We start from the raw sequence: 230,686 nt of genomic DNA, 5'->3' as shown, positions 1-230,686 counted from the left end.
CCAGATAAAGACATTCGATTATGTCCATGGGCTGTTGCAAGCAAAATTCGACAGAGTAAGGAGAACGCGATGAGTGATCAGCAATTAACTCACGATGAGCTATGCCTGATAGCTGAAAAGTTTCTCAGGAATAACGGCTTCAAAGTGGCATTTCATGACCGCTTCGTTGCCGCCGTATCAACTGGAGAACAGCCCGATGCAATAGGGTTTAGAAATCTGGCTTCATGCTTGATTGAGGCGAAATGCTCCCGCTCTGATTTTTTGGCAGACAAGAAAAAGCGTTTTCGTATTGATCCAGAGCTAGGTATGGGCGACTGGCGGTTCTTTATCTGTGAGCCGGGAATTATTAACGCCGCCGACCTGCCGCAAGGGTGGGGGTTATTGCACGTAAAGAACGGACGAGTTTACAAGGTGCATGGCTGGCCCGGTAACGCTCTGTGGTGCTCTACAGCATCGAAGCCGTTCAGAGCTAACAAACAGGCTGAATGCGACTTCATGTACAGCGCCCTGCGAAGAATGCAAATCAGAGGTCACTTATCTGAAGTCTATGACGGACTGCCAAAGCCGGAGGTTAGCCATGCCTGAACTCCCCCAATCAATATGTATCTTCTGCTTCCTGATGCTTAACAAGGGTGAAACCTACGCTCATCAGAAATGCATTGATAAAGCAGCGAAGGAGAAAAGAGATGGCGAACTTACGCAAAGAGGCTAGAGGCCGAGAGTGCCAAGTTAGATTGCCTGGTATCTGTAACGGGAATAACGAAACCGTAGTGCTGGCCCATTACCGGCTATCGGGAATATGCGGCACCGGAATAAAACCGCCTGACCTTTTCGGCGCATGGTGTTGCTCTGCTTGTCATGACGAAATAGACCGGCGTACGCACATCATGGACATCGAGAGCGTGCACCTGGCTCACCTGGAGGGAATGGTTAGAACGCAGGCGATTCTACTGTCGGAGAATAAGGTGAAGATATGACCGAATATCACATAACTCCCATACCCAAGCCAAGGATGACGCAGAGTGATAAATGGAAGAAAAGACCACCAGTTCTACGATACCGAGCATTCTGCGATGAAGTAAGGCTAAATCGAATATCTCTCCCTGAATCACATTACCACGTAACTTTCGTAATCCCGATGCCGCCAAGTTGGAGCAAAAAGAAGCGCTCTGAAATGGATGGAAAACCGCATCAAACCAAACCTGATAAAGACAACCTCGAAAAAGCGCTGCTTGACGCCATTTTTGAAGACGACTGTCGCATTTGGGATGGTCGGGTAACAAAACTGTGGGGTGAAACTGGGAAGATAATCATTCAGGAGATGGCAGCATGAGCAAAATTACCTACCCATGTGAGACCGGCGCGATTTTTCAGGATGTCATTTTCGTTATTAACCCACGGAATGCATCTGAATTGCTCGACGAAGCTGATAGGGCGGCTGAATTCTTTCTGGATTATTTCCCATACGCAACTCTGGAAAATATCCGTGAAGAAATTGTCTATAGCTTCGGCGGACTGTATTTGAAGGATTGGCAAATTATCAGAGAGGCTGCATAAATGCGTGACATTCAACAGGTACTAGAGCGCTGGGGTGCATGGGTGGCTGATAATCGTGAAGATGTCTATTGGCCCCCGATAGCAGCCGGATTCTCTGGACTAATTCCATCAAAAGTAAAAAGCCGTACTCAATGCTGTGACGAGGACGGGTTGATTATTTCGGGCATTATGGCTGGCTTAAATAGTAAGCACCCAGTCGTTCATAACTTGTTGTTTGATTATTACGTATTTGGCAAAACATTTATGCAGTTATCGAAAGAGCATCGCTGTTCTGATACCCATATTGGGAAAAAGTTACAGAACGCCGAAGGGGTTCTAGATGGCTACCTGATGGCATTAGAAACAAAGCTAGAAATGGATAAGCAAGTCAGGATTACAGCCTGAAGATAATTAACTTGACGCAAGGATGCGTTGTAAATGAAAAATATTCTTTACGATCGTAAAAAACTGAATATCATGATAAGAGTAGTCAGTTCGTCACATAGCTTACACAATCAAAAAGGCTCAGTTAATCGCTGGGTCTTTTTGCTTTTCTGCATTCGCATGGGTACTGGATTGGTTAATCCAATCGTTGTGAAACAGTATCCAGTCGAATGTGGTGTATGCAGGCACCGATGTGTGGGGATACAAGTGGAACACCAGTGAAACGATGTCGGCGAATTCCCCGCCACCACAGCATAATTTAAGGCTCACTTCGGTGGGCCTTTTTTATTTCCGGAGCCAGACCTATGAAAACTTATATCGCTGGCCCCATGACTGGCCTACCTGATTTCAACCGCTCTGCATTCAATGCAGCAGCCAAAGAGATAGCAGCATCTGGTCACGTCCCATTGAATCCAGCAATTCTCCCTGACGGATTATCTCAGCCTGACTACATGTGCATTTGCATGGCAATGCTGCAACGCGCTGATGCTATTTACATGCTGGACGGTTGGCAATCAAGTGCAGGTGCTCGGGCTGAATATGCTTTAGCTGAAAAGCTTGAGATTGAGATTTTGTTCCAAGACATGAGCATTGCGCAGATGTTAACGCGTAACGCCTCGTTTAAATAATTTATCCCGCCGCCAGCGCCAATCACCCTCAAACAAACTCCGTGTCTGAATGGATCACGGCGGCGGGCTATTCCCTACACAACAGCATACGAACCCGACCAACGGCGGGATTAATTTCCCCAATGGGGAGGCAGGATATGAAAATGCACAACTCCCCAGATGTATGGACGCTAATAGGCGTATGGGTTGCTGAACACAAAGGCGAGCTACTTAGTGCGTTAATTGCTGCGATTATGGCGATCCTACGTGGCTGGTATGCAGGCGGCGGACGAACTCAACGAATGCTTGATGCTGCGATGTGCTCAATCATTGCTTGGTTCCTGAAAGACATCTTTGTATTGCTCAGTATCGACCAAGGCTGGGCAATGGTATCGAGCGTCTTTATTGGTTACCTCGGCACTGACTATATCGGATCGGTGCTAAAGCGAATCGTTGGCAATAAGACAGGGGCTGGCAATGCGAATCAGTGAGAACGGAATTAGTAAGCTGAAAGGCGAAGAAGGCGAGCGACTGACCGGCTATAAAGACACTCGCGGTATCCCAACTGTTGGAGTTGGACACACTGGCGTGGTGGATGGTGAGCCGGTTGCTGTTGGCATGGTTATCAGCAAAGACAAATCATCTGAGTTGCTGCGATCTGATTTAGCCTGGGTTGAAAAGTCCATAGCAACTAATGTGAAAGCCCCCCTAGCTCAGAACCAGTACGATGCGTTGTGTAGTCTGATATTCAACATCGGGCCAACCGCATTCGCTAATTCTACCGTGCTGAAACGCCTTAACGCCGGTGATTACAAAGGTGCTGCTGATGCATTCCTTATGTGGAAGAAGGCCGGTAATGACCCAGAGAGATTGTTACCGCGACGTCAGCGAGAAAGGGCGCTGTTTCTATCATGAACCGCGTAACGGCAATACTCATTGCTGTGCTGGTAGCTTCACTATTTGGACTAACTTACTACCACTACAGAGTGCAATCACTCAATCGTGATGTAGCTGAGTTAAACAAAGTAGCCAAGCAGCAACAAGCCACTCTCGACCAGATAGAAACCCAGCGCCAAGCAGTAGCCGCTATCGATATCAAACACACCAAGGAGTTGGCAGATGCCAAATCTGAAAACGAGCGCCTTCGTGCTGATATCTCTTCTGGCACTAAGCGGTTGCAACTCAACGCCACATGTTCAAAGCCAGTGTCCAAAACCACCGGCCCCGCCAGCGTCCCTGATGATGCCAGCGCCAGACTTACTGAGTCCGCTCAACGGGATTATCTCAGTCTCAGAGAGCGTATCGGAATTGCAACCAGCCAAATAAATGGCTTACAGGACTACATCACTAACGTGTGCCTGGCTAAGTAGAATTCCCCCGACAAGGAATAGATAGCTTCTCTCGATGGAGGTGATTGCCTGCTTCACTGGGCCTATCTTGCTGACGGGTAAGCCGTAAGTGGTGTAGCAACGCCGAGAGGAGTAGCAAAGCCGCGAACAAAGAACATGAAGGCTCAGTTTAACGACTGGGCCTTTTTTATTGGCAGTAAATCACCGCGCATTCACCGCGCATTTCAAACGAGAGTCTTTCAGAAAGCTGAGCCTGAGAATTGCCGCTATAAGGTGGCGACCTTCTCTCGGGCGGCATTCTGGTGAACAGGCTCATCTTTCTAAAAGGTAATCGCTATGACATACCCAACCGTGATCGTGAACGGCGTTTCTGTTCGTGTGGACAGTGAAGGCCGATACAACCTGAATGATCTGCACGCAGCCGCTGTATTGAAAGGCGAGGCTACTAATAATCAAAGGCCGAGCCAGTTCATGCGAAGCAAGCAGGTGCGTAAGTTTGTGCAAACATTAAGCGCAGTGCAAAAATGCACGGCGGTAGATTCAGTGAATGGCGGCCCAAACCATGGTGTCTGGGGAATGGAGTTAGTTTCCATACGATACGCAGCCTGGTTAAGCCCTGAATTCGAAATCAGAGTGTATGAAACCTTCCGCGAAGCCGTGCTAAATGGCATCAGCAACATGACTCGACTAAATAGACTCGACCTCCTGATAGCTAATGAGGCAAAAGAGGTTAGCGATAGCGCCCGTAAAATGAATCGTTGGGGAATCGGCGGGCGCAAGAAAATGCTCAATGACACTCGTGAGAATATTATTGACCAGATGGATCCAGATATGGTGGCAATCATGGAGGATAAAGTCGCATGAGTGAACAAACGAATAAAATAATCAGTGACCTGTTATTAAAGGCGAGCAATGGCATTGATTCCGCTGTGGCGTTCAGTCAGGCGCAAATGCCTGATGTTATTGAACAACTAATGCGCTGGAAAATGGCATCTTATGGGTTAAGGGTATTTACATGCATTTTACTCTTAGCTTTGATGTGTTTTTTCATTAGAAAGTCATGGCAGTGGCATGAGGGATGTGAAAAGGAAACGGCAGGGTTCGTTGGGCTACTTTTGTCGGGAGCGATAACGCTGATTAGCCTGTTGGTTTTATTCGCTAACGTTGGTAATGCCATCCAGTTGTGGTTCGCTCCAAAGGTTTGGTTGATTGAGTACGCGGCTGACTTAATAGCCACAAAGTGAAATAACAGGATTGAGAGCCACTTCCACAACGGCTCTCAATCATTACAGGCAGTGGCTTATAAGAAAGTATTGTTACTCATGATTCCATTCTTTTAACTGCCTATCGTAATCATCCCAGTTTGCAAACCCGATAGGTCTCCGTGGTTCGGTTGGATTCTCTCTCTTTCTTCGGATTAGAAGGACGTTAATTTGCGAAACATGCTGAACTAATTCTACTGGGCTACCGTCATCCAAAAGACCTTTAAATGAGATCAGGGATGGATTCCAGTAACCAATGTCGGTGAACGTAAATGTTATGCTTTGACCGAAGCTAGCTAGTTGGCCTCCAACTTCATATTCAGCCTCTAATTCTCGGTGAAATGTATTTATCCATTGAATAATTCTTAGATGAAATTGGTCGGCAAAATTACCACTGACAGAAAAATTACGAGTAGCCGCCAACGCAGCGTCTCTGTGAAGTGAGCTAACTAAAGATTGATTAAGGCCTTCAGCATAAGATGACATTTTTTAACCTCAGTGAGATACCAAAAATAACTATCTAACAATTACTAATTTTAAACAATGATGGATGATAAAATGACCAAACCAGATTGGGAGGCCATCGAATCGGCGTACCGAGCTGGCTTGATGTCTCTGCGAGAAATAGCCTCACAACACAACATCAGTGAAGGTGCTATACGCAAGCGAGCAAAGCGTGATGATTGGTCGCGTGACTTGTCTGCAAAGATAAAAGAGCGTGCCGAAGATTTGGTACGCAAAGAAGAGGTACGCAAACAGGTACGCACTGAAACAACGCTAACCGAACGCGTACTCATTGAAGCTAGCGCTGAGGTTATTGCAAGCGTCCGCATGGAGCATCGTGGTGATATTCGCCGAGCCAGAGAGATAACCAACGCCCTGTTTGATGAGCTAGGTGCTGAGTGCGCAGACATTGAGTCTCTTCGCAAGTTAGGCGAACTAATGCTTGACCCTGACGAGAACGGGCGTGACCGACTAAACGAAATTTATCAGTCGATAATTGCACTACCTGAGCGAGTGAAAGCAGTTAAAGCACTCAGCGACGCCTTGAAAAACCTAATCAGCCTTGAGCGTCAAGCATACAACCTTGATGAAGTAGCGAAAGATCCTGATGACCCACTCAAGAAAGACCTCAACACGACGGACATTGCGCGCCGTCTTGCATTTATCTTAACGCAATCAACGCGGGAGCAACAAAATGCCTGATATTTTAGTTTCATTGCACGGTAAGCGATTGGGCATTACAGCGCCTGATTCAAACGGTAAGTGCTCGCTTGTTCTGGACGGTGAGATTGTTGCTGGTGTTGGCGTCACGCTAACCATTCCCGCACCAACTTCATTAGTTCGCGGCGGCGTATTGCAGCAAACAACCATCACAGCATTGACAGATTCATCTGGCGGCACATCTGGCGGGAATACTGTTCCTGTGATACCGGTTGCTACCGCCGCTACCACCGATGCAACAGCCGCTTCATTATCATCTACCAACGCCGCGTTAGCTGCTATCCGAAATGATATAGCAACACTTGCTGCACGAGCTAATGCTCTTCTTGCGTCAGATAAGGCTGCTGGAGTCATTGCTTAAGCCCATTAGAGGTGCCCATGTCTGCAATCTCATTCGACGATGTACTCAATCGACTTACTGGCCTATCACCAGAATCTTTAGAGCAGGTAGCCAAAGAGGTGATGAGCGCGACGGGGGATCAGATATGGATACCAAACCCCGGCCCTCAGACTGATGCTTATTACTGTGAGGCTGATGAGCTTTTCTATGGCGGTCAAGCTGGCGGCGGTAAGTCAGCTCTGGTAAATGGGCTGGCCGTTACTCAGCACGAGAGAACGTTAATACTACGGCGCATTCGTGAGGATGCAAAGAAGCTGGCAGAGGCCGAATTAATCGGCAAGCTGTTTGATGGTAGTCGTGATGGGTGGAATGGGTCAGATCTTATCTGGCGCAAAGATAAGCAACTAGTCCAGTTTGGTGGCTGCGAACTGGAGACTGATAAGCAGCGTTATAAGGGCGACCCGCATGACCTGATTTGCTTTGATGAGATCACCGACTTTCTCGAAACTCAGTATGAGTTCATAACTATCTGGAACCGGTCAACAACAAAGGGCCAGCGATGCCGAGTTGTTTGCACTGGCAACCCTCCAACTTCTGCCTCTGGGTTGTGGGTGATTAAGAGGTGGGGGGCATGGCTTGACCCATCTCACCCGAATCCAGCTAAGGCGGGAGAGTTGCGCTGGTATATTCGCAATGAAGTTGATGAAGAGGTAGAAGTTGATGGAAGAGGCCCACACGGTAATGCACCGGATGGATCTCCAGTATTTGCAAAATCACGAACATTCATCCCTGCAAAACTTAGCGATAACCCTGACTTAGCGGCTGATGGTGAATATTCAAGAATTCTCAACTCTTTACCTAAAGAACTCCGCGACGCATATCGTGATGGTCACTTTGCAGCATCGCTGCAAGACGAAGCTTTCCAGTGCATCCCTACAGCATGGGTTAAGGCAGCCATGTCTCGCTGGAAGCCTCAGCCACCAATCGGTGTGGATATGAGTGCCATCGGTGTTGACGTTGCACAAGGCGGCCAAGATAACACGGTATTAGCTGCTCGCCATGGCTCGTGGTTCGATAAAACGCAGTCAGTACCAGGGAAAGAAACTCCCGGCGGTTCTGATGTTGCAGGACTTGTCATTTCCAAGCGCCGCAACAATGCCAAGGTAATTATTGATATTGGCGGAGGCTGGGGTGGCGATGCTTACGGACATCTTCGCGAGAACGGAGTTGATGCTGCGTCATATATGGGCATCAAGGCATCACACAAGCGAACATCTGACAAGCTTCTATCATTCTCTAATATTCGTACGCAGGCCTACTGGCAATTCAGGGAGGCATTAAACCCTGACCAGCCTGGTGGTTCTGATATCGCTCTGCCTGACGATCCAAAACTACTCTCCGACCTAACCGCTCCAACTTATGAAGTTAAACGTGGCGGTGCCGGTGGCGTTATTCATCTCGAAGCAAAAGACAAGCTAACTAGTAGGCTTGGTCGCTCACCTGATGATGGCGACGCGGTTGTGATGGCTTGGTCTGACGGAGAGAAGCAAGAAAACGTCAGGGGTGGCTATAAGGTCAGGATTGGCACAGCACCAAAGGTTAATTTAGGTCACTCATCAACTAAGAGGAAACGGTAATGGGCGGGATTGGAAAGTTTTTCTCCAGCGCACTTAGTTCAATTTTAAAGCCTGTTGGCGACATCCTTGGAGGTGGCGCAGCAGAAACCACGATCATTCAGCCAGCGGCAGAGGAAACAATGCCTACGGAGGATACTGAAGCGGTAACCCGCGCCAGGCGACGCAAGACAGCGGAGCAACAACAGAGAAGCGGGCGAACCAGCACAATTTTAAGCGGCGGTAGTGACAAGTTAGGTGGATAAATGGAAGCTCGCGCTCAGCAATTAATTAAACAGGGTGATCACCTGTTCGGCAAAAAGTCACCGATTCTCAATTTGTGGCAAGAAATAGCAGAACAGTTCTACCCAGAGCGCGCCGACTTCACTGTTTGCCGTTCGCTCGGTACTGAATTTGCAGATCACCTAATGACATCATACCCGGTTATGGCTCGTCGTGATTTGGGTAACTCATTCGCATCAATGCTTCGCCGTGACAAGTGGTTCAATTTGAACACGGGCGATGATGACTCAAACGATCACTCGGCTAAAGTGTGGCTTGAGTGGGCCAGAGATGTACAGTTCAAAGCGATGTATGACCGCCGCACTCAATTTGTGCGAGCGACTAAAGAAGCCGACCACGACTACGCAGCATTTGGTCAATGCGCTATCAGCGTTGAGTTAAACAAAAATGCTGATGGATTGCTTTATCGCTGCTGGCATCTGCGAGATCTGGCTTGGGCTGAAAACTCAGAAGGCATTATCGATACCGTTCATCGCAAGTGGAAGCCAACAGCCAGAGACTTAAAAGCCACATTCGGGGATAAGGTTCACGCGAAAGTAAATGCCTCACTAGAGAGAGAGCCTTACCGGGAATTCGAGTGTCGCCATATTGTTGTGCCATCTGAAGAGTACGGCGACAAAAATGCAGCCCCTTATGTTTCCGTTTACATTGACGTAGAGAATCAACACGTCATTGAAGAAATCCCAATATTTCACCGGATGTATGTTATCCCGCGCTGGCAGACTGTGGCGGGCTCTCAATATGCGTATTCACCAGCGACTATTGTCGCATTACCTGACGCACGGCTAATCCAGTCAATTAGCAGAGTCTTGCTCGAAGCTGGTGAGAAAGCAGTTGATCCACCAATGGTAGCAAGTCGTGAGGTATTCCGTGATGATTTCAACTTAATGGCTGGCGGCATCACTTGGGCTGATATTGAGATGGATACCGACATTCGCAATGTAATTGCTGAGTTCGGTAAGAACACCTCACTGCCAGCAGGTATAAACATCCGCGATGACGTGCGTGAGATGATTTCTCAGGCGTTCTATCTGGATAAGCTAACGTTGCCATCTGTTCGCGAGATGACGGCGTATGAAGTCAGTCAGCGCGTGCAAGAGTACATCCGGCAAGCTCTACCAATCTTTGCTCCAATCGAATACGAATACAGTGGCGACCTGTGCGAGATGTCATTCGACATCCTCATGCGTGGCGGTGCATTCGGTTCCCCAATGGATATTCCTGAATCGCTCCGAGGGCAAGAGGTTAAGTTCACTTTCCAGAGTCCATTACAAGACGCTATCGGCAAAGAGAAGCAAGGGTTACTCCAGAATGCAGCCCAGATGCTGGGTGTTGCTGCGCAGATTGACCCAACAGTTGTGGCTGATGTTGATATTCGCGTTGCGTTCCGTGATGCAATGGATGGATTCGGGGTGCCAGCCAAGTGGATGCGCAGCGAAGATGATGCTAACCAGCTAATTAATCAACAAGCACAGCAGCAGCAGGCTCAAGCGGCTGTTGAAGATGTGCAGCAGGGGGCTAGCGTGATGCAAAACGTTGCAGCAGCAGCTCAGGCTGCGGAGGCTATTGGATGACGATACCACCGCCATATGAGCCTTATCCGTGGGCTGACAATCTCCCATTCGTTTATGCGCTTAAAGCACTTCACGAAGGAACCGCAACGGATGCCCAGCAGAAACTAATCACTAAGGAATTGATGACGCTAACCGGTTATTACGACCTGAGTTATCGACCTAACAGTGATAGAGATACGGCATTCGCGGAGGGTAAGCGGCACATTGGCGCATCCATCGTGAAGATAATCAACTTACCCGCTGCCGTGATTGAACAATCAAAGCAGAGAAAAAACAAAAAATAACCCGCTTCGGCGGGTTTTTTATTGAGGCTTATACATGAATCTCTTTATGAATTTATTCCCATTTCGCGGCTATTGTAATGAATTAAACACGGAAGGCGGTGACGGCGGCGGTGCGCCTGAAGTTACTACTGATGCTACGGCACCCGTTACTACCACTGAAGCTACACCCCAGCCGAGCACGTTAAACACTCCAGATAAAGCAACTGTGGCACCAGTTGCGGAATTCCCTGATGACTGGCGCGATAAGTTGGCAGGCGATGATCAGAAGTATCGAAAACAGTTAGAGCGCTATGCGTCACCTCAAGCTTTAGCAAAGGCCCACAAAGAACTACAGAGCAAAGTTAGTTCTGGTGAGTTGCTGAAGGCGGCGAAGTTGCCAGAAAACCCGACGCCAGAAGAGTTATCAGCCTGGCGCAAGGATAATGACGTTCCAGAAAAGGCGACCGATTACCTAAGTGGTATGCCATCCGGAGTAATCATTGGTGATGAAGATAAAGAGCGAGTTAACTCTTTCATCGAAACCATGCACGGTAAGAATGTTTCCAAAGATGTTGTTCAGGCTGCCATTGAGTGGAACCAGAACAAGATTGAAGCAGAGCGACAAGAGGTTTATGACCGCAACGCTGACCTACAAGAGCAGACAGAAGAAGCTTTACGTGCGGAGTGGGGGCCAGAGTTTAAGAGGAATATCAATCTGGTGAATGGTGTTATTGCCACATTACCAGAATCCGCTCGCGGTGTGTTCGCCGGAGCAAAGGCGCTTGATGGCACCGCGCTATTCAACAACCCAGACATTATGCGTTGGATGGTTGACATGGCTCGAAAGGTTAATCCAGTGGGAACCGTAGTCCCCGGCGCAACAAATATCAGTGCAGTAGATTCAGAACTTGAGCAGATTGAAAAGGTTATGAAAGATAACCGACCTGCGTATAACAAAGATACAAAAATGCAAGATCGCTACATGCAACTCCTGGAAGCAAAAGAGCGCTTCAACTCCTAATACCCAATCTTTTACACCAACGCGTAAAACGGCCCCATTCCCCAGTCAATCGGCCCCCATTCACTTGGGACACCCCTCTATTGTCTGAAGAAAGGACACCCCGTCGGAGCGACATATAACCCGATGAGGAAATTAAAATGGCGAATACCGCTTTCCAAACGATGTACCGCAATGAGTTTATTGCTGGTTTTGAACAGAGCCAATCATTAGTTCGACAGACTGTAACAACTGAAGGTGTCGTTAAGGGCAATCAGATTGTGTTCTTAGTGGCTGATTCCGGCGGCGCAGAGGCTGTAACTCGTGGCGTCAATGGCATGATCCCTGCTCGTGGCGACAACCTTAATCAACCGATTGCTACCTTGGTTGAATGGCATGACTTGGTTCGCAAGACAAACTACAACGTCTTTGCAAGCCAGGGTGACCAGCGCGCAATCATGCAAGGCACCACAATGGCAGTGCTTAACCGCAAGATTGACCAAGACATCATTGGTGAATTGACTGCTGCAACGCAAACCACCGGTGCAACTGCCGTAATGTCACTGGCTTTAGCTATGAAAGCCAAAGTTATTCTTGGTAATAACGAGGTTCCGGCCGACAACCAGTTATTTGCACTAATCACCCCAGCTGCAGAAGCGTACCTGATGCAGACCAAAGAGTTTGGCTCTGTTGATTACGTGAACAACAAGCCGTTCACTGTTTCTGATAGCTCATTGAAATCATTCACTTGGGCTGGCGTTAACTGGATCGTCCATCCAAACCTGCCAGGTAAAGGCACAAATGCCGAAACCTGCTTCCTGTATCACCGCAATGCAATTGGTCACGGCATGGATATTAAAGGCCTGCAAACTCCAGTCGGTTACGACGAAGAGCAGGATTATTCATGGGCGCGTGCCACTGCGTACATGGGCGGCAAACTTTTGCAAAACAAAGGTGTTGTCAAAATCATTCATGATGGTTCTGCATTCGCTTAACAGGAGATAAACATGGCTTATTCAACCACTAACCCACCCGCGTTGCTTCAAGATCGTATTATGGGCGGCGGTGCTGTGTGGTCTTATATCTCAGCAGACGCGCGAGCCACAGTTGTTGGGGCTGGTTACTTTACTAACGGTAAAAAACTAGGCATGAAACTTGGCGATGTCGTCAATTCAGTCGTTGACACCACTGGTGTTCTAACTGTCGCATCAGTAACTGCGGTCAATGCTTCGACCGGAGCAGTAACTATTACCGCATTAGCTTAACCAATTTCACAAGGGGCTAAAATGCCCCTTTAAAAGGCTCATATGAAAATCTTACCAACGCTTATTAAGCCATCTGAGTATGTGCGAACAGTTTTCAGTGTTACTGCTAAACATGGACAGGTTTTTGAAGATTTCAAAGATCCTGATTCATGGGCCCATGTAGCCAATACGCTACGCAAATTCGACCGAGTAGAGATTGTTGCTGAGGATGGGTCTTTCTTTGCTGAGGGCATTGTTACCAAGGTTACTAAAGTATCTGCACATATTCACTTCTTCACACATGTCGAACTTGGCAATAGCTCTAATAAGCCAATTGAAAAAGAGCAAGCATACAGCTGTGAGTTTGCAGGAAAACACAAGTGGAGAATAATTCGCGCCTCTGACAAAGAGATTGTTGAGCTTGGCATTGAGACCAAAGAGGATGCACAGGCTAAAGTCGACAAGCTGAACGAATCAGGAGAGTAACATGTCGAACCAGCTCAATGTTTATAACGATGCGTTGCGGCTGGTAGGAGAGCGGCAACTTGTATCTTTGACCGAAAACAGGGAGCCTCGAAGGTTGCTTGATGCGGTCTGGGATGGGGCATTGAAGTATTGCCTTGAGCAAGGGCAGTGGAACTTCGCTATCCGCTCTGTGCGCGTCAATTACTCGCCTTCAGTAGAGCCGCCGTTCGGTTATCGTCGGGCATTCAACAAGCCAGATGATTACATTCGGACAGTGGCCTTTGCATCAGACCCATTCTTCAATAGTCCAATTATTCAATACACCGACGAGGCTGGGTTTTGGTTCTGCGACCTAGACGAAATATACATTCGCTATGTATCAAACGACCAGTCATTCGGCCTTGATTCTTCTCTCTGGCCGGAGACGTTTGGTAACTTTGTTGCCGCTTATCTCGCTACACAAATAGCACCGCGCCTTAAGAATGGTTCAGATAGAGATTGGTTGGCGCGCGAATACAAAATGGCAAAGACTGACGCACTTACAAAAGATGCTATTCAGGAGCCGACAAAAATATTCCCTACCGGCCGATGGGTTCGCTCACGCCAGGGGGGATCTGCAAGATATTCACGTGGATGAGGGCAGCATAAATGCCGAGCAATAACATACCGCTTCTGGCTTTCAATCGGGGCGTTGTATCCAGACTAGCATTAGCGCGTACCGATATTGATCGCATTGCCCTATCTGCTGAAGTTCAAACGAATTGGATGCCGAGGATACTTGGTTCAATGATGCTACGCCCTGGTACTGGCTACATTGGGCAAACAAAAGGCAACAAAAAGTCCAAGTATCTTAAGTTTATCTTCGCTACTGATGATAGCGCACTGCTTGAGCTCACTGATTCAGTAATGCGTATTTGGGTAAATGATTCCTTGGTAACAAGACCGGCGGTATCTACTGTTGTGGTCAACTCTGGATTTGTATCTGACCTATCTGGATGGTCCGATGTTGACGAGACTGGCGCAGTATCACAATGGACAGCCGCCGGAGCGCAATTGCAAGGTACTGGATTTAATTCCGCCATTATTCGGCAGTTAGTTACCGTTTCCGGTGCAGATGTAAACAAGCAACACGCCATTAGAGTGAATGTCGCACGAGGCCCAGTTACGATAAGGGTAGGGTCATCGGCCGGAAGTGATAACTACGTAACAGAAACAAGCCTTGGCGCTGGGATTAATTCACTCACATTTACCCCTGCGGGTAATTTTTATATTCAGATATCGAATAGAACAGATTATCCAGTAATTGCCCGCGCTATCGCTATTGAACCGTCTGGGGTTCTTGAATTACCCACACCATGGGCCGAGTCTAACTTGGGTATGATCCGATATGACCAGAGCGGCGATGTCATCTTTGTAGCTTGCCAAGGTAAGCAACAGCGAAGAATTGAGCGCCGAGCTAATGGTTCGTGGTCAGTTGTGACTTATGAATCTACAGACGGGCCATTTGGGATAGAAAATGTGTCAGGCGTCAGGTTAACCCCAAGTGGCATATCAGGGGTGATATCTTTGGCTGCATCAGCTCCAATATTTAGGGCGACTCATATTGGATCTCTATTCAGGCTGGAATCCAGTGGGCAAACGGTAAATTCACTATTGGGTGGTGAAGGCCAATTCACAGATTACATCAAGGTGACCGGTATCGACGCCTCTCGGAATGTAAGCATTATTAAAACTCAGTCAGGTTCCGGCCCTTGGAATGGAACGCTAACTCTTCAGCGATCAGTTAGTGAGCCAGGTGCCTGGGTTGATGTCACTACGTATGACATGACGAATGGCACAATAACTTATAACGATAACCTGAATAATCAGATTATTTATTATCGTATTGGCTTCAAAACTGGCAACTGGACAAGCGGGAACATCAATGTCTCTCTCCAGTTTGCGGGCGGTAGTCGGACAGGAATAGTTAAAGTTACTGGGTTCAACACTGACACGAATGTTAGCGCAGTTGTGCTTAGTCAACTTGGCGGGACAGGATCTACTGATATCTGGTTCGAGGGTGACTGGTCAGATAGAAAAGGGTGGCCCAGCGCTGTTGCCTTGTATGAGGGGCGGCTATGGTGGGCTGGAGGGGATAAATTCTGGGGTAGTGTATCGGATGCATTCTCATCATTTGATGATGAAACAGAAGGCGACTCCGGACCTATATCTGGAACTATTGGATCTGGTCCAGTTGATACGATTAACTGGCTTGTTCCCTTACTGCGATTGATTGTTGGCACTGAAGGGGCTGAGGCATCTCTCCGGTCATCATCATTTGACGAGCCACTAACACCTACTAACTTCGGTATTAAATACCCATCAACTCAGGGAAGTGATTCTGTTGCTGCCTTAAAAATCGACAGTGGTGCAATTTTTGTCCAGCGCAGTGGCGCGCGAGTTTTTGAGTTGAATTACGATTCCAGTCTTTATGACTATGCCAGTGCAGACATGATGAGTTTATGCCCAGAGATGGGACTTCCTTCAATTATCGCAATTGATGCTCAGCGTCAGCCTGATACAAGAATTCACTGTGTTCGTTCTGATGGTGCTGTCGCGGTTCAGATATTCGACCGAAACGAGAATGTTAAGTGTTGGGTGTTAGTTGACACCGAGGGGCTTGTTGAAGAAGTCGTTACATTGCCGGGGAAAATTGAGGATCAGGTCTATTACGTTGTTAATCGCAATGGCGTTCGCTGTTTAGAGAAGTGGGCGCAAGAGGCTGAGTGCCGAGGTGGTCAACTGTCTAAACTTGCTGATTCATTCATATCCTACTCAGGGACTCCGATTACTGAACTTTCAGGACTTAACCACCTTGAAGGGCGATCTGTTGTCGTTTGGGCTGATGGGGTTGATATTGGAGAACTAACAGTAACAGGCGGGAAGATTTCTTTAGCATCGGGCAAAAGCAACATTACAGCAGGACTTTCCTATAAAGCTAAATTTAAAAGTACTAAATTAGCTTATTCAGCAGGCATGGGAACGGCGTTAACGCAACGAAAACGTGTTGAGCGTGTCGGGCTTATCCTTGCCGATACACATGCTCAAGGCATTCAGTATGGGCCTGACTTTAACCATCTTGATGACATGCCACGAGAAGAGCGTGGGGAATTTGTTGCTGATGGGAAGATTTGGGACGCATACGACAATGATGCCATTGAGTTCCCTGGTGAATGGGATACGGATTCCCGCATATGTATTCAAGCATCTGCACCACGCCCTGCAACAGTATTAGCCGCGATTATAGGGCTAACCACTCATGACAAATAACATCAGGCATGCCACTGAAAGTGATATTCGCAATTGGTATGGGCGCATCCCGGCAACGATGCGCGCCATAGTGCTGGAAGTCGATAACGATCCGAAAATGATATGTGGAGTTCTGCATCAGGCAGATCACTACATGGCATTCATGGACATGAAAGATGATGCCCAGCAATACCCCATGGCAATCATGAAAGCATCCCGCCTGGCAGTGAAAGAGATATTTTCAAAATATCACCAGCCCATACTCGCGATTGAAAGCGATAAGCATGAATCAGCAAATAGATTCCTCAAGCGGATGGGGTTTAAGCCCATAAATAAAAAGGTAATGGTATGGGAAGCTTATTCGGCGTCATAACTCAAGGGCTTGGATCTGTGCTTGGCGGATTTGGTGCAATTAACCAAGGTCGCCAGCAGCAGAAGCAAGCTTATTCTGAAGCATCGCAACTAGACAGGCAAGCCAGTAACACTCGTGCTCAATCTCAAATCCAGGCAATGGAAGATCGGCGTCAGGCTAGGTTAGCCGAGTCTCGCGCTTTAGCTGTTGGTGCCGCCTCAGGAGCGGCTGCTGATTCAACGTCATTCGTTAAAAATATTTCTGACATGGAATCACAAGGCGAACTTAATGCCCTTACCTCCCTATGGGGCGGCAATCAGCAAGGCAGTCAATTAAACAATCAAGCTGCCGTTAGGCGAGCTGAGGGCGACGCAGCGAAGAAGGCAGGAACGATTAACGCCATATCATCATTACTTCAGGCTGGCGGCTCTCTCTATGACCGGTACGGTGGCGGCTCGCCTGCTCCAAAGGCAGCAAAAATAAGCGCCGCTAAAGGTACTAAAAGTGTTTTCTAAGGATAATTAAATGGCTCGAATCCCTGATGCAAATGATATTGGCCGTCGCATACCAGATGTGGCGCGCGGAGTAGCTAGCGCTGATGTAACCGCACCATCAAGAGCGCTGCAAGGGCTGGGGCAATCACTTGAGAGGGTTGGCGGCCAGATTCAGCAAAAGGAAGATCAGTTTAACTATGCTGAAGCGCAATCTAATTTCCTTAAAAAGAAGCTGGATATCATGTCATCTTTTGAAGGTGACAATGATTATTCTACTTTTGGCGACCGGTACAACGAACAAATCAGCAAGGCTAGAGAGGAGTCTGCAGGCTTGTTGCTGAGTAATTCCGATAAACGCTTATTTGAAATTGAATCAAACAATGACATTGCGCGCGGGTATGACCAAGTCCGTGGGCTGGCAAGAAATAAAGAAGTTGATTTTGGTCGCGCATCACTTGACCAGACAATCACATCAAATCGCGAAGCAGCAATTAGCGCTAAAGATGAATCAACTAGGATGGGCCTCATCAATGCTACTAACGATGCCATTACCGGCGCTCATGGTCGTGGCTACATCTCAGCAGAGCAGGCTCAGCAAATAAAGCAACGATCAGCGGTAGACTATGCAACGGCATCAGTTTCATCGTTAACCCCACAGGAGCAAGTCAACGCGCTTAAATCTGGTGCTGGCATTGCAGCTTTAATCCCATTAGACACCAGAAAGAAGATGTTGGATCAGGCTGCATGGGATTCAGTAAACGAGCGCATTGGTAATGTGAAAATGTCTCTCATGAATCCAGAAGCACTATCTGGTTTCAAAGTTGGCAATGCAATTAACTCTGATGATTTATTCTCTGCCGTGATTGGGCAGGAAAGTGGAGGGCGTCAGTTTAGTACAGATGGGAAGCCGCTTACATCAGGTAAGGGCGCAACTGGCATAGCTCAAGTTATGCCCGCAACTGGGCCAGAAGCAGCAGCATTGGCAGGATTGCCATGGGATGCGACCCGTCATCAGAACGACGCCAATTATAACGCTGCTCTTGGCAAGGCATACCTCAACCAGCAACTTAAAAAGTATGGTGGGAATCCTGTTCTGGCGCTGGCTGCATACAATGCTGGGCCGGGTAAAGTTGATGAATGGATTAGCCGATTTGGCGATCCGCGCAAAGGGCAAATCACAGATGAGTCATTTGCTAATTCAATCCCTTATGCGGAAACGCAGAGCTATGTTTCATCAGTGATGAGTAACGCCTCAAAATTAAGTGCTGCAAAATCAATTATAGATTCGCCTGAGTTTGCAGATCTGGATGGAGTGCAGAAAACCCGCGCGGTTGAACAGACTTATAACGTCATTGATACAGCCACTTCAGCGCAGCGATTTAATATTCAGCAACGGATGCAGAACGATGTCGCCAGGGTAAATGCAGGGCAGCCAGTAGAAACCCCTGTTACCATTTCTGACTTTACGTCAGCACAACAGCTTAATTCCACCCCTGCTGACCGTGCGCAATCCTATCAGCAATTCAATCAATACCAGCAGACATTGGCTCTGCAGCCCGCATATCAAACAGTTATCTCAAGCCCGGCCAATGTCGGCATGGAAACAGTTAATGGACTGATGCCTACTACTGGCGACGCTGACTTTGCTTTCAAACAGCAGCGCTATGCCGCAGTTGCACAGAAGTACCAGCAAGTTATAGCCGCAAGGGAGAAAGATCCCGGTGGGTGGATGGTGCAAAACATTCCGACGGTGAGTGAGGCGTATCAGAATTACCAGAGCGACCCGTCAACAGGTGCTCAGTTGGCTCACCAGGTTCTAATGGAGAAGCAGCGCCTGGGCATTAAAAACAAAGATGTTCTTCCTGACTCGTTGGTGAATGGCATTCTTCAGCAGATTGACAACAATAAGGAGCAGGATGTTGTTGCAATCCAGTCTATTGGGCAGCAGTTCGGGCCATATTCACAGCAAGTTATGCAGCAAGTACAGAAGAAATCTGGGCCGGTGCTTCAGGTTGTGATGGCGACTAATAACCCTCGCGCTGCCAATGCTCTTTGGCAAAATCGGGATGTGAAGACAGCAGATTTACGTGGGTCTATCAATTCGGCGTCCAGTGGAGCGGCAGAAAGTGCCGATACTGAATGGGCGTCACAATCGAAAGACTTTTCAGCAACGATGGTTGGCCAGCCTGGCGGTGTTCCTGTTTGGAATAACTTTAATGACCAGGGGCGCAGGCTTACCTATCTCAATATGCAGAAAGGAATGAGCGCTTCGGATGCAGCTTCACAGGCCTATCAGGATATTTTAGGCAGTCAGTACCAGACCAAGGGAACTTGGCGACTACCGGTTGCCGCTAATGCTGATATGAGTGATGTATCAGATGGTGTAGACGCATTCATGAGCAAACTTAAACCAGCAGATATCACACCTTTACTTGGCGACCCTCGTCTAAGCAAAGAGGTTAACCAGCAGCAGAGTTTGAACCGCATCAAAGATAGCGCGGAATGGGTAACCAATGCAGATGAAACCGGTTTAATGCTCACTTTAAATGGGTTGATTGTTAGTGGTGCCGACGGAAACCCGGTTACAGCTAGCTTTGCTGATTTGGCTCAACTGGGTTCAACCAATCGTGGCTACTTCAATCAGCTATCAAAAGAAGTGAATAAACCGAGAACTTATACGCCGGGGCAGGAAGCAAAGGAATCTCAGGCTCGTAATGAGGAAACTGCGCGGCAACTTGGGCGACAAGGCACATCAGAAGCGCCATCTATGGCTGAGGGTATGAGGAATACAAATGCCAATCTATACCAGCGATCCGGGGCAGGGGATCAACCAGCCAATCAGTAATGCCCCATCAAGCCTTGGTGATGCACTGGAGGCCTCGTTTGATTCAGGGCTCAGGGAGGGGCCTTTAGTTTCAGCAATTCGCTATACTGAAGCTGACAATCTGGCTAACGACCCAAACTCAGTGATTGTAAGCAAGGCCGAAGCTGAAGCGAAACTACGAGAGTTAGGCGTTAAAAGCATTAATATTCCTGACTCTGGCGTAACAAAATCCTATCTTGACCATGTTAGCGAATCACGAAAAGAGTCATTAGCGAAGCAACAAATAGCTCAATCAGCCCCCTCTGGTCTTATTAATACCCCTCTTAACTTTATGGCAGGGCTTGCTGGCTCAATGGCTGACCCGGCAAACATTGCTATTGGTTTGGTTCCGTTTGCTGGGCAGGCAAAGGCCGCGACAATGCTTGGGCGAGTGGGAGAGCGATTCGTCCAGGGTTCCGCTATGGGTGCAGCCCAAACAGCAGTGACAATTCCATTTACTGCTCAAGCGGCGGCGGCAGAAGGCGAAGATTACTCTATGGCCAATGCGATGGAGAATATCTTCATGGGCACAGTTGGCGGCGGGATTATGCACGCTGGCGGCGGCGTTATTGCTGATATGGTTCGGGGGCGCAGGACTCAATCGGCGACCACTCCCATTGATGCTGTAGAACGTCCAGCAATGAATGCTGAATCATTTTTGACCCCTGAGTCACCAAGTCCAGTAGCGCGCCAATTCAATGAAAATGGAACGACGCCAATCTTGAGCGAAACCATAGCCAGAGATATGGATAGTTACGCACACAGTAAGGCATATGAGGATGTCGTTCCTGACTACTTAGCCCAACAAGAGGCCACGGCTGCATTTCGTGTCGATAATATTGCTGACTTGAAAAATGAAATTGTCGATACGAATCGGGCTATAGATGTTATTGACCAATCATTGCCTGAGCGCACCTCCGCATACCAACAGCAGAGAATGAAGTTTAAAGATGCTCGCAATCAGGCTCTGAATGATATTGCCACTGAAAAAGAGGCTCTGCTATCAAGGCGTGGTGAGATTGAAGAATCATTAGCATCTAACTCGAAATCAGAGGTGGCGCGTGGCGAAATAGCATCAGTTAGGCGTGGTGAAATCCCCGACAATTTGAGAACTGCAATAAGTAATCGTGCTGATGAAATTCGGCAGTCTTTGCAATTAAACAACATCACTCAGGGAATTAAAAATGCCTCGCAGCGCATTGATGAGTCCCATTGGACGGTAAGGGAAAATGCTTTCCGTGCTGGGCTATCTCATATGATGCAAGGGAAAACGCCAGATTTAGAGCCGGTATTTAACCTGAGTGATCCTCAATTGAGGGATGCATCAATCGCTCAGATTCAACAGGGGCCAAGAGCTGATGCTGATATTTCGACAGTTAACGCTAGTCGTGATGCCGACGCGCACTTTGCTAGAGCCAATAGAGATAACGCCGACCTAGTTAATGCTCAAGAAGATCTCAATGCTGAAATGGAATTGGCAACCAACATGGTTAACGATATTGACTCGCCGGAGTTAAGAGGGGCCATTGAAGCGGCAACCCGCGAAGCAAATGACGAAAGTATATTCAAAGGCCTTCAGGCCTATGCTACTTGCATGCTCAGGAGAATGTAATGGCTAACCAGTTTCTAACCGCGTGTGAGCAAGTAGTAAATAAAGCTGCCGGGAGAGAGCTTTCGGAAGGTGAAATGGAATCTCTGATTAACAACATGGAAACGACTGTTAAGCGTATCCGTGCTGAGAATGAAGGTATTTCACTTGAAGAAGCAGCGCTACGGGCGGCCAATGAATTAGGCAACGAAGAAAAATTGGCTCGCGTCATTGAAGCCAGAAATAAGGCTATCAATACTCGCATTGCCGCCCAGCGATTAACCTTTATCCGTGATAGCTTCCCTGATCGGCCTGACATTGGACTATCAGCAATATTGGTAGGGCGAAATGAAGCCCGAACCGGTAGTCGTTCATCTGCCTCCAGTGAACAATTTCAGCTCCGCTCTAAGTATCTATCAGGGTTGAATCACGATTTGGATAAAGAAGGATTAATTAAATTTCTGGCCAGCGGCAGCAATGATACTGAAATCGCTGATGCTATGTGGCGTATTGGAAAGAATGAATCCACTGCCGGGATGACTAATGAGTCAGTGAAAATTGCTCAAATAATCACAAAATGGCAGGAGTCAGCACGCATTGATGCCAACCGTGCTGGCGCATGGGTTCGTAAAATGCCTGGGTATATCGCTCGGCAAGGCCACGACATGATGAAGATCCGCGCTGCTGGTTTTGATGTGTGGAGAAATGCGATTTTACCGAGGCTAGATAAATCCACTTTTGATGGTGTTACCGATCAGAATGCTTTCCTGCAAAACGTTTATGACGGATTAGCCTCTGGCGTTCATCTCTCATCTGAAAAGCCAGATTGGATGAAGGGGTTTAAGGGGAGTCAGAACGTTGCTAAAAAAGCCAGCCAAGAGCGGGTACTTCATTTCGCTGATGGCGTGGCATGGTCTGATTACAACAAACAATTCGGCGTGGGTAGTTTGCGAGAAGCTATCTATGGTGGACTTGAAAGTTCTGCACGCAACACAGGCCTCATGAGAGTGCTTGGAACAAACCCAGAGAACATGCTTAATTATCTTGCAGACACTATCTCGGCAGATTTAAAAGGCAATGAGAAAGCACTGAGGGCGTTCACTGATAGGCGTCGCAGCAACATTAAGAACGAAATGAAAGAGGTGACCGGTCAGACAAACATTCCTGGTTCAACCACTTTAGCAAGGTTCGGCTCGACTACCCGCGCCATCGACTCCACGATAAAGCTAGGCGGGGCTATGATCTCGTCATTCAACGACCTTGCAAGTAATGCCCTGGAGCTTAGATATCAGGGTAAAAACTTCATGTCAGCGCTGAGTGAATCGCTCGCCGGCCGGTTAAAGCGCTTTAAAACTGACGAACAGAAGCAGATTTTAAGCTCTCTTGGCGTCTATGCCGATAGTATGCGTGATGAAATACTTCAGAGATTCTCGGGTGACGTTACGCTCCCCGGCAAGGTTGCTAACTTACAGCGCCAGTTCTTCAAAATGAACGGACTGAGTTGGTGGACTGACGCATCACGGAATACGACTGCAACGATGATATCCCACTGGCTTGCGGATAACTCTGCCACACCACATGGGGCACTCAATAGCAATCTTAAACGTGCGTTAGACCTGCATGGCATCGGAGACGCAGAATGGTCAATCTATCGGTCAATGGATTTGAAAGGGTCGGAAGGTCGCAAGTTCATGACGCCTGATGGCATTGATTCAATACCTGACGAGATGATCGCCAAGTATGTTTCTGACAAAAACATCAAGGTTAACGAGCGAAGTATTGAGGCTGGGCGGGAAGAGTTATCCGGTAAGTTGCGAGGTTATATTCTCGATCGTGTGATAGTCGCAATGACGGAGCCAGGCGCGCGGACGCGAGCCATGATGAAGCAAGGAACACAACCAGGCACAGTGGAAGGTGAGTTACTTCGGTTCATTGGGCAGTACAAATCCTTTACCGCTTCATTCATGCAGCAAGCTCTGGGGCGGGAAGTGTTTGGGCGAGGCTATACGCCAGTTCCGCTGGGGGAAAGCCGGTTTGGTAATTTGCAAAGCGCCCTGTTCAAAAGTGGCAAGGGTGAGATGCTTGGGCTGGCTCAAATGTTTTTATGGATGACAACGTTTGGTTACTTGTCGATGCAAACCAAGCTAATGATCAAGGGACAGACTCCGCGCCCTGCAGACAGTAAAACATTCTTGGCGGCAGCAGCCCAGGGGGGAGGGTTAGGGCTGTTTGGCGACTTCTTGTTTGGGGAGGTTAACCGGTTCGGTAGCGGCCCAATAACATCAATGGCAGGGCCAGTTGCTGGTAACCTTGATAGCATTATAACCTTGTTCCAGAAAGCCCGTTCAGGTGATGCGAAAGCCGGTGATGCATTTAGATTTACCGTTGACCACACCCCATTCATTAACGTGTTCTGGGCAAGGCCAATTATGAATTATCTAATCTTAAACCAGATACAGGAGTCATTATCTCCTGGGTCGTTACATAGATTTGAGCAAAATGTGAGGAAGAACCAAGGAAACGATTTCTTAATCCCTCCATCTCAGTTTATGCTTGGTAGGTGATAAGGAGTTAATGAATGAAGAATATTATTGCCCATATATTTCTTTCCATGTGCCTTCTTTACCCAACGACTAAGGTTTTATTTTTCGATAAAAGCTATATGTCTGGGGGAGATATTATTTTCGTATCAATCGCATTCATAGCAGGGTTAATTTTTACAGCGATGCTGCCAATGCATATAAAAGAATTACTTAAGCGAACCACATATTAATTAAAAAATAACCCGCTCCGGCGGGTTTTTTATTGCCCTAAATAAATCACCGCAGATTTGCTCTGTGGGGATTCCTCACGCCTGGAGAAAAGTAAATGCCAGCTACGCAAGAAGATCGGCTCTACGGTTTAACGACGAGTGTTGCAGTAAAGCCAGCAGTGGCAATTTCGGCTGACTACAACATCACGCTGTTTGGTGAGCAAACAATAACATCATCAACATTTACCGGTGAGAGGACAGTAACTACCACTACTGGCATGCGCGTCCTTGTCATGGGGCAAAGTAGCCCTATTGATAATGGGATATGGATAGCAAGCCCAGCCACGTGGCATAGAGCGCCTGATTTTGACGGTGCTCGTGATGCGGTTAATGGCACGTTAGTCTTTAGTATTTATGGCGACTGCTGGCAGCTTGAAGCTGTTAACCCAGTACAGATTGGATATTCCGCTCTTGAGTTCCGGTCTACCTATCCATTCTCAGGCGAAGCTAACTTATTTGAACGGTCACTGCGAGTTCCGGAAGCATCTGTTGGAATCCTTCCACCAATTTCAGGGCGAGCAAATCATTTACTAGCTTTTAACAATGACGGCGAACCTATAGCTGTTTTACCTGAGAGTGGGTCGGCTGCAGATGTATTATTGGATCTAGCTAGTTCAGCCGATGGAAAGGGCGATGCTCTTGTAGCAGTTAAACAGCCTTTAACGGGGTCTATCTCAAGAACCCAGCATAATAAGAACCAAGAAGTTATTAGCGTATTAGACTTCTGTGTTGGTGATGGAGTTACAGATGACACAGCAGGTTTACAGGCAGCTCTCAATTCCTTAGCAGCTAGATCTCCCCTCACTAAAGGCGGCAATCTTCTTATCCCTAGTAATTCGGCGTTACTAATCACTGGTGATGTAACAATCCCGCCCGGTGTTGGGATGGTCGGTCAGATTAACGGAGCTCCTCCAGTAGTAACCCCAGTAGTGAGTGACTTCATTTATAGCGGTAGTAGAATTAAGCTCTCCCCGGCGGCTACCATCAGAATGGGAGGGGGGAGTATATTACAGAATCTAATAATACATCGCTCTACCATGGTCGGGCCTGAACCTAATGCCGCAGCTTTTGCAGGTACTGCTATTACTGTTATTGGTGATGATATTACCGTCGATAACATGTTGATTGTAGGTTTCGCTAAAATTCTATATAGCTTCGGAGTGGGTAGACATACAATTAATAATGTTAAATTTGATGCTATCGCGGGTATTGATATTCGCAACAGCTTTGACATTTCACGTATTAATAACTGTCACAGCTGGCCCTTTGGCGTGGTTAATTCGCCAAATCCAGTATTAACATTTGATAGTACACATCAAGCTTATCGTGCTGGTGCAGCTTTTAGTGTCATTAATAGCTCTTGGCCTAAAATATCAAATTGCTTTAGTTATGGTAATATGGTCGGTATCTACTTGGAGTTAGTTGGAACGGCTGTATTAGTGGGTAATAGCGTGGAAGGACTAGCTCAAGTTGCTGCCCCATACGTTTTAGGGACTGCTGGATATCAGTTCTTAAACTGTACGGATATCTTATTAGATGCGAACCATGCGGTTCATTTTGAGCACGGTTGCTATGTTACTCTTGCAAGTAATAGCGACAAGGTTAATCTTGTTAACTTCGGTGCGCGTGATTGCATCGTTAATGGCATAGCATTTGTAGTCGGTAGTGGCTCCGTGGTGTCAGCTAATATCACGGGTCGCGGTGCTCCGATCGCAGTCAATGGCGTTCGTGTTACAGCAACGGCTGGGCAAGTAGTTATTGATGACTGCACAATACACGGTGTATTGAACGGAATACAAGCTAATGGCAATTTACACGTCATAGGAAAAAACGTGTTTTCATCAACAACTGTTAATATCTTAGAATCAAATCCACGATTTGGCGTAGCTTCTGCTGCAACAATAACACTCAGTCCCAGCCAAGAAGCATTTTTTATTACCGGAACTGCAACAATAACTACTATTACTGACACATATCACGGACATAGAGTGACGTTAACTACTAATGCTGCGATAACATTAGCTACAGGCGGCAATCTGAGGTTAACAGCATCCAGCCTACCAGTGCCTGCTGGAAGTTCGATCATGCTTATGTGTGAAGGGGCTACTGGCAGCAGAACATGGCGACAAATATCCCCTGTTATATAATTCCTGTTTAATTATTTGGGTGAGAACATTACTACGGCAGTCTTTGTCTCATCAGCCACTTTGCATCCTAATGGGTAGTTATAGTAAACATAGCCATCAGATGCGTCAGTAATTGAAGGTGTCACGGAAGGGCATGGATTTAATAGCGTCAGATCCATATTCGCTGGCGCTATTAATTTTCTCAGGTTGCCTCTTTTTACATATCCTGGATAGCTATTACCATTTAGTACACCCACAAGTGAAAGCTCTGTATTCAGCGCTCTTTCAACGTATATCTCCGCTTCTGGGTTATACAGTGAAGGGTAATGATTATAGAATGCAAGCCCAACATAAGACGGAGAGACGTGATTTATAGAAAAGAACTTCCCGTTATTTTGCATCGTAATGAACGCAATCTGACTCGCGAACGTAATTAGCAATATTACAGATTTTGTGATCTTACTTTTTATGTTGAAGACAAATTCTGTGAAAGAAAATATCAGAGGGGATGAAACCCAAAACGCATACCTCATCACGTTTTCAGCGCCTGAATTCCAATTTGCCGTTGTCAAGCAAGGTATTGCAGAAATTACTGAAATAAGCGTAAAAATAATGATATTTCTTGAATGCTCTTCTTTTATTTTTATTATTGATATTATAAAGATAATTGGTGAAAAAATTAACACTATAGGATATAGAAGTATGGCCCCCTGATTTAAATCATAATACATTGAAATAAATCTTGAAAATGACACTAGTTCAGATCTCGCTCCACCGATAGATGCTATGAGGTTTGGAGATGAGAAATTATAAAAATAGAATAGAGATGGAGTTAAAACGACAAATCCAGAAATTAAGGCATAAATTACAGTTTTAACTGCGAATTTTTTGTTTTCTATAAGCCCTTTAATTGAGCGAATATCTAGCTGTTTGAGTCCTGATATAAAGGCATACAACAATAGTAATGCAGCTATTATTCCAAGCGGCTGATATTGAAGTGAGGCAAATGCAAAGATAAGAGAAGACGCATAAAACATTTTCCGCTTAAACACACACAATGCAATCACAATCATTGAAATGGTTATTACTTCTGGATGCGGCCATTTTAGATAAGATATTGTTGTCTGAGATGCAAAAAGGAATATTATAATAGTTTTATATAGCAACCTCTCTTTAATAAAAAATAGTAAAAAATAAATGGCTATTATAAAGAATAAAGTGTTTGTTAAATAAAACGCAGTTGTTGGTGATTCTGAAATTAACTTGGTAATAATTAGCGCTGGGACATTTACCAGAGGATAGAATGAGAAGTGGTATGAAAATAATTTACCGTTATTGTTTGGAAAGTAGGCGCGTTCGAAAAAGATAGAAACACCACAATCATTGTGCGCATCACAGTTTAATACCGGATCATTAAATGACTGTGATTTTGACTTGAATGAATCTACAACATCTCTAGCATCTTGCTGCTCTAGGTTTGATGTGCCGTGATTTAGTAGTGACTGGCTCATCAAAATATATTCTCTGCCATCGCCCCGAATTGGTGGTGTTGGCTCTGTTGCAACGTGATATAAAGCGAAAAATGATGCTACAAAGAATAATATTTTCAAACCAATTGACCTAATCATGTACGTCATCCTATTTAGCACTTATTAGTAGTATTCCAACAATCACAAATGCGGTGCCAATAATCATTTTTATCGTTATTGATTCACCGAAAAACAAACCAAACGCTAATACCTGTAAAATGGCAAATGAAACCATCACAGGATATGCCTTTGAAACATCGATATCTTTCAATCCAAGACTGTAAAGAACAAATCCAGCGCCATAAAAAATTATGGCTGGTAGTTTTATAAGTATGGGGTTTGTAGAAATAGCCAATATCCCAAGTCTATCTGGATACTTCAGCAGAATGCTGGCGATGGCGCTACACAACGCACTGAAGAATAGGCAAACATATCCAAACTGAATCATTAAACCCCCGCAGCTAAAATAATTAATACTGCTATTACGATCCCCATTAATTGACTAGTCCTATCTTTTATTGCAAATGCTACAGGATCATCATACATGTCACCGCGCCACGTAAGCAACCACACGCGGGTAAGCCAAACGAAAAGGATTGGCGCTATGAAATATAAAACATCAGGGTTGTTGTAGTTCTGCAAGCCTGCTGAGCTATCTATATATAGAACAAAGACAAGGATTGAGATGTACCCTGAAGAGATCCCTGACGCTAATAATAGAGGCATGTCCGCTGGATAATATCCACGACCCTTTATCTTGGCATTAGACTCAGAGGATTTAAGTTCGACAACTCTTTTCACGATAGCCAGGCTGAAGAAAATAAACATTGAAAAAGAAATAAGCCAGTTTGACAACATAATTCCCGTAGCGGCCGCCCCAGCGACAAGGCGCATTGAGTACAAAATTGCCAATGTTGCGACATCAATGACAACCTTGCTTTTAAGGGAAAAAGAGTATGCCAGAGTGATAACGTAATATGAAGCCAATGCAAAGGCGAACTGTATTGGGAGATATAATGTGATTATTATGGCTAATATAAACAATATAACAGCAGCAATAATTCCATGTATTAATGGTATTGCCCCTGACGCCAGTGGTCTGTTTCTCTTTGTTTTATGCTCTCTATCTGCTTCTAAGTCTACGAGGTCATTAAGTAGATAAACGCTTGATGCACAAAACCCAAATGCAATGAAAGCAAGCATTGAATCTAATAGTAGTGATGTTTTACTTATCTCATGCGCAGCCAATATTGGAATAAAAATCAGTATGTTTTTTGCCCACTGATGAATTCTTATTTCCTTTAGCCATGCTTTTATAGTTTTTTTATCACTATCAAATTGATACAAAATTGGTACTGATACTTTATTCATTAATTTCTTTGGAAGGTCAACAACGATAGCGCCTGTTGACTTATCCCACACCTTAATATCGTCAGATGAGTTCCCCGCATAATCAAACGAATCGGTATGAGATAAAATTTCATCTGCTTTAACTGAAGATGAGACATTTTTAGTGTTATTACTCGAAATTACTTTCGAGAATATACCAATATGGTCTGATACTGATTGCGCAATCTTCTCATTTGCGGCAGTACACAGCCATATTTCCCTGCCATTTCTATGCTCATTATGAAGCATAGCGAGTAAACTTTCGTTATAAGGCAGTGATGATGCATTCATTGTTACACGCTTAGCTATCTCGTTTTTAAGCGCAGCTTTGCCGCGAAGCAGCCATAACACGCACAGGAATGCATAGAATGGATTTTTCTTAATCAGAAGAAAGAATGACTCAACGAGCGTATCAGTTCTAACCAATGTGCCATCAAGATCAATGCAGAGTGGCGTTCCCATAGAATTCATAAAGATCCGTAATTTTTAATGGTGTGGAGTTTAGCACCTGAGCGGCAGTTGATCATCTTTGGTGATGGATTGCGTGAGTGGTTGGGCAGTGATGCATATGAGGTGGGGAATAGAGAGGTCAAAACGGAGTGGTAAGTTATTGATTAATATGTCGCGTAATGTCTAGTAATGTCCTGAAATGTCGCATAAATATTAAGCAATAAATCACGTTAGTAATTGATTTGTATTGTTTTTAATGCCTTAAGGGGCACTTTACCTTGCAAAGGTTCCCCCTCGGGTAGTTTCTATCCATAACGTTTTTTTGGGACTGTTACACGGGAAGCCCGTCAACGGTGACCGATAATGAACGGTTATGGTGTATTTATCGGCAGGATGCCGCTGAAAGCCAGCTGTTTCACAGGGGTTTTCAGCGAATACCTGAAATTTAGCGGCGGAGTATACCACGGGTCAATGCCTCGCGATATAAGCCCTCAGCCCTTCACCCGCGATACAAACCTTGTAGTTCAATATATCGTTGAACCGCGCGGGGTAACAGGTCATCACAACTTTCACCGTTATGGCGTCGATGGCGAATATCTGTGGCAGAAATGTCCAGTAATGGCGTATCGGCCAGATAGATTGCGCCTTGTGGCCGTTGGCTTAACGCTTGTGGGTCAAAGACTCGATGTTCATCGAGCCATTGCTGCAATTCTGGTGTATCCAGTGTTTGGGCATAACCAGGGCGGGCGCAGACCAACAGATGGCACACATCTAGCAGTGATTCCCAACGATGCCATTTATGCAGTGACAATAATGAATCCTGCCCAATAATAAACGCTAAGGGCAGTTGAGCACCACGTTCTTTACGCAGGGATTCCAAGGTATCGATAGTGAATGATGGCGTGTCACGCATTAGCTCACGTGAATCAACGCTGAACAGCGGATTACCGGCTACTGCCAACTCAACCATTTTCAGCCGCTGCTGTGCATTGGCCTCGGGTTGCGGGCGATGAGGCGGAACATGATTAGGTAATAAAATGATGTGTTGCAGGCCCACTTGTTGAGCCAAAGCTTCAACTGGTTTCAAATGACCATAATGAATCGGATCAAACGTACCGCCGAACAAGGCATGTAGGGTGCGAGTCGGGGATTTATTGGGCATCAAAAAAGCTCTCTGGTAATATTTTGCCACACATCAGCATCGATAATGTTTCTAGCTCAGGCCAGATTGATTGGCCGTAATCTTGTTTCAGGCGAATCTCCATTTGCGTTAACAAATGCACGGCCTGATGTAGCTGCTGTTGGGAAAGACGTTGCAGCGCTTGAGTCATCATGAGGCGGCGATTCTGCCACACTTTGAATTGGTCGAATAAAGTGCGGAGCGGCACTTGATCCATGCGGCGCTTTAGCGTGAGCAACTGTAATAATTCACGTTGCAGCGTGCGCAGCAAAATAATAGGTTCACTATCTTCTTGCTGTAATTGTTGCAGGATATGCCAAGCCCGTTTGCTTTTGCCCGCGAGTAAGGCATCCAGCCAGTGATATGGCGTAAAATGCGCCGCATCATTAACGGCTTGCTCGACTTTTGGCAGTGTTAATTTACCATCGGGGTAGAGCAAGGATAGCCTTTCCAAAGCCTGTGAAAGTGCCAGCAAATTACCTTCATAGCAGTAGCACAGGAGTTGAATGGCGGCATCATCAATAACCAGATTCTGGCTTTTCGCTCGCGCTGCAACCCAGCGTGGAAGCTGTGCTTGTTCGGGTGTCTGACAACTGACAAAGACACCGTTCTTGCTGAGAGCCTTAAACCAAACGCTATTTTCTTGTGCTTTAGTGAGTTTGTTTGCTCGCAGTATCAGCAAAATATCGGGGTGTAATAGCCCTGATAATTTAGCCAACTGTTCGTTCATCACCGCAGTTAACCCACTCTCAGGGAAGTTCAGTAGCAATGTTTGGCGGCTGGCAAATAAGCTTAGCGCCTGACAGAGACTAAAAATAGCCTCCCACTCGGTATGGGCATCTAGCGCAAAACTGAAATGTTCGGTGAAATCGTGTTGTATTGCGGCACGACGAATATGGTCCTGACTTTCCTGTAGTAACAGTGGTTCATTACCACATAATAAATAACAAGTACGCAGCCCCTCATGGAGCTGCGCGACAAGTTGTTCAGGATAAACTCGGATCATTGGGCAGAGGCACTGACTGCGGATTTGCCAATATTGATTTCTTTGACAGGCGCCGTTTGGACAGTACCGGTTGAACTGTTGTCACTCACCGACTGACCTCCATTCTCCTGTGCGTTTTTAACTTCAGCAGCATGTACAGTCAGAAGCTGACGGACTAATTGCTGTGCAGCTTGTTCACGCATTTCTTGGCGAATAACATCGGCTTCCGCGGCTTTTGCAAGCGCAGTCAACGGGTTATCGAAGAATGAACGGAAGACATTAACCCGCAGAGGATAAATATCATGGCCAGGTATCAATACCTGTGCCTGCACATGCAGCACGAGTTGATACTCTGCAGTCACACCGTTTTGGAAGATTGACACGGTATCCTGATTTTCGGATGAGCCTATAATCCGCAGGGCCGGTAGATCTTTGCGCATCGGGTCATCAACAATGGTGACATTGCTTAAACGTAACTGTTGACGCACTGCTCGGGTTAATGGGCCATAAGGGTCACTACTTTCGAGCAGTAATTTTTGCAATTCAGGTGGCACCTGAGTGGTGCCTCGCAGATTAAAGCCACAGCCAGCGGTGACGAGCACCGCCAAGCCTAGCAACAGCGTCGCAATACGATGTCGCACAACTCCTCCTTGTCTTAACCCACAACCAGGTTAAGCAGTTTGCCAGGGACATAGATTACTTTACGCACAGTAACCCCATCCAGGTATTTAGCCACTAAATGCTCTTGACCAGCACGTTCGCGAACTTGATCTTCAGTGGCATCGGCAGGCACAGTAATTCTGCCTCGCACTTTACCATTAACCTGTACAACGACTAATTTAGAGTCTTCGACCATCGCTTGTTCATCAGCGGCTGGCCACGGTGCGGTGTCAATATCACCTTCGCCACCCAGTGCTTGCCACAAACTGAAACAGACATGAGGGGTGAATGGATAAAGCATGCGAACAACTGCCAGTAATGCTTCTTGTAACAGAGCGCGATCTTGCTCAGTTTCCTGTGGTGCGCGGCCTAACTTGTTCATCAACTCCATCACTGCAGCGATGGCGGTGTTGAAGGTTTGACGGCGGCCGACATCGTCAGTGACTTTGGCAATGGTCTTGTGCAGGTCACGACGCAGGGATTTTTGTTCATCCGTCAGGCTGGCAATATCTAACGGTACAGTTGCCCCTTTTGCAGTGTGATCAAAGGCCAGACGCCAAACACGTTTCAGGAAGCGGTTAGCGCCTTCAACGCCAGATTCTTGCCATTCCAACGTCATTTCTGCGGGAGAGGCGAACATCATAAACAGGCGTACAGTATCTGCACCGTATTTTTCTACCATGACTTGAGGGTCGATACCGTTATTTTTCGATTTCGACATCTTGCTCATGCCAGCATATACCAGCTCATGGCCTTCGCCATCGATCGCTTTAACAATACGGCCTTTATCATCACGCTCAACGATGGCATCAACCGGTGAAACCCAGACACGCTCACCGCTCGTACCGGTGTAGTAGAACGCATCGGCTAACACCATGCCCTGACACAGCAGGCGTTTAGCGGGCTCATCAGAGTCCACCAAACCGGCATCACGCAGCAATTTGTGGAAGAAGCGGAAGTACATCAAGTGCATGATGGCGTGTTCAATACCACCAACATACTGATCGACTGGTAGCCAGTAGTTGGCCGCTGCTGGGTCCAGCATGCCTTCATCAAATTGCGGGCAGGTGTAACGTGCGTAATACCAAGATGATTCCATAAAGGTATCGAAAGTATCGGTTTCACGCAGGCCCGGTACACCGTTCACGGTGGTTTTAGCCCATTCAGGATCGGCTTTGATGGGGCTGGATATACCGTCCATCACTACATCTTCTGGCAAGATAACAGGTAACTGATCTTCAGGTGTTGGGACCACGGTACCGTCTTCTAGCGTAATCATTGGGATTGGAGCCCCCCAATAACGTTGACGGGAGACACCCCAGTCACGCAAACGGTAGTTAACTTTACGTTGACCGACACCCAACGCGACCAGTTTATCGGCGATGGCATTGAATGCGTCTTCGTAACTCAAACCATCGAATTCACCCGAATTGAATAGGGCGCCTTTCTCGGTCATGGCCTCTTGACTCAAATCGGGCTCACTGCCATCTGCCGCCAAAATGACCGGTTTGATGGGCAGGTTGTATTTGGTGGCGAACTCCCAGTCACGGGCATCGTGGCCAGGAACGGCCATGACTGCGCCGGTGCCGTAGTCCATCAAAACAAAGTTAGCAGCCCAGATAGGTAATTGCTCGCCGGTCAGCGGATGGATGGCGTACAAGCCGGTCGCCATGCCTTTTTTCTCCATGGTGGCCATTTCAGCTTCGGCAACCTTGGTGTTACGGCATTCAGCAACAAAATCTGCCAGTGCAGGGTTGGTCGCAGCCGCTTGCAGTGACAAAGGATGACCGGCTGCAACGGCGACGTAGGTCACACCCATAAAGGTATCTGGGCGAGTGGTATAAACGGAGAGTTTCTCTTCGCTATCGACGACATCGAAAACGATATCCACACCTTCGGAGCGACCAATCCAGTTACGTTGCATGGTTTTCACCTGCTCAGGCCAGCTTTCCAGCGTGTCCAGATCATTGAGCAGTTGATCAGCGTAATCGGTAATTTTAATAAACCACTGAGGGATCTCTTTGCGTTCAACCTTGGTGTCGCAGCGCCAGCAACAGCCATCGATCACTTGTTCATTTGCCAGTACGGTCAGATCGTGTGGGCACCAGTTAACGGCAGACGTCTTTTTATAGACCATGCCTTTTTCGTACAACTTGGTGAAGAACCACTGTTCCCAACGGTAGTAGTCAGGCTTACAGGTAGCAATTTCGCGATCCCAGTCATAGCCGAAGCCCAGCAGTTTTAGCTGGTTCTTCATGTATTCGATATTGTCGTAAGTCCAAGGCGCAGGTGCGGTGTTATTTTTTACCGCAGCACCTTCAGCAGGCAGGCCAAATGCATCCCAGCCAATCGGCTGTAACACGTTCTTACCCAGCATACGTTGGTAGCGGGAGATAACATCACCAATGGTGTAGTTACGAACATGCCCCATATGTAGGCGCCCTGAAGGGTACGGCAGCATGGATAGGCAGTAATATTTTTCTTTGCTAGCGTCTTCAGTGACTTTAAACGTCTGCTTCTCTTGCCAGTGAAGCTGTACTTGCGTTTCGATATCTTCGGGGCGGTATTGCTCTTGCATGGCGGCCGGTGGTCCTATAGTGAAAAACAGCTACGCCTGTAGCATCATCTGTTTCGTATCATAAAGAGAGATCCGCATAGCATAGCCGATAAGCGGCAGCGGCAACAACACTCAGCACCCTACAGTCGGTTTTTTCTGCGTAGTGGATGGCAGAAATCACTAAAGTGGGGCAGAAACAACCTGATGATGAAGTGATTTGAGTCATTTACGACTAAAATTATTAACGTTAACTTTATTATTGAGGCAAATTGATTCAGACCAAAGAGGCAAGCAAACGCCAGTTGTTGGCATAAGCTTGGTCGCAGCTTGTTTCATTATGATTTTGCTTTATCACAATTTTTCTTTATCACAACCGTGGATCGAGGAGACATTATGAACAAGGTAGCTCAATATTATCGTGAGTTAGTGGCATCACTGACGGAACGCTTGAAAAATGGTGAACGTGATATCGATAAATTGGTAGACAGTGCCGAGCAACGTCTGAACGCCGTAGAAGAGTTAACTCATAGTGAAGTTGAGCAGATTACTCAGGCGGTGCGCCGTGATCTGGAAGAATTTGCTCGTAGCTATGAAGAGAGTAAGGAAGAATTCACTGACAGCGTTTTTATGCGCGTGATTAAAGAAAGTTTATGGCAGGAATTAGCGGATATCACGGATAAAACCCAGTTAGAGTGGCGCGAAGTATTCAAAGATGTCAGCCATCATGGGGTTTATCACAGTGGTGAAGTGGTTGGACTGGGGAATCTGGTCTGCGAAAAATGCCATTATCATCTGGCTTTCTATACGCCAGAAGTGTTACCCGTCTGCCCAAAATGTGGTCATGACCAATTCAATCGCCGGCCATTCCAACCCTAGCTCGATGCGCGAAAACTCACACTGGATCCATTGCCCCTCTCTTTATCGTGAGAGGGGCAGGATATCGACATAAGGACGGTTCAGCGATTAATGCAGGATTTTTGCTAAGAAGTCTTTGGCGCGGTCGGATTTAGGATTGTTAAAGAAATCATCTTTGTTGCTGTCTTCGACGATTTTCCCTTCATCCATAAAGATGACCCGGTTAGCCACTTTACGAGCAAAGCCCATTTCGTGCGTCACTACCATCATGGTCATCCCTTCTAAGGCCAGTTTCACCATCACGTCCAACACTTCATTAATCATTTCAGGGTCAAGTGCTGAGGTCGGCTCATCAAACAGCATGGCTATGGGGTCCATACAAAGTGCGCGAGCAATCGCCACACGTTGCTGCTGACCACCCGATAGCTGAGAGGGGTACTTATCGGCGTGAGTCGTCAAACCGACGCGTTCGAGCAGTTTCAGGCCTTTCTCACGTGCTTCAGCTTTATCCCGCTTCAGTACTTTGACTTGCGCTAAGGTCAGGTTTTCAATGATGGATAAATGCGGGAAGAGCTCGAAATGTTGGAATACCATGCCGACTTTGGAACGCAGTTGCGCCAGATTGGTCCCTTTATCATTAACACCAATACCATTAACCGTAATGCTGCCTTTTTGAATAGGTTCCAGCCCATTAACGGTTTTGATTAAGGTTGATTTACCTGAGCCCGAAGGGCCGCAGACCACCACGACCTCACCTTTTTTAACTTCGGTGGTGCAGTCAGACAGCACCTGAAAGTGGCCGTACCACTTAGAAACATTTTTCAGGGAAATCATCAAACAGTCCTTTTCTTCAAATAGTTAACCAGCATTGACGCGGAAATACTGATAACGAAATAAACTAAACCGGCAAACAGTACCATTTCGACCCGTGTACCGTCCCGCTCACCGATGTTGGTAGCTGTGCGGAAGAAGTCGGCCAGGCTAAGGACATACACCAATGATGTATCCTGAAATAACACTATTCCCTGAGTTAACAGTAGCGGCACCATCGCGCGGAAGGCTTGTGGCAAAATAACCAATCTCATCGATTGGCCCTGCGTCATACCTAACGCCAAGGCTGCAGAGGATTGTCCGCGGGAAATACTTTGGATCCCCGCACGGATAATTTCTGAGTAGTAGGCCGCTTCAAACAGCGAAAAGGCTACCATGGCGGAGATTAACCGAATATCAGTTTTTGGTGATAAGCCCAGCACATTTTGTAATAAGCTCGGGACCACCAGATAAAACCACAACAGCACCATCACCAACGGAATAGAGCGGAACACGTTGACATAGATGGTGGCAAACCAACTGATGGCTTTAATCGGTGATAGGCGCATAACGGCCAGAACCGTACCCCAGATAATCCCAAATACCACAGCAGTGATGGTTATCTTAGCGGTCACCACTAAGCCTTGCAGCAGGTAAGGTATGCTGGGGGCAATAGAACTCCAATCAAATTCGTACATTATTTACTCCCCAGATTGCCGGGTAACTGCACTTTCTTTTCAACTAATCGCATCACCAACATGATCACGGCGTTGATTAGCACATAACCAAGTGTGATGGCGGTGAAAGACTCATAAGCGTGAGCTGAATAATCCAGCAATTTACCCGCTTGTGCCGCCATATCCACCAAACCGATCGTTGAGGCAATCGCCGAGTTTTTAACCAAGTTGACCATTTCAGAGGTCATTGGGGGAATAATCACTCGATAAGCATTGGGCAGCAAAACATAGCGATAGGTTTGAGGCAGGGTTAATCCCATCGCCAAACCCGCCGCTTTTTGACCACGGGGCAGGGATTGAATAGCCGCACGCACTTGTTCACACACCCGAGCAGCAGTAAATAAGCCAAGGCAAATCATAGAGGAGAGGAAGAATTGAATGTTTGGGTCTAATTCGCTTTTAAACCACATGCCAATATCGACTGGCAGAAGTTCAGGAACGACCAGATACCAAGTAAAGAATTGCACAATCAGGGGGACGTTACGAAACAGTTCTACGTAACAAGTGCCGATTCCTGACAGAATCCGATTGGGTACTGTTCTTAAAATACCAAACAAAGAGCCGATAAAGAAAGCGATCACCCAAGCGCACAGTGACAACGCGACAGTGACTTGAAAGCCGGACCAAATCCAGCCGAGATAAGTGGTATTGCCGAAGGGGGCAGCTTGCAAAAAAACGCCCCAGTTCCAGTCTATTGACATAACGAACTCCCTTAAAAGGATGGATAAGCCATCCTGATGACTGATGATTCAATGCGTTTCGGCTTCCCGAGAGGTAACAAAAAAAGGCGGAGTGGGGAACGGCCACCCCGCAGTCAATTACCCAATCGGTCCATCATCAATCAGTAGGGCAGGCAAGGCCCGCCCTGATTATTATTTTTAGTTCAATGCTTTATCGTTAGGTGCTTTGAACAGCGCCTTCATTTCGTCTGACAGTGAGAAATTCAGGTTAAGATTTTTAGGTGGAATTGGGTTTTTGAACCAGCGGTCAAATGACTTTTCAGCCACACCCGAGGTTTGTGCTGTTGCGATGGTTTCATCCAATAATGCTTTGAACGCAGGGTCATCTTTACGCAGCATGCAACCGTAAGCTTCTTGAGATTGTGGCGTACCGACGATCTCCCATTGATCAGGTTTCTTCGCTTTGGCACGTTCACCAGCCAGCAGTGCGTCATCCATCATAAATGCAACGGCACGGCCGCTTTCTAAAGTACGGAAGGAGTCTCCGTGGTCTTTAGCGCTGATGATGCGCATATTCAATTTATCTTTCTCATTCAGTTTGTTCAGCAGAACTTCAGACGTTGTACCAGAAGTGACAACCACTGTTTTATCTGCTAAATCTTTGAAATCTTTAATGTCAGAACCTTTTTTGGTCAGCAAACGGGTACCGACAACAAAAATGGTATTAGAGAACGCGGCTTGTTTCTGACGTTCCAGATTGTTGGTGGTAGAACCACACTCGAAATCAAAAGTCCCATTTTGCAGTAATGGAATACGATTCTGTGATGTGATCGGAATCAGTTTTACCTGTAAATCAGGCGCATTGAGTTTTTTCTTAACGGCATCGACGATCAGATTAGAATAATCTTGTGAATAACCAACGACTTTCTGTTGATTATCATAATATGAGAATGGAACGGAAGACTCACGGTGGCCGACCACAATAACGCCACTGTCTTTAATCTTCTTCAGGGTATCAGCGGAGGCTGCCGCTTTCTCTGCGGGTTGTGCTGCCGCTTCTTCTGCTTGGGCAACGCTACTTGCCATCCCAGCTAACAGTAGCGCTAACGCCAATTTACGCATATGCATGGTCCAACTCCTTTGCTGTTGTTTTATTACTTAATGTTGTGTTTAAAAACAATGTTATACGAATAATTTTATACAAAAAGGTCATACAAAAAGGTGATACAAAAAACAGTGTTCAGCTAAATGGTTAGACGAAAAATCGTTTGTCTTGTTTTAGCGGTACAACCACCAATGTTTTGTTGGTTAACGCTCGATTTTCGCTGTTACTTGTATCAGATTATCTTTAAAAAATAGCAAAATGTTATGTAAATGATGAATAAATGTTTGTTTTTTGAGACGCAAATCGCACCAAATAGAGGCAATAAAACACCGGTGCACCTCTGCGGTGCGTGTTGTGCCCTATAAATGTGCGAACAAAAAACTGAAATATTGCATGTTAAACCCATCTTTGCGCGACGGTGGCGGTCATACCCAACAATGGCTAAAAGGCTGGTAGGTATTCGCAAGCAGTTAACATTTTATATTAAGATTTAATGCAAGGTCTGTGCCAGACGCGATGCAACTAGAGGGATAAAATGGCAGGATAAAGCCCTACAGATTGAGGGCTTTCGGTGACAAATTGAGGAGGGTGAACGAACCAGTCGCCAAGCAGTGACGGATACTACGATCAGCTTAGCTCATGATTATTGAGTGCCAGATGTGCCTTAAACACCGCTAATGCAGTTGGGATATCTTCTTTCCCAACATGTTTCTCTGGATTCCATAGGTCAGCAAAGGTGATCGCACGACCGCAATGGATAAACACCTCGTCCACTTCAATCACTAATACACTGCAGGCGGGATGGCCGTTTTGACTGAAGCGTTGACAAAGCTCAGGATCAACTGAAATCTTTGCGCGGCCATTCACGCGAAAACCCTCGGTCCAACCGGGGATCAGGAACAGAATACCGATTAATGGGTTATGCAGTAGATTGCGGATGCCATCAAGACGATTATTCCCCGGACGGTCTGGCAACATCAGCGTTTTGCTGTCTTGCACGTGAATAAACCCAGGTTCCCCACCTTTAGGCGAACAGTCTATTCCGTTGACTCCCTGCGTCCCCAATACGGCAAACGGAGCAGCAGCGATCAGTTTTTTGGCATAATCATCAATATGATCGATCTGTTTCTTCAACACATTCTTATTGGGTAGTGCGTAATGCTCACTTAATTGGGCTTCACTGGTCAGGATAAATTCAGGTTTCAATGGCATAACATTCTCAATTTTAACTTCATTGCTGGCCCTTTATCGTTGAGGTTGCTGATAGGTCGAAAGTGCATCACGATTGACTCGCTTATGCCCCATCAGCAACGCCCACTAAGTAGCGCCTATATAGGTTATTTTTTATCTGCCCGGCAACGTATCGCACGGTACAGTGTGGCTGCACCTAAAACCAATGTGATTAACCACATCGGCCATGAACCGAAGCGTGCATAAGGTGTGACGCCCGTTGTTGGTGTCACTTTAACGTCTAGCACTTGCTGAGTGAATTGCGGGATCTGTGCTAACACTTCGCCACTTGGCCCAACCGCAGCGGTAATGCCATTGTTGGTGCTGCGCAGCAGCGGTCGACCTAACTCAAGTGCGCGCATACGTGCCATCTGGAAATGCTGCCACGGCCCAATTGAGTGACCGAACCATGCATCGTTTGAGATAGTCAGCAGGAAATTAGTATCAGGATTAAAGTTATCCCTAACCTGTTGGCCTAGCACGATTTCATAGCAAATTGCTGCTGTCAGGTTAAATCCGGCCACATTGAGCTGTGGCTGAACATAATTTCCCCGGCTGAACGATGACATAGGTAAGTCAAAGAAGGGGGCCAACGGACGTAGCAGTGACTCTAATGGCACAAACTCACCAAAGGGTACGAGATGGTGTTTGCTATAGCGATTGGGGGTAGGGTATTGGTATGGTGTTTCCCCCCCCAACACAATAATGCTGTTAAAGAAGTGATAGCCTTTGCCTTCAGGCCGAGGTTTAGCATCAACAATACCGGTGATAAGACTACTGTGATTTGCCCGCATCAGGCTATCAACCATGGTGAGGAAGGGGGCCTGATCGGTTTCAATATCGGGAATGGCTGATTCTGGCCAAATAATAATGGGTGCTTTACCCATAAATGGACGAGTTTCATCCATATAAATCTGTAGTGTTGCCAGCAAGACCTTAGGGTCCCACTTCATTGACTGAGCAATATTACCTTGCACCATGGCAATATTAACGGCGCGTTCAGGCTCTGGTGTGAACCATTGCAATTGGCGCAGTGGCCACGGTAGTAATAGCAGTGCTAGCGCAATAACTGCGGCAACAATACGGCGCTGATAGCACGCATAGACTAGTAGTCCACTGATTGCCATCAACATAAAAGTGATGCCATCGACGCCGAGAATCGGCGCAATCCCTCGCAATGGGCCATTAATTTGGCTATAGCCAAATTGTAGCCACGGGAAACCAGTGAGCACCCAGCCACGTAGGAATTCGGTCAATTGCCACACCACAGGCGCAGCAATGGCGAGCCGCCACCAGGTTGTTTTCGGGCATACACGGGCTAATACACCGGCAAACAGCATCGTGTAGAGCGAGAGATATGCCGCGAGAAGTACAACGAGGAAAATATTGATTGCTGTCGGCATACCGCCAAATTCGGAAATGCTGACATACACCCAGTTAATCCCAGTGCCGAATAGCCCCATTCCCCAACAAAACCCAATAAATGCGGCTTGTTTAGTGCTGCGATTCAGTGTCAGGCTGAGTAAGCCAAAAAGTGACACGATAGCCGCAGGCCAATGATCGAATGGCGAATAGGCCAGCGTACCGCAGGCACCAAAAAATAGCGCCAGTAGGGCGCGAACCCACTGGCGTTGCAAGTATGAAGCGATAGGCATCGAGGATTTATTCTTCCAGTTTGGGTTGCGGAGCATCATCCGGGATTTTTACATGCACCTGAATGATACGTCGGCTATCCGCCATGGCAACTTTAAATAAGTAACCTTCAATTTCAATGGTTTCACCTCGTGAAGGTAAATGGCCGAAAGCTTGCATGACCAAACCACCAATGGTGTCCACTTCATCGTCGCTGAAATGGGTGTCGAACACTTCATTGAAATCTTCAATTTGGGTCAAAGCACGGATCGTGTAGGTGTGCCGACTGAGTTGACGAATATCTCTATCTTCTTCATCGTCATACTCATCTTCTATTTCGCCAACGATCAGCTCAAGAATATCTTCAATGGTTACCAACCCTGAAACGCCACCAAACTCATCAATGACAATGGCCATGTGATAGCGTTGAGAACGAAACTCCTTCAGCATCCGATCGACACGCTTACTTTCGGGCACCACAATGGCAGGCCGTAAGACTTTATCAATGCTAAATGGCTCAGAATCTGTGCGCATAAACGGCAGCAAATCCTTGGCCATCAGGATACCCTCGATGTGATCTTTGTCTTCGCTGATCACGGGGAAGCGGGAGTGAGCAGATTCGATAATCACATCCAAACACTCATCCAGCGTTTGATTACGCTTTAATGTGACCATCTGAGAGCGGGGGATCATAATGTCCCTTACACGCTGTTCGGCGATATCCATCACGCCTTCCAGCATGTCTCGGGTATCAGGATCGATCAGATCATTCTGCTCAGAATCACGGATAAGCTCTACCAGATCACCACGGTTTTTAGGTTCGCCGTGGAATAATTGGTTAAGGATAAGAGTAAAGAACCCTTTCTTGGGACTGGGGCTATCATTGTTTTGTGAGTGGTCGTCGCTCATGGCGTTTTAGTTAAGTTTACCTATGTTGGTTTTTATTGTTATCGGCAGCGGTAGACTCACACCGCCGACAGTTTTTCACTTACCCTTTAGATGATTTAGACCTAATAGGGTGGATTTATTCGGGGTCTTTCTCTGAAATATAGGGATCTGGATAACCCAAACTTTGCATAATTTCAGTCTCAATCGACTCCATTTCTTCAGCTTCATCGTCAACGATGTGGTCATACCCTAGCAGATGGAGACTACCGTGAACAACCATATGCGCCCAATGAGCAAAGAGTGCTTTATCTTGCTCGATAGCTTCTTGCTCAACCACCTGACGACAAATGATTAAATCACCCAAAAGTGGCAGTTCAATTTCAGGCGGAGCCTCAAAAGGAAAAGACAACACATTGGTTGATTTGTCTTTGCCACGATAGGTCAAATTCAATTCATGACTTTCTGCTTCATCCACTATACGGATAGTGACTTCAGAGACGTCTTGAAACTGAGGTAACACGGCTTCTAACCAATGTTGAAAATCAGTTTCTGCCGGCAAACCTTGGCTGTCGGCGCAGGCAATTTGTAAATCAAGTATAACTTGGCTCACGGTGCCTCCTGTTCAGATGGGGTGTGACTTTCCCGCTTACGCTGTTCGGCGATGGCTTCTTTGCGTTTTTGTTCCGCCGCTTCCCATGCTTCATAGGCAATAACCACCTGAGCCACCACCGGGTGACGCACCACATCTTCACTGTGGAAGAAGTTAAAACTTAACTCTTCAACCCCAGAAAGCACTTCTATGGCGTGGCTTAAACCTGATTTCTGGTGGCGAGGTAAGTCTGTTTGCGTGATATCACCGGTTATCACCGCTTTTGAGTTGAAGCCCATTCGGGTTAGGAACATTTTCATCTGTTCGATGGTCGTGTTCTGGCTCTCATCCAAAATGATAAACGCGTCATTCAACGTACGGCCACGCATGTAGGCCAGTGGCGCAACTTCAATCACGTTGCGTTCAATCAGTTTTTCAACCCGCTCGAAACCTAGCATTTCAAATAAGGCGTCATACAGTGGGCGCAGATAAGGGTCTACTTTCTGGCTCAGATCGCCAGGCAAGAAACCCAGTTTTTCACCAGCTTCAACAGCGGGGCGAGTCAGTAAGATACGCCGGACATTCTGACGCTCTAACGCATCGACTGCTGCAGCAACCGCCAGATAAGTTTTACCCGTACCGGCAGGGCCAATCCCGAAAGTGATATCGTGATCGAGAATGTTCGCGATGTACTGTGCTTGATTAGGGGTTCGTGGTTTGACCATCCCGCGCTTAGTCCGGATATTTACGGCTTTACCGTAATCCGGCACACTTTCAGCAGTTTGCTCCAAAACACGGCTCTCTTTGACCGCGAGATGGATATCTTCTGGAGAAATATCAGGGATCACACCCCGAATAGGCGCAGTATCAACATACAGATGGCGCAGAATATCTGCCGCTGCAACCACGCAGAGATTCTTACCGACTAACTTGAAACGGTTATCACGGCGATTAATTTCAATACCTAATCGGCGCTCCAACTGCTTAATGTTGTCATCAAAAGGGCCGCATAAACTCAGCAAACGCTGATTATCGGCGGGTTCCAGCAAGATTTCTTGTGTCACGACGTGCAAACTGTTTCTCTGAGTCACTGCATTCCTCTGGGTAAATCATTCATTGGTATAACGTCAATCATACATGTCATTCAGTCATTATTCATGGTGCATGATACAGACGCAAGTTTACTGCTGACGCCACCCATTCAAATAGCGGTCGTCGATCAGTGCAACTTAAAAAATTAAAATCTGCGCAACGCGCCGCTAAAATAAAATAGGCACCGATAATACAGTGCCTATTTATGCGAGCTTACTCGAGCAAATTGCTATCAGGGCTGATAGAGACCCACGCCGATTTCGTTCTCTTTACGCGTACGAGCAATCACCGATTGTGGTGATTCATGTACCCGCAGCTCCATTTGGTCTTCGGTACGTAACAAGATACCGCGCAGCGAACTGGCATAAACGTCAACAATCTCTACATCAACGAATTTACCGATCATGTCCGGGGTTCCCTCAAAATTGACCACGCGATTATTTTCAGTTCGCCCAGCCAACTCCATCGCATTTTTACGCGAGGGGGCTTCTACCAGAATACGTTGTACGCTGCCCACCATCTCACGACTGATTTCCATGGCTTGTTGAATAATGCGTTGCTGCAAGATGTGCAGCCGCTGTTTTTTTTCTTCATCCGAAACGTCGTCTGGAAGATCGGCTGCTGGCGTACCCGGGCGCGAAGAGTAAATGAAGCTGTAGCTGGTATCAAAACGGATATCTGCGACCAGTTTCATGGTCTGCTCAAAGTCTTGCTGAGTCTCGCCAGGGAAACCAATAATAAAGTCAGAGCTAATTTGGATATTGGGGCGTGCCTGACGCAGTTTGCGAATGATAGATTTATATTCCAACGCCGTATGCGCGCGTTTCATCATCGTTAAAATGCGGTCAGAACCACTTTGCACAGGGAGGTGCAAGAAGCTGACTAACTCAGGCGTATCACGGTATACATCGATGATGTCATCGGTAAATTCAATGGGATGGCTGGTGGTAAAGCGCACGCGGTCAATACCGTCAATCGCTGCGACCAGCCGCAATAATTCGGCAAAGCTACAGATATCACCATCATAGGTGGAGCCGCGATAGGCATTAACATTTTGACCCAGCAGATTCACTTCCCGCACACCTTGATCCGCTAACTGCGCTATCTCAAATAAAACATCGTCACTTGGGCGGCTGACCTCTTCGCCACGGGTATAAGGGACCACGCAGAAAGTACAATATTTGTTGCAGCCTTCCATGATGGAGACAAACGCGGTTGGGCCTTCAGCGCGAGGTTCGGGGAGGCGGTCAAATTTTTCAATTTCAGGGAAACTGATATCTACCACTGAGCTGTTTGTGCCTTGGACGTGGTTGATCATTTCTGGCAAGCGGTGCAGGGTTTGTGGCCCGAAAATAATGTCGACACAGGGGGCACGCTGACGTAAATGGTCCCCTTCCTGTGAGGCCACACAACCGCCAACGCCAATGATTAGCCCTGGATTTTTCTCTTTAAGTAATTTCCAGTGTCCGAGCAGACTAAATACTTTTTCTTGGGCTTTCTCACGAATGGAACAGGTGTTCAACAGCAGTAAGTCAGCTTCTTCGGGAATGTCAGTCAACTGGTAACCATGGGTGCTAGCCAACAAATCAACCATTTTAGATGAATCATACTCATTCATCTGGCAGCCCCATGTTTTGATATGCAGTTTTTTCGTCATTGGATTAGTCATCATAAAAGCCACATTGTGCGGCGCAGTATTCCATGCAGTGTACTGCAAGTGAATTGGGTGTTGCGAGTATCGCAATCGGATAGTGGGTAGCACGAAGGCTCAGTCATTGAAGGGTATTGTAGTCACTTGGCAGTGCGATGACCACCGCATAACGGCTTACTTATTCTGATGGGTGATGAAAAATCCGGTAAACTGCATCGGATAAATTATCTTGCCAGTGTGGGCATAAACTTAACTTTATAAAGCGTAGCCAAAATGAATAAATCGCAACCAAATTATGATGTTGTGGTCGTGGGCGGTGGCATGGTAGGGGCTGCTGCTGCACTTGGATTAGCGCAAACGGGCTGGTCAGTCGCGTTGTTGGAAAATGAAGCACCCATACCATTTGACGCTAATAGCGTACCGGATTTACGGGTTTCGGCTATTGGTTGTACATCAGTCGCATTGCTAAAGCAGCTTGGGGCTTGGTCGCGAGTTCAACAAATGCGTTATGCGCCTTATCGCCGGTTGGAGACATGGGAGCAGCTCGGCTCACAAGTTGTCTTCGATGCCACTTCTCTTTCTTTGCCTGAACTGGGTTTCATGGTTGAAAACCGAGTTTTGCAGTTAGCACTGTGGCAACAGATGACGGAATGCTCAAATTTGACGCTGCTGTGCCCGTCACGACTGCAAGCGATGGTCAGAGTAGATGAGCACTGGAAAATCACCTTAGATGCGCAGCAAGAGATACAGGGCCGTTTAGTGATAGGTGCCGATGGTGCGAATTCTTTGGTGCGACGTTTAGCCGGTATTGGCACCAATGGTTGGCAGTATCGTCAATCTTGCATGTTAATCACGGTAGAAACGGATACTGCTCAGCAAGACACTACTTGGCAGCAGTTCTTTCCCTCTGGCCCCCGTGCTTTTCTACCGTTGTTTGACCATTGGGCATCGTTGGTGTGGTATGACAGCCCACAGCGTATTCGCCAGCTTCAAGCGATGCCGATGTCACAATTGAATCAGGAAATAGCGGCCGCCTTCCCGTCTCGATTAGGGGCTGTTAAGGCGATTGCAGCAGGGTCTTTCCCGTTGGTCCGCCGCCATGCGCAGCAATATGTTCAGCCGGGGTTAGTTTTGCTGGGCGATGCAGCCCATACCATCAATCCATTGGCCGGGCAGGGGGTTAATCTGGGGTATCGGGATGTCGATGCATTACTGAATGTGCTGAATGAGGCACGTGAACAGGCTGAGCTTTGGCACAGCGAGCAGGTGCTGCTCCGTTACCAGCGTCGCCGTCGTACTGATAATCTGATAATGCAGAGCGGCATGGATGTATTTTATACCGCCTTCAGTAATAACTTGCCGCCCGTGAAGTTTGTGCGAAATTTAGCCCTGATGGCCGCGCAAAGAGCGGGTAAGCTTAAAGAGCATGCTTTGAGGTATGCGTTGGGGTTGTAGGTGGGGGGACGGATCTCGACAGTCCCTTTCGCCGCATCCATGTGGCCTGCAATCTTTGTCGGCAATTTTTCTGATTGCGCTCAAGGTCAAGACCCAAGACGCTTGGTTTTGACCTTGATGTTTAAAAGCATATCAAAAGCATAAACCCGAAAATGCAAAAAGCCCGCCGAAGCGAGCTTTTCTAAATTTGGCTGGGGTACGAGGATTCGAACCTCGGAATGCTGGAATCAGAATCCAGTGCCTTACCGCTTGGCGATACCCCAAAAATGGTGGCTACGACGGGAATCGAACCTGTGACCCCAGCATTATGAGTGCTGTGCTCTAACCAGCTGAGCTACGTAGCCATCCTAAAGTCTTTTTTTGAGAAGAAATTGTATGGCTGGGATACCAGGATTCGAACCTGGGAATGCCAGGATCAAAACCTGGTGCCTTACCGCTTGGCGATATCCCAACTGAAATACAATTCTTTTTTTACATCGCAACTTTGCTGTCTTACAACGCTTTAGTCTTACAACTCACCATCAAAAAGATGGCTGGGATACCAGGATTCGAACCTGGGAATGCCAGGATCAAAACCTGGTGCCTTACCGCTTGGCGATATCCCATCCGCTGTAAACAAACCGATGACAAATAATGGTGCGGGAGGCGAGACTTGAACTCGCACACCTTGCGGCGCTAGAACCTAAATCTAGTGCGTCTACCAATTTCGCCACTCCCGCAAAAAGATGGTGGCTACGACGGGAATCGAACCTGTGACCCCAGCATTATGAGTGCTGTGCTCTAACCAGCTGAGCTACGTAGCCATCTTTATTTCGCATTACCTTCATCGGCGTTGCGGGGCGCATTATGCGTATATGGCCGAATTGCGTCAACTAATTTTTTCCCGAAAAAGCGCTGAAAGGGTTCGTTTGTTTGGCTTGTGAACAGTCTGGCGATTAAATGAACGAAAAAGGTAATTAATTATTGAATTTGCCAGCAAAAGGAATCTTTGACGAGATTCACAGTACTCGACTTGAGGCTGCCTAAGGCACATAAATAAACAAGGCCGCCTTAGGCGACCTTGTTAGCAGAGAATGAATACAGAAAGGATAATTATCCGTAAACGAACTCAGTTATTTATAGGCGTCCTGATGGACACCGACCGCACGACCAGATGGGTCATCCATTTTTTTGAATGATTCATCCCACTCAATAGCTTTGGCTGATGAGCATGCGACGGATGGCCCGCCAGGGACACATTCAGCAGCACTTGGCAGCGGGAACAGTTCTTCGAAGATTTCACGATACAAATAGCCTTCTTTTGAGGATGGCGTGTTGTACGGGAAACGGAAGTGAGCTGTTTCCATCTGTTGGTCAGTGACTTGCTCAGCAGCTTTCTCTTTTAATGTGTCAATCCAGCTATAACCCACACCATCAGAGAATTGCTCTTTCTGGCGCCATGCAACACTGTGTGGCAAGTAAGATTCGAAACATTCACGCAGGACGTGTTTTTCCATTTTGCCATTGCCGCACATTTTATCTTGCGGATTGATACGCATCGCGACATCAAGGAAGTTCTTATCTAAGAATGGCACGCGGGCTTCAACACCCCAAGCTGACATGGCTTTGTTGGCACGGGCGCAGTCAAACATGTGCAGAGCCAACAGTTTACGGACTGTTTCTTCATGCAATTCTTTGGCGTTTGGCGCTTTGTGGAAATAAAGGTAACCACCGAAAACTTCGTCTGAACCTTCGCCAGACAGCACCATTTTGATGCCCATGGCCTTAATTTTACGCGACATCAAATACATCGGCGTTGAGGCACGGATAGTGGTCACGTCATAGGTTTCAATGTGATAAATCACATCGCGGATGGCATCCAGACCTTCTTGCACGGTGAAATGAATTTCATGGTGCACGGTACCTAAGTGGTTAGCCACTTCTTGCGCGGCACGTAAGTCAGGTGAACCGATCAAACCGACGGCAAAGGAGTGCAGTTGTGGCCACCAAGCTTCGCTACGTTCGTCGTCTTCGACTCGGCGCGCTGCAAATTTTTTGGTGATGGCGGAAATAACCGAAGAGTCCAGACCACCAGATAACAACACGCCATAAGGCACATCCGACATCAGATGGCTTTTAACGGCATCTTCTAATGCATTAGCCAATTCGACTTTATCGGTGACATTGTTTTTGACGTTATCGTAATCAAACCAGTCACGATGGTAATACTCGCGAATCTCACCGTCTTGGCTCCACAGGTAGCTACCTGCTGGGAACTCTTTGATGGTACGGCAAACAGGCACCAGCGCTTTCATTTCTGAGGCGATATACATGTTGCCATGTTCGTCGTGGCCCATATACAGCGGAATAATACCCAGATGGTCACGACCAATCAGGTAAGCATCTTTCTCTGTATCGTATAAAACGAAAGCAAACATGCCTTGTAGGTCATCAAGGAATTCTGGACCTTTCTCTTGATACAGCGCCAAAATAACTTCGCAATCTGAACCCGTTTGGAATGCGTAGCGGTCGCCATACTGCTGACGTAATGCCTGATGATTATAGATTTCACCGTTAACCGCCAGAATATGAGTACGCGCCTCATTAAGAAGGGGTTGAGCCCCCGTATTGACGTCGACAATAGATAGACGTTCGTGGGCGAGAATTGCTTTATCATTTGCCCATACACCAGACCAATCCGGCCCGCGGTGGCGCATTAAACGTGACATTTCCAGCGCTTTTTTGCGCAATTCAATGGGGTCGGTTTTAAGGTCGAGGACCCCGAAAATAGAACACATAGTAATCTCCCTAACTTCTTTGCTTTGGCGGTGATGATGTTGAATTTGAGTCGTTCATCGCTGGTGCTTTTTTTTGCAAACTTGCTTGTGATTGATGCAAGTTATGCCCCATGACGATGCAGTCATCCGAATATTATTAAGCTGTATGCAATAAATAGATGCAAAAAACACGCCAATTTACTGGTGCCATGTTTTAGCAACGTCAACTGGCACAGCAACATACGTATCCTCAAGGACTGAGCCTGCTAGGTCAGTCACCCGCAAGCAACCCTGAAACCTTAAGTACGAAGGGCCTAAAAAGAAAATGCGCTAAAACAGGGCGTAATGGCAAGAAACTTTGGTGCATTGCACTAAAAAAGGGATGGGAGCAAAAAGAGGGTGGCGGCCATGACCGCCAACTGAGGTTTAGATGATATCGATTTCAGCAACAGAAGGGTAAACGTAACTCGGGCGGAATGGCATGGCTTCGATATCTGGCAAGGTTGAAACACCCGACAGGACCAAAATGGTTTCAAGACCTGCTTGGAAACCGGCCAAAATATCGGTGCGTAAGTTATCGCCCACAATCACGGTACTTTCCGAGTGTGCCTGCATTTTATTCAGTGCAGCGCGGATGATCCACGGGCTAGGTTTGCCAACATAAAATGGCTTGCGACCCGAGATTTTCTCAATGGGAGCGCAGAGTGCACCACAGGCCGGTGAAAAGCCGTGACCGTGACTATCTGGGTTGGTGGCGATAAAACGCGCGCCATTGGCAACGAAATAGGCAGCTTTATGCATCATGTCCCAGTTGTAGGAGCGTGTTTCCCCCACGATAACAAAATCAGGATTGATATCCGTGATGGTGAAGCCTGCTTTATACAATTCGTGAACTAATGCGCCTTCGCCAATCACATAGGCTTTTTTACCATCCTGACGGCGCAGGAAATCTGCCGTCGCCATTGCGGAGGTATAAAACGCACTCTCTGGCACATCAAGCCCAGCGGTGATGAAACGGTTAGCTAAGTCTTGTGCAGTTTGTGAGGGATAATTGGTCAAAATAACCAATGGCATTCCGGCGTTTTGCACTCGGGCCAAAAAGTCATTGGCACCCTGTATCGCTTTATTGTCATGTAGCAACACACCATCGATATCACAGATAACGCTTTTAATTGTCATTGTTTCAATTACTCTTTTCGCGCGGTAATGAGCCACTATAACATGGTCAATGATGAGAAAGACCCTGCAACGCCCCTATCTCAGGTTAGTTTTCCAATAAACGCTGCAACAAGACTCCATTCAACATGGCACGTTTAGCCAAGGCAAAAGCCCCGATCGCGGATTGATGATCTAGCTGTGAAGTGACGATAGGCAAATTCTGGCGGAAGTTTTTTAAGACTTGCGTGTTAATACAGCCTTGGATTGCAGGAAGCAGGATTTTGTCGGCTTCAATGATTTCACCGGCGATTACCACTTTTTGCGGATTGAATAAGTTAATCGCGATAGAAATTGCCTTGCCCAAATAGCGGCCCACATGCTCAATCACTTCACTTGCCAACAAATCACCTCGATTAGCGGCTTTGCAGATGGCACCAATATGGCAATCATCCAGTGTTAGCTTGCTAGGGTAGCCTTGTGCGAGCAGATGCCGCACACGATTTTCAATCGCGGCATTGGACGCAACGGTTTCTAGGCAACCAAAGTTACCGCAATAACAACGTTCACCTAAAGGGTCGATTTGGATGTGGCCGATTTCACCCACATTGCCATTGCTGCCTAAAAAGATCTGGCTGTTAACGATAATACCGGCACCGGTTCCTCGGTGCAGGCGAACCAATATGGAGTCTTCGCAATCACGGGTTGCACCGAAATAGTGCTCAGCCAGCGCCAAGCTACGAATATCGTGGCCCACAAAGCTGGTGACGTTAAACCGATTTTGCAGATTTTCGACTAATGGCCAGTTGTTGACACTGATGTGCGGCATGTAGCGCACGATACCTTTACTCGGCTCAACCAGCCCTGGGAGGATAACGGCAATGGCAATTAATTCCCGTAATTTTCGCTGATAGGCGTCGATAAACTGGCTGATTATGTTAAACAGCGCGTGTTCCAACGTTTCTTGCGTACGTTCGGGTAACGAATAATGTTCTTCACCCAGTGACTTGCCACTCATGTCAAACAGGGTAATGGTGGCGTCATGGCGGCCTAAGCGGACGGCAATCGTGTGGAACTGGCGATTTTCTGTGACGATGGAGATGGCTCGGCGACCACCGGTGGAGGCTTGCTGATCGACTTCTTTGATCAGCCCGCGCTCCAACAGTTGACGGGTAATTTTGGTGACGCTGGCGGGCGCTAGCTGGCTGAGATCGGCAATTTGAATGCGCGAAATCGGGCCTTGTTGGTCAATGAGCCGGTAAACGACGGCACCATTGAGTTGTTTCACAAGATCCACATTACCAATTTGTGACTGTCCGCCAGTGCTCATCAATACAATTACTCGCTTATTTTAAAACCTCGTTACCATTAACGATGGTTTTAGTGATTTTATAATCGCGGGTAAAGGCAGTCAGGTTGGCTACTTTGCCGACTTCAATGCTCCCTAACTGCTTCTCCACGCCAATGGCGCGGGCCGCATAAAGTGTCGCCATACGCAATGCTTCATCGAGCGCGATGCCAACATGTTCCACACTGTTTTGAACGGCTTCGATCATCGTCAGTGCTGAACCGCTTAGTGTGCCATTCTCATCCACACATAAACCATCACGATAGTATATTGTTTTACCGGCAAAAATAAATTGATCAATTTCAGCGCCTGCGGGTGCAGTCGCGTCGGTGACCAGTACCAGTTTGTCGCCTTTCAGATGTTTTGCTGCCCGGATATTAGCCCAATCAACATGCAAACCATCCGCAATCACGCCGGTATAGAGTTCTGGCGTATCAAAAATTGCCCCGATTAAGCCAGGTTCACGCCCTGAGATATAAGGCATTGCGTTATAAAGGTGCGTCGCAAAGCCAATTCCGGCAGCAAATCCCTTACGGGCTTCTTTATAGGTTGCGTTCGAGTGACCGGCAGACACTAAAATGCCTGCTTCTGTCAGTTGCTCAATATATTTTGCATCGACCATTTCTGGTGCCAGAGTGAGCTTGGTTATCACATCGGCATTAGCACACAGATAATCGATCATTTCGGCGGTCGGTTTACGGATGAGCGCCGGATTATGGGTGCCTTTCTTCACAGGGTTGAGATACGGCCCTTCCAGATGTAGGCCCAGTGCCTGATGCTGGTTTTTTTGCAGATATGAACGCATGACATCAACTGCATGCTTCATAAATTCATCACTGCTGGTAATCAGTGTTGGCAGGAAACTGGTGCAACCTGATTTTTCATTTGCGCGTTGCATAATGACCAACGTCTCTTCTGAGATAGCCTCAAGAGAATCATTGAATTGCACGCCGCCGCAACCATTTAACTGAACATCAATAAAACCGGGGGCCAGAATGGCACCACCCAAATCACGTATCTCAATACCAGCCGGAAGTTCATCGACAGGACAGATACGTTCGATCAATCCATCAGCCACGACAACAGCATGATTATCCAGTACTTCATGGCTGGTATAAATACGGCCGTGAGTTAAAGCGTACATCTTAGCCCCCTTATAAAAATTAAAGATTCTTGACGTTTTCAGCTTCTAATTCGCGGAAATATTTTACCGTTTTCACTTTCAATTCCATCGTGGACGGTTCGTCACACACCATGATGGCCTTGGCATGCAATTGCAGGCAACTGATGGTCCACATATGGTTGATGCTACCTTCAACAGCGGCTTGTAAGGCTTGAGCTTTACCGTGGCCAGTCACCAGAATCATGACTTCTTCCGCATCCAGCAATGTCCCAACACCGACGGTCAGTGCATATTTCGGCACGAGGTTTGCATCACCACCAAAGAAACGTGAGTTAGCGATGCGGGTTTCTTGGGTCAAGGTTTTGATACGAGTACGAGAAGCTAAAGAAGAAGCCGGTTCATTAAAGGCGATGTGGCCATCGACGCCAACGCCACCCATGAACAGATTGATTTTACCGTAAGACTTAATTTTCTCTTCGTAACGGCGGCATTCTTCATCGATATCCGGTGCGTTACCATTTAGCAGGTTAATATTTTCAGCTGGGATATCAACATGATCGAAGAAGTTGGTGTGCATGAAGGTGTAGTAGCTTTCTGGGTGTTCTTGCGGCAACCCAACATACTCATCCATGTTAAATGTGACAACGTTTTTGAAGCTAACATCACCGGCTTTATGCATAGCAACCAAGTGTTTATAAGCTTCCATCGGTGTTCCACCGGTTGGCAGGCCCAAAACAAATGGACGCTCCGCAGTCGGTTTGAACGCATTAATGCGATTAACGATATGGCGTGCTGCCCATTTACCCACTTCTGTGGTGTTTTTCAGTGGAATAAGTCTCATCTTGCACCTCTTAGGATTGAGAATAGTGGCTATACTCTACGCGGTTTGAATCATTCAGCTAAGCGTAACTCAGATTCTGACTCGTGCGTTGGTACAATGCATTGTTCATTTTTCGAATGATAAAATAAGTTTTATGTGATGGCTAGTCCATTGGTGCTTTTTCGCTGGTTTTTGGTGACATTTATCACAAAATAGGGGGTTTTAATTTGCGTTACGAAATAAATTTTTTACACTCCAGCATGAGTCATTCGTGCCGTAAATAAATAAAAATGTGCAATGCGTATTTCTAAAAGGTAGTGAGTAAAATAAATAAACTACTTAAAGGGTCCGGTCTCGGACGAATAGGGGGAAAAGTGAATATTCTTAGTTACTTGCAAAAAGTAGGTCGAGCATTGATGGTCCCTGTGGCCACATTGCCAGCCGCTGCGATATTGATGGGTGTAGGTTATTGGATCGACCCCGTTAGCTGGGGTGGCGATAATGCATTGGCAGCATTATTTATAAAATCCGGTGCTGCAATCATCGATAACATGTCTGTACTGTTCGCTATTGGTGTGGCTTACGGTATGTCAAAAGACAAAGACGGTGCTGCTGCACTGACCGGCTTTGTCGGCTTCTTAGTCTTAACGACGCTGTGTTCACCGGCTGCGGTTTCGATGATTCAAAAGATTCCGCTTGATCAGGTGCCTGCAGCCTTCGGCAAAATCAACAACCAGTTCGTTGGTATCATGGTTGGTATCATCTCGGCTGAGTTGTACAACCGCTACAGCGGTGTGGAATTGCCAAAAGCACTCTCCTTCTTCAGTGGCCGTCGTCTGGTTCCGATCCTGACGTCCTTCCTGATGATCGTTGTTGCTTTCATCATGATGTACCTCTGGCCGCTAATTTATAACGCATTGGTGACCTTCGGTGAATACATCAAAGATATGGGGTCAATTGGCGCGGGTATCTACGCCTTCTTCAACCGTTTACTGATCCCAGTCGGCCTGCATCATGCACTGAACTCCGTGTTCTGGTTTGACGTAGCCGGTATTAACGATATTCCTAACTTCTTGGGTGGCCAACAGTCTATCGACGCCGGTAAAGCTGTTGCAGGTATCACTGGTCGTTATCAGGCTGGTTTCTTCCCGATTATGATGTTTGGTTTGCCGGGTGCTGCATTGGCGATTTATCACTGTGCACGTCCAGAAAATAAAGCGAAAGTGGCGGGTATCATGTTGGCGGGGGCATTTGCTGCCTTCTTCACCGGTATCACCGAACCACTTGAGTTCTCCTTCATGTTCGTTGCGCCAGTACTGTACTTCATCCACGCTGTGTTAACCGGTATTTCCGTGTTCATCGCCGCGAGTATGCATTGGATCGCAGGTTTTGGTTTCAGCGCCGGTTTGGTGGATATGGTGCTGTCTTCCCGTAACCCGCTGGCAACACAATGGTACATGCTGATCCCACAAGGTCTGGTGTTCTTCGCCATTTACTACGTGGTATTCCGTTTCACTATCAAGAAATTCAATTTACTGACTCCAGGTCGTGAACTGGCTGTTGAAGGCAGTGAAGAAGACGGCTATGACGTGAACGTGAATAACACGCCAGCGGTTAATGAGAGTGAAATTAACGGTCTGGCTCGTCGCTACATTGGTGCTATCGGTGGCTCAGATAACCTTACTGGCATCGATGCTTGTATTACTCGTCTGCGTTTGAACGTGAAAGATTCTGCACTGGTGAATGACAGTGTCGCGAAGCGTTTAGGGGCATCGGGTGTGATTCGCCTGAATAAACAAAGTGTGCAAGTGATCGTTGGGACGCGTGCGGAATTGATTGCTTCGGCGATGCGAGTGGTGTTGGCTGGTGGTCCGGTTCCGGCTGCAAGCACGGCTGCTGCCGCGGCTCAGCCTCAGGCTGTCGTTAACAATGCCAAAACAGCTTCGCTAGTGTTGGTTTCGCCAATTAGTGGTGATGTTGTTGCATTGGAACAGGTCCCTGATGAAGCCTTTGCCAGCAAAGCCGTTGGTGATGGTGTTGCCATACGTCCTACTGATAAAACGGTAGTTTCTCCAGCAAACGGTACCATTGTTAAAATCTTCAATACCGACCATGCATTCTGCCTAGAAACAGAAACGGGTGCTGAGATTGTGGTTCATATCGGGATTGATACCGTAAAACTCAATGGCCAAGGCTTTACTCGCTTGGTTGAAGAGGGGGCAACTGTGGTTGCCGGTCAGCCTGTGTTGGAGCTTGATCTGGATTATTTGAACGCCAATGCGCGCTCAATGATTAGCCCAGTCGTGGTAAGCAATATTGATGATTACGCCGGTATCTCACTGCTGGCAGGTGACTCTGTGGTTGCCGGTCAAAGCCAATTGTTTGAGATTCGTGGTAAATAATTCGCTAGAGGTGCTGAAGTCCTGAGCACCTGACCTGAGTTTTTGTCAAAGTAACGGGAAGAGAGCCATCTCTTCCCGTTTTTTTTGTTTTGTTTGCCGAACAAACGGTTGTTTCCGGGCCGGGCTTGTTGGATTATATGCGGTTATATTTGTTGCGTTTGCATTGAGGAAAAGAACAATGAGTGAGGCAGAAGCCCGCCCGAGTAATTTTATCCGTCAGATTATTGACGAAGATTTAGCCAGCGGCAAACACACGTCGGTCCACACCCGCTTTCCGCCGGAGCCAAACGGCTACCTGCATATTGGTCACGCGAAATCCATTTGTCTGAATTTTGGTATCGCGCAAGACTATCACGGCCAATGCAACTTACGTTTCGATGACACCAATCCGGTGAAAGAAGATGTCGAGTTCGTTGAGTCTATTAAGCATGACGTAGAGTGGCTAGGCTTCACCTGGAGCGGTGATGTACGTTACTCCTCAGATTACTTTGATCAATTGCACCAGTACGCGATAGAGCTGATTAACAAGGGCTTGGCGTATGTGGATGAGTTAACCGCTGAACAGATGCGCGAATATCGCGGCACACTGACTGCACCGGGTAAAAACAGCCCGTATCGTGATCGCAGCGTGGAAGAGAACTTAGCGCTATTTGAAAAAATGCGTGCAGGCGGCTTTGCAGAAGGTACGGCGTGTCTGCGTGCCAAAATTGACATGGCGTCACCCTTTATCGTGATGCGTGATCCGGTGCTATATCGCATTAAGTTTGCTGAACATCATCAGTCTGGTAACAAGTGGTGCATCTACCCGATGTATGACTTTACCCATTGCATTTCTGATGCGATTGAAGGGATCACCCATTCACTGTGTACGCTGGAGTTCCAAGATAACCGTCGCTTGTATGATTGGGTGTTGGATAATATCTCCATTGAATGCCATCCTCGGCAGTATGAGTTCTCCCGCCTGAATCTCGAATACGCCATTATGTCTAAGCGCAAGCTGAACCAATTGGTGACTGAGAAGGTGGTAGAAGGCTGGGATGACCCTCGTATGCCAACCATTTCAGGCCTACGTCGTCGTGGCTATACCGCAGCCTCTATCCGTGAGTTCTGCCGCCGTATTGGTGTGACTAAGCAGGACAACAACGTTGAGATGATGTCATTGGAATCTTGTATCCGTGATGATCTGAACGAAAATGCCCCACGTGCTATGGCTGTGCTTGATCCGATTAAGGTGATTATCGAAAACCGTGCGGCAGGGGAAGAGTGGCTGACGATGCCAAATCACCCTAACAATCCGGACATGGGGACGCGTCAGGTTCCGTTCGATAGTGAGATTTACATCGATCGCGCAGATTTCCGTGAAGAAGCGAACAAGCAATATAAGCGTTTGGTATTGGGCAAAGAAGTGCGCCTGCGCAATGCTTATGTGATCAAAGCTGAGCGTGTTGAGAAAGACGCTGAAGGGAATGTCACGACACTGTATTGCAGCTATGACGCAGAAACACTGAACAAAGATCCCGCTGATGGCCGTAAAGTGAAAGGTGTGATTCACTGGGTTTCCGTTAAGCATGCGTTACCGGCGGAAATTCGTTTATACGACCGTTTGTTTAGTGTACCAAACCCAGCCGCGGCAGAGGATTTCCTGTCGACGATTAACCCTGAGTCATTAGTTATTCGTCATGGCTTCGTTGAGCCGAGTCTGGTAAATGCTGTGCCAGAGAAAACCTATCAGTTTGAGCGTGAAGGTTATTTCTGTGCTGATAGCCGCTATTCAAAGCCTGATGCCTTGGTGTTTAACCGCACTGTTGGCTTGCGCGATACGTGGGCAGCCAAAGCAACCAGCTAAGCTTTATCTCTGATTCAATTCAATTGGCGTGGCATTGTCCACGCCTTTTTTATTCCTCTTATGCCCATTTCTCCGTTTTAACAGGTTCCGTGTTTTGTTTATTAAACACGCGGTTTCCCCCCGTCGAATGACTCATTTTCTGCTTTTTCCGTTGGTCAATCTCAACTGATTCCTAAGTTTTGTTGTAATGAGGCCCCATTCTGTAAGTCTTTCTTAAATATTCGCTTTACGAATTAACTGAGGAAATATCCTCATTTTTATTCAAAATTTATCCCGTTAATGGGGATTTGCTGAAACCATTCAAGATGTCAATGAGAGACTATTTTCCTCATGAAAACTCTCCTTATGCATTGTTTTTAAAGAATTTGTGATGTCTGTAATATTTTTTCACAATTATGTGCTCATGGTCATATTTTGAATAATTTTCGACTTTTTTAATTGATAATTCGCGTCGCGAAAAATAGTCTGTGTTCCAGCAGCAATCTCCAGAACGTTTATCGACAGAGACGTTTTTTTAAATCAGTAGCCGCTGGTGGCGAGTTTTTCTCCCCAGCAAAATTTTACCCACTTAGGGTTTTTTTGAGGCTGAACCTGTGAGCTGTGGTGGACATAGGCAAAGCACTTTAAATGTGATGTCAAAGAGGAATTTTTTCTTATGGTTACGCACGTTGCTAAACGCAAAACGTTAGCCCTCGCTGTCGCGGGTGCATTGTTAGGGACGGGGTTTATGGTGACCCCAGAGGCCAAGGCAGAAGGCTTTGTTGATGATTCGTCACTGACCGGTGGTATTTATTATTGGCAACGCCAGCGTGACCGTAAGGATTTAACCCCAGGGAGTGCGGAGTACGGCAAGTATGTCGCTAACCTGCATCACTCAACGTTTAACGCCAATCTGGACTTTTCATCCGGCTACGCAGCAGACATGTTTGGTATCGACTTAGCCGCTTTTGGTGCGGTTGAAATGACCAACAGCGGCCCAGCCGCACCTAACGAAATTGGTTTTAGTGATGCTAAAACGCGTTGGGATGAAAAATGGACCGGCGATAAAAGCGGCGTGAGCGTTTACAAAGCAGCCGCTAAGTTCAAGTTGGGTGACTTCTGGGCGCGCGGCGGCTATATCCAACCGACCGGCCAGACATTATTGGCACCGCACTGGAGCTTTATGCCGGGGACTTATCGCGGTGCGGAAGGTGGCGCGAAATTTGATTTTGATACAGCGGGTGCACTGTCCATGTCTTACATGTGGACTGATGAATATAAAGCGCCTTGGTATCAAAATATGTACAACTTCCGTCAGGCAGATGGCTTGACTGGCATCAGTTACTTGCACTCCATCGGGGCTAAGTACGACTTCAAAAACAAATTGGTCATGGAAGCCGCATTTGGTCAAGCCAAAGACTACATGGATCAGTATTTTGCCAAAGCGTCTTATGCCTTCCCTGTCGCAGGTAACGATCTGCGTACTTCTTACCAGTTCTATGGTGCGAAAGATAAAGTCGACGGCGGCGCTAGCAATATTAACGACGTCTATGACGGTTTAGCGTGGTTGCAAGCGCTGACATTGGGTTACACCACTGGGCCATTTGATTTGCGCTTAGAAGGTACTTGGGCCAAAGCTGAAGGTAATCAAGGCTACTTCCTGCAACGTATGACGCCAGGTTATGCGACTTCGAATGGCCGTTTGGATGTTTGGTGGGATTCCCGTTCTGACTTCAACGCTAACGGCGAGAAAGCGCTGTTTGGTGGCGTGATGTATGACCTGAAAAACTGGAATTTAGCTGGTTGGTCAGTCGGGACATCTTATGCCTATGGTTGGGATGCAAAACCGAGCTCTAACCCTAAATTTGACCAAAACACACGCCTGAAAGAGTCTGCATGGAACTTTGACATTCTCTATACCCTGCAAGAAGGTCGGGCAAAAGGCACCTTATTCAAACTGCATTACACCATGTACGACAATCACACCAATATCCCAAGCTATGGTGGCGGTTTCGGCAACGTGTTCCAAGATGAAAAAGACGTTAAATTCATCGTAATTGCACCATTTACCATCTTCTGATTGCCATCCCCAGCGGCCGCGCTGGGGCCATAATGGAGCATGTGTCATGAAAAAAACGCTTTTTATTATTGCTGCTGTGTTGGGATTGAGTGCCTGTGCACCCCAAACCCCAGTTCAACCAGAAGATACAAAACTGAAGCAAGCTTACAGCGCTTGTATCAATGCTAGCGAAGGCTCGCCGGAGAGATTGATTCCCTGCAAAGCCGTATTGAATGTGTTGAAGCAAGAAAAAGCGCATCAGGCGTTTACTGATAAAGAGACTGTTCGGGTATTGGATTATCAGCGTTGCATTGACGCCGCACATACCGGTAATGGTCAGGCGTATGACGCGCAGTGTGGAAAACTATGGCAAGAAATTCGCGCCAATAATTAAGCTAACAATAATTCAGCCAGCAGTAATACTTCCAGTAGTGGCTCTGGCTGAATTATTAATTACGGATGAGGTTAGTGATGAATAAATTCAAATTAAGTACGTTGGCGGCGATAACCGCGACCTTTGGCTTGATGGGCTCTGCGCTGGCGGATACCACGCCACAACAGCTTGTTGATCAACTCAGTACGTTAAAAGTTAACTATAAAATTTTGGATAACCGAGCGGGCGAAAACGGGGTTGATTGTGCCAAGCTGGGGGCCGATTGGGCATCGTGCAATAAAGTCTTGATTACGCTGACCAACACCGGGGATGAGATCAAAGGCCAAGATTGGGCTATTTATTTCCACAGCATTCGCCAAATTCTGGCGGTAGATAACGATCAGTTCCGCATTACGCACCTGACTGGCGATCTGCATAAAATCGAACCTACGGCAAAGTTTGCCGGTTTTCCTGCCAATCAAGCGGTTGAAATCCCGATAACGGGTGAATACTGGCAACTGTTTGCCACTGACTTTATGCCGCGCTGGTATGCCACATCGGGCGATGCGAAACCCAAAGTCTTGAAAAGCACGGATACGGAAGATATCAACGAGTATCTGACTCAGTTCACGGGCGATCAGTGGAAACGAACCAAAGACGACAACAACGTACTGATGACGCCAGAATCACGTTTCGTGAAAAACGAGGCAGTGAAAACATTAACGGCGGCTAACTTGCGTGGACAGATCATTCCCACGCCGATGGACGTAAAAGTGTATCCGCAAGATGTGAACCTGAGCCAAGGCGTTGCACTGGATCTGAGTGCATTACCTCAACCGGCTGCCGAAGTTGTACAGCAGCGTTTCGAGTTGCTCGGCTTGAAGCCGAATGCGGCGGGTTTCCCGATAAAAACGTCTATTCAACCGGCGAAGTTTAAAGGTGACTTAGCGGTTTCTGGTGCTTATGAACTGAAAATTGGTGAGAAAGGTGCTCAGGTCATTGGTTTTGATCCCACAGGCGTATTTTATGGCCTGCAATCGATCCTTTCTTTAGTGCCGACCGATGGTAGCCAGAAAATTGCCACGTTGGACGCAAAGGATGCACCACGTTTTGACTACCGTGGTGTGTTCCTTGATGTTGGCCGTAATTTTAAAACCAAAGATGCGGTGTTGCGTTTGCTGGATCAAATGGCGGCTTACAAACTGAATAAGTTCCACTTCCATCTAAGCGATGATGAAGGCTGGCGTATCGAGATCCCCGGTCTACCGGAACTGACGGAAGTGGGCAGCAAGCGTTGCCATGATTTAACTGAAAACACCTGTTTATTGCCGCAATTGGGTTCAGGCCCAGATAGCAACAATTTGGGGAGCGGTCATTTCACCCGCGCTGATTACATTGACATCCTGAAGTACGCGAAAGCGCGCCAAATTGATGTTATTCCAGAAATCGACATGCCCGCCCATGCCCGCGCCGCCGTGGTTTCCATGGAAGCCCGCTACAACAATTTGATGAAACAAGGGAAAGAGAAAGAGGCGAACGAGTTCCGTCTACTCGACCCTACCGATGACTCCAACACGACCTCGGTTCAGTTCTATGAGCGCAAAAGCTACTTAAATCCCTGTCTGGATTCATCTAAGCGCTTCGTCGATAAAGTGATCGGTGAAATGGCTCAGATGCATAAAGAAGCGGGTATGCCATTAACGACTTGGCACTTCGGTGGCGATGAGGCAAAAAATATCCGATTGGGTGCGGGTTTCCAGGATAAAAACGGTCCTATTGAACCCGGTAAAGGCATTATTGATAAGAGTGTTGAAGATAAGCCATGGGCCAAATCGCAGGTCTGTCAGGACATGGTCAAACAAGGCAAGATCCAGGACGTCGAGCATCTATCCAGCCACTTCGCCATTGAAGTGAGCAAACTGGTGAACGCCCATGGCATTGAAAGAATGCAAGCGTGGCAGGATGGCTTGAAAGATGCCAAAGACGCGAAAGACTTTGCGACCAAGCGTGTCGGCGTCAACTTCTGGGACACCTTGTTCTGGGGCGGTGCGGACGCGATCAATGATTGGGCCAACAAAGGCTACGAAGTGGTGGCGTCTAACCCTGATTATGTCTACTTCGATATGCCATACGAAGTTAACCCCAATGAGCGTGGTTACTACTGGGCGACCCGTTTTAGTGATGAAGCTAAAGTGTTCAGTTTTGCGCCAAATAACATGCCGCAAAATGCCGAAACCTCTGTCGATCGCGATGGTAATCACTTTAGCGCGAAAAGTGATAAACCTTGGCCTGGTGTACACGGCATTTCCGGTCAGTCATGGAACGAAACCGTTCGCACTGATGAGCAAATGGAATACATGATCTTCCCACGCGTTCTGCCGCTGGCGGAGCGTGCTTGGCACCGTGCGCCATGGGAGCAAGATTATCAAGCAGGCCGTGAGTATATCGGCGGCGAAACACATCATGTCGACACCAAGGCATTGAGCGCCGATTGGCAGCGTTTCGCTAATATCATGGGGCAACGTGAATTGGCGAAACTGGACAAAGCAGGTATCGCTTATCGCTTACCTGTTCCGGGTGCGCGAGTCGTGGCGGGTCAACTGGAGGCAAATATCTCCTTGCCAGGTTTGAATATCGAGTATTCAACGGATGGTGGCCAACATTGGCAACAGTATGATGCCAAGGTGCAACCAAAAGTCAGCGGTGATGTGCTGATCCGTTCAACCAGCTCAGATGGCAAGCGTAGTAGTCGTGCCGAGCCGGTTAAAGCCTGATCATTGGTTTCAAAATGCTGTGTCTACTGTTAATGGTTATTTGCCAGATTTTGCGGTAAGCAAATTTAAGTGAAGTTGAGTTGATGGTTTTTTCCCCGGCTTGCCGGGGTTTTTTTTGTCAAAAATGAGCTGGCCCGCAAAATAGTACATGATGATAATGCAGTGCGAGAAGACAAAACCGGCAACGAAGAGGTCACGAAAGAGAAAGAGGGAAGGGGTATAAATAAGAATGACCACCTGAATCCCGACCAAGATTAATCTAGGTAACCGTTCGGGAAAGGTGGCCATTTTGCTGAGGGTTATGTTAACCCACTCATTCACTAACGCTATCTGAGTGAAATAAACTTAATATCATTCAGTGCTTAAAATCTTTATTAAGATCAACGCGATAACATGATGTTATCTTTTATCGTGCGCAGACTCATTTTCACGGCAATCGCCGGTTTCACAGTGGCCGTACAAATACAGACTGTGATTGGTGAGCTTAATACCGTGTTGTTTAGAAATTTCACGCTGAAGTGTTTCAATCGCTTCATTACTAAACTCGATCACTTTGCCACAATCCAAGCAAATCAGATGATCGTGATGGTGCTGCTGCGTCAATTCAAAGACTGATTTGCCACCCTCGAAATTGTGGCGGGTCACAATACCGGCATCATCAAACTGGTTCAATACGCGGTAAACCGTCGCCAGACCAATTTCCTCACCGATATCAATCAGCTTTTTATAAAGATCTTCCGCGCTGACATGATGGCATGCCGGATCTTGCAACACTTCCAGAATCTTCAGCCGGGGCAGTGTTACTTTAAGGCCAGCGTTTTTTAAGGCTTTGTTGTTGTCAGTCATGCGGATTCAGTCCTGTTACTATCGATTCAAATTAAGGCTGTTCAGCCTATGACATCCGTGGCGCAATAATTACAATTGCGTCTCATTATAGAACTGCTAGCCCCAAATGAAAACCGTGGTTGTTAACAAAGATATAATTGCACACTTTGTAAGATTAATCATGCAGTGTATTGATGAATGGGGATATAGCATCATTTTAGACTATATACGCAACGGATAACGTTACAAATTTGTAGCGGTAAATTTTTATTTCTCATGAATGATGATGCGGATTTGTGGGTGACTTAACAGAGCGGTGAGAAAGGGATGAAAGACAACGGAAACGCTAGGCGATGTGACACATGCCAATGCGTTTCCGTGAGGGCGAATTAACCCGTGATTTCTGACAAATTCATCTCTTCACTGATTTGTTTAACCCAAGCATCAACACGTTCGTTTGTCAGCTCCGGTTGACGATCTTCATCGATAGCCAAACCAATAAAGTGATCGTCATCAGCCAAGCCTTTAGAGGCTTCAAAGTGGTAGCCTGCCGTTGGCCAGTGGCCGACAATCGCTGCGCCTCGTGGTTCGATGATGTCACGGACTGTCCCCATCGCATCACAGAAATACTCAGCATAGTCTTCCTGATCGCCACAACCAAACAAGGCAACCAGCTTACCGTTGAAATCGATCTCTTCCAGTGTCGGGAAGAAATCATCCCAGTCACACTGTGCTTCGCCGTAATACCAAGTTGGGATACCGATCAGCAGGATATCGAAGGCTTCTAAGTCTTCTTTGCTGCTTTTGGCAATGTCATGAACCTCAGCAACCTCTTTGCCCAGTTGCTTTTGGATCATCTTGGCAATGTTTTCGGTATTGCCAGTATCGCTGCCAAAGAAAATGCCTACAGTTGCCATATAACTTAATACCTTATAAATTCAATTAGTTATGCAGATTATCGCGGTTTATGCCGAATAATATAACACATTTCATAGGGCGGCATAATGCCAGAAAACTCTGTCAGACCAGTATCAAGTTCATGCGATATTAAATTTTTGTGAGTTGCTCAATCTTATAACCCTCTTGCCGATAACCGTTATGTAACCGAAAGGTTGCAAATTGCGGTGCCAGGGGAAACCGGCAGTTAAAAATTTGCCGGGGAAGGAGTTGTCGTTAGCTGTATGGAACGTCCTTTATTGCTTTTCGGTCATCAAATTACACCAGAGTCTCTATCGGTCATCATCCGATTTATAAGGGGAACGAACATGCAGTTTTTAAAAAATATTACTATCAGAGCAGCGTTACTTTGGGTGCTTGGCGCCTTTTGCCTGCTTTGGGGCGGCGTCTCTGCCTATACGCTGCTGTCACTGAACCAACTGACACAATCGTCTAATGCGAACAGTGTCTTGGTTGAAAACATGAATTTAGTCAATCAGGGGACAGATCAATATTTCCGTATGGTGACGCGTTTGGCGCGTTCGGTCGATTATCGCCAAAGTGGCAACATGGCGGACGCGGACAAAGAACTTAAATCGTCGAATGTCGCCTTAGAGAATTTGAAGAAGAAACTCGCAGAATTTAAAGCCATCGATCATGCGCAGATTGATCCTGCGTTAGTCACAGGGGTGATCGAGGGATGGAGCGGATTGATTGATCAGGGGGTGACACCGCTTTATCAAGCTGCGATGGATAACAATACAGCTGCTTATCAAGAGTTAGCGAAAAAAACAGTCCCCGCATTGAGCCGCCAATATGGCACCGTTGCCGAGAATTTTAATCAGGCAGCCTCGCAAGCCATTGGCGTCGCAAAAGAGCAATTCTCGCAGCTCACAAAAATCAGCAGCATCACGCTTATCTCTGCCTTGGTGGCTGGTTTAGTGATTTTACTGGCGACCGACCGCTATTTATTAGTGAATTTAGTCCGCCCGCTGGATGATATTCGTGAGCATTTTCGGGTTATTGCCTCCGGTCAGTTAGGGCAGCCTATTGCTGATTTTGGTCGCAACTGTGTTGGACAGCTTTTCCCACTATTACGTGATGTGCAAACCAGTTTGGTCAATACCGTTGAGGCTATTCGTAGCAGTACTGATGGGATTTATCATGGTGCGGCTGAAATCTCTGCCGGCAATACTGATTTATCCTCTCGCACCGAACAGCAGGCCGCTGCGCTGGAAGAGACAGCCGCCAGTATGGAGCAGTTAACCGCCACAGTGAAACACAATGCGGATAATGCACATCATGCTAGCCAACTGGCGGCGAATGCCTCCACCACGGCGAAAAAAGGCGGTGCGCTGGTGGCTGATGTCATTCACACCATGGATGATATCTCGGCCAGTTCGCGCAAAATTGCGGATATCACAACGGTGATTAACAGTATTGCTTTCCAAACCAATATTTTGGCGTTGAACGCGGCGGTTGAAGCCGCCAGAGCGGGTGAGCAAGGGCGTGGTTTTGCGGTGGTTGCCAGTGAAGTGCGTAACCTCGCGCAGCGCAGTGCGCAAGCGGCGAAAGAGATCGATGGCTTAATCACCGAGTCCGTAAACCGAGTCAAAAGCGGTTCGGCATTGGTGGAGAGTGCTGGCACGACCATGGATGAAATTGTCCGCGCTATCACGAATGTCACTGATTTAATGGGTGAGATTGCTTCGGCTTCTGATGAACAAAGTAAAGGTATCAGCCAAGTCGGGCAGGCGGTCGCTGAAATGGATAGCGTGACCCAGCAAAATGCCGCGTTGGTGCAAGAAGCGTCTCGTGCTGCAGCCTCATTGGAAGAACAGGCGACGCAATTAAACCGTGCTGTCGCGGTATTTAAATTGCGCTCAGATGATGAGCGGGCAAACACGGTGGTTAAAGTGAGAACGAATCCGCTAAAAGTCGCCCCTGTCGCCGCTAAAGTGGACAGTAATGCCAACTGGGAAACGTTCTAGTCAAACAGCAGCCAAATACCGTTGGTGCTTTAGGGGCGGGAGTGAGGGAGAACCGCGAACGCCTCTATGGCTTCAACTGTGTGGGCATAGATTGGGTTAAATACATTGGGGTTCAATAGGTAAGGGAACAATAAATGGCGGCGTGGCGTAAAGGATTACGCCACGCCATCGTGGTCACCGAGAGGATTAAAATCTGTCTTGATCGTGGGCTAATTGAGCAAGCAACATTTGTTCAATCAGTTCACTGCGGCTGATGTTACGCTGCTCAGCAAGGCTGTTGAGCACATCGACGGCGTCAGCATTAATCTTCAATTCCACGCGGCGTAAGCCACGTACTTTATCGCGCTGTAGTTGATTTCGCTTATTAATTCTAAGCTGTTCATCACGAGATAATGGGTTGGTTTTTGGGCGCCCAGGGCGACGTTCATCTGCGAACAGATCCAGCGTTGTGCGGTCCGTTTGTTCTTTTGCCATAGGTAGCGGTACTACAAGGGATTGACATCAGAAAGCGTCATATAGCCTTTCCAGATGATTCGGTTTACACGTTTCAGATTGATGCCCCACTCATTAGACGTTGTTGCGATGTTTGCGGGACTCGCTCACTGGCGGCAACGCCAATTGCCCATTAATCGGGTATGAAGCAACAGCCTGAATTTGCATTTGCTACCAAACGGCGCAGCAAATTTATAGCGCGCCATAATACCCCAGCCAACCGAGCAACGACAATGCTTTACTGCGGTTAGATTGGGCTAATTCGTTCTTTTTTGCACAATTTTTCCACAGGAAATACATTTCTTTTCCCCAGGGTATACTTTTTAATCAACAACAGTGGCGAGCTGTGTTTTTTTTATTCAGCTCGTTTTCGTACTTGTCAGGTCTTCATCTATGAAGCGATGGATAGCCCGTAAGACTGAATCCGGTTTTTCAGCATGCACCCAATGACCGGTGCCAGAGACGACATGGGCACGAGCTTGTGGGAACTGGCGGGCAATTTCATCGCGATGTGCGTCCTGAATATAGGGTGATAACTCACCACGAATAAACAAGATAGGGTGGGGCCAAGGAGGAATGGGCTGCCAGCCGACAATATTCTCGTATTGGTCCCACAGTGCTGGCACATTAAAGCGCCATTCGCCGTTTTGGAATGACTTCAGCAAGAATTGAATCACACCTTCTTCTTTGATGGATTCGCGCATCAATTGAGCCGCTTCCTGCCGCTGGGTCACCCCAGCAGCACTGACCGCATTGAGCGCTGTAAATATTTGGTCATGGCGGCGTACTTGATAATTAACTGGGGCCACATCAATCGCGACCACTTTCTCAATGCGGTCTGGGGCAATGGCTGTCAATGCCATGGCCACTTTCCCCCCCATCGAATGGCCGATAATAACGGCTTTCTCTATCGCGAGCTGATCCATTAATTCCAGCAGGTCTTGCGCCATATCCGCGTAATTCACTTGTGGAGAACGGGGCGATAAGCCGTGGTCGCGCAAATCAACCGCGATCACGTTATGGTCTTTTTGTAGATCGCGGGCTAGGACTCCCAGATTATCTAAGTTACCAAATAATCCATGGATCAAAATAATGGGCAACGATGGCGTGGAAGAAAGTGCGTTTTGTAAGCGGAAGTTTAATTTCATGGCGAAGTTCATGCTAAGAGATATTCTGGTTAGGGTATCATGATTAAGCGAAGGTATGCTGCGCAGGCGTTTTATCAGGTCACTGTTTATCAGATCATGATTTATCAAGCGATGTTTTATCAGATCGATATTGGGCAGAACAGGTAGAGTCTTGAGTGACGGTGGGAGGTACGGATTATTATCCCGCTAAAGCCATGATAAAGGTACTCGTCAGCGTGCTTTAACTTTATAATCCCCCGATATGCATAAGAAAGTTGAAAACTGTACTGGATAATGATGAAAACTATTGAACTCGACGAAGAGCTTTATCGCTATATTGCCAGTCACACGCAACACATTGGTGAGAGCGCGTCTGATATTTTGCGACGTATGCTGAAGTTTACTGCGGGCCAGCCGGTTGTTAGCTCAACAGCTAGCCATGATGGGGTGAAAGTGGCGGTCGCACCAGCACCACGGGATCGGGTTCGTGCTGTGCGCGAATTACTGCTGTCCGATGAGTATGCCGAGCAAAGCCGAGCGGTTAACCGCTTTATGCTAGTGCTATCAACACTCTATACCCTAGATGCTCAGGCATTTTCTGAGGCGACAGAATCATTACATGGCCGTACTCGGGTTTATTTTGCCGGTGATCAGCAAACATTATTGCAAAATGGGACGCATACCAAACCCAAACATGTTCCTGGTACACCATACTGGGTAATCACCAATACCAATACCGAGCGTAAACGCAGCATGGTGCAACACATCATGTTGGCTATGCAGTTCCCACAAGATTTGGCTGATAAAGTGTGTGGAACTATCTAATTTCGTTGAAACTATACTTGATAGATTTCAAAATACAGACGGGCTGTGAATGATTGCGGCTAACATATTCTGCACTTCGAAAGATAACGGGTATATAGGGAGTAGTGATTGTGGCTAACCACCCTCGTGCTGGGCAAGCGGCTCAGCAAAGCGATTTGATTAATGTTGCTCAGTTGACCTCGCAATACTATGTGTTGCAGCCGGATGCAGAAAACCCAGCCCATGCCGTCAAGTTTGGCACTTCTGGGCATCGTGGCAGTGCAGTACGCCACAGTTTTAATGAAGCACACATTCTGGCTATCGCACAGGCAATAGCCGAAGTTCGTCACCAACACGGCATTACGGGTCCGTGTTATGTGGGTAAAGATACCCACGCATTATCTGAACCGGCGTTTATTTCGGTATTGGAAGTGCTGACGGCAAATGGTGTCGATGTTGTGGTGCAGCAAGACAACGGTTTCACTCCTACGCCCGCTATTTCGCATGCCATTTTGTGCCATAACGTTAAGGGTAATACCTTGGCGGACGGCATTGTTATCACACCGTCCCACAATCCGCCCGAAGATGGTGGTATCAAATATAATCCACCGAATGGCGGCCCAGCCGATACCAATCTGACCTCCGTCATCGAAAAACGCGCTAATCAGCTGCTTGCTTTGAAGCTAGACGGTGTTAAGCGTCAAACGCTGGATAAAGCGTGGCGCGGTAACCATCTGCGTGAGCAAGATTTGATTCAGCCGTATGTTGAAGGGTTGGTCGATGTGGTCGATATCCCCGCGATTCAACGTGCAGGTTTGAAGTTAGGTGTTGATCCCTTGGGGGGCTCAGGTATTGCTTACTGGCAACGCATCGGTGAGCACTATAAGTTGGACTTGACGCTAGTTAATGATTCTATCGATCAAACCTTCCGTTTTATGCATCTTGATCACGATGGTGTGATCCGCATGGATTGCTCGTCAGAATCAGCGATGGCCGGTCTGTTGGCACTGCGTGATAAATTTGATTTAGCCTTTGCCAATGATCCTGATTACGACCGTCATGGCATTGTGACCCCAGCCGGCTTGATGAATCCAAATCATTATCTCGCGGTATCAATTAATTACCTGTTCCAAAATCGTCCTCAATGGGGCGCTGATGTGGCGGTGGGTAAAACGCTGGTGTCCAGTGCGATGATTGACCGAGTGGTGGCAGATCTGGGCCGTAAGCTGGTCGAAGTGCCCGTTGGTTTCAAATGGTTTGTCGATGGGTTGCACGATGGGAGCTTTGGTTTTGGTGGTGAAGAGAGTGCAGGGGCCTCTTTCTTGCGCTTTAACGGCACTCCTTGGTCGACCGACAAAGACGGCATCATCATGTGTCTGTTGGCGGCAGAAATCACCGCTGTGACTGGCAAGAACCCACAACATCATTACGATGATTTAGCACAACGTTTTGGTGCGCCAAGTTATAACCGTATTCAGGCTCCGGCAACGCAAGCACAGAAGAATGCCCTGTCTAAGTTGTCACCTGAAATGGTGAGTGCGAGTATGCTGGCGGGTGACCCAATCACTGCACGTTTAACCACCGCACCGGGTAATGGTGCATCAATTGGTGGGTTGAAGGTGATGACGGATAACGGTTGGTTCGCTGCTCGTCCATCAGGCACGGAAGAAGCGTATAAAATTTACTGTGAAAGTTTCCTTGGCGCAGAGCATCGCGAAAAGATAGAGCGGGAAGCGGTCGATATTGTCAGTGATGTGCTGGCTGGCGCTAAATAATCAGCAATAGCTATGTGATTGAAAGGCAGCCTATGTGCTGCCTTTTTTGTTGTGCTCAATTCACGAAAATCAGCCTAATGCCACCATCAACGCACCGGCGGTAATTAAGGCGACGCCCAATCCCGCCACCAGCGAAATCTTCTCGCCGAAAAGGATAAAGGCCAATATCACGGCGAAAACGACGCTAAGCTTATCAATGGGGGCGACCTGCGAAACATTGCCGTTCTTGATGGCCATAAAATAGAACAGCCAAGATAATGCCCCAGCAACGCCACTCAGCACCACAAACAAGAGGGCTTTCTTATCTGCCAGCACCGCGCCAACCAGATTAAATTTCCCCTGAACCACCACCACACCGACGAGAAACAGTGCCATGACCACAGCACGTACAGCAGTGGCCGTATTGGCATCCAAATGTTGCAGACCAATCTTACCGAAAATGGCCACCAGAGAGGCGGTGAGGGCAGACAGCAGGGCGTAAATTAGCCATGTACTCATCACGATAAATCCATTTCTACAATAAAAATACGATGTTACGCGCTGAGATCCCCTTTGCCTACCTAAAAAATGAATCGATAGCCAACACCTGTTTCAGTCAATAGATGTTTGGGGCGAGTGGGATCTGTTTCTAATTTCTGGCGTAAATGGCCCATGTAAATGCGCAAATAATGGCTGTGTTCAACATAATTGGGTCCCCAGACTTGGGTGAGTAACTGGCGTTGTGTTATCACCTTACCCGCATTGGCTATCAATGCGGAGAGTAAGCGAAACTCAATGGGAGTGAGGTGCAAACTTTCACCAGAACGGGTGACTTGGCGGTTAATCAAATCCACGCTGATATCGGCAAAATTGACCAATGGGCTTTCTTGGCTGCCACTACTGTGACGGCGTAATGCCACTCGCACACGGGCCAATAATTCGCTAATGCCAAAGGGTTTACTTAAATAGTCATCCGCCCCCGCATCCAGTGCCAGAACCTTGTCTTCTTCATTGCTACGAGCCGATAGCACGATAATCGGAATCGCGCTCCACTGACGAAGATCCTGAATGTAAGTTAGGCCATCACCATCGGGTAGGCCCAAATCTAAAATGATCAGATCCGGTTTACGCGTACCCGCTTCAATCAAGCCTCGTTGAAGAGTATCGCTCTCAAATACTCGCCAGCCCTCGCCCTCCAGCGCTATACGCACAAAGCGGCGGATCTCTTTTTCGTCTTCAACGATAAGGATATTCGTCGGGGTGATAGCTACTCCTTTCGCCTACGATCATTAGGCTGTCTTATTTCTCATTCTTTGTTGTATCAATGTACTCGATATCAACATTATCAGCATCAATATCCGGCGCGGCTTCCAACGGCAAGGTAAAGTGGAAGCTGGCCCCCCCCTCTGCGTTTTTCTCAACCCAAATACGCCCGCCGTGTACATCAATGATGGCACGGCAAATGGCCAGTCCTAAACCCACACCGGGGATCGCTGACTCTTTGTTACCGCGAGAGAATTTATCAAAAATTAGCTGCTCTTGCCCCACCGCGACGCCAGAGCCATTATCCCAGACTTCGATATTGAGCCATTCGCCTTGGACGACCGCTCGAATACCCAACAAGGCATCATAGCCTGCATATTTATGAGCATTCTCGAGTAAATTGATGAATACCCGCTCTAGCAAGCTACCGTCACAATTGATCAGCACCATTTCATCCGGTAACTCGACACGAATTTGGTTATGACTCAGCGTCGCTTCCAGTAGATGCAATGCGCTGCCAACAATTTCTTCTAATGATTGCCACTCTTTACGCAGACTAAAACCGCCGGATTGAATACGCGCCATATCCAGTAAATTGTTGACCAACCGAGTGGTGCTCAGTACCTGCTGACGAATTTGGTTAGCCTGAGGGGCATGACGTGATCCTTCAGCCGCCAGATCCAGCGTCAGTATTTCTGCCTGCCCAAATAGCACCGTCAGTGGGGTGCGCAAATCATGTGACAGCGCGGCAAGCAGTGAATTACGCAGTTGCTCCCGTTCGGCATCCAATTTAGCCAATTCAGCACTGCGGGCCAGATGCAGCCTTTCCAGCGCATTGGCGATCAGACTGGTAAAGGTTTGCAGTAAACGCTGCTGTTCCGGCACCATCAATTGGCGCAAATTAGCCGGTTCTATCGCCAGTACACCAAAGGTTTGTTTCGCGGCTGTCAGTGGCAGTAATTGGTAAGGCACGCCCGGTAAGGTATCCGTCCCTGCGCCAGCGGGTGCGCCTTTATCAAAACTCCAACGGGCAATGGCCTCGTCAACAGAAAGGGTGTTGCCCTCATCGGTGGCGATTTGCTGCAAACGGCCATCTTCTTGCGGTAACAACAAATCCGTTTTAGCCTGAAAACTGCTCGAGAGAAAATGACGACTGGTTTTGGCAATATCCGCAGGGGTGAGGGCGCGGTTCAATCCTCGCGACATCTCATATAAATGTCGGGCGCGTTGCTCACGATAACGGGCAATTCTGGCTTGATAGCGCACGCCCGCAGTGAGATTACCGACCACGATCCCCACAATCAGCATCACTCCGAAGGTCACCAGATATTGCACATCAGTGACTGCTAAAGACCAGTGCGGCTGCACAAAAAACAGATCGAAACTGGCGACATTGATCACCGCCGCGAATACCGAAGGCCAGCGGCCATAGAATAGGGCAATAATGACCACGCCGAGCAGGTAAACCATCACTAGGTTGGCTTGATCGAAACCGGGTATCAACCACTGCGATAGAACGGTAATCAGTGCACATAAGCCGATGGCTGCGACACAACCACGCAACTGCATCCGCCACTTTTCCGTGAAGCTACGTGAATCGCTTTCTTTCGTTACATTGGCGGCACGGTCATCTTCCAACGCGATAATCACTAAATCCAGATCGGGCCCTAATTTGCCGAGGCGATCGGCAAAACTGCCACGCAGCTTCCACTGTTTTTCGACCCGACGGCCGATAATGATTTTGCCTAAATTATGCTCACGGGCGTAGCGTAATACCGCTTTTTCTTCTTGAGGTTCAGACAGCGTGGCGGTTTCTGCGCCTAACTCTTGCGCCAGTTTCAGCGTACGCAATATTGCCCGACGACGCGCTTCTGGCAAACCGTGCAAGCGCGGGGTTTCCACATACACGGCATGCCAGACACACCCTAATCGGGCGGCCAGTCGAGCAGCCGTGCGCACCAGTTTTTCGTTACCGCTGTTGTGACCGATACACAGCAAGATGGCATCGCGAGTATGCCAGACGCGCTCGCGCCCCTGAGTGTCACGGAAAGCGCGCATCTGGTCATCAACCCGATCGGCGGTCCGGCGCAAAGCCAGTTCGCGTAGGGCAATTAAGTTACCTTTGCGGAAGAAATGCTCAATGGCGCGTTCCGCCTGACCCGAAATGTACACTTTCCCTTCATTTAAGCGCTGGCGCAGATCATCAGGGGGCAGGTCAACCAATACCACCTCTGTGGCTTCATCAAACATATGGTCGGGGACGGTTTCCCGCACTCGAATCCCCGTTACGCCGCCCACCACATCATTGAGACTTTCTAAGTGCTGCACATTCACGGTCGTTAGCACATCAATGCCAGCATCAAGCAGTTCTTCGACATCTTGCCAGCGTTTGGGATGGCGGGAACCGGGGGCGTTACTGTGTGCTAACTCATCCATCAGGATTAGTGCCGGATGGCGTGCCAGAGCGGCATCAAGATCGAACTCACGGACCTGACGGTTACGGTGGTGGATGCGTTTTGGTGGTAGCTGGGCTAACCCTGTCAACAAGGCGGCAGTTTCGCTACGTCCATGAGTTTCGACCACACCAACCAGTACATCCAAGCCCTGAGCACGTAACCGCTGGGCTTCTTGCAACATGGCGTAGGTTTTCCCCACCCCAGCGCAAGCGCCAAAAAAAACTTTCAGCCGGCCACGGGACTTTTCATTGGCGACTGCCAGTAAGCTGTCGGGATTTGGGCGGGTTGGTTCTGCATCCACCATCTTAGGTCCTTAAGGTTTGGTCGGGTTGGTCTGTACTGACACGTGACTTTGGGTATCCAATGTCATATTCAGTTTGAGCACATTAACAACTGATTCACCGAAGAAATTCGGTGTGGCTTTCTCTACGCTGCTATCAATCAATTGCTTGACCTCAGATAACGGCATCTGGCGGATATTAGCAATACGAGGCGCTTGATAATACGCCGCTTCCAGAGAAATGCTGGGGTCTAGGCCACTGCCAGAAGCGGTGACCAGATCAACCGGCACTGGACCCGTTTGCGTCGGGTTAGCTTTACGCTGTTGCTGAATTCGCTCACGAATCGCCTGATCCAGTGCGGGGTTGCTAATCGCCAGATTGCTGCCACCTGAAGCCAGTGCATTATAAGGCATATCCGCCGTCGCAGACGGACGGCCAACAAAATAGCCGAGTTGGGTAAAGTTTTGGCCGATCAAACTCGAACCGACCACTTCGCCATCCAACATGACGAGCGATCCCTTAGCTTGGTGGGAAAACAAGATATTTGCCAGCCCGGTGGTGAGCAATGGGTAAGCGATGCCGGTGATTAGCGTCAGCAAAATAAGGAGTACTAGGGCAGGCCGTAAGTAAGATTGGCGTGCGGTAGATGACACATTGATGGTTGATGACATCTTTTATTCCCTCAATATAGAACTTAAAACAGGCCACAGCGTGAGCTTGCTGCGGCCACTTAACTTGCTGTAACCACTTAACGGGTTATGACCACAATAAAAGAGGCACAATTAGCCGACACTTAACGCCGTGAGCACCAAGTCGATCAGTTTGATACCGACGAAAGGCACTAACAGTCCACCTAATCCATAGATCCACAGATTACGGCGCAACAAAGCGGCGGCGCTCATCGCCTTATAGCTGACGCCTTTAAGCGCCAATGGGATCAGGAACACAATCACCAATGCGTTAAAAATTACCGCTGACAAAATGGCTGATGCGGGTGAATGTAGTTGCATCACGTTCAGCGCATTAAGTTGCGGATAGGTCGCCGCAAAGGCGGCGGGGATGATAGCGAAATATTTAGCGACGTCGTTGGCGATACTAAACGTGGTCAGGGAACCACGAGTCATCAGCATCTGTTTCCCGATATGCACCACCTCAATCAACTTGGTGGGGTTTGAATCCAAATCCACCATGTTGCCTGCTTCTTTGGCAGCCTGAGTCCCTGAGTTCATCGCCACAGCCACATCAGCCTGTGCCAGCGCAGGAGCGTCGTTGGTGCCGTCACCCGTCATTGCCACCAAGCGACCTTCTGCCTGATATTGACGAATCAATGCCAGTTTGGCTTCCGGTGTTGCTTCTGCCAGAAAATCATCCACACCCGCCTCGGCTGCAATGGCCGCCGCGGTTAGGCGGTTATCACCGGTGATCATCACGGTTTTGATGCCCATTTTGCGCAGTTCAGCAAAACGTTCTTTGATGCCGCCTTTGACGATATCTTTCAGCGCCACGACGCCAAGCACCCGTGCCCCATCAGCCACGACTAATGGTGTGCCGCCTGTGCGAGCAACACTTTCTACCGCATCATCGACAGCGCGTGGGAAGTGGCCATCATTGGATTCTACATGGCGACGAATGGCATCGACCGCGCCTTTGCGGATCATCCTGTCCTGCACATTGACGCCGCTCATCCGTGTTTGCGCCGAGAAGGGCACAAAGGTGGCGTTTAAGTTGTGCAAATCACGTTCACGCAAGTTAAAGCGTTGTTTCGCCAATACGACAATGCTGCGGCCTTCGGGCGTTTCATCGGCCAGTGAAGAGAGTTGCGCTGCATCTGCCAGTTGTTGTTCGGTCACACCCGGTGCCGGTAAAAACTCAGAGGCTTGACGGTTACCCAGTGTGATGGTGCCGGTTTTATCCAGCAGCAACACATCCACATCACCGGCGGCTTCTACAGCGCGACCGCTGGTGGCGATCACATTGGCCCCCAGCATGCGGCTCATACCCGCCACCCCAATGGCGGACAACAAGCCACCAATCGTGGTCGGGATCAGGCAAACCAGTAGCGCCACCAAAACCGTAATAGTTACCGGATCACCGGCATGATTGGCTTCAACGCTGAATACGGAGAACGGATACAGGGTCGCCGTCGCCAGTAAAAAGACAATCGTCAGTGCCACCAGCAAGATGGTCAGTGCCACTTCGTTAGGCGTTTTACGCCGTTTTGCGCCTTCAACCATGGCAATCATTCGATCGAGGAAGGTTTCACCTGGGTTGACGCTGCACTGCACCACCAGCCAATCCGATAGCACGCGAGTCCCCCCTGTCACCGAAGAGAAATCGCCACCAGATTCGCGGATAACCGGTGCGGATTCACCGGTAATAGCGCTTTCATCGACTGAAGCACCACCTTCCAGCACTTCACCGTCGCATGGCACGGTATCACCGGCCTCGATCAGCACTAAATCACCTTTACGCAAGCTGTCGGCTGAGACGCTTTCCTGTGGCGCGTCCATACGGGCGGCGGACAACTTTTTAGCCCAGCTGGTTTTTTTCACCCCGCGTAGACTTTCAGCTTGTGCTTTACTGCGCCCTTCCGCTAAGGCTTCCGCCATATTGGCAAACAGCACGGTAAACCATAGCCACAAAGCGACGCTGCCGGTAAAACTGGCGCTACCGGTAGTTTGCCCACTTAAGATGGCCAGCCAGATAAGTGTCGTCAGCCAACTGCCCAAATACACCACGAACATCACTGGATTACGCCACTGGACGCGCGGGTCCAGTTTCTTTATGGCATCAATCAGCGCTGTGCGAACCAGTGCCGGTTCAAAAATCGCGCGTTGTTTGTGAGTCATCATTCTTCTCTCTTAGCGATACCGTTAGTACCTAGAACCACAGGGCTAGCGTGCGGCCTACAACGTCAATGACAGCGGGTAGAGTCATCAACGAGGTAACCAGATTTGCAGGTGCTCAGCGACAGGGCCGAGGGCCAGTGCTGGGATAAAGGTCAATGCGCCGACCAATAACACGGTTCCAACTAACAAACCGATAAACAGCGGCCCAAAGGTGGGCAGGGTGCCATTACCCGCGGGTTGCCGTTTCTTCGTGACCAATGAGCTGGCAATCGCTAACACCGGCAGAATGACGCCGAATCGGCCCAAGAACATCGCGACGGCGAGCAGCAGGTTATAAAACGGTGTGTTGACACTTAGGCCAGCAAAGGCGCTACCGTTGTTGTTTGCCGCAGAGGATAGGGCATAGAGCACTTCGCTAAATCCGTGTGCGCCGGGGTTGAGAATGCCAGCACGGCCCGCATCGGTGCAGAGTGCCAGCGCGGTGCCAAGCAACACGACTGTTGGGGTGACCAGAATGGCCAGCGCAGTCATCTTCATGTCGAAGACGTCAATTTTTTTGCCGAGATACTCAGGCGTACGGCCAATCATCAATCCGGCAATAAAGACCGTCAGCAGCACAAACAGCAGCATGCCGTACAAACCCGAACCGACACCGCCGAATACCACTTCCCCAATTTGCATCAGCCACATCGGCACCATGCCACCCAGCGCAGTAAAGGAGTCATGCATCGCATTGACTGCACCACAAGAGGCGGCGGTCGTCACCACGGCATACATACTGCTGGAGAGGATGCCGAATCGGGATTCTTTACCTTCCATATTGATATTGCTATTAGCACCGAACTGCATTAAATGCGGGTTACCGGCTGATTCTGCGTACATCACCACCACGACCGCGACGATGAAGATAAGCGACATGGCCCAGATAAGCGCATGGCCTTGGCGGCTATCGCCCACCACCTGCCCGAAAGCAAAACACAGGGCGCAGGGGATCAGGAAGATGGCGAGCATTTGCACATAGTTAGTCAATGCGGTTGGGTTTTCAAACGGATGTGCCGAGTTGGCGCCAAAGAAGCCGCCCCCGTTAGTGCCCAGCATCTTGATGGCTTCTTGCGATGCCACTGGCCCCATCGGTAAGGTTTGGCTAACCCCCTCTAATGTGATGATGTGTTGGTAGCCTTCCAGGTTTTGCAAGACGCCCTGACTAACCATGATCAGTGCGATAATGAGCGCTATAGGCAATAAGACATATAAGGTGATACGCACTAAATCGACCCACGCATTACCCAGTGTGGTCGCCGAATGACGAGCAAAGGCACGGATGAGGGCGAAAGCGACAGCGATACCGGTGGCCGCAGAGAGGAAGTTTTGTACGGTCAACCCTGCCATTTGGCTTAAATAGCTGAGTGTATTTTCACCGCTATAGGCTTGCCAGTTGGTATTAGTGACAAAACTCACCGCCGTGTTCAGGGCCAGATGCCAAGACATACCCGGCATATTTTCAGGGTTTAGCGGCAACGTACCTTGCGCCATCAACAACACGAAAAGCAAGACAATACCCAACAGGTTAAAACAGAGGATCGCTAGCGCATATTGCCAACCATTCATTTCCTCATTTTTGACGCCACTACAACGCCATAAACCAGCCTCAATTTTTTGTAACGGCGCAAAAGGTTCGCCTTCAATGATTCGCGCTAAAAAACTGCCCAATGGGCGGGACAGCACCAAGAGCACCAGCATGAAACTGGCGATAAGCAGAAATCCTGACGCTGCCATTTAAAAGTCCTCCGCATTAAACAGGGCATAAACCAAATACCCGAGCAGCAGTAGAACCAGCAGCGCACCACCCATGATGCCAAAATTCACCATACACCTCCGCAGTCCATATTTTTGATAGCCCATCAATGTGATGGCTAGTTGTCTGATAACAGCAGCTTAGGAAGTTGGGTGAAAAGTTCTTGATAAAAGAGTGGGGAAGCGTGTAAAAAAAGTATAAAAACGGTCAAAAAAGCATCACAAATCGGGTGTAAATTATTCTGATGACAAAATGGGAGAGCAATGTTGCTCCGCTAATGGAGTATTGATTGGCGGATGACATTCAATTTGTCGATTGCTAGAGAACCGATAACGCTGATGTAACGAACGATTGTTTTTAAATTAACCTCGCTGTAACAAAATTACAGAAGTGGCTTTTTTTATCAGATTTTATGCAAATTAAGTGGTCGGATGAGTGGTAAACTTTCAACCAATGCGGTAAAATTTTGTCCAGTTTCCAATTATCTTATTTTACTTTCAGCGCCACAGGGTAAATTGGCTCACCGAACACTCGGGCCACCCACTACACGAAGGCGTTTTTAGAGGAGGATTGTTATGTCCCTGTACAACGCATACCCATTACATCAAGTTCTCCTGCGCCGTTGCGCAGTGATTTTGGCTGGGTTACTGGCATTGCCAGTGATGATTTTCCGTAAAGACCGTGCCCGTTTTTATAGCTATCTGCACCGTGTTTGGGCGAAAACCAGTGATAAACCGGTTTGGTTGGCACAGTCTGAAATGGCCGCTCAAGATTTTTATTGATAGCTAAAACCCCGCATTTTGCGGTGGTCAATGCACAATCAAACAGCTAGCCCGTGAGTTAACGCTCGCGGGCTTTTTATTGCTCGCGTTATTGCACTGATAAGTCAAGAAATCACCCAATATCCTCGTACTTCGGCGACAGCGGTTATAGCTGTTATGATGATTAGGGTTAAGTTAAAAACATCAGGCAGAGGGAGGCGAGGATGCAACAAAGCAATCAGGTGGCACACAGCCGTGAATATTGCCATGCGCGCGATGAATTAGATGCCTTGTGTGCGGCAGGTATCACTCGGGGGGGACTGATGGCATTTCATAGTGCCTACAAATTGGTGCTGCTGGCTCATTCGCAGCCAGAATACCGAGAAATAGGCCCTTTTATTGCTGCAATGGATAAATGGCCGTCGCTCATTGAGTTCACTACCGAGTACCGCCAACGTCTACTGCATTTGCTGTCACATCAACCCACCGCCGCGAACCATACTAATGTGTTAATGCATGTACAGGGCTATTTCCGGCCCTATCTCAGCTCAACTCAACGTCAGGCGCTGGCGCAGCTTATCGACCAATATCGGCTAGGTGAATTACCTTTGAGTGCCCCAATCGCGCAGATAATGGCTTATCTGGCTGAGTTCCCGAATGAGTATTTATCGGGGCAGCACTACTTCACGTTTTATTCACCTCAAGGATAAGGTATGGCAACGCATTTGGTCTGGTTTCGCCATGATTTACGCGTGACGGATAATTTAGCCCTGCATGCTGCCTGTCAGGATCCGCAAGCCACCGTAATGGCGGTATTTATTGCGACCCCTGCGCAATGGGCTGCTCATGATATGGCGCCAAGGCAAGCGACATTCCTGTGGCAAAATCTGCAACTTTTACAGACCGCGCTCGCCGAACGAGGTATAGCGCTGCATTATCATCAATGTGATGATTTTCAGGATTCGATAAACTGGCTAGCCGATTTTTGCCAGCAGCAACAGGTCGATGCGCTATTTTTTAATCAACAGTATGAGTTAAACGAGCAGCGGCGAGATGACGCGCTCATGACACAGCTTCATCGTTTGTCGATTGCTTGCCACCGTTTCCATGACAGCGTGCTACTGCCGCCGGGGAGCGTACAGACTGGCAACAATGAGATGTACAAAATATTTACCCCATTTCGTCGCGCTTTTATTCAGCGTTTGATGATGAGTGACTGCCGCTGTGTCCCCGCCCCTAAAGCGCGTCAAAATGCAGCTACCCTCACGGCACAACCTCTCGCCCCCTTTGATTACCCGCAGCAACCGGTTGATAACCAACTATTTCCAGCGGGTGAAGAAGCTGCATTGCAGCGCCTACGTCGATTTTGTCGTGAGCAGGTTCAGGATTATCTGCGGCAGCGAGATTTGCCCGCCGTGGAGGGGACCAGTGTCTTGTCACCTTATCTGGCACTGGGAATACTCTCGCCCCGCCAATGTTTTAACCGTCTAAGAGCGGAATGCCCTGACCTATTGGAAAACAGCGACAGTGGCGCGTTTACTTGGCTTAATGAGTTGATCTGGCGTGAGTTTTATCGCCATTTATTGGTGGCCTATCCTCGTTTATGCCAACACCACCCCTTTATTGGCTGGACTGATGCAGTAAGATGGAATGACTCAGAACAGCAATTAATCGCCTGGCAACAGGGGCAGACGGGTTATCCTATTGTTGATGCCGCGATGCGGCAACTGAATGAAACTGGCTGGATGCACAACCGTCTGCGCATGATCAGTGCCAGTTTCTTGGTTAAAGATCTGCTTATCGATTGGCGACTCGGCGAACGCTATTTTATGTCCCAATTGTTGGACGGCGATTTAGCGGCCAATAATGGTGGCTGGCAATGGGCAGCCTCAACCGGCACGGATGCAGCGCCGTACTTTCGGATTTTTAATCCCACCACGCAAGGAGAGCGCTTTGATAAAGACGGCACGTTTATTCGCCGTTGGTTGCCAGAACTGGCCTCGGTGCCAGACAGTGATATTCACCAACCTTGGCGTTGGGCACAACAACAGCAGCAACAGCTCAATTATCCCCCACCGCTGGTGGATCATAAGCAGGCCAGATTGGCTACACTCGCGGCATTTGACGCCGCTAAGCGGGATGGCAGCAAGGATCCCTAACCACAAGGAGCCTTCATGTTTTTAATGAATTATTCGGGTAATTCCCTGTTACGCGCCAATAATGTGACGAAAAAAGCTCTGAACGTGGGGTTGGTTGCCTCCTTTGGTTTATTCAGTTCGCTGGCGACGGCAGGCTTTGAGGTAGTGGCACTTGGCGTAGAAGGGGGCGTCACTGATGGCAATTTGACCTCTTATCTGATTCGTGATGATAGCCAACCCTTGTATTTGGCCTTGGATGCCGGGTCAGTGTTGCCGGGTATCGCCAAAGCGTTAGAGAAAGGCAGCTTCCCTGATATTACCGACGAAATGGCCGCGCCATTAACGCGGCAGGGCTATATTTTCCGCCAACGCATTAATAGTTACTTTATTAGTCATGCCCACCTTGACCATGTCTCTGGATTGATTATTGGTTCACCGGATGACAGTAAGAAAACGATTTATGCCTCGGCTGATACCATTGATGTGCTGAGAAACTACTATTTTAACTGGCGCGTCTGGCCTAATTTCACTGACAGTGGCAGTGGGACTCGTTTAGGGACATACCGAATGCAACTCGTGCGACCTGCTCAGTCGCTGAGCTTGGGGCTGACCCGACTAACAGGCGAAATGTATCCACTCAGCCATGATAAGTCTCCCTCATCAATGCTACTGGTGAGTAGCAATAACAATGCGTTCGCTTATTTTGGTGATACCGGTCCAGATGAGATTGAGAAGTCAAAAAATCTGGATACTGTCTGGCGTAAGCTGGCAGAGAAGGTCAAACAGCAGCAACTCAAAGGGATGATTATCGAAGTCTCTTATCCTAACGCTGCCAGTGATAGCAAGTTGTACGGCCATATGACGCCAAAGTGGTTACTGAAAGAATTGAAAAATTTAGAAAAATACAGTGGTGAAGGGCAGCCATTAAAAGGATTGCCGGTAGTGATTAGCCATATAAAACCCTCATTACAGCAAGGGCAAGATGTCCGTCAAACCATCGCCACTGAGTTGCAGGCTGGTAATGATATGGGGGTAAATTTTATTCTGATGGAGCAAGGGGATCGCCAGCAGTTCTAGCCATGCTCTTTCACTGATCATGGCAGGGGGGGTTTCCTTCTCCCTATAATGCGATTTTTTTATTTTAAAATATCAATACGATAACCCAGATGTAAGGATCGGCGTCATGCGTAATACTGAACTAGAAACTCAACTGAATGACAAGCTTAATACGGCAGCCTTTCAGGATTATGCCCCTAATGGGTTACAGGTTGAGGGGCGTCAAGAAGTACGACGTATTGTGACCGGTGTGACGGCTAGCCAAGCACTGTTGGACGCAGCCGTGGAACAGAAAGCCGATGCTATTTTGGTCCATCACGGATACTTCTGGAAGAATGAACCCGTGGTGGTACGCGGCATGAAACGCAACCGCCTAAAAACGTTACTGACTAACGACATTAATCTGTATGGCTATCATTTGCCACTGGATGCACACCCAGAATTGGGCAATAACGCGCAACTGGCAAAGTTACTGGGCATTCGGGTATTAGGGGAAATTGAACCCCTTTTGCCCTATGGCGAGTTTGATACCCCGCTAAATGCAGTGATTCTGCGCGAGCGGCTGGAAAAATTGCTGGGCCGTGACGTATTACATTGTGGCGATCATGCACCGGCTGATATACGACGTATTGCGTGGTGTAGTGGTGGTGGGCAGGGCTTTATTCAGCAAGCCGCTGAGTTTGGCGTGGATGCCTTTATCACTGGCGAGGTTTCTGAGCAAACCATCCATATTGCCCGTGAGATGGGGGTGAATTTTTATGCTGCGGGGCATCATGCGACTGAGCGTTACGGTATCAAAGCGTTGGGCGAATGGTTAGCGTCTGAGCATCAACTCGACGTTATTTTTATCGATATTCCTAACCCCGCGTAACCCATTATTTGCCGCATTTATGCAGTATGCACTGATGATTTTCATTGGTGCATGGCTGTTATCATTCCATCTACCCTCATTCTTATGTGCCATTAGCCCTTCATAAACTAAGGCTACTCCTCACTAGCGCTAAATTCACCTCTATTGACAGCGGCTATGTGCTACCGCATAAATATGTACTTATAACTGTTAGTTATCCAAATAAAAATGAAAACCAAAAATACAAATTGATCAGGGAGACGTGAGTGCAACGAGCACGATGCTATTTACTTGGAGAAAGTGCGGTGGTTCTGGAACTGGAACCACCGATAACGTTAACGAGCCAGCAGCGGATTTGGGGGCTGGCTGATCGCCTTATTCATCACCCCGATATCCTTGAGGCGATCCCCGGCATGAACAATCTGACCTTGTTGCTGGCTGATCCGCAAAGTACCGCACTGGATGCCATCGAAAAACTCCAGCGTTGGTGGGAAGAGAGCGAATCATTAATCCCTGAGTCTCGTGATATCACTATTCCAGTGATTTATGGCGGCGAAGCGGGTCCTGATCTGGCTGATGTGGCGCGCCATACCGGCATGAGCGAGCGTCAGGTGGTTGAGTGCCACGCAGGGGCGAGTTACATCGTCTATTTCCTAGGATTTCAGCCGGGCTTTTCCTATTTGGGCGGTATGCCAGAACAGTTGACGACCCCGCGGCGTGCCGAACCACGTTTGGTGGTTGCCCCTGGTTCGGTAGGTATTGGTGGTAGCCAGACCGGTATCTATCCGTTGGCCACGCCCGGTGGTTGGCAGTTAATCGGCCGTACCTCACTGGCGTTATTTAACCCGCTAGAGATGCCGCCAACCCTGCTACGACCTGGGGATAATGTGCGCTTTCTGCCTTTAAAGGAGGGCGTATGCTGAAGATTATTCGTGCAGGCATTTACACCACGGTACAAGACAGTGGCCGTGGTGGTTTTCGTCGGTTAGGGATCAGTCAGGGTGGAGCGCTGGATTTACCTGCGATGCAGATGGCAAACATGCTGGTGGGGAACGATGCAGATGCCGCAGGGCTGGAGGTGACACTCGGCCAATTGACGGCGGAGTTTACCCAATCAGGTTGGATCGCTCTGACGGGGGCCGGTTGTGATGCGAGGCTCGATGATCAGTTGTTATGGACAGGCTGGCGTTATCCGGTGAAGTCAGGGCAACAGTTAAAACTCAGTGTGCCACACCGTGGGATGCGCAGTTATCTGGCTATTTCCGGTGGTATTGATGTGCCCGAAATGTTGGGGTCGCGCAGTACAGACCTTAAAGCGGGTTTTGGCGGTTATCAAGGACGACTGATCAAAGAAGGCGATAAGCTGCCATTAGGGAAAGCCACTCGTTTACCACGTGAATCCGTCGGCATCAAACAACTGCTATTTGGGAATCGTGTTCGAGCCGTACCCGGGCCGGAATATCATGAATTTGACGATGTGTCGCAAGGGGCTTTCTGGCGTGAAGCATGGCAACTTAGCCCGCAAAGTAACCGGATGGGTTATCGACTGACCGGCCGCGAGTTATCTCGCACGACCTCGCGTGAAATGCTATCTCACGGTTTATTGCCCGGCGTGGTACAAGTGCCGCATAACGGCCAACCGATTGTACTGATGGCAGATGCACAAACGACGGGCGGTTACCCACGTATTGCCTGTGTGATCGAAGCCGATCTCTACCATTTAGCCCAAATTCGACTCGGTGAACCGGTGCATTTTATCCCTTGTACCGCTGAAGATGCACTGCGTGCCAAATCAGAACAACAGCATTTCTTGCAACAAGTTGAGTGGAGTTTGCAGAAAGGTTTCGATGCCACGGAGGCCAAATGAACATTGATTTAAACGCGGATTTAGGGGAAGGCTGCACCAATGATCAGGCCTTGTTGCAGTTGGTGAGTTCAGCCAATATCGCTTGTGGTTTCCATGCGGGTGACGCGCAAACTATGCGTCAATCAGTGCGTTGGGCCATCGAATACGGTGTTGCTATTGGTGCACACCCAAGTTTTCCCGACCGAGAGAATTTTGGTCGCACTGCCATGCAACTTCCCCCCGAAACGGTTTATGCCCAAGTGATTTATCAGTTGGGTGCCCTTGCGGCTATCGTGAAGGCTGAAGGGGGCGTGATGCAGCATGTAAAACCCCATGGCATGTTGTACAACCAAGCTGCGGTTGACCCCTTACTGGCCGATGCCATTGCTCAGGCGGTTAAAGCTGTCGATTCATCATTACGCCTCGTTGGGCTGGCGGGCAGCGAATTAATCCGCGCAGGTCAACGGACAGGGTTAGTGACTCGGCAGGAAGTGTTCGCCGATCGACGCTATCTACCCGATGGCACTTTAGTCCCGCGTAGTCAGCCAGATGCGTTGATTGAAAGTGACGAAATGGCGTTGTCACAAACCTTAGCCATGGTGCAACGTCATCAGGTTCAAGCCCGTGATGGCACTTGGGTTGCTGTACAGGCTGATACCGTTTGTGTACATGGCGATGGCGCTCATGCTTTGGCTTTTGCCCGTCGTTTACGCAGCAGTTTTCAGCAGGAAAATATTTTGGTTTCTGCGCAGTAAAGCGCAAGTCGTCGCGTAGTCGTTAAGTGAAAGAAACGCCATTGTTGGCAATTACAATCATCGTTGGGCAATCACAATCATAACCGCTGAGCCCGAGCGGCAGAGTATTACCCCTTTGCATTTATGACATTAAAATTATTTATGACAGGAGAGTCACCTTGGAACAAACGGTAAATATGTGGCCGCTGATCGGTATCGCGGCAATTGTTATTGGCTTTTTACTGCGCATCAACGCGGTGTTAGTGGTGATTTCTGCCGGTATCATCACGGGTCTGGCAGCGTTTATGCCCATCGCCACTATCCTAGAAAAACTGGGTGAGGGTTTTCTTAATACCCGTAACCTACCGCTGATTTTGCTCTTACCTCTGGCTGTGATCGGTTTGCTGGAGCGGCACGGCTTGAAAGAGCGTGCTCAGGCGTGGATTTCGCACATTAAAAGTGCCACCTCTGGCCGCTTATTGATTGTGTATCTGTTTGTGCGCGAAGGTACGGCAGCGCTGGGTTTAACCAGCCTTGGTGGTCACGCGCAAATGGTACGGCCATTGCTGGCTCCTATGGCAGAAGGGGCAGCGAAAACCCGTTACGGTGAGTTGCCCGAAAAAGTGCGCTATCGCCTGCGGGCGATGTCTGCGGCAACAGATAACGTTGGCCTGTTCTTCGGTGAAGATATCTTTGTCGCTTTCGGTGCCATTATCTTCATGCATAACTTTATGCTGGAGTCAGGTGGCATTCAGACCGAGCCGCTACATATCGCACTATGGGGGATACCGACAGCCATTTGTGCTTTCTTGATTCACGCTTATCGCCTGCAACGTTTGGATAAACATCTCGCTGCTGAACTCACTGCACTGAATGACGCTGCCTTGGCCACTAAGGGAGATGCCAAATGATCTTCCAACAACAATATTTATACTGGCTAGCTGGTGTCGTTTTACTGATGGTCGCGGTGATGTCATTTCGGGATAAAGCCAACCCCCGCCGCTTCACGACAGGTTTGTTCTGGGGGCTGTACGGGCTGGTTTTCTTGGTGGGCGACTGGACTTACCGTTTAGCGAATGCATTGGGCGGCGAAGGGCCAGATGAGAAGCGCATCTTGCATATTACTGTCGGCCTCGTGGTGATCGTGATGGCGCTGATTGCGGGCTTTGGTGGCGTAAAACTCGGTAGCTACCATCAGCGGACACCGCAAGAGCGTGAAGTGAGCGCTAAACGACTCGGTAACCGGCTGTTTATTCCTGCGTTGACGATCCCAGTGGTCACGGTCATTGGCGTCTTGCTGTTTAATAACATTCCTGCCTTGGATTTATGGCTGTTTGGTGCGGGTAATCACGCGACCTTAGTTACTTTGTTCTCAATGACGGTGGGCTGTGTGTTGGGCTTAATCATTGCGGTGGTCATGACTCATGAGACGGCTGCGCAACCGGTACAGGAGGCTCGGCGCTTGCTGGACTCGATTGGCTGGGCGTTTATCTTGCCGCAGATTCTGGCAACACTGGGCTTGCTGTTTACCACGGCCGGTGTCGGCACCGCCATTGCACACCTGACTCAAGAGTATCTGGCTGTTGATCATCGCTTTGTCGCCGTCGCCGTCTATGCTATTGGCATGGCAGTGCTCACCATGATTATGGGCAATGCGTTTGCCGCATTCCCTATTGTGACGGCGGGTATCGGTATTCCTATCTTGGTGTTACAACATGGCGGCAATCCGGCGGTAATGGCCGCGATCGGGATGTTCTCCGGTTACTGCGGTACATTGATGACGCCAATGGCGGCCAACTTTAATATTGTTCCTGCTGCCTTGTTGGAATTACCAGATAAAAACGCGGTGATCAAAGCACAGATACCGACCGGCGTTACGCTATTAATAGTGAACGTATTTTTGCTCTATTTCCTGATGTTCCTCTAGGAGAGCCAATGAAAAGCGTACTTATTACTGGGTTTGAGCCCTTTGGCGGAGAGCGAGTGAATCCTTCGTGGGAAGTGGTTAAGCAGCTGAATGATTTAATGTTGGGTGGGGTCAGAGTGGTGGCCCGCCAACTACCTTGTGCTTTTGGCGAAGCACTCACCGCACTAAATGCCGCGATGGACGATGTTCAACCCACACTCGTGTTAGCCATTGGTCAGGCTGGGGGACGGGCCGATATTACTATCGAACGTGTTGCGATTAACATTGATGATGCACGAATTCCGGACAATTTGGGTCATCAACCGGTCGATCAGCCCATCGTTGAAGATGGCCCAGCGGCCTATTTTACCCGTTTGCCGATAAAAGCCATGGTGCAAGGGATACGTGATGCGGGGATACCGGCTTCGGTTTCTCAAACAGCAGGGACTTATGTCTGTAACCACGTGATGTATGGCCTATTGCATCGATTGAATCAGATGAATAGCGATGTAAAAGGGGGATTTATTCATATCCCTTATTTGCCAGAGCAGGCGGTGGCTCATCCTGGTGCGCCAAGTATGTCGACGCAATCGGTATTGATAGCCTTGGAGTTAGCGATATCAGTCGCGTTGCAAATTGAGCATGATTTGCATATCTCCGGCGGGGCCATTCACTAGTCGAGATCAATAAAAACGCCACCTAACGGTGGCGTTTCTTCTAGCAAGCATCAATCGGCTTACTTCTCTAATTGGCTTTTAAAATCACGCTCAGCGTAACCGGTATAAAGTTGACGCGGACGAGCGATTTTAATGCCGTCATCGTGCATTTCATTCCAGTGAGCAATCCAGCCGATGGTACGGGCAATCGCGAACATCACCGTAAACATGGAAGAAGGGATCCCCATCGCTTTCAGGATGATACCTGAATAGAAGTCTACGTTCGGGTACAGTTTCTTCTCAATGAAGTACGGGTCGTTCAGTGCGATACGCTCCAGCTCCATCGCGACTTCCAGCAGGTTGTCGTTCAGGTTTAGCTCTTTCAGCACTTCATGACAGGTTTCACGCATAACGGTCGCGCGTGGGTCGTGGTTTTTGTACACACGATGACCAAAGCCCATCAGACGGAAAGAGTCATTTTTGTCTTTCGCGCGGCGGATGAATTCAGGAATGTGTTCTACGCTTTTGATCTCTTCCAGCATCTTCAAGCAAGCTTCGTTTGCACCACCGTGAGCTGGCCCCCACAAAGAGGCGATACCCGCGGCGATACACGCAAACGGGTTCGCACCTGAAGAACCTGCGGTACGCACTGTTGAAGTCGACGCGTTTTGCTCATGGTCAGCATGCAGAATGAAAATGCGATCCATCGCGCGCTCTAGCACTGGATTGACTTCGTATTTTTCACACGGCGTGGAGAACATCATGTGCAGGAAATTACCGGCATACGACAGGTCATTACGCGGATAAACAAAAGGCTGACCCAGCGAGTATTTGTAGCACATCGCGGCAACGGTCGGCATTTTGGACAGCAGACGGAAGGCGGTGATTTCGCGGTGGCGTTCGTTATTCACATCAAGCGCATCATGGTAGAAGGCAGCCAGTGCGCCTGTAACACCACATAATACTGCCATTGGGTGTGAATCGCGGCGGAAACCGTGGAACAGACGGGTAATCTGCTCGTGAATCATGGTATGGCGGGTGACCGTGGTTCTGAACGTTTCGTACTCTTCAGCCGTCGGTGTTTCGCCATACAGCAGAATGTAGCAAACTTCCAAATAGGTAGATTCTTTTGCCAACTGGGCAATCGGGAAGCCACGGTGCAGCAGAATGCCTTCATCACCATCAATGTAAGTGATTTTTGATTCGCAGGATGCGGTAGAGGTAAAACCGGGGTCAAAGGTAAAATAACCTTTCGAACCTAAGGTGCGGACGTCAATAACGTCAGTGCCGAGGGTTGGGGATAGCACGCCCAGTTCGATCGCAGCTTCGCCTTCTAGATTCAGCGTCGCCTTTTTATTAGCCATTTACAGTCTCCTTAGCGCTTATTTTAAAACCTCTAACAACTAAAATAGCCTATTTACCTGACAGGCAGCACTGCTCTGTTTAATTCATCGTTTACTCTTCAGATTTGACGTTGCCGAGTAAGTCACCGTTTTCACTTATCCGATTAACTTATCAGCGTAAGTTCGTAGGGGTTCGTTATTTTTCGGTCTTACTACATTCGCCAAATTTTTTTGGATCAAGCATGCGACGTAGGGTACAGAGTATCTCACCAATGCAGCCCGCGATCCGATGAGTTGGATTAACAGGTATGTAATTAAGTTGTTAACGATTTGTCAGATTCTTATCTTTTATAATTTAGTGCCTACGATTTGTATGGGGATATTCATTCATTACACTGTTACATAACTCAGGCTTATGGGGAAGTGTATACGTAGACCTTTAGTGAATGATATGACCTATTTCGACACTAGTTGTAAGTTAAATGTTTATTCTTTGTCAAATCAGATAATTAATTTTATGTAAATTATGTAAATCGTGATCCTAATCACTGTTCAGGGGAAATGTTCCCAATCAGATTGTGTGGGAATTGTAATAAGAATGTGAACCCCCTATACTGCCGCCAGGTCTCCGGATTACCCTGAAGTAGGAGCACCCAGCGTTATAAAAACACGCCATGAAGCATTCAGGATGTTATGCCAAATGTGTGATGTGAAGGGTTTAAACTCTTGACGCTGTCTGATCCCCGCCCAGGCCCGGAGGATGGAAATTAAAATAAGAGCTGTGTGGGCAAAAACGTGAAAAAACAAAGACCTGTCAATTTGGATCTGCAAACGATCCGATTTCCTGTTACTGCGATAGCGTCCATTTTACACCGCGTCTCTGGCGTAATGACTTTCGTTGCCGTTGGTATCCTCCTCTGGCTGTTAGGTTTGTCTGTTTCCTCGCAAGATGGATTCATGCAAGCTGCGGCGATCATGAATAGCTTTATTGTTAAATTCATCTTCTGGGGAATACTCACTGCGCTGGCCTATCACGTTTGCGGTGGCATCCGCCACTTGCTGATGGATTTTGGCTATATCGAAGAGAGCTTGGCTGCGGGGACCCGCTCCGCCCAAGTAACAATGGTGTTAACCTTGGTGCTGTCAGTTTTAGCTGGAGTCCTCGTATGGTAAGCAATGCTTCTGCGTTAGGGCGTAATGGAGTACACGACTGGCTGTTACTGCGTGCTTCTGCAATCGTCATCACTCTATATATTCTTTATATTCTGGGCTTCGTGATTATCGTCCCAGATATCACCTATGAAATCTGGCGTGGCTTCTTCGCTTCGCACATCACAAAAGTATTTACCCTGCTGACATTACTGTCGATTCTGGCTCACGCTTGGATTGGTCTGTGGCAGGTGTTAACGGACTATGTAAAACCACTAGCGATCCGATTGGTGCTGCAACTTGCCGTCGTGGTTACGCTGCTGGTCTACCTCTTATATGGAACAATTGTGGTGTGGGGTGCTTAAATGAAACTGCCGGTCAGAGAGTTTGATGCTGTTGTTATTGGTGCAGGTGGTGCAGGTATGCGCGCCGCGCTGCAAATTTCCCAAATGGGGCTGTCTTGCGCCCTGATATCTAAAGTTTTCCCGACTCGTTCTCATACCGTGTCTGCACAGGGCGGTATTACCGTTGCCTTGGGTAATACCCACGAAGACAACTGGGAATGGCACATGTATGACACCGTCAAAGGTTCTGATTATATCGGTGACCAAGACGCTATCGAGTATATGTGTAAAACCGGCCCAGAAGCGGTTCTGGAACTGGAACACATGGGGTTACCTTTCTCCCGTTTAGACGATGGCAGCATTTATCAGCGTCCATTCGGTGGACAGTCGCTGAACTTTGGCGGTGGGCAAGCCGCACGTACTGCGGCGGCGGCTGACCGTACAGGGCATGCACTGCTGCACACCCTTTATCAGCAAAACCTGAAAAACCACACCACCATTTTTTCTGAATGGTATGCCTTGGATTTAGTGAAGAATCAGGACGGGGCTTTCGTTGGCTGTACCGCTATCTGCATTGAAACCGGTGAAGTGGTTTATTTCAAAGCTAGTGCAACGATATTGGCAACAGGCGGAGCGGGGCGCATTTATCAATCCACCACCAATGCGCACATTAATACCGGTGACGGTGTTGGTATGGCACTGCGTGCGGGTGTACCCGTGCAGGATATGGAAATGTGGCAGTTCCACCCGACCGGTATCGCCGGTGCAGGGGTACTGGTCACAGAAGGCTGCCGTGGCGAAGGCGGTTATTTGCTGAATAAGCACGGCGAGCGCTTTATGGAACGTTATGCCCCGAACGCCAAAGATTTGGCGGGTCGTGACGTAGTGGCACGTTCCATTATGATCGAAATCCGTGAAGGCCGTGGTTGTGATGGTCCTTGGGGTCCACATGCCAAACTGAAGTTGGATCACTTAGGTAAAGATGTGCTGGAGTCCCGTCTGCCGGGTATTCTGGAGTTATCACGTACCTTTGCCCACGTCGACCCAGTCAAAGAACCTATTCCAGTGATCCCAACGTGCCATTACATGATGGGCGGGATCCCAACCAAAGTGACGGGTCAGGCGATCACCGTAAATGAAAAGGGTGAAGATGTTGTAATCCCTGGTCTGTTCGCTGTCGGTGAAATTGCCTGTGTTTCCGTCCATGGTGCAAACCGTTTGGGGGGCAACTCATTACTGGACCTGGTGGTATTTGGTCGCGCTGCTGGCATGCATCTGCAAGAGTCATTGATGGAGCAGGGTGCCAGCCGCGATGCTAGCGATTCAGATATTGAAGCTTCACTCGATCGCATGAATCGTTGGAATAACACCCGTTCAGGTGAAGACCCAGTTGAGATCCGTAAAGCACTACAAGCCTGCATGCAGAATAACTTCTCGGTCTTCCGTGAAGGTGATGCCATGGCAAACGGCTTGGAAGAACTGAAAGTTATCCGTGAACGTCTGCAAAATGCCCGTCTGGATGACACTTCCAGTGAGTTCAATACCCAACGTATTGAATGTTTGGAATTGGATAACCTGATGGAAACCGCGTTTTCCACCGCTGTGTCAGCAAACTTCCGTACCGAAAGCCGTGGCGCGCATAGTCGCTTCGACTTCCCAGAACGTGATGATGCGAACTGGCTGTGCCACTCGCTGTATTTGCCAGACACTGAAAGCATGACCCGCCGTGAGGTAAACATGCAACCTAAGCTACGCCCCGCCTTCCCGCCGAAAGTGCGTTCTTATTAAGGCATGTGTTGTGTTGATAGGGTTAAACCCTAACCCGTTGCGGAGGAATAGATCATGAAACTTGAGTTCTCAATTTATCGCTATAACCCGGACGTCGATAACGCGCCGCACATGCAAGATTACACGCTGGAAGCGGAAGAAGGCCGGGATATGATGTTGCTGGATGCACTTATCCAGTTGAAGGAAACAGATCCAACGCTATCGTTTCGTCGCTCCTGTCGTGAGGGTGTTTGCGGTTCCGATGGTCTGAATATGAATGGCAAAAACGGCTTGGCATGTATCACGCCAATCTCAGCGTTGCAAAAAGGTAATAAGAAGATTGTGATTCGCCCATTACCGGGGCTACCGGTGGTGCGGGATTTAGTCGTCGACATGGGGCAGTTTTATACTCAGTACGAGAAAATTAAGCCTTATCTCTTAAATGATGGCAAAAATCCGCCAGCGCGTGAGCATTTACAATCGCCTGAACAACGCGAAAAGCTGGATGGTCTGTACGAGTGCATCTTATGTGCTTGTTGTTCAACCTCTTGCCCGTCATTCTGGTGGAATCCCGATAAGTTTGTCGGTCCGGCAGGGCTGCTGGCTGCCTATCGCTTCTTGATAGATAGCCGTGATACCGAAACATCAGCACGATTGGATGATCTGGACGACGCTTTCAGTGTTTTCCGCTGCCATAGCATCATGAATTGTGTCAGTGTTTGTCCTAAAGGTCTTAACCCAACCCAAGCGATTGGTCACATTAAGTCTATGTTGTTACAGCGTGGCGCGTAATCGTTAAAGCATCGCTAATGATAGTTGCAACGTAGTGCATGATGTGAGTTTATTAACCTGGGGAATGATTCCCCAGGTAGCTTCAAGGTAGGGAATCTCTAAAAACCGGCAAGCTGTCCGTTTTTAGAGGTTCCTTGAACGGGACCGTTAAGGTCCATAACAGAACGTGCATTGAGCATGTCGAGTGAACCGTTTTTACGGCAAACCGTTGATATTACGGTGTATATGTTAACCACGGCGAAAACTGAAGCTTCAAAGCTTAAGGGATCATGATGCAGAACGGCGCAATGAAGGCCTGGCTGGATTCCTCCTATCTGGCGGGCGCGAACCAGTCCTACATAGAGCAGCTCTATGAAGACTTTTTAACTGATCCTGGTTCCGTTGATGATAGTTGGCGTTCAATTTTTCAACAACTACCTACAACGGGTGTAAAACCTGATCAGTTCCACTCTCAAACGCGTGAGTATTTCCGTCGCTTGGCGAAGGACCCCTCGCGTTATAACTCATCCATCAGCGATCCTGAAAATGATGCCAAACAAGTTAAGGTGTTGCAGTTAATCAATGCCTTCCGCTTCCGCGGCCATCAACATGCTAACCTTGACCCACTCGGTTTATGGAAGCAAGAGTCTGTACCAGACCTCGAGCCTTCCTATCACAACCTGACTGACGCCGATTTCCAGAACACCTTCAATGTGGGCTCTTTTGCTATCGGCAAAGAAACCATGAAGCTGTCTGACCTGTATGCGGCTCTCAAACAGACCTACTGCGGTTCAATTGGCGCTGAATACATGCACATTACCAACACTGAAGAGAAACGCTGGCTACAACAGCGTATTGAATCAGTCGTCGGGAAACCAACATTCAGCGAAGAAGAGAAGCGTCGCTTCCTAAGCGAACTGACTGCTGCTGAAGGTCTGGAACGTTATTTAGGGGCTAAATTCCCAGGTGCGAAGCGATTCTCGCTGGAGGGTGGCGATTCACTGGTCACCATGCTCAAAGAGATGATCCGCCATGCGGGTAAAAATGGCACTCGTGAAGTCGTGCTAGGGATGGCTCACCGTGGCCGTCTGAACGTACTGATTAACGTACTCGGTAAGAAACCGGAAGATTTGTTTGATGAGTTTTCCGGTAAGCATAAAGAACATCTGGGGACGGGTGACGTTAAATATCATCAGGGCTTTTCCTCTGATGTAGAAACAGAAGGCGGTCTGGTTCACTTAGCACTGGCCTTTAACCCATCACATCTGGAAATTGTTAGCCCCGTCGTTATCGGTTCTGTCCGCGCACGTCGTGATCGTCTGGATGAAGCCCGTAGCAACATGGTACTGCCAATCACCATCCACGGTGATGCGGCCATTGCTGGCCAAGGTGTGGTGCAAGAAACATTGAACATGTCACAAGCCCGCGGCTATGAAGTTGGCGGGACGGTGCGCATTGTTATCAATAACCAGATTGGGTTTACCACCTCAAACCCACTGGATGCCCGTTCTACCCAGTACTGTACTGACATTGCCAAAATGGTACAGGCACCGATCTTCCACGTGAATGCTGATGATCCTGAAGCGGTGGCGTTTGTGACTCGCCTAGCACTGGATTTCCGTAACACCTTTAAACGTGACGTGATGATCGATCTGGTTTGCTATCGCCGCCATGGGCATAACGAAGCCGATGAGCCAAGTGCAACGCAGCCAGTGATGTATCAGAAGATCAAAAAACACCCGACACCACGCAAAATCTATGCGGATAAGCTGACCGAGCAAAACATTGCGACCTTGGAAGATGCCACTGAAATGGTCAATCTTTATCGTGACGCTTTGGATCATGGCGACTGCGTAGTAGAAGAGTGGCGTCCGATGAATCTGCAATCCTTCACGTGGTCACCGTATCTGAACCATGAATGGGATGAAGAATATCCAAGCAAAGTTGAAATGAAACGCCTGCAAGAGTTGGCGCGTCGTATCAGCCATGCACCAGAAGCCATTGAAATGCAATCTCGTGTCGCCAAGATTTATAGCGATCGTGCTTTGATGGCCAGTGGTGAGAAGCCATTCGACTGGGGCGGCGCTGAAACATTGGCTTACGCGACACTGGTTGATGAAGGTATTCCAATTCGCCTGTCGGGTGAAGATGCAGGACGTGGGACTTTCTTCCATCGTCATGCTGTCATCCATAATCAAAAAAATGGCTCAGTTTACGTACCTTTGTCGAATGTACACAGCGGACAGGGCGACTTCCAAGTTTGGGACTCAGTGCTGTCGGAAGAAGCTGTCTTGGCATTTGAATATGGTTACGCTACGGCAGAACCGCGTACCTTGACCATTTGGGAAGCGCAGTTCGGTGACTTTGCCAACGGTGCTCAGGTCGTTATCGATCAGTTTATTAGTTCTGGCGAGCAGAAATGGGGCCGGATGTGTGGGTTGGTGATGCTGTTACCACATGGCTACGAAGGCCAAGGTCCAGAGCACTCATCTGCACGCTTGGAACGCTACCTGCAACTTTGTGCTGAACAAAATATGCAAGTGTGTATCCCATCAACACCGGCGCAGGTTTACCACATGATTCGTCGTCAGGCGTTGCGTGGAATGCGTCGGCCGTTGGTCGTGATGTCACCTAAATCACTGTTACGTCATCCGTTGGCAATATCTTCGCTGGATGAATTGGCGAATGGGACTTTCTTGCCTGCTATCGGTGAAATCGACGAGATGGATCCGAAAGGCATTAAGCGTGTCGTGATGTGTTCTGGCAAAGTCTATTATGACCTGTTGGAACAGCGCCGCAAGAATGGTCAAACCGATGTTGCTATCGTGCGTATTGAGCAGCTTTATCCGTTCCCACACCACGCCGTTCAGGCTGTGTTGGAGCAATTCGCTCATGTGCATGATTTCGTCTGGTGCCAAGAAGAGCCGCTTAACCAAGGCGCATGGTACTGCAGCCAACACAACTTCCGCGAAGTGATTCCATTTGGTGCTTCCTTGCGTTATGCAGGCCGCCCAGCATCCGCTTCACCGGCAGTTGGATACATTTCCGTACACCAGAAACAGCAACAAGCTCTGGTTAATGACGCGCTGACCGTTGAATAGCGAGCCGGTTAACACATAAAGGATAGAGAATGAGTAGCGTAGATATTAATGTTCCTGACCTCCCTGAGTCTGTCGCCGATGGCTCTGTCGCCACTTGGCACAAAAAGCCAGGAGATAGCGTTAAGCGTGATGAAGTGCTGGTTGAGATTGAAACGGACAAAGTGATTCTGGAAGTTCCGGCCAGTCAGGACGGTATTTTGGACGCCATTTTGGAAGATGAGGGTGCAACAGTGACCTCACGTCAAGTACTGGGCCGTATTCGTCCAAGTGATAGCTCTGGCAAGCCGACAGAAGAAAAAAGTCAAAGCACAGAGTCTACTCCGGCTCAGCGCCAGACTGCCAGCCTGGAAGAAGAGAGCAACGATAGCCTCAGCCCAGCCATTCGTCGCCTGATTGCTGAGCATGATCTTGATGCCTCCGCGATTAAAGGTAGTGGTGTTGGTGGTCGAATCACACGCGAAGATGTTGATAGCCATTTAGCGACTCACAAATCTGCTCCTGCCGCCGTTGAAGCGAAAGCTGAAACTGCTGCACCAGCAGCGCTGGCGGGCCGTAGTGAAAAACGTGTACCAATGACACGCCTACGTAAACGTGTTGCTGAACGTCTGCTGGAAGCGAAGAACAGCACCGCGATGCTGACGACGTTTAACGAAATCAATATGAAGCCGATCATGGACCTGCGTAAGCAGTACGGTGATGCTTTTGAGAAACGTCACGGTGTCCGTTTAGGCTTTATGTCCTTCTATATCAAAGCCGTGGTGGAAGCGCTTAAACGTTATCCTGAAGTGAATGCGTCTCTTGATGGCGAAGACGTGGTTTACCACAACTATTTCGATATTAGCATTGCTGTTTCTACACCACGCGGTCTGGTCACCCCTGTATTACGTGATGTAGATACCATGGGTATGGCGGATATCGAGAAGAAAATCAAAGAACTGGCTGTAAAAGGCCGTGACGGCAAACTGAAAGTTGAAGAACTGACCGGCGGTAATTTCACCATTACTAACGGCGGCGTATTCGGCTCACTGATGTCGACTCCGATCATTAACCCACCACAAAGCGCGATCCTTGGCATGCATGCCATCAAAGATCGTCCAATGGCGGTAAATGGTCAGGTAGTGATTCTGCCAATGATGTATCTGGCACTGTCCTACGATCACCGTTTAATCGATGGCCGCGAATCTGTGGGCTATCTGGTGACGGTGAAAGAGATGCTGGAAGATCCAGCTCGCTTGCTGCTCGACGTATAACAAAGATAAATGACAAGGCTAGCCTGATTGCAAGGTGTTGATTACCTGCCTCCGCGCAATCAGGCAACCTCGTGTGCTTCGGCCCATCTCAGACCTTATATGGATAGAACATCATGAATTTACACGAATATCAGGCAAAACAACTGTTTGCTCGGTATGGCATGCCAGCGCCAACTGGCTACGCTTGTACCACACCGCGTGAAGCAGAAGAAGCCGCATCAAAAATCGGCACTGGCCCGTGGGTGGTTAAATGTCAGGTTCATGCAGGCGGTCGCGGTAAAGCGGGCGGCGTGAAACTGGTTAACAGCAAAGAAGATATTCGTGCTTTCGCTGAGCAGTGGTTAGGTAAAAAACTGGTCACGTACCAGACAGATGCCCATGGTCAACCGGTTCACCAGATTCTGGTTGAAGCTGCAACAGATATCGACAAAGAGCTGTATTTGGGCGCGGTTATCGATCGCAGTTCCCGCCGCGTGGTGTTTATGGCATCCACCGAAGGCGGCGTTGAGATTGAGAAGGTGGCTGAAGAAACCCCTGAACTGATCCACAAAATTGCACTGGATCCATTGACGGGGCCACAACCTTATCAAGGGCGTGAATTGGCCTTTAAATTGGGTCTGACGGGTAAGCAAGTCACTCAGTTCACCAAAATCTTTATGGGTTTGGCAACATTGTTCTTGGAGCGTGACTTGGCGATGGTTGAGATCAACCCGCTGGTTATCACGAAACAAGGCGATCTGGTCTGCTTAGACGGCAAACTGGGTGCAGACGGTAATGCGTTGTTCCGTCAACCAGAATTGCGCGAAATGCGTGATCCGAGCCAAGAAGATGCTCGCGAAGCACATGCTGCACAGTGGGAGCTGAACTACGTGGCTTTGGATGGCAACATTGGCTGCATGGTCAACGGTGCTGGTCTGGCGATGGGTACAATGGACATCGTAAAACTGCACGGTGGCGAACCTGCGAACTTCCTTGATGTAGGTGGCGGCGCAACCAAAGAGCGCGTGACTGAAGCGTTCAAAATCATTTTGTCTGATGACAAAGTGAAGGCCGTTTTCGTGAACATTTTCGGCGGTATTGTACGTTGTGACCTGATTGCTGACGGTATTATTGGCGCGGTTGAAGAAGTGGGTGTCAATGTGCCAGTTGTGGTACGTCTGGAAGGGAATAACGCTGAACTGGGTGCCAAAAAATTGGCAGACAGTGGTTTGAATATCATTGCTGCGACCAGCCTGACAGATGCGGCTCAGCAAGTTGTAGCGGCAGTGGGGGCTAAATAATGTCTATTTTAATCGATAAAAACACCAAAGTTATTTGCCAAGGTTTTACTGGTAGCCAAGGGACTTTCCACTCCGAACAAGCTATCGCTTATGGCACCAAAATGGTTGGCGGTGTGACGCCGGGTAAAGGTGGTACTCAACATTTGGGTCTGCCAGTATTTAATACCGTGCGTGAAGCGGTAGAGACGACAGGTGCAACTGCATCAGTAATCTACGTACCGGCACCATTCTGTAAAGACTCGATTCTGGAAGCCATCGATGCCGGCATCAAGCTGATTATCTGTATCACTGAAGGTATCCCGACACTGGATATGCTGGTGGTCAAAGTCAGATTGGAACAGTCTGATGCGCGCATGATTGGCCCGAACTGCCCAGGCGTTATCACTCCAGGCGAATGTAAGATTGGTATTATGCCAGGTCACATTCATTTGCCAGGCAAAGTGGGTATCGTCTCTCGCTCAGGGACGTTGACTTATGAAGCGGTAAAACAGACGACTGACATCGGTTTTGGTCAGTCGACGTGTGTCGGTATTGGCGGAGACCCAATTCCAGGATCTAACTTTATTGATATCTTGAAGTTGTTCCAAGAAGACCCGCAAACGGAAGTTATCGTGATGATTGGTGAAATTGGTGGTAACGCAGAAGAAGAAGCGGCCGCTTACATCAAAGATCACGTGACCAAACCTGTTGTCGGTTACATTGCAGGCGTGACTGCACCAAAAGGCAAACGTATGGGCCACGCTGGTGCCATCATTGCTGGCGGTAAAGGAACAGCGGATGACAAGTTCGCAGCGTTGGAAGCCGCAGGCGTCAAAACTGTGCGTAGCTTAGCTGAAATTGGTAATGCCGTTAAAGCGATATTGCCACAGTAAGCAATGGAACACGGGCAACACCACAGTTGCAAAAGGCCACCTTTCGGTGGCCTTTTTTAATGCTTAATCAGTACTTATTCAATGCAGTGATGAGTGCGATATCCGTTTGCGCTTGCAGTTTAGCCTGCTCATCGTTGGCATTAGCCACTTGCTGTTTTAAAGTTGCCAAGGCAGCGTCATAACTGCTCTTATCCCTAAATACCTTACCTTTCACGTTGATTGACGCAATGTTGGTGAAACGACCATCCGCAGTTGCAGGGACAGTTATTACGTCAGTATTAATCAGGTTTTTGACGATTTCTCTTTCTCTTTCATTGCCATCCAGTCCAACCAAGTGCCAGCGTTGTTGAGGCTTTCCTTCATATTTTCCCGCTTTAACTTCGGTCAAATAGCGAATGGTGAGATTACGAATAGTGCCTGCTTCCTCGCCATACTCGGCTTTACTATCAGACAGTATTGGGAATGTCCGTCCTTCGAGAACCCCGCCCTTTTGTGTCAGATGACCCATACGATAACTGTTCATGCCCAGATGTATCGGGGTGGTATCCGTGACAGGTGTACCGTCATTGAGGCGTAAATCGGTAATGCGCGAACCTGTAGGTTGGCGTAAATCAATGGTATAGGTCACGCCATCAAAGAAGTCATTGGTCGAATATTTTGAGGCGCGACGTTGTGGGTTAAAACTGTAAGTCACATCGCCCGGTTTCACTTGATTAAAGTAATCAGCGGACCATTCCATATACTGCTTTAATTCTTTGCCTGTTAGGCTGTAAACCGTTATTTCGCCACCGGCGTATTGATAGTTAAAGGCAATATCTTTCGCAGTGATGTCACCCACATCTAATTTGGGGCGATCATTATCAATCTGTAGGGCGATGATCTGGGCCTGGGGGGCGTAATAACGCGCCGCTTGCTGATACAGTGCGCTGATCCCTGTGTCTTGCACGTGAACTTGAGGAATGCCCTTAATTTCGTCTGCAGGTGCGAGATTGGTACCACTCAACTTGGCAATCACCCGATTTGCATTCGCACGCAAAATATCATGGTAAGGCTGATAAATGGCTTCTAGGTTTTTATCAGACTCAACGCCCTTGATAGGGTAGGTATAGCTGTCTTTATCGATGAGTTGATATTTCCCATCGCGCTGTTCGAATTTCAAGTCAATACGGGAAAGGGCGCGGCCATATTTATCTGGTTCAGTGATGATGACTCCGTTGACGACCGCTTTATCAATTTTTACATGCATATGGCCTGCAACGATCGCCGCCAATTCTGGATTGGCTTGGGCAATATCGCCCACCCCCGTCCCTGGCCGCTGGTTTTCATTGTCGATCCCCATATGAGCGACCAAAACAATAGCATCAACATTCGGTTGAATTTGTTGAATGACTTTTTTAACTTCCTGCACCGGGTCAGTGAAATGGATACCGTTAATTCGGTCAGTACCCTGTGCGAACTCTGCAGTCATCGGGGTATCCATTCCGATAATGCCGATTTTAACGCCTTGGCGCTCAATGATTTTGTAGGAGGGTAGGTAAGGCTTGCCTGAGTCCCAGAAAATGTTACCCGCCAATGCAGCGCCATTAAATTGCTTTAGTGAAGTTCCTAGCGCTTTCAGCCCAAAATCGAATTCATGGTTCCCCATCACCCAAGCATCATATTGCAGTGCATTAAAACCAAGAATCATCGGGCTGATGGGTTCATTTTTAAAGGTTTCAACGAAATTTCCTTGGAGGGTATCGCCTGCATCAACCAAAATAATATTGGGCTGTTCAGCGCGTATTTTATGCACTTTAGTGGCGATTTGGCTCAGGCTGCCGGCCATATTCTCAGTGTCGCTGGCATAATCCCAGGGCACAAAAGTGCCATGTAAATCAGAGGTCCCCAAGATAGTGATATCAACCTGTTGGGCGGCAATAGATGTGGTACTGGTACACAGGAGTGTGGCGAGGGCTATTCTTTTCATTATAGAGGATTCAATATTTTATCGATTAACAGCACGTTATCATGCAACAAAATGGCAACACTTGCGAACGCTTCTCTGAAAATGAACTAACATACTTATATAAAACTCGAAATTGTGATTGAACTCACTCTGAATCAATTAATTTTAAAAGTTAATCTGGATCGCATAATAACGAAGTAATAAAGCATTAGTTAAACTATAAAATTACATTTTATTAACAGTTGTGGGTTATATAAAAACAATAGAACGTTTAATTAACATGAAAAAGAATTAATTGTTCTAAATCAACTTTTGAATATAGCAATAATGTTCAGATACGCTTAAATTGTGCTGGATCAAATTAAAGCACAGTAGGTAAATGGCCTATTTCTTGACCTGTATCCAGAACTCAACGCTGGGTCACGTAAAATCCTATTTATTGTGTGGGATTAGAAGCGTAGTATTACCCCGGTGTAATACTGGGTAGTTGATATTGTTATTTTTGTTGTGTTTTTTTGGGCATTCACTGCGGGTAATGATGAGGCTTCGGATTTAAACAGAAGCCGAGTGACCGCAAGTCGGAGTCTTCCTGCGAGGAGCAAGGAGTCAAGATGTTTGATATTGTCGAACTGTCACGGTTACAGTTTGCCTTAACGGCAATGTACCATTTCTTATTTGTCCCATTAACGCTGGGGATGGCGTTTTTGTTGGCAATTATGGAATCGGTTTATGTGCTGTCTGGTAAACAAATCTATAAAGATATGACCAAATTCTGGGGCAAGTTATTTGCGATTAACTTTGCTCTGGGGGTTGCCACTGGTTTGACTATGGAGTTCCAATTCGGGACAAACTGGTCATATTTCTCACATTACGTCGGCGATATTTTCGGTGCCCCTCTGGCAATCGAAGGTTTAATGGCGTTCTTCCTGGAATCTACTTTTGTCGGTCTGTTCTTCTTCGGATGGGATCGTCTGAGTAAACATCAGCATTTGGCTGTAACCTGGCTGGTTGCATTAGGCTCTAACTTCTCTGCGTTGTGGATCTTGGTTGCTAACGGTTGGATGCAAAACCCGATTGCATCTGATTTCAACTTTGAAACCATGCGTATGGAAATGCTGAGCTTCTCAGAACTGGTGTTGAACCCAGTTGCTCAGGTGAAATTCGTTCACACTGTGGCAGCAGGTTATGTTACCGGCGCGATGTTCGTTCTAGGTATCAGCTCCTACTATCTGCTGAAAGGCCGTGATATTCCATTCGCCAAGCGCTCCTTTGCGATTGCGGCGAGCTTTGGTTTAGCTGCAACGCTATCCGTTATCGTACTGGGTGATGAATCTGGTTATGAAATGGGTGACGTGCAGAAAACCAAATTGGCTGCGATCGAAGCTGAATGGGAAACTCAACCGCCACCAGCTGCCTTTACGCTGTTTGCTATCCCTAATCAGGAAACGATGGAGAACCGCTTTGCTGTTCAGATTCCATTTGCATTAGGTATCATTGCGACTCGTTCACTGGACACGCCGGTGATTGGTCTGCGCGATTTGATGTCTCAACACGAAGTGCGTATTCGCAATGGTATTCAAGCCTATAGCCTGTTAGAGAAATTACGCAGTGGCAATACTGACCCTGCTGTACGTGAAGCATTCAGTAAGGCAAAACAAGATTTGGGCTACGGTTTGCTATTGAAGCGTTATACCCAAAACGTCACTGATGCGACTGAAGAACAAATTCAGCTCGCTGCGCAAGACTCCATTCCACGTGTTCTCCCTCTATACTTTGCATTCCGCATCATGGTGGCTTGTGGCTTCCTCATGTTGCTGATCATTGGTTTGTCGTTCTGGAGCGTTATCCGCGGCAAGATTGGTGAGAAAAAATGGCTACTGCGTACCGCATTGTTCGGTATTCCATTACCGTGGATTGCAGTAGAAGCAGGTTGGTTTGTCGCCGAATATGGCCGTCAACCATGGGCCATCGGTGAAGTGCTGCCGACAGCAATCGCAAATTCGTCTGTTACTGCTGGGGATATTCTATTCTCAATGGCGTTGATTTGCGGTCTGTACACGCTGTTCCTGGTTGCAGAAATGTACCTGATGTTCAAATTTGCGCGCCTTGGGCCAAGCAGCCTGAAAACTGGCCGCTATCATTTTGAACAGCCGACTGCACCAGTGCAGGAAGCACGGTAAACAGGAGTCCACTTATGTTTGATTATGAAGTATTACGATTTATCTGGTGGCTGCTGATCGGTGTGCTGCTGATTGGTTTTGCAGTCACCGATGGTTTCGATATGGGTGTTGGTGTCCTGCTGCGTATCATCGCTAAGAATGATACAGAACGTCGTATTTTGATTAACTCGATTGCCCCTCACTGGGATGGTAATCAGGTTTGGTTGATCACCGCCGGTGGGGCGCTGTTTGCGGCCTGGCCGATGGTGTACGCAGCCGCATTCTCCGGCTTCTATATCGCGATGATTTTGGTGTTGGCTGCGTTGTTCTTCCGTCCGGTAGGCTTTGATTACCGTTCCAAGGTGGAAGATAACCGCTGGCGCAATATGTGGGACTGGGGCATTTTTGTCGGTAGCTTTGTACCTGCTGTCGTATTCGGTGTGGCGTTCGGTAACTTGCTGCAAGGCGTGCCGTTCCACATGGATAGCTACATGCGTCTGTTCTACACAGGTAACTTCTTCCAGTTGCTGAACCCGTTTGGTTTACTGGCTGGGGTTGTCAGCTTAACCATGTTGGTTACGCAAGGGGCAACTTACCTGCAAATGCGTACCCGTGGCGAACTGCATCTGCGTTCCCGTGCAGCCGCGCAAATCTCTGCGTTGGTGATGGGTGTTGCCTTCTTGCTGGCCGGTATTTGGTTAGTGAAAGGCATCGATGGTTTTGTGGTGACTTCTGCGCTAGATACTGCCGCTCAATCTAACCCGATGCGCAAAGAAGTCGCACATCAGGCAGGTGCATGGTTGATTAACTTCAACAAGTACCCAATCCTGTGGGCGCTGCCTGCTCTTGGCGTGATTCTGCCACTGTTTACCATCTTGCTGTCGCGCTTTGAAAAAGGGGCTTGGGCCTTCCTGTTCTCATCGCTGACCATTGCTTGTGTGATTTTGACTGCTGGGGTCACTATGTTCCCATTCGTTATGCCGTCAAGCACAGTGCCAAATGTCAGCCTGACAATGTGGGATGCAACATCTAGCCTGTTGACGCTAAAAGTGATGACCATTGTTGCGATCATCTTTGTCCCTATCATCCTGTTGTACACCAGTTGGTGTTACTACAAAATGTTCGGGCGCATTGATAAAGACTTTATCGAAAACAACAAGCATTCACTGTACTAGGGAGCATAAAGCATGTGGTATTTTGCCTGGATTCTAGGGACACTTCTGGCCTGCTCCTTTGGTATCATTACTGCTCTGGCATTGGAGCAGAGTGAAGCCAACGCAGCAGAAAAAGCTGCCAATAATGGCAATGATGATGTTGTCCGATAAGTTATACGCGTTAATGGATAAGGGTCCGTTCAGGGCCCTTTCACTCCTGCTCGCATTTGCTGTCGCTTTCTGTGTATTTTGGGATCCTTCGCGTTTTGCGGCGGCGACCAGCTCACTTGAAGTGTGGCAAGAGGTGTTTATTGTGTGGGCAGTGTGTACTGGTGTGATTCATGGTGTAGGTTTTCGCCCTAATCGGGTGTGGCTGCGTGCTTTTTTCTCACCACTTCCAGCAATTGTGATCTTGGGCGCGGGATTATTCTACTTTTTCGCTTAATCTGAATGTATATCGCCTAATTTGTACAAAATCTCTCCTTATGGGCCTTCTGGCCCATAATTATTTTATTTCTATTCTCTCAAGTGATTCCAAAGCGTAACGCTCTTCAGTATAGTGTCTCGGTTAATTGCATTACTGGGAAGTAGAGTGAGTAATACGTTGTTTCGATGGCCGGTACGTGTCTATTTTGAAGACACCGATGCTGGTGGTGTGGTTTACCATGCACGCTACGTTGCCTTTTACGAAAGAGCGCGCACAGAAATGTTGCGCCAACACAATTTTCACCAGCAGCAATTGCTCCGTGAGCATGTCGCTTTCGCTGTCCGCCGCATGACGGTAGAATACCTGGCACCTGCACGTCTTGATGATATGCTGGAAGTTCAGAGTGAAATTACCGCAATGCGTGGGGCTTCTCTCACGTTTGCTCAACGAATTCTCGACTCACATGGCAATCTTCTGAGTAGTGCAGAAGTATTGATCGCATGTATCGATCCACACCAAATGAAGCCAAAAGCGCTTCCTAAGTCTATTGTCGCGGAGTTTAAGTAGTGGCTGACATGAACATTCTGGATTTATTCCTGCAGGCAAGCTTATTCGTTAAGCTTATCATGCTGGTTCTGATGGGCTTTTCTATTGCTTCATGGGCGATCATCATTCAGCGAACGCGTATTCTGAATGCTGCTACCCGCGATGCAGAAGCCTTCGAAGATAAATTTTGGTCTGGCATTGAGCTGTCTCGCCTGTATCAAGAAAGCCAGGCTCGTCGCGATACGCTGGGTGGCTCTGAGCAGATCTTCCATTCTGGATTCAAAGAATTTGCCCGTTTGCACCGCGCAAATAGTCATGCACCTGAGGCTGTTATTGATGGCGCTTCCCGTGCTATGCGCATCTCAATGAACCGTGAATTAGAAGCGCTGGAAACACATATTCCATTCCTTGGTACTGTCGGTTCTATCAGCCCGTATATCGGTCTGTTTGGTACAGTATGGGGGATTATGCATGCCTTTATTTCTCTGGGCGCGGTGAAGCAGGCGACGTTGCAAATGGTCGCACCAGGTATTGCTGAGGCACTGATTGCTACGGCGATTGGCCTGTTTGCTGCCATCCCTGCTGTTATGGCTTATAACCGTCTGAATCAGCGTGTGAATAAACTTGAACAAAACTATGACAACTTCATGGAAGAGTTCATTGCTATTCTGCATCGTCAGGCTTTTGCCAGCGCTGAGAGCAAATAAGTAGGGGGTTGTATGGCGCGAGTACGTGGTCGTAAACGTCGCGAGCTTAAGTCTGAAATTAACATTGTTCCCTTACTTGACGTCTTGCTGGTGCTGCTGCTGATTTTCATGGCAACAGCGCCGATTATCACCCAAAGCGTTGAAGTGGATCTCCCTGATGCAACGGATTCGAAAACCGTTTCAAGCGATGATAACCCGCCGGTGATTGTCGAAGTGTCAGGTGTAGGTCAGTATTCGCTGGTTATTGATCACCAACGGATGGAGCAGTTGCCGTCGGAACAAGTGGTGGCAGAAGCGCAGGCAAGATTAAAAGCGAATCCGAAAACCGTATTCCTGATTGGCGGCGCGAAAGAGGTTCCTTATGATGAAATCATCAAGGCCTTGAATATGCTGCATCAGGCGGGTGTGACGTCGGTGGGCTTAATGACTCAACCGATATAAATTTGCGTTGATATTGGCTGGATGATGTATCAATCCAGCCAGTAGCGACCCTGTGTTTAGCAGTTCCGTTTTTTAGAAATAGAGCGCGGACATCGAGTGTGGAAATCGAGCGTGGGTAAGGCAACCGAGCAAAATGATAAGCTGAATCGCGCGATTATAGTGTCGGTGGTTCTGCATATCGTATTGATTGCCCTGTTGATTTGGGGCTCTCTGACACAGACGACTGAAATGGGCGGCGGCGGTGCCGGCGGCGAAGTTATTGACGCCGTTATGGTCGATCCTGGCGCTGTGACAGAACAGTATAACCGTCAGCAGCAACAGCAGACGGATGCTAAACGTGCAGAACAACAACGCCAGAAGAAGGCCGAGCAGCAAGCGGAAGAATTACAACAGAAACAGGCGACAGAACAACAACGCCTGAAAGAATTGGAAAAAGAGCGTCTGCAAGCGCAAGAAGATGCGAAGCAGGCGGCTGAAGAACAGAAGAAACAAGCCGCAGAGCAGCAAAAACAGGCCGCTGAGCAACAGAAAGTTGCCGCCGCCGCCGCTGCCAAAGCGAAAGAAGAGCAGAAGCAAGCTGAAGCTGCAGCGGCTCAAGCTAAAGCAGAAGCCGATAAGCTCGTGAAAGCGCAGGCAGAAGCACAGAAGAAAGCCGAAGCTGAAGCTAAGAAAGAAGCTGCAGTTGCCGCCGCTGCGAAAAAACAAGCTGATGCTGATGCGAAGAAAGCCGCAGAGGCCGCTGAAAAGGCCGCAACACAAGCGGCAGAAAAGAAAGCCGCAGCTGATGCCGAGAAAAAAGCTGCCGCTGATGCTAAAAAGGCTGCCGCTGCAGATGCCAAGAAGAAAGCCGCCGCTGAAGCTGCTGCTGCCACAGACGTAGATGATTTGTTTGGTGGCTTGGCTAACTCCAAGAATGCACCGAAAAGTGGCTCTGGTGCAGGTGCTGCTGCCGCAGGTCAAGGTGGTGGCAAGAAGAGTGGGGCGTCTGGCGCTGATGTCAGTGGCTACCTAGGCCAAATCACTGCGGCGATACAAAGTAAATTTTATGATGCAGATCTTTACAAAGGCCGTACCTGTGATCTGCGAATTAAATTAGCACCAGATGGTCTATTGATTGATGTTAAAGCGGAAGGTGGTGATCCAGCACTGTGCCAAGCTGCCATCGCTGCCGCGAAACAAGCTAAGATTCCTAAACCGCCAAGTTCTGATGTTTATGAAGTGTTTAAGAATGCTCCGCTTGTATTTAAACCTCAGTAAGGTTTGATTAACAGAGAATAACTCTGTCAATCAACGAATGGATTATGTAGTTTTGTTTGCGTTGGTTTGTTAAAATTCTGCTAATTATCGCGGGCATCCCGCTCGGATAAGGGAGATAAGATGAAGCAGGCATTTCGAGTAGCGCTAGGCTTTTTAGTTTTATGGGCTTCTGTATTACATGCAGAAGTTCGAATTGAGATTACCCAAGGGGTAGACTCTGCTCGTCCAATTGGTGTCGTTCCATTTAAATGGATGGGACCAGGTACGCCACCTGAAGAGATTGGCGCGATTGTTGGCGCAGATTTACGTAACAGTGGCAAGTTTAACCCTATCGACGCAGCTCGAATGCCACAACAGCCTTCTACCGCGGCGGAAGTCACGCCAGCGGCTTGGACTGCACTGGGTATTGATGCCGTTGTTGTTGGTCAGGTACAACCAAGTGCCGACGGCAGCTATGTTGTTTCTTACCAATTAGTTGATACTTCGGGTGCTGCAGGTAGTGTTTTGGCGCAAAATCAGTATAAGGTCACCAAACAATGGTTACGTTATGCCGCGCATACCGCCAGCGATGAAGTTTTCGAAAAGCTAACTGGAATTAAAGGTGCTTTCCGTACCCGTATTGCTTATGTTGTGCAAACGAATGGCGGCAAATTCCCTCACGAATTGCGGGTTTCTGATTACGATGGCTACAACCAATTTGTGGTTCACCGTTCTCCAGAACCTTTGATGTCACCAGCCTGGTCTCCAGATGGTAGCAAGATTGCTTATGTCACTTTCGAGAGTGGTAAATCAGCGCTGGTTATCCAGACGTTGGCAAATGGTGCAATCAGACAAGTGGCTTCATTCCCACGTCATAATGGCGCACCAGCTTTCTCGCCAGATGGGACAAAATTGGCCTTCGCTTTATCTAAAAGTGGTAGCCTGAACTTGTATGTTATGGACTTAGGTTCTGGTCAAATTAGCCAAGTTACTGATGGCCGTAACAATAACACTGAACCAAGCTGGTTCCCGGACAGCCAAAACCTAGCCTATACCTCGGATCAGGGCGGTCGTCCACAAGTGTACAAAGTGAATATTAATGGCGGTGCGCCACAGCGAATTACGTGGGAAGGTTCTCAGAACCAGAACGCAGATGTAAGTCCTGATGGTAAGTTCCTCGCATTGGTTAGTTCCAATGGTGGGGCACAACACATCGCTAAACAGGATCTAGAAACGGGAGCCGTTCAAGTATTAACGGACACGTTCCTGGATGAAACGCCGAGTATCGCACCAAATGGCACCATGATTATCTATAGCTCGACACAAGGGCTAGGAGCTGTGTTGCAGTTGGTTTCGACTGATGGGCGTTTCAAAGCGCGTCTTCCGGCTACTGATGGACAGGTCAAATTTCCTGCCTGGTCGCCGTATCTGTGATGCATGTGTAAATACGTATGTATGGCAAACTATAAAAGGATCAAAGAGATGCAACTGAACAAAGTGCTAAAAGGGCTAATGTTGGCTTTGCCAGTTCTGGCAATCGCTGCTTGTAGTTCTAACAAAAGCGCAAATAATGACCAATCTGGCATGGGCGCTGGCACTGGTACAGAAAACGGCAGCAACCTGTCTTCCGAAGAGCAAGCACGTCTTCAGATGCAAGAACTGCAAAAGAACAATATCGTTTACTTCGGTTTCGATAAATACGATATCGGTTCTGACTTCGCTCAAATGCTGGATGCACACGCTGCATTCCTGCGTAGCAACCCATCTTACAAAGTTGTTGTTGAAGGCCACGCGGATGAACGCGGTACGCCAGAATACAACATCGCGTTGGGCGAGCGTCGTGCTAATGCAGTGAAGATGTATCTGCAAGGTAAAGGCGTTTCTGCTGACCAGATCTCTATCGTTTCTTACGGTAAAGAGAAACCAGCAGTGCTGGGTCATGATGAAGCAGCGTTCGCTAAAAACCGTCGTGCAGTTCTGGTTTACTAAGAGAATCGCATGAACAGTAACTTCAGACGTCACTTAGTGAGTCTGTCGTTACTGGTTGGCGTAGCGGTCCCATGGGCCGCTACTGCCCAAGCGCCAATCAGTAATGTCGGCTCCGGCTCGGTAGAAGATCGAGTCACTCAACTTGAGCGTATTTCCAACGCTCACAGCCAGCTATTAACTCAACTTCAGCAACAACTGTCTGACTCGCAACGCGATGTTGATAGTTTACGCGGTCAGATCCAAGAAAATCAGTACCAGCTCAATCAGATTGTTGAGCGGCAAAAACAGATCTACCAACAGATGGATAGTCTGAGTGGTGGTCAAGGGGCTTCAACAGCAGCGCCTGCGGCTGATGCTGCTGCATCAGCGAATGCCACGGCTGGAAGTTCCGATGCTGCCGTTGCAGGTACAGCAGCCGCCACAGCGCCTGCAGCAAGTACTGGTGATGAAAACAGCGATTATAATGCAGCTGTTTCCTTAGCTCTTGAGAAAAAGCAATACGATCAAGCGATCACTGCTTTCCAAGGTTTCGTGAAACAGTATCCAAAGTCCACTTATCAACCTAACGCCAATTATTGGTTGGGGCAGTTGTATTACAACAAAGGTAAGAAAGACGATGCAGCATATTATTACGCTGTTGTAGTAAAGAATTATCCAAAATCTCCAAAAAGTTCCGATGCAATGTTTAAAGTTGGGGTGATCATGCAGGATAAAGGCCAAAGCGATAAAGCGAAGGCGGTTTATCAGCAAGTGATCAAGCAATACCCTAATACTGATGCCGCTAAACAGGCACAGAAACGTTTATCTGCTCTTTAGCCTTTTTCGAGTCCAGGAATTGGTCATGTTGACTAATTTCTGGGCTTTGGCGAACGAAGAACAAGCAGTTAAACGCGCGAACAGAAATTTAAGTTGCACTGTGAAGAGAAATTAGTAATATATGCCGCCGTTGCCAAGACAACTTGTAAAACGTTAAGGCAGCAGGAAATTATCGTCAGTAGTACCGGTAATGGGTCGTTAGCTCAGTTGGTAGAGCAGTTGACTTTTAATCAATTGGTCGCAGGTTCGAATCCCGCACGACCCACCATTACCTTTGCAAGACGAGCAGTTCCGCACGACAGACTCCGCGTTGTCATCAAGTAAAAATACATAATGGGTCGTTAGCTCAGTTGGTAGAGCAGTTGACTTTTAATCAATTGGTCGCAGGTTCGAATCCCGCACGACCCACCATTATGTCGCAGTACAGTACTTCCGCACGATGAACACCGAATTATCGTTAGTCAGTAAATGCATAATGGGTCGTTAGCTCAGTTGGTAGAGCAGTTGACTTTTAATCAATTGGTCGCAGGTTCGAATCCCGCACGACCCACCATTATGTCGCAATACAGTAATCCCGCACGATAAGCACCAAAAACGTCGAGTAACTTACATAATGGGTCGTTAGCTCAGTTGGTAGAGCAGTTGACTTTTAATCAATTGGTCGCAGGTTCGAATCCCGCACGACCCACCATTATGTCGCAATACAATAATCCCGCACGATAAGCATTAAAAACGTCGAGTAAACCTACATAATGGGTCGTTAGCTCAGTTGGCGATGTAGTTGACTTTTAATCGATTGGTTAAAGGTTCGAGCCGAGCGAAGCGAGACAGCAACGCGCTAGCGTTGACCCGAAGGGCGAATCCGAAGGATGAGTAATCCCGCACGACCCACCATTATATCAAGCCCCCAGCACTTCCCCTCAGCAAGCACTCAAGTAGAACAATTGACTCTTAATCAATAGGTCGCAGTTCAAGTAATTTCTCTCATCCTCACAACAAAACCCGCTTCTATCATCATCTGACATTTCGAACTCACCCCATTTTTAATCCTAAATTTTAACTCTATTAAACATTTTTGCCATTATCAGACGATTTTGAGCGACTTTTAGCTAGATATTGGTTATTTTGTTTAGGATAAAAAACAAACCAATTTTACTGGCCGCCAAAAATGGCTGGTCACGTCGAAATAATTGGCAACAGAGATGTGAGCGATGAGTGAAACATTTGATGTGAATGCGGCTATATATCCATTCCCTCCACGGCCAGTTCCTTTGGATGAGGATGAAAAAACCTTCTACCGTGAGAAAATCAAAACACTGCTGAAGCAACGCGACGCTGTGTTAGTCGCTCACTATTATACTGATCCCGAAATTCAGGCGCTAGCAGAAGAGACCGGTGGCTGCGTTGCTGACTCCCTTGAAATGGCGAGATTTGGTAATAAGCATCCTGCGTCCACCTTACTGGTTGCTGGCGTGCGCTTTATGGGCGAGACAGCTAAAATTCTCAATCCAGAGAAACAAGTGCTGATGCCTACGCTAAATGCGGAGTGTTCACTGGATTTAGGTTGCCCGATTGATGAATTTGCTGCCTTCTGTGATAGCCACCCAGATCGCACCGTGGTGGTTTACGCGAACACCTCGGCAGCAGTCAAAGCCAGAGCTGATTGGGTGGTGACATCCAGCATTGCGGTCGAACTTATCGAACATCTCGATAGCTTAGGTGAAAAAATCATCTGGGCACCAGACCGCCATCTGGGCAATTACGTCCAGAAGAAGAGTGGCGCTGATATCTTGTGCTGGCAGGGGGCTTGTATCGTCCATGACGAGTTTAAAACCCAAGCACTGACCCGCATGAAAGCATTACATCCCGACGCCGCTGTGTTGGTCCACCCAGAGTCTCCACAGGCAATCGTCGATATGGCGGATGCTGTTGGCTCAACGAGCCAGCTCATTCAGGCGGCCAAAACACTACCGCAGAAGAAGTTAATTGTGGCGACTGATCGGGGCATTTTTTACAAAATGCAGCAGGCATGCCCTGATAAAGAGTTATTTGAAGCACCGACAGCAGGTGAAGGTGCCGCATGTCGAACATGTGCTCATTGTCCGTGGATGGCGATGAATGGCCTCAGAGCTATCGCTGAAGGGCTAGAGCAGGGTGGAATGATGCATGAGATACATGTTGATGAAGAATTGCGTCAGCAGGCGCTGATACCGTTAAATCGCATGCTAGATTTTGCCGACCAGTTGAAGTTACAGGTTAAGGGCAATGCCTGAGTGGTCATTGGCACGATATCGACGAGGCATCTAGGCTAAGTTAGTGATTTGAATGACGACATTACCGGGGCGGCTTCTATAGCGGCAACTTGAAAGATAGCAGTGAAAAGGATTGTCAGATGGATTTTTTGAGTACTAGCAATATCTTGGTGCATATCCCGCTGGGGGCGGGTGGTTATGATCTTTCTTGGATAGAGGCAATAGGGACTCTATTTGGGTTGCTGTGTATTTGGTTCGCCAGCAAAGAGAAAATCATTAACTATCTGTTTGGTTTGATTAACGTCACTTTGTTTGCTGTTATTTTCTTCCAGATCCAGCTTTATGCCAGCTTGCTGCTACAACTGTTCTTTTTTGTCGCAAATATTTACGGCTGGTATGCCTGGAGCAAACAAACGCCTGACAACCAAGCTGAATTAAAGATTCGCTGGTTATCTTTACCCAAAGCTTTGGGGTGGGCAGCGGTTTGTGTCGTCGGTATCACCTTAATGACTCTGCATATTGACACCGTATTTGCTTGGTTAACTCGAGTCGCTGTCAACGTGATGCAGGGTTTGGGGGCGAATGTGCAAATGCCTGAACTGCAACCTGACGCTTTCCCGTTCTGGGATTCCACAATGATGGTCTTGTCCATTGTGGCAATGATTCTGATGACGCGTAAATACGTTGAAAACTGGCTGATTTGGGTGGTGATCGATGTCATCAGTGTTGCTATCTTCGCTTATCAAGGCGTTTATGCGATGGCGTTGGAATATGTATTACTGACGCTGATCGCCCTGAACGGATCTTGGCTGTGGATAAGAAGCGCAGCGCGGAATCATTCACGCCCGCTGTCAGCTCAAAGCGAGTAATATTCAGATTTAATCGCTGTTACGATAAGCGAATATCAGGCCGCATGATCCTTTATTGCGGCCTGATTGTTTCTGGTACGTCATGATGATGGCTAGTGATGATGATGGTGGTGGTGGTCACCTGCTGGTGCAGCCTGATTAATCACGCAATCTGGCGTTTCACAGGCTTGATACTCCATTTGAATGGTGGCATGGCCAATATCGTAATGGTGCAATAAATGATGCTGAATACGTTGCAGCAATTCATCATTATCCCTTGGGGGAATGACCTGAACATGGAGCGTCATCACGCGTTGATTGCCGACTTGCCATAAATGTACGTGATGAACATTCCTCACTTCATAAATATCAGCACACAAACTTTTTCTCAGTTTGTCGATATCAATCTCTTGCGGTGCCCCTTCCAACAACTCGTGGAAACTCTCTTTTAGTAGCCGCCAAGCGCTGCGCAGCACCAACACCGAAACTAACACGGATAAGATAGGGTCGATTGGCGTCCAACCGGTCGTGAGAATGACGATAGCGGCAATGATCGCCCCGACAGAACCCAATAAATCGCCTAGTACGTGCAAAGCCGCCGCACGCACATTGATATTCTTTTCTTCTTCGCCACGGTGAAGTATCCAAAAGCAAAATACATTCGCGACTAACCCGGCAATGGCGATGATTAACATCGGGATACCCATGACTTCATGGGGAGAGACGAAACGTTGAACGGCTTCCCAGACAATCAATATGACGATCAGCACTAACGCTGCGGCATTCACAAAAGCGGCTAATGTCGTGAGCCGTAAATAACCAAAAGTATGGCGAGAGTCAGGCTTTCGTTGCGAAAAATGCACGGCAATCAACGCAATAAATAATGCAGCTGAATCCGTCAGCATGTGCCCAGCATCAGCCAATAAGGCTAGTGAGCCCGATAGCCAACCACCAATGGCTTCAATCACCATAAACAGGGTCGTGACCACAAAAGCGATCAGCAGGCGTTTGCTATTGCTATCTTGTGGGAGGTGAAATGAAGGGGCAGCCATGTTTATCCTCTGTCTCAGAAATCAATCTATGAACCCGCAGTTTCGCCTGTTCGATCATTTTTACTGCTTTTAATTATGTTAACGCTGATTGGGTTTTATTCAATAAATTGATATGTATTATAGCGAATACAATAACTACATTTTCCACGTTTTCTCTCCTTGGCTGATTCCAACTTCGATCTTTTGTCTCCTAAAATCGATGGTGTCCACATTGCTGTTTATCTGTGCGGAATGCCTATTCTGTAAAAGTAGATTTACAGCGTTCAATTCAGCCGTTAGATTGGTTTAGATAAATGTTGTGCGATGACTGATACCAGACTTAATGGAAGAACTATGAATTACCTGAATGATGACCTACGAATTAATGAAATTAAGGAACTCCTGCCCCCTGTTGCCCTGTTAGAGAAGTTTCCCGCCAGCAAAAATGCGGCAGAAACGGTATCCAAGACCCGCACAGCGATCCACAATATTTTGCAAGCGAATGATGACCGTCTATTGGTGGTGATTGGCCCATGCTCAATTCATGATACTCAGGCGGCTAAAGAGTACGCGACCCGTTTATTGTCACTGCGCGAAGAGCTGCAAGGTGAGCTAGAAGTGGTGATGCGGGTTTATTTTGAAAAACCACGTACCACGGTTGGCTGGAAAGGTTTGATTAACGATCCGCACATGGATGGTAGTTACGACATCAATGACGGTTTACGTATCGCACGTAAATTGCTGCTCGATATCAACGAGAGTGGCTTACCGGCGGCGGGTGAATTTTTGGATATGATCACCCCACAATATTTGGCTGACCTGATGAGTTGGGGGGCTATTGGTGCTCGTACTACCGAATCGCAGGTTCACCGTGAGTTAGCTTCAGGTCTATCTTGCCCCGTTGGATTTAAAAACGGTACTGATGGCACGATTAAAGTGGCTATCGACGCCATTAATGCTGCCAGCGCACCACATTGCTTCCTGTCAGTGACCAAGTGGGGTCACTCCGCGATTGTGAATACTGCGGGCAACGACGATTGCCATATCATTCTGCGTGGCGGTAAAGAACCTAATTACAGCAGCGCGCATGTTACTGCCGTGAAAGAAGGGCTGAGCAAAGCGGGTCTTGAGCCGCAGATCATGATTGATTTCAGCCATGCTAACAGCAGCAAGCAATTCAAAAAGCAAATGGATGTGGGGACGGATGTTTGTCGCCAAATTGCTGAAGGCGAAAAAGCCATTATGGGCGTGATGATTGAAAGTCATCTGGTGGAAGGTAACCAAAATCTAGAAAGCGGCGAACCCCTGACTTACGGTAAAAGTGTGACCGATGCCTGTATCGGTTGGGAAGATACGGAAGTCTTACTGCGTCAGCTATCCAATGCGGTGAAAGCTCGCCGTAGTTAATCGCGAGCTAAACTGGTAAATGAGCTAAGCCGATAAATAACTAAGCCAGCCAATAAAAAACCCCGTCATCCAAAATGTACGGGGTTTTTTTATGGTGTTAATCAGGAATGATTATTTTGCTTTACCCTGATTAGCGACCGCCGCGGCTTTCGCAGCGATTTCTTCGGCGTTGCCCAGATAGTAGTGCTTGATTGGTTTGAAGTTTTCATCAAACTCATACACCAATGGCACGCCAGTTGGGATGTTCAGTTCAAGAATTTCGTCTTCGTTCAGGTTATCCAGATATTTTACCAAGGCACGCAGAGAGTTACCGTGAGCTGCAATGATAACGCGCTCGCCGCTCGCGATACGTGGCTTGATAACGTCTTCCCAGTAAGGGATAACACGATCGATGGTCAGTGCGAGGCTTTCAGTCGTTGGCAACTCGGCATCGGTCAATTTTGCATAACGTGGGTCATGACCTGGGAAACGCTCATCACTTTTATCCAGTGCTGGCGGGGTGATGGCAAAGCCACGACGCCACAATTTAACTTGGTCATCACCATATTTGGCTGCAGTTTCTGATTTATCCAAACCTTGCAGTGCGCCGTAGTGACGCTCATTCAGTTTCCACGTTTTCTCTGTTGGCAGCCAAGCTTGATCTAACTCATCCAGAATGCTCCACAGGGTGTGGATAGCGCGTTTGAGCACAGAGGTGTAAGCGAAATCAAAAGCGAAGCCTTCGTCTTTTAACAGCTTGCCTGCTGCTTTTGCTTCAGTACGGCCTTTTTCAGATAAATCAACGTCATACCAACCGGTGAAGCGGTTTTCGTTGTTCCATTGACTTTCGCCGTGACGTACCAGAACCAGCTTTGTTACTGCCATAGTTCGAACTCCTCAAATGATTCAATGATAACTATTATCATTATATTGCGGGATTGCTGCTAACAGCAATCGTTTGTGTTTAACCATAGCCAATTTTTTAAGGTAACGTAAGGCTTTAGTTGAATCGATTCCGTCCTTGGAATCATAGGCATGAGCGCGATTCGAGGACGTTAGGCGGCTTTTTTCAGGCATGTACTCATAAAGGTTTTACGCTCATCGCCTTTTAGCGCCTTGGTGGCCGCTTCGGCGTTACAATTTTTCATTTTTTGCTGCTGCGGCGTTAACGCTTTTTCATCCGGTGCAGGTTGTGCTTTCAAGCACTGGCTCATAAACGCCTTGCGCTCATCTCCTTTCAGCGATTTTGCGGCAGCCTGCTTATTACAATCGGTCATTTTTTGTTGTTGTGCTGCTTGGGCGGGTGAGGGGGTTTTAGCCGTGTCAGCCGCGATGGCATTAGCACCCAGCAATAAGCTTGCTGAGAGTAACCATAAGGTCGTTAGACGCATAAGAGTTCCCTTTATTCACTGTTCATGGAGACAAGATTGGCGTCTGAAAGGGCAGGCAACAGCTGAGGACGGCCGCCTGACAGATGCTATTAAGCGTAGTCGGCGGCCGCTTATAAAAAAAGTTACAGGGCGATAAAATGATAAACGGTCGTGGCGCGGTAGATTTTCCCCGGCTTTAACCAACAATCGGGTTGTGGCCATTCAGGGTGGTTAGGGCTATCGGGTAGAAATTCACTTTCCAGCGCGACACCGGTATAGCTAGCGTAAGTTCCGCCATTTCGCGACGGCGTGCCGCCTAGGAAATTGCCACTGTAAAGCTGTAACGCTGGGGCAGTGGTGTAGACACTTATTTGTACGCGATTATCGGATGACCACAGATGCGCTGCAGGGCTTTCCGTCGCACCACAAGTTCGGTGCAATAAATAAGCGTGATCATAGCCTTTCACGCGCTGCTGGCAACGGTCTTGCAAGAAATCGCGTGCCAGTGTTTTCGCTTGGCGAAAGTCCATACCAGTTTTTTCAACATTGGCCAGCCCACCGGTGGGGATACCTTCGCTATCGACAGGTAAATATCGGTCAGCGAACAGCTGTAAACGGTGAGCTCTAACATCGTGCCCTTCACCATCAAGGTTAAAATAAGCATGATTGGTGAGATTTACCGGGCAAGTTTTATCCACCTGCGCCTGATAGTGAATCTCTAATCGATTATCTTCGGTTAGCAGGTACTGGACTTCAGCAGTCAGATTGCCGGGGAAGCCCTGATCCCCATCAGGTGAATGAAGCTGATAGGTCACCTGCTTTTCATCCTGCTTAACTTTTTGCCAGCGACGGGCATGGAACCCTTCTGGGCCGCCATGCAGCTGGTTTGGGCCTTGATTGGGTATCAGTTCGAGGGTCTCACCGCCTACCGTGATTTGCGCGTTAGCGATTCGATTGGCGTAGCGGCCCACGGTCGCGCCAAGGTAGGCTGCTTGATGTAAATAGTCCGCCGGCGTTTGGCAACCTAGCAGGAGTTCGCGTTTTTCACCCTCTTTCAGTGGCAATATCGCAGACAGCCAAGTTGCACCCCAGTCCATTAGCGTCACGCTCATGCCTGATTTATTGTGCAATTCGGTCAATTCAAAGGGGTGACCATCCGGTGCTAACTGGTCAACACTGCTTGGCGATGCAGCGTCGTTTTTCAGCATAAACCCGCTCCTTGTGAAGCCTGACAGACGTAGAAGGTTTCTGTTCTGCCACCGCTAAATGCAGGGTATTCCCGTGCAACGGTCGCTCGAACTTGCTCAACCAGCGACGTGGGCATTAGGGCAACAATACAGCCACCAAAACCACCGCCAGTCATACGCACACCACCTTGCTCCCCAATCACGGATTTCACAATATCCACCAAGCTATCTATCGGTGGAACTGTGATCTCGAAATCATCTCGCATTGAAATATGAGACTCCTGCATCAGTTGCCCCATCAATTTCAAGTCACCGGCGGCCAGTGCATCAGCGGCGGCCAGCGTACGTTCATTTTCAGTAATGACATGACGAGCGCGTTTAGCCACAACCGGATCCAATTCATCTTGAATAGAGAAAAACAGGTTAGGATCGACGTCACGTAATGCTTTGACACCAAAGAAGCGGGCTGCGGTTTCGCATTGCTGGCGGCGAGTGTTGTACTCACTATCGACCAAGCCCCGTTTCACATTGGAGTTAATAATCACGACCGCAACATTGGCGGGCATCGACACTGCGCGCGTTTCAAGCGTGCGACAATCAATGAGTAACGCATGGTCTTGTTTTCCAAGCGCTGAAATCAACTGGTCCATAATGCCGCAGTTACAGCCGACAAATTGGTTCTCGGCTTCTTGCCCATTCAAGGCCAGTTCAACACCGCTGAGGGGTAATTGGTAGAGTGATTGCAGCGCTTGACCTACCGCGACCTCCAACGATGCTGATGAGCTGAGGCCCGCACCCTGCGGAACATTGCCGCTAATGACCATATCTGCGCCGCCAAAATCAGCGTTGCGAAGTTGCAAATGTTTCACCACACCACGCACGTAATCAGCCCAACGGTATTCAGGGTGCGGAACAATAGGTTCATCAAGTGAGAATATGTCTTGCTGGTTTTCATAATCAGCCGCAACCACACGAATCTGACGATCATCACGCTTGCTACAACTGATCACTGTTTCATAATCAATGGCACAGGGCAGCACAAAGCCATCGTTATAATCGGTATGTTCACCAATGAGATTGACGCGGCCCGGCGCTTTGATTGTGATGTCAGCGTCATGGTTGAATTCTTGGCGGAAAATGGCCTGGGTATGCGGTTTTAAACTCATTATTTGACTCCGGCTTCTCGATAATGAACATCACTGACCGCCCGCAGGAGTTCAGCCGCCTGTTCTGCTGTAAGGTCGCGCTGGGTTTCAGCCAGCATTTCATAACCCACCATAAATTTGCGCACTGACGCAGAGCGTAATAATGGAGGATAAAAGTGCGCATGTAGCTGCCAATGCGCTTGGTCATGGCCGCTATTCATGCCATGTTCGCCGTTATCTGTGCCAGATAGGTCATAAGGCGCACCGTGCCACCCCATCGAATAGGGGAAGGAGCACGAGAATAAATTGTCATAGCGGCTGGTGAGTTTTTTCAGCGCGATAGCCAGATCAACGCGTTGTGCGGCTGACATGTCTTCTAAGCGCAATACATGCGCCTTGGGTAATAATAACGTTTCGAATGGCCACGCTGCCCAGTAGGGGACAACGGCTAACCAGTGCTCGGTTTCTACTACTGTTCTGCTGCCATCACGGCGCTCACGTTCGACATAATCGAGTAACATGGGCGATTGATGCTGTTGAAAATAATCTCGCTGTAGACGGTCTTCCCGCGCAGTCTCATTAGGCAAGAAACTGTTGGCCCAAATTTGGCCATGGGGATGGGGGTTCGAACAGCCCATCGCTGCGCCTTTATTTTCAAAAACCTGAACCCACGGATAAATTTTGCCCAGCTCAGCACTCTGTTCTTGCCATGTCTGAATCACGTCTTCCAATGCGGACAATGTCAGTTGTGGCAATGTTTTGCTGTGATCGGGCGAGAAGCAAATCACTCGGCTCGTCCCACGAGCACTTTGACTGCGCATCAAAGGATCTTCGCTTTGTGGCGCATCAGGGGTATCTGGCATCAGCGCGGCAAAGTCATTGGTAAAGACATAAGTAGACGGGTAGTTAGGATTAACATCACCTGTCACTCGCGTATTACCTGGGCATAAGAAACAGTCGGGATCATGGGCCGGTAAACTGTCCGTCGCCGGTGCTTCTTGCTGTCCTTGCCATGGGCGCTTGGCCCGATGAGGTGAGACCAACACCCACTGATCGTTCAGTGGGTTATATCTACGGTGTGGATGATCCACAGGGTTAAAATCAGTCATACAGTGCCTTAGTCGGGATAACCCTGAGGATTGTTTGATTGCCAGCGCCAGGTATCGGCCGCCATTTCATCGAGCGTTCGGTGAGTACGCCAACCCAACTGCTCAGCCGCTTTGCTTGAATCGGCCCAATAAGCCGGTAAATCGCCATCGCGACGTGGAGCAAAATGGTAAGCCAGTGGTTTGCCACAAGCTTTGGTAAACGCCTCGACCACTTGTAAAACACTGCTACCAATACCTGCACCTAAATTGAAAATATGCACACCCGGCTGATTGTGCAGTTGCTTCATCGCCGCGACATGGCCATCAGCCAAATCGACGACATGAATGTAATCACGCACGCCAGTACCATCAGGGGTGGGGTAGTCATTACCGAATATCGCCAGTGATTCACGACGACCGACGGCAACTTGGGCGATGAAAGGCATCAGGTTATTCGGGATACCTTGTGGGTCTTCCCCCATCTGGCCAGACGGATGCGCACCGACCGGATTGAAATAACGCAGAATCGTCATATTCCATTCGGGGTCTGCTAATTGCACATCTTGCAATATTTGCTCAACCATCAATTTGCTACGGCCATAGGGGCTAGAAGGGGAACCCGTTGGGAAGCTTTCGACGTAAGGAATTTGGGGTTGATCGCCATAAACGGTGGCAGATGAGCTAAAGATAAAATTCTTCACCTGCGCGGCACGCATGGCTTCCAAGAGCACTAAGGTGCCGTAGACATTGTTGTTGTAATATTCCAACGGCTTAGTGACCGATTCGCCCACGGCTTTTAAGCCCGCAAAATGGATGACGGCATGAATAGAATGTTTCGCAAAGATGGTATCGAGCAACGCACGATCGCGGATATCGCCTTGATAAAGTTCAGGTGTGTAGCCCGTCAGGCTATTTATCCGATCTAATACGCTTGCTTTGCTGTTGCAAAGATTATCGAGGATAACGGGCTTGTAGCCTGCTTCAATTAATTGCACACAAGTGTGGCTGCCAATGTAACCGCTACCACCTGTTACCAGAACGTACATGTAAGACTCCTCGAATCACTTTGGTCTAAGAAAGATAGCATGCCGTTATCAACAAAAAGGTGATCTACGCTCAATAATGGAATCGTTTACACTCAATTTTATCCCAGTTTATTCTCTGTCTAAGCGTAAAGACAGTGGAATGAACAAGGATAGATAAAAAATCTCAAAAATCCCGGTCATAGCATTGATAACTGAAGTGGTAGCGTTCTCATCCATCAATCCAGCAGGAATGTCCTGCTTGAAATGTACGAACCAATGCAGCGGTCAATACCTGCATTGGCTCGTGGTTGACACGCATTCAGCTAAGGCTAGCTCGGTAAATAAAGCGGATAAGTGAAGAACAGCAAATGCATTAAGTTCAGTGCGAAATGGAAGGCGACGGCTACCCATAAACGGCCACTCCATAGCCATGCCAAACCGTAAATGACCCCTGCTAGCGCGGCGAATATCATCAGTAAGGTACCGCCAGCAAAATGTGCAGCGCCAAAAAGTAGTGCGGTGATGAAAAGGGCTGGGTAGCTGCCTACCCACTGGCTTAAACGTTGCTGCAAATAGCCACGGAATAATGCTTCTTCCGCCAAGCTAACAAAAAAGATATTGGCGATAACGAAAGAACCAATCCATGTAGGGGTGTGCAATTCAATTTTTAAGCCACCCAATGCGACCGCCAGCAGCAGTAATGCCGGTACGCTAACAATTAATCCAGCCCAGCCCATTCGGCTGATTGATGGATGACGGTGGGCGACAAACAAGGTGGGGAGACAAGCGAGCAAGATAAAGGGAATTAGCGCCTTATCCAGATTGTAGTACATGCTAAATAGCGGGCTGAGTGGCCCCACAGTCACTTTATCCAATACTTTCAGGTTGTTAAAACCTGGCACCAAATGAAGGAACAGGGCGATTGAAGCCACGACCAGTAATAGCTCTAGCCCCGCAGCCAGCCACTTTTGTGCGCGGTATTTGTTCAGTAATAACGCAATGATAAGCGTAAGTAGTAAGAAGGCCGCTGACGGGAGTGTCATGACACCATGATAAAAGGCAATCACCAATGAGGTGGCCAAGAGAAACAGGGCAAGTACTCGGTTAACCGATAGAAAAAGCAGCGAAGCCGCAAGAATACCCCACATAGATAATCCCTTTATTGTATTCCCATCATTCAATATGCAGATGTTGGCTGCTTGAAATTTACTGGGTATAAATCCTGATGAAGAGTTGAATCCTGTTCAACCCAAAAATAAGTCAGTCTCAAGCGCCGATACGGATAATGGCTGACGGTGAAAATAGTACCATAACCGACCCCTGACAATATTGCCCAGCAGTACAATTGACCCGCGTTGCTGCATTGTGGGTAAGTTAGCAGCCTCATAGTAAACTAACGAGGTAATACCTCCTGATGATAGCGATAAATTTCTCGCTCAGGGATAAACGTTAAACGATGGGTAATGCACTGTGGTGCATCTTCCGCATGGTGGGAAACAAACAAAAGCTGCGTCTCTCCCTCACTGATCATTACATCAATAAAACGTCTGACTAACAATCGGTTAAGCGGATCTAAGCCCTGCAAAGGTTCATCTAAAATCAAGAGTGCGGGGTGTTTAACCAACGCTCGCGCAATCAATGCTAGCCGTTGTTGCCCCCAAGATAAACTGTGGAAGGGTTGATTAGCGGTAGCAGTCGAAAAACCTAATAGCGCCAGCCATTCATCAGCCAACTGTTGCTGACGATCCGATACAGCCTGATAAATACCAATCGAATCAAAAAAACCGGATAAAATGACGCTACGCAGGCTGGCGCTGACGCGATAGTCCAGATGCAGACTACTACTGACATAGCCGATATGGCGTTTGATATCCCAAATCGTTTCACCACTGCCACGGCGACGGCCAAATAACGTCAAATCATTGCTGTAGCCTTGGGGATGATCGCCAGTAATCAGGCTGAGTAAGGTCGATTTACCCGCACCATTTTGGCCGATAATTTGCCAGTGCTCACCAGGATTCACTTGCCAACTCAGATTGTGCAAGATAGGGCGGTCATTGTATTCCACCACGCCATTACGCAAGATAATCAGTGGGCTATCTTTTGGTAATTGAACCTGCTGCTGTGGGTGCTCAGTTTCGGGTAGTGATAACCCATCCAGATTTTCACTGTGCGCCAGTTGGGCTATCAGGGCTTCAGATAGGATGTGTTCCCTTGGGCCAGTATGCGTCAAATGGCAGTCTGCCAGCACGCCGACAAATTGCACAAAATCAGGAATATCGTCAAAGCGATTCAGCACCAGAATCAGCGTGACGCCTTGCGTCGAAAGCGTCGATAGCATAGTGGCGAGTTGGGTACGGGCGGCAACATCCAGCCCATCAAAAGGCTCATCCAGAATCAGCAGGTCCGGTTGCGACATCAATGCTTGGCATAACAGCGTTTTGCGGGTTTCTCCGGTGGAAAGGTACTTAAACCGGCGCGAGAGTAAGTGGCTGATACCAAACTGAGTCGCTAAGTCTTGGCAACGTTGTGGATGGCGAACTTCTTCTTGAATGATTTCAGCAGTGGTGCGTCCCGTATCATCTTCATCCGCGCTGAGTAGATCGGTATTATTGCGCTGCCACTCTTCACTGACTAATTGTTGCAGTTGCTCAAACGACAAGCGTACGGTACGGAGAAAATCACTCTGGCGTGTGCCAGTCAGCAAGGTCAGTTCGCCAGATAATGCTTTAGCCAGCGCTGACTTTCCGCTGCCATTCGCACCGACGAAAGCCCAGCTTTCCCCTGATTGTGGTTCTTCATCCGGCGACTTGTCATCACGACTTGAAATGGATAGTGAAGGTACATTGAGTGTCCGTGTGTCACTCAGGCGAAAACAACCTTGCGATATATGCAACTCAGCCATCACTCTTCCCGCATTATGCAACATAATTAGTGTGCTAGGGATAAGCGGAAAAGGGTGTGATGTCAATACGTAAACCCTTTCCCCGTCGTTAATCACTGGGCTGAGTGATTTAGCAAAGTGTCGCAATAATGACGCGATCAGCATTGAACTGGGCAGTAACAGCACTCCCTACCCGTAAATTCAGTTGGTGCAGCTCATTATTATTTTGTGTCGAACACAGTGTGGTGCCTCCGGCGAGCATCACAATGACTTCGCTGTGATCACTACCTGGTTCAATACTGGTCACGGTCCCCGATAGGGCATTATCTGCTGCCCCCGCCAGTGCTTGATCAGTAATCAGTTTTACCCAAGGCGCTTTAATTAGCGCCAATACTTCCTTGCCTGCTGAAAGTTGCAAGCGGTCGGCACTCTGTTGGGTTAGCGCTGCGGATAAACGCGTTTTACCGTCAGAAAGCAGAATATTGACGTGTTGTTGAACCTGCTGGTGATCGCGCTCAATAATGGTGCCGAAAAATTGATTGCGGGCGCTGGTTTGCAGCGAGAAGCGAGAAATAGCCGCTAGCAGGCTATCGAGGGGCAATGAATCATCTTTCAACGTATCAAAGGCTTTTTGTTGAATCTTTGCCAGCAAATCATAGAGTTGGATTAAGCGTTCGCCGTAACGCGTCAGGTGTGCACCGCCTCCACCTTTCCCGCCTGTTGCACGTTCCACCAATGTTTCCTCAGCCAATGTGTTCATTTCATTGATGGCATCCCAAGCGCTCTTATAGCTAATTCCGGCGAGCTTTGCTCCCTGGCTGATAGAACCGGTGTGCTGTATCTGCTTTAGCAATGCAATACGGCGGGGGTCAGCAAAAAGTCGTTGCTGAAGTTTTAAAGTGAGGAGAATTTCTGCCTGCATGATTTTTGGCTCCAGCGCGAAAGGCTAATTGTGCTCTAACTGCCTGTTTGCAGACAGATCGCACGTTTGGCAGGTTACATTTTTTTGCTGTTAGTTAAAATAACTAGATTCATTCATTGCTGATATAATTTACAGTAAATGATAGATGGCAATTATTGTGTTAACGTAAGTTATCGCTTAATCAGCAGCAATGAGAGGCTGGCATGTTAGAACTATTGAAAAGTCTGGTCTTTGCCGTGGTCATGGTGCCCGTGGTAATGGCAGTGATTTTGGGCATGATCTATGGGCTGGGTGAGGTGTTTAACATCATCTCTAAAACAGGCCACACCAAAGAACGCTCTTAATCTGATTTCTAAATGGCCAGCGTATAAAAGCGCTGGCTATTTTCGCTTCTCCTGCACTTTTCCTCCCATTTCTTCTTTATCTTCTTGCCACAACTTAAGTTAACTCACAACTTGCCGATAAATTGCATGACCGCTGTGTGATGTTACGTTATATTTCCATTTATATAGCGATCTCATTAATGCGGAGAACAACATGAAAAATCAATATGGTAAAGTGAATAAATGGATGGCGAGTGCGGCACTACTTGCTGCATTTTCCAGTACGGCGTTTGCAGCAGAGAATATCACTGTCTTTGCGGCGGCCTCGTTGACCAATGCACTGCAAGACATCAGCGCACAGTATAAAAAAGAGAAGCAAGTTGATGTGGTCGCGTCTTTTGCCTCATCGTCCACATTGGCTCGTCAGATTGAGCAGGGCGCGCCAGCCGATCTGTTTATCTCAGCGGATCAGCAATGGATGGATTATGCTATTGATAAACAGCAAATTGCTGCCAATACTCGTTACACCTTGTTAGGCAACGAATTAGTATTGATCGCGCCGCAAGACAGTAAAATTGATAAAGTCGATATCGATAAAAAAACCGACTGGAAAAAATTGTTAGACGGTGGCCGCTTGGCGGTCGGGGATCCTGACCATGTTCCTGCGGGAATTTATGCTAAAGAGTCGCTGGAGAATTTAGGTGCCTGGTCAATTTTAGCCCCAGAGATGGCGCGTGCGAATAACGTGCGTAGCGCAATGGCGCTGGTCGAGCGAGCAGAAGCTCCGCTGGGTATTGTTTATGGTTCTGATGCCATAGCCAGTAAAAAAGTTAAAGTTGTGGGGGTGTTCCCGGAAGATAGCCATAAGCCGGTTGAATACCCAATGGCGATTGTTAAGGGCCATGAAAATCCGACCGTCAGTGCTTTTTACGATTATCTGAAAAGCCCTGCTGCGGCGGCTATTTTCAAAAATTATGGATTTACCCCACGCTAATGATATTGAGTGAGTATGAGTGGCAGGCCATTATTCTTAGCCTGAAGGTTTCTGGTGTGGCGGTGGCGTGCAGTTTGCCGTTAGGTATTTTAATGGCATGGGTTTTGGTGCGCTGCCGCTTCCCCGGTAAATCATTGTTAGACAGTGTTATTCACTTGCCACTGGTGTTACCACCGGTGGTGATTGGTTATTTACTGCTGATCAGCATGGGGCGGCGCGGTTTTATTGGCGAATGGCTGTATAGCTGGTTTGGTATCAATTTCAGTTTTAGCTGGCGCGGTGCGGCTTTAGCTTCGGCAGTGGTTGCTTTCCCGCTGATGGTTCGGGCTATTCGTTTGGCGTTAGAAGCCGTCGATACTCGCTTGGAGTTGGCTGCCCGTACGTTGGGTGCGAATCCGTGGCGAGTATTTTTCACCATTACTTTACCGCTCTCTTTACCGGGTGTGATTGCCGGTACCGTGCTCTCGTTTGCCCGCTCCTTGGGTGAATTTGGCGCGACGATTACCTTCGTTTCCAATATTCCCGGTGAAACCCGCACCATTCCGCTGGCGATGTATACGCTGATTGAAACGCCCGGTGCTGAAGCAGCCGCGGCACGATTGTGCGTGATTGCCATTATTCTGTCGTTGGTTTCTCTATTGCTCTCCGAGTGGTTAGCCCGTTGGGGTAAAAAGCGCATGGGGGTCCCATGCTAAAGCTTGATTTTACTCAGCAGCTAGGTGATTTACATTTACAGGTGACCACTGATCTACCGGCGCAAGGTATCACCGCAATTTTTGGCTTATCCGGTGCGGGTAAGACATCGCTGATTAATGTGATTGGCGGTCTAACGCGTCCGCAGCAAGGCAAAGTCATACTCAATGATCGGGTGCTGGTGGATGTTGATAAGCAAATCTACCTGCCACCGGAAAAGCGCCGCGTCGGGTATGTTTTTCAAGATGCGCGACTGTTTCCTCATTATCGGGTGCGCGGCAACTTACAATATGGCATGGCGGCTTCCATGCGTGGACAGTTTGATACCATCGTCGGTTTACTGGGTATCGAACCGCTGTTAGGGCGCTTTCCGCTCACGCTGTCTGGCGGCGAAAAACAGCGGGTTGCCATTGGTCGAGCACTGTTAACGGCACCCGAATTGTTATTGATGGATGAGCCGCTTGCCTCGCTGGATTTGCCACGCAAGCGCGAATTGTTACCCTATCTGGAACGGTTGGCACAAGACGTGAACACCCCGATTTTATATGTCAGCCATAGTATGGATGAGATCCTTCAGTTGGCTGATCAAGTGGTGGTGATGGATGCAGGCAAAGTGCGTGCTGTTGGCGGCTTGGAAGAGGTATGGGCCAGTAGTGCGCTACGACCTTGGTTGCAGCGTGAGGAGCCGAGTAGCATCTTACGGGTCAGCGTGATTGGTCATCATGATCGCTATGCCATGACCGCATTGGCATTAGCTGATCAACGTTTGTGGGTAGGCAAGCTGGATGCGCGAGAGGGTGACTCAATGCGTATTCGCATCAACGCTGCGGATGTTTCGTTGGTTTTACAGCCGGCTCAAAACAGCAGTATCCGTAATATTTTGCCCGTAAAAATTGCCGAATGCCTCGAGGTTGATGGGCAGGTTGATGTCAAACTTGCGATTGGCGATCAATGGCTATGGGCGAGAATTACCCCTTGGGCGCGTGATGAGTTGGGGTTGAAACCGGGTCAGTGGGTGTATGCGCAGATAAAAAGTGTGTCGTTTAACCGCAAAAATTGAATACTTGTCGCTGTAGCCCTATCAACAAACACTGATATCCATAAATAAAGCGGCCCCCCAATCTAGGATAACAACCTAAACGTGGGGGGCCGCTTTCTCGTATTTATCCGCTTTCTCGTATTTATCCGCTTTCTAGCATCTATCTCACTGATTACCTAACAATAATACCCAGCAAGATACCCAGAGCACCAAAGTCAGCGTCGCTGAATGTGGTATTGGCAAAACCGATATCGCCCAGCACTGGCAGCAGGAATACTGGCAGGAAGGTGATCAGCAAGCCTTGAGCGAATGCACCGAGAATCGCACCACGGCGTCCACCGGTGGCATTACCAAACACCCCTGCGGCTGCGCCGACGAAGAAGTGAGGGACAACGCCTGGGATAATCACGGTCATATTCATCAAATACAGCGCGAACATCCCGATCAGACCTGCGGCAAAGCTGCTCAAGAAACCAACCAATACGGCATTGGGTGCGTATGGGAAGACAACTGGGCAATCTAGCGCCGGTTTCGCGTTAGGGACTAACTTGTCGGAAATCCCTTTAAACGCGGGAACAATCTCAGCAATCACCATTCGCACACCTTGCAGGATGATGTATACACCCGCAGCAAAGGTAATGGATTGCATCAGTGAGAACATAAACCAGTTTTTGCCGCCGCTCAGGCTTTTCACCACTTCCGGCCCTGCAAACAGGCAGGTCACGATGAAAATGATACACATGGTAAAGGAGATAGCGACCGGTGTATCACGCAAGAACAACAGGCTTTTCGGCACATTCATGTCTTCGGTTGAATGTTCTTTATTACCAAACTTGCTGCCGATAAAGCCGGCTAACACATAGGACAGGGTAGAGAAATGGCCAATCGCCACATCATCAGAACCGGTGACCTTTTTCATGTATGGGTGGGCAATGGCAGGGAAGAACACCATCGCAACCCCAACCACCAGCGAACCAATCACAATCAGTGTCACACCACTGATGCCAGCGGTAGCCAGAATCACAGCAACCATCATCGACATAAACAGCGTGTGGTGACCAGTCAGGAAGATAAATTTCCATGGCGTAAAGCGGGCAATCAGAATGTTGATCACCATAGCGAAGAACATAATCATCGCCATTTCTTTACCGAAACTCTTCTGCGCCACAGAGACAATCGCTTCGTTATTCGGCACTACACCTTGAATCCCGAAAGCATGCTGGAAGATATTGGCAAAATCACCCAGAGAAGAAACCACCAGACCTGCACCAGCACCCAAAATGACAAAACCCATGATGGTTTTAACGGTGCCTTTAATACACTCGGTCACTGGTTTTTTCTGGGCGATTAGGCCGATTAAAGCGATCAGACCGACCAGTACTGCGGGTTCGGAAAGAACATCACTCATTAAAAAGCGAAAGAAATCCATGCCACCCTCCCGTTACAGCGCGCCTAATTCGGTTAATGCCACAGACAAACGTTCTTTCATGGCTTTTTTATCGATCATGTTTTCAAGTGCAACAATTTTGCCGCCCACTGACTGAGCAACCAATTGCTCGGCGATGTCTTTGGTGCCGACGTAAATATCACTTGGTGTCCCTTTGGCTGAACCCAGATCGACATGATCCACTTCCGCGCTGACGCCGAGATCTTTCAGGATGCTTTTGATGCTCATTTCCATCATCAAGCTGGTGCCTAAACCGTTACCGCAAACCACTGTGATTTTCATTTTCTTTCCCCTTAAAAATAAATTCCAAACCTAATGTCATGATTAGTAACGTGCAATGACGGACAAAATATCCTGCTGCGTTTTGGCATTGAGTAAGGCTTGTACATCGTTATCGTTATCGAACAACTCAGCGAGTTGAGAAATAGCCTCGATGTGGCTAGTACTGTCTGTCGCTGCTAACACTATGAGTAGTTTTACTGGATCGTTACCTTCAGCATTAAACGTGACACCCTCAGTAATGACGGTTAATGCCAGAGAGAGCTTATTCGCCCCTTCTTCAGGTCGGGCATGTGGCATGGCAATACCTGGGCCGACCACATAATAAGGACCGATGGCTTCATGGGAGCGATAAATCGCCTCGACATACCGAGCTTCAATTGAGCCATTATCAATGAGTGGCTGACATGAGATCGCAATGGCATCACGCCAATCTTTTGCTTGGCTGACCACTTGAATGACGTCTGGCGTTAACAGTGTTTTTAACATGATATTGATGACTCCCGATGACTGTTAACGTGAGAGTAGATATTAATCACTGCTGTGAATGTGACGAATGTCTCAATTGATAGCGCTACCTGATAGCGCTATCAAAATTTGTGATAGCGCTATCATTTGTCACGCTATCTGCTTTGGCGATCGCCCAATATGCCCTATACAATGTAATGTATTGTCGAAGCCCGTTCGAAAGGGACATACTTGATTCCCGCAGAAAATTTAATCCGGCGAGACATTTTAATCAGGCAGGAAATGAGCATGGAAAAACCGCGTAAGCGCCGTAATACTGGGCGGGTCACACTACAGGAAGTCGCGAATTACGCCGGAGTAGGGTCGATGACTGTTTCCAGAGCGCTACGCACGCCGGAGCAGGTTTCAGACAAATTACGTGAGAAAATTGAGCAGGCGGTTGAGGCGCTGGGTTATATCCCTAACCGTGCTGCCGGTGCTTTGGCGTCAGGGCACAGTGATACCGTTGCCGTTTTAATCCCTTCGTTAACCGATAAAGCCAGCTCTCGCTTTATGCAGTCGTTACAACAGATTCTAAATAAAAATGAGTTTCAGCTTCTGTTGGGATGCCATGAATATAATCAGAACAAAGAAACCGAAATATTGATGACGTTGCTGCAAAGTAACCCCGCGGCAGTGGTGATATTTGGCTCTCAGCTGGCAGATAAAACCTATCAACTCCTCGAACGGGCGAATATCCCAACGGTCAACGTCGTGGGTTCTTATTTCAAGGGGGCCAAGATTACGTTGGAGGCCGCTTTTCTTGAGTCTGCCTATGAGTTAAGTCGCCACTTGTTGGCGCAAGGTTATCAGCATATCGGTTTTATCGGCGCGCATATGGATAACCGCCTGCAACGTCAGCAGCTCAATGGTTGGCATAAGGCGATGCTGGAACATTATAAGAATGCGGATCAAACCGTCACCACACCTGAGGCCGCCAGCTTACAGTTTGGCCGTTATGCGCTGACGGAGATGCTACTGCGCCAACCTGAATTGGATGCAGTGATCTGTAGCCATGAAGATGTCGCGCTGGGTGTGCTGTTTGAGTGCCAACGGCGGCTCTTAAAGATCCCCACGGGTATTGCGGTAGCCTGTTTGGACGGTTCAGACAGTTGTGATCAAACTCACCCGACACTGACTTCGATGCGTATTGATTATAAAAAGATGGGCAAAGAAGCGGGCAAAATGCTGATTGATTTGCTGGATAATGATGACGATAGCGACGCGGATGAACCGGTAAGCCTGAGTTTTAGCTATAAATTCGAATTGCGGCAAAGTACTTGATAGCGAAGGAAAACCGCCCCGAAGGGCGGTTACCGGGCTTACTTGCCTGATGTGTTGATTATGACCGTAATAGAGTTGTTGAAAATACTCCAACCCCCACTAGCGGATGTTAACAACGCACCAAATACAACGAGCACAATACAAAAGTATCGTTTCATCGCGCGGTCCATGCTCAGACCGCTTCACACCAGTACCATCGGTGATACTACCGTGAATACAAGCGCTGGGTTGCACTTGCTTTTACGGTCATTGGATATCCTTTCCTCAAACCGATGCCCGCTTGCTTAAGACGGCGAAAAGGCCCGCCGCGATTGTATACTAAAGTACCTCTAGCAGATACTTGACAGTGGGGAGTAACTCCCCCAAACTGCGTGGGCTGGGTTGCACTTGCGTTACGTTAGTCGCTGTTTTTAGCCGCTAACAACCCTGCTGGAATGGCCGCTTACCGGACCAGCGCAAAGAAACCGCCTCTATGGCGGTTTTTTTGTTAGTGCGCTCGATGGATCAAGTCTTAGCACAAATAAAAACGCCAGCACTGAGCTGGCGTTGATGTTTTAACCTCTCAATCTGTCGATTAAGAAGCGTCAGCCTGAGCTGATTGAATCGCTGTCAGTGCCACGGTATAGACGATATCGTCAACCAATGCGCCACGGGACAAGTCGTTAACTGGCTTACGCATGCCTTGCAGCATTGGCCCGATAGAAATCAGGTCAGCAGAACGTTGTACCGCTTTATAGGTGGTGTTACCGGTGTTCAAGTCAGGGAAGATGAACACAGTCGCTTTACCTGCCACTGGTGAGTTTGGCGCTTTGGATTGAGCCACATCTGCCATGATTGCCGCGTCATACTGCAACGGACCATCGATGATAAGATCTGGGCGTTTTTCCTGTGCCAGACGAGTCGCTTCACGCACTTTCTCAACATCGCTACCCGCGCCGGAATTACCGGTCGAGTAAGAGATCATTGCTACACGCGGCTCAATACCGAATGCTGCTGCAGAATCAGCGGACTGAATCGCAATCTCAGACAGTTGCTCGGCCGTTGGGTCTGGGTTGATCGCGCAGTCACCGTAAACCAGCACTTGGTCAGGCAGCAGCATGAAGAACACAGACGACACCAATGAACTGCCCGGTGCGGTTTTGATCAACTGTAACGGTGGGCGGATCGTGTTTGCGGTGGTATGAACGGCACCGGAAACCAGGCCGTCAACTTCGCCTTTCTCCAGCATCAAAGTACCGAGAACCACGTTATCTTCCAGCTGTTCGCGCGCCACCACTTCGGTCATGCCTTTGCTCTTACGCAGCTCAACCAAACGTGGAACATATTGTTCACGCACAGCAACCGGATCGATGATTTCAACGCCTGCGCCTAACTCAACACCTTGAGCAGCAGCCACACGTTGGATCTCTTCTGGGTTACCCAACAGCACACAAGTCGCAATACCGCGTTCAGCGCAGATAGACGCTGCTTTAACAGTACGTGGCTCGTCACCTTCTGGCAGGACAATGCGCTTACCGGCTTTACGTGCTAACTCGGTCAGCTCATAACGGAATGCTGGTGGAGACAGGCGACGTGAACGCTCAGATGTGGCACTCAGAGAGTCAATCCACTCGCTGCTGATATGGCTAGCAACGTAGTTTTGCAGCTTCTCAACACGCTCATGGTCATCGGCTGGGACTTCCAGATTGAAGCTTTGCAAGCTCAGGGAAGTCTGCCAAGTGTTGGTATCAACCATAAAGACGGGCAGGCCAGTTTGGAAGGCACGAGCACACAGGCTGTTGATACGGTCATCAATGTCATAACCGCCAGTCAGCAGGATGGCACCAATCTCAACGCCATTCATGGCGGCCAAACAGGCAGAAACCAATACGTCAGGGCGGTCTGCTGAAGTCACCAACAGAGAGCCTGGACGGAAGTGTTCCAGCATATGTGGGATACTGCGGGCGCAGAATGTCACAGATTTCACGCGGCGAGTGTTGATATCACCTTCGTTAATAATGCGAGCATTCAAGTGCTTCGCCATATCGATAGCACGAGTTGCAATCAGCTCGAAGCTCCATGGCACACAACCTAGAACAGGCAGCGGACTATTGGCAAACAGCTGTTTCGGATCGATATTCGCCACGCTGGCCTTGGTGGAATCATCAAAGATTTCAGACAGGTCAGGGCGGGTACGGCCTTGATCATCAACTGGCGCGTTCAGCTTGTTAATGATAACGCCGGTGATGTTTTTGTTTTTGCTGCCACCGAAGCTAGAGCGAGCCAGTTCGATACGCTCTTTCAGTTGGTCAGGTGAATCATTACCCAATGCAATCACAAACACGATTTCTGCGTTCAGGGTTTTAGCGATTTCATAGTTCAGCGCATTGGCAAACTGATGTTTGCGCGTTGGGACTAAACCTTCAACCAGCACCACTTCAGCGTCTTTGGTGTTTTCGTGATAGCGAGCAACGATTTCTTCCATCAACACGTCTTGCTGGTTAGAACTCAGCAAGGTTTCCACGTAACCCATGTTCAGTGGCTCAGCAGCTGTGATGCTGGAGTTTGCGCGGATAATGGTGGTGGTTTGGTCAGGTGCATCGCCGCCAGCACGTGGCTGTGCGATTGGCTTAAATACGCTTAGGCGTACACCTTTTTGTTCCATGGAGCGGATGACACCCAAGCTGACGCTAGTTAAACCAACGCTGGTGCCGGTAGGGATCAACATTATTGTACGGGACACGGCTAAACCTCTTTAAGGTATATTCTTCGCCCTTGACGTTACTGGGTCATTAACAGCGTTCGTTCACCCGAATCGCTCACCTGTCGTCGCACGACCTTAACGGTAGAACAACGACATTTAACGATAAGCTCATCGGGGTTTATCCGCCAGTTGCCTACCTGTAACGCCAATTACTTTAGATATAAATTTACTTTGGATATAAATTTACTTTAGGTAAATAAATACTGTTTACGCAGTTAGACGCGCTGCGTCTTGTGCGATAACCAACTCTTCGTTCGTTGGGATCACTAACGCCAGACGGCTGCCATCTTTAGTGATGGTGCCTGATTTACCAAAGCGCGCTGCCAAGTTACGTTCGTGGTCAATTTCAAAGCCCAACAGGCCCAGTTTGTCCAACGTCAGTTCACGTACCATTGCAGCGTTCTCACCGATACCACCGGTGAAGATAACGGCATCCAGACGGCCATCCATCAATGCAGTATAAGCACCGATGTATTTTGCCAAACGGTGGCAGAAGACATCCATGGCACGGCGTGCATCGGCTTTGGTTTCGTAGTTATCTTCGACATAACGGCAGTCACTGGTGACTTCAGTCAAGCCCAGCAGACCTGATTCTTTGGTCAGCAGCTTGTTGATTTGATCAACGCTCATCCCCATTGAATCATGCAGATGGAAGATGATAGCTGGGTCGATATCACCACTACGGGTACCCATTACCAGACCTTCCAGCGGCGTCAGACCCATAGAGGTATCAACACATTTGCCGTTACGTACCGCAGTGACTGAACCACCGTTGCCCAAATGGCAGGTGATAACGTTCAGTTCATCCATTGGTTTGTTCAGGGTTTTAGCGGCTTCTTGGCTCACATAGAAGTGGCTGGTGCCGTGTGCGCCATAACGACGGATACCGTGATCTTTATATAAGCTGTACGGCAGGGCGTAGAGATAAGATTCTTCCGGCATTGTCTGATGGAAAGCAGTGTCGAAAACGGCCACATTTTTATCCGCCAGATTCGGGAAGGATTTCAATGCTTCAGCGATACCGATCAGGTGAGCAGGGTTATGCAGTGGTGCAAACGGGATGGAATCTTTGATACCCTGAATAACTTCGTCGGTAACGATAGCTGATGCAGTGAATTTCTCGCCGCCATGTACAATACGGTGACCGATTGCAGTCAGTTGAGCAGAAAGCTCTGGTTTTTGTGCCAGAATAGTATTAACAATGAAATTCAGTGCTTCGCTGTGTGCTGCACCAGCACCCAATGCTGCTTCCTGTTTGCCACCATCAATTTTCCATTTGATGCGGGCTTCAGGCAGATGGAAGCATTCGGCTAAACCAGAGAGGTGTTCTTCACCGTTGGTCGCGTCGATGATAGCAAATTTTAAGGAAGAGCTACCGCAGTTAAGAACCAGTACTAGCTTACTCGACATGGAAGTACCTATTTAGAATCGTGTCCGGCAGTTGTTTTTTGCGAAAAATGATTTGGCATCAAACAGTGAAAAACACGTGGTTAATAAAACGTCAATCTGTCCAAAAGCGTAGCGCAAATTGGTGTCGACATTAATGATTAACATCATGCGATAGCAAAAAAGCATGATGACGAATAAATCGCGTTTTAAACGTTAAGCGCAAACGTTAAATCCTGGTGGTCAAAAACGGGAGCGATTTAACAAAATTGATTTATTTACCGCTAAAAATTGACATATTTATGGTCATATTCTACCGGCCAAAAGGCCGAGCTAGGATACCGATAGCGTCGCTTAAAAACAAAATATATTTAACAGACTAATTTTTAGTTTGTTCGTTACAAAGAAAATTTTAATTTTTGCTTGTGAAGTTGAGGTGAGCCATGACAACAAAACCTTCTGATACCCACGGTTGGTTTCAGGTACTCCAGCGCGGTCAGCACTATATGAAGACTTGGCCTGCTGACAAACGCCTGGCCCCAGTATTCCCAGAAAATCGCGTGGCAACCGCGACACGTTTCGGCATTCGCTTTATGCCGCCGCTGGCCATCTTTACGTTGACATGGCAGATAGCGCTCGGTGGGCAATTGGGCCCCGCCATTGCCACAGCACTGTTCGCCTGTGGTTTACCCCTGCAGGGATTATGGTGGTTAGGTAAACGTGCGATTACGCCGTTGCCGCCGACTTTATTGCAATGGTTCCATGAAGTGCGTAACAAGTTAGCTGAAGCAGGGCAGGCTGTTGCCCCTGTTGAACAAACCCCGACTTATCAATCGTTGGCGGATTTGCTGAAACGTGCATTCAAACAGTTGGATAAAACGTTTCTTGATGATCTTTAGCCATAAAGGAATAGCTGCGCTAAATCCCCTGTCAAATCAAAGTATGGGCTAAGCCTGTGTGCGATGATTTCCGCATTATTTATGTCTTAGGAGTTTAATGATGGATATGACTAACGCCCAACGTTTGATTCTCTCGAATCAGTACAAGATGATGACCATGCTGGACCCAGAAAACGCTGAGCGCTATCGCCGCCAACAGACTATCGTCGAGCGCGGCTTTGGTTTGCAGATGCGTGAACTGGACCGCGATTTTGGTGAGATGAGCGAAGAAACTTGCCGTACCATCATTAATATCATGGAGATGCATCACGCGCTGCAAGTCTCTTGGGGGAACCTGAAAGACAAACAAGATTTAGATGAGCGCCGGATTGCATTCCTCGGTTTTGATGCCGCGACAGAATCTCGCTATCTGAGTTATGTGCGTTTTATGGTGAATACCGAAGGGCGCTATACCCATTTTGACTCTGGTACACATGGCTTTAATTCCCAAACGCCAATGTGGGATAAATACCAACGCATGTTGGTTATTTGGCAATCGTGCCCGCGCCAATACCATCTGAGTGCGGTTGAGATTTCGCAAATTATCAATGCCTGATTTGGCAAGCTGAAACGATAAGGTTATTCGCGATGGGTTGAGTCATGGTTTGCTTAATGGCGACTTATTTCAGTGCTCTTAATTCATTGCGAATTGCTTTTCAATGTGTTGATTTACTCAATAAATGATTGACTGACGAGGATGTGCTTGTGGAGTGTAAAGGTTTTCTTTTTGATTTGGATGGGACGCTGGTCGATTCATTACCTGTTGTTGAGCGAGCTTGGATTGGTTGGGCAAACAAACGCGGTATCAATCCATCGGAAGTACTGGATTTCATCCATGGAAAACAAGCCATTACCTCTCTTCGCCATTTCATGCCGGGCGCTAGCGAGTCAGAAATTGAAGCAGAATTTCTCGCATTAGAACACGTTGAAGCGAATGACACCGACGGTATAAGAGATTTGCCGGGGGCGGTTGCGCTGTTGGAACGGCTGAACAATTTGTCTATTCCTTGGGCGATTGTGACTTCGGGTTCTGTGCCTGTTGCCTCAGCGCGCCGTGCTGCGGGTCATTTGCCAGAGCCTAAAGTTTTTGTCACGGCTGAACTGGTCAAGCATGGGAAACCTAAGCCTGATGCTTATTTGCTAGGAGCTGAGCGTTTAGGGTTGGCACCAGAGGATTGCATCGTGGTGGAAGATGCTCCAGCTGGGATTCTGTCTGGGTTGGCAGCAGGCTGTAAAGTGATTGCCGTGAATGCGCCAGCAGATACACCAAAACTTGATCAAGTTGATTTGGTTCTCAGTTCACTTGAGCACATTACTGTTGAAAAGACAGCGAATGGTGCGGTAGTTCGCTTTATTGGCTAATCATATTGGTTGAGCTGGTTATCGAGAGCGCCTGATGGCGCTCTCAGACGGCTGACAAACCGACTTTCTTGCACCGTGATTGGCAGGTTGACTGCACCGATCGGTGCGATCCATTCGATACATTTCCCCGCCCTACAACTTTTGCCTGTTAATGAGAAATTGATTGCGTGAGGAGAGGGGGCAGGCTCTCTTCCAGACTGTGAAGGTTTTGTGGTTTGACCCGAATAATCCCACCTCGTGGGCTATCAATATCGGCGACGAGCATAAAAGAGAATGAAATCACTAACGGTAATATCAAGTTCATTATCTTGCCATTTTTACCCTGCTTGGAACCATAACCCACTAGCGCACAGCTACACACCGCAATAATTGACATCAATGCCCAAGCAGCCAACGGGATCCTGTTCCACCATGCCGCCTGGGTATAACCTGCTGAATTCAAAACATCATTCATCCCCGAAACCACTAATGCCCGGATGGGGTCTGGGCGTTGGTTTACCGGCAGCAGCAATTCTGCCCACAGGGCATTTTCAATCTGGTTAGTCTGGTTATTCACGGCCGTCAATTGGATGGCATCTCTGGTGGTATAAAACAGGATCCGTTGATCAAGGTAATTGACTAGCAGTGCTTTGGTCGCGTTTGCTGAACTGGTCGGTAGAAAATCAGCACGTAGATATTCAGTCCCAATAGCATTGGCCTCCGCCTCTTCATAGTTTTTACGCAAGTCGTAACGATTGATAGCCATTGAAAAACTGAAGCCAATAATCAAACCCAGTAATGTTAAGGTCGCCCCTTGAATGACATTAAAATTTTCACGGACATTATCCTCCAAATCCCTGCCTCGTCGAAAAAAAGCCTGACCAACATGGGCAGAACCTGACAATACAGCGAATGAAAGCAGAAAAAGAATAATCGGATAGTCTGTGATATTGCCCATTTACTGTTCCTGTTGGCCGCTCATAATTCAATATTATCAGTATAGTCAGCCGCTTAAATGTCGTTGAATATCCAAATAATTCAGTGAAGCTTTTTTTATTGGCGAGTACTTCATCACATCATCAGCGAACTTTTTTTCAAAAAATAGACAATTAATGCAGTCATAGGATGGTAACCGCATAAATTTACAGTCATTATTGATCTCGGACAGCGGTCGCCGATGAGTTTAATGCTTTACTGCTAAAACCGGATATTTCCTTTCACTTTTTGCCAACGAGGCTATTTTGAACAGCGAATTACTGTGGGTGTTGACACTACTTCTGATCGCTATTGTGTTGTTTACCACCAATAAATTGCGAATGGATGTTGTGGCTTTGTTGGTGATCATCGCCTTTGTGATGAGTGGCACTTTGACCCTCGGCGAAGCAACTAGCGGATTCAGCGACCCCAACGTGATATTGATCGCGGCGTTGTTCGTCATCGGTGAAGGCTTAGTGAGGACTGGCGTTGCTTATCAGGTCGGCGACTGGCTAGTGAAAGTGGCCGGTCACAGTGAAATAAAAATGCTGGCGCTATTGATGGTGACCGTCGCGGGCCTTGGTGCGTTTATGAGTTCCACCGGTGTCGTGGCAATATTTATTCCGGTGGTCCTGAGTGTGGCCAACCGGATGAAAATCTCCCCCGGTCGATTAATGATGCCCCTGAGTTTTGCGGGTCTGATAAGTGGCATGATGACGTTGGTAGCGACGCCACCTAACATGGTCGTCAACAGTGAATTATTGCGTGAAGGCATCAAAGGGTTTGGCTTCTTCGGTGTTACCCCCATCGGTATTATCATTTTACTGATGGGCGTGGGTTATATGTTAGTTGTCCGCCGCTGGTTGGGGGGCAAGCAAGAACACTCAGAAAAGGAACAATGGAAACGTCGCACCTTCCGTGATCTGATCCGTGATTATAAACTGACCGGACGCGCTCGCCGTCTGGCTATCCGTAATAATTCTCCGCTTATTGGCCGTTCACTTGATGAGCTGCACCTGCGCGCCCGCTATGGTGCGAATGTGGTGGGGATCGAGCGTTGGAAGCGATTTCGGCGAGTGATGGTCAGCGCCACCAGTTCTTCGGAGCTGCATGAAAACGATGTGCTGCTGATTGACATGTCCGACTGTGATATCGATTTACGCGAGTTTTGTACCGAGCAAATGTTAGAGCCGTTGGTGCTACGCGGTGAATATTTCTCAGAACAGGCCCGCAACGTTGGGATGGCGGAAGTTTCGCTTATTCCTGACTCTGCTTTATTAGGCAAAAGTATTCGTGAGGTGACCTTCCGAACGCGTTATGGGCTGAATGTCGTGGGTATGCGGCGTAACGGTAAGGTGCTGGAAGGTAAGCTCGTTGATGAAAAGTTACAGTTTGGCGATATCTTGCTGGTGATTGGTGACTGGAAATTGATCCGTCAATTGCAGCAAAAGACCCGTGATTTTATCGTTCTTAATCTCCCCGCCGAAGTGGATGAAGTGGCACCGGCCATTTCTCAAGCGCCTCATGCACTATTCTGTCTGGCACTGATGGTCGCTATGATGCTGACGGATGAGGTGCCGAATGTGATTGCCGCGCTGGTGGCCTGTTTGTTAATGGGGCAATTCCGGTGCATTGATATGGAGAGTGCTTATCGCTCAATTCATTGGCCGAGTTTGATTTTGATTATCGGGATGATGCCTTTTGCACAGGCATTACAAAAAACCGGCGGGGTAGATTTGATTGTACGGGGCTTAATGGATGTGGCCGGTGGAATGGGGCCGCGCGTGATGTTGCTGTGCTTATTTGTGCTCTGTGCCACGATTGGCCTGTTCATCTCTAATACGGCAACAGCTGTACTGATGGCCCCTATTGCGATTGCCGCTGCCCGCGAAATGGCACTTTCCCCGTATCCGTTCGCGATGATCATTGGTATTGCGGCATCGGCCGCGTTTATGACGCCCGTTTCATCACCGGTTAATACCTTAGTTTTAGGCCCTGGTGGCTACAAATTTGGTGATTTTATCCGCATCGGGGTGCCGTTTACGTTGCTGGTGATGGTCGTGAGTGTGATGGTCGTGCCAGTGTTGTTCCCGTTTTGATTATCCTCAGCCCTTGGCGTCACAGGGGCCTTAGCTGAGCTGGCCCCTTTATCGCGGATGAATAGGGCCAGCTCAGACGTGTTTTGCGATCCAACCCTAACACCCCAAATGATGGATGACTGATCAATTTAGAGAATCATCAGTCTAGAGAATCGAGGCTGATCTCATCGAGTGACAGGCTAAAACTTGGCACGAAGACTTCCATAAAGTAATCCATCTCAGGGCTTTGGCGCAGGGCGAGGGTTTTCTCTAATCGCACTTTAGCTTGAATGAACTCGTTATTCCCTGCGGATAGCTCTTCTAGACATTTGAGGTAAGCACACAGTGCATCGGCTTGTTTAACCAACGCTTTTTCTTCCTCGCTATAATAATGCTCATCCAACAGGCACCGAAAATCATGCTGTAACTCTTTTGGCAGCATTTCGATCAGCTTCTGCTGTGCCACTTTTTCTATTTTTTTATATTCATGGGCAATCTGCGGATTGTAATACTTGATTGGAGTCGGTAGGTCACCGGTAATCACTTCGCTAGCATCGTGATACATCGCCAACAATGCGATGCGATCGGCGTTGAGATTGCCATTAAATTTACGGTTTTTAATGATAGCTAGTGCATGCGCGACAAATGCCACCTGCAAGCTGTGCTCAGAAACATTTTCAGTGCGGACATTGCGCATTAGCGGCCAGCGGTTGATGAGTTTCAGGCGGGATAGGTGGGCGAAGAAATGACTCATGATTTTCTCTCTTTTGTTCTTTCGGGGCAGGCAATAGGGGGTAGTTTATCAGATTGGGTTTCAGTTGATCGGATCTGGTTTCGGTTGAGGACTGGATCTAGTTTCGGTTGATAGTCGTTCGGTGTTTACCTGAACCTCGCAGCCTCAACCGAGCAGGAGGGCAGGCCGGCCCTCCTGCACCAGCGGCTTGCGCGAAATATTGTGGCTTCGCCATTCCCTCCTACAGCATGCCGGCTTATCGAACCGGCGCTGACTCGCTCCCAGCTCGACAGCCCCTTTCGCCGCGTCCATGCGGCTCATTCGGCCTGCAATCTTTGTCGGCAATTTTTCTGATTGCGCTCAAGGTCAAAAGACCCAAGACCCAAGACCCAAGACCCAAGACCCAAGACCTAAAAGTCATGGTGTTGACCTTGAAGTTTAAAAGCACATTTGAGCTGCCGAATGAAGAGAGAAGGCAAGGAAAACGGGCAGGACGCCCGCTTTAGGCGCCATGAGCAGGGATGCGAATAAAGCCGTCCGTCAGCCGAAACGATGAGTGAGGGAATCCACGCAGTGGACAAGCGATGCGTGCGCTAGCGCGGGGGCTCCAAGGGGGTCACGCGCTTGTGACCCCATTGGCGGTTGAGTCATCAGAGCCAAAGTGAACGCCTAACTCATGTCAACCGAACCTATCACTAAACCAAACAGTTCACCAAACCACTAATCAAGTAGATGCAACCCTTACTGCCGATACGTCTCCAAAAATCGCCCCAGCTTCCTCACTGCCATCTCCAACTCATCCACGCGAGGTAACGTCACAATCCGCACATGATCTGGGTACGGCCAGTTAAAGGCGCTGCCTTGGACCAACAACACTTTTTCCTGTAACAACAAGTCCAACACCATTTTCTGATCGTCGTGCAGATTAAAGCGCTTCTGATCAATGCGCGGGAACATATACAAAGCACCCTGAGGTTTCACGCAGGAAACACCGGGAATTTGGTTAATTAACTCCCAAGCGCGATCGCGTTGCTCGTACAAACGCCCGCCCGGTTGGATAAACTCACTGATGCTCTGGTAGCCGCCCAATGCCGTTTGAATAGCATGCTGCATAGGCACGTTGGCGCACAAACGCATCGATGCCAACATTTCCAAACCTTCGATATAACCTTTGGCGTGTTTTTTCGGCCCATTAAGGACCATCCAGCCCTGACGGAAACCGGCGACACGGTAAGTCTTGGACAGACCATTAAAAGTGACGGTCAGTAAATCTGGTGCTAATGCGGCGATAGAATGATGCTGAGCTTCGTCATATAAAATCTTATCGTAAATCTCATCGGCAAAGATAATCAGGTCATTCTGACGCGCGATCTCAACAATCTCTAACAACAACTCTTTGCTATATACCGCACCGGTTGGGTTGTTCGGGTTGATGATTACAATTCCACGAGTACGCGGGGTAATTTTACTGCGAATATCATCCAAATCAGGGAACCAACCTGACTCTTCATCACACATATAATGCACAGCTTTACCGCTTGAAAGCGAAACCGCTGCTGTCCATAACGGGTAATCTGGTGCTGGCACCAGCATTTCATCGCCAATATTCAGCAATGCCTGCATGGATTGCACTATCAACTCAGAGACACCGTTCCCAATGTAGATATCCTCGACAGTCAGGTCACGCATATCCCGTGCCTGATAGTGCTGCATAATGGCTTTGCGCGCCGAAAAGAGGCCTTTGGAATCGCAATAGCCTTGTGCTGTTGGCAAATTACGGATCACATCCACCAGAATTTCATCCGGTGCATCGAAACCAAACGGGGCTGGGTTGCCGATATTCAGTTTCAGAACCTTATTACCTTCCTCTTCAAGACGCTTAGCTTCTTTGAGCACTGGGCCGCGAATGTCGTAACAAACGTTGTCCAGTTTGTTGGATTTCTCAATAGGGGACATAAAAAATTGAGCCTTTTACTGGTAAAAGCGTGTCCTCAGCGTGGAACACTGCAAGGTCATCAATGTACTCCGACGGCGCTGCTTTTTGAAGATCTACGCACATCTTTAGTACGAATGCTGGGTTTTATTTCAAATGGTGGCGCGTTGGAAGCAATGAAACATTGGGGGCAGAGTTTTCACGACAAGTCTTTACCTGAATGTAGTTTGATGAGTTTATCTGAAGTTTTGCCCTACAAGACCCGGACAAACACAATCATTAACAAAAAAAGAGCGATCACAAGGTTAAGACATTTTTATTTGAGGAAAAGCATTGCTGTAATGATGCTAAACCCTCTCTGTGAGGCTTGGGTTTAAATATGAAAATATTAATTCAACAGTTTATATCATCATACAAACAGTGAGGGGGCGGTTTAGGGTGAAATTGTAAATAGGAAAACTATTAAATATTATTAATGATATTTTTTGGGTTATTAATGTATATAAAGTGTTAGTGCTTGAATTTACTGAACTAGATTACTAGTCTTCATCCAAATAAATTGATGTTTTCTCAAGTCGTCGTTCCTGATTCCTTAATTTAAATGAGATCGCGTGGCGTATAATCAGGCCTAAAATGTGGCGTTACTAAAGCAAAAAAATCTTCATAAATCGAAGATTTAACTGTTTTTAATGACGCTATTCACAAACAGCAGCGTCATTCAGTCAAAAGTTTTTTATAAAAAGAGATAGCGGTAACGAAATATAAGTAAATTTTTTGCCCTACTCTAATGAGTGGGGTACTGTCATACTTAGCGTTGTCCCTTATTGATAGCGCTAATACTTAAACACCAGGGTAGTTTGTAATTAGAATTCAAAAAAGTGAAGAATACACTATGACAAATGCAAATCGTCCGATAATTAATCTCGACCTCGATCTGCTTAGAACCTTTGTAGCTGTTGCTGACTTGAATACTTTCGCCTCTGCTGCTGCAGCGGTTTGTCGAACTCAGTCAGCTGTTAGCCAACAAATGCAACGGTTAGAACAGTTAGTTGGTAAGGAGTTATTTGCCCGTCATGGGCGTAACAAATTACTGACTGAACATGGTCTCCAGTTACTTGGCTATGCCAGAAAAATATTACGTTTTAATGATGAGGCTTGTACTTCTCTAATGTACAGCAATGTAGAAGGGTCACTCGTTATTGGGGCATCTGATGATACCGCCGATACATTGTTACCTTTCTTGTTGAACAGGGTGGCGACACTATACCCTCGGCTGGCAATCGATGTGCGGGTGAAACGTAGCCCACTCATCGCTGATATGCTGAGTAGTGGTGAAGCTAATTTGGCTATTACGACGGCCAAGGTTGATAATCATCCTCATGTTATTTTGAGAACATCCCCGACGCTTTGGTATTGCTCTGCCGACTATCAATTCTTACCCGGCGAATCAGTACCTCTCGTGGTGATGGACGAACCAAGTCCTTTCCGTGATATGGCAATAGAAAATCTCACTAGAGCCGGTATCGCATGGCGTATCGCCTATGTTGCCTCTTCGCTTTCTGCCATTCGAGCGGCAGTTAGGGCAGGGCTAGGTGTGACAGCTAGACCGATTGAGATGATGAGTCCTGATTTACGTGTACTCGGTGAAACGGAAGGGCTACCTCGCCTGCCTGAAACACAGTACACACTCTGTAAAAGCAGTCTGTGTGACAATGAATTGGCATTAGCCATTTTCGATGCCATGCAGTCAGGCCATCAACTTGATTTACAATCGGGTGCGAACCTAGTTTTAGATTCAGATTATTTAGCGAGCGACATAGATTAATCATCTTACGTAAACGAAATATCATAAGCCCCTAATTTTTGGGGGCTTTTTTATTTCTAACTATTGATGAAAATATTTTTATTACATCTTCACGTTAATTTCATGCTCAAAAGGTCGTTTTATTAGATTGGACATTATTTAAAAGCAGCAAAGATAAAACATTAAATAGAATTAAATACGATTAATATTCATTCTCATTTAATATGCTATTATTTTTATTAAAACGCTGTTTCATTAATATTTAATAATAAAGTGCAACTTTTCTTGTCGGATATTTATTAAATAACACTCAAAACGTGTTCTGGATCAAAAAAATACCCCTAGCTAGTGAGTGGAAGAACCGGATATTCCTGAGACAATGGTATAGTTAATGTGAACTATGCGAGTTGGTTTATATGTGTATGTTCTGATTTAACAAATGACTGACTCGATTTAGCTTAAGCGTCAGCACCAAATGTTAAGTAAGATCGTGCATTTGTAAATTAATCTGTTGTTACTTTTGTCAAAGTTGACAAAAGGTTACTGAAAGGAGTAAAAAGCCCACAGTAAAACACTGGCTAAACAGCTGTAAAGACAGTGTGTTTTGTGTGGTTTTTATCCTTCCCTTTGAATCGATGTGGTGCGCTAACTGCCAAGACAAGAGCAGGATGTTCGACACCACTTTTGATGAGTAAGCAATGCGTATGTCAACAACCACTGAAATTATCGCTCATCATTGGGCGTTCGCTGTATTCTTGATCGGCGCTATCGGACTGTGCGGTCTGATGCTACTAGGCGCGTTCTTCCTGGGTGGGAGAGCTCGGGCCCGCGCAAAAAACGTCCCTTATGAGTCAGGTATAGACTCGGTAGGATCGGCGCGTATGCGTTTATCCGCTAAGTTTTATCTGGTCGCCATGTTTTTCGTTATTTTCGATGTTGAAGCCCTGTATCTATACGCGTGGTCAATCTCAATTCGTGAGAGTGGCTGGATAGGCTTTATCGAAGCAACCATTTTCATTTTGGTCCTTTTGGCTGGTTTGGTTTATCTGGTGCGCATCGGTGCGCTGGATTGGACGCCTGCACGCTCGAATCGTCGTGTCAGCAAACCGAGCATAGTCAAATACGCCAGCAGTCATCCGCAAGATAGTCGCCAATAAATACAGTGAGGCATTAACATGGACTATACGCTCACCCGCATAGACCCTAACGGTGAGAACGACCGTTACCCCCTGCAAACTCAGGAAACCGTCAGCGGCGATCCTCTCGAGCAACATGTCCACCGCAGTGTTTACATGGGTAAACTTGAGAACGCCATGCATGACATGGTGAACTGGGGGCGTAAGAACTCTCTTTGGCCGTATAACTTCGGCCTTTCTTGTTGTTATGTCGAAATGGTGACCTCGTTCACCGCCGTGCATGACGTTGCTCGTTTCGGTGCAGAAGTGTTGCGTGCTTCCCCGCGTCAGGCTGATTTTATGGTCGTCGCTGGGACATGCTTCACCAAAATGGCCCCCGTCATTCAGCGTCTGTACGAACAAATGCTCGAACCTAAATGGGTTATCTCCATGGGTGCCTGTGCTAACTCAGGTGGCATGTACGATATCTATTCCGTAGTGCAAGGCGTGGATAAATTCCTGCCAGTTGATGTGTATATTCCTGGCTGCCCACCGCGCCCAGAAGCGTATATGCAAGCACTGTTGTTGTTACAGGAATCTATTGGTAAAGAGCGTCGTCCTCTTTCTTGGGTTGTCGGTGATCAAGGTGTCTATCGCGCCAATATGCAGCCAGAAAGAGAACGTAAGCATGCTGAACGTATTGCAGTAACTAACTTGCGTACACCTGACGAAATCTAACGCTGACCTTCGGTGTTAGATTTTGGTGCGTAAGTGATTTGTTCTTGGATGGGAACGTTTTTATCCAGAACATGTGTGCGGCAAATGACCACAAGATGACACATTCAGTGTGGTGCAAAAACAGTGTGGTGAATAAATAATGACCGATTTAACGACGTCCGACAACACCTTGCCAGCCTGGCAGACTCGTGATCATCTTGATGATCCGGTGATCGGTGAGTTGTCGAACCGTTTTGGGCCTGAGGCCTTTGTTGTTCAAGCAACCCGTACCGGTATGCCCGTGGTATGGGTGAAGCGTGAACAATTGCTGGAAATAATGTCCTTCTTAAGAAAACAGCCGAAGCCCTATGTCATGCTATTTGATTTGCATGGGATGGATGAACGCCTCCGTACTCACCGCCAAGGTCTTCCTGAGGCGGATTTTTCTGTTTTCTACCATCTGATTTCCATCGAACGCAACCGCGACATCATGCTGAAAGTGGCGCTGTCTGAAAAAGACTTACATGTGCCCACAGCCACCAAGATTTTTCCCAATGCTAACTGGTATGAGCGGGAAACTTGGGAGATGTTCGGTATCAAGTTCGAGGGCCATCCTCATCTAACGCGCATCATGATGCCGCAGAGCTGGGAAGGCCACCCGCTGCGTAAAGATTACCCAGCGAGAGCGACGGAGTTCGATCCCTTTGTGCTGACCAAGCAGAAAGAAGATCTGGAAATGGAATCACTGACCTTCAAACCTGAAGATTGGGGCATGAGACGCGGGACTGAAAATGAGGACTTTATGTTCCTTAACCTCGGTCCGAACCACCCCTCTTCACATGGTGCGTTCCGTATCGTCTTGCAGCTTGATGGCGAAGAAATTGTCGATTGTGTACCGGATGTGGGTTATCACCATCGTGGTGCGGAAAAAATGGGCGAGCGCCAATCTTGGCACAGCTACATTCCGTACACCGACCGTATCGAATACCTCGGCGGTTGCGTCAACGAAATGCCTTATGTACTTGCCGTTGAAAAATTGGCCGGTATTAAAGTGCCTGCGCGAGTCGATACTATTCGCGTCATGTTGTCCGAATTATTCCGCATCAACAGCCATCTACTGTACATCAGTACTTTTATCCAAGACGTCGGCGCAATGACGCCGGTGTTCTTCGCCTTTACTGACCGTCAGAAAGTGTACGATCTGGTTGAAGCCATCACCGGTTTCCGTATGCATCCGGCTTGGTTCCGTATCGGTGGTGTGGCACATGACTTACCACGTGGTTGGGATCGTTTGCTGCGTGACTTCCTCGACTGGATGCCAAAACGGCTCGATTCCTACGTCAAAGCGGCGTTGCAGAACAGCATCCTTAAAGGACGTTCTGTGGGCGTTGCCGCCTATAATTCCAAAGAAGCGTTGGAGTGGGGCGTGACCGGTGCAGGCTTACGTGCGACCGGTGTTGAGTTTGACGTGCGTAAATGGCGTCCGTATTCCGGTTATGAAAACTTTGATTTTGAAGTGCCAATCGGCAATAACGGCGACTGCTATGATCGCGTGATGTTGAAAGTGGAAGAGTTGCGTCAAAGCCTGCGCATTCTGGAGCAATGTTACAAAAACATGCCAGAAGGGCCATTCAAGGCAGACCACCCACTGACAACACCGCCACCAAAAGAACGTACGCTTCAACATATCGAAACGCTGATCACCCACTTCCTGCAAGTGTCATGGGGTCCGGTGATGCCAGCTAATGAATCATTCCAGATGGTTGAAGCGACGAAAGGGATCAACAGTTACTATTTGACCAGTGACGCCAGCACCATGAGCTATCGCACCCGGATTCGTACACCAAGCTATGCGCATTTGCAGCAGATCCCCGCGGTTATCCGTGGCAGCCTGGTGTCTGACTTGATTGTCTATCTGGGCAGTATCGATTTTGTTATGTCTGATGTGGACCGCTAATTATGAGTGATCAAAAAGAGACTCAGGATCATAAAGAAAGCCAAAATGTGGTGGACCTGGCAGTCAATGCGGCTGAACCGGCGACCACAACTGACGTTTTCGAATTGAGCGCTGAAGAACGTGATGCCATCGAGCATGAAAAACACCATTACGAAGATGCCCGCGCTGCGTCGATTGAAGCACTGAAAATTGTGCAAAAGCAACGCGGTTGGGTGCCGGATGGGGCGATTCACGCTATCGCTGAAGTGTTGGGTATCCCTGCCAGTGATGTGGAAGGGGTGGCGACATTCTACAGCCAAATCTTCCGTCAACCGGTTGGGCGTCATGTGATCCGTTACTGTGACAGCGTGGTCTGCCACATCACCGGTTACCAAGGCATTCAGGCGGCAATTTCGAAAAAACTCAGTATTCAGCCCGGCCAAACCACCTTTGATGGCCGCTTTACGCTGCTGCCAACATGCTGCTTGGGTAACTGTGATCGTGGTCCAACCATGATGATTGACGACGATACCCATAGCCACCTGAAACCTGAAGATATCGAAAAGTTACTGGAGCAATATCCATGACAGCTAACTCAGGTTTTATTAAAGAGGTGACTCGGACACCGGAAATGCACCCGCTAACTTGGCGCTTGCGTGATGACAAACAGCCGGTGTGGCTGGATGAATATCGCAGTAAAACCGGTTATTTGGGCGCTGAAAAAGCGTTAAAAGGCATGGCACCGCCTGATGTTGTGAACTTAGTCAAAGACGCGGGTTTGAAAGGCCGTGGCGGCGCAGGTTTCTCCACCGGTTTGAAGTGGAGCCTGATGCCTAAAGACGAAAGCATGAACATCCGCTATCTGCTGTGTAACGCCGATGAGATGGAGCCGGGCACCTATAAAGACCGCCTGCTGATGGAGCAATTACCCCATCTGTTGGTGGAAGGGATGCTGATCAGTGCTTTTGCGCTGAAAGCCTACCGTGGCTACATCTTCTTGCGTGGCGAATATATCGAAGCCGCCGCTAACTTGCGCCGTGCAATTGCCGAGGCAACCGAAGCCGGTTTGCTGGGCAAAAATATCATGGGCAGCGGTTTTGATTTTGAACTGATCGTCCATACCGGTGCAGGTCGTTATATCTGCGGTGAAGAAACCGCACTGATTAACTCACTGGAAGGTCGCCGCGCCAACCCGCGTTCTAAGCCACCTTTCCCTGCCTCTTCGGGTGTTTGGGGTAAACCAACGTGCGTAAATAACGTTGAGACGCTGTGTAACGTGCCAGCCATCCTTGAGCATGGCGTGGATTGGTATCAGGGGATCACTGCTGGTAAGAGTAACGACGCAGGCACCAAACTGATGGGCTTCTCTGGGCGGGTGAAAAACCCTGGCCTGTGGGAATTGCCATTTGGTATCACTGCCCGTGAAATTCTGGAAGATTACGCCGGTGGCATGCGCGATGGTTTGAAGTTCAAAGCTTGGCAACCCGGTGGTGCAGGGACTGACTTCCTGACCGCTGATCATTTGGATTTGCCGATGGACTTCGAGAACATTGCCAAAGCAGGCAGCCGTTTAGGGACTGCGTTAGCGATGGCGGTAGACCACGAAATTGGCATGGTGCCACTGGTCCGCAATCTAGAAGAGTTCTTTGCCCGTGAATCTTGTGGCTGGTGTACGCCTTGCCGCGATGGTTTGCCATGGAGCGTGAAGATCCTGCGTGCATTGGAGCGTGGCGAAGGTCAGCCGGGTGACATTGAGACGTTGGAACAGCTGTGCCGCTTCTTAGGGCCGGGCAAAACCTTCTGTGCTCACGCGCCGGGCGCGGTTGAACCACTACAAAGTGCGATCAAATATTTCCGGGAAGAATTCGAAGCCGGGATCGCAACGAAGGACTATGGTAACACCCGAACCATAGCCGGTATTCAGCCAAACCTCTTAAAAGCGCGCTGGTAGCAGCATTGACGCCCTTGCTGGTTTCAGCAGGGGCCAGAATTTTTGATTAACGCTTGTGAACGTACCGTTTCAGGGTCATCGAGACAGACTTTGAATCGGTTCTAACGCAAGCCACTTGGAAGCATGCTGATATGGCTACGATTCATGTAGACGGCAAAGAATACGACGTAAACGGGGCCGACAACCTGTTAGAAGCTTGTCTCTCCCTGGGACTCGATATTCCTTACTTTTGCTGGCATCCGGCGCTGGGAAGCGTCGGCGCTTGCCGCCAATGTGCGGTAAAGCAATACCAAAACGCTGATGATACTCGTGGGCGTTTGGTCATGTCCTGTATGACCCCGGCCACTGATGGAACCTTTATTTCCATTGATGACGGTGAAGCCAAAGCGTTCCGTGAAAGTGTGGTTGAATGGTTGATGACCAACCACCCGCACGATTGCCCGGTCTGTGAGGAAGGGGGGAACTGTCACCTGCAAGATATGACAGTGATGACCGGACACAGTTTCCGCCGTTACCGCTTCAGTAAACGTACACACCAAAATCAGGATCTCGGCCCGTTCATCTCTCATGAAATGAACCGCTGTATCGCCTGTTATCGTTGCGTGCGTTACTACAAAGATTATGCTGATGGCACCGACTTAGGTGTCTACGGTGCGCACGATAACGTCTACTTTGGTCGTACTGAGAGCGGCACGCTGGAAAGCGAGTTCTCCGGCAACCTCGTTGAAGTGTGTCCAACCGGCGTATTCACAGATAAAACGCACTCCGAGCGTTACAACCGTAAATGGGATATGCAATTCGCGCCAAGTATCTGCCAGCAGTGCAGCGTGGGTTGTAACACCAGCCCAGGCGAACGCTATGGTGAATTGCGCCGTATTGAAAACCGCTATAACGGCAGTGTGAACCACTACTTCATGTGTGACCGTGGTCGTTTTGGTTATGGTTACGTCAACCGCAAAGATCGCCCACGTCAGCCACAACAATTGCGTGGTAATGACTGGATTCAGCTTAATGCTGAACAAGCGATGCAAGGTGCGGCGGACATTCTGCGTCAAGCGAAGAAGACTATCGGTATCGGTTCACCACGCGCCAGTTTAGAAAGTAACTTTGCGCTGCGTGAGTTGGTGGGTGCTGATAACTTCTATACCGGCATCGCTGCTAGCGAGCAACAACGCCTGCAACTGATGCTTAAAGTGCTACGTGAAGGCGGCATTTACACGCCTGCGCTACGCGAAATTGAAAGTTATGATGCGGTGCTGATTCTGGGGGAAGATTTAACCCAAACTGGCGCACGTATTGCACTGTCTGTTCGTCAGGCGGTGAAAGGCAAAGCGCGCGAAATGGCCGCAGCACAAAAAGTGGCTGACTGGCAGATTGCCGCCATCATGAACATTGGCCAGCATGCGAAGCATCCGCTGTTTATCACCAACGTGGATAACACCCGTATGGATGATATCGCCGCTTGGAACTATCGCGCGCCTGTTGACGATCAAGCTCGTTTAGGTTTCGCTATCGCCCACGCGCTAGATGAGTCTGCGCCAGCGGTTGATGATTTGGCGAAAGAGCTGAAAGGCAAAGTGGATATCATCGTACAAGCCTTGGCCGGTGCGAAAAAACCGCTGATCATTACCGGTAGCAGTGCCGGCAGCGATGCCCTGATTGAAGCCGCCGCTAACGTTGCGAAAGCGCTGAAAGGCCGTGGTTCTGATGTCGGCATCACCTTTGTGGCCAGTGCCGCCAACAGCATGGGTCTGACCATGATTGGTGGTGGTTCACTGGATCAAGCGTTGGCACAGTTGTCCAGCGGTGAAGCCGATACCGCCATCGTGATGGAAAATGACCTGTATCGCCATGGCGCGAAAGACCAGATTGATACCGCGCTGACGAAAGTCGCTAACCTGATTGTCGTGGATCATCAACGCACCGCGATTATGGATAAAGCAAGCTTGATCCTGTCTGCGGCGAGCTTCGCTGAAAGCGATGGTACGCTGGTGAATCAGGAAGGCCGTGCTCAGCGCTTCTTCCAAGTTTATGATCCAACCTACTACGACGATCCGAAAAAACCGGAAACCCACAGCATCATGCTGGAAAGCTGGCGTTGGTTGCACTCCCTGCATTCAACCTATACCAGCCGCCATGTGGACTGGACCCAACTGGATCACGTGATTCAAGCCTGTGTCACCGCATTGCCACAGTTGGAAGGCATTGTTGATGCGGCACCGGATGCGACTTTCCGTATTCGTGGTCAGAAGCTGGCGCGTTCACCTATTCGCTACAGTGGCCGTACTGCCATGCGCGCGAACATCAGTGTGCATGAACCGCGTCAACCGCAAGATATCGACACGCCGTTTGCCTTCTCGATGGAAGGGAACAACAGCCCACTAGCCGATCGCCAGCAGATCCCATTTGCGTGGGCACCGGGCTGGAACTCACCGCAAGCGTGGAACAAATTCCAAGCGGAAGTGGGTGGCAAGTTACGCTTCGGCGATCCGGGTGTGCGTCTGATTGAAGCAGGGGAGGGAACGCTCGGTTACTTTGATTCCGTGCCAACTGCCTTTAGCGCGAACGCTGATAGCTGGCAGATTGCCCCTTACTACCATCTGTTTGGTAGCGAAGAAATGTCCCAACGTTCAGACGTGATTCAACAGCGGATGCCAGAACCTTATGTGATGGTCAACCCAGCCGATGCGGCGCAGTTAGGGGTTAACCTCGGTACGCTGGTGGAGTTCAACTGTGCCGGTCAGACATTGCGTCTGCCCGTGCGTTTGAGTGACACCTTGGCTCAGGGTCAGGTCGGCTTGCCGCTTGGCTTACCGGGGATTCCACCGATTCTGGTGGGTGCGCGCGTTGAGAATCTGCGGGAGGCAGGACTATGAGCTGGTTTACCCCTGAATTGATTGAGATTTTAATCTCTGTCCTGAAAGCGGTGGTGATTCTGTTGGTGGTCGTGACCTGTGGCGCATTTATGAGCTTCGGTGAGCGCCGCCTGCTGGGCCTGTTCCAGAACCGTTACGGACCTAACCGTGTCGGTTGGGGTGGGTCATTGCAGCTGGTCGCTGACATGATCAAAATGTTTTTCAAAGAAGACTGGGTACCGAAGTTTTCTGACCGCGCCATCTTTACCTTAGCGCCGGTCATTGCGTTTACTTCGCTGCTGCTCTCTTTCGCCATTGTCCCAGTCAGCCCGACTTGGATGGTTGCGGACCTCAACATCGGCATTTTGTTCTTCTTGATGATGGCGGGGCTGGCGGTTTACGCCGTGCTGTTCGCCGGTTGGTCCAGTAATAACAAATACTCTCTGTTAGGGGCGATGCGTGCATCTGCGCAAACCCTGAGCTATGAAGTGTTCCTCGGCTTATCTTTGATGGGCGTAGTGGCACAGGCTGGCTCGTTTAACATGCAAGATATTGTTAACGCTCAGGAACACGTCTGGAATGTCATCCCGCAGTTCTTTGGCTTCTTAACCTTCGCCATTGCGGGTGTTGCTGTTTGTCACCGTCATCCCTTTGACCAGCCAGAAGCTGAGCAAGAACTGGCCGATGGTTACCACATTGAATATTCCGGCATGAAATTCGGTTTGTTCTTTGTCGGTGAATACATCGGCATCGTGACCGTCTCTGCATTGATAGTCACCTTGTTCTTCGGGGGGTGGCAAGGTCCGTTCCTGCCGCCATTTATCTGGTTTGCGCTGAAAACGGCTTTCTTCATGGTGATGTTCATTCTGATCCGTGCCTCCTTGCCGCGCCCACGTTATGACCAAGTGATGTCATTCGGCTGGAAAGTTTGCCTGCCGTTGACCCTACTGAATCTGCTGGCGACTGCCGCGGTCATTTTGTACAACGCTCAATAAGGGGTGAATGAACCATGACGTTGAAAGAGTTAGTGGTTGGTTTCGGCACCCAAGTGCGCAGCCTGTGGATGATTGGCCTTCATGCCTTCCACAAGCGCGAAACCCAAATGTATCCGGAAGAGCCGGTTTATCTGCCGCCGCGCTACCGTGGCCGTATCGTGTTGACGCGTGATCCGGACGGTGAAGAGCGTTGTGTTGCTTGTAACTTGTGCTCGGTCGCATGTCCAGTAGGCTGCATCTCTTTGCAAAAAGCAGAGCATAAAGATGGCCGCTGGTATCCGGAGTTCTTCCGCATCAACTTCTCCCGCTGCATTTTCTGTGGTCTGTGTGAAGAAGCTTGCCCGACTACCGCTATCCAGCTGACGCCGGATTTCGAAATGGGTGAGTTTAAGCGTCAAGATCTGGTGTATGAGAAAGAGGATTTGTTGATCTCGGGTCCGGGTAAATATCCGGAATATAACTTCTACCGGATGTCCGGTATGGCCGTTGACGGTAAGCCAAAAGGCGAAGCTGAGAATGAAGCCAAACCGATCGACGTTAAAGGTCTGATGCCTTAGGAGCCAGCTTCCATGGAATTTGCATTTTATATTGCAGCATTGGTGGCAGTGGTGGCGACTATTCGCGTAATCACTCACACCAACCCGGTACATGCCTTGCTGTACCTGATTATTTCGTTATTGGCTATCGCAGTGGTGTTCTTCTCGTTGGGTGCTTACTTTGCTGGTGCGCTGGAAATCATCGTTTACGCGGGGGCCATTATGGTGCTGTTCGTGTTCGTGGTGATGATGCTGAACTTGGGCAACGTTGAACAACAAGAGCGCGATTGGCTGAAACCCACCCTGTGGATTGGCCCAGGTTTACTGGCGCTGGCGCTGTTATCAGTCCTGATCTATGCCATTAGCTCGGTCAGCGATTCTGGCATTAGCGGTGAAATGGTGGATGCCAAAGCGGTGGGTATTAGCCTGTTCGGTCCTTATGTATTGGCGGTTGAATTGGCGTCAATGCTGCTGTTAGCGGGTCTGATCGTCGCCTTCCATATCGGGCGCGAACATAAGCCAGGTGAAGTGCTGGGCGCGAGCGATTCAGCGAAAAGAAAAACGGAGGAACAAGCATGATCCCTCTACAACATGGTCTGATTCTCGCGGCCATTCTGTTTGTGCTAGGGCTGACGGGGCTGATCATTCGCCGTAATCTGCTGTTTATGCTGATAAGCCTTGAGGTCATGATCAACGCAGCGGCGCTCGCCTTCGTAGTGGCGGGCAGTTATTGGGGTCAGGCTGACGGTCAGGTGATGTATATCCTGGCGATCACGCTCGCGGCAGCAGAAGCCAGTATTGGCTTGGCATTGCTGCTACAGCTGTATCGTCGCCGTCATACTCTGAATATCGATACAGTCAGTGAGATGCGCGGATGAACCTATTATATTTAACAATTCTGCTGCCACTGCTGGGCTTCTTGCTGTTGGCATTCTCCCGTGGGCGTTGGTCTGAAAATACCTCTGCCACTGTCGGGGTCGGGTCGATTGGTCTGACTGCGTTGGTCACACTGTATGTTGCAGTGGATTTCCTCAGTCAAAAAGCAACCGGTGTACAAGTGTTTAACCAAACACTATGGAACTGGATGTCAGTCGGCAACTTTAGTATTCCGTTGACCCTGACACTGGATGGCTTATCGCTCACCATGCTGTCAGTAGTCACTGGCGTGGGCTTCCTCATTCACATGTATGCCTCTTGGTATATGCGTGGGGAAGAGGGCTATTCCCGCTTCTTCGCTTATACCAACCTGTTTATCGCCAGCATGGTCGTTTTGGTGCTAGCCGATAACCTGATGCTGATGTATCTCGGTTGGGAAGGCGTGGGTCTGTGCAGTTACTTGCTGATTGGTTTCTACTACACCAACCCAGCTAACGGCGCAGCGGCGATGAAAGCCTTTATTGTGACCCGTGTGGGTGACGTGTTCTTGGCTATCGCGCTGTTCATCCTTTACCAAGAATTGGGCACGCTGAATATCCGCGAACTGATGGTCTTGGCACCGCAAAAACTGGAAATGGGCTCAACAGCCATTACTTGGGCGACGCTGATGCTTCTCGGTGGTGCGGTGGGTAAATCAGCTCAGCTGCCATTACAAACTTGGCTTGCTGATGCGATGGCTGGCCCGACGCCGGTTTCCGCGCTGATCCATGCGGCTACGATGGTGACTGCGGGTGTGTATCTGATTGCTCGTACTCATGGCCTGTTCCTGATGGCGCCAGAGGTTCTGCATTTAGTGGGGATTATCGGGGCCGTAACCCTAGTGCTAGCGGGCTTTGCTGCACTGGTGCAAACCGACATCAAGCGAGTGCTGGCTTATTCCACCATGAGCCAGATTGGCTACATGTTCCTCGCGCTGGGCGTGCAGGCGTGGGATGCCGCAATCTTCCACTTGATGACACATGCCTTCTTTAAAGCGTTACTGTTCCTCGCTTCCGGTTCAGTGATTTTAGCCTGTCACCACGAACAAAATATTTTCAAAATGGGCGGTTTGCGTAAAACCATTCCATTAGTCTATATCTGCTTCTTGGTGGGCGGCGCGGCGCTGGCAGCATTGCCAGTTGTCACCGCAGGCTTCTACAGTAAAGACGAAATTCTGTGGGGCGCATTGGCCAGTGGCCATATCAATCTGATGGTCGCAGGGTTAGTTGGGGCATTCCTCACCGCGCTCTATACCTTCCGGATGATCTTCATTGTGTTCCACGGCGAGCCAAAAACCAAAGCGCATCCTGTTAAAGGGATCACTCACAGCCTGCCGCTGCTGGTGTTGCTGGTGTTGTCGACGTTTGTCGGCGCCCTGATAACCCCACCACTTGCCGGTGTGTTGCCGGAACTTCACTTCGGTGAAGAGGGCAAAATGCCACTGGAAATCTTCTCTGGCGTGTTGGTGGTCGTGGGTATTGCGTTGGCGGCGTTCCTGTATCTGGGCAAACGTCAACTGGTCAACAGCATCGCGCAAAGTGCGCCGGGCCGCTTCTTTACGGTCTGGTGGTTCCATGCGTGGGGCTTCGACTGGCTGTACCATAACGTCTTTGTCCGCCCTTATCTGTGGATCGCAAGATTGATACAGCGTGATCCGCTGAACTCACTAATGAATACCCCAGCGATACTGTCACGTTGGAGTAATCGCGGTCTGACCGTTAGTGAAAATGGACAGGTGCGTTGGTATGTCGCGTCTATGGGTTTGGGTGCAGTCGTCGTACTGGCTCTGTTGCTTTTCGTTTAATTAGGGACACAAAACGCCATGCTATTACCTTGGCTAATTCTTATCCCCTTTATCGGCGGCCTGCTGTCTTGGCAGTTCGAGCGCTTCGGTACGAGAGTACCGCGTTGGATAGCGTTATTCGCGATGGGGCTGACACTGGTGCTCTCCTTGCTACTGTGGGGGCAGGGTCAATATTCACTGATTAATCCAGCGGGTATCCCGCAATGGCAATCAGAATTCACCTTGCCGTGGATCCCACGGTTTGGCATTGAGTTCCATCTGGCCTTAGATGGTTTATCTTTGCTGATGGTGGTGCTGACCGGCTTGCTCGGTGTACTTGCTATCCTGTGTTCGTGGCGTGAAATTCAGCGCAATCAGGGCTTCTTCTACCTGAATCTATTGTGGATTCTGGGTGGTGTAATCGGCGTGTTCCTCGCCATCGACATGTTCCTGTTCTTCTTCTTCTGGGAAATGATGTTGGTGCCGATGTACTTCCTGATTGCCTTGTGGGGCCACAAAGCATCAGACGGTAAAACCCGAATCGCCGCGGCAACTAAGTTCTTCATCTATACCCAGGCCAGCGGCCTGATCATGCTGATTGCCATTTTGGGACTGGTGTTTGTGCATTACAACGCCACGGGCGTGTGGACGTTCAACTATGAAGATCTGTTGAAAACGCCAATGTCCTACCACGTGGAATATCTGCTGATGCTGGGCTTCTTCATCGCCTTTGCGGTGAAAATGCCAGTGGTGCCATTGCACGGCTGGTTGCCCGATGCACACAGCCAAGCACCAACAGCGGGTTCTGTTGACTTAGCCGGGATTTTGCTGAAAACAGCAGCCTACGGGTTACTGCGTTTCAGTCTGCCACTGTTCCCGAATGCGTCACATGAGTTCGCTCCGATTGCGATGTGGTTAGGGGTTATCGGTATCTTCTACGGCGCATGGATGGCGTTCTGCCAGACCGATATTAAACGCCTGATTGCTTATACCAGCGTTTCCCACATGGGCTTCGTATTGATTGCCATCTATACCGGTAGCCAATTGGCTTACCAAGGTGCGGTCATCCAAATGATTGCTCACGGCTTGTCTGCCGCCGGTATGTTCATCATCTGTGGTCAGTTATACGAGCGTTTGCATACACGTGATATGCGCCAGATGGGGGGCTTGTGGGGGCGGATTAAATACTTGCCTGCACTGTCACTGTTCTTCGCGGTCGCCACATTGGGGATGCCGGGGACGGGTAACTTCGTCGGCGAATTTATGATCCTGTTCGGCAGCTTCCAAGTCGTGCCAGTGATTACGGTGATCTCTACATTTGGGCTGGTTTTTGCTTCGGTTTACTCACTTATCATGATGCAGCGTGCTTATTACGGCGCGCCAAAATCAGAAGAAGTCTTACCGGGCATGAGTGCAAGGGAACTGTCTATCATCCTGCTGTTAGTGGTGTTGTTAGTGTTGCTCGGGGTTTACCCGCAGCCTATTCTCGACACTTCTCATGCTGCGATGAGTAATGTACAGCAGTGGTTTAATGCTTCATCTATTCCAACAACAAGGCCGTAATTCGCCATGACAATAACTCCTCAACAACTGATCGCAATGCTACCGCTGTTGATCGTCGGATTGACGGTGGTGGTTGTGATGCTGTCTATTGCGTGGCGACGCGATCACTTTGTCAACGCCACCCTGACGGTTATCGGGCTAAACTTGGCGCTGCTTTCCCTCTATTTCGTGGGGCAGGTAGGGCCAATGGATGTCACTCCGCTGATGCGGGTTGACGGCTATTCAATGTTCTATACCGGTCTGGTGATTGCTGCCAGTCTGGCCACGGCGACCTTTGCCTATCCATGGTTGGCGGGTTATCCCGATAACCGTGAAGAGTTCTACCTGTTGGTGCTGATTGCGGCCATGGGCGGTATTCTGTTGGCCAGTGCGAATCATTTGGCATCGCTGTTCTTGGGTATCGAACTGATTTCTCTGCCGCTGTTCGGCCTGATTGGTTATGCCTACCGCCAGAAGCGTTCACTGGAAGCCAGTATCAAATACATGCTGTTGTCTGCGGCAGCCTCGTCCTTCCTGCTGTTCGGTATGGCGCTGCTGTATGCGGAATCCGGTAGTTTGTCTTTCGCCGGTTTGGGCAAAAGCCTGAGTGATTCTATGATCCACCAGCCGCTGATTCTGGCCGGTCTGGGGATGATGATTATTGGTCTGGGCTTTAAGCTGTCACTGGTGCCGTTCCAACTGTGGACACCGGATGTGTATCAGGGCGCACCTGCCCCTGTATCCACCTTCCTCGCCACTGCTAGTAAAATTGCTATCTTTGCCGTGGTGATGCGTCTGTTCTTGTATGCGCCTGCTGCCGACAGTGAAGCGATTCGCTTTGTGCTTTCCTTGATTGCCGTGGCATCGATTCTGTTCGGTAACTTGATGGCTATCAGCCAGACGAACATCAAGCGTCTGCTGGGTTACTCTTCTATCGCGCACCTTGGCTATCTGCTGATTGCGTTGGTTGCGGTGCAAACTCATCAGTTGGCACTGGAAACTGCCGGTGTCTATCTGGCCGGTTACCTGTTCAGCAGCTTGGGTGCCTTCGGTGTTGTCAGCTTGATGTCCAGCCCGTACAAAGGGCCGGATGCGGAATCCCTGTTCTCCTACCGTGGGTTGTTCTGGCATAAGCCAATTCTGTCTGCGGTGATGACAGTGATGATGCTGTCATTGGCTGGTATCCCAATGACACTGGGCTTCATCGGTAAATTCTTCGTGGTCGCAATGGGTGTCAGCGCTAACTTGTGGTGGTTGACTGGGGCAGTAGTTTTGGGCAGTGCTATCGGCCTGTACTACTATCTACGCGTCACTGTTAGCTTGTTCCTCAGCGCGCCAGAAAAATTAGTGCGTGATACACCGAATAACTGGGCATTGACTGCCGGTGGTGTGGTGGTACTGATTTCAGCCATTTTAGTGCTGTTCTTGGGTGTCTATCCGCAGCCACTGATTTCGCTGGTTCAGTTGGCGCAACCCCTGATGTAATGCACCGTTAGCTCGGTCTTTCTAACCCCCTGCCAGTTATGCTGCCAGGGGGTTTTGTTTTATACAATAATCAGATTTTTCAGAGAGCTATAATATCTAGGCTCGCAATAAGCAAATTTTAGTGACACCCTTAAATATAACAATCTCGACTAAGCGCGATTTTTACAAGCGAGAATAATATAGATAAAAGATAATAAGTCATGCTTACTAAGCCATTAATGAATTTATGGCGAACTATTTATAGGAGATCGCGTTGTTAACTTCATTAAGTGGCTTTTTTAAAGTCCGTAGTATTAATAAGATATATAACCAAGCATTGAATGGTAATGTTGAGGTGAGGGATGCTAAAAAGGCTATTGCTAAAGAAATAGCTACTATGACAAACTCTTCACAAAATTACGATTTTAGAGCAGCGAGACAATATCACTCAATGTTGATGAAATTGGATGGAGTTGCTAAAGAAAACAGCAATGACTTATCAGCATTTGGGGGTGAAAATGGAAGGAATGACATCAATAATAGTTCTTTTCATTATGAACCTAAAAGCCATAAAAATTTCCGTGGCATTAGATGTTGGCTCTCGGCTGTAAAGAACCCGAAGCATTACACTAACGACGTTGAAAACTCCTACACTCATTATGCTAAAAACATTATGAATATCTTAGCAAAGAAAGATAACAGTGTTGTTCTGCTAAGCTTTGGTAAAGCTGAACATAACGCTATTGCTATCCATCATGGAAACAATAAGTTCAGCTATATCTCAATGCATCATGATAAAATTAGTAATAATTATCATAAATTTAACGGCAAGGTAAGTCAGGATCTGGTCACACAGTTTGTCGCGGATGAAATGACAAAGTGTGAGGATGGATTGCAAGAAAATAATTTGGTTTATTTGCATAACCTGAATGTTGAAAAAGTTGATGATTATATTCTAAAAAATAAGGATGACTTTAAATTTAATATAATAAGTAGTAATTGCTCAAGGTTTTCAGCGAATGCTTTACTTGCTGGGGTAGAGGGTAACAGTAGCCAGTTTCAGCATAATAGAAAATGGCAAATGCCAGCAAACACGCTGGAGTTAGCAAAAGAAATCGCAGCTTACACCGGACAGTAGAATTAGGCTTGGTAGCTAGGAAGTAAATGTTTTTTTAGCGTACGTCCAAGCCATAATCATTATTATCAACTTCAGATGATGTACGGTATATCTGGCCTAATAAACCTATGAGGTCTGATTTTAGATAGGACGATTCCCCAAATAACTAAGATTATATAAGAGTGAAGTGGGGTAATTAGCTGAGACCAAACTCAGCTCTGTTTTAATATCCTCATCATTGATTTTTTCACTGTACTGATTCAAGGATGCTTATGCTTTGTTTTCCTCATTTCCATCAATCAACTAATTCTTATGTGAAATATTCATCAGTGGATGATGTTATCTCGATGCCAGATGCAGATGAAATAGTTAAGCACGGTAATTTCTTTAGAGATAAAACAACCATCAGCTATGCGCTGGAACAAGCAAAGGTGAATGAAAGCTTCAATGCTGTGATGATAGAAACAGCGTATTTTGTTGTAAATGGAAATAATAGTTATACAAAAAATCCCGTTTTTAATCAAATTGATGAAGTTAATATTATTGCCAGAAAAGCATCGAAACTCTTACAGGACAAAATAGATAAAGGAAATTGTCACTACGTGACAGCGGGGTCAATTCTAGATCAGCTCATCGTAGCGGAGGTAAAAGGCGTCAGCGTAATGGATATCAATAATAGTGATTGGGTCGCTAATAATCCGTTAACCAAGGCAATGATATCTTGTATTGGCACTCATCATGACCAACCTAATATTAATGCGGTTATCTCCGATAGCGTTATTCAGTATTACCAATATAAAATGGAGGAGCACGCTTCTTTAGATTTAGATAATTATGTTAAAGGATTGACTGATGCATTACTTCTCACTGTCTTTGCGAGCAATGTAGAGACAAGTACAGCTACAGATAGGGCCGGTTTTTATCGTGAGTTACGCGAAATGGGTAACACACCAAGCGATGCTCGCCGCAATGCGGTGCATATTCAAAATTACCTCTAGTTCTTTATTTGTGATAAAAATCACAATAAAAATGCAATCAATGATAATTCATTGGCGTTATTGTGATTTGAATCCACAAAAATCATCTTGATTCAGGTAAACTGCGCGACTTTCATTCAATACATACTTTGTTTAAAAACACTCTCGCGCAGGTCAATACTGATGAACATTATTCTGATGATTGCGATTACCACAGGCATTCTCTCAGGCATTTGGGGCTGGGTTGCGGTCAGCCTTGGGCTGATCAGTTGGGCCGGTTTTCTAGGCTGTACGGCTTATTTCGCCTGCCCACAAGGTGGCTTAAAGGGATTGCTCATCACGCTATTGACCTGCTTAAGCGGAGTGTTCTGGGCGATGATGATCATTCAGGGCAGCGCCTTGCAGCCAGAGTGGGCGATCCTCGGGTATGTACTGACAGGTATCGTTGCGTTTTTGATGTGTATTCAGGCCTGTCAGCAGTGGCTATCTTTTGTTCCCGGTACCTTTATCGGCGCATGCGCGACCTTTGCCGGTAATGGCAATTGGAAGCTTGTGACAGTTTCGCTGTTGGTTGGCGTGGTGTTTGGCTATGCGATGAAGAATAGTGGCTTGTGGTTGGCGGCGAAGCGCGATCGGCAAGGGAAGAACCCGTTAGGGTCCGCGGTGAGCATAGATGCTGATTAGGGGGACTGAATCAAGTTTCGTCTGTTATAAGAACGCGTTTAACGGTGGTTAACCATCGTTTAGTGTTCACCTTACGTGCGCAAGGTGAACGATGAAACGCTAATGACCGAATGAGTTATTCGATTAAATAAGATGCGCTGCTACCTTCACCACAATTTTGCGAATCGGCCCAACCTCTGCCAGTGTCCCCATTGGCCGATGCAACTCACCGGGGAAGAGCAGGGCGATATCACCGGGGGCCAGTGTTAACAAGGTTTCTGTGCTGATCCCTTCAAATAAGCCGTAATCTCGCTCACTATCAAAATCCATGGTGGGACGTTGCCCCTGAGTCGAAGGTGACGCACCAATGACTTCACTGCCTTCCAGCAAAATATGAATATCAATGTAATAACGATGTAATTCAGGTGCCTGCTCATACAGCGGTTTAGTCGTCGCAATAATATGATTGAGGTAAATTTCACGTCCTTCAATCTCTTGCTCACCCGCCGGAAGATGAGCTAAATCCAGTTGGCTGATCGCCGCTAAGGTCCGGCGGATCACCTCGGGGTACAACGGGTTATTCACCGCAATTTTCAATTCATCAAGTATCATAACTCTTCCTGTCTTTGTGTGTGGCCTGTGCGCTAGGCGCAATGGCTCACGCTATTCTCAGATGCCAGTGCAGCAATGCAGTGTTCCACCACACCGGCCACATCCGGCGAAATATCAATTTGGACAACATCCGGTTCGCTGGCATCTGGCACTTCTAACGTCGCAAACTGGCTCTTTAGCAGGCTCTCAGGCATGAAATGCCCTGCGCGTTGCTGCATTCTGTGCAGCACTAAATCGTAATCACCCGTCAGCCATAAAAAACGAATCCCATGGTTCCCTGCACGTAACCGGTCGCGATACTGCTTTTTCAGTGCCGAACAGACTAAAAAACCCACTTCATTCTTTTGCTGTAAGCTGTATGCCACGTCACTTAATCGCTCGAGCCATGGAGCACGGTCTTGATCATTGAGTGGCTGGCCTGATGCCATTTTTTGGATATTGGCGCGAGGGTGTAAGTCATCGCCATCAATAAACTTAGCATTAAGCGCTTGTGCGAGTGCCTGCCCGACACAGGATTTACCGGTGCCAGAGACACCCATGACAATAATGCATTTACCAGACATAGCTTTCCTCGGTATCAGCCATTGACCAATGTCAGTTCGCACATCAAACGGCGACCAGCATGCCACCATCAACGAACAACAGATGCCCGTTAACGAAGTCAGACGCTTTCGACGACAGATAAACCGCCGCACCAATCAACTCTTCTGGGTCACCCCAACGGGCCGCCGGTGTCCGTTTGCACAACCAATCGGTAAAGGCTTTATCATCAACCAAGGCTTTGGTCATATCGGTTTTGAAATAACCAGGGGCGATGCCATTGACTTGAATGTTGTAGCGGGCCAGTTCGACACACATGCCACGGGTCAACATTTTGACCGCACCTTTAGAGGCGGCATATGGCGTAATGGTGTCGCGACCAAGTTCACTTTGCATGGAGCAAATATTGATGATTTTACCGCGTTGACGTTTGACCATATAACGAGAGACAGCCTGTGATACCAAGAAGACAGATTTCTGGTTAACGGCAATCACATCGTCCCAATCTTTTTCTGGGAATTCGGTAAAAGCATGGCGGCGTTGAATACCGGCATTATTAATTAAGATATCAATAGCGCCAATGCTATTTTCGATTTGTTCGATGGCGGCTTTAACTGCATCATGGTCAGTCACATTAAAAGCAGCAGCATGCGCAATAAAACCACTTGCCCGTAATTCAGTGACGGCTTTCTCTGCTCGTTCGGCAGTAATATCATTAATAATGATTTCAGCACCAAATTCAGCCAAACCTTTGGCTAATAAAAAACCGATGCCCTGTGCGGAACCGGTAATTAATACTTTGCGTTTTTCTAATGAAAATAGATTCTTCATCGTCGATTCCTAATGTCGCTTATCTGGCGGCATATAAAATAAATGTCATGGTTGATTACTGCTGAACGAACACGGCAATAATTCATTTTCGGTAATAGCAAACTAGAACAATAAAAAGTAAGCTAGAACAATAAAACTATTATTATTCCTTAACCTTGTCTTAAAGCAGGTAGAGATTTAATTATCACTAACGGCATTTCCATTCATCTGGCCGTCAAAAAACTTGTGACTATGAAACCGTTTTCTGTCTTATCGAACTGTGACGCAGATCACTTTAAATCATGTTACGACAAGCTGTTACCGCTTACGTGAGCCACATCGCCTTGAGAACAGAAAAAGGCCACTGCAAGCAGGGACTTTGCTCTTTTTACCCTATGACTAAAGATTAACTTATTGATAATAAAATAACTTAATCGTAGCCATTCGCATTGTTATGGCATATTTAACCGGTAACATGCTTTTCATTACCCAAGCTAACAGTGCATAATCACCTAACCTATCCCGCACTCTTGTCCTAGGTATTTGCCATGAAAAACCAGCGTGTTACGTTACAAGATATTGCGCTACTGGCCGGCGTGACCAAAATGACCGTTAGCCGCTATCTGCGCACGCCGGAAAAAGTGGCACCAGAAACCGGTGAACGCATTGCTCAGGTGATGGCTGAAGTTAACTACAGCGCTGATCCTGAAGGGGAAACGGGGCTTAATCAAAAAATCCCACGTATTGGTATCTTAGTCCCTTCCTTTAATAACCAGATTTTTTCCGATCTATTGGCCGGTATTGAGTCGGTGACTGCCGCCAGCGGCTACCAAACCTTGGTGGTCAACTATAACTACAGTAAAGAGCGGGAAGAAGAGCAAATCATTAATCTACTCTCCTGCCAAATTTCGGGGTTAATTCTAACAGACTCCGAGCATACCCTACGTGCGGATAAGTATTTGAATGCTTCAGAGATTCCCGTGGCACAGGTGATGGATCTGGAGCCTCAATTTAACCGTATTACCGTCGGCTTTAATAATTATCAAGCCGCCTATGATATGACCGCAACGCTGCTCGCCAGTGGAAAGCAAAATATTGTCTACTTCGGTTCGATGTCTGATATCCGTGATCGCAAGCGTTATCAAGGCTATAGCCAAGCCATGAGTGATGCAGGTTTTACCCCATTGCATATTACCCCGAACAAAGTCTCATCCGTTTCTATCGGCGCTGGGATGCTGGCATTGGCACGACAAATGTATCCGCAAGTTGATGCTATTTTTTGTACCAATGATGATATGGCGGTGGGGGTGTTACAAGAATGCTTGAAATTGGGCATGGTCATTCCAGCTGAAATGGCTATTTCAGGCTTTCATGGGTTAGATATCGGTCAGGCCACCACGCCAGTGCTGGCCAGTGTGACCACACCACGTTTTGAAATGGGCAAAGTCGCGGCGGAGATTTTGATTAAAAAAATCAAAAAAATCCCGACAATTGAACAGGTTGATCTCCACTATCGCATTTCTCTGGGCGGTACGATTTAACCCTTTTACGCTGTCAGCACGCTTTGTTACCCGTCATATTCTGCCCTTGAGCGACTCAATGGCAGTCAGTCGCGCTTTGCGGTTTCCTTTGCTATCACTCGCTTCATGCGATAACAAATCACAGCAGCAGATAACATTTCAGTGAAGATACGACATAAGTTTTTAACGCTCATCTGTTTAGCTGAAACAATTCAGCTTCGACAATGATAGCTCGCTCACGTTACCGGTAACATGTTTTTTTAACATGACTTACAGTGACCTGCATCACAAAATAAAACATTGAAAACAGGTCTTATAACGACATTCGCTGAATGGCTCAATCGTCTGCTGATGACCTGCCGCCATTCTAGTTTCTTTGATTTATTGACATGGTCAGGTACTCGTAATGAAAAACAGCTCAACCAATGTATCCCAACAAGCCGTATTAATTATTGCGCCGGTGATGGACTATTTGACTGAGAAGCTGGAGCAAAACTTTACGGTTTACAAACTCTTCGACGTCGCGGATCAGGGTGTATTCCTCGCGGAGCAGGGCAAGAACATTAAAGGTATTGTGACCCGCGGTGATATTGGGGTAACTAACGAAGTATTGGCGTTATTACCTGAAGTCGAGATTATCTCCATCTTTGGTGTCGGGACGGATGCGGTCGATTTGGATTATACCCGTGAGCGTAAAATCATTGTCACGACCACTCCGGGCGTACTGACCGACGATGTGGCAGACACCGCACTGGGGCTGATTATTGCCACCTCCCGCCGCTTATGTCAGGCCGATAAGTTCCTTCGGGCAGGGCAATGGCCGCACAGCAGCTTGCCTTTAGCGTCCAAAGTGACGGGTAAACGTTTAGGCGTATTTGGTATGGGTCGTATTGGTCAAGCGATTGCTCGCCGCGCTACGGGCTTCGATATGCAGATTGCTTATACCGATACCGCGCACATTGACAGTCTGCCTTATCAGTATGTGCCTGATTTAATCAGCCTTGCGCAACAAAGCGATATTCTGGTGGTGGCTATTTCAGGTGGGAAAGACAGTGCGGGTTTGGTGGATAAAACCATTTTTGCCGCCATGCCAAACCATGCCATTCTGATCAATATTGCCCGTGGCAGTATGATTAATCAGGACGAATTAATTCAGGCATTACAACAGCAAGAGATTGGCGGTGCGGGTCTGGATGTTTTTGCCGATGAACCGAATGTGCCACAGGCATTGATTGAAATGGATAATGTTGTATTACTGCCGCATATTGCCAGTGCGACAAAAGAAACACGCATTCAAATGAGTGATATTGTTTTTTCAAATATTCTCGCGCATTTTTCGGGGAATAAAGCACCAACCGCAATTCATTATTAATTTCGTCAATTTTTCAAATTGAAGAGAGGCAGATTGTATTGACTCGCGACCTGACTCATATTTGAAATCTATCGGGCATATTAATAATAAAAGTGTTTATTGAATTTAATTAAATGTGGCAAATATCCCTTATTTGCTGTCGGCTTCCCTTGTATTTTTAGGATTAATGCAAGGGAATACTTCGCTATTATCATGAGGCGTGTTGATATGGACAGTAAGATCCCTAATGCCCGTTGGTTCCGAGTTATCGTGCCAATAATGATTGCTTGTATTATTTCTTTTATGGACCGGGTCAATATTAGTTTTGCACTCCCTGGCGGTATGGAGAGCGATCTGGCTATTACCAGCCAAATGGCCGGTTTAGCCGGCGGTATTTTCTTTATTGGTTATTTATTTTTACAAGTCCCTGGTGGCCGAATTGCCGTGCACGGTAGCGGCCGGAAATTCATCGCTTATTCCCTCACGGTTTGGGCCATCGTCTCCATTCTTACCGGCTTTGTGACGAACCATTATCAGCTGTTATTCCTGCGTTTTGTGTTGGGGGTCTCTGAGGGCGGGATGTTACCAGTGGTTTTGACCATGGTCAGTAACTGGTTCCCAGAGCGTGAAATTGGCCGCGCTAATGCCTTCGTCATGATGTTTGCGCCCATTGGTGGCATGTTAACGGCACCGTTGTCCGGCTTTATTATCAATGCGCTTGATTGGCGTTGGCTTTTCTTCCTTGAAGGGGGATTGTCCGCGCTGGTGCTGGTGATGTGGTGGTTTGTTATCAGTGACCGCCCTGAAGAAGCCAAATGGCTATCGGCGAAAGAGCGTGATTATTTGGTGACGGAATTGTCGCGGGAACGTGCTGAGCGGATGCTCAATGCGCCAGTGACCAATGCGCCATTGAAAGCCGTATTCCTCAATAAAGGGTTGATGAAATTAGTGGCGCTGAACTTCTTTTATCAAACAGGGGATTACGGCTATACCCTGTGGTTACCGACCATTTTGAAAAATCTCACTGGCGGGAATATGGCCTCGGTCGGCATTCTGGCGATACTGCCGTTTATAGCCACCATGGCGGGGATTTATACCATTTCTACTTTGTCGGATAGAACCGGCAAACGCCGCCTGTTGATCATGATTTCACTGTTCTGTTTTGCCGCTGGCCTCGTCACATCGGTGATTTTCCGCCACAACGTGTTGATCGCTTATCTGGCATTGGTGGTGTGTGGGTTCTTCCTTAAAGCAGCAACCAGCCCATTCTGGTCAATTCCTGGTCGCATCGCCATACCTGAAGTGGCGGGTGGCGCGCGCGGTGTCATCAATGGTTTAGGTAATTTGGGCGGATTCTGCGGCCCGTATCTGGTCGGGGTGATGATTTTCTTCTACGGCCAAAGTGCAGCAGTTTGCATGCTAGCTGGCTCATTGATTATTGCCGGATTGATTACGCTGACATTGCCGAAAGAGTGTGATGTCGAAGTGACCAAACAGGGCAAGGGCTTGGCTGACAAAGTTTTGCCAAAAGCGAAACGCGCTTAAATCCAGTCGGGGCTATCGGCTGAATCTGACCATAGCCCCGATGGGTGAATACCGGAGAATAATATGAATTTGCAGCAGCAACTCATCGACTGCCAACAGCATCAGCAATTGTTACAGCTGATGCATTTCGATCACGAAATCGCTTGGCAGTTAGGCGAAAAAATAAAACGGCAAGCGGAAACACAAGGGGTGGCATTAGCTATCGATATCACCGTCAATCGTCAATCGCTGTTCAGCTATGCCATGCCAGGTACCAGTGCTGAAAATCATGATTGGTTGCGCCGTAAACGTAATGTGGTTGAACTGCTCAATACCAGCTCTTATGCGGCCGGATTGATGTTACAGCAACGCCAGACTTCTCTTGAAGCACGTTATGGTGTCAGTTTACGGGACTACGCTGCGCTAGGCGGCGGTTTCCCATTACAGGTTAAACATGCGGGTATTATTGGCAGCGTTAATGTCTCCGGCGCACCACATTTGGATGATCACAATTTACTGCTGAAAGTATTGGCGGATTTTATTGGTTTGCCTGTGGGCAGTATTGAACTTTTGTCGCCGCTGAGCGAATAAGGAATGGCGATGAACCCGACTCTCATCCACGTTACGCAGCGTATCACGGCGCGATCAGCCACAACTCGCACGGCCTACCTGCAACGGATCAGCGCAGCAAAAGAAAATACTGTGCGCCGCTCACAATTGGCCTGCGGCAATCTGGCTCATGGTTTTGCGGCTTGTCAGCCGGAAGATAAAGCCTCGTTGAAGAATATGGTGCGTAGCGATATCGCCATCATAACTTCTTATAACGACATGTTATCTGCTCATCAGCCTTACGAATATTATCCGCAGCAGCTAAAAGACGCGCTGCATGATGTTGGTGCTGTCGGGCAAGTGGCGGGGGGCGTGCCCGCGATGTGTGACGGTGTGACCCAAGGGCAGGATGGTATGGAGTTATCGCTGATGAGTCGCGATGTTATCGCCATGTCAGCAGCCATCGGGTTGTCACACAATATGTTTGATGGCGCACTGTATCTCGGTGTATGCGATAAAATCGTGCCAGGGCTACTGATGGCTGCTTTGTCATTTGGTCACTTACCTGCCGTTTTTGTCCCCGCAGGCCCAATGACCACGGGGTTATCCAATAAAGAAAAAGTGCGCGTTCGTCAGTTATTTGCAGAGGGTAAGGTGGACCGGCACGCCTTGTTGGAGGCCGAAGCCGCGTCATATCACAGTGCGGGCACCTGTACTTTTTACGGTACCGCCAACTCAAATCAGATGGTGATGGAAGTGATGGGGCTTCATTTGCCCGGTGCTTCTTTTATTCAGCCAAATACGCCACTGCGAGAGGCATTAACCGCTGCCGCTGCCCGCCAGATTACTCGCCTAACCGAGAACAGTGGTAATTATCTGCCAGTGGGCCAGTTAGTGGATGAGAAGGTGGTGGTCAATGGTATTGTGGCGCTGCTGGCGACAGGTGGTTCAACAAACCACACCATGCATTTGGTGGCGATGGCTCGCGCGGCAGGCATCATTATCGATTGGGATGATTTTTCTGAGTTATCAGAAGTGGTACCACAATTGTGCCGCATTTACCCTAATGGCCCCGCTGATATCAACTATTTTCAGGCAGCAGGGGGCGTTGCCTTGCTGATAAAGGAGCTGCTACAGGGCGGTTTAGTGCATGAAGATGTGCATACTGTGGCTGGATTCGGTTTACATCGCTACACGCAAGAGCCGTATTTGGACGAGGGGCAACTGCAATGGCGTCGTGGGCCGCAACAGTCGCTGGATGATTCAGTCATTGCCAGCATTACTCAGCCTTTTTCCGCGCACGGGGGGACGAAAGTGTTAAGCGGTAATTTAGGGCGGGCGGTGATGAAAACGTCAGCAGTCCCTCGTGACCATCAGATCATTGAAGGGCCAGCCGTGGTCTTTGAAAACCAGCATGATGTGGTGTCCGCTTTTGAAGCTGGCGAGTTAAATCGTGACTGTGTGGTAGTGGTGCGCTATCAGGGACCACGGGCTATTGGTATGCCGGAACTGCATAAGTTGATGCCACCTTTGGGGGTATTATTGGATCGTGATTTTAAAGTCGCATTAGTCACCGATGGCCGTTTATCTGGCGCATCAGGCAAAGTGCCGTCAGCCATTCATGTTACGCCAGAAGCCTATTGCGGCGGTTTGCTAGCAAAAATTCGTAATGGCGATCGGGTGCGAGTCGATGGTGTGACGGGGGAGTTGTCTCTGTTGGTCGATGAATCTGAACTGGCATCACGTCATCCGTCTGCGCCGGACATATCGGCGTTCCATGTGGGATGTGGACGTGAGTTATTTGGCGCACTACGAGAGCAATTGACGGGCGCAGAGCAGGGGGCATGCTGTATTCGTTTTTAGTGTTCAGCAGGTGTTTGTTCAGCAGGTGTTAATGAGCGAGTCACCTCGTCTGAGGTGACCGAGAATCCGTATGTTGTATCGAGGTTGGCGAGAAGACTGCATTTTCCAGTGGTTATTAATAACCTAGATCATGAGCCACACAGATTAATCCTGAAACCGCGCCAATCCTCCTTACCCTCCCTTATTTTCAGCTATCCTTATGGGACGACTTTTTTCACTCATGGAGAATGCATATGAATCGAGATAAAGAACAGCAAACCTCGCTGGATGACGATCTGACTATGCTGACTGATACGTTAGAAGAAGTGTTACGTGCCTCGGGTGATGCCGCGGATGACACCTATCAGGAGATTAAAGCCAGAGCGGAGAAGGCATTAAAGGAGGTACAGAACCGTTTGAGTGGCCGCAATGAATGCTACATCAAGCGGGCGAAAGCACTGGCGTGTTGTACTGATGATTATGTCCACGAAAAACCGTGGTGCAGCGTGGGGATCGGTGCAACGGTGGGGTTGGTGGTTGGACTATTGCTGGCTCGGCGTTAATGAATATTATTAAGTGATAATGGTAATAACTTATTATTTCATTATTTTAAATCATTGATATCGGCCCTTAGTGGGCCGTTTTTTATTATGACATTTTTGTTTTTTACAATGTGAAACCTAAGGGCAAGGGAAACCTACTTTTTCGTTATTTGAATTGGGTTGGTTTAATATTCTAATTTAATTAATGTATTTTAATTTATTTAAGCATTATTAAATGAATGGTGAAATTTTAAATTTAATACTGTGATGTGTGTCACGCATTTAATCATATTATCCAGTGATAAGAGTATGCGTAACAATAATTGATTTTTTATGCTCTATTCTATTTGGTGGTGATAATAAAAACCCTGACTTTAAATATCCTGACAAACCTAGGTTATTTATCTTAAGCCTTATTTTAAAGGGGGTTTTGTATCGTGACGACATTATTTTAATCAGAAAGTCATATTTATCAAAATAGATAACTTGATGATTTTATTTCTTTTTATTTTAATGTAGTTGAAAGTCATTAACTTAAAAATAATGAGGTATATATTATGAGCAGTATACTCGATCTATCTTCGTATAGTGGTACGCCTTATCAAGTTAAGTTTATCAATCAATCACCTTCAGCGTGGATTGTTTATTTATATCAGAAAATGCCTAATCAACCCTCGGAGGTATTCTCTTTAGCTTGGCAGGCATCTCCATTTAAAGTCGCTCCAAATAGTTTTTTCACTTTCAAATGGTCAATTGATTATTCATTTATTTGGGGTAGAACGGGAGCGTTAACGGATGGTGTTGTTTTTGAAGCTGGTGCGGTTTTGAATGCTGATCCTGCAGGTAATAATCAGGTGACATTTGATACCGAAAATAACACTCCTGCGTTTAGTCATCTGTCAAGCGGTGGGCAAGCGGGAAAGTTGACGATTTTGGAAGGTAGTCATATGCCAAACAACATCTATTCCACGGGGATTGGTATGTCTGGGCAAGGAACTTTTGTGCAGCAAGTCTTAACCAATACTACGCAGATTTATACGCCTGAACCCCTCTTTTTTATTGCGGCTGGTCAGGGGATTCAAATGGGGCAAGTCTTAGCCCAAACAGTGACTAATGCCTGTGAGTTAAAATACGTAGGAAATGTTTATTCATTATTGGCAACGCTGACTGAGACTCAGCAATGGAATGTTGTGCCAGCATGATGATCAATTAATGATTCATGCCAAACGTATCACGAAGATGAACATTGTCTTCGTGATACGGCTGACTGCGAAATGTACAAGGTAGCACCCTTTCATCAGTGCAGAGGCTGGCTCTGTGCACACTGCACAAAGATCATGCAATATTGGTTGTCGCTAATACCCCTTGTTGAGTATACAAAAACATCAATATCAAATATTAGTGTGATAACTAACAATAACTTTTGAATCCGACTTTTATTATTATTTATGGCCCGTATAATCCCACTCTTTCTGTTGATTTGCCGAGGTGGCCGTGAAACAACTTTCTGGTTTGTTGGGCGAATTACAGCAGAAGTTGCGTGCCGGTTTCCCTGACCAGGCCGGTATTCGGCAAATTATCTTGCCTACATCGGGTCAGGTGGGGAATCAACTGCTGGAGTGGCTGGCTGCGCAATGCCATTTTCCGCAGTTTTATTGGCATCATCGTGACGGCCATGAAGAAGCTGCCGTTTGCGGTCAAACGCGTCAATTTAACGATATGCAATCTGCGGATGAATTTATCCAGCAGCACCAATTGACCAAGCTAAATAGTGAAACCACGGGATTGCGAATTTGGGGGCTGAATGCCTATGAGCCGGTGAGTGTTGTCGATGCCGCTGCTGACAGCAAAACTTGCGCGACTCATTTCGATCAATCAACTCAATCAACACAGACCAGTTTCTTATTTCTCCCGCGAATTGAAATCTTACGTCGTGGCAACCATACCCATGTCACCCTTAATTTGGTGAGCGATTTCTCCCTGCAACAAGATGCCTTGCTGGCCATCGCTTTTATCGATCAACTGGTCACCGCCAAACCGCTCCCCGCGTTGGATGTTCATGTCCAACAGGCCAGCCATATGCCGGAATACCCGCAGTGGCGTGATCTGATTGAGCAAGCGCTGGGCGGCATTGAACAGCAAACGATGGAAAAAGTGGTGCTGGCCCGCGCAACTCGCTTAATGCTCGATAAACCTCTGTCCTGTAGCGCTTTTATGGCCGCCAGCCGTCAAGTCAACCATCATTGTTTCCACTATATGCTGCGTTTTGATGCATCAAAGGCATTTTTAGGTTCCAGCCCTGAACGGCTGTATCTGCGCCAAAAATGGCATTTGGAAACGGAGGCGTTGGCGGGTACCGCGTCTAATGATGATGACCATCAACAGGCTAGAGTGCTCAGTGACTGGTTAATGCAGGATGAAAAAAATCAACGCGAGAATTTGCTGGTGGTGGATGATATTTGCCAGCGTTTGCAAGGCGGGGTAACGGCGGTTGATGTCATGCCGCCAGAGATTATTCGCTTGCGAAAAGTGCAGCATTTACGCCGCCGTATTCACGCGCAACTCAATCGCGCCAGTGATACTGACTGCCTGCAACGGTTACAACCTACTGCTGCCGTGGCCGGTTTGCCACGCAATGTTGCACGCCAATTTATCGCTCAAAACGAACCTTTTTCTCGTGGTTGGTATGCGGGGTCTGCCGGTTACCTTTCATTGCAACAGTCAGAATTTAGCGTCACATTGCGCTCGGCATGGGTTGAGGACCAACGGATCAATTTGTATGCCGGAGCCGGTATTGTCGCTGGGTCTGATCCTGAGCTGGAATGGCAAGAAATCAACCATAAGTCGGCAGGATTAAGGACTTTGTTGGATAGTCATCTACAGGATAATAAATCCTAAATATTGCTATTAACCGCACACCTAATGTGGTCGGATTGTGGCACCCGTAGACCAAGTGTAAACTGTCATTTAGGGGCCATTTCCCCTACCAGAACAGTAAAATTTTAACCATTAAGCAGCCACTCCGAACTTTATCGAGGATAAATGGCGTTCCTCATGCTAACTGTTGGGTTGTCGTGTCTGTTAACTGACTTTTGGGCAAACCATGTCGACAAGTGTTTTTAACCGTCGTTGGGCGGCATTACTACTGGAAGCGTTAACGCGCCACGGTGTCCGTCATATCTGTATTGCACCGGGTTCCCGCTCGACACCGCTAACGTTGGCGGCGGCGGCGCATTCATCGCTGGTTTGCCATACCCATTTTGATGAGCGTGGTTTGGGCCATTTGGCGCTGGGCTTGGCGAAAGCGTCCGCCGAACCGGTGGCCGTGATTGTGACTTCCGGCACTGCGGCTGCCAACCTCTATCCTGCACTCATTGAAGCCGGTTTAACCGGTGAGCGGCTGATTTTTCTGACCGCTGATCGCCCACCAGAATTGATTGATTGCGGCGCTAACCAAGCTATTCGTCAGCAAGGGCTGTTTGCTGCTCATCCTACGGTCAGCCTTAATTTACCTCGACCGACACCGGATATTCCCGCCAGTTGGCTTGTTTCAACCGTCGATAGCGCGATGGCGCAATTGCACCATGGCGGTTTGCACATTAATTGCCCGTTTGCCGAACCCCTTTATGGCGGTGATGACCAATGCTATACCGACTGGTCTGCGGCCTTGGGTGACTGGTGGCAGGACTGCCACCCTTGGTTACGCCAATCGAGCTATCAACCACAGCAGCCGCAGGCTGATTGGTTGTTCTGGCGGCAAAAGCGCGGCGTGGTCATCGCAGGGCGTATGACGGCAGACGAGGGCGCGCAACTAGCACAATGGGCGGAACAACTCGGCTGGCCATTGATTGGCGATGTGTTATCGCAAACCGGCCAACCACTGCCCTGTGCAGATTTATGGCTTGGGCATCCCGAGGCGCAGCGGGTGCTGAATGAGGCGCAGCTGGTAGTGCAATTGGGTAGCAGCCTGACCGGTAAACAGCTTTTACAGTGGCAAGCGCAATGCCAGCCACAGGAATATTGGGTGGTGGATAACCTCCCAGGTCGCCTTGATCCGGCGAATCATCGAGGGCGTAGGATCCTATCGTCTGTGCATGCATGGCTGGAACAGCACCCTGCGCTACGCCGCACACCATGGGCGCCTGAACTGATTGAATGTTCACAGGCGGCACAGTTCCACGTGGCTGAAACGCTGAATGAGCAATTTAGTGAAGCCGCAGTGGCACATTTATTGGCTGAGTTGTTACCCGATAACGGCCAGCTATTTGTGGGTAACAGTTTGATTGTTCGCCTGATTGATGCTTTGGGGCAATTGCCAGCGGGTTATCCGGTTTACAGCAATCGTGGTGCCAGTGGCATTGATGGTCTGTTATCCACCGCGGCAGGTGTCCAGCGCGCGACCGCGAAACCTACACTGGCTATCGTCGGTGATTTATCGGCCCTGTATGACCTTAATGCATTAGCGTTATTACGCCAAAGTTCGGCGCCGATGGTGCTGTTGGTGGTGAACAATAATGGCGGGCAGATTTTCTCACTGTTGCCAACACCGGCTGAAGATCGTCAGCGCTTTTATTGCATGCCGCAAGACGTCAACTTTGAGCACGCGGCGGCCATGTTTGGCCTCCATTATGCCAGTCCTGAGAGCTGGATAGCATTGCAGCAGCGAGTCGAACAGTGCTGGTTACAAGGTGGCGTGACGCTTGTCGAGATACAGGTACCGTCAAGCCAAGGGGCAGAAACGCTACAGCAATTGGTGCAACAGGTGGCTCAATGATGACGTTGGCATGCTGTAAACTCACCGCACATCCTGAATCCTCTGTGCAACGATCGTCTGATCTACAAGCGGATAAGCCATGGCTAGTTTGGCTACATGGCCTACTGGGGAGTGGTCAGGATTGGCTTCCCGTGGCCGAATTATGCGGCGATTATCCGTCGCTGTTGATTGATTTACCCGGCCACGGTCAATCCGCCACGTTGAAAACTCGCGATTTTGCTGATGTCAGCGAGCAGTTAACGCAAACATTGCAGGCTAACGGCATTCGCAAGTATTGGCTGGCAGGCTACTCTTTAGGGGGCCGAATTGCGATGTACCACGCATGTTATGGTCAGCATCAGGGCTTGTTGGGCTTGCTGGTTGAAGGGGGCAACCTCGGTTTAGAAAACGATGAGTTGCGCCAACAGCGCTTGCAGAATGACCACCAATGGGCGCAGCGTTTTCGTCTGGAACCTTTGTCGCAAGTGCTCAGCGATTGGTATCAACAAGATGTGTTCGCGGATTTAGATGCCCAGCAACGTGAGCAATTTATTTCACTGCGGGTCAATAATGACGGCCCCGCAGTGGCGGATATGCTTGAGGCCACTTCCCTAGGGCATCAACCTTGGTTTTTGCCCGCATTGCAGCAGTTGAATGTCCCTTATACTTATCTGTGCGGTGATCGCGACACTAAATTTCAGCAGCTAGCCGCCCAGTATCAGTTGCCACTGCGCACGCTGGCCCGCGCTGGACATAACGCTCACCGAGCGAATCCGGGCGCATTTGCCGCGCAGGTGCTTTCATTTTTATCACAGTCTTCATTTTCATCACTCTCCCGTTAAAGGAAGGAATGCTTACTATGCTTTATCCGAGCGAAGAACAGCTTTACGCCGCCATTGAATGGCAAGATTGCTCAACAGGGTTTGAAGATATTCGCTATCACAAATCCAGCGATGGCATTGCCAAGATCACCATTAACCGCCCACAAGTGCGTAATGCGTTCCGCCCGTTAACGGTTAAAGAGATGATTCAGGCGCTGGCCGATGCCCGTTATGACGACAATATTGGCGTGATCATTTTGACCGGTGAAGGCGAAAAAGCCTTCTGCTCAGGTGGGGATCAAAAAGTGCGTGGCGACTACGGCGGCTATCAAGATGCCAGTGGCACCCATCACTTAAACGTGCTGGATTTCCAGCGCCAGATTCGGACTTGCCCGAAACCGATAGTCGCCATGGTGGCAGGTTATTCCATTGGTGGTGGTCACGTGCTGCACATGATGTGCGACTTAACCATCGCTGCTGATAACGCAATTTTTGGCCAAACAGGGCCGAAAGTGGGTTCATTCGATGGGGGTTGGGGTGCGGCCTATATGGCGCGCATTGTGGGCCAGAAAAAAGCCCGCGAAATCTGGTTCTTATGCCGCCAATACGATGCGAAACAAGCCTTGGATATGGGGCTGGTTAATACTGTGGTGCCAGTCGCCGATTTGGAAAAAGAAACTGTGCGCTGGTGCCGTGAGATGCTGGAAAACAGCCCGATGGCACTGCGTTGCCTGAAAGCCGCATTGAATGCCGATTGCGATGGTCAAGCGGGCCTGCAAGAACTGGCTGGCAACGCCACGATGCTGTTCTATATGACCGAAGAAGGCCAAGAAGGGCGCAACGCATTCAATGAGAAACGCCAGCCGGACTTCAGCAAATTCAAGCGTAATCCGTAATGCGCGCGGCCACGCTTTATCGCTACAGTCTGCCGATGGACGCGGGTGTCATATTGCGCCATCAACGGCTGAAAAGTCGCGACGGAATGTTGGTGAAACTGCAGCAGGGCGAACAGACTGGTTGGGGGGAAATTGCCCCCTTGCCAGAGTTCAGTCAGGAGTCGTTGGATGACGCACAATCGGCGGCAGCGCAATGGCTACAAAGCTGGGTGACTGGTGATGAGCCAGATCTCGGCCCGCTGCCTTCGGTGGCTTTCGGCCTGAGCTGCGCGCTGGCGGAGCTGGATCAACGCCTACCGTTGGCGGCAGATTACCGTAAAGCTCCGCTGTGTACTGGCGATCCTGACGAGTTGTTCGCGGTGTTACAGGCATTACCCGGTGAGAAAGTCGCCAAGGTGAAAGTCGGGTTATATGAAGCGGTGCGTGACGGCATGATAGTCAATGTGCTGCTGGAAGCCTTGCCTGATTTAAAACTGCGGCTGGATGCCAATCGCAGTTGGACACGCGCCAAAGCGGACGGATTTGCCAAATATGTGAATCCTGAACTGCGTTCACGGATTGCGTTTTTGGAAGAGCCTTGCAAGACTCGTGCTGAATCGCGCGAGTTTGCGCGCGACACCGGTATCGCTATTGCTTGGGATGAAAGTGTCCGTGAAGCTGATTTTCAGGTTGAAGCAGAACCGGGCGTCGCTGCAATTGTGATTAAACCGACGCTGGTGGGCAGTTTAGCCTGTTGCCAGCAATTGGTGCAGCAAGCGCATCAGGCAGGGTTAGTGGCGGTGATCAGTTCCAGCATTGAATCGAGTCTGGGCCTGACGCAACTCGCGCGAATAGCGCATTGGCTAACGCCCGCAACGGTGCCAGGGTTGGACACACTGGATCTGATGCAGGCACAGTTATTGCGCCCTTGGCCGGAAAGCACTTTGCCGCTGGTGACCGTGGATCAACTGGACGTGCTATGGCACCGCTAGGACATCAATCGCCACTTTGGGCACAATCATCCCCTTGGAAACATTGGGCCGAGTGGCGGCCTCAAGCGATAGCGCTGAAAGTGGGTTCTCAACTGATTAGCTGGCAACAGCTCGCAGCTGATATCGATCATTTGGCATCAGCTTTTCAGCAACAAGGTGTCACCTCAGGCAGCGGTGTCGTGCTGCGGGGGAAAAACAGTTATTCGCTATTGCTGGCGTATCTGGCGGCTTTGCAGTGTGCCGCCCGTGTTCTCCCGCTGAATCCCCAATTGCCTGACTCGCTTTTGTTGCCGCTTTTGCCGCAGTTAGATATCGATTTTATGTTGAATCTGGCTGCGCCATTGCCTGACCCTCTCACGTTTATCCCGTTGACGTTCAGTACTGAAAAGACATTCAGTACAGAAAATTCGGTGGCGCATTCGGTCGCGTGGGATAGCCAGCGGTTGGCGACTATGACCTTAACCTCCGGCTCATCGGGCTTGCCTAAAGCGGCTGTACATACCGTGGCAGCCCACTTAGCCAGTGCGGACGGTGTATTGCAGCTAATGAATTTCACGGCGACAGATAGCTGGCTGTTATCGTTGCCGCTGTTTCATGTTTCGGGGCAGGGGATTGTCTGGCGCTGGTTAAGTGCTGGTGCCACCTTGGTTGTGCAAGAAGGGGTTCCGCTGATTGAAGCATTGGCGGGGTGCAGCCACGCTTCACTCGTCCCCACGCAGTTATGGCGATTATTGGCCAGCGAAGACACCGCATTAACGTTAAAAGAGGTGTTGTTGGGCGGCGCGATGATCCCAACAGAATTGACGAAACAAGCTGAAGCTCGCGGTATTCGCTGCTGGTGTGGTTACGGATTAACTGAAGCTGCATCAACCGTGTGCGCGAAACGGGCTGATGGCTTACCGGGTGTCGGGGTTCCCTTGGCGCACCGCGAGATTAAGCTAGTCGATGATGAAGTGTGGATGAAAGCCGACTGTCTTGCTGCGGGTTACTGGCAACAAGGGCAGATACGCCCACTGGTGGATGATGAAGGTTGGTTCCACACCCGCGACCGAGGGGTATGGCAAGCGGGGGAGTTACGCATTCTAGGCCGGCTAGATAATATCTTTTTCAGTGGTGGTGAGGGCATTCAGCCGGAGGATATCGAACGGATTCTGTTGCAATATCCCGGTGTGCAGCAAGCGTTTGTTGTGCCTATTGCTGACAGTGAGTTTGGTCACCGGCCCGTGGCCGTTATCGACGCTGACGTTACCGTGGATGAAACCGCATTAGCGGATTGGTTAGCGCCTCAGCTAGCCGTGTTCCAACGACCAGTCGCATTTTATCGTTTGCCCCAGACGCTGAAGGTCGGAGGGATTAAGGTGTCGAGGCGGTTGGTGGGGGAGATGGTGAGGGGGGATCGGATCGGGTCTGGTTTCGGTTGAGGACCGGATCTTGTTTCGGTTGATAGGCGTTCTGCGGTCACTTTAACCTCGTCGCCTCAACCGAGTCGGGCCGCAGGGCGGCGGCCCAACACCCGCGCCTTTGCGCGAAATATTGCCCTGCGGGTAAACCTCCTACGTCTTTCGGCTAACGAGCCAGCGCGATGGGCATCCTTGCCCAAACGCGCTTTTCGCGGGCGTCCTGCCCGCTCACTCTACCCTCTATCCTCGTCGGCAATATTCCTGATTGCGCTCAATGTCAAAGGCCATAGGCCATAGGCCATGATTTTGACTTTGAAGTTTAAAGCACATTTGAGCTGCCGAATGAAGAGAGAAGGCAAGGAAAACGGGCAGGACGCCCGTTTTAGGCGTGATGAGCAGGGATGCGAATAAAGCCGTCCGTCAGCCGAAACGATGAGTGAGGGAACCTGCAAAGCAGGCAAGCGATGCGTGCGCAAGCGCGGGTATCCAAAGGGGCCACGCTCATGGCCCATTTGGCGGTTGAGGCATCAGAGCTAAGGAGAACACTGAAGCAATAACAACCGAACCGATCACTAAACTAAAAAAGCCCCTCCTAAGAGGGGCCACAAACAAACAAAAAATCAAACCTTAATTTAACCCCAAGGCCTTCTTCACCCCATCACCATAATCCGGATGAACCTGACTAAACAACGCAACCTGACGGCGTTGAATCTCTTCCGGCACCTGTGATAACTCACCGGCAATACGGGCAAACATCCGCTGATGCTCTTCTGCACTCAGCAAATTAAACAGCGCCCTTGGTTGGGAGAAATAATCGGTATCTTCACGGTGATTCCAGTGATCCGCCGCACCTTCTAACGTCAATGGTGGCTCGCTAAAATCAGGCTGCTCTTGGAACAGGCCAAAACTGTTTGGCTCGTAAGTCGCACCATTACCACTGTTACCGTCAACCCGCATTGCGCCATCACGATGGTAATTGTGGAACGGACATTTCGCACTGTTCACCGGAATTTGATGATGGTTCACGCCCAAACGATAGCGTGCAGCATCACCGTAGGAGAACAGACGGCCTTGCAACATACGGTCAGGAGAGAAACTGACACCTGGCACTACGTTGGCAGGGTTGAAAGAGGCTTGTTCAACTTCAGCAAAATAGTTTTCTGGATTGCGGTTTAGCTCGAAGAAACCCACATCAATCAGTGGATAGTCACCGTGTGGCCACACTTTAGTCAAATCAAATGGGTTATACGGCGTCTGGGAGGCTTCATGCTCAGGCATCACCTGAATTTGTAGGTTCCAACGTGGGAAGTCGCCATGCTCAATGGCTTCGTACAAATCACGCTGGGAACTTTCACGATCCATACCAACCAGTTTTTCAGCCTCGTCATCCATAAGATTTTCAATGCCTTGCTGGCAGCGGAAATGGAACTTAACCCAGAAACGCTCATTGTTGGCATTGATAAAGCTGAAGGTATGGCTGCCGAAACCATGCATATGACGATAGGACTTCGGTAGGCCACGGTCACTGAAATCGATGGTGAGCTGGTGTAGTGATTCTGGCAGTTGGGAGAAGAAATCCCATTTATAGATAGGGTTACGCAAGTTAGTACGTGGATCGCGTTTAACGACGTGGTTCAGGTCAGGGAATTTTAGCGGGTCACGTAAATAGAACACTGGCGTATCATTACCGACTAAATCCCAGTTGCCTTCCTCGGTATAATATTTCATGGCAAAGCCGCGGATATCACGTTCTGCATCAGCAGCGCCACGTTCACCGGCGACTGTCGAGAAGCGAACAAACATCTCGGTTTGCTTGCCAATTTCAGCGAAAATTTTTGCTCGAGTGTATTTTGTGATGTCATGAGTGACGGTAAACGTTCCGTGAGCACCCGAACCTTTCGCATGCATACGGCGCTCAGGGATCACTTCACGGTCAAAGTGGGCCAGCTTCTCCAGGAACCAAACATCTTGCAGAAGCATGGGGCCACGGCGACCAGCCGTCACGACATTATTATTATCAACAACGGGCGCGCCCGCTGCAGTGGTTAATCCTTTCTTTTTGCTCATCATTCTCTCCATTATTGCTATTGAATTGACTGATTTCTCGGGTGCTCAAAAGCATTAGATTTCGTCAAAAGCCTGATTGACAAGATAATAATTTAAACAACAACCGGGGGTCATTCATTGATCTCCACACTAGTTGTAGCTTTATTGCGGCCATTCAGCAAATAGGTACGCCTTATCATTACCATTGTTAACATAAAGGGCTTCTATCAAATGGATATTTACAATCATTTGAAATACTGCGCTATTTATTCGCTTTTTCCGTGTGTTTAAGGTGTTTTTTTTCGGTTAAACTCGACGCAGGGAAACCTGTTAGCTGGGATTAGCTCACGGGTGACATCATGAATAATGAGAGAATAATATGAATAAGCATTTAATCGCCTGTGCTGCGGGTCTGTTGTTTGTGGCCGGTTCTGCCAGTGCTGTGAGTTTTAACGCTGAAACAGGGCGTCATTACACCAACTTAGGTTTTGGTCTAGGGACAAATACTGGCGGTTTGGCGATCAGTGGCAACTGGGCGCGCAGTGACCATGACGGTGATATCTATGGGATGGGGTTAGGTTTTAATCTCCCTATTGGCCCGATGATGGCGACCGTAGGCGGTAAAGGCATTTATATGTCACCAGAAGATGGTAGTAGCGGCGGCGCTGTCGCCATTGGTGGTGGATTAACGTACCCAATCAACAAATCTTTCACCCTGTATGGTGAAGGCTATTTCTCACCAGAAGAGCTAACCAGTGGCATGAAATCCTATAGCGAAGCTAACGGCGGCGTGCGCTGGAATGTTTTCCGTCCACTGACTGTTGATGTCGGCTACCGCTATATCAATATGGAAGGCAAAGACGGCAAACGCGATAACCGTGTCGCAGATGGGGTTTACATCGGCGCGGGCTTAAACTTCTAATGATTGCCTTGGCTGCGTGGGGAGTTAGCGGCGCTAATAACGTTAGATGAACATGCCAGATAGTTTCTGATGAATGAATAAGGGCGCTCTAGAGGCGCCCTTATTATTGATGAAAACCGATTTAACTATTTAACTATCCGACTGCCGGTAATGCGCCGGTGACAATACCGACCTGAATGCCAATCACCACCACACCGCAAGCAAATACCGCCGCCAGTGCAGGTTTCCCACCCCAGACACGATAATGACCTTGATGGATTTTACGGGCTTTCCACGCCAGCATTGCCGGCAGAATTAAGGCTAAAACCGACAACGCAACGGCGGCAAACCCCAGCGCCATAATAAAACCGCGAGGGTAGAACAGCGCAAATAGCAGGGGAGGTGTAAATGTAATCACACCCGTTTGTAGGCGGCCACGGACTGAGTTACGGCGCTTAAACAAATCGGCCAGATAATCAAACAGCCCCAATGCCACCCCCAGAAACGAGGTCGCGAGCGCTAAGTCAGCAAAGAGGTGAACGGCTAACTCAACGTGGGGCGAGGCGACAACATCGCGCACAGCTTGCAATAAACCGTTTAGCCCCGCTTGTTGGGCTAGGATCCCGACAAAGGTATGAGACGATATCGCTCCTAGCGTGGTCAACTGCCAGAAGATATAAGCAATCAGTGGGATTGCACTGCCGATGATAAACACCCAACGTAGCTTACGGATATTGCCGCCCATATAATTGACGATGCTCGGCACACTGCCATGGAAGCCAAATGAGGTAAAAATAACGGGTATGGCAGACAGCGCCAGCCCTTGCTCCAGCGGCAGCGTTAATAAATTGGTCTTTTCAATGTGTGGCATCATCAGAGCCAACATCGCAATCAAGAAGATAATTTTGGCGCTAAATAAGATGCGATTGAAAAGGTCGACTGAATGGGTGCCGATGCAAACGACGCCGCCGGCCACTACCGTGAACAGCAATACCCCGAGCGAGGTGGGGAATGACTGTTGCGTCCATTGACTGATACTGGTTGCCAATAACTCACCTGCACCGCTGATATAGGCGGCAGTGAGTGCATACATCAAAAACATCATGCTGAAACCGGTGAGCCACTGCCCCCGATTGCCAAGATAGCGCTTCGCTAGGGTGCCAAGCCCCGTATCTGCCGCCTCATGTTGATAAACTTCAACCAACAATAAAGCGGTGTAACACATTAATATCCAAAGAGAAATTAGCATCGCAAGGGTGACACCAAAACCCACACCTGCGGCCGCCAACGGCATCGCTAACATTCCTGCACCAATCGTCGTGCCTGCAACGATAAATATACTGCCCAGAGTGCGATTCTTCACGCTTTCCTCTACTACATAACATTTTATTGGAATTATTGAGTGCAGCAGGGTAGTGGATTGGCCTGTTTGTGTCAAATCACCGTTACGACTTATGTAAAGATATCGTTACGAATTTTTGGCAGGGTAAAATAGCATCTTTGATGTGGTTATTTATTCCGCCTGACGGGAAATGATTGTGTTTAGAGGTTGGGATTCATAAAGTGGTTCTTATGGGGATCAACGGAGAAAAAAATGATTAGAGTTGAGATGTTGAGTACCGGAGATGAAGTGCTGCATGGGCAGATTATTGATACTAACGCGGCGTGGTTGGCGGATTACTTATTTAATCAGGGATTGCCAATCAGCAGTCGGGAAACCGTGGGTGATTCACTCTCAGCACTGATCGAGGTGCTAACAGAACGGAGCCAAGTTGCCGATGTATTGATTGTGAACGGTGGGCTTGGGCCAACCAGTGATGACCTGAGCGCTTTAGCCGCGGCGCGTGCTGCGGGCACCGAGCTGATTGAGCATCCAGAGTGGATTGCACGCATGGAGGCCTTCTTTCAGGAACGTGGCCGGGTGATGTCATCGACTAACCGCAAGCAGGCTCATATTCCAGCCAATGCAGAAATGCTGGATAACCCCGTCGGTACGGCTTGTGGATTCGCATTAAAGCTAAATAAATGCCTGATGTTTTTCACCCCAGGCGTGCCGTCAGAATTCAAAGTGATGGTAGAGCAACAGATCATGCCGCGTTTGCATCAACACTTTGATGTGGCTGAGCCTCCTTTATGCTTACGTATGACGACTTTTGGTCGGTCAGAAAGTGACTTAGCGCTCGAGCTTGAGCCGCTACCGCTGCCTGAAGGCGCGGTAATCGGTTATCGTTCATCTGCTCCTATTATTGAACTGAAGCTGACTGGCCCTGCGTCGGCGAAGTCCGAGATGGAACAGGTGTGGCAACAGGTTAGGGAGATTGTGGGTGACAGCGCGATATTTGAAGGCACTCAGGGTTTACCGGCATGGTTAGCGGAGCAATTAACGCAACGTGGCTTGCTGCTGGCCGTGAGCGAGCAATTTACTGGCGGGTTGATGCATTGGCAGTTACAGAGCGCGGCTGTGCCGCTGGTGGGCGGCGAACTGCTACCTGCGCACTGTCAGGAGCCATTGACTGAGGTGGCCAGCCGCGCGCAATCATTATCGATGTTGTGTGGGGCGCAATTGGTGCTCGCAGTGAGTGCGATGCAAAATGATTGTTTGAGTGTCGCCTTGCACACACCTGAGGGAACATTTGCCCAGACGATTCGTTATCAGGCGAGTCGCCACGGGTTACGGGTTCGTCAGGAGAGCAGTGCCATGCTGGCGTTGGATATGTTGCGCCGTTGGCTAAAAGGTCGCCCTGTTTGTGGGCAACACGGCTGGCTGGAAGTGATTGAGATTTTGTAGTGAAAGCAACTCGGCCTTAATAAAAAAGGCACCAAAATTAATCGGTGCCTTTTATGTCCAATTTAGACGTTGTATAGGTTTATACGCCCACTAGACTGCCCCATTATCCGCCTATTTTAATCTTGCGTTATGAGCGACTATTTCACCACTGCGTTTCTGACTTCTTCGCCCGCTTCCCAAATACGGTATTTCACGTCCACGCCTTGTGGCACATACACCACAATCGGTAGGCGGCTATTATAGCGCTGCATGGCGGCATCGCCGAGGTTAGCGGCGATAAATTGCGGGTGACGGCTATTATCTGGGCACGCCATCATGGTTGAAGCAGGCTCAGATATCTTATCCATCACCAGATAGTCGAAGCCCCAACCTGATAAGGTTCTGGTTTCCAGATTACCGCCAAGCATATGGCGATTACAGTCAACTTCTAACGTTTTCCCGATCAGCAATTCCACTTTGAAACGTGTTTCATCTTGCTGCGGCTCAAGGAAGATGACCTGCCGAGTCATGCCTTTATCAGGTGCTGGGTAAGGCGCGATTTTCTCTAGTGGTTGCTGCTGATTAAGCGGCTTTGGTGTCTCTGCCAGTGCGCTAGCGGAGGTTGCCATAAACAAGCAGGCGGCTAAGATTGTTTTTGTGTTCATCTGTTATCCCTATGAAGAACCGTGAGTTAAAGCTCGATTTCAATATCACCCAGCGGCTGGCAGCAGCAGGGCAGGATTTCGTTTGGCTGAATAAACGCCAAGGGTTGCTGTGAATAGCACACTTCCCCTTTGAGTAAGCGCAAGCGGCAAGAGCCACAATAGCCCGAGCGGCATTGGTACTCAATCTGCACCTGATGGCGCTCGAGGGTTTCCAGCAAATTGCAGCTATCCGCAGGACAACTAAGTTGAGCGCCGGTATGGCTTAGCGTCACAGTCATGCGGTTTTGCAAGAGACGACCATCAGGCTGCTGACTATTTTGACTCAGCCCATCCCTATATTTACTGGACATCAATGTCATGGCTTACAGCTCAAAATCACTCAGATCATCGGCGTTGATTTCAGAATCAATCTGACCCACCAAATAGGAACTGACTTCAACTTCTTGCGGAGCCACTTGCACGTTATCAGATACGAGCCAAGAGTTGATCCATGGAATGGGGTTAGTGCGGGTGTTAAACGGTACACCAAGGCCCACGGCCTGCATGCGAATATTAGTAATATATTCAACGTATTGGCACAGGATTTCTTTATTCAAACCAATCATGGAACCGTCACGGAACAGATATTCAGCCCACTCTTTTTCTTGTTGTGCCGCCAAGACGAATAAGTCGTAGCACTGTTGCTGGCACTCTTCAGCAATTTCAGCCATCTCTGGATCGTCTTCACCGGAGCGCATCAAATTAAGAATATGCTGGGTGCCGGTCAGATGAAGAGCTTCATCGCGGGCGATCATTTTGATGATTTTGGCGTTGCCTTCCATCAGTTCGCGCTCAGCAAAGGCAAATGAGCAGGCAAAACTGACGTAGAAACGAATTGCTTCAAGCGCATTGACGCTCATCAAACACAGATAAAGCTGTTTTTTCAATTCGCGCAGATTGACCACGACTGTTTTACCGTTGACCTGATGGGAGCCTTCACCCAGCAGATGGTAGTAACTTGTCATTTCAATCAGATCGTCATAATACGCGGAGATATCTTTTGCGCGCTTGAGGATCTCTTCGTTGGTCACGATATCATCGAAAACGATGGATGGATCGTTAACGATATTACGAATGATGTGCGTGTAAGAACGAGAGTGAATGGTTTCAGAGAACGACCAAGTTTCGACCCAAGTTTCTAACTCCGGAATTGAAATCAGCGGCAATAAAGCCACGTTCGGGCTGCGGCCCTGAATGGAGTCCAGCAAGGTTTGATATTTCAGATTGCTGATAAAAATGTGTTTCTCGTGCTCAGGCAGTGCGTTGTAATCGATGCGATCACGTGAGACGTCAATCTCTTCTGGACGCCAGAAGAAAGAGAGCTGTTTCTCAATCAGTTTTTCGAATATAGCGTGTTTTTGCTGATCGAAACGCGCCACGTTGACGCTTTGACCAAAGAACATGGGTTCGAGTAACTGATTGTTTTTATTCTGTGAAAAAGTGGTATAGGCCATGATTTCCTCAGGGGGAGAAAAGGGCAAATGAAGAAAGGCCCTTATGCCTGCTTACTGGATATTGCCGGAGATGATCTACCATACCCAGTAAGAAGGGATAAAAATCAAAATGAATCATCCACCGGCGGGGGCGTATTGACACGCCTCACGCCGGTGGATGGCCAGAATGCTAAATCAGATCTTACATGCACCGCCTTCGCAGTCGTCGTCACCCGGCTGGCTTTGAATATCTTCCTGCACATCATCAGCACCGTCGCGGGTGTTTTGATAGTAAAGGGTTTTGACGCCAAACTTATAGGTAGTCAGCAAGTCTTTCAACAACTGCTTCATCGGTACTTTACCGGATGGGAAGCGGGTTGGATCGTAATTGGTATTCGCTGAAATCGCCTGATCAACGAATTTCTGCATCAAGCCGACCAGTTGCAGGTAACCGTCGTTATTCGGCATATCCCACAGCAATTCGTAAGCCTCTTTCAGGCGCTCATACTCAGGGACAACCTGACGCAGAATACCATCTTTGGACGCTTTGATGCTGACATAACCGCGCGGCGGCTCAATGCCGTTGGTGGCATTGGAGATTTGCGATGAAGTCTCAGATGGCATCAACGCAGACAACGTTGAGTTACGCAGGCCATGGGTCTGAATGTCTTTACGCAGCGTTTCCCAGTCGTAATGCAAAGGTTCGTCGCTGATGGTATCCAAATCTTTTTTGTAGGTATCGATCGGCAAAATACCCTGTGAATAAGTGGTTTCGTTAAACCACTGGCAAGCCCCTTGCTCACGGGCCAGCGCGTTTGAGGCTTTCAACAAGTAATATTGAATCGCTTCAAAAGTGCGGTGAGTCAGGTTATTTGCGCTGCCATCAGAATAACGCACGCCGTTCTTCGCCAGATAGTAAGCAAAGTTAATCACACCGATACCCAAGGTACGGCGGCCCATGGCACCACGTTTTGCCGCTGCGATAGGGTAATCTTGATAATCGAGCAATGCATCCAGCGCGCGAACGGCCAGAACTGCCAAGTCTTCTAAATCATCTAGGCTATCGATGGCGCCTAAGTTGAATGCTGACAATGTGCAGAGTGCGATTTCACCGTTCTCGTCGTTGATGTCATTCAACGGCTTAGTCGGCAACGCTATTTCCAGACACAGGTTTGACTGGCGTACCGGCGCAATCTTCGGATCAAATGGGCTATGCGTATTGCAGTGATCCACGTTCTGAATATAGATGCGGCCAGTAGAGGCGCGCTCTTGCATCATCAGAGAGAAAAGCTCAACTGCTTTTACACGTTGCTTACGGATACTGCTGTCTTGCTCATATTTGACATAAAGGCGCTCGAACTCGTCCTGATCGGCAAAGAACGCGTCATATAGCCCTGGAACATCGGACGGGCTGAACAGGGTGATATCTTCGCCTTTCACCAAACGCTGATACATCAGTTTGTTGATTTGTACGCCGTAATCCATATGACGAACGCGGTTGCCTTCAACCCCACGGTTGTTTTTCAGCACCAGCAGGCTTTCAACTTCTAGATGCCACATTGGGTAGAATAATGTCGCTGCACCACCACGCACGCCGCCCTGAGAACAGGATTTTACCGCCGTCTGGAAGTGTTTGTAGAACGGGATACAGCCAGTATGGAAGGCTTCACCACCACGAATTGGGCTACCCAGTGCACGGATACGGCCCGCATTGATACCGATACCAGCACGTTGCGACACATATTTCACGATGGCGCTGGACGTCGCATTGATAGAATCCAGACTGTCACCGCACTCAATCAATACGCAAGAACTGAACTGGCGGGTAGGGGTACGAACGCCAGACATAATCGGCGTTGGCAGCGAAATTTTAAACGTCGAAATGGCATCATAGAAACGCTTGATGTAATCCATCCGTGTTTCGCGTGGGTAGCCCGAGAACAGGCAAGCAGAAACCAGCATGTACAGGAATTGGGCACTTTCATAGATCTCGCCGCTGACACGGTTTTGTACCAGATACTTGCCTTCTAACTGCTTAACCGCAGCGTAAGAGAAGTTCATGTCGCGCCAATGGTCGATGAAAGTGTCCATCTGTTCGAAATCGTCTGCGGTGTAATCTTCCAGCAGATGTTTGTCGTATTTACCCATTTCCACCATCTTCGTCACATGGGCGAAGAGTTTTGGTGGTTCAAACTGGCCGTAGGCTTTTTTACGCAGATGGAAAATCGCCAGACGCGCGGCTAAATATTGATAATCTGGCGCGTCACGGGAGATCAGATCTGCTGCGGCTTTGATGATGGTTTCATGGATATCGGCCGTTTTAATACCATCATAAAACTGAATGTGCGAACGCAATTCTACTTGAGATACTGAGACGTTATGCAAACCTTCCGCAGCCCAGTCGATGACGCGGTGGATTTTATCCAAATTGATGCGCTCTTTGCTGCCATCACGTTTAGTAACAAGTAGACTTTGGTTCATGTGATCTTTTACCTTCCATGTGTTCATGTCCTGTTAACCATGCCAATAGCACGCTGAATTATCAGACAGCGAGTAGTGTCATTGTTCAGTATGTAAACACAATATATAGGGGGTGGGTGTTGGTTAGATAACAAGATAGTGAGTATTGTATCTTTTAGCAAGTGAACAAGATCGGATAATTGTGTGGATAACTTGGGGGTGAATTGTTACGAAATGCTCTCAGGCTGCGCCATGACTGGCGCTTACCTCCCTGTGATCTAGGGGATAAGATTTTACTGAAAATCTTAAAAATTTGATCGTTTGACGGTTTATTAAACATTAGAAAAAAACAGTATTACTTATCGCTTTTATTGCTTAAAAAAACCGTTTCTGCTCGATTTTCTGCTTGACGGTGTATAAAGTCATAAATGGGTACATCTTAGCGTCACTCATGAGCCCGTATTTGAACCATGGGACAAACATCATTGGCGCTACGATTTGGCGCAAGAGCGCCAATGATGAAGGTCAATTACTGGCTGTCTCGCTGAGTATGTACCATGTAGTTGACATCGACGTTACGGCCCAGCTTAAAGTGGTCTGTCAGCGGATTGTAGTGCAACCCGATAATGTGGCGTTCCAGCAATGAGGTTTTATCCACCCAGCCGATGAGTTCTGAAGGGCGAATAAACTTTTTCGAATCATGAGTGCCTTTCGGTACCATTTTCAGAACGTATTCCGCGCCGACGACAGCCATCAACCAAGATTTGGTATTACGATTAATGGTTGAAAAGAACACATGCCCACCCGGCTTGACCAATTGCGCGCAGGCACGGATAACGGAAGCCGGATCGGGTACGTGCTCAAGCATCTCCATACAGGTCACGACATCGTAATGTTGCGGGTATTTTTCTGCATGATGCTCCACCGTTTCTTGCACATAATCCAGTTTGGCACCGGTTTCCAGCGCATGCAGACGAGCCACTTGCAAGGGTTCATAGCCCATATCCAACCCTGTGACGTTTGCGCCTTCATGTGCCATGCTTTCTGCCAGAATACCGCCACCGCAACCGACGTCTAATACGTTCTTACCGAAGATGCCGCCGGAGCGCTGCAAAATATAGTCCAGACGCAGGGGATTAATACGATGGAGAGGCTTAAACTCACCTTCCAAATCCCACCAGCGGGAAGCAACGGCTTCAAATTTAGCGATCTCTTGCTCGTCGACATTATGATGAGGAGTCGGGGTCTCTGCGCGCATGAAGAATTCTCACTGTTCTGTTTCTTTGCGCGGATTATACATGTTCCCTATCAATAGGGGCAGTTTTGTGTCTATGACTGAGGTGTCCTGCAGTTTGTCCCGAGCATCAGGGAGATTGTCGCTAGCGTAATGTAGTTTCGCCAAAATTTGGGTTTTGTGATATAGTTTCGTACCTTTAAATCCGGTAATTAGTAGAGGGATAGCGGCTCAATGAGCGACCTTGCCAGAGAAATAACACCGGTCAACATCGAGGAAGAGCTGAAAAGCTCCTATCTGGATTATGCGATGTCCGTTATTGTCGGACGTGCTTTACCAGATGTCCGGGATGGACTGAAGCCGGTTCACCGTCGCGTACTGTTCGCGATGAATGTACTGGGCAATGACTGGAATAAACCATACAAAAAATCGGCCCGTGTAGTTGGGGACGTTATCGGTAAATATCACCCGCATGGTGACAGCGCGGTCTACGACACAATCGTGCGTATGGCCCAGCCGTTCTCACTGCGATATATGCTGGTGGATGGGCAGGGTAACTTCGGTTCCGTTGATGGCGACTCCGCCGCAGCGATGCGTTATACCGAAATCCGTATGTCTAAAATTGCTCACGAATTGTTAGCGGATTTAGAAAAAGAAACCGTCGACTACGTGCCAAACTACGATGGCACTGAGCAGATCCCTGCCGTTATGCCTACGCGCATCCCTAACCTATTGGTGAATGGTTCGTCAGGTATCGCCGTCGGGATGGCAACCAATATTCCGCCACATAACCTTTCTGAGGTTATTGATGGCTGTTTGGCTTACATCGAAGATGAAAACATCAGCATCGAAGGGCTGATGGAGTATATCCCTGGGCCAGACTTCCCCACTGCTGCGATAATCAATGGTCGTCGTGGTATCGAAGAAGCCTATCGTACTGGCCGTGGCAAGGTATATATCCGTGCCCGTGCTGAAGTTGAAGCTGACGCAAAAACGGGCCGTGAAACTATCATTGTTCACGAGATCCCGTATCAGGTGAATAAGGCGCGGTTGATTGAAAAAATCGCCGAGCTGGTAAAAGAAAAGCGTGTTGAAGGCATCAGCGCGTTACGTGATGAGTCGGATAAAGACGGCATGCGTATCGTGATTGAAATCAAACGCGATGCGGTCGGTGAAGTGGTGCTCAACAACCTCTATTCACTAACGCAATTGCAGGTGACTTTCGGTATCAATATGGTGGCTCTGTCTCAAGGGCAGCCTAAATTGCTTAATCTGAAGGACATTCTGGTCGCCTTTGTGCGCCATCGCCGTGAAGTGGTGACACGCAGGACTATTTTTGAACTGCGTAAAGCACGTGATCGCGCGCATATCCTTGAAGCGCTAGCCATTGCATTGGCTAACATCGATCCGATTATCGAATTGATTCGCCGTGCAGCGACGCCAGCGGAAGCCAAAGCGGGCTTGATTGCTAGCCCGTGGGAGTTAGGTAACGTTGCGGCCATGTTGGAACGCGCCGGTAATGATGCTGCTCGCCCAGAATGGCTTGAAGCAGAATTCGGTATTCGCGATGGCAAGTATTACCTCACCGAGCAACAGGCTCAGGCGATTTTGGATCTGCGTTTGCAGAAACTGACTGGCCTAGAGCATGAAAAACTGCTGGATGAGTATAAAGAGCTGCTGACCTTAATTGGTGAACTGATCTTTATTCTGGAAAACCCAGAGCGCTTGATGGAAGTGATCCGCGAAGAGCTAGTGGCGATTAAAGAGCAGTATAACGATGCACGTCGTACTGAAATCACCGCTAATACCTCTGATATCAACATCGAAGATCTGATTAATCAGGAAGATGTGGTTGTGACGTTATCCCATCAGGGTTACGTCAAATATCAACCGCTGACGGATTACGAAGCTCAGCGCCGTGGTGGTAAAGGCAAATCGGCCGCGCGTATCAAAGAAGAAGACTTCATTGATCGTCTGCTGGTTGCCAACACCCACGATACCATTTTGTGCTTCTCCAGCCGTGGCCGCCTCTATTGGATGAAGGTCTATCAGTTGCCGGAAGCCAGCCGTGGCGCACGTGGTCGCCCGATCGTCAACTTGTTGCCGCTTGAGCCGAATGAGCGTATCACCGCTATTCTGCCAGTACGGGAATACGAAGAAGGTCGCCACATCTTTATGGCTACCGCCAGTGGTACTGTGAAGAAAACCGCATTGACCGAGTTCAGCCGCCCACGCAGTGCCGGTATTATTGCCGTTAATCTGAACGAAGGCGATGAGCTGATTGGCGTGGATCTGACGGATGGCAGCAACGAAGTGATGCTGTTCTCTGCATTGGGCAAAGTGGTTCGCTTCCCAGAAACGCAGGTTCGTTCGATGGGCCGTACCGCGACGGGTGTCCGTGGTATCAACCTTAATGGCGATGATCGAGTTATCTCTCTGATTATCCCTCGTGGTGATGGCGAAATCTTAACCGTGACTGAAAACGGTTACGGTAAACGTACTGCGGTGGAAGAATATCCAACGAAGTCCCGTGCGACTCAGGGGGTTATCTCCATTAAAGTCAGTGAGCGTAATGGTAAGGTTGTCGGTGCTGTTCAGGTCGCACCAACCGATCAAATCATGATGATTACTGATGCTGGCACCTTGGTTCGTACTCGCGTGTCGGAAGTGAGCATTGTGGGTCGTAATACCCAAGGTGTGACGCTTATCCGTACTGCGGAAGATGAGCATGTGGTCGGTCTGCAACGTGTCGCAGAACCTGAAGAGGATGATGACATCCTAGAAGGTGAATCTTTGGAAGGTGAAGAGGGCGGTGATGAAAACACCACACCTAACGCGCCAGAAGACGATTCTGATGCCGACGCTGAAGATGACAATGCATAACGCACAGTCACTAAGCTAAAAGAACGAAAACAAAAGCCAGCCGTCGTGCTGGCTTTTTTATGTGTTATGGGTAGTGTATTCTGTCAACCACGCAGCCTCTCCGGCGATGCTCGACCAGGTATCAGTTTGAAATATCTTTCTTCATTTCGCACGACACTAAAAATCTCCCGCTACCTCTTTCGGGTATTGGCTATCATGCTATGGTCGCTGGGAGCATTACTGACGACATTTTATCTCCTGAACATTTTGAATGAGAAAAAATCTGATATTCGTCAGGAGTATAATACTAACTTTGAGTTGGCACAGAGCTTCTTCAGACACTCTTCAGACATTATCCGTGATATTAAGTATATGGCAGAGAACAGGTTAAAGCATGACACCGCGAGCAGTGATATTGCGTCGGGTGCGTTCATCAAAAATAAAACAGCCCCCAAATTTTACCCCCTCAATCAAGATGCAGATTGTGCGGCACTCAGTTCATCTCGCTACTCGTCACTAAACTCACTCAGCAATCTTATCCTGTTTTGGAAAGAAAACTTTGCTGCTGCATATGATCTCAACCGCATTTTCTTTATTGGCAGCGACACATTGTGCATGGTGGATTTCGATATTCGTAGCACGCCAATGGACCAAGAAAATCTACTTAAGTCATTGAATGAACATATCTTAAGCTATAAGGATGCGGACAATCAGGATAAAGATGACGCGTTTTATTGGGTGGTTCCTGGGGTTCGCCCTGAGATTGGTACACTGTATGTTTTTAGCCCGCTTTATGTGGGCAACAAATTAGAAGCGTTTATTGGTACTGAACAAACGATTCGCCTAGAAGATTTTATTTCTTCTGGGCCGCTACCGATCGGTGTGACCTTGCTGGATCAGGATAATGTGCCTGTTTTGCAGTTGGCCACAGGTGAGCGTCATGCTTCAATATTGGATAACTACCCCGATAGCGCCTCTTATTTTGGCTATGTTGATGATTATAATGATCTAATTCTGAAAAAGAATTTGCTGCCTTCAACGCTAAGCATCACTTATTCTTTACCCGTCAAAACGATCATCGAAACAATTAAATTATTGATTTTCAATGCAATACTGCTAAATATTCTTTCTGCGGTGGTGATTTTCACTTTAGCTTGGTTGTTTGAGCGGAAAATGTTCCACCCCGCGGAAGATAACGCCTTGAGGCTGGAAGAGCATGAGCAGTTCAACCGTAAAATTGTGGCCTCAGCCCCTGTGGGGATTTCTATCCTGCGTATCAGTGATGGAACCAATATTCTGAGTAATGAGTTAGCGCATAACTATATTAATTTGCTAACAAATGAGGACCGAGAACGTATTACGCGAATAATCTGTGAGCAGCAGGCGAATTTTGTCGATGTGATGACCAGTAATAATAATAATCTGCAAATTAGCTTTGTTCACTCTCGCTACCGCAATGAGGATGTGGCCATTTGTGTACTGGTGGATGTCAGTTCACGCGTCAAAATGGAAGAGTCATTGCAAGAGATGGCCGCAGCAGCAGAACAGGCCAGTCAATCAAAATCGATGTTTTTGGCCACAGTTAGCCATGAGTTGCGTACCCCGCTCTACGGGATCATTGGTAACCTTGATTTGTTGCAAACCAAAGAACTCCCTCATGGAGTTGAGCGGTTGGTGACAGCGATGAATAACTCCTCTGGCTTATTACTGAAAATCATCAGTGACATACTCGACTTCTCTAAAATTGAATCTGAACAACTGAAAATTGAGCCAAGTGAATTTTCTACCGTCGAAGTGATAACGCACATCTCTGCAAATTACCTACCCTTGGTGGTGAAAAAACAACTAGGGTTGTACTGCTTTATTGAGCCTAATGTGCCACGAATGATGATGGGTGATCCGGTTCGCCTGCAGCAAGTTATTTCTAACTTACTGAATAACGCTATTAAATTTACCGATACCGGCTGCATCATCCTACAAGTGCGGGTTCGCGGTGATTATTTGGAGTTTAGGGTTCGAGATACAGGGGTAGGGATTAATTCGCGCGAGGTAAATCAGCTTTTTGATCCCTTCTTCCAGAGCGGTACAGGTGTACAGCGTCACTTCCAAGGGACCGGTTTAGGCTTAGCTATTTGTGAGAAACTGATCAACTTGATGGACGGGGATGTTGAAGTAGTTTCTGAACTGGGGATGGGCAGTATTTTTGCCTTCCGACTTCCCCTTTATTTAGCCGAGAATCGGTCTCAAGCCAATAGTACCGTGTTGCCGCAGAGTGATCGTTGGCAAGGAAAAACAGTATGGTTGGATATTCGTAATGCGCGCTTGGAGCAATATTTATCTGATCTACTGGGCCATTTTGGTGCGACAGCACGGCGTTACAGCTTTGATGAGTCTTTGGGCAACCAAGTGTTGGTTTGTGATTACTTACCACAAATTAGCGCACCCTCATCGACATGGATTCAACTATCCATTGAACATATCGGCTTACCGCAAGAGACACGCCCAGGTTATTGGTTGTTGAGCTCGTCTACGCTGCTCGAAATTATTCCACTACTGGATCGCATTTTGTTGGAAGGGCTCCAAGTAGTCGAAAATACAACATTACAGTTACCCGTACCGAAAGCCAATCAGGATGATAATGCGGATATGCATATTCTGGTGGTGGATGATCACCCAATCAATCGTCGGTTACTGGCTGATCAGCTCACCGCATTAGGTTATCAGGTCATGACCGCGAACGATGGGCTGGATGCGTTAGCAGTGCTAAGTGGTAATCACATCGATATCGTGCTGACAGACGTCAATATGCCGAATATGGATGGTTATCGTCTTACTCAGCGTATAAGACAGTTGAATCAACATTTGCCAGTGATTGGCGTCACCGCAAATGCATTAGCGGAAAGTAAGCAGCGTTGCCTTGAAGCCGGTATGGATAACTGCTTATCTAAGCCTGTTACCCTAGATACATTGCGGCAGATGATGCGGTATTACGGTGATAAGGTTCGGCGCTCACGCTAAACCCTTCGTCCTTGGCGCTACAGCGGTGTTAGCGGCACTCGCTCACCCGAATCACTTACATGAGTAAGCTCATCGGGATTCACTTGCTTGCTGCCTTGCTGTATCGGCAATGACTTTGGGTTATCAATGTAGAGTGACAGCGCTCACGCTAAACCCTTCGTCCTTGGCACTACAGCGGTGTTAGCGGCACTCGCTCACCCGAATCACTTACATGAGTAAGCTTATCGGGATTCACTTGCTTGCTGCCTTGCTGTATCGGCAATGACTTTGGGTTATCAATGTAGAGTGACAGCGCTCACGCTGAACCCTTCGTCCTTGGCGCTACAGCGGTGTTAGCATGGGGATAATATTAGGAATGAAAAAGATTAATTAATAACCTGAATGAATAGGTGAGGGGAAATAAATGAACCCAGTACTGCGAACAACACTGGGTTTAGGAAACACTATTCTTCTTTATTAACCTGACTGATCGTGACAGATGAAAGATAGTTCAGCAGGGCAATATCATTATCGACGCCTAGTTTCAGCATCGCTGATTTCTTCTGACTACTAATAGTTTTTATACTACGATTAAGTTTTCTCGCTATCTCGGTCACTAAGAAACCTTCAGCAAATAACCGCAATACTTCACTTTCTTTAGGTGACAAACGCTTATCACCGTAGCCATTAGCACTAATCTTCTCGAGCAATTTGGCGACACTTTCAGGGGTGAATTTCTTCCCTTTCTGTAATGCTGCCAAAGCTTTAGGTAAATCAGCTGGAGCACCTTGCTTTAATACAATCCCATCAATATCTAAGTCCAACACGGAACTGAGAATAGCGGGGTTATTATTCATTGTGAGAACAATTATGGCTAAATCAGGATAATGACGTTTTATATATTTTATCAGTGTGATGCCATCGCCATACTTGTCTCCAGGCATGGAAAGGTCGGTAATTAACACGTTGGCATCAAGCTTAGACAAATTGTTAATCAGTGATGTTGAGTCTTCAAATTCCCCAACAACGTTGACCCATTCAATTTGTTCCAGTGACTTTCGGATGCCAAACAAAACAATTGGATGGTCATCAGCAATAATTACATTAAGGTTGTTCATGTTTATGGGTTACCTTGCTGCAACAGTCTGGTGACGAAAGAATCAATTTGACTGATGCTATTTTCGATCTTCAACCGATCGCCATCTGCGATATGCTGTTCTAATGTTTCACATAGCTGCTTGCCGAGTACCAGGTTCAACATAGCAAATACGCCTTTCAATCGATGTGCAGTCTGCGAAAGCGATATGAAATCACGTTGCTGAACTTCAGTATACAGTTTCTTCAGATCTACCGGTACTGTCTCAACGAATAAGGAATAATAGTCGCTGGATTTTAGTTGTTGCTCATAGACACTTATATCATCTTCAGCAATAGTATCAGGCTCTTCCAGAGATTCATCTGATAAAATCCGTTGTTCGATTAATAATAATATTGCATCAATGACTGCGCTACCTAAATTATAATTTACCCGGATATAATTATCCTGCAACTGTTGTAAGCCAATTTCGTCTGATGTCAATAATAAAGTATAGTTTTCATAATGTTGTGAATTATCCGTTAAGGTAACATCGTAATCTCTACCCGGTAGGCGATCATCAGCAATAATACAGCTAGCACCAAACGAACTCAATAATGTGGTGATGATCGAACGGACTTCCTCTGAGGTGATATCTAATAACGCGGTGACGCCATCTAATAATTTCTCTTGCTCTTCTTCTTGCAAATTATCGACAGCCATAGTTACGCGGATGGTATAACGTGTACCTATATCGATTTTACTGCGAATCTCTAATTGGCCGTTTAACTTCCTACATAATTGGTTACATAAAAAGAACGTCAACCCTGAGCCGTGATTGTATCTGTCGACCAGTGTTTGGCTGAGGAAAGGATAATTTAGATTACTGATCTCTTCATCCGATATACCGACACCTGTATCTGTTATCTGAATAATCAGTTGTTCTGGGTGCTCTGGTTCATGGCTAACATTGAGTGTAATTTTACCGTAATCAGTCGTAATAATGGAATAATGGAGTAACAGCGAAATTATTTTACGCAATACATTCTCATCACCCGTGTAATTCTGATCAATATCGGCACTGTAGTGATTAAAGAGCGTTAGTCCTTTCTGATTTATTGCGGGTAATGTTTCTAACAGCAGGGCATCGATTAATGCAGAGAGAGAGAACGTACGTTGCTCTGGCTGCCAATCTTGCGTTTCCAAGCGTGTGAGCAGGGTGATGTTATCAATCAATTCGATGATGGCATCAGATTGCGTAATCAATTGGGATGTCAGTGTCTGCTGCTGCTGTGAGTCAGTCGTGCTGCGTAGCGTATGAGCAATTTGATTCAGTGTATTAACCGGCTGATTCAACTCAATGCCTAAATTATGCAGCATCAGTTTTCTGGCTTGCAGACTCTTGTCATATTCACGCCTTGCCTGTTGCAGTTTTTTATTCACTAAGACCTCTTTATCCTGATCATGGAGCAGGAAGAGGTAGGTTTCCGGTGAAATTTGGCTGCGGAACATACGGATTTCATACACTTCGTTATTGACCGTGCCTTGAATCACACCATGGTGTTGTTCAGCCATATGCGCAATTTTTTGCAAATTAAGGTGCGGCATCAAATTATCCGCAATTTGATTACTGGCGATGACTGTATTGTTGTTGAAGTTATAGACCAATAAACCTTGAGGGAGACTGGCAATAATTTCTTGGCTCAGTGATTTCTGTGTTTCTAATTTATCAACGATGTCAGCACTAGGGCGAACGTATTGACGGCGAACAAAATAGATGCCCAGCACGGCTAAGACGAGTAGCAATATATTGCTGAGAATTAACCAGAAGTTGTTTTTCAGCAAGTCCATGGCTAATTGGTTAATGGGGACACGATAAACTATTTTCAGTGTGGCATTTGCTAACGGCGCGGAAAATTCTACCCAATAGCCATTGAGTGCCACACTCGCGGCGACAACCTCTTCAGTGGTCATGCCTTCATTGATGGGGGTTTTATCTTTTTGCAGTAAGAAGTTAGAACGCGCCATATTGGGCGGAATTAAGTCATTAATGGGCAGATCGAACGCGATAACCGTTGCTAAATGGCCAGGGTGATTAAAGGTGGTCCGTAGCGTGAAATAGTAGGCGTTCTGGAAACGTAATTTGCGTAGTGGCGAGAAACTCTCGCGCTCATCTAAGGTATTAGCCTGTTGTAACATTTCTGCCCGTCGGGATTCTGCTGCTACCGTCAGGTAACTTTCTTTAAACCGTGAAGTGACTTCTTTGAGTGCTTGAGTGGTGACCAATGTCAGGCTATTGTCTTGACCGTTGAGATAATACATTGAATAAGTGTCATTTTGTGATCCCCAATGGCTATCAAGATAGTCTGACATCGCTAGCGCCGTTGCCAGTGTTGCGGGGTCGTGGTTACCAAAAATGACCGTATCCGTTTTTCTGCGTGGCTTCTCGATATAGTAAATATCGGGGCGTAGACGGACTTCTTGCGCTGATAGAATAGCTTCATTAGCTAGCGCTGGATTATTCGCTAAATCATAGAGTTGGTAGGTGTGATAGCGATAATCATCGATACGTTGCTGCAAGCCGCTGGCGATATAAGTTAATGTGTGTTTCTTTTCTGTCAGATAAGCATTGGTATAGTTATAACCATACAGCCCAAAGGTGATGAGCAGTAATACGATAAACAGCCAGAAGTAGCGCGTTATCTTAGCTGAATGGGTAGATGGCGAGTTATTTTGCATAAAGAGACGGCATATTCCTGGGTTAGCGCGTAACGGCTCGGGCACTGGCAGTGACGGCCAGTAATAACAGTGCCACACAGCCAAAAGCGACCGATAAACTACTCAGTTGTGCAACAAAACCAATCACTGCGGGGCCAGCAAGTATACCGGCATAACCGATGGTGGTAATGGATGCCACCGCCAGATTGGCCGGCATTACGGTTTGGTTACCTGCTGCCGTGAACAAAATAGGCACCACATTTGATGCACCTAATCCCACGAGCATAAAACCAATAATCGCGGCAATGCTGCTATCAACACTTATTGCGGTGATAATCCCTATCGCAGCACACAGACTGCCCCCGAATAATACCTTATATCTGCCCAAGGCATTCACTATTCGGTCACCATTTAAGCGACCCAGTGTCATGGCGATCGCAAATACAGCATAGCCCATGCCAGCTTGTGCGGTTTCCATACCCCGTAATGTCGTCAGGAAAACAGCACTCCAGTCCAGCATTGAGCCTTCCGCGAGAAACATCACAAAACATAAAAAACCGATAAACATGACCCATCCACGTGGCCAAACAAATAGTGGGCCATCATGAGGAGCACCGCTGCCTTGTAATAGGTTTTTATTGGCGCTTAGCAACAGGATTATCATTAATGCTACCGCCGCTAATATTGCCATCAGTGGCGTAAGGCCTAGCCACAGTAACGCGCTGACACCACCCGCACCGGCAATGCCGCCGACACTAAATAGCCCATGGAAACCTGACATCATCGCGCGGCCACTGGCTTTCTCAACGATCACCGCCTGAATATTCATCGCGACATCGATGATACCCATCGCCGCCCCAAAAACTAACAACGCCAAGGCCATCGTTAGTGGGGTACTCATTACTGCTAGTAAGGGAAGATCGAGGCACAATACGGCACCCGCCAGTAAAATCACGGCTCGGCATCCCCATTTTGCAGTGAGTACACCCGTTAGGGGCATTGCCATCATCGATCCAACGCCAATACACAGCAGCAGTAAGCCCAGCGACGCGTCATTAAGAGCGATACGTTCCTTAGCAAATGGTACCAACGGTGCCCAAGCAGCCATACCTAATCCGGCGACAAAGAATGCTAGTCGAGTCGAGATTTGCTGTGGGACACCAGGTTGCATAGTTTGTCGATGTTCTGATTGTTGGTTGATCGATTGTTGATTAAGGGGCTGTTGGCGTATTTCGCTGCTCATGACGTATTAGAATCTGTGATTGGAGTAAACGATCAATAAAGAACGATCAATATAGACTGATGTTTCTATCACAAAGCGAAATGCGGGTCGAAGGGATTTATCTGATTAGCGGAATAATCGACGACTTAATTCCCTGTTATCTGCTCAGGAATCAATATCGCTTAAATATTAAACAATGGAGAATTAAGCCAACACATTCAAAAATCTGAACTATGGTGAGCATTAATTTGACTTAAGGAAAGGCGATAGAAATGCATTTACATTAATAATGTTAATATTTATCGATTATTGAGACGCAAGGTTATTCAGTGTGAAACATCATGTTACATTGAGCTAATTTTCAATAAAAATTAATTTTTATCAACTGATTGCATGTTAAATGTTTGGCTTAAATGATTGGGTTTGAGAGTGTTCCTACCAATTTAAATTCTTAATGTGTGCCAATTAAATGGAAAATATCATTGTACAGTTAGGGCGTTGTCTACTTATATGTAAGTAGTGATTCGCCAGTTTACTATTTGAAATCACATTAAAAGTTAAATATAAAAAAGTAACGTATCGATTTCGCTGATTCCTTTGCGGTTGTTAACCACACCAGAAACAAGCTTAAACCCTCCTGTGCGAGGCGTTTATTTTATCCTCCAGCGTCCGACTTATCAGGGTCCCCCCCGGTATGTTCTTACGTGGAGATAGTGTCTTGCTTGATTTTTGAGGTTAACCATGGCGAATCCAACCACAGCATCAATTGATATTATTTCTCGCCAAAATGGGGCGATGATCTCGCATGTTACGGGTCAACAGAAAATTGTCGCACTGAATGAGTTGAGTATTGTGCGTATCCACGGTACGCCAGCCATGGTGGCGAGCTATGAGCGCCAAGGCAGTGATCTGATTTTGCACATGAAAGATGGCACTACTGTGCGTTATCAGCGCTTTTTCACCCCTGACGGTGAAGGAAATTTCAGTGAGTTAGTATTCGATGACGGCACTAATCCGCCAGTGCATGCTTCCTTCCCTGCTGCTATGGGGGCCGCTGTTGCCGGAGACATCGCCTTAGTACCTGAATTTACCTCGATTGATAGCGTCGCGGGATTGGCATTAGGCAGCAGCACAAGTTCCGCAGGGTTGTTGGCTGGCGCATTGGGCTTTTTGGCGATCGCTGGGGGAATTGGTATAGCGGCATCGCAGGGTAGCAGTAACAATTCGAATGACAGTAGTTCAGGCGGTAACAACGGCGGCAATAACGGCGGTAATAACGGTGGCAACAACGGTGGCAACAACGGTGGCAACAACGGTGGCAACAACGGTGGTAATAACGGCGGCAACAACGGTGGGAATCAAGCTCCAACACTCACCATCGCCCCTTTAGGCACCGATAACCGCCTCAATAGTATTGAAGTCAACCTCAACCAAACGCTGAGCGGTAAGACAACCGGCATTGCGGCGGGGCAGTTGGTCAATGTCAAAATCAATGGTTTTACCTACACCACGACTGTTGCGGCTGACGGCTCATGGACGCTTTCGTTGCCCTCAAGCATGTTACACGGCTTACATGACGGCAGTTATAACGTGGTGGTTTCCGTTAGCAATGGCAGTGGTCAAACGGTAGAGAAGACCTTGACGGTGGTGGTTGATACTACTCCTCCCACGCTGACCATTTCACCCGTCGCGGATGACGGCATTATCAATCTGAACGAGTCACTCCATACTGTTGCCATCAAAGGCACCTCAACAGCCTTGGGGGCGACAGTCACGGTGATGTTTCACGGGAAAACCTATACCGGCAAAGTGCAAAATGATGGTTCTTGGCAGGTCGATCTGCCTGCTGGTGCTTTGGTGGGGGTGAGTGACGGTCCACAGTCAATCACCGCCACGGTGACTAATGGGGCCGGTAATAGCGCCACCACGACGGGTAACGTCACGCTCGACGCCAATCCGCTCAACTTGCCCTCATTAAACTTCAATTCATTTGCGACTGACGACAACCTCAATGGTGCTGAACAGAAGGTTAACCAGACGGTTAGTGGTACCTCGAGCCACATTGAAGCCGGCCAGTTGGTTTACATCACGCTGAATAATAAGACGTATACCGCGACCGTCGGGGCAGACGGCACATGGAGTACGCAAATTCCTGCGGCTGATTTGGCGATGATTGCCAATGGTACGACCTCACTGAAGGCCTCCGCGACAGATATCGCGGGCAATCAAAGCAGCGCAACTAAACCCCTTGTTGTAGACAATACCCAAGCAGGACTGGGTGTTCACCCCATCACTGGCGATAATCTGATTAGCCTGTCCGAGTCGCAGAACGGTATTACGGTCAGCGGCACTTCTTCAGGTTTACCGGCTTTAACGCTGGTGACGGTGACGCTCAATAATATTCCCTATATCACTACCGTGGATGGGAATGGCAACTGGAGCGTGCAGATCCCAGCGGGTCAACTGGCCTTGCTGCCTGATGGGCAAATAACGCTAAACGTACAAGCGCCAGGTGCGGCAGACGTTAACCTCCCGCTGGGGATTTATATCCACAATGTCCCTATAGCCACCCTTAACCCGCCTTTTGTTGATGGCAAGCTGAACGGTATTGAGGTCCAGAGCGACCAGACAATTTCGGGGTCAACGGGTGTTAATGGCGTGGGGCAGATGGTCGCGGTCAGTTTCAATGGCGTGACTTATCATCCCGTCGTGGCTTCAGATGGCAGCTGGTCGTTGACGCTGCCAGCGGCGACATTACAAGCGCTTGGGCAAGGCACATTGTTGCTGAGTGCCACTGCTACGGATGCGGCGGGCAACACCAGTCAAATTTCATTGCCGGTAATTGTCGACACACAAGCGCCATCACTGGTCGTCAACCCCGTGGCGGGGGATGGCATCATCAATGCCCTTGAAGCCAGTGCACCTGTCATCATCAGTGGCAGCAGCCCAGATATTGGGGCTAATGTAACGGTCAACTATGGCGGGAAAAACTATACCGCACAGGTCAGCGCAATAGGGACGTGGCAGGTGGGTATTCCCGCCGCCGATCTTGCGCTACTGGCAGACGGAAGCCGCCCCTTAACGGTCACTATTACCGACTCGGCAAACAACAGCACCACGGTCACTTCAAACGTGACGTTGGATGCTAACCCAGCCAATTTACCGACACTGACCGTTAATCCTTTTGCGGGCAATGACATCCTTGATGGCGCGGAGCAAAAGGTCGATCAGCTGATCAGCGGCATGACCCAACATGTGGAAGCAGGCCGCAACGTTAGCATTACGCTCAATGGCAAAACCTACACGGCGACAGTCGGGGCTGATGGCAGTTGGCGTACCCATGTGAGCGCCGCTGATCTGGCTTTATTGGCCAACGGCAGCACCAATATTGTGGCGACAGTCAGTGATGCTAATGGTAATCCAGTGACGGAAACTCACGGGATCACCGTCAACAATTTGTTGGCGGGGCTGGGTATCACGCCGCTGACAGGGGATAACCGGATTAACGCGGTTGAAGCTGCGGCAGGTGTGACGGTCAGCGGGACGACAACCAATGTGAATGTGGGCCAAACAGTCACCCTGACGCTGAACGGCAAAAACTATACGGCGACAGTGGGCGTCGGTGGCAGTTGGAGCACGCAGATACCGGCAGGGGATTGGGCTAAGTTGGCTGATGGCAATGCGATATTATCGGCCGCGACCACGGATGCCACAGGTAACCTAGTTAACAGCACGGCAACGCTGGGAATTTATATTCATGCGCTACCCATCGCCAGCCTGACGTTACCCTTTACTGACGGCACGCTTAATGGCTTGGAAACAGCCACCAGCCAAACATTAACGGGTAACACCGGCGTGGCGGGAAACGCCCAGTTGGTCACTGTGAAACTGGCAGGCGTGACTTACACCGCCACCGTTGCAGCAGATGGCAGTTGGTCATTGTCGTTACCCACCAATGTGCTGCAAGGTTTGGGGCAAGGTAACCAGCCGTTGGTGATTACTGCCACGGATGTGGCGGGCAATACCCATACGTTGAACACGCAATTTAAAGTCGATACACAAGCCCCTGGGTTAACGGTCGATCCGATCGGTACGGATAATATTATTAATGCTGTCGAGGCGGCAGCGAGCATTGCGGTGAGCGGCAGTAGCACTGAAATTGGTGCGGTGGTGAAAGTCACTGTCGGGGGCCAGACCTATACCGCGCTGGTGCAACCCAATGGTCGCTGGAGCCTGAATATTCCGGCGGGTGCCTTTGCTTCACTCAGTGATGGCACTTATAGCGTGACGACGCTAGTGCAGGATGCGGCGGGTAACCGCACTACCGTGACACAAAATATGGTCTTGGATGCAGACCCACTTCATTTACCGACACTCACCATCAGCGCTTTTGCCGGTAACAATATTCTTGATGGCGCAGAGCAGAAGGCCAACCAGACAGTCAGCGGCACCACCACGGGCGTGGAGACAGGGCAGCAAGTCATCGTGTCGCTCAACGGCAAAACCTATAACGCCGTCGTCGACTCCTCCGGTCACTGGAGCATTCAAATCCCTGCGGTTGATTTGGCCTTGCTGAATAACGGCGCGATTAATATTACCGCAGCCGTCAGCGACGCCAGCGGTAACAGCGCCAATGGCAGCCAAAGCATTGTGGTGAACAATGTACAAAGCGGGATCAGTATCAATCCCCTGACCGGTGACAACGTGCTCAACGTGCAAGATATCACGGCGGGTATCCTGGTGAGTGGCACTACCAGCAATGTCAATCCGGGTCAATCTATCATCCTGTCACTCAATGGCAAAACCTACTCTGCCACTGTACTCGCAGGGGGAAATTGGAGTGTCAGTATTTCGCAGCCAGACTTGGCGCTATTAATGGATGGCAAAGCGACGCTCACCGCCACAGGGTCAGACAGCAACGGTAATGTCATTTCCACCAGCAGCGAGTTGAGTATTTATCTCCATAGCCTGCCGAGTGTCACGCTTAATCCGCTGTTCGGCGATAGCATTTTGACGCAAGCAGAGGCGGCGAATAGCCAGAACTTGAGTGGCACCACCGGCACCACCGGTGCAGGGCAAACGGTCAAAGTGACGATTGGTGGGATAAGTTATGCCGCCTCGGTCGGTAACGACGGACACTGGTCTCTGACGTTGCCAACGAATGTTTTGCAAAGCTTAGCGCAGGGTACGCAGCCGCTCATTGTGCTTGCTACCGATGCGGGCGGTAATTCCAGCAGCATCACGACCCCGATAGTCGTTGATACACTACCACCAGAATTGTCCGTGGGGCCGATAGCAACCGACGGTGTGATTAATGCCATTGAAGCGGCAGCGAATATTCAAATCTCCGGTACATCCAACGAAATCGGCGCCAACGTCAATGTCACTATCAATGGTCAGGTGTATAGCGGCCAGGTCAGTAACACCGGCAGTTGGATGGTGACCATCCCTGCTAATATTTTGAATTTACTGGCTGACGGGACTTACCCTGTCACCGTTACAATTCAAGATGCCGTGGGCAATCTCACTACCGTGACTGACAGTATTAAGCTCGTCACCCACTCTGTGCCAGCCCCGACCCTAAATATTCCGTTCACTGATGGTTACCTGAATGCTGCTGAGTTGACCAGTAGCCAAACATTAACCGGCTCGACGGGGGTGAGTGGCGCAGGGCAAAAAGTGGTGGTGACCGTTGGTGGCGTTGTACATACGCTCACGGCAGATAATAACGGCAACTGGCAACTCACCTTACAGCCTGCTGAATTGCAAAATCTGCCGAACGGCAATCTGGTGATTTCGGTAGCAGCGACGGACAGCGTGGGCAACAGCACCACCTTTACGGGCAGTGCCACGGTTGACAAAACGGCACCAACCTTAATTGTCGCGCCGATTGGCACTGACAATATTATCAATGCGATAGAAGCACTGAGCACGGTCAATATTACGGGGACGGCCTCTGTGTCAGAAGCAGGGCAAACTGTTTTCGTGCGCTTAAACGGTGTGACCTATAGCAGCCAGGTTCAACTGGACGGCACTTGGAGCATCCCCATCAGTAGCAGCGTGATACGCAACTTGCCGGATGGCAGTTATCCGATTAAGGTCACGCTCAGCGACAGTGCCGGTAACCTCACGACGGTTGATAGCCCCCTGACACTGGATGCCGATCCTGCCAATCTTCCTACATTGAGCATCAGTTCCATTTCAGATGATAATTTTATCAACCGCGCGGAATCGACTCAGGATGTGGTGATCAAAGGGGTCTCTACCCATGTTGAGGCGGGGCGTACTGTCACGGTCACCCTCAATGGGAAGGACTATACAGGGCAGGTACAAAGTGACGGCAGTTGGCAAGTGACCGTTTTGGCGGCAGATGTCAGCAACTTACCCGATGGCGCGTTAACGGCCATTGCCAAAGTCACTGATGTGAGTGATAACCCTGCAAATGCGGGCCGTCAGGTGACCGTAATTGCTTCACCTGCTGATCAGCCTTCGCTAACCGTCGCGACGGTCACCAGCGATGACATTATTAATTATCAGGAAAGTCAGTCGGCGCTGACCATCCACGGCAATACCCAGCGCGTGCCTGCTGGCCAAACGGTGAGTGTCAGTTTGCACGGTAAAACCTATACCGGTGTTGTGCAAGCCGATGGGAGTTGGAGTGTTTCCGTTCCCGCAGGCGATGTGCAGGCGTTACCACAAGGCAGCAATACCATCAGTGCCACGGTGAAGGATGCGGCGCAAAACACCGCGAACAGTAGCCATAACGTCACTGTTGATACGCAAGCGCCGCTACTGACCGTTGATGTACAAACTAACCTGGATAACGTGTTAAATCTGGCCGATGCCTTGCTGGGCTTAGTGGTCAAAGGAACCTGCGCGGGTGATGTAGGATTAACCGTGACGGTCACGCTGAATGGGCTGAATTATCAAACTAAAGTGCTCAGCGACGGCAGTTGGAGCTTGACTGTTCCCTCTGCTGATTTACTGCTATTGGGTGATGGCCCCTTGGTGGGTGGCGTAAAAGTCAGTGTGACTGATGTGGCGAATAATGAAAGCCACAGTGTCACCAATCTCACGGTCGCCATCAATAATGTTCCCACGCTGACCTTAGCGCCGTTATTCACCGACAACATTTTGAGTGTCAGCGAGATAGGTGCGAACGTCACGTTAACCGGCAGCAGTACGCATCTGGCGGTAGGAACGGCAGTGGTGGTATCGATCGATGGCGCGAAATATAACGGCAGTGTCACGTCAGCCGGTGTTTGGTCGGTCAATATTAGTGCCATCGAGCTACAAAAGCTGAGCGACGGCATCGCGAAGGTCACCGTTAGTGCCACTGACCCCAATACCGGCAACGATGCTTCGGCCAGCGCCAATTTGGATGTCTTGATCCATAACGTGCCCAATATTACTTTACCTACCTTGCCGTTCGCCGATGGCTATTTGAACAAACTTGAAGCAGCGGCTAGCCAAATTTTGACGGGCAAAAGTGGCGCAATCGGCAGCGGGCAAACCATCATACTGAAAATCGATGGGGTGACTTACCCTGCCTCGGTGGCTATTGATGGGACTTGGATCTGCACGTTGCCTGCCGGTGCGTTAAGCGCGTTACTTGATGGTCAGCACTCTATTTCCGTCACCATCACCGATCGGGTCGGGAATACCGATACCGAATTGTTTGAATTCAATGCCTTGGTCACCACGAATCCCACCCCGACCATTGATGCCGGACCGATTGTGGGCGGCATTCTCAATGCCGCCGAAGCCGCCACCGATAAGGTGCTCACGGGGAACACGGGCATTCTGGGCGATAACCAGCAAGTGACGGTGTATATCAATGGCAAGGGCTATGCCGCGACAGTCACCGCGCAGGGTAAATGGACATTGGACTTGCCTGCGAGCGTGTTAAAAGCCCTGCCGGATGGGGTATGGGATGTGACGGTGACGGCCAAAGATGCCGCCGGTAACCTTGGCTCCGTGCTTGATACTGTTGAGGTGATGACGCACACCTTACCGCATCCCACCCTGACGCTGCCCTTTGGCGATGGCACGCTAAATCTGGCTGAAGCTTTGTTAGGGCAGACATTGAAGGGCAGCACCGGTATCACGGGAAATGGGCAGACTGTGGTCATTTCCATTGATGGTCAGGTCATCCAAACCATCACCGCGAATGCGGATGGCAGTTGGTCTCTGCCCCTGTTAACGGCATTACTCACTGGCTTAGCAGCCGGCTCGCACACTATCGGTGTCACCGTCACGGATCGGGGCGGTAACGTGGTCAATATTCTGCCGGACCAGCCTATCGTCTTTATTTCGCAGCAAGCATTGCCGTCACCGTCATTCGATCCGCTTTCGTTTGGTGCAAGTGTCAATATTACGGAGGCTGGGGCTGCGATCACTATTACGGGTAAAACGGGGATCACGGGAAATAACCAAAATGTGCAGTTGAAGATTGATGTGGGTGGCATTGAATATCCTGGCGTGGTCAATCCAGCCAACGGCGACTGGTCGGTCACCCTTCCGGCGGGTGCTTTAAACGGCCTTACAAATGGTGCACACCAAATCCATGTCACCGTCACCGATGCGGTGGGTAACAGCAATACCGGTTCAGTGAATTTTGACAGCTTCCTGACGCCGCCTTTGCCAACCATTAATCCGCTCCCCTTTGGTGCAGTGCTCAATTTAGTGGAAGCAGGCACGGCTCAAATACTGACGGGCACCACCGGATTGCTCAATACTTCGCAAGGGGTCGTTGTCACCCTTAACGGGAAACCCTATACCGCAAATGTGGATCCGGTGACCGGTATTTGGACGCTCACGGTGTCATCCGCCGATTTAAAACTCATCCCAGACGGCCAGCATGCAATCAACGTTGTGGTCACTGATGCGGGAGGCAATCAGGCCAGCAGTTCGCTCAATATTGGCGTTGTCACACACAATCTGCCTACAGTGACGGTAGATACTCCATCCTTCGGGCTTATCCTGGATTTTGCCAGCAGCAAAATACCTCAAACTATCACGGGTAGTACCACCAATGTGGCGGTGGGTAGCCAAGTCAACATTGCCTTCGGTAGCCTAAATCTCACGGCGGCGGTGGGTGCCGATGGCCGGTGGACAACAACAGTGGGGAGTGCGCAATTAGGTTCGCTTGGCACTGGAAACGTGGCTATCAGTGCGACAGTGAAGGACAGCGCCGATAACATCGGTCAGGCCGTCCCTGTCGACATTAATGTGAATATCGTTGCTCCGCTGGTGACGATGAAAATTGATGCCATTAACCAAAACAATATTATCAATGAGCTCAGCGATCCCTCGTTTATCACCATCAGCGGGAAGGTCAGTAATACGGCCAGTGGTAGCGTCCTGCTCACGATCAATGGTATCCCGATTGTCCCCGCTCCGTTGATTGGGCTGGATGGCAGTTGGTCAACGACACTGCAAAAAGCCGACCTCCCCGGAGGCAGTTATCAGATAATTGCGACCTTGGTAGGGGGGATTGCCACTGAGCAAGTCGGGCTATTGGTTGACCGTACTCCGCCAACACTGACGGTTTTACCATTTGCGATAGATAACACACTGAGCGCGCTTGAATCGAAGTTGCCACAACTGCTCAGTGGTACGGCATCATTGAGTGATATTGGCCGACCTATCACCGTCACCCTTAACGGAAAAGACTATTCCGCGGTGATCCTGGCTGGTGGACTATGGAGTGTCACTATTCCGGCAGCAGACTTACAGACGTTGCCACAAGGGACGAATACCATCACCGTGACCCTGACTGATTTGGCGGGTAACAGCGTTGAGAAAACACCTACGCTGCAAGTGGATACGGTTCCTCCGTTGATCACGCTGGATGTCAGCTCACTGGTACTGAACAGCAATATTCTGGGCACACTGTTGTCGGGTACGGCATTAGGCGCGGAAGGGAAAACGTTAACTCTAACGCTGAATGGCACCACACTCACGGCCGTGGTGGGCAATGACGGCAAATGGAGTATTAACATCTTGCCGAGCGATCTGGCGGGGATAGCGGATGGGCCGTTGGTCGCCGGAGTGAGTGTGACCGACACGGCAGGCAACACCAGTAATAGCAATATCACTGTGAATGTCGCGCTAAATCCGGGGCTGGCTGTCACCATTGATCCGTTGTTTAACGGGGGCTACCTGAATGCCGTTGGTGCATTAGTCGACCAAACGTTGTCAGGCACGGCATTAAATGCGGGTTTGGGGGCCAAAGTGCATCTGACCCTGAATGGCGTACTGCTCAGTGCTGATGTGGGGGCCAATGGTAAATGGACGCTGACCCTGCCTGCGGCACAGTTAGCGTTGCTCGGTGATGGCCCGTTGGCCTTAAATGTCACTGTTACCGATGCCAATAATAATGTGGTTAACGTGGGCAGTGCCCCAATACTGAATGTACTGACACACAATTTACCGGCTTTCGACCCGCTAACGTCGCTGATCGGTGGTGATGGCATCCTCAATGCTGTGGAAGCGATGGTGGCCCAGACGCTCGGTGGTGTCATACGTAATGTGGCTGTTGGGGCGACAGTCAACGTCACGATTGGGACAAATGTGCTCACCACGCAAGTGCAAGCCGGTGGGATATGGCAGGTCGGTGTGCTGCCTTCGATGTTGAGCGGGTTTCAGGATGGCAACCTGCAAGTGGGCATTTCGGTCAAAGACGCCGCGGGTAATATTGCCGAAACACAGACGACAGTGAACGTGCTGACGCACAATCTTCCGCAAATCACCCTTAACCCGATCTTTGGTGATGGCATCCTGAATGTTAACGATCTTTCGGTAACACAGTTCATCAGTGGTACGGTTAAAAACCTGCCTGCGGGGGCCATAGTATCTATTCAATTGGGCACATTAACCCTACAGGCAACCCTCGACAGTAACGGTGCTTTTAGTCTGCCATTATCAGGGACATCATTAAGCGGTTTAGCCGCGGGTACATTGATAGCCACTGTGACGGTAACGGATATCGCCGGTAACACCAACTCGGCCACTCGCCCATTACTGGTGGATGTGACCGCGCCAGTGATCACGCTGAACCCGATTTTTGGTGATGGAAAACTCAGTTTGGCGGATACCGCTATTGGGCAAATTATCGGCGGGACCGTCAGTGGTGTGGCAGAGGGAACACAGGTCAGCGTGACCCTCGGCGGCAAAACCTTCTTTGCCACGACCGCCGCCAATGGCAGTTTCACCCTGACCTTACAACCCGCTGATTTGACTGCACTGACTAACGGTAACCTGACCGTTCAAGTCTCGGTCACTGATCCGGCAGGGAACACTGGCACCGCATCTGGCAGCGTGAATGTCATTATTAACAACCTACCGAAGCTGATACTGGACCCTATTTTTGGTGACGGCTTACTGAATATTCTCGATAGCCAAGCTATACAGACCATCAGTGGGACGGTGGTGAATGGCGTGCTGGGCACACAAGTATTGGTGAACATTGGCGGCACTCAATTGAGTGCGGTTGTCGGTGCTAATGGCGTATGGAGCCTACCCGTCCCCACCAATATATTGAGCGCACTCTCGGATGGCAGCCAAACTATCAGCGTATCACTGGTGGATGGGGCCGGTAATACCAGCAGTGCCAACGGCTTAGTCAATGTCTTGATTCATGCGCAACCGACCTTGACCGTCAATACGATTTTTGGTGATGGCATTCTGAGTGTGGCTGACTTACTGGTGGCGCAGACCATTAGCGGCACAACCACCAATGTGGCGCTGGGAACACAAATTCATGTCACGCTGAACGGAAAACCTTATACCGCCACGGTGGGTGCGGGGGGCAATTGGAGTGTGTTGGTGCAACCTATTGACCTCAAAGCCATGGTGATTGATACCAATCTGACGGTCAATGTGTCACTGCAAGATGCGGTGGGCAACCCTGCCTCGGGTACTGGCATCCTCAGTGTCATTTCCAATGGCATACCGACGCTAACACTGGATTCTATCTTTGGTGACGGCTTACTCAATGCCGCCGATGCACTGCTGACCCAAACGATCACCGGCCACAGTACCTTTGCGGCAGGGGCCACCGTCAATGTGAATGTCGGTAATCTGGCGCTGAGCACCACAGTGAAAGCCGATGGCACTTGGAGCATTTTGGTTCCTCCATCAGCCTTGGCGGGCCTACTGGATGGCAGCTTTACGGCGACAGCCAACCTAACCAATGCGGCGGGACACAGCGCAACGGTGTCTGCGCCTGTTTCTATCGGCATCAACGTGCCCACCATTACGCTCAACACCTTCTTTGCCACCGACCACTATCTCAACGGCGTTGAATCGACGACGGCGCAGGTGATTTCAGGCACCAGCACCCATGCCGCGGGCCTGCAAATCAAGGTCACGGTGGGTAATGCCAGCTTAACCGCCACCATAAACAGTGACGGTACGTGGAGTGTACCAATTACGCCTTCTGCCCTCACTGGCTTACTGGACGGCTCGGCCAAAATTGGTGTCTCGGTCACGGATAGCGTGGGGAATACGACGGCGGTTAACACTGATTTCACGGTGAAAACTCATGCGCTGCCGTTACTGGGCGTCGATGTGTTGGGGAATGTCGGCAATCTACTGTTACTGCCGGTCAATGGCCTGACTATTTCTGGCTCTAGCCTCAATGTGTTGCCTAATACCACGGTGAAAGTGGTGTTACTGGGCCACACCCTTGAGGGGATCGTCGATAACACCGGCCATTGGAGCGTCAAATTCTACGGCTCCTTCCTCAGTGGACTGAACTTATTAACTACCACGGTAGCTGTCTCCGTCACCGACGAAGCCGGTAACTACAAAGGTATCTCGGTTGGGTTGCTTTCTGGCTCCGGTATTCAGCTCATGGCCGCCAGCAGTGATATTCAAACCGCCAGTCTGATGATGGATAACAGCGGCAATGATAGCAACAGTGATACGGCACATGCAGTCAGTGCGAAAAGTGCGGTAGCGCTTGCCAGCAGTGAACCCATCGACAGTCCCCTGACAACCACCGTGACAGAAGGGGCCTACAGCATCGGTGGCGTCACCCTGAACTTAGCCGATGGCGGGGTGATGTCTGGCGAGACATTGACGGGCAGTAGCGGATCGGATCTGTTCACCGTCAACTCGCTGAATTTCAATCATATTGACGGGGGATTGGGGATAGATACCTTGTTGCTCGGCGGCAGCCATCAAGCGCTGGATCTGACTCAGTTGGGCCTGAGTATTGAGCATATCGAGATCATTGATTTAGGGATGAATGGCACCAATAGCATCACCCTGGGTTTGCACGATGCCCTGACGCTGACCGATAAACCGCAAGATGATTTGCTGATTAAGGGGGCGCTGGGTGGGCAGGTCACCCTCAGTAACACGCCGGAGGGGGTTTGGAACAGTGTCGGGCAACGTAGCATTGATGGGCAGACGTTTGACGTTTACCACAATTCCTCGTTAGAGAGCAGCAATACATTGGGCGACGTGCTGATTCAGCAGGGCTTACAGGTGCATCTAGTGTGATGTCACTGGCTCGGTAAAGCATAAAAAGACCCATGAATAATGATCGGCGCAGAGGTATGTCGGTGATGAATAAAATGATGAGGCGTGTCGGGGGGCGGCAGATTGCCGCGACCTTTTGCAGTGCAATGTTGCTATCGATGATCGGGCTGTTACCGGCTGGGGCCACTGAATCCCCGCCGGTGACGGTATTTAATTGGCAATCAGCACCCAGTGAAGAGCAGTTAGCGGAGCTGAGTCTGCGCGAGGCGATTTTACGAGCGTTTGCCCGTAATCCCCAAATTGCACAAGCCGCTGCACAAATCAGAGTGGGGCAAGGTGATTTGGATGTCGCTGAAAGTGGCTGGTATCCACAAATTGCGTTACAGGGGACGGCAGGGAAATCCCATCAAACCGATTCGGCCGGTAGCCTGAATAGCAATGCATCGGCGGGGGTTCAACTGAGTCAGTTGCTGTATGACTTTGGTAAAACCGGCGGCAGCATTAATGAGCAGCAGTATTTGTCCGATGCCTACCGTTATGATCTGTTTAACGTCATGACGGCGGTAGGGTTAAGCACGGTGCAATCGTATTTGCAGGTGAAGCGCTATCAGGCGTTAATTCTGGCGGCACGGGATAATATTGGCTCGCTGGAAAGAGTGAAGGAAACCGCACAGCTCCGAGCGGATGCGGGCCTCAGCTCTCAATCCGATGTGCTACAAGCGGAAACCCGTATTGCTGGCATGGTGGCGACATTGGAGCAATATCGCGCCCAAGAACGTTCGGCAAAGGCCCAGTTGACGGTATTAACGGGCGTGGTCTCCGATAATTTGCCGGATTTACCCCAAGATTTGCTGAAGCAAAAAATCACTCTCAATGCCATCCCCTATGATGCCAGCAGTGCTGTGCGCAGTGCAGAGGCTAAACAGCAGGCAGCAAGAGAGCGAGTGCGGCAAAGCCAAGCGCAGCACTGGCCAACGGTCAAACTTCAGGCAGGCAGAACACGCTATGAAAATGATACCCGATCTTACTGGGACGACCAGGTTCAACTGGCGGTTGAAGCACCGGTTTATCAGGGGGGCGCGGTGAGCGCCAAGGTGCGTGCTGCGGAAGGTGCGCGTTCGGCGGCGCAAGCCGAAGTTGAAAAAGCCAAGCTGGATGTCAATCAAAAAGCGGCAACTGCCTACGCCGACATGATTGGTGCGGTGCAACGCCAGCAGGCAGGGGAGTTGCAATTGGACAGCGCCCGCCATACCCGCAGTGTGTATCAGGATGAATATAAGCTCAGCAAACGCAGCCTGAATGACCTATTGAGTGTCGAGCAGGATGTGTTGCAGGCCGATTCCATGCGACTCATGGCTCTTTACGACGGTTGGGATGCGACAGCGCGTTATGCCTCTGCCGTCGATAATCTGGTGGATATGTTGGGAATTGATCGTGTCGCCCAGAGCGGTGAAAGGTTACCCACGCTCTGATAGCAGCCCCTTTGCGCGCTGGTAGGCAAAGGGGCTGTGCTTAATTGACCCAATAACGTGACGCGACAGGGGTAACATGACGCAATCTACAGCGAATCAATCCGCAGCGAATGAAGCTACATCTGATCAAGCGGCATCGGACCAATCTATACCGACGCAGCCAACATCAGCTCAGCCAACATCAGCTCAGTCAACATCAGCTCAGTCAACATCAGCTCAGTCAACATCAGCTCAGTCAACATCAGCGCAACCTATCCCGACTGAAGTTTGGATAGCGGCCATGGCAAGGGTGGCTAGCCGTTATGGCAAACCCGCAGATACCAAGTTTCTCACTCAGCAAATGCGTTGGTTCGAGCAACTTAGCGGCTTACGTCAATTGGAACGCCTTAGTGGTTTGCTCGGTTTGCAGAGCAGCGTGGTCCCCTTGAAGAAAGTGCGCTGGCGCAATGCGCTACTGCCTGTATTGGTGGCAATGGATTCCGGCAGCGTGGCGGTACTCGAACGCATCAACGACCAAGGTTTGGTCCACTATTGGCTCAGTGATGGCGGTGATGTGGTGCGCGAAGCGAGCTTGCAAACTTTGCTAGACAATAGCCAAGGGCAGGTTGTGATGGTGGGCATCGCTGATCGTGGCCGAGATCAGCGAATCGACGAATTCGTGAAGCCTTACCGTCAGCATTGGTTTTGGCAAAACTTTCGTGGCGCAGGGCGAAAAATTGCTGAAATCTCACTCGCCTCGGTATTGGGGAACGTACTGGCTTTAGGCGGCATACTCTTCTCCATGCAGGTCTATGACAGGGTGATTCCGGCGCAGTCCTTGACCACGTTGTGGGTGCTGTTCTTCGGCGTGCTATTGGCTGCATTTATGGAATATATCATTCGACTGACCCGCACTCAGATCTCTGATCTGATGGGAAAAAAAATCGACCTGAATGTGTCATCGATGCTGTTTGTTCGCGCGATGGCGATCAAAAACGAGGCGCGGCCCAAGTCCACTGGTTCGTTTATCTCCCAGCTACGTGAAATCGATCAAGTGCGCGAACTGCTGACCTCGACCACCGTCGGGGCGGCGGCTGATATGCCGTTCGTCTTGCTGTTTCTAGCGATTATGGCGTTTATCGGCGGCCCGTTGGTAGTTATCCCAATGCTGGCTATCCCGCTGATCGTGATCCCCGGTTTATTGATTCAAATCCCGATGGCGAAATTGGCGAAAGAGGGGATGCGTGAGGGGGCACTGCGTAATGCGATATTGGTCGAAACCATTGAGGGCATCGAAGATATCAAAGCGCTACAGGCTGAACCCTACTTCCAGCGCCAGTGGGAACAAACGCATGAGGTTAGCGCCGCCGTTGGCATGAAGCAACGGTTATGGGGCGCGCGCCTTACGGGCTGGGCCTCGACTGTTTCACAACTAACCTATGCCGGTATGCTGGTTTTCGGCACCTATTTGGTGCTGGGCGGGGAGATTACCACCGGTACGCTGGTCGCCAGCAGCTTGCTTTCCTCGCGAACTATCGCCCCATTAATGCAGCTGACCATGGTTTTCTCACGTTGGCAGCATGCCAAAAGCGCCATGACGGGCTTGAATGAATTGCTCAAGAAACCCTTGGACAGACCCGAAGAGGGGGAAATGGCGCACTGCCCCATCCTGAATGGCCACTATCAGCTGCGCAATCTGCAATACACCTATGATGAAGAAAAGGGGCAAAACGTCATCACCATTGGTTCACTGGAGATAAAACCCGGCGAAAAAGTGGCGATCCTCGGCAAAGTCGGGGCCGGTAAATCGACCTTACTCAAACTGTTGGCCGGTCAGGCTAGCGCCACACAAGGCAAAGTCATTATTGATGGCGTGGACATCAAACAGGTTGAACCGGCGGATTTACGCCGTCAACTGGGCTTCTTATCGCAAGACTCTCGCTTATTTTTTGGCTCTCTGCGGCAAAACCTGATGCTGGGCCACCCTCATGCCACCGAGCAGGAGATGCTACAGGCTTTGCGCATTAGCGGCGCAATAACCCTAGTGCAACAAGATGCGGCCAGCCTTGATCGCATTATTAATGAAGGGGGCCAAGGGCTGTCAGGTGGACAGCGGCAGATGGTCTTACTGAGCCGGATGATTTTACGCAATCCGCAAGTGGTGTTGATGGATGAACCGACCGCCTCCATGGATGATCAACTGGAAAACTATGTCATTAACCAGATGCATACTTGGCTAGAGGGCCGCATGTTGGTGCTGGTCACCCATCGGCCAGCCTTATTAAAACTCGTGGATCGCATCATTGTGATGGATAACGGCCGTGTGGTGGCTGATGGTCCACGGGATCACATCCTCAACACGGTCGCCAATAAATCTCAGCAAGGTGCTGCTTAAAAGGAGTGGGTTATGAGTAGTCTTAGCCTGCAACAAGAGCGGGCGTATCAAGAACGACGCATGTCACTGATTGTCTGGCTAACACTGGCGGGGATGATCGTGATGTTTGTTTGGGCATACTTCGCCATTTTGGATGAGGTCACGGTCGGAACGGGGAAAGTCACGCCCTCAAGCCGCGCGCAACTGATAGAAAGCCTTGATGGCGGGATCATCAACGAATTGTTAGTCCACGAAGGGGCCATCATCAATAAAGGACAAATATTGGCCCGCCTTGACCCGACACGTTTTCAATCTAATTACGGTGAAGCTGCCGCTCGAGTTCGTACCTTGCGGGCCTCTTCCGAGCGTTTGCGTGCTGAGTTAACCGGTGCAGCCTTAGTTTTCGGCAGTGATACCCTCAAGGAGCCCGAGTTGGTGGCGCGCGAGACACAATTTTATCTCTCCCGACGACAAAACCTCAATGAAACCGTCAGCAACTTGCAGCAATCCCTAAAACTGGTGCAGCAGGAGTTACGTATGACTGAGCCGCTGGTGGCGAAAGGCGCTGCCAGTCAGGTAGAAGTGATTCGTCTGCAACGTCAAGTCAGCGACTTGCGCGGTAAAATCGATGAAGCGCGTAACCAGTATGCCGTCAGGGCCAGAGAAGAACAGTTGAAAAACAATGCGGATTTGGACGCGCAGTTACAGGTGGTCTCTGGCAAGCAAGACCAGTTGACCCGTACGACATTGATTTCCCCCGTGCGTGGCATCGTCAAAGATATACAGGTCTCCACTGTAGGCGGGGTGCTACAACCCGGTGGTAAACTGATGGAAATCGTCCCCATCGAAGAGCAGTTGTTGATTGAGACACGGATTAACCCGCGTGATATTGCCTATATCCGGCCCGGTCTCCCCGCGACGGTCAAGATTACGGCCTATGATTCTTCCATCTACGGCAATTTGAATGGGGTGGTGGAGACGGTTTCGCCGGATACGCTGCAAGACGAGGTGAAACGTGACCAATTCTACTACCGCGTTTACGTTCGCACGGACAGGGCAGAGCTGAAAAATAAAGCCGGTAAATTATTCCCCATATTGCCGGGCATGGTCGCGAGTGTGGAAATTAAAACCGGCCAAAAGACGGTGTTAGACTACCTGATAAAACCACTTAATAAAGTGAAAGAGTCATTGCGGGAGCGCTAATAGCCTCATCGAATATTCTGCCGCGAGGGTGCAATGCCACTTGCGGCAGAAGGCTCATTATTAGTGATTTAATGAAACGTAACAGTAATAAGTAGCTGGGTAATAGTTAACCAATCCACCTAAATATCCACCACTGATTTTAAGCTATTCGTGCTGAAATATAATAATGAAACTATATTATCAGGCCACTATTTCATTGGGGGAATATGATTAGCACTATAAATATACTTTGCTATCTATATTACAGGCAATAAAAAAGCCGGTCAAAAGACCGGCCGTCAACTAACGAATTATCTGGCTGCGAAAGCCACAATGAAAGTAATATAATAAATAATGATGATAGCGTCGCTATTATAGTGCTGGGTAATTTTATATTGTTTGTCAATTTGTGCTATCTTTTGTTTTTCATTAACTATCTGTTTTTAATGTATTTATTATTTAAATTTAGCAATGAGTGCTATATTTTGTGTATTATTTGTTTTTATTAAAGTTCGTCGTTATTTACATCTAGAAATACTTATCGGGGAATATGAAACATTATTCGCAACTTGGTAGCATTTTCTGTATGGATTAATCCGAATATTATTACCACAATAGACGCACCCGGTTGGGATTATATGCTCGCAAGAGCAGTGGCATAGTTAATCTAATAATAGAGGATAATAACGATGAAACTTCGAGTTCTTTCCCTGCTCGTTCCGGCTTTATTAGTTGCAGGCAGTGCAGGCGCGGCTGAAATTTACAATAAAGACGGTAACAAACTGGATCTGTATGGCAAAGTTGATGGTCTACATTATTTCTCTGATGATAAGAGCAAAGATGGTGACCAATCCTACATGCGTTTTGGCCTGAAAGGTGAAACACAAATCAGTGACCAACTGACCGGTTATGGCCAGTGGGAATATCAAGCAAACCTGAATAAAGCAGAAGACCAAGATCAAGGTAACTTCACTCGTGTCGGCTTTGCTGGTTTGAAATTTGCTGATTATGGTTCATTCGATTACGGCCGTAACTACGGTGTGCTGTACGACGTGAATGCATGGACTGACGTCCTGCCAGAGTTTGGTGGTGATACCTACGGTGCAGACAACTTCTTGTCTCAACGTGGTAACGGTATGGCGACTTACCGTAACACTAACTTCTTCGGTCTGGTTGATGGCTTAGACTTTGCACTGCAATATCAAGGCAAAAACGGCAGCGGTACTGAAACCAACAATGGCCGTAGCGTGCAGGGTCAAAATGGTGACGGTTACGGTATGTCCCTGTCTTATGACTTGGGTTGGGGCGTGAGTGCATCGGCTGCGATGGCGAGCTCTAAACGTACTACTGAGCAAAATGAGCTGGCCTTTGGCCACGGCGATCGTGCTGATGCCTATTCTGGTGGTTTGAAATACGATGCTAACAACGTCTATCTGGCGGCAACTTATACTCAAACCTACAACCTGACTCGTTTTGGTAACTTCAGCAACACCAGTACTGATGCTGCTTACGGTTTCGCTAACAAAGCGCAAAACATTGAGTTAGTGGCACAGTATCAATTTGATTTCGGTCTGCGTCCATCCCTTGCTTACCTGCAATCTAAAGGCAAAGACTTGGGTAATGGCTACGGCGACCAAGATCTTGTTAAATACGTTGATGTCGGTGCAACTTACTTCTTCAACAAAAACATGTCCACCTACGTTGATTACAAAATCAACCTGCTGGATGAAAACAACTTCACCAAAAACGCGGGCATCAACACTGATGATATCGTCGCGGTTGGTTTGGTTTACCAGTTCTAATTCTGTCTTCAGAAGAAATACTGAGATAAACGCGGTCAGTTGGCCGCGTTTTTTTGTTTCTGCCCCAACGCCACGTCTTCCGTCATTGGGTTAAGTTGCGTTTACTTTTTGAACGTATAGGTTTTTTTTGACCAGTTTTGGCATGAACTTTAACCAAACGAACTAAATTTCAATTTTTTTTAAATGAAACACTAGACATATCATCACGCTATAGACCATAATCCCGCTCATTGGAAGGATGGCCGAGTGGTTTAAGGCAACGGTCTTGAAAACCGTCGACTGTAACAGGTCCTAGAGTTCGAATCTCTATCCTTCCGCCAAATTACGCCGGCATAGCTCAGTTGGTAGAGCAACTGACTTGTAATCAGTAGGTCCCGAGTTCGACTCTTGGTGCCGGCACCAATAAAAAACCCTGTTATCTGAATAAGATAACAGGGTTTTTGCTTTTCTACTGTTTGGACTCGGCGGCAATCTTTCCAATACGGCAGTGTTTCCACTGCCGTCATCGAATCAGCCATTCTTAGCCAATTGAGCGACCAACTGATTAACGCCATCGCTCATATTGCTAAATTTAGTCAGTTGCGTGCGAGTGACCACCACAAACACACCGATGTTCTTCTCTGGGATCATCGCCATGTAAGTAATGAATCCACCGCCACCACCGGTTTTCTGCATGATACCCGGTAGGTCTGCATTCGGCGCCATATACACCCAGCCCAGACCCAGCGCATCGGCTTGACCCGCTACATCCATGCCTTTCAATGAGGTCAGGTCACGGCGCTGGAAATACATCGCCTGTTCACGTTTAGCTGAGCTTTTGCGCGCACTGCTATCCGATGATAAGAATTGCTGCATCCAGCGCTGCATATCCTCTGGCGTTGAATAAATCCCGCCACTTCCGGCAGCCGCAAGGGTGTTCTCACAGCGGCTGCTGCCAACGCCGACCATCAGGCGACTACATTGC

191 protein-coding genes, 12 tRNA genes and 1 other RNA gene (1 of these 204 only partly in view) are annotated in these 230,686 nt (G+C 48.5%); 128 read left to right on the top strand and 76 right to left on the bottom strand.

What is annotated here, in order from left to right; genetic code table 11:
• Positions 1-69: 69 nt before the first annotated feature.
• The 5 genes from DA391_RS16080 to DA391_RS16060 all read left to right on the top strand — a co-directional run bounded on the left by DA391_RS16080 (position 70) and on the right by DA391_RS16060 (position 1,941).
• Positions 70-585, top strand: a complete 516-nt coding sequence (locus DA391_RS16080) for a hypothetical protein (protein WP_108087971.1) — start codon at positions 70-72, stop codon at positions 583-585.
• 101 nt (positions 586-686) lie between these two features.
• Positions 687-977 (top strand): DUF1364 domain-containing protein, encoded by a 291-nt coding sequence (locus DA391_RS16075; protein WP_108087970.1) that lies wholly within the window; start codon positions 687-689, stop codon positions 975-977.
• On the top strand, positions 974-1,333 hold the full coding sequence (locus DA391_RS16070) for a RusA family crossover junction endodeoxyribonuclease (protein ID WP_099462464.1): 360 nt from the start codon (positions 974-976) through the stop codon (positions 1,331-1,333). Before DA391_RS16075 ends, DA391_RS16070 begins: the two co-directional genes overlap by 4 nt.
• Entirely contained in the window at positions 1,330-1,557 is a 228-nt protein-coding gene (locus DA391_RS16065; RefSeq protein ID WP_108087969.1) for a hypothetical protein, read from the top strand. Before DA391_RS16070 ends, DA391_RS16065 begins: the two co-directional genes overlap by 4 nt.
• Positions 1,558-1,941 carry an antiterminator Q family protein gene (locus DA391_RS16060; protein ID WP_108087968.1) on the top strand — a complete coding sequence of 128 codons (384 nt, stop codon included), beginning with the start codon at positions 1,558-1,560 and terminating at the stop codon, positions 1,939-1,941.
• A gap of 120 nt (positions 1,942-2,061) precedes the next feature.
• Here DA391_RS16060 and DA391_RS24225 read toward each other — a convergent pair whose 3' ends face one another.
• Positions 2,062-2,250, bottom strand: coding sequence for a hypothetical protein (locus DA391_RS24225; RefSeq protein WP_159074572.1), 189 nt, complete (start codon positions 2,248-2,250; stop codon positions 2,062-2,064).
• Positions 2,251-2,285: 35 nt separating this feature from the next.
• Here DA391_RS24225 and DA391_RS16055 point away from each other — a divergent pair, with 35 nt between their 5' ends.
• From DA391_RS16055 to DA391_RS16030, 6 genes are all read left to right on the top strand, one after another.
• Positions 2,286-2,609: a DUF4406 domain-containing protein gene (locus tag DA391_RS16055; RefSeq protein ID WP_108087967.1), complete on the top strand. Its 324-nt coding sequence runs from the start codon at positions 2,286-2,288 to the stop codon at positions 2,607-2,609.
• Between the two features lie 137 nt (positions 2,610-2,746).
• The gene (locus DA391_RS16050; RefSeq protein WP_088130317.1) at positions 2,747-3,079 is read left to right on the top strand and encodes a phage holin, lambda family; all 333 of its coding nucleotides are present in this window, start codon (positions 2,747-2,749) and stop codon (positions 3,077-3,079) included.
• Positions 3,066-3,503, top strand: a complete 438-nt coding sequence (locus tag DA391_RS16045; protein WP_108087966.1) for a lysozyme — start codon at positions 3,066-3,068, stop codon at positions 3,501-3,503. Before DA391_RS16050 ends, DA391_RS16045 begins: the two co-directional genes overlap by 14 nt.
• A complete protein-coding gene (locus tag DA391_RS16040; protein ID WP_430980859.1) occupies positions 3,500-3,958 on the top strand; it encodes a lysis protein in 459 nt (152 codons plus the stop codon). The genes DA391_RS16045 and DA391_RS16040 overlap by 4 nt, the downstream gene beginning before the upstream one ends.
• A gap of 315 nt (positions 3,959-4,273) precedes the next feature.
• Positions 4,274-4,801 carry a KilA-N domain-containing protein gene (locus DA391_RS16035; protein ID WP_108087964.1) on the top strand — a complete coding sequence of 176 codons (528 nt, stop codon included), beginning with the start codon at positions 4,274-4,276 and terminating at the stop codon, positions 4,799-4,801.
• The gene (locus DA391_RS16030) at positions 4,798-5,181 is read left to right on the top strand and encodes a hypothetical protein (protein ID WP_108087963.1); all 384 of its coding nucleotides are present in this window, start codon (positions 4,798-4,800) and stop codon (positions 5,179-5,181) included. The genes DA391_RS16035 and DA391_RS16030 overlap by 4 nt, the downstream gene beginning before the upstream one ends.
• A gap of 72 nt (positions 5,182-5,253) precedes the next feature.
• Here the strand turns inward: DA391_RS16030 and DA391_RS16025 are convergent, their stop codons facing one another.
• Positions 5,254-5,685 (bottom strand): DUF6173 family protein, encoded by a 432-nt coding sequence (locus tag DA391_RS16025; RefSeq protein WP_240624744.1) that lies wholly within the window; start codon positions 5,683-5,685, stop codon positions 5,254-5,256.
• Between the two features lie 72 nt (positions 5,686-5,757).
• Here DA391_RS16025 and DA391_RS16020 point away from each other — a divergent pair, with 72 nt between their 5' ends.
• The 19 genes from DA391_RS16020 to DA391_RS15930 all read left to right on the top strand — a co-directional run bounded on the left by DA391_RS16020 (position 5,758) and on the right by DA391_RS15930 (position 26,766).
• Positions 5,758-6,405: a hypothetical protein gene (locus DA391_RS16020; protein WP_108087962.1), complete on the top strand. Its 648-nt coding sequence runs from the start codon at positions 5,758-5,760 to the stop codon at positions 6,403-6,405.
• The gene (locus DA391_RS16015) at positions 6,398-6,784 is read left to right on the top strand and encodes a hypothetical protein (RefSeq protein WP_108087961.1); all 387 of its coding nucleotides are present in this window, start codon (positions 6,398-6,400) and stop codon (positions 6,782-6,784) included. Before DA391_RS16020 ends, DA391_RS16015 begins: the two co-directional genes overlap by 8 nt.
• Positions 6,785-6,801: 17 nt before the next feature.
• A complete protein-coding gene (locus tag DA391_RS16010) occupies positions 6,802-8,400 on the top strand; it encodes a terminase family protein (protein WP_108087960.1) in 1,599 nt (532 codons plus the stop codon).
• Entirely contained in the window at positions 8,400-8,642 is a 243-nt protein-coding gene (locus DA391_RS16005; protein WP_108087959.1) for a hypothetical protein, read from the top strand. The genes DA391_RS16010 and DA391_RS16005 overlap by 1 nt, the downstream gene beginning before the upstream one ends.
• On the top strand, positions 8,643-10,253 hold the full coding sequence (locus DA391_RS16000; RefSeq protein ID WP_167398179.1) for a portal protein: 1,611 nt from the start codon (positions 8,643-8,645) through the stop codon (positions 10,251-10,253).
• Positions 10,250-10,537 (top strand): hypothetical protein, encoded by a 288-nt coding sequence (locus DA391_RS15995; protein ID WP_050094808.1) that lies wholly within the window; start codon positions 10,250-10,252, stop codon positions 10,535-10,537. Before DA391_RS16000 ends, DA391_RS15995 begins: the two co-directional genes overlap by 4 nt.
• 34 nt (positions 10,538-10,571) lie before the next feature.
• Entirely contained in the window at positions 10,572-11,537 is a 966-nt protein-coding gene (locus DA391_RS15990; RefSeq protein WP_159074571.1) for a hypothetical protein, read from the top strand.
• Positions 11,538-11,674: 137 nt separating this feature from the next.
• Positions 11,675-12,508, top strand: coding sequence for a phage capsid protein (locus DA391_RS15985; RefSeq protein ID WP_042546542.1), 834 nt, complete (start codon positions 11,675-11,677; stop codon positions 12,506-12,508).
• 12 nt (positions 12,509-12,520) lie between these two features.
• A complete protein-coding gene (locus tag DA391_RS15980; protein ID WP_108087957.1) occupies positions 12,521-12,778 on the top strand; it encodes a hypothetical protein in 258 nt (85 codons plus the stop codon).
• 42 nt (positions 12,779-12,820) lie between these two features.
• A complete protein-coding gene (locus DA391_RS15975) occupies positions 12,821-13,243 on the top strand; it encodes a hypothetical protein (protein ID WP_108087956.1) in 423 nt (140 codons plus the stop codon).
• A gap of 1 nt (position 13,244) precedes the next feature.
• Positions 13,245-13,859 (top strand): hypothetical protein, encoded by a 615-nt coding sequence (locus DA391_RS15970; protein WP_108087955.1) that lies wholly within the window; start codon positions 13,245-13,247, stop codon positions 13,857-13,859.
• A gap of 11 nt (positions 13,860-13,870) precedes the next feature.
• Positions 13,871-16,531, top strand: coding sequence for a hypothetical protein (locus DA391_RS15965; protein WP_108087954.1), 2,661 nt, complete (start codon positions 13,871-13,873; stop codon positions 16,529-16,531).
• Positions 16,521-16,883, top strand: a complete 363-nt coding sequence (locus DA391_RS15960; protein ID WP_108087953.1) for a hypothetical protein — start codon at positions 16,521-16,523, stop codon at positions 16,881-16,883. Before DA391_RS15965 ends, DA391_RS15960 begins: the two co-directional genes overlap by 11 nt.
• Positions 16,859-17,377 (top strand): hypothetical protein, encoded by a 519-nt coding sequence (locus tag DA391_RS15955; RefSeq protein ID WP_108087952.1) that lies wholly within the window; start codon positions 16,859-16,861, stop codon positions 17,375-17,377. Before DA391_RS15960 ends, DA391_RS15955 begins: the two co-directional genes overlap by 25 nt.
• A gap of 10 nt (positions 17,378-17,387) precedes the next feature.
• The gene (locus DA391_RS15950) at positions 17,388-20,201 is read left to right on the top strand and encodes a transglycosylase SLT domain-containing protein (protein ID WP_108087951.1); all 2,814 of its coding nucleotides are present in this window, start codon (positions 17,388-17,390) and stop codon (positions 20,199-20,201) included.
• A complete protein-coding gene (locus DA391_RS15945) occupies positions 20,149-21,831 on the top strand; it encodes a hypothetical protein (RefSeq protein ID WP_108087950.1) in 1,683 nt (560 codons plus the stop codon). The genes DA391_RS15950 and DA391_RS15945 overlap by 53 nt, the downstream gene beginning before the upstream one ends.
• On the top strand, positions 21,831-24,371 hold the full coding sequence (locus DA391_RS15940) for a hypothetical protein (protein WP_108087949.1): 2,541 nt from the start codon (positions 21,831-21,833) through the stop codon (positions 24,369-24,371). Before DA391_RS15945 ends, DA391_RS15940 begins: the two co-directional genes overlap by 1 nt.
• 14 nt (positions 24,372-24,385) lie before the next feature.
• Positions 24,386-24,580 (top strand): hypothetical protein, encoded by a 195-nt coding sequence (locus tag DA391_RS15935; protein WP_108087948.1) that lies wholly within the window; start codon positions 24,386-24,388, stop codon positions 24,578-24,580.
• Between the two features lie 95 nt (positions 24,581-24,675).
• On the top strand, positions 24,676-26,766 hold the full coding sequence (locus DA391_RS15930; protein WP_108087947.1) for a hypothetical protein: 2,091 nt from the start codon (positions 24,676-24,678) through the stop codon (positions 26,764-26,766).
• A gap of 11 nt (positions 26,767-26,777) precedes the next feature.
• Here DA391_RS15930 and DA391_RS15925 read toward each other — a convergent pair whose 3' ends face one another.
• The 7 genes from DA391_RS15925 to leuS form a co-directional block, all read right to left on the bottom strand.
• Positions 26,778-28,373 carry a hypothetical protein gene (locus DA391_RS15925; RefSeq protein ID WP_088130423.1) on the bottom strand — a complete coding sequence of 532 codons (1,596 nt, stop codon included), beginning with the start codon at positions 28,371-28,373 and terminating at the stop codon, positions 26,778-26,780.
• 10 nt (positions 28,374-28,383) lie between these two features.
• Positions 28,384-28,722: a DMT family transporter gene (locus DA391_RS15920; RefSeq protein WP_108087946.1), complete on the bottom strand. Its 339-nt coding sequence runs from the start codon at positions 28,720-28,722 to the stop codon at positions 28,384-28,386.
• Positions 28,722-30,134: a UbiA family prenyltransferase gene (locus DA391_RS15915; protein WP_108087945.1), complete on the bottom strand. Its 1,413-nt coding sequence runs from the start codon at positions 30,132-30,134 to the stop codon at positions 28,722-28,724. Before DA391_RS15915 ends, DA391_RS15920 begins: the two co-directional genes overlap by 1 nt.
• A 478-nt stretch (positions 30,135-30,612) precedes the next feature.
• Positions 30,613-31,275 (bottom strand): nicotinate-nucleotide adenylyltransferase, encoded by a 663-nt coding sequence (nadD, locus tag DA391_RS15910; protein ID WP_049606353.1) that lies wholly within the window; start codon positions 31,273-31,275, stop codon positions 30,613-30,615.
• Positions 31,265-32,299: a DNA polymerase III subunit delta gene (gene holA, locus DA391_RS15905; protein WP_108087944.1), complete on the bottom strand. Its 1,035-nt coding sequence runs from the start codon at positions 32,297-32,299 to the stop codon at positions 31,265-31,267. The genes nadD and holA overlap by 11 nt, the downstream gene beginning before the upstream one ends.
• Complete coding sequence (gene lptE, locus DA391_RS15900) at positions 32,296-32,919, bottom strand: LPS assembly lipoprotein LptE (RefSeq protein ID WP_050874353.1); 624 nt, start codon at positions 32,917-32,919, stop codon at positions 32,296-32,298. The genes holA and lptE overlap by 4 nt, the downstream gene beginning before the upstream one ends.
• Positions 32,920-32,933: 14 nt before the next feature.
• Positions 32,934-35,516, bottom strand: coding sequence for a leucine--tRNA ligase (leuS, locus tag DA391_RS15895; protein WP_050082425.1), 2,583 nt, complete (start codon positions 35,514-35,516; stop codon positions 32,934-32,936).
• Between the two features lie 372 nt (positions 35,517-35,888).
• Between leuS and DA391_RS15890 the strand changes: the two genes are divergently transcribed.
• Positions 35,889-36,371 (top strand): zinc ribbon-containing protein, encoded by a 483-nt coding sequence (locus DA391_RS15890; RefSeq protein WP_050082427.1) that lies wholly within the window; start codon positions 35,889-35,891, stop codon positions 36,369-36,371.
• Between the two features lie 87 nt (positions 36,372-36,458).
• Here DA391_RS15890 and DA391_RS15885 read toward each other — a convergent pair whose 3' ends face one another.
• From DA391_RS15885 to miaB, 10 genes are all read right to left on the bottom strand, one after another.
• On the bottom strand, positions 36,459-37,184 hold the full coding sequence (locus DA391_RS15885) for an amino acid ABC transporter ATP-binding protein (protein ID WP_019209228.1): 726 nt from the start codon (positions 37,182-37,184) through the stop codon (positions 36,459-36,461).
• Entirely contained in the window at positions 37,184-37,858 is a 675-nt protein-coding gene (gene gltK / locus DA391_RS15880) for a glutamate/aspartate ABC transporter permease GltK (RefSeq protein ID WP_019209229.1), read from the bottom strand. The genes DA391_RS15885 and gltK overlap by 1 nt, the downstream gene beginning before the upstream one ends.
• Complete coding sequence (locus tag DA391_RS15875) at positions 37,858-38,598, bottom strand: amino acid ABC transporter permease (RefSeq protein ID WP_019209230.1); 741 nt, start codon at positions 38,596-38,598, stop codon at positions 37,858-37,860. Before DA391_RS15875 ends, gltK begins: the two co-directional genes overlap by 1 nt.
• Before the next feature lie 177 nt (positions 38,599-38,775).
• A complete protein-coding gene (locus tag DA391_RS15870) occupies positions 38,776-39,705 on the bottom strand; it encodes an amino acid ABC transporter substrate-binding protein (RefSeq protein WP_019209231.1) in 930 nt (309 codons plus the stop codon).
• A 604-nt stretch (positions 39,706-40,309) separates the two neighbouring features.
• The gene (locus tag DA391_RS15865) at positions 40,310-40,894 is read right to left on the bottom strand and encodes an MSMEG_1061 family FMN-dependent PPOX-type flavoprotein (RefSeq protein WP_050082429.1); all 585 of its coding nucleotides are present in this window, start codon (positions 40,892-40,894) and stop codon (positions 40,310-40,312) included.
• 125 nt (positions 40,895-41,019) lie between these two features.
• Positions 41,020-42,567, bottom strand: a complete 1,548-nt coding sequence (gene lnt, locus DA391_RS15860) for an apolipoprotein N-acyltransferase (protein ID WP_050082431.1) — start codon at positions 42,565-42,567, stop codon at positions 41,020-41,022.
• A gap of 7 nt (positions 42,568-42,574) precedes the next feature.
• Positions 42,575-43,453: a CNNM family magnesium/cobalt transport protein CorC gene (corC, locus tag DA391_RS15855; protein WP_019209234.1), complete on the bottom strand. Its 879-nt coding sequence runs from the start codon at positions 43,451-43,453 to the stop codon at positions 42,575-42,577.
• 115 nt (positions 43,454-43,568) lie between these two features.
• On the bottom strand, positions 43,569-44,042 hold the full coding sequence (gene ybeY / locus DA391_RS15850) for an rRNA maturation RNase YbeY (protein WP_019209235.1): 474 nt from the start codon (positions 44,040-44,042) through the stop codon (positions 43,569-43,571).
• Entirely contained in the window at positions 44,039-45,112 is a 1,074-nt protein-coding gene (locus DA391_RS15845; RefSeq protein ID WP_019209236.1) for a PhoH family protein, read from the bottom strand. Before DA391_RS15845 ends, ybeY begins: the two co-directional genes overlap by 4 nt.
• A gap of 233 nt (positions 45,113-45,345) precedes the next feature.
• Positions 45,346-46,770 carry a tRNA (N6-isopentenyl adenosine(37)-C2)-methylthiotransferase MiaB gene (miaB, locus tag DA391_RS15840; protein WP_057649761.1) on the bottom strand — a complete coding sequence of 475 codons (1,425 nt, stop codon included), beginning with the start codon at positions 46,768-46,770 and terminating at the stop codon, positions 45,346-45,348.
• Between the two features lie 267 nt (positions 46,771-47,037).
• On the opposite strand from miaB, the gene ubiF reads away from it, so the two are divergent.
• A complete protein-coding gene (gene ubiF, locus DA391_RS15835; protein WP_108087943.1) occupies positions 47,038-48,219 on the top strand; it encodes a 3-demethoxyubiquinol 3-hydroxylase in 1,182 nt (393 codons plus the stop codon).
• Positions 48,220-48,407: 188 nt separating this feature from the next.
• Here the strand turns inward: ubiF and DA391_RS15830 are convergent.
• The 11 genes from DA391_RS15830 to nagB form a co-directional block, all read right to left on the bottom strand.
• Positions 48,408-48,482: transfer RNA gene (locus tag DA391_RS15830), tRNA-Gln, on the bottom strand.
• A 4-nt stretch (positions 48,483-48,486) separates the two neighbouring features.
• Positions 48,487-48,563 (bottom strand) — tRNA-Met (locus tag DA391_RS15825).
• Between the two features lie 32 nt (positions 48,564-48,595).
• Positions 48,596-48,670 (bottom strand) — tRNA-Gln (locus DA391_RS15820).
• A 79-nt stretch (positions 48,671-48,749) separates the two neighbouring features.
• Positions 48,750-48,824: transfer RNA gene (locus DA391_RS15815), tRNA-Gln, on the bottom strand.
• A 29-nt stretch (positions 48,825-48,853) separates the two neighbouring features.
• Positions 48,854-48,938, bottom strand: a tRNA-Leu gene (locus tag DA391_RS15810).
• A 7-nt stretch (positions 48,939-48,945) separates the two neighbouring features.
• A tRNA-Met gene (locus DA391_RS15805) sits at positions 48,946-49,022 on the bottom strand.
• 309 nt (positions 49,023-49,331) lie between these two features.
• A complete protein-coding gene (asnB, locus tag DA391_RS15800) occupies positions 49,332-50,996 on the bottom strand; it encodes an asparagine synthase B (protein WP_050082436.1) in 1,665 nt (554 codons plus the stop codon).
• Between the two features lie 405 nt (positions 50,997-51,401).
• Positions 51,402-52,154: an HAD-IIA family hydrolase gene (locus DA391_RS15795; RefSeq protein ID WP_049606377.1), complete on the bottom strand. Its 753-nt coding sequence runs from the start codon at positions 52,152-52,154 to the stop codon at positions 51,402-51,404.
• A gap of 85 nt (positions 52,155-52,239) precedes the next feature.
• Positions 52,240-53,460 carry a DNA-binding transcriptional regulator NagC gene (nagC, locus tag DA391_RS15790; protein WP_050082438.1) on the bottom strand — a complete coding sequence of 407 codons (1,221 nt, stop codon included), beginning with the start codon at positions 53,458-53,460 and terminating at the stop codon, positions 52,240-52,242.
• Positions 53,461-53,476: 16 nt separating this feature from the next.
• Complete coding sequence (gene nagA / locus DA391_RS15785; protein ID WP_098904345.1) at positions 53,477-54,622, bottom strand: N-acetylglucosamine-6-phosphate deacetylase; 1,146 nt, start codon at positions 54,620-54,622, stop codon at positions 53,477-53,479.
• A 19-nt stretch (positions 54,623-54,641) separates the two neighbouring features.
• Positions 54,642-55,442, bottom strand: coding sequence for a glucosamine-6-phosphate deaminase (gene nagB, locus DA391_RS15780; protein WP_019209243.1), 801 nt, complete (start codon positions 55,440-55,442; stop codon positions 54,642-54,644).
• Positions 55,443-55,795: 353 nt separating this feature from the next.
• Here nagB and nagE point away from each other — a divergent pair, with 353 nt between their 5' ends.
• The 5 genes from nagE to DA391_RS15755 all read left to right on the top strand — a co-directional run bounded on the left by nagE (position 55,796) and on the right by DA391_RS15755 (position 64,854).
• Complete coding sequence (nagE, locus tag DA391_RS15775) at positions 55,796-57,823, top strand: N-acetylglucosamine-specific PTS transporter subunit IIBC (protein ID WP_050082442.1); 2,028 nt, start codon at positions 55,796-55,798, stop codon at positions 57,821-57,823.
• A gap of 178 nt (positions 57,824-58,001) precedes the next feature.
• Complete coding sequence (gene glnS, locus DA391_RS15770; protein WP_050082444.1) at positions 58,002-59,669, top strand: glutamine--tRNA ligase; 1,668 nt, start codon at positions 58,002-58,004, stop codon at positions 59,667-59,669.
• A gap of 655 nt (positions 59,670-60,324) precedes the next feature.
• A complete protein-coding gene (gene chiP / locus DA391_RS15765) occupies positions 60,325-61,728 on the top strand; it encodes a chitoporin ChiP (RefSeq protein ID WP_050082447.1) in 1,404 nt (467 codons plus the stop codon).
• Between the two features lie 46 nt (positions 61,729-61,774).
• Complete coding sequence (gene chiQ / locus DA391_RS15760; RefSeq protein ID WP_019209247.1) at positions 61,775-62,101, top strand: ChiQ/YbfN family lipoprotein; 327 nt, start codon at positions 61,775-61,777, stop codon at positions 62,099-62,101.
• A gap of 77 nt (positions 62,102-62,178) precedes the next feature.
• Positions 62,179-64,854, top strand: a complete 2,676-nt coding sequence (locus tag DA391_RS15755; protein ID WP_108087942.1) for a beta-N-acetylhexosaminidase — start codon at positions 62,179-62,181, stop codon at positions 64,852-64,854.
• Between the two features lie 36 nt (positions 64,855-64,890).
• Here the strand turns inward: DA391_RS15755 and DA391_RS15750 are convergent, their stop codons facing one another.
• The 3 genes from DA391_RS15750 to fldA all read right to left on the bottom strand — a co-directional run bounded on the left by DA391_RS15750 (position 64,891) and on the right by fldA (position 66,596).
• Positions 64,891-65,175, bottom strand: coding sequence for a hypothetical protein (locus tag DA391_RS15750; protein WP_145566410.1), 285 nt, complete (start codon positions 65,173-65,175; stop codon positions 64,891-64,893).
• 78 nt (positions 65,176-65,253) lie between these two features.
• Positions 65,254-65,700, bottom strand: coding sequence for a ferric iron uptake transcriptional regulator (gene fur / locus DA391_RS15745; RefSeq protein WP_019209249.1), 447 nt, complete (start codon positions 65,698-65,700; stop codon positions 65,254-65,256).
• A 368-nt stretch (positions 65,701-66,068) separates the two neighbouring features.
• Positions 66,069-66,596 carry a flavodoxin FldA gene (gene fldA / locus DA391_RS15740; protein WP_004875620.1) on the bottom strand — a complete coding sequence of 176 codons (528 nt, stop codon included), beginning with the start codon at positions 66,594-66,596 and terminating at the stop codon, positions 66,069-66,071.
• Between the two features lie 348 nt (positions 66,597-66,944).
• Here fldA and DA391_RS15735 point away from each other — a divergent pair, with 348 nt between their 5' ends.
• Positions 66,945-68,606 (top strand): methyl-accepting chemotaxis protein, encoded by a 1,662-nt coding sequence (locus tag DA391_RS15735; RefSeq protein WP_050082451.1) that lies wholly within the window; start codon positions 66,945-66,947, stop codon positions 68,604-68,606.
• 186 nt (positions 68,607-68,792) lie between these two features.
• Here DA391_RS15735 and ybfE read toward each other — a convergent pair whose 3' ends face one another.
• Together ybfE and ybfF are read right to left on the bottom strand one after the other, a co-directional pair.
• On the bottom strand, positions 68,793-69,080 hold the full coding sequence (ybfE, locus tag DA391_RS15730) for a LexA regulated protein (protein ID WP_019209251.1): 288 nt from the start codon (positions 69,078-69,080) through the stop codon (positions 68,793-68,795).
• A gap of 377 nt (positions 69,081-69,457) precedes the next feature.
• The gene (gene ybfF / locus DA391_RS15725) at positions 69,458-70,246 is read right to left on the bottom strand and encodes an esterase (protein ID WP_108087940.1); all 789 of its coding nucleotides are present in this window, start codon (positions 70,244-70,246) and stop codon (positions 69,458-69,460) included.
• Between the two features lie 276 nt (positions 70,247-70,522).
• Between ybfF and seqA the strand changes: the two genes are divergently transcribed.
• Positions 70,523-71,050 carry a replication initiation negative regulator SeqA gene (gene seqA, locus DA391_RS15720; protein WP_050082455.1) on the top strand — a complete coding sequence of 176 codons (528 nt, stop codon included), beginning with the start codon at positions 70,523-70,525 and terminating at the stop codon, positions 71,048-71,050.
• A 110-nt stretch (positions 71,051-71,160) separates the two neighbouring features.
• Positions 71,161-72,804: a phosphoglucomutase (alpha-D-glucose-1,6-bisphosphate-dependent) gene (gene pgm / locus DA391_RS15715; RefSeq protein WP_050082456.1), complete on the top strand. Its 1,644-nt coding sequence runs from the start codon at positions 71,161-71,163 to the stop codon at positions 72,802-72,804.
• A gap of 69 nt (positions 72,805-72,873) precedes the next feature.
• Here the strand turns inward: pgm and DA391_RS15710 are convergent, their stop codons facing one another.
• The 7 genes from DA391_RS15710 to DA391_RS15680 all read right to left on the bottom strand — a co-directional run bounded on the left by DA391_RS15710 (position 72,874) and on the right by DA391_RS15680 (position 81,501).
• Complete coding sequence (locus DA391_RS15710) at positions 72,874-73,302, bottom strand: EamA family transporter (protein ID WP_004875614.1); 429 nt, start codon at positions 73,300-73,302, stop codon at positions 72,874-72,876.
• Positions 73,303-73,364: 62 nt separating this feature from the next.
• Entirely contained in the window at positions 73,365-74,048 is a 684-nt protein-coding gene (gene kdpE, locus DA391_RS15705) for a two-component system response regulator KdpE (RefSeq protein ID WP_050082459.1), read from the bottom strand.
• A 34-nt stretch (positions 74,049-74,082) separates the two neighbouring features.
• Positions 74,083-76,806, bottom strand: coding sequence for a two-component system sensor histidine kinase KdpD (gene kdpD / locus DA391_RS15700; RefSeq protein ID WP_050082460.1), 2,724 nt, complete (start codon positions 76,804-76,806; stop codon positions 74,083-74,085).
• Between the two features lie 9 nt (positions 76,807-76,815).
• On the bottom strand, positions 76,816-77,454 hold the full coding sequence (gene kdpC, locus DA391_RS15695) for a potassium-transporting ATPase subunit KdpC (RefSeq protein ID WP_050082462.1): 639 nt from the start codon (positions 77,452-77,454) through the stop codon (positions 76,816-76,818).
• A 111-nt stretch (positions 77,455-77,565) separates the two neighbouring features.
• The gene (gene kdpB / locus DA391_RS15690; protein WP_108088290.1) at positions 77,566-79,632 is read right to left on the bottom strand and encodes a potassium-transporting ATPase subunit KdpB; all 2,067 of its coding nucleotides are present in this window, start codon (positions 79,630-79,632) and stop codon (positions 77,566-77,568) included.
• An 87-nt stretch (positions 79,633-79,719) separates the two neighbouring features.
• Positions 79,720-81,408, bottom strand: coding sequence for a potassium-transporting ATPase subunit KdpA (gene kdpA / locus DA391_RS15685; RefSeq protein ID WP_050082464.1), 1,689 nt, complete (start codon positions 81,406-81,408; stop codon positions 79,720-79,722).
• Positions 81,409-81,501, bottom strand: coding sequence for a K(+)-transporting ATPase subunit F (locus DA391_RS15680; protein WP_050082466.1), 93 nt, complete (start codon positions 81,499-81,501; stop codon positions 81,409-81,411).
• 501 nt (positions 81,502-82,002) lie between these two features.
• On the opposite strand from DA391_RS15680, the gene DA391_RS15675 reads away from it, so the two are divergent.
• The 11 genes from DA391_RS15675 (at position 82,003) to pcp (ending at position 91,395) form a co-directional block, all read left to right on the top strand.
• Complete coding sequence (locus DA391_RS15675; protein ID WP_019209264.1) at positions 82,003-82,209, top strand: YbfA family protein; 207 nt, start codon at positions 82,003-82,005, stop codon at positions 82,207-82,209.
• Between the two features lie 203 nt (positions 82,210-82,412).
• The gene (locus DA391_RS15670; protein ID WP_050082467.1) at positions 82,413-82,898 is read left to right on the top strand and encodes a YbgA family protein; all 486 of its coding nucleotides are present in this window, start codon (positions 82,413-82,415) and stop codon (positions 82,896-82,898) included.
• Positions 82,899-82,901: 3 nt separating this feature from the next.
• Positions 82,902-84,347, top strand: a complete 1,446-nt coding sequence (phrB, locus tag DA391_RS15665) for a deoxyribodipyrimidine photo-lyase (RefSeq protein ID WP_108087939.1) — start codon at positions 82,902-82,904, stop codon at positions 84,345-84,347.
• A gap of 24 nt (positions 84,348-84,371) precedes the next feature.
• On the top strand, positions 84,372-85,403 hold the full coding sequence (locus tag DA391_RS15660; RefSeq protein ID WP_226722946.1) for an MBL fold metallo-hydrolase: 1,032 nt from the start codon (positions 84,372-84,374) through the stop codon (positions 85,401-85,403).
• Positions 85,404-85,509: 106 nt separating this feature from the next.
• Positions 85,510-86,253: a type 2 GTP cyclohydrolase I gene (locus DA391_RS15655; protein WP_050082472.1), complete on the top strand. Its 744-nt coding sequence runs from the start codon at positions 85,510-85,512 to the stop codon at positions 86,251-86,253.
• Between the two features lie 245 nt (positions 86,254-86,498).
• The gene (gene pxpB, locus DA391_RS15650; protein ID WP_050082474.1) at positions 86,499-87,155 is read left to right on the top strand and encodes a 5-oxoprolinase subunit PxpB; all 657 of its coding nucleotides are present in this window, start codon (positions 86,499-86,501) and stop codon (positions 87,153-87,155) included.
• Entirely contained in the window at positions 87,149-88,099 is a 951-nt protein-coding gene (gene pxpC, locus DA391_RS15645) for a 5-oxoprolinase subunit PxpC (protein WP_108087938.1), read from the top strand. The genes pxpB and pxpC overlap by 7 nt, the downstream gene beginning before the upstream one ends.
• The gene (gene pxpA, locus DA391_RS15640) at positions 88,096-88,833 is read left to right on the top strand and encodes a 5-oxoprolinase subunit PxpA (RefSeq protein WP_057644595.1); all 738 of its coding nucleotides are present in this window, start codon (positions 88,096-88,098) and stop codon (positions 88,831-88,833) included. The genes pxpC and pxpA overlap by 4 nt, the downstream gene beginning before the upstream one ends.
• A 158-nt stretch (positions 88,834-88,991) precedes the next feature.
• Positions 88,992-89,723 (top strand): DUF969 domain-containing protein, encoded by a 732-nt coding sequence (locus tag DA391_RS15635; protein ID WP_050082480.1) that lies wholly within the window; start codon positions 88,992-88,994, stop codon positions 89,721-89,723.
• On the top strand, positions 89,720-90,739 hold the full coding sequence (locus DA391_RS15630) for a DUF979 domain-containing protein (RefSeq protein WP_019209273.1): 1,020 nt from the start codon (positions 89,720-89,722) through the stop codon (positions 90,737-90,739). Before DA391_RS15635 ends, DA391_RS15630 begins: the two co-directional genes overlap by 4 nt.
• Positions 90,740-90,747: 8 nt before the next feature.
• On the top strand, positions 90,748-91,395 hold the full coding sequence (pcp, locus tag DA391_RS15625; RefSeq protein WP_050874374.1) for a pyroglutamyl-peptidase I: 648 nt from the start codon (positions 90,748-90,750) through the stop codon (positions 91,393-91,395).
• 59 nt (positions 91,396-91,454) lie between these two features.
• Here pcp and DA391_RS15620 read toward each other — a convergent pair whose 3' ends face one another.
• Positions 91,455-92,738 (bottom strand): citrate synthase, encoded by a 1,284-nt coding sequence (locus DA391_RS15620; protein WP_050082484.1) that lies wholly within the window; start codon positions 92,736-92,738, stop codon positions 91,455-91,457.
• 762 nt (positions 92,739-93,500) lie between these two features.
• Between DA391_RS15620 and sdhC the strand changes: the two genes are divergently transcribed.
• The 8 genes from sdhC (at position 93,501) to sucD (ending at position 103,251) form a co-directional block, all read left to right on the top strand.
• Positions 93,501-93,890: a succinate dehydrogenase cytochrome b556 subunit gene (gene sdhC, locus DA391_RS15615; protein ID WP_019209276.1), complete on the top strand. Its 390-nt coding sequence runs from the start codon at positions 93,501-93,503 to the stop codon at positions 93,888-93,890.
• Positions 93,884-94,231: a succinate dehydrogenase membrane anchor subunit gene (gene sdhD, locus DA391_RS15610; RefSeq protein WP_019209277.1), complete on the top strand. Its 348-nt coding sequence runs from the start codon at positions 93,884-93,886 to the stop codon at positions 94,229-94,231. Before sdhC ends, sdhD begins: the two co-directional genes overlap by 7 nt.
• Entirely contained in the window at positions 94,232-95,998 is a 1,767-nt protein-coding gene (sdhA, locus tag DA391_RS15605) for a succinate dehydrogenase flavoprotein subunit (RefSeq protein ID WP_019209278.1), read from the top strand.
• Between the two features lie 54 nt (positions 95,999-96,052).
• A complete protein-coding gene (locus DA391_RS15600; protein WP_049610854.1) occupies positions 96,053-96,769 on the top strand; it encodes a succinate dehydrogenase iron-sulfur subunit in 717 nt (238 codons plus the stop codon).
• A 272-nt stretch (positions 96,770-97,041) separates the two neighbouring features.
• Positions 97,042-99,849 carry a 2-oxoglutarate dehydrogenase E1 component gene (gene sucA / locus DA391_RS15595; protein WP_050874378.1) on the top strand — a complete coding sequence of 936 codons (2,808 nt, stop codon included), beginning with the start codon at positions 97,042-97,044 and terminating at the stop codon, positions 99,847-99,849.
• 29 nt (positions 99,850-99,878) lie between these two features.
• Positions 99,879-101,099 carry a 2-oxoglutarate dehydrogenase complex dihydrolipoyllysine-residue succinyltransferase gene (odhB, locus tag DA391_RS15590; protein ID WP_050082490.1) on the top strand — a complete coding sequence of 407 codons (1,221 nt, stop codon included), beginning with the start codon at positions 99,879-99,881 and terminating at the stop codon, positions 101,097-101,099.
• 113 nt (positions 101,100-101,212) lie between these two features.
• Entirely contained in the window at positions 101,213-102,379 is a 1,167-nt protein-coding gene (gene sucC / locus DA391_RS15585; RefSeq protein WP_019209282.1) for an ADP-forming succinate--CoA ligase subunit beta, read from the top strand.
• Entirely contained in the window at positions 102,379-103,251 is an 873-nt protein-coding gene (sucD, locus tag DA391_RS15580) for a succinate--CoA ligase subunit alpha (protein WP_019209283.1), read from the top strand. The genes sucC and sucD overlap by 1 nt, the downstream gene beginning before the upstream one ends.
• Positions 103,252-103,318: 67 nt before the next feature.
• On the opposite strand, the gene DA391_RS15575 is transcribed toward sucD, so the two are convergent.
• Positions 103,319-105,217, bottom strand: a complete 1,899-nt coding sequence (locus DA391_RS15575) for a bifunctional metallophosphatase/5'-nucleotidase (protein WP_108087937.1) — start codon at positions 105,215-105,217, stop codon at positions 103,319-103,321.
• Positions 105,218-105,807: 590 nt separating this feature from the next.
• On the opposite strand from DA391_RS15575, the gene cydA reads away from it, so the two are divergent.
• From cydA to pnuC, 18 genes are all read left to right on the top strand, one after another.
• Positions 105,808-107,376 carry a cytochrome ubiquinol oxidase subunit I gene (cydA, locus tag DA391_RS15570; RefSeq protein ID WP_019209285.1) on the top strand — a complete coding sequence of 523 codons (1,569 nt, stop codon included), beginning with the start codon at positions 105,808-105,810 and terminating at the stop codon, positions 107,374-107,376.
• Positions 107,377-107,390: 14 nt separating this feature from the next.
• Entirely contained in the window at positions 107,391-108,530 is a 1,140-nt protein-coding gene (gene cydB, locus DA391_RS15565; RefSeq protein ID WP_019209286.1) for a cytochrome d ubiquinol oxidase subunit II, read from the top strand.
• Between the two features lie 12 nt (positions 108,531-108,542).
• A complete protein-coding gene (gene cydX / locus DA391_RS15560) occupies positions 108,543-108,680 on the top strand; it encodes a cytochrome bd-I oxidase subunit CydX (RefSeq protein ID WP_050082494.1) in 138 nt (45 codons plus the stop codon).
• Complete coding sequence (ybgE, locus tag DA391_RS15555) at positions 108,667-108,954, top strand: cyd operon protein YbgE (protein WP_019209287.1); 288 nt, start codon at positions 108,667-108,669, stop codon at positions 108,952-108,954. The genes cydX and ybgE overlap by 14 nt, the downstream gene beginning before the upstream one ends.
• A gap of 147 nt (positions 108,955-109,101) precedes the next feature.
• The gene (gene ybgC / locus DA391_RS15550; RefSeq protein ID WP_019209288.1) at positions 109,102-109,503 is read left to right on the top strand and encodes a tol-pal system-associated acyl-CoA thioesterase; all 402 of its coding nucleotides are present in this window, start codon (positions 109,102-109,104) and stop codon (positions 109,501-109,503) included.
• Positions 109,503-110,189 (top strand): Tol-Pal system protein TolQ, encoded by a 687-nt coding sequence (gene tolQ / locus DA391_RS15545; protein ID WP_004393307.1) that lies wholly within the window; start codon positions 109,503-109,505, stop codon positions 110,187-110,189. The genes ybgC and tolQ overlap by 1 nt, the downstream gene beginning before the upstream one ends.
• 12 nt (positions 110,190-110,201) lie before the next feature.
• Entirely contained in the window at positions 110,202-110,630 is a 429-nt protein-coding gene (gene tolR, locus DA391_RS15540) for a colicin uptake protein TolR (RefSeq protein ID WP_004712292.1), read from the top strand.
• A gap of 111 nt (positions 110,631-110,741) precedes the next feature.
• A complete protein-coding gene (gene tolA / locus DA391_RS15535; RefSeq protein WP_050082495.1) occupies positions 110,742-111,887 on the top strand; it encodes a cell envelope integrity protein TolA in 1,146 nt (381 codons plus the stop codon).
• Between the two features lie 120 nt (positions 111,888-112,007).
• Positions 112,008-113,300 (top strand): Tol-Pal system beta propeller repeat protein TolB, encoded by a 1,293-nt coding sequence (gene tolB, locus DA391_RS15530; protein ID WP_019209290.1) that lies wholly within the window; start codon positions 112,008-112,010, stop codon positions 113,298-113,300.
• Positions 113,301-113,348: 48 nt separating this feature from the next.
• Positions 113,349-113,855, top strand: coding sequence for a peptidoglycan-associated lipoprotein Pal (gene pal, locus DA391_RS15525; protein WP_004393299.1), 507 nt, complete (start codon positions 113,349-113,351; stop codon positions 113,853-113,855).
• Between the two features lie 9 nt (positions 113,856-113,864).
• Positions 113,865-114,671, top strand: a complete 807-nt coding sequence (cpoB, locus tag DA391_RS15520) for a cell division protein CpoB (protein ID WP_050082497.1) — start codon at positions 113,865-113,867, stop codon at positions 114,669-114,671.
• Between the two features lie 192 nt (positions 114,672-114,863).
• Positions 114,864-114,939 (top strand) — tRNA-Lys (locus DA391_RS15515).
• Positions 114,940-115,006: 67 nt separating this feature from the next.
• Positions 115,007-115,082 (top strand) — tRNA-Lys (locus tag DA391_RS15510).
• Positions 115,083-115,148: 66 nt separating this feature from the next.
• Positions 115,149-115,224, top strand: a tRNA-Lys gene (locus DA391_RS15505).
• A 62-nt stretch (positions 115,225-115,286) separates the two neighbouring features.
• Positions 115,287-115,362 (top strand) — tRNA-Lys (locus DA391_RS15500).
• A 70-nt stretch (positions 115,363-115,432) separates the two neighbouring features.
• A non-coding RNA gene (locus tag DA391_RS15495) (RtT sRNA) lies at positions 115,433-115,565 on the top strand.
• Positions 115,566-115,882: 317 nt separating this feature from the next.
• Complete coding sequence (gene nadA, locus DA391_RS15490) at positions 115,883-116,944, top strand: quinolinate synthase NadA (RefSeq protein WP_050286561.1); 1,062 nt, start codon at positions 115,883-115,885, stop codon at positions 116,942-116,944.
• 119 nt (positions 116,945-117,063) lie between these two features.
• Positions 117,064-117,792, top strand: coding sequence for a nicotinamide riboside transporter PnuC (gene pnuC, locus DA391_RS15485; RefSeq protein ID WP_019209294.1), 729 nt, complete (start codon positions 117,064-117,066; stop codon positions 117,790-117,792).
• Between the two features lie 92 nt (positions 117,793-117,884).
• Here pnuC and zitB read toward each other — a convergent pair whose 3' ends face one another.
• Positions 117,885-118,823, bottom strand: a complete 939-nt coding sequence (gene zitB / locus DA391_RS15480; protein WP_108087936.1) for a CDF family zinc transporter ZitB — start codon at positions 118,821-118,823, stop codon at positions 117,885-117,887.
• 333 nt (positions 118,824-119,156) lie between these two features.
• Between zitB and aroG the strand changes: the two genes are divergently transcribed.
• The gene (gene aroG, locus DA391_RS15475) at positions 119,157-120,209 is read left to right on the top strand and encodes a 3-deoxy-7-phosphoheptulonate synthase AroG (protein ID WP_050082503.1); all 1,053 of its coding nucleotides are present in this window, start codon (positions 119,157-119,159) and stop codon (positions 120,207-120,209) included.
• Positions 120,210-120,320: 111 nt separating this feature from the next.
• Here the strand turns inward: aroG and gpmA are convergent, their stop codons facing one another.
• The 9 genes from gpmA to modE all read right to left on the bottom strand — a co-directional run bounded on the left by gpmA (position 120,321) and on the right by modE (position 129,809).
• Entirely contained in the window at positions 120,321-121,073 is a 753-nt protein-coding gene (gpmA, locus tag DA391_RS15470) for a 2,3-diphosphoglycerate-dependent phosphoglycerate mutase (protein ID WP_050082505.1), read from the bottom strand.
• A gap of 170 nt (positions 121,074-121,243) precedes the next feature.
• Complete coding sequence (locus DA391_RS15465; protein WP_019209298.1) at positions 121,244-121,579, bottom strand: PsiF family protein; 336 nt, start codon at positions 121,577-121,579, stop codon at positions 121,244-121,246.
• A gap of 122 nt (positions 121,580-121,701) precedes the next feature.
• Positions 121,702-122,766, bottom strand: a complete 1,065-nt coding sequence (gene galM / locus DA391_RS15460; protein WP_108087935.1) for a galactose-1-epimerase — start codon at positions 122,764-122,766, stop codon at positions 121,702-121,704.
• Positions 122,760-123,911 carry a galactokinase gene (gene galK / locus DA391_RS15455; protein WP_050082509.1) on the bottom strand — a complete coding sequence of 384 codons (1,152 nt, stop codon included), beginning with the start codon at positions 123,909-123,911 and terminating at the stop codon, positions 122,760-122,762. The genes galM and galK overlap by 7 nt, the downstream gene beginning before the upstream one ends.
• The gene (galT, locus tag DA391_RS15450; protein WP_108087934.1) at positions 123,911-124,999 is read right to left on the bottom strand and encodes a galactose-1-phosphate uridylyltransferase; all 1,089 of its coding nucleotides are present in this window, start codon (positions 124,997-124,999) and stop codon (positions 123,911-123,913) included. Before galT ends, galK begins: the two co-directional genes overlap by 1 nt.
• An 8-nt stretch (positions 125,000-125,007) precedes the next feature.
• Positions 125,008-126,024, bottom strand: coding sequence for a UDP-glucose 4-epimerase GalE (gene galE / locus DA391_RS15445; protein ID WP_050286555.1), 1,017 nt, complete (start codon positions 126,022-126,024; stop codon positions 125,008-125,010).
• A 308-nt stretch (positions 126,025-126,332) separates the two neighbouring features.
• Positions 126,333-127,151 (bottom strand): CPBP family intramembrane glutamic endopeptidase, encoded by an 819-nt coding sequence (locus DA391_RS15440; protein WP_050082512.1) that lies wholly within the window; start codon positions 127,149-127,151, stop codon positions 126,333-126,335.
• A 245-nt stretch (positions 127,152-127,396) separates the two neighbouring features.
• Positions 127,397-128,908, bottom strand: a complete 1,512-nt coding sequence (gene modF / locus DA391_RS15435) for a molybdate ABC transporter ATP-binding protein ModF (protein ID WP_050082513.1) — start codon at positions 128,906-128,908, stop codon at positions 127,397-127,399.
• 109 nt (positions 128,909-129,017) lie between these two features.
• A complete protein-coding gene (gene modE / locus DA391_RS15430) occupies positions 129,018-129,809 on the bottom strand; it encodes a molybdenum-dependent transcriptional regulator (protein ID WP_108087933.1) in 792 nt (263 codons plus the stop codon).
• Positions 129,810-130,012: 203 nt separating this feature from the next.
• Here modE and DA391_RS15425 point away from each other — a divergent pair, with 203 nt between their 5' ends.
• From DA391_RS15425 to modC, 4 genes are all read left to right on the top strand, one after another.
• A complete protein-coding gene (locus DA391_RS15425) occupies positions 130,013-130,153 on the top strand; it encodes an AcrZ family multidrug efflux pump-associated protein (RefSeq protein WP_004877266.1) in 141 nt (46 codons plus the stop codon).
• A 193-nt stretch (positions 130,154-130,346) separates the two neighbouring features.
• Positions 130,347-131,126: a molybdate ABC transporter substrate-binding protein gene (modA, locus tag DA391_RS15420; protein ID WP_050286551.1), complete on the top strand. Its 780-nt coding sequence runs from the start codon at positions 130,347-130,349 to the stop codon at positions 131,124-131,126.
• Positions 131,126-131,821, top strand: a complete 696-nt coding sequence (gene modB, locus DA391_RS15415) for a molybdate ABC transporter permease subunit (RefSeq protein ID WP_019209307.1) — start codon at positions 131,126-131,128, stop codon at positions 131,819-131,821. Before modA ends, modB begins: the two co-directional genes overlap by 1 nt.
• On the top strand, positions 131,815-132,879 hold the full coding sequence (gene modC, locus DA391_RS15410) for a molybdenum ABC transporter ATP-binding protein ModC (protein ID WP_050286549.1): 1,065 nt from the start codon (positions 131,815-131,817) through the stop codon (positions 132,877-132,879). Before modB ends, modC begins: the two co-directional genes overlap by 7 nt.
• 151 nt (positions 132,880-133,030) lie before the next feature.
• Here modC and DA391_RS15405 read toward each other — a convergent pair whose 3' ends face one another.
• Genes DA391_RS15405 through DA391_RS15395 form a run of 3 tightly spaced genes read right to left on the bottom strand, consistent with a single transcriptional unit; the run spans position 133,031 to position 135,073 of the window.
• On the bottom strand, positions 133,031-134,287 hold the full coding sequence (locus DA391_RS15405) for a PTS ascorbate transporter subunit IIC (RefSeq protein ID WP_005277900.1): 1,257 nt from the start codon (positions 134,285-134,287) through the stop codon (positions 133,031-133,033).
• A 12-nt stretch (positions 134,288-134,299) separates the two neighbouring features.
• On the bottom strand, positions 134,300-134,587 hold the full coding sequence (locus DA391_RS15400; RefSeq protein ID WP_049611296.1) for a PTS sugar transporter subunit IIB: 288 nt from the start codon (positions 134,585-134,587) through the stop codon (positions 134,300-134,302).
• Between the two features lie 42 nt (positions 134,588-134,629).
• Positions 134,630-135,073 (bottom strand): PTS sugar transporter subunit IIA, encoded by a 444-nt coding sequence (locus DA391_RS15395; protein ID WP_019209310.1) that lies wholly within the window; start codon positions 135,071-135,073, stop codon positions 134,630-134,632.
• Between the two features lie 267 nt (positions 135,074-135,340).
• On the opposite strand from DA391_RS15395, the gene DA391_RS15390 reads away from it, so the two are divergent.
• Positions 135,341-136,375 carry a LacI family DNA-binding transcriptional regulator gene (locus tag DA391_RS15390; protein ID WP_050082522.1) on the top strand — a complete coding sequence of 345 codons (1,035 nt, stop codon included), beginning with the start codon at positions 135,341-135,343 and terminating at the stop codon, positions 136,373-136,375.
• Between the two features lie 574 nt (positions 136,376-136,949).
• On the opposite strand, the gene pta is transcribed toward DA391_RS15390, so the two are convergent.
• Complete coding sequence (gene pta, locus DA391_RS15385; protein WP_172986942.1) at positions 136,950-139,082, bottom strand: phosphate acetyltransferase; 2,133 nt, start codon at positions 139,080-139,082, stop codon at positions 136,950-136,952.
• A 243-nt stretch (positions 139,083-139,325) separates the two neighbouring features.
• Entirely contained in the window at positions 139,326-140,528 is a 1,203-nt protein-coding gene (gene ackA / locus DA391_RS15380; RefSeq protein ID WP_050286547.1) for an acetate kinase, read from the bottom strand.
• A 419-nt stretch (positions 140,529-140,947) separates the two neighbouring features.
• Here ackA and yfbV point away from each other — a divergent pair, with 419 nt between their 5' ends.
• From yfbV to DA391_RS15365, 3 genes are all read left to right on the top strand, one after another.
• Positions 140,948-141,403, top strand: coding sequence for a terminus macrodomain insulation protein YfbV (yfbV, locus tag DA391_RS15375; protein WP_050082528.1), 456 nt, complete (start codon positions 140,948-140,950; stop codon positions 141,401-141,403).
• Between the two features lie 100 nt (positions 141,404-141,503).
• Entirely contained in the window at positions 141,504-141,998 is a 495-nt protein-coding gene (locus DA391_RS15370; protein WP_019209315.1) for a YfbU family protein, read from the top strand.
• 149 nt (positions 141,999-142,147) lie between these two features.
• A complete protein-coding gene (locus DA391_RS15365; protein ID WP_050082532.1) occupies positions 142,148-142,804 on the top strand; it encodes a sugar phosphatase in 657 nt (218 codons plus the stop codon).
• Positions 142,805-142,952: 148 nt separating this feature from the next.
• On the opposite strand, the gene DA391_RS15360 is transcribed toward DA391_RS15365, so the two are convergent.
• On the bottom strand, positions 142,953-143,741 hold the full coding sequence (locus DA391_RS15360) for a hypothetical protein (protein ID WP_050874801.1): 789 nt from the start codon (positions 143,739-143,741) through the stop codon (positions 142,953-142,955).
• 283 nt (positions 143,742-144,024) lie between these two features.
• On the opposite strand from DA391_RS15360, the gene DA391_RS15355 reads away from it, so the two are divergent.
• Positions 144,025-145,857 (top strand): SLC13 family permease, encoded by a 1,833-nt coding sequence (locus DA391_RS15355; RefSeq protein WP_050082535.1) that lies wholly within the window; start codon positions 144,025-144,027, stop codon positions 145,855-145,857.
• Between the two features lie 139 nt (positions 145,858-145,996).
• Here DA391_RS15355 and yfbR read toward each other — a convergent pair whose 3' ends face one another.
• Together yfbR and DA391_RS15340 are read right to left on the bottom strand one after the other, a co-directional pair.
• Positions 145,997-146,590 carry a 5'-deoxynucleotidase gene (yfbR, locus tag DA391_RS15350; protein WP_049611283.1) on the bottom strand — a complete coding sequence of 198 codons (594 nt, stop codon included), beginning with the start codon at positions 146,588-146,590 and terminating at the stop codon, positions 145,997-145,999.
• Between the two features lie 720 nt (positions 146,591-147,310).
• Complete coding sequence (locus DA391_RS15340) at positions 147,311-148,525, bottom strand: pyridoxal phosphate-dependent aminotransferase (protein WP_019209320.1); 1,215 nt, start codon at positions 148,523-148,525, stop codon at positions 147,311-147,313.
• An 869-nt stretch (positions 148,526-149,394) separates the two neighbouring features.
• Here DA391_RS15340 and rovM point away from each other — a divergent pair.
• The 17 genes from rovM to DA391_RS15255 all read left to right on the top strand — a co-directional run bounded on the left by rovM (position 149,395) and on the right by DA391_RS15255 (position 168,893).
• Entirely contained in the window at positions 149,395-150,327 is a 933-nt protein-coding gene (gene rovM / locus DA391_RS15335; protein ID WP_050081315.1) for a virulence transcriptional regulator RovM, read from the top strand.
• Positions 150,328-151,004: 677 nt separating this feature from the next.
• Positions 151,005-151,463 (top strand): NADH-quinone oxidoreductase subunit NuoA, encoded by a 459-nt coding sequence (nuoA, locus tag DA391_RS15330; protein ID WP_019209322.1) that lies wholly within the window; start codon positions 151,005-151,007, stop codon positions 151,461-151,463.
• Between the two features lie 18 nt (positions 151,464-151,481).
• Positions 151,482-152,159, top strand: coding sequence for a NuoB/complex I 20 kDa subunit family protein (locus tag DA391_RS15325; RefSeq protein WP_002210278.1), 678 nt, complete (start codon positions 151,482-151,484; stop codon positions 152,157-152,159).
• 139 nt (positions 152,160-152,298) lie between these two features.
• Positions 152,299-154,095, top strand: a complete 1,797-nt coding sequence (gene nuoC / locus DA391_RS15320) for an NADH-quinone oxidoreductase subunit C/D (RefSeq protein ID WP_050081316.1) — start codon at positions 152,299-152,301, stop codon at positions 154,093-154,095.
• Positions 154,096-154,097: 2 nt separating this feature from the next.
• Positions 154,098-154,661 (top strand): NADH-quinone oxidoreductase subunit NuoE, encoded by a 564-nt coding sequence (gene nuoE / locus DA391_RS15315; protein ID WP_049605610.1) that lies wholly within the window; start codon positions 154,098-154,100, stop codon positions 154,659-154,661.
• The gene (gene nuoF, locus DA391_RS15310) at positions 154,658-156,025 is read left to right on the top strand and encodes an NADH-quinone oxidoreductase subunit NuoF (protein WP_019209325.1); all 1,368 of its coding nucleotides are present in this window, start codon (positions 154,658-154,660) and stop codon (positions 156,023-156,025) included. Before nuoE ends, nuoF begins: the two co-directional genes overlap by 4 nt.
• Positions 156,026-156,156: 131 nt before the next feature.
• Positions 156,157-158,901 carry an NADH-quinone oxidoreductase subunit NuoG gene (nuoG, locus tag DA391_RS15305; RefSeq protein ID WP_050287320.1) on the top strand — a complete coding sequence of 915 codons (2,745 nt, stop codon included), beginning with the start codon at positions 156,157-156,159 and terminating at the stop codon, positions 158,899-158,901.
• Entirely contained in the window at positions 158,898-159,875 is a 978-nt protein-coding gene (gene nuoH, locus DA391_RS15300) for an NADH-quinone oxidoreductase subunit NuoH (protein ID WP_050081318.1), read from the top strand. The genes nuoG and nuoH overlap by 4 nt, the downstream gene beginning before the upstream one ends.
• A gap of 14 nt (positions 159,876-159,889) precedes the next feature.
• A complete protein-coding gene (gene nuoI, locus DA391_RS15295; protein WP_019209328.1) occupies positions 159,890-160,432 on the top strand; it encodes an NADH-quinone oxidoreductase subunit NuoI in 543 nt (180 codons plus the stop codon).
• 12 nt (positions 160,433-160,444) lie between these two features.
• Positions 160,445-160,990, top strand: a complete 546-nt coding sequence (nuoJ, locus tag DA391_RS15290; RefSeq protein ID WP_050081319.1) for an NADH-quinone oxidoreductase subunit J — start codon at positions 160,445-160,447, stop codon at positions 160,988-160,990.
• Complete coding sequence (nuoK, locus tag DA391_RS15285; RefSeq protein WP_005159229.1) at positions 160,987-161,289, top strand: NADH-quinone oxidoreductase subunit NuoK; 303 nt, start codon at positions 160,987-160,989, stop codon at positions 161,287-161,289. The genes nuoJ and nuoK overlap by 4 nt, the downstream gene beginning before the upstream one ends.
• Positions 161,286-163,130, top strand: coding sequence for an NADH-quinone oxidoreductase subunit L (nuoL, locus tag DA391_RS15280; protein WP_050081320.1), 1,845 nt, complete (start codon positions 161,286-161,288; stop codon positions 163,128-163,130). Before nuoK ends, nuoL begins: the two co-directional genes overlap by 4 nt.
• 18 nt (positions 163,131-163,148) lie before the next feature.
• A complete protein-coding gene (nuoM, locus tag DA391_RS15275) occupies positions 163,149-164,672 on the top strand; it encodes an NADH-quinone oxidoreductase subunit M (RefSeq protein WP_050081321.1) in 1,524 nt (507 codons plus the stop codon).
• 6 nt (positions 164,673-164,678) lie between these two features.
• Entirely contained in the window at positions 164,679-166,136 is a 1,458-nt protein-coding gene (nuoN, locus tag DA391_RS15270) for an NADH-quinone oxidoreductase subunit NuoN (RefSeq protein ID WP_050081322.1), read from the top strand.
• Positions 166,137-166,389: 253 nt separating this feature from the next.
• Positions 166,390-167,253, top strand: coding sequence for a hypothetical protein (locus DA391_RS15265; RefSeq protein WP_050874672.1), 864 nt, complete (start codon positions 166,390-166,392; stop codon positions 167,251-167,253).
• A gap of 251 nt (positions 167,254-167,504) precedes the next feature.
• Positions 167,505-168,230 carry a hypothetical protein gene (locus tag DA391_RS15260; protein ID WP_108087931.1) on the top strand — a complete coding sequence of 242 codons (726 nt, stop codon included), beginning with the start codon at positions 167,505-167,507 and terminating at the stop codon, positions 168,228-168,230.
• Positions 168,231-168,392: 162 nt separating this feature from the next.
• The gene (locus DA391_RS15255; RefSeq protein WP_050879340.1) at positions 168,393-168,893 is read left to right on the top strand and encodes a DUF1097 domain-containing protein; all 501 of its coding nucleotides are present in this window, start codon (positions 168,393-168,395) and stop codon (positions 168,891-168,893) included.
• 123 nt (positions 168,894-169,016) lie between these two features.
• On the opposite strand, the gene DA391_RS15250 is transcribed toward DA391_RS15255, so the two are convergent.
• Genes DA391_RS15250 through idnO form a run of 3 tightly spaced genes read right to left on the bottom strand, consistent with a single transcriptional unit; the run spans position 169,017 to position 170,855 of the window.
• The gene (locus DA391_RS15250) at positions 169,017-169,484 is read right to left on the bottom strand and encodes a YhcH/YjgK/YiaL family protein (protein ID WP_050081326.1); all 468 of its coding nucleotides are present in this window, start codon (positions 169,482-169,484) and stop codon (positions 169,017-169,019) included.
• 32 nt (positions 169,485-169,516) lie between these two features.
• Entirely contained in the window at positions 169,517-170,047 is a 531-nt protein-coding gene (locus DA391_RS15245) for a gluconokinase (RefSeq protein ID WP_050081327.1), read from the bottom strand.
• A gap of 43 nt (positions 170,048-170,090) precedes the next feature.
• Complete coding sequence (gene idnO / locus DA391_RS15240) at positions 170,091-170,855, bottom strand: gluconate 5-dehydrogenase (protein ID WP_050081328.1); 765 nt, start codon at positions 170,853-170,855, stop codon at positions 170,091-170,093.
• A 527-nt stretch (positions 170,856-171,382) separates the two neighbouring features.
• On the opposite strand from idnO, the gene DA391_RS15235 reads away from it, so the two are divergent.
• The 13 genes from DA391_RS15235 to menE all read left to right on the top strand — a co-directional run bounded on the left by DA391_RS15235 (position 171,383) and on the right by menE (position 187,024).
• On the top strand, positions 171,383-172,375 hold the full coding sequence (locus DA391_RS15235) for a substrate-binding domain-containing protein (protein WP_050287327.1): 993 nt from the start codon (positions 171,383-171,385) through the stop codon (positions 172,373-172,375).
• A 385-nt stretch (positions 172,376-172,760) separates the two neighbouring features.
• Complete coding sequence (locus DA391_RS15230; RefSeq protein WP_050874667.1) at positions 172,761-173,726, top strand: 2-hydroxyacid dehydrogenase; 966 nt, start codon at positions 172,761-172,763, stop codon at positions 173,724-173,726.
• A gap of 207 nt (positions 173,727-173,933) precedes the next feature.
• Positions 173,934-175,250, top strand: coding sequence for an MFS transporter (locus DA391_RS15225; protein WP_050081331.1), 1,317 nt, complete (start codon positions 173,934-173,936; stop codon positions 175,248-175,250).
• A gap of 63 nt (positions 175,251-175,313) precedes the next feature.
• Entirely contained in the window at positions 175,314-175,820 is a 507-nt protein-coding gene (locus DA391_RS15220; protein WP_057645403.1) for a heme-degrading domain-containing protein, read from the top strand.
• 9 nt (positions 175,821-175,829) lie between these two features.
• On the top strand, positions 175,830-177,641 hold the full coding sequence (gene edd / locus DA391_RS15215; protein WP_050287330.1) for a phosphogluconate dehydratase: 1,812 nt from the start codon (positions 175,830-175,832) through the stop codon (positions 177,639-177,641).
• 233 nt (positions 177,642-177,874) lie between these two features.
• Positions 177,875-178,183, top strand: a complete 309-nt coding sequence (gene elaB / locus DA391_RS15210) for a stress response protein ElaB (RefSeq protein ID WP_050081334.1) — start codon at positions 177,875-177,877, stop codon at positions 178,181-178,183.
• A gap of 536 nt (positions 178,184-178,719) precedes the next feature.
• Positions 178,720-179,364: a hypothetical protein gene (locus DA391_RS15205; RefSeq protein WP_050287331.1), complete on the top strand. Its 645-nt coding sequence runs from the start codon at positions 178,720-178,722 to the stop codon at positions 179,362-179,364.
• 292 nt (positions 179,365-179,656) lie between these two features.
• Positions 179,657-181,060 carry an isochorismate synthase gene (locus DA391_RS15200; protein WP_108087930.1) on the top strand — a complete coding sequence of 468 codons (1,404 nt, stop codon included), beginning with the start codon at positions 179,657-179,659 and terminating at the stop codon, positions 181,058-181,060.
• A gap of 205 nt (positions 181,061-181,265) precedes the next feature.
• The gene (gene menD, locus DA391_RS15195; RefSeq protein ID WP_108087929.1) at positions 181,266-182,936 is read left to right on the top strand and encodes a 2-succinyl-5-enolpyruvyl-6-hydroxy-3-cyclohexene-1-carboxylic-acid synthase; all 1,671 of its coding nucleotides are present in this window, start codon (positions 181,266-181,268) and stop codon (positions 182,934-182,936) included.
• Positions 182,933-183,757: a 2-succinyl-6-hydroxy-2,4-cyclohexadiene-1-carboxylate synthase gene (menH, locus tag DA391_RS15190; protein WP_050081338.1), complete on the top strand. Its 825-nt coding sequence runs from the start codon at positions 182,933-182,935 to the stop codon at positions 183,755-183,757. The genes menD and menH overlap by 4 nt, the downstream gene beginning before the upstream one ends.
• Before the next feature lie 17 nt (positions 183,758-183,774).
• Positions 183,775-184,632, top strand: a complete 858-nt coding sequence (menB, locus tag DA391_RS15185) for a 1,4-dihydroxy-2-naphthoyl-CoA synthase (protein ID WP_019209350.1) — start codon at positions 183,775-183,777, stop codon at positions 184,630-184,632.
• Positions 184,632-185,603: an o-succinylbenzoate synthase gene (menC, locus tag DA391_RS15180; RefSeq protein ID WP_108087928.1), complete on the top strand. Its 972-nt coding sequence runs from the start codon at positions 184,632-184,634 to the stop codon at positions 185,601-185,603. Before menB ends, menC begins: the two co-directional genes overlap by 1 nt.
• On the top strand, positions 185,591-187,024 hold the full coding sequence (gene menE, locus DA391_RS15175; RefSeq protein WP_108087927.1) for an o-succinylbenzoate--CoA ligase: 1,434 nt from the start codon (positions 185,591-185,593) through the stop codon (positions 187,022-187,024). The genes menC and menE overlap by 13 nt, the downstream gene beginning before the upstream one ends.
• A gap of 606 nt (positions 187,025-187,630) precedes the next feature.
• Here the strand turns inward: menE and DA391_RS15160 are convergent.
• Entirely contained in the window at positions 187,631-189,070 is a 1,440-nt protein-coding gene (locus DA391_RS15160; protein ID WP_172986940.1) for a catalase, read from the bottom strand.
• Positions 189,071-189,428: 358 nt separating this feature from the next.
• Between DA391_RS15160 and DA391_RS15155 the strand changes: the two genes are divergently transcribed.
• Positions 189,429-189,971 (top strand): YfaZ family protein, encoded by a 543-nt coding sequence (locus DA391_RS15155; RefSeq protein WP_050081342.1) that lies wholly within the window; start codon positions 189,429-189,431, stop codon positions 189,969-189,971.
• A 133-nt stretch (positions 189,972-190,104) separates the two neighbouring features.
• Here DA391_RS15155 and tyrP read toward each other — a convergent pair whose 3' ends face one another.
• Positions 190,105-191,313: a tyrosine transporter TyrP gene (gene tyrP, locus DA391_RS15150; RefSeq protein ID WP_050081343.1), complete on the bottom strand. Its 1,209-nt coding sequence runs from the start codon at positions 191,311-191,313 to the stop codon at positions 190,105-190,107.
• Between the two features lie 231 nt (positions 191,314-191,544).
• Between tyrP and DA391_RS15145 the strand changes: the two genes are divergently transcribed.
• Positions 191,545-192,738: a nicotinamide mononucleotide deamidase-related protein YfaY gene (locus tag DA391_RS15145; protein ID WP_108087926.1), complete on the top strand. Its 1,194-nt coding sequence runs from the start codon at positions 191,545-191,547 to the stop codon at positions 192,736-192,738.
• A gap of 137 nt (positions 192,739-192,875) precedes the next feature.
• On the opposite strand, the gene eco is transcribed toward DA391_RS15145, so the two are convergent.
• The 5 genes from eco to ubiG all read right to left on the bottom strand — a co-directional run bounded on the left by eco (position 192,876) and on the right by ubiG (position 198,572).
• Positions 192,876-193,382 (bottom strand): serine protease inhibitor ecotin, encoded by a 507-nt coding sequence (gene eco / locus DA391_RS15140; RefSeq protein WP_108087925.1) that lies wholly within the window; start codon positions 193,380-193,382, stop codon positions 192,876-192,878.
• 26 nt (positions 193,383-193,408) lie between these two features.
• Positions 193,409-193,660 (bottom strand): class I ribonucleotide reductase maintenance protein YfaE, encoded by a 252-nt coding sequence (gene yfaE, locus DA391_RS15135; RefSeq protein ID WP_050081475.1) that lies wholly within the window; start codon positions 193,658-193,660, stop codon positions 193,409-193,411.
• A gap of 84 nt (positions 193,661-193,744) precedes the next feature.
• Positions 193,745-194,875, bottom strand: a complete 1,131-nt coding sequence (gene nrdB, locus DA391_RS15130; RefSeq protein ID WP_019209359.1) for a class Ia ribonucleoside-diphosphate reductase subunit beta — start codon at positions 194,873-194,875, stop codon at positions 193,745-193,747.
• 174 nt (positions 194,876-195,049) lie between these two features.
• Positions 195,050-197,335 (bottom strand): class 1a ribonucleoside-diphosphate reductase subunit alpha, encoded by a 2,286-nt coding sequence (gene nrdA / locus DA391_RS15125; RefSeq protein ID WP_050081345.1) that lies wholly within the window; start codon positions 197,333-197,335, stop codon positions 195,050-195,052.
• 508 nt (positions 197,336-197,843) lie between these two features.
• Positions 197,844-198,572 carry a bifunctional 2-polyprenyl-6-hydroxyphenol methylase/3-demethylubiquinol 3-O-methyltransferase UbiG gene (gene ubiG / locus DA391_RS15120; protein WP_050081346.1) on the bottom strand — a complete coding sequence of 243 codons (729 nt, stop codon included), beginning with the start codon at positions 198,570-198,572 and terminating at the stop codon, positions 197,844-197,846.
• Positions 198,573-198,782: 210 nt separating this feature from the next.
• On the opposite strand from ubiG, the gene gyrA reads away from it, so the two are divergent.
• The gene (gyrA, locus tag DA391_RS15115) at positions 198,783-201,431 is read left to right on the top strand and encodes a DNA topoisomerase (ATP-hydrolyzing) subunit A (protein WP_050081347.1); all 2,649 of its coding nucleotides are present in this window, start codon (positions 198,783-198,785) and stop codon (positions 201,429-201,431) included.
• Positions 201,432-201,557: 126 nt separating this feature from the next.
• Positions 201,558-204,428: a two-component system sensor histidine kinase RcsC gene (rcsC, locus tag DA391_RS15110; RefSeq protein ID WP_108088289.1), complete on the top strand. Its 2,871-nt coding sequence runs from the start codon at positions 201,558-201,560 to the stop codon at positions 204,426-204,428.
• Positions 204,429-204,871: 443 nt separating this feature from the next.
• On the opposite strand, the gene rcsB is transcribed toward rcsC, so the two are convergent.
• Genes rcsB through DA391_RS15095 form a run of 3 tightly spaced genes read right to left on the bottom strand, consistent with a single transcriptional unit; the run spans position 204,872 to position 209,371 of the window.
• Positions 204,872-205,525: a response regulator transcription factor RcsB gene (gene rcsB, locus DA391_RS15105; RefSeq protein ID WP_019209364.1), complete on the bottom strand. Its 654-nt coding sequence runs from the start codon at positions 205,523-205,525 to the stop codon at positions 204,872-204,874.
• A 2-nt stretch (positions 205,526-205,527) separates the two neighbouring features.
• Positions 205,528-208,221, bottom strand: coding sequence for a phosphotransferase RcsD (gene rcsD / locus DA391_RS15100; protein WP_108087924.1), 2,694 nt, complete (start codon positions 208,219-208,221; stop codon positions 205,528-205,530).
• Between the two features lie 22 nt (positions 208,222-208,243).
• A complete protein-coding gene (locus DA391_RS15095; protein ID WP_072084712.1) occupies positions 208,244-209,371 on the bottom strand; it encodes an MFS transporter in 1,128 nt (375 codons plus the stop codon).
• Between the two features lie 792 nt (positions 209,372-210,163).
• Here DA391_RS15095 and DA391_RS15090 point away from each other — a divergent pair.
• From DA391_RS15090 to DA391_RS15060, 7 genes are all read left to right on the top strand, one after another.
• Positions 210,164-222,934 carry an Ig-like domain-containing protein gene (locus DA391_RS15090; protein ID WP_108087923.1) on the top strand — a complete coding sequence of 4,257 codons (12,771 nt, stop codon included), beginning with the start codon at positions 210,164-210,166 and terminating at the stop codon, positions 222,932-222,934.
• Positions 222,935-223,071: 137 nt separating this feature from the next.
• A complete protein-coding gene (locus tag DA391_RS15085; protein ID WP_240624835.1) occupies positions 223,072-224,385 on the top strand; it encodes a TolC family outer membrane protein in 1,314 nt (437 codons plus the stop codon).
• A gap of 280 nt (positions 224,386-224,665) precedes the next feature.
• A complete protein-coding gene (locus tag DA391_RS15080; RefSeq protein ID WP_050081478.1) occupies positions 224,666-226,759 on the top strand; it encodes a type I secretion system permease/ATPase in 2,094 nt (697 codons plus the stop codon).
• Positions 226,760-226,771: 12 nt separating this feature from the next.
• Complete coding sequence (locus DA391_RS15075; protein WP_050081351.1) at positions 226,772-227,941, top strand: HlyD family efflux transporter periplasmic adaptor subunit; 1,170 nt, start codon at positions 226,772-226,774, stop codon at positions 227,939-227,941.
• Positions 227,942-228,609: 668 nt separating this feature from the next.
• Positions 228,610-229,722: a porin OmpC gene (locus DA391_RS15070; RefSeq protein WP_050081352.1), complete on the top strand. Its 1,113-nt coding sequence runs from the start codon at positions 228,610-228,612 to the stop codon at positions 229,720-229,722.
• A gap of 232 nt (positions 229,723-229,954) precedes the next feature.
• Positions 229,955-230,042: transfer RNA gene (locus DA391_RS15065), tRNA-Ser, on the top strand.
• Positions 230,043-230,048: 6 nt separating this feature from the next.
• A tRNA-Thr gene (locus DA391_RS15060) sits at positions 230,049-230,124 on the top strand.
• Between the two features lie 108 nt (positions 230,125-230,232).
• Here DA391_RS15060 and ampH read toward each other — a convergent pair.
• Positions 230,233-230,686: the end of a D-alanyl-D-alanine-carboxypeptidase/endopeptidase AmpH gene (gene ampH / locus DA391_RS15055; protein WP_050081353.1), read on the bottom strand. 689 nt of this gene lie beyond the right edge of the window; the window shows 454 of its 1,143 coding nt (coding positions 690-1,143); its start codon lies beyond the right edge, outside the window; its stop codon occupies positions 230,233-230,235.

Origin of the sequence: Yersinia massiliensis, assembly GCF_003048255.1 — a bacterium.
Lineage (GTDB): Bacteria > Pseudomonadota > Gammaproteobacteria > Enterobacterales > Enterobacteriaceae > Yersinia > Yersinia massiliensis_A.
The sequence above is the reverse complement of the archived record's forward strand: the minus strand, read 5'-3'. Positions and strand labels throughout refer to the sequence as shown.

What these genes read in the sequence shown, in the direction of transcription:
- DA391_RS15205 (WP_050287331.1), top strand. Translation starts at nt 178,720, where the DNA reads ATGAGCAGTATACTCGATCTATCTTCGTATAGTGGTACGCCTTATCAA.
- DA391_RS15755 (WP_108087942.1), top strand. Translation starts at nt 62,179, where the DNA reads ATGAATAAATTCAAATTAAGTACGTTGGCGGCGATAACCGCGACCTTT.
- DA391_RS15670 (WP_050082467.1), top strand. Translation starts at nt 82,413, where the DNA reads ATGCAACAAAGCAATCAGGTGGCACACAGCCGTGAATATTGCCATGCG.
- nuoL (WP_050081320.1), top strand. Translation starts at nt 161,286, where the DNA reads ATGAACCTATTATATTTAACAATTCTGCTGCCACTGCTGGGCTTCTTG.
- sucD (WP_019209283.1), top strand. Translation starts at nt 102,379, where the DNA reads ATGTCTATTTTAATCGATAAAAACACCAAAGTTATTTGCCAAGGTTTT.
- DA391_RS15865 (WP_050082429.1), bottom strand. Translation starts at nt 40,894, where the DNA reads ATGCCATTGAAACCTGAATTTATCCTGACCAGTGAAGCCCAATTAAGT.
- DA391_RS16035 (WP_108087964.1), top strand. Translation starts at nt 4,274, where the DNA reads ATGACATACCCAACCGTGATCGTGAACGGCGTTTCTGTTCGTGTGGAC.
- DA391_RS15340 (WP_019209320.1), bottom strand. Translation starts at nt 148,525, where the DNA reads ATGTCCCCTATTGAGAAATCCAACAAACTGGACAACGTTTGTTACGAC.
- DA391_RS16015 (WP_108087961.1), top strand. Translation starts at nt 6,398, where the DNA reads ATGCCTGATATTTTAGTTTCATTGCACGGTAAGCGATTGGGCATTACA.
- DA391_RS15890 (WP_050082427.1), top strand. Translation starts at nt 35,889, where the DNA reads ATGAACAAGGTAGCTCAATATTATCGTGAGTTAGTGGCATCACTGACG.
- modA (WP_050286551.1), top strand. Translation starts at nt 130,347, where the DNA reads ATGAAAAATCAATATGGTAAAGTGAATAAATGGATGGCGAGTGCGGCA.
- yfbR (WP_049611283.1), bottom strand. Translation starts at nt 146,590, where the DNA reads ATGAGTCATTTCTTCGCCCACCTATCCCGCCTGAAACTCATCAACCGC.
- corC (WP_019209234.1), bottom strand. Translation starts at nt 43,453, where the DNA reads ATGAGCGACGACCACTCACAAAACAATGATAGCCCCAGTCCCAAGAAA.
- fldA (WP_004875620.1), bottom strand. Translation starts at nt 66,596, where the DNA reads ATGGCAACTGTAGGCATTTTCTTTGGCAGCGATACTGGCAATACCGAA.
- DA391_RS15390 (WP_050082522.1), top strand. Translation starts at nt 135,341, where the DNA reads ATGGAAAAACCGCGTAAGCGCCGTAATACTGGGCGGGTCACACTACAG.
- yfaE (WP_050081475.1), bottom strand. Translation starts at nt 193,660, where the DNA reads ATGACTGTGACGCTAAGCCATACCGGCGCTCAACTTAGTTGTCCTGCG.
- DA391_RS15990 (WP_159074571.1), top strand. Translation starts at nt 10,572, where the DNA reads ATGAATCTCTTTATGAATTTATTCCCATTTCGCGGCTATTGTAATGAA.
- ybfE (WP_019209251.1), bottom strand. Translation starts at nt 69,080, where the DNA reads ATGGCAAAAGAACAAACGGACCGCACAACGCTGGATCTGTTCGCAGAT.
- glnS (WP_050082444.1), top strand. Translation starts at nt 58,002, where the DNA reads ATGAGTGAGGCAGAAGCCCGCCCGAGTAATTTTATCCGTCAGATTATT.
- nuoK (WP_005159229.1), top strand. Translation starts at nt 160,987, where the DNA reads ATGATCCCTCTACAACATGGTCTGATTCTCGCGGCCATTCTGTTTGTG.
- DA391_RS16050 (WP_088130317.1), top strand. Translation starts at nt 2,747, where the DNA reads ATGAAAATGCACAACTCCCCAGATGTATGGACGCTAATAGGCGTATGG.
- tolB (WP_019209290.1), top strand. Translation starts at nt 112,008, where the DNA reads ATGAAGCAGGCATTTCGAGTAGCGCTAGGCTTTTTAGTTTTATGGGCT.
- DA391_RS15885 (WP_019209228.1), bottom strand. Translation starts at nt 37,184, where the DNA reads ATGATTTCCCTGAAAAATGTTTCTAAGTGGTACGGCCACTTTCAGGTG.
- DA391_RS16005 (WP_108087959.1), top strand. Translation starts at nt 8,400, where the DNA reads ATGGGCGGGATTGGAAAGTTTTTCTCCAGCGCACTTAGTTCAATTTTA.
- DA391_RS15235 (WP_050287327.1), top strand. Translation starts at nt 171,383, where the DNA reads ATGAAAAACCAGCGTGTTACGTTACAAGATATTGCGCTACTGGCCGGC.
- kdpC (WP_050082462.1), bottom strand. Translation starts at nt 77,454, where the DNA reads ATGTCATCAACCATCAATGTGTCATCTACCGCACGCCAATCTTACTTA.
- kdpA (WP_050082464.1), bottom strand. Translation starts at nt 81,408, where the DNA reads ATGGCAGCGTCAGGATTTCTGCTTATCGCCAGTTTCATGCTGGTGCTC.
- gltK (WP_019209229.1), bottom strand. Translation starts at nt 37,858, where the DNA reads ATGTACGAATTTGATTGGAGTTCTATTGCCCCCAGCATACCTTACCTG.
- menD (WP_108087929.1), top strand. Translation starts at nt 181,266, where the DNA reads ATGTCGACAAGTGTTTTTAACCGTCGTTGGGCGGCATTACTACTGGAA.
- DA391_RS15260 (WP_108087931.1), top strand. Translation starts at nt 167,505, where the DNA reads ATGCTTTGTTTTCCTCATTTCCATCAATCAACTAATTCTTATGTGAAA.
- DA391_RS16055 (WP_108087967.1), top strand. Translation starts at nt 2,286, where the DNA reads ATGAAAACTTATATCGCTGGCCCCATGACTGGCCTACCTGATTTCAAC.
- nuoI (WP_019209328.1), top strand. Translation starts at nt 159,890, where the DNA reads ATGACGTTGAAAGAGTTAGTGGTTGGTTTCGGCACCCAAGTGCGCAGC.
- rcsB (WP_019209364.1), bottom strand. Translation starts at nt 205,525, where the DNA reads ATGAACAACCTTAATGTAATTATTGCTGATGACCATCCAATTGTTTTG.
- DA391_RS15950 (WP_108087951.1), top strand. Translation starts at nt 17,388, where the DNA reads ATGGCTCGAATCCCTGATGCAAATGATATTGGCCGTCGCATACCAGAT.
- DA391_RS15735 (WP_050082451.1), top strand. Translation starts at nt 66,945, where the DNA reads ATGCAGTTTTTAAAAAATATTACTATCAGAGCAGCGTTACTTTGGGTG.
- DA391_RS15395 (WP_019209310.1), bottom strand. Translation starts at nt 135,073, where the DNA reads ATGTTAAAAACACTGTTAACGCCAGACGTCATTCAAGTGGTCAGCCAA.
- DA391_RS15970 (WP_108087955.1), top strand. Translation starts at nt 13,245, where the DNA reads ATGTCGAACCAGCTCAATGTTTATAACGATGCGTTGCGGCTGGTAGGA.
- DA391_RS15370 (WP_019209315.1), top strand. Translation starts at nt 141,504, where the DNA reads ATGGATATGACTAACGCCCAACGTTTGATTCTCTCGAATCAGTACAAG.
- DA391_RS16070 (WP_099462464.1), top strand. Translation starts at nt 974, where the DNA reads ATGACCGAATATCACATAACTCCCATACCCAAGCCAAGGATGACGCAG.
- nadA (WP_050286561.1), top strand. Translation starts at nt 115,883, where the DNA reads ATGAGTGAAACATTTGATGTGAATGCGGCTATATATCCATTCCCTCCA.
- holA (WP_108087944.1), bottom strand. Translation starts at nt 32,299, where the DNA reads ATGATCCGAGTTTATCCTGAACAACTTGTCGCGCAGCTCCATGAGGGG.
- menE (WP_108087927.1), top strand. Translation starts at nt 185,591, where the DNA reads ATGGCACCGCTAGGACATCAATCGCCACTTTGGGCACAATCATCCCCT.
- eco (WP_108087925.1), bottom strand. Translation starts at nt 193,382, where the DNA reads ATGAACACAAAAACAATCTTAGCCGCCTGCTTGTTTATGGCAACCTCC.
- DA391_RS15975 (WP_108087956.1), top strand. Translation starts at nt 12,821, where the DNA reads ATGAAAATCTTACCAACGCTTATTAAGCCATCTGAGTATGTGCGAACA.
- elaB (WP_050081334.1), top strand. Translation starts at nt 177,875, where the DNA reads ATGAATCGAGATAAAGAACAGCAAACCTCGCTGGATGACGATCTGACT.
- DA391_RS15620 (WP_050082484.1), bottom strand. Translation starts at nt 92,738, where the DNA reads ATGGCTAATAAAAAGGCGACGCTGAATCTAGAAGGCGAAGCTGCGATC.
- aroG (WP_050082503.1), top strand. Translation starts at nt 119,157, where the DNA reads ATGAATTACCTGAATGATGACCTACGAATTAATGAAATTAAGGAACTC.
- ybgE (WP_019209287.1), top strand. Translation starts at nt 108,667, where the DNA reads ATGTTGTCCGATAAGTTATACGCGTTAATGGATAAGGGTCCGTTCAGG.
- DA391_RS15085 (WP_240624835.1), top strand. Translation starts at nt 223,072, where the DNA reads ATGATCGGGCTGTTACCGGCTGGGGCCACTGAATCCCCGCCGGTGACG.
- DA391_RS15985 (WP_042546542.1), top strand. Translation starts at nt 11,675, where the DNA reads ATGGCGAATACCGCTTTCCAAACGATGTACCGCAATGAGTTTATTGCT.
- DA391_RS15930 (WP_108087947.1), top strand. Translation starts at nt 24,676, where the DNA reads ATGCCAGCTACGCAAGAAGATCGGCTCTACGGTTTAACGACGAGTGTT.
- sdhA (WP_019209278.1), top strand. Translation starts at nt 94,232, where the DNA reads ATGAAACTGCCGGTCAGAGAGTTTGATGCTGTTGTTATTGGTGCAGGT.
- DA391_RS15425 (WP_004877266.1), top strand. Translation starts at nt 130,013, where the DNA reads ATGTTAGAACTATTGAAAAGTCTGGTCTTTGCCGTGGTCATGGTGCCC.
- seqA (WP_050082455.1), top strand. Translation starts at nt 70,523, where the DNA reads ATGAAAACTATTGAACTCGACGAAGAGCTTTATCGCTATATTGCCAGT.
- modC (WP_050286549.1), top strand. Translation starts at nt 131,815, where the DNA reads ATGCTAAAGCTTGATTTTACTCAGCAGCTAGGTGATTTACATTTACAG.
- DA391_RS15710 (WP_004875614.1), bottom strand. Translation starts at nt 73,302, where the DNA reads ATGAGTACATGGCTAATTTACGCCCTGCTGTCTGCCCTCACCGCCTCT.
- nuoA (WP_019209322.1), top strand. Translation starts at nt 151,005, where the DNA reads ATGCGTATGTCAACAACCACTGAAATTATCGCTCATCATTGGGCGTTC.
- kdpB (WP_108088290.1), bottom strand. Translation starts at nt 79,632, where the DNA reads ATGACTCACAAACAACGCGCGATTTTTGAACCGGCACTGGTTCGCACA.
- DA391_RS15915 (WP_108087945.1), bottom strand. Translation starts at nt 30,134, where the DNA reads ATGAATTCTATGGGAACGCCACTCTGCATTGATCTTGATGGCACATTG.
- DA391_RS16075 (WP_108087970.1), top strand. Translation starts at nt 687, where the DNA reads ATGGCGAACTTACGCAAAGAGGCTAGAGGCCGAGAGTGCCAAGTTAGA.
- DA391_RS15405 (WP_005277900.1), bottom strand. Translation starts at nt 134,287, where the DNA reads ATGGATTTCTTTCGCTTTTTAATGAGTGATGTTCTTTCCGAACCCGCA.
- tolR (WP_004712292.1), top strand. Translation starts at nt 110,202, where the DNA reads ATGGCGCGAGTACGTGGTCGTAAACGTCGCGAGCTTAAGTCTGAAATT.
- cydB (WP_019209286.1), top strand. Translation starts at nt 107,391, where the DNA reads ATGTTTGATTATGAAGTATTACGATTTATCTGGTGGCTGCTGATCGGT.
- pal (WP_004393299.1), top strand. Translation starts at nt 113,349, where the DNA reads ATGCAACTGAACAAAGTGCTAAAAGGGCTAATGTTGGCTTTGCCAGTT.
- DA391_RS15075 (WP_050081351.1), top strand. Translation starts at nt 226,772, where the DNA reads ATGAGTAGTCTTAGCCTGCAACAAGAGCGGGCGTATCAAGAACGACGC.
- DA391_RS15995 (WP_050094808.1), top strand. Translation starts at nt 10,250, where the DNA reads ATGACGATACCACCGCCATATGAGCCTTATCCGTGGGCTGACAATCTC.
- DA391_RS16020 (WP_108087962.1), top strand. Translation starts at nt 5,758, where the DNA reads ATGACCAAACCAGATTGGGAGGCCATCGAATCGGCGTACCGAGCTGGC.
- miaB (WP_057649761.1), bottom strand. Translation starts at nt 46,770, where the DNA reads ATGACGAAAAAACTGCATATCAAAACATGGGGCTGCCAGATGAATGAG.
- chiP (WP_050082447.1), top strand. Translation starts at nt 60,325, where the DNA reads ATGGTTACGCACGTTGCTAAACGCAAAACGTTAGCCCTCGCTGTCGCG.
- cydA (WP_019209285.1), top strand. Translation starts at nt 105,808, where the DNA reads ATGTTTGATATTGTCGAACTGTCACGGTTACAGTTTGCCTTAACGGCA.
- DA391_RS16030 (WP_108087963.1), top strand. Translation starts at nt 4,798, where the DNA reads ATGAGTGAACAAACGAATAAAATAATCAGTGACCTGTTATTAAAGGCG.
- nuoE (WP_049605610.1), top strand. Translation starts at nt 154,098, where the DNA reads ATGAGTGATCAAAAAGAGACTCAGGATCATAAAGAAAGCCAAAATGTG.
- DA391_RS15600 (WP_049610854.1), top strand. Translation starts at nt 96,053, where the DNA reads ATGAAACTTGAGTTCTCAATTTATCGCTATAACCCGGACGTCGATAAC.
- DA391_RS15245 (WP_050081327.1), bottom strand. Translation starts at nt 170,047, where the DNA reads ATGTCTGGTAAATGCATTATTGTCATGGGTGTCTCTGGCACCGGTAAA.
- nuoN (WP_050081322.1), top strand. Translation starts at nt 164,679, where the DNA reads ATGACAATAACTCCTCAACAACTGATCGCAATGCTACCGCTGTTGATC.
- phrB (WP_108087939.1), top strand. Translation starts at nt 82,902, where the DNA reads ATGGCAACGCATTTGGTCTGGTTTCGCCATGATTTACGCGTGACGGAT.
- sucC (WP_019209282.1), top strand. Translation starts at nt 101,213, where the DNA reads ATGAATTTACACGAATATCAGGCAAAACAACTGTTTGCTCGGTATGGC.
- ubiF (WP_108087943.1), top strand. Translation starts at nt 47,038, where the DNA reads ATGAATAAATCGCAACCAAATTATGATGTTGTGGTCGTGGGCGGTGGC.
- kdpD (WP_050082460.1), bottom strand. Translation starts at nt 76,806, where the DNA reads ATGGTGGATGCAGAACCAACCCGCCCAAATCCCGACAGCTTACTGGCA.
- DA391_RS16065 (WP_108087969.1), top strand. Translation starts at nt 1,330, where the DNA reads ATGAGCAAAATTACCTACCCATGTGAGACCGGCGCGATTTTTCAGGAT.
- leuS (WP_050082425.1), bottom strand. Translation starts at nt 35,516, where the DNA reads ATGCAAGAGCAATACCGCCCCGAAGATATCGAAACGCAAGTACAGCTT.
- chiQ (WP_019209247.1), top strand. Translation starts at nt 61,775, where the DNA reads ATGAAAAAAACGCTTTTTATTATTGCTGCTGTGTTGGGATTGAGTGCC.
- DA391_RS15980 (WP_108087957.1), top strand. Translation starts at nt 12,521, where the DNA reads ATGGCTTATTCAACCACTAACCCACCCGCGTTGCTTCAAGATCGTATT.
- DA391_RS15440 (WP_050082512.1), bottom strand. Translation starts at nt 127,151, where the DNA reads ATGTGGGGTATTCTTGCGGCTTCGCTGCTTTTTCTATCGGTTAACCGA.
- gyrA (WP_050081347.1), top strand. Translation starts at nt 198,783, where the DNA reads ATGAGCGACCTTGCCAGAGAAATAACACCGGTCAACATCGAGGAAGAG.
- nrdB (WP_019209359.1), bottom strand. Translation starts at nt 194,875, where the DNA reads ATGGCCTATACCACTTTTTCACAGAATAAAAACAATCAGTTACTCGAA.
- nuoG (WP_050287320.1), top strand. Translation starts at nt 156,157, where the DNA reads ATGGCTACGATTCATGTAGACGGCAAAGAATACGACGTAAACGGGGCC.
- pxpA (WP_057644595.1), top strand. Translation starts at nt 88,096, where the DNA reads ATGAACATTGATTTAAACGCGGATTTAGGGGAAGGCTGCACCAATGAT.
- nagC (WP_050082438.1), bottom strand. Translation starts at nt 53,460, where the DNA reads ATGAGCACTGGCGGACAGTCACAAATTGGTAATGTGGATCTTGTGAAA.
- DA391_RS15145 (WP_108087926.1), top strand. Translation starts at nt 191,545, where the DNA reads ATGATTAGAGTTGAGATGTTGAGTACCGGAGATGAAGTGCTGCATGGG.
- cydX (WP_050082494.1), top strand. Translation starts at nt 108,543, where the DNA reads ATGTGGTATTTTGCCTGGATTCTAGGGACACTTCTGGCCTGCTCCTTT.
- DA391_RS15400 (WP_049611296.1), bottom strand. Translation starts at nt 134,587, where the DNA reads ATGAAAATCACAGTGGTTTGCGGTAACGGTTTAGGCACCAGCTTGATG.
- DA391_RS15945 (WP_108087950.1), top strand. Translation starts at nt 20,149, where the DNA reads ATGCCAATCTATACCAGCGATCCGGGGCAGGGGATCAACCAGCCAATC.
- nuoJ (WP_050081319.1), top strand. Translation starts at nt 160,445, where the DNA reads ATGGAATTTGCATTTTATATTGCAGCATTGGTGGCAGTGGTGGCGACT.
- DA391_RS15090 (WP_108087923.1), top strand. Translation starts at nt 210,164, where the DNA reads ATGGCGAATCCAACCACAGCATCAATTGATATTATTTCTCGCCAAAAT.
- DA391_RS15875 (WP_019209230.1), bottom strand. Translation starts at nt 38,598, where the DNA reads ATGTCAATAGACTGGAACTGGGGCGTTTTTTTGCAAGCTGCCCCCTTC.
- DA391_RS15795 (WP_049606377.1), bottom strand. Translation starts at nt 52,154, where the DNA reads ATGACAATTAAAAGCGTTATCTGTGATATCGATGGTGTGTTGCTACAT.
- ackA (WP_050286547.1), bottom strand. Translation starts at nt 140,528, where the DNA reads ATGTCGAGTAAGCTAGTACTGGTTCTTAACTGCGGTAGCTCTTCCTTA.
- nadD (WP_049606353.1), bottom strand. Translation starts at nt 31,275, where the DNA reads ATGCCCAATAAATCCCCGACTCGCACCCTACATGCCTTGTTCGGCGGT.
- DA391_RS15655 (WP_050082472.1), top strand. Translation starts at nt 85,510, where the DNA reads ATGCGTAATACTGAACTAGAAACTCAACTGAATGACAAGCTTAATACG.
- sucA (WP_050874378.1), top strand. Translation starts at nt 97,042, where the DNA reads ATGCAGAACGGCGCAATGAAGGCCTGGCTGGATTCCTCCTATCTGGCG.
- DA391_RS16000 (WP_167398179.1), top strand. Translation starts at nt 8,643, where the DNA reads ATGGAAGCTCGCGCTCAGCAATTAATTAAACAGGGTGATCACCTGTTC.
- galT (WP_108087934.1), bottom strand. Translation starts at nt 124,999, where the DNA reads ATGACTGATTTTAACCCTGTGGATCATCCACACCGTAGATATAACCCA.
- modE (WP_108087933.1), bottom strand. Translation starts at nt 129,809, where the DNA reads ATGCAGGCAGAAATTCTCCTCACTTTAAAACTTCAGCAACGACTTTTT.
- modB (WP_019209307.1), top strand. Translation starts at nt 131,126, where the DNA reads ATGATATTGAGTGAGTATGAGTGGCAGGCCATTATTCTTAGCCTGAAG.
- gpmA (WP_050082505.1), bottom strand. Translation starts at nt 121,073, where the DNA reads ATGGCAGTAACAAAGCTGGTTCTGGTACGTCACGGCGAAAGTCAATGG.
- DA391_RS15080 (WP_050081478.1), top strand. Translation starts at nt 224,666, where the DNA reads ATGGCAAGGGTGGCTAGCCGTTATGGCAAACCCGCAGATACCAAGTTT.
- DA391_RS15680 (WP_050082466.1), bottom strand. Translation starts at nt 81,501, where the DNA reads ATGGTGAATTTTGGCATCATGGGTGGTGCGCTGCTGGTTCTACTGCTG.
- DA391_RS15870 (WP_019209231.1), bottom strand. Translation starts at nt 39,705, where the DNA reads ATGCATATGCGTAAATTGGCGTTAGCGCTACTGTTAGCTGGGATGGCA.
- DA391_RS15095 (WP_072084712.1), bottom strand. Translation starts at nt 209,371, where the DNA reads ATGCAACCTGGTGTCCCACAGCAAATCTCGACTCGACTAGCATTCTTT.
- DA391_RS15465 (WP_019209298.1), bottom strand. Translation starts at nt 121,579, where the DNA reads ATGCGTCTAACGACCTTATGGTTACTCTCAGCAAGCTTATTGCTGGGT.
- DA391_RS15575 (WP_108087937.1), bottom strand. Translation starts at nt 105,217, where the DNA reads ATGAAAAGAATAGCCCTCGCCACACTCCTGTGTACCAGTACCACATCT.
- DA391_RS15255 (WP_050879340.1), top strand. Translation starts at nt 168,393, where the DNA reads ATGAACATTATTCTGATGATTGCGATTACCACAGGCATTCTCTCAGGC.
- odhB (WP_050082490.1), top strand. Translation starts at nt 99,879, where the DNA reads ATGAGTAGCGTAGATATTAATGTTCCTGACCTCCCTGAGTCTGTCGCC.
- DA391_RS16045 (WP_108087966.1), top strand. Translation starts at nt 3,066, where the DNA reads ATGCGAATCAGTGAGAACGGAATTAGTAAGCTGAAAGGCGAAGAAGGC.
- nuoF (WP_019209325.1), top strand. Translation starts at nt 154,658, where the DNA reads ATGACAGCTAACTCAGGTTTTATTAAAGAGGTGACTCGGACACCGGAA.
- ubiG (WP_050081346.1), bottom strand. Translation starts at nt 198,572, where the DNA reads ATGCGCGCAGAGACCCCGACTCCTCATCATAATGTCGACGAGCAAGAG.
- DA391_RS15940 (WP_108087949.1), top strand. Translation starts at nt 21,831, where the DNA reads ATGGCTAACCAGTTTCTAACCGCGTGTGAGCAAGTAGTAAATAAAGCT.
- DA391_RS15630 (WP_019209273.1), top strand. Translation starts at nt 89,720, where the DNA reads ATGATCTTCCAACAACAATATTTATACTGGCTAGCTGGTGTCGTTTTA.
- DA391_RS15230 (WP_050874667.1), top strand. Translation starts at nt 172,761, where the DNA reads ATGAAAAACAGCTCAACCAATGTATCCCAACAAGCCGTATTAATTATT.
- pxpC (WP_108087938.1), top strand. Translation starts at nt 87,149, where the DNA reads ATGCTGAAGATTATTCGTGCAGGCATTTACACCACGGTACAAGACAGT.
- DA391_RS16040 (WP_430980859.1), top strand. Translation starts at nt 3,500, where the DNA reads ATGAACCGCGTAACGGCAATACTCATTGCTGTGCTGGTAGCTTCACTA.
- rcsD (WP_108087924.1), bottom strand. Translation starts at nt 208,221, where the DNA reads ATGCAAAATAACTCGCCATCTACCCATTCAGCTAAGATAACGCGCTAC.
- DA391_RS15955 (WP_108087952.1), top strand. Translation starts at nt 16,859, where the DNA reads ATGGGAAGCTTATTCGGCGTCATAACTCAAGGGCTTGGATCTGTGCTT.
- menB (WP_019209350.1), top strand. Translation starts at nt 183,775, where the DNA reads ATGCTTTATCCGAGCGAAGAACAGCTTTACGCCGCCATTGAATGGCAA.
- modF (WP_050082513.1), bottom strand. Translation starts at nt 128,908, where the DNA reads ATGGCTGAGTTGCATATATCGCAAGGTTGTTTTCGCCTGAGTGACACA.
- DA391_RS15250 (WP_050081326.1), bottom strand. Translation starts at nt 169,484, where the DNA reads ATGATACTTGATGAATTGAAAATTGCGGTGAATAACCCGTTGTACCCC.
- DA391_RS15220 (WP_057645403.1), top strand. Translation starts at nt 175,314, where the DNA reads ATGAATTTGCAGCAGCAACTCATCGACTGCCAACAGCATCAGCAATTG.
- galE (WP_050286555.1), bottom strand. Translation starts at nt 126,024, where the DNA reads ATGTACGTTCTGGTAACAGGTGGTAGCGGTTACATTGGCAGCCACACT.
- pta (WP_172986942.1), bottom strand. Translation starts at nt 139,082, where the DNA reads ATGTTGATCCCTACCGGCACCAGCGTTGGTTTAACTAGCGTCAGCTTG.
- DA391_RS16060 (WP_108087968.1), top strand. Translation starts at nt 1,558, where the DNA reads ATGCGTGACATTCAACAGGTACTAGAGCGCTGGGGTGCATGGGTGGCT.
- zitB (WP_108087936.1), bottom strand. Translation starts at nt 118,823, where the DNA reads ATGGCTGCCCCTTCATTTCACCTCCCACAAGATAGCAATAGCAAACGC.
- DA391_RS15925 (WP_088130423.1), bottom strand. Translation starts at nt 28,373, where the DNA reads ATGATTAGGTCAATTGGTTTGAAAATATTATTCTTTGTAGCATCATTT.
- idnO (WP_050081328.1), bottom strand. Translation starts at nt 170,855, where the DNA reads ATGAAGAATCTATTTTCATTAGAAAAACGCAAAGTATTAATTACCGGT.
- DA391_RS16010 (WP_108087960.1), top strand. Translation starts at nt 6,802, where the DNA reads ATGTCTGCAATCTCATTCGACGATGTACTCAATCGACTTACTGGCCTA.
- pcp (WP_050874374.1), top strand. Translation starts at nt 90,748, where the DNA reads ATGAAAAGCGTACTTATTACTGGGTTTGAGCCCTTTGGCGGAGAGCGA.
- yfbV (WP_050082528.1), top strand. Translation starts at nt 140,948, where the DNA reads ATGACAACAAAACCTTCTGATACCCACGGTTGGTTTCAGGTACTCCAG.
- DA391_RS15675 (WP_019209264.1), top strand. Translation starts at nt 82,003, where the DNA reads ATGTCCCTGTACAACGCATACCCATTACATCAAGTTCTCCTGCGCCGT.
- edd (WP_050287330.1), top strand. Translation starts at nt 175,830, where the DNA reads ATGAACCCGACTCTCATCCACGTTACGCAGCGTATCACGGCGCGATCA.
- asnB (WP_050082436.1), bottom strand. Translation starts at nt 50,996, where the DNA reads ATGTGTTCTATTTTCGGGGTCCTCGACCTTAAAACCGACCCCATTGAA.
- nrdA (WP_050081345.1), bottom strand. Translation starts at nt 197,335, where the DNA reads ATGAACCAAAGTCTACTTGTTACTAAACGTGATGGCAGCAAAGAGCGC.
- nuoM (WP_050081321.1), top strand. Translation starts at nt 163,149, where the DNA reads ATGCTATTACCTTGGCTAATTCTTATCCCCTTTATCGGCGGCCTGCTG.
- DA391_RS15920 (WP_108087946.1), bottom strand. Translation starts at nt 28,722, where the DNA reads ATGATTCAGTTTGGATATGTTTGCCTATTCTTCAGTGCGTTGTGTAGC.
- cpoB (WP_050082497.1), top strand. Translation starts at nt 113,865, where the DNA reads ATGAACAGTAACTTCAGACGTCACTTAGTGAGTCTGTCGTTACTGGTT.
- rovM (WP_050081315.1), top strand. Translation starts at nt 149,395, where the DNA reads ATGACAAATGCAAATCGTCCGATAATTAATCTCGACCTCGATCTGCTT.
- DA391_RS15160 (WP_172986940.1), bottom strand. Translation starts at nt 189,070, where the DNA reads ATGAGCAAAAAGAAAGGATTAACCACTGCAGCGGGCGCGCCCGTTGTT.
- DA391_RS15225 (WP_050081331.1), top strand. Translation starts at nt 173,934, where the DNA reads ATGGACAGTAAGATCCCTAATGCCCGTTGGTTCCGAGTTATCGTGCCA.
- DA391_RS15965 (WP_108087954.1), top strand. Translation starts at nt 13,871, where the DNA reads ATGCCGAGCAATAACATACCGCTTCTGGCTTTCAATCGGGGCGTTGTA.
- ybfF (WP_108087940.1), bottom strand. Translation starts at nt 70,246, where the DNA reads ATGAAATTAAACTTCCGCTTACAAAACGCACTTTCTTCCACGCCATCG.
- lnt (WP_050082431.1), bottom strand. Translation starts at nt 42,567, where the DNA reads ATGCCTATCGCTTCATACTTGCAACGCCAGTGGGTTCGCGCCCTACTG.
- DA391_RS15960 (WP_108087953.1), top strand. Translation starts at nt 16,521, where the DNA reads ATGACAAATAACATCAGGCATGCCACTGAAAGTGATATTCGCAATTGG.
- fur (WP_019209249.1), bottom strand. Translation starts at nt 65,700, where the DNA reads ATGACTGACAACAACAAAGCCTTAAAAAACGCTGGCCTTAAAGTAACA.
- pnuC (WP_019209294.1), top strand. Translation starts at nt 117,064, where the DNA reads ATGGATTTTTTGAGTACTAGCAATATCTTGGTGCATATCCCGCTGGGG.
- menH (WP_050081338.1), top strand. Translation starts at nt 182,933, where the DNA reads ATGATGACGTTGGCATGCTGTAAACTCACCGCACATCCTGAATCCTCT.
- DA391_RS16025 (WP_240624744.1), bottom strand. Translation starts at nt 5,685, where the DNA reads ATGTCATCTTATGCTGAAGGCCTTAATCAATCTTTAGTTAGCTCACTT.
- galM (WP_108087935.1), bottom strand. Translation starts at nt 122,766, where the DNA reads ATGCTGAAAAACGACGCTGCATCGCCAAGCAGTGTTGACCAGTTAGCA.
- DA391_RS16080 (WP_108087971.1), top strand. Translation starts at nt 70, where the DNA reads ATGAGTGATCAGCAATTAACTCACGATGAGCTATGCCTGATAGCTGAA.
- sdhD (WP_019209277.1), top strand. Translation starts at nt 93,884, where the DNA reads ATGGTAAGCAATGCTTCTGCGTTAGGGCGTAATGGAGTACACGACTGG.
- nuoH (WP_050081318.1), top strand. Translation starts at nt 158,898, where the DNA reads ATGAGCTGGTTTACCCCTGAATTGATTGAGATTTTAATCTCTGTCCTG.
- DA391_RS15070 (WP_050081352.1), top strand. Translation starts at nt 228,610, where the DNA reads ATGAAACTTCGAGTTCTTTCCCTGCTCGTTCCGGCTTTATTAGTTGCA.
- nagB (WP_019209243.1), bottom strand. Translation starts at nt 55,442, where the DNA reads ATGAGACTTATTCCACTGAAAAACACCACAGAAGTGGGTAAATGGGCA.
- DA391_RS15360 (WP_050874801.1), bottom strand. Translation starts at nt 143,741, where the DNA reads ATGGGCAATATCACAGACTATCCGATTATTCTTTTTCTGCTTTCATTC.
- galK (WP_050082509.1), bottom strand. Translation starts at nt 123,911, where the DNA reads ATGAGTTTAAAACCGCATACCCAGGCCATTTTCCGCCAAGAATTCAAC.
- DA391_RS15935 (WP_108087948.1), top strand. Translation starts at nt 24,386, where the DNA reads ATGAAGAATATTATTGCCCATATATTTCTTTCCATGTGCCTTCTTTAC.
- nagA (WP_098904345.1), bottom strand. Translation starts at nt 54,622, where the DNA reads ATGTACGCTTTAACTCACGGCCGTATTTATACCAGCCATGAAGTACTG.
- DA391_RS15325 (WP_002210278.1), top strand. Translation starts at nt 151,482, where the DNA reads ATGGACTATACGCTCACCCGCATAGACCCTAACGGTGAGAACGACCGT.
- menC (WP_108087928.1), top strand. Translation starts at nt 184,632, where the DNA reads ATGCGCGCGGCCACGCTTTATCGCTACAGTCTGCCGATGGACGCGGGT.
- DA391_RS15660 (WP_226722946.1), top strand. Translation starts at nt 84,372, where the DNA reads ATGAATTATTCGGGTAATTCCCTGTTACGCGCCAATAATGTGACGAAA.
- DA391_RS15155 (WP_050081342.1), top strand. Translation starts at nt 189,429, where the DNA reads ATGAATAAGCATTTAATCGCCTGTGCTGCGGGTCTGTTGTTTGTGGCC.
- nuoC (WP_050081316.1), top strand. Translation starts at nt 152,299, where the DNA reads ATGACCGATTTAACGACGTCCGACAACACCTTGCCAGCCTGGCAGACT.